Source organism: Micromonospora sp. A200, from assembly GCF_029893845.1.
GTDB lineage: Bacteria > Actinomycetota > Actinomycetes > Mycobacteriales > Micromonosporaceae > Micromonospora > Micromonospora purpureochromogenes.
Genome location: NZ_JARXXY010000004.1, coordinates 113,153 through 298,068 on the forward strand (window position 1 = coordinate 113,153; position 184,916 = coordinate 298,068).

Consider the following 184,916-nt stretch of genomic DNA (forward strand, 5'->3'; position numbering starts at 1 on the left):
GAGGTCGTCGACGAGCAGCAGGGAGGAGTGCCCGCCGGAGACCAGCATGGCGACCGCCGGCTCGGGCAGCGGGCCGTGTTCCAGGGTGTCCACGGCGACGTGCGCGGCGAGGTGGTTCACCCCGTACACCGGCTTCTCGGCGGCCAGCGCGTAGCCCTTGGCGGCGGCCACGCCGACCAGCAGCGCGCCGGCCAGCCCCGGGCCGGAGGTGACCGCGATCGCGTCGATGTCGGCGAGCGTCACACCCGCCTCCTTCAGCGCCCGGTCCATGGTGGGCACGATCGCCTCCAGGTGCGCGCGGCTGGCGACCTCGGGCACCACGCCGCCGAACCGGGCGTGCTGCTCGACGCTGGAGGCGATCGCGTCGGCGAGCAGGGTGTGCCCGCGCACGATGCCGACACCGGTCTCGTCGCAGGAGGTCTCGATCCCCAGGACCAGGGGCTCGTCAGCCATCAGTCGTCCGTCCCGTCCTCGGTCGGGGCCGCGACGCGCCGCATGACCAGCGCGTCGGTGTTGCTCGGTTGGTAGTAGCCGCGGCGGACGCCGATCGGCTCGAAGCCGTACGTAGCGTAGAGCTTCTGGGCGGGGGCGTTGTCCGCCGCCACCTCCAGCAGGACCGTGCGGGCGTCGCGCCGGGCCGCCTCGGCGAGCAGTTCCTCCAGCAGCAGCCGGCCGACGCCGCGCCGCTGGGCGTCCCGCCGGACGGCGATGTTCTGCACCCAGGCCTCGTCCGGCTGGACGGTCAGCCCCGCGTACCCGAGCACCGTGCCGTCGACGTCGGTGGCGACCCGGTACCAGTGGCCGCTGGCCAGCTCGTTCCAGAACATGGCCGGAGACCACTGCTCGGCGCCGAAGAGGTCCGCCTCGATCGGCAGCACCTCGTCGACGTGCCACCAGCGGAACCGGGTCAGTCGTACCGGCGTGCTCACGGCAGGACCGGCTTGCGGGCGGTCGCCGCCACGGCGTCCGGCCGGCGCAGGTAGAGCGGGGTGAGCGCCTCCGTCGGCGCGCCGGCCCGGATCCGCTCGGCGGCCAGCGCGGCCAGCGCGGTGGCGTCGGGGTAGCGCGGCTCGACCCGCAGCGGCAGGTCGAGCACGTCGGCGTACCGGTGGGCGCCGTCGCCCACCGCGGCGGTGACGGCGAGGCCGCGGGCCCGTTCGGCGGCGACCGCGGGGGTGTCGACGTTCGGCCCGGCGATCCGCTGGCCGGCGCCGTCGTAGACGGCCCAGTAGACCTCCCGGCGGCGGGCGTCGCTGGCCGCGAGGACCGGTTCGCCGAGCGCCGCCGGGTGACCGATGGCGTCCAGCGAGCAGACGCCGTACGTGGGGACGCCGAGGACCTGGCCCATGGTGGCCGCGGTGACCAGACCGACCCGCAGCCCGGTGAACGGGCCGGGACCGAGGCCGGCGACGATCGCGCCCAGGTCGCGCGGCCGCGCCTCCGCGTCGGCGAGCACCGCGTCCACCTGCGGCGCGAGCAGTTCGCCGTGGGCCCGGGCGTCGACCGTGCAGCGGTGCGCCCGCGGCACGACCCCGTCCGCCGAGACCTCCACCAGCGCCGCGGTCACCGCGGGGGTCGAGGAGTCCACCACCAGTACGAGCACGGTATGCCAGCCTAGTCGCCCTACCGGTCATCCCCGGTCACACCCCGTCGGCCCAGGCGCCGCAGGGCGGGTCTGGGCGTGGACGACCGGCCAGCCGCCCTACGGCCGCCACTAGTGCCGCCTGGTGAACCGGTTGACGATCGGAACGACTCCGTTACTGACGGTAACGTCAGCCCCCACACACACCGCAGTGAGCGATATGCCTGTGAGGCATAAATATGACTGACAGGCATATCGCTCACTACCGTTAGGCCATCATCCGTGGATGCCTGAGAGTAGTCGTCTCGCCACCCAGTTCGCCGCCATCCTGCGTCGGGAGCGGGGCGCACGGTCGCTGACGCAGCAGGAGCTGGCTGACTTGGCCGGGGTGAGCCAGGGGGCGGTGGCGCGTGTCGAACGGGGTGAGCGGGTACCCAGCGTCCCGCTGATCGAGCGACTCCTCGCCGCGTTCGATCTCCAGCTCACCGTCGCCGTCGAGCCACTGGACTGCCACCTCGACGCCCGGATGGACGCCCTGGCCGCCCGGCCACTCGCCGAGCGGGTAGATGAGCTGGGGCTGGACCGAATCCTGGACCGGCTGAGCGAGCTACCCCATCTGCTGACCGGCAGTACCGCGGCGCTGCTCCAGGGCGCCCCGGTGCCAACCGACGCGGTCGAGATCGCCGTTCGCTGGCGTGACTCGGCCCGCTTCACCGCCTGGCTGGACGCGGCCTACGGACAACGGTGGAACGCCCGGTGGAGCGAGTTCGGCGGGCTTCGCCTGGAACCGGAGGAGCCCGGCGAGCACCGCTGGCAGACCCGGTACGGCCAGCTCCGCGCGCAGATGTGCGAAGAACTGCCGGAGGCGATCGAGGTGCGGCACGGGGACCGGAGCTACCGGGTGGTGCCGCTGGTCGCGGTGGAGCTCACCGACCCCCGCGCCGCCGAACTGCTGCGCCGCCACCGCCGGCGGACGGCCGGGTCAGCCGGCTGAGCGCTCCCAGTCGACGGTGGGCAGACCGGCGTCGGCGAGCGCCTTGTTCGCGGCGCTGAACGGGCGGCTGCCGAGGAAGCCACGCGGGTTCATCGGGCTGGGGTGCCCGGCCTCCAGCACCACGTGCTGCGGGTTGGTGACCAGGGCCGCCTTCTTGCGGGCGTAGCCGCCCCAGAGCAGGAAGACCACCCGCTGCTCCATCGCGTCGAGCGCCCGGATGGTGGCGTCGGTGAACTCCTCCCACCCCTTGTTGCCGTGCGAGCCGGGAGTGGCCTGGCGGACGGTCAGCACCGCGTTGAGCAGCAGCACGCCCTGCGCCGCCCAGCCGTTGAGGTTGCCGCTGCGTGGCTTGGGCACGCCGAGGTCCTCGCCCAGTTCCTTGAAGACGTTGCGCAGGGACGGCGGCACCGTCACCCCGTCCCGGACGCTGAAACTGAGCCCGTGCGCCTGCCCGGCCCGGTGGTAGGGGTCCTGCCCGAGGATCAGCACCCGGGTCTCCCGCGGCGCGCACAGCCGGTAGGCGGAGAAGAGGTCCTCCACCGGCGGGAAGACGGTCTGGGTGGCGTACTCACGGGCGACGAATTCGACCAGCGCCGCGGTGCGGGCCGGGTCAAGGTGCGGGGTGAGCACGGCACGCCACTCCTCCGGCAGCAGTGCCAGCAGGTCGAGAGCGGGGGTGTCGTCGGGCATCGGCAACCTTTCGCAGTCTGTGCCGGCACTCTAGGCAGCTGGTACGACAGCCCTCAGCGCAGGGCTGCCAGGCGCCGCGCCCAGTCGCCCCCCACCGGCTCCAGCTCGACCAGCCGGGTGTCGTCCTCCCGCCGGTCGAGGCGTACCCGCAGGTGCGTGTCGACCAGCTGTTCGACCAGCCCCTCGCCCCACTCGACCACGGTCACCGAGTCGTCCACCGAGGCGTCCAGGTCCAGGTCGTCGATCTCGGCCCGCGGGTCGGCCGCGTCGCCCAGCCGGTACGCGTCGGCGTGCACCAGGGCCACCGTGCCGCCCCGGGCCGGGTCCGGCCGGTGCACCCGGGCGATCACGAAGGTCGGCGAGGTGATGGCGCCCAGCACCCCCAGCCCGGCGCCGATGCCCTGGGTCAGCGCGGTCTTACCGGCGCCCAGCGGGCCGGTGAGCAGCAGCAGGTCGCCGGCGCGCAGCACCCCGGCCAGCCGGCGGCCGAACGCGTGGGTGTCCTCGACCGTCGGCAGCGTGACGGTCAGCGTCACAGCCCCTCCAGGAAGTCCCAGAGCGCCTTGTTGACCTCGTCGGCGTGTTCCAGCATCACCACGTGCCCGCTGTCGTTGACCTTGATGTACCGGGCGTGCGGCAGCCGGCGCACGATCTCCTCCGAGTGGGTCACCGGCGTGATCATGTCCTTGTCACCGACCACGACCAGCACCGGCGTGCCGCTGAGCGCGGCCAGCGCCGGGAAGCGCGAGTGCGTGGCGAGGGTACGCAGGTAGCGGGTGACCGTGTCGGCGGACGTCCGCGAGTTCATCTTCTCCACGTAGGAGACCAGGGCCGGGCTCGGCTTGCGGGTGCCGAAGCCGTACTTGCGGGTCAGCAGCCAGGCGACGTTGGAGGTGGACTTCCGGGCCCGGTCGATGACCGTGCCGCCGTACCGGGTGGCGTTGCTCATCATGTAGAGCACCGGCGCGCCGACCCGGCCGATCAGCGCCGGGGCCACCAGCTTGGTCTCCGCGATCAGACCGCCCGAGGTGGCCATCAGCACCGTGCCGACCACCCGGTCGCCGAACATCTCCGGGTACAGCTCGGCGAAGGCCATGATGGTCATTCCGCCCATCGAGTGGCCGACCAGCACCAGCGGCCCCTCCGGGGCGGTCCGGTCGATCACCCGGCGCAGGGTGCGGCCCAGCGCGGCGAGGTCGTACTCGCCGCTCTCCAGCCGCCCGGAGCGGCCGTGACCGGGCTGGTCGTACGCCACGATCCGGTGCTCGCCCCGCTCGGCGAGCAGCTTGCGCTGGAAGTGGAACGTCCCCATGTCCAGGCAGAAGCCGTGCACCAGCACCACGGTCGGCCGCCCCGACGCCGGACGGGTCGGCTCGACCACCTCGACGTGGATGTCGGTGCCGTCCGGCAGCTCCAGCCGGAACGCGTCGTCGTACCGCTGCTCGCCGAAGACCTCGTGCGCGTACCGGTCGGTGGGGTCGGCCTTGAGCCGGCGGACCAGGGCGCGCTCGCTCACCATGCCCGCGGCGAGCCCTGCGGCGGCGACGCCGACCGCAGCCCCGACCACGCCGGCGACCTTGCCGGCGGCGGTGCGCGGTCGCGGGATCCGGAAGCGCTGCGGCGCGCTCACGGTGCCAGCTCGGTTCGCGACTCGCCGTCGTAGGCCCGGGGCACCCGGCTGCTGCCGAAACGGGTGACGATCTCGTAGTTGATGGTGCCGACCGCCTCGGCCCAGTCGTCGGCGGTGGGCTCGCCGTCCGCGCCGCTGCCGAAGAGGGTGGCGACGTCCCCGGCGGCCACCGCGTCCTCGCCGCAGTCGAGCACGAACTGGTCCATGCAGACCCGGCCGGAGATGGTGCGCCGCTTCCCGCCGAGCTGCACCGGCCCGACGTTGGAGGCGTGCCGGGGCACCCCGTCGGCGTAGCCGAGCGGCACCACGGCCAGGTTCGCCTCCCGCCCGGTGGTGTAGGTGTGACCGTAGGAGACGCCGGTGCCCTCGGGCACCCGCTTGGTCAGCATCACCCGGGCCCGGCCGGTCATCGCCGGACGCAGCCCGAAGCGTTCCCCCGCCACCGGCGAGAGGCCGTAGACGGCGATCCCCGGGCGGACCAGGTCGAAGTGGGTGTCCGGGCGGGTCAGCGTGGCCGCCGAGTTGGCCAGGTGCCGGTAGCGCGGGCGCAGCCCGGCCCGCTCGACCATGGCCAGCCCCTCGTGGAAGACCGCGAGCTGGCGGTCCGTGGTGGGGTGGCCGGGCAGGTCCGCGTACACGAAGTGGCTCCACACGCCGACCACCTCGACCAGGCCGTCGGCCTGGGCCTTCGCGGCGGCCTCCAGCAGGGTCGGCCAGTCGGCGACGGTGGCCCCGCCCCGGGACAGCCCGGTGTCGATCTTCAGGTGCAGCCGGGCCGGGCGGTCCGCCCGGCGGCTCGCCTCGATCATCTCGTCCAGCTGCGGCAGGCTGGCGGCGCCCAGGTCGACCCCGGCCGCGACACCCTCGTGCAGCGGCAGCCCGGGGGCGAGCAGCCAGGCCAGCACCGGCGCGGTGATCCCGGCCCGGCGCAGGGTCAGCGCCTCGTCCAGCGTGCAGACCCCGAGCCAGTCCGCCCCGGCGTCGAGCGCGGCCCGGGCCGACGGGACCATGCCGTGGCCGTACCCGTCGCCCTTCACCACCGCCATCAGCTCGGCGCTCGTGCCCGACCGGAGCCGGGCCACGTTGTCACGGATCGCGTCGAGATCGACGCGTACCTCGGCCTGCCACATACGCCCAGCCTACTTGCGCCGGTGATCACACGACCGCGCTGCCGCCCGAGTCGGCGACCCGCGCCACGCCGGGGAGCGCGACCGCGGCTCAGTCCACCAGCGGGGCCAGCACCGGGCGCAGGGCGGCCGCCACGTCGGATGCGGTCACCGGCCCACCCCGGGCCGCCTCCCGTCCGGCCAGCCCGTGCAGGTACGCGGCCGTTGCCGCCGCCCGCTCCGGGGCCAGCCCGGCGGCGAGCAGCGAGCCGAGCAGCCCGGCCAGCACGTCCCCGGTGCCCCCGGTGGCCAGCGCGGCGGTGCCGGTCGGGTTGACGTACGCCCGGCCGTCCGGCGTGCCGATCACCGTGCGGTCCCCCTTGAGCAGGACCGTCGCGTTCATCCAGGCGGCCAGCCGCAGCGCGGCGGAGACCCGGTCGGCCCCCGGCGCCTCCCCGCAGAGCCGGGTGAACTCGCGGTCGTGCGGGGTGACCACGATCGGGGCGTCCCGGTTGCGCAGCCGGTCGGCGAGCGAGCCGTCCACCAGCAGGGTGAGCGCGTCCGCGTCGAGCACCACCGGCACCGGCGCGGAGAGCACCGCGCGCAGCTCGCCGGCGGCGTCCTCGCCGGTGCCCAGCCCGGAGCCGCAGACCCAGGCCTGGACCCGGCCGGCGTCGGCGACCCGCCCGGTGGCGATCACCGACGGGTGCTGGTGCAGCACCTCCGCGCGGGCCCCGCCGGCGTAGCGGACCATGCCGGTCGGCCCGGCCAGGGCGCCACCCACCGAGAGCACCGCCGCGCCCGGATACGTGGCCGATCCGGTCGCCACCCCGACCACGCCCCGGCTGTACTTCTCCGTGGCCGGGCCGAGCCGGGGCCACCACTCGACCATGTCCGACCACTCGGTCACCCGCAGCACCGGTGACCCGCGCAGCCACGGCTCCAGCCCGATGTCGACCAGCTCCACCTGCCCGGCGAGGGCGGCGGCCGGCCCGACCACCAGGGCGGGCTTGAGCGCGCCGAAGGCCACCGTCACGTCGGCCCGCACCGCGCTGTGCCGACCGGCGGCGGTCAGCGGCACGTGGCCGGTATCCACCGCCACCCCGCTCGGCACGTCCACCGCGACCACGGTCGCCCGTGCGCCGTCGCGCCCGCAGTACCGGACCAGGCTGGCCGCGAGCTGCTCGGCGGTCTCCCGCAGCCCGCCGGTGCCGCCGATCCCGACGATGCCGTCGAGCACCAGGTCGACCATGGCCGGGGGCCGGTCGACCAGCCGCCCGCCGGCGGCGCGGAGCGCCGCCACCCCCTCGGCGTGCGCCCGGCCGGGGGTCAGCAGCAGCGCCGACACGGCCACCCCGCGCCGGGCCAGCAGCGCCCCGGCGTAGAGCGCGTCACCGCCGTTGTCGCCGGTGCCGACCAGCAGCAGGACCCGCGCGCCGTACACCCCGCCCCGGTCGGCGAGGAGCAGCGCGCAACGCCGGGCCAGGCCGGCCGCGGCCCGCTTCATCAGCGTCCCGGGCGGGAGGGTGGCCATCAGGCCGGCCTCCGCCGCGCGTACGTCCGCGACCCGCCACACCGGTTTCATGCCACACCGTCCCGTCTGTCACCTCGCGGGCCGGCCCCGGGGCCCGCCCGGCCGATCAGCGTTCCGCGACCACCATGGCCGAGGCGATCCCGCCGTCGTGCGACAGCGAGAGATGCCAGCGGTTGATCCCGCGCTCCACGGCGGCGGCGGCCACGGTGCCGGAGACGGTGAGCCAGGGCCGGCCGTCCGGGTCCGGCACGATCTCGCAGTCGTGCCAGCTCAGGCCGGCCGGGGCGCCCAGCGCCTTGGCGACCGCCTCCTTGGCGGCGAACCGGGCGGCCATCGACTCCGGGGAGCGCGGGTTGCCGGAGCGGGTGTACCGCTCCGCCTCGGTGAAGAGCCGGTCGGCGAGCAGCGGCGTGCGGGCCAGCGCCCGGGCGAACCGGTCCACCAGCACGACGTCGATGCCGACCGCGACGATCACGACGCTCACCCTACCGGCGGGAACGGCGGCAGATTAGCTGCCTGCTCGGCTGTGGGCAACGCCTGTGGAAAACCCTCGGGTACGACCACGGTCCGCCGTCCACAGGCCCTCCCGGTGACCGGTGCCGCTGCCTAGCGTCGACGTGGTGCTGACGGAGGGGGCGCGGGTGGACGGGGAGCCGGTGCAGGTGCGGGCCGCGGTGCTGCGCGAGGTGGCGGGCGGGCTCGCCGACGAGGCGTACGCGCTGGCGCACGGGCTGGTCGGCGTGCCGGGGCTGGTGGTGGCGGCGGCCGAGTGGCGGGCGGCGACCGCACTGACCCGGCTGGAGTCCGCGGTGCACGACTGGCACGGCGCGCTCGCCGCCCGGGTGGCGGAGGCCGGCTCCGCGCTGCGCGCGGCGGCCGACGGGTACGACGCCGCCGACGACCGGGCGGCCGGCCGGCTCGCCGGGCTGCCCCGATGACCGGGTACGCGCAGCTCTGGCGCGCCGCCCCCGGCAGGTGGGGTGCGGCCGGGGCAGCCTGGCGCGGGCTGGCCGACCCGGTGCGCCGCCGCCGGGCGGCGCTGAACGAGAGCGCCACGACCCTGCGCGCGGGCTGGTCGGGTGGGGCCGCCGGGGCGGCCGACAGGCGGCTCGGCGCGCTCCGGGGCGAGCTGACCGCGCTGCTGCCCGCCCTGATCGAGGCCGACCAGGTGCTGGCCGAGTTCGCCGGCCGGCTCCGGGTGGCGAAGGCCCGGCTGGCGGAGGCGGTGGCGCTCGCCGACCGCACCGGCGTGCTCGTCGACCGCCACGGCCGGGTCAGCGCCGCTCCGCCCAGCGCGCCGACCTGGGCCGGCCCGGAGGCCGGTGTCCTGCCCGGCGCCGGGCTCCGCTCGGGCGCACCGCCGGGCGGCCGGTCCCTGCCCGGCGGACGGACCGGGTCGGGCCCGGCCGCGATGCCGAGCGCGGACGTCGGCGCGGCAGCCGGACCGCTGGCGCTGGACCAGGTGGCCGCCGCAGTGCGGGACGCGCTGGCGCTGGCCGACGCGGCGGACCGGGAGGCGGCGACCCGACTGGACGAGCTGAGCGGGGCGGCCCGCGGCGGCTGGGTCGAACCGCCACCACCGGGCCGTCCACCGGCCGACGCCGACCCGGCGACCGTCCGGGCCTGGTGGGCGGGGCTCACCCCGGCCCAGCGCCGCTGGCTGGTGCGGTACGAGCCGGGCCGGGTCGGGCGGCTCGACGGGGTGCCGGTCGCCGCCCGGGACCAGGCCAACCGGCTGCTGCTCGACGACCGGCGGGAGGCACTGCTCGCCGCGCGGCGAGAGTTGCTGGGCCGGCCGACCCCCGGCCCGGCGGAGCGGGCCGGGCTGCGCCGCCTCGACGCGGGACTGGCCGGCCTCGACGGGCTCGCCGGGCGGCTGGCGACGGCGGAGCCGCCCCGGTCGTACCTGCTGGGGCTGGATCCGACCGGGGACGGGCGGGCGATCGTGGCGCTCGGCAACCCGGACCGCGCCGACCGGGTGCTGACCTACGTGCCGGGGATGACCACCGACCTCGCCGACGCCCCGGCCGAGCTGGGCCGGGCCGGTCGGGTGCTGTCCCGCTGCGCCGGCCTCGCGCCGGGGCGGGAGACGGCGGCGGTGCTCTGGCTGGACTACGACGCGCCGGACTTCCTGCCCGAGGCGGCCCGGTCCAGCCAGGCCGGGGACGCCGGGCCGGCGCTGCACCGCTTCCAGGAGGGGCTGCGCGAGACCCACGAGGGCCCGCCGGCCCGGCAGACGGTGCTGGGGCACAGCTACGGGTCGTTGGTGGTGGGCGCCGCCGCCCGGGACCACGGTCTCGACGCGGACGCCCTGGTCTTCGTGGGCTCGCCGGGAGTCGGGGTGGACCGGGCCGAGGCGCTGCGCCTGCCACCGGAGCGGGTCTGGGCGAGCACCGCGCCGGACGACGTGATCCGGCTGGTCGAGCCGCCCGGGCAGCTCACCGGCCGGGCGGTCCTGGCGGCGTCGCCGCTGGCCACGGGGGTGTCGCTGCTCCGCCCCGACGACCACGAGCTGTGGTTCGGCCACGACCCCAGCGACCCGGGCTTCGGCGGGCGCACCTTCCCCAGCGGCCGGTACGGCCACACGGGCTACTGGGAGGCCGGCAACCCGGCGCTGGACGGGATGGCCCGGATCGTGCTCGGCCGGTGACCGGCTCCGCCCGTGCCGTCGGTCGTCCCGCCGGGCCGGCGGCCTCCGTCGTCCGGGTCGGCCGGACCACGGACGCGGGCGGGCGGGCGGAACGAGCGGACCCCGCCGGCCGTGGTCACGGCGGGCGGGGTCCGGTGGACGCTGGCGTCAGGTCACTCCACGGTGACCGACTTCGCCAGGTTGCGCGGCTGGTCCACGTCGTGTCCCCGGGCCGCGGCGATCTCGGCGGCGAGCACCTGGAGCGGCACGGTGGTGACCAGCGGGGCCAGCAGGGTCGGCGTACGCGGCACGTAGATCAGGTGGTCGGCGTAGCGAACGACCGCCTCGTCGCCCTCCTCCGCGATCACGATGGTCCGGGCGCCCCGGGCGCGGACCTCCTGGATGTTGGAGACGACCTTGTCGTGCAGCATGCCCCGGCCGACCGGCGACGGCACCACGCAGATCACCGGGGTGCCCTTGTCGATCAGCGCGATCGGGCCGTGCTTGAGCTCGCCGGCGGCGAAGCCCTCGGCGTGCATGTACGCCAGCTCCTTGAGCTTGAGCGCGCCCTCCAGGGCCACCGGGTAGCCAACGTGCCGGCCGATGAAGAGCACGGTCGGCTCGGACTTCAGCTCCCGGGCCAGCTCGCGCACCGGCTCGATCCGGTCCAGCAGCTCGCGCAGCTTGCCCGGCATCTCCTGGAGCTGGGCCACCACCGCGCCCACCTCGTCGGCGAACTTGATCCCGCGCACCTGGGCCAGGTGCAGGCCGATCAGGTAGCAGGCGACGAGCTGGGTGAGGAACGCCTTGGTCGAGGCGACGGCGATCTCCGGCCCGCCGTGGGTGTAGAGCACGGCGTCCGACTCGCGGGGGATGGTCGAGCCGTTGGTGTTGCAGATGGCCAGCACCCGCGCCTTCTGGTCCTTGGCGTGGCGCAGCGCCATCAGGGTGTCCATCGTCTCGCCGGACTGCGAGATCACCACGATCAGCGTGGACCGGTCGAGGACCGGGTCGCGGTAGCGGAACTCGCTGGCCAGTTCGACCTCGCACGGGATCCGGGTCCAGTGCTCGATGGCGTACTTGGCGACCAGACCGGAGTGGTACGCCGTGCCGCAGGCCACGATGAAGATCTTGTCGACGTCGCGCAGGTCCTGGTCGCTGAGGCGGACCTCGTCGAGGGCGATCTCACCGGTCTCGGTGAGCCGGCCCAGCAGCGTGTCGGCGATCGCCTGCGGCTGCTCCTCGATCTCCTTGAGCATGAACCAGTCGTAGCCGCCCTTCTCGGCGGCCGAGGAGTCCCAGTCGATGTGGAAGTCCTTGCCGGTGGCGGGCTGACCGGCGAAGTCGGTGATCTCGATGCTGTCGCCGGTGATCAGGACGATCTGGTCCTGGCCCAGCTCGACCGCCTCGCGGGTGTGCTCGATGAACGCGGCCACGTCGCTGGCCAGGTAGTTCTCCCCGTCGCCGCGACCGACGACCAGCGGCGAGTTGCGCCGGGCGCCGACCACCGCGCCGGGGATGCCGGCGTCGACGGCCAGCAGGGTGAAGGCGCCCTCCAGCCGCTGGCAGACGACCCGCATGGCCGAGGCCAGCAGCTGCGGGCTGTCGGCCTCGCCGGCCCCGCGCAGGTCGGCCAGCGCCGCCGACAGCAGGTGGGCGGCGCACTCGGTGTCGGTGTCGCTGGTGAACTGGACGCCGTCGGCCTCCAGCTCGGCCCGGAGCTTGGCGAAGTTCTCGATGATGCCGTTGTGGATCACGGCGACCCGGCCGTCGGGGGCCAGGTGCGGGTGGGCGTTGCGGTCGGTCGGACCGCCGTGGGTGGCCCAGCGGGTGTGCCCGATGCCGGTGGTGCCGTCCCCGATGCCGATCGGGCTGGCGGCGCAGTCGTCGGGGTTGCTGGCGGCGCGCTCGGAGAGCACCTTCTCCAGGTTGGCCAGCTTGCCGGCCTTCTTCTCGGTCAGCAGTTCGTCATCGCAGACGATCGCCACGCCGGCCGAGTCGTAGCCGCGGTACTCCAGCCGCCGCAGTCCGTCGAGCACGATGCCGAGCGCCGGGCGCGAGCCGGCGTAACCCACGATTCCACACATGGTCCGCAGCCTAACCCAGTTTCGCTCATCGCGCGTGCGCGGAAGTCGGGTAAACAATCACTGAATCTGAGCGATCGGCTGGTAACGGGCGTCCTGCGGACAACCCTGCCCCGCCGTCCGTCCGGGCCACGGGGGCCGACGGGGTTGCGGGCCCGCCCCCGGTACGACAGTCTCTCGGCGGATCCGGCACGTCCCTCGGGCGGCCCGTTCGTCCCGTTCCCCCTCGCCCGTTCCGGAGCAGCCATGTCCGACCCGTCCTCGCCCGAGCCGTCGCCGCCCGCACCGCAGGCCTCCGAGCCGTCGCCCGCCCCGGTCGAGCCGTCGACCCCGACGGCCGGCTCCGCCCCGGCAGACCCGAGCGCCCCACCCGCCCCCTCGCCGACCACCTGGACGCCGCCCGACCCGCTGGCCGCGCCGCAGCCCTGGACGGCGCCGGACCCGTGGGCGGCACCCTCGACCACCCCCGCGACGCCGCCGGCTCTCCCCGCCGACCCGGCCACATCTCAGGGCGCGTCAGCGCCCGACGGCTCCGCCGCCTGGGGCGTCGGCGTCCGGCCGCCGGCCCCGCCGGCCGCACCCCGGCCCGCGACGCCCGCCGGGCCGCACGCCGCACCCGCCGGGCCCTTCGCCGCAGCCGCCGGCGGGCCGGGCAGCGCGCCCGGCGGCCCGGCCGGACCGGGTACGCCGCCCGCCGGCTGGCCCCCGGCCGGCTACCCGTCGCCCTACCCGCCGTCCGGCTACCCGCCGCCCTACGCGTACCCCGGGTACCGGCCCCCACCCGACCCGGCCGAGGGACGTCGGGTCGTGGGCATCGTCATCGCCGTCCTCGCGGTGCTCGTCCTCGGCGTGTGCGGATGCCTGGGCGTGGGCACCATGCTGGTCGGGTCGTACGCGCCGGGGCCGGCCGCCGACGAGCCGTACTACGACGACCCGGATCCGTACTACGACGGCGACTACGACGAGGAGAGTCCGTTCCCCACCTGGACGCCGCCCACCCCCAGCGAGCCCGCGACGGCAGCCGCCACGCCCTCGACCGGTCGCGGCCGGATCGTCGTGTCCTACGAGGTGACCGGGAAGGGGCGCGGCGACATCCAGTACTACGACGCCAACGGCGAGTTCATCCGCCTCGAGGCCGTGCCGCTGCCCTGGCGTCAGAAGATCCGCACCGACGACCCGAACCGGGTGCTGGTGATGGCCAGCAGCACCGACGACGAGGGGAGCGTCGCCTGCTCGACCAGGGTCGGCGACCGTGCGCCGGTGACCGACGCGGGGTTGCCGGGATACCAGGTGACCTGCGGGAACAGGTGATGCCGGCGGTGCGCCCGTAGGCTGGCCGGCGTGACGACGCCAGATGTCGACCCGCTCGTGGCCCGGATGCGTCCGTTCGGCACCACGATCTTCGCCGAGATGTCCGCGCTGGCCGTCCGGACCGGCGCGGTCAACCTCGGGCAGGGCTTCCCGGACAGCGACGGCCCGCCGGAGATGCTGGCCGCGGCGGCCGAGGCGCTGCGCGGCGGGCAGAACCAGTACCCGCCGGGCCCGGGCATCCCCGCGCTGCGCCGGGCCGTCGCCGACCACCAGCGCCGTTTCCACGGACTGGAGTACGACCCGGACGGCGAGATCGTGGTCACCGCCGGTGCCACCGAGGCGATCGCCGCCAGCATCCTCGCCCTCTGCGAGCCCGGCGACGAGGTGGTCTGCTTCGAGCCGTACTACGACTCGTACGCGGCCTCCATCGCGCTGGCCGGCGCGGTCCGGCGGCCGGTGACCCTGCGTCCCGGCGACGACGGGCGGTACGCCTTCGACCCGGCGGCGCTGCGCGCCGCGTTCGGCCCGCGGACCCGGCTGGTCCTGCTCAACTCCCCGCACAACCCGACCGGGAAGGTCTTCACCCCCGACGAGCTGGCCCTGGTCGCCGAGCTCTGTCAGGAGCACGACGCGTACGCGGTCACCGACGAGGTGTACGAGCACCTGGTCTTCCCCGACGCCGCCGCGCCGCACGTGCCCCTGGCCACCCTGCCCGGGATGCAGGAGCGGACGCTACGCATCTCGTCGGCGGGCAAGACCTTCTCCTGCACCGGCTGGAAGGTCGGCTGGGCGAGCGGCCCGGCCCCCCTGGTCTCGGCGGTGCTGCGGGTCAAGCAGTTCCTGACCTTCGTCAACGCGGCGCCGCTGCAACCGGCGGTCGCCGTGGCGCTGGCCCTGCCGGACGCCTACTTCACCGACTTCCAGGAGGGCATGCGCCGGCGCCGGGACCAGCTCGTCGCCGGGCTGACCGACGCGGGCTTCGACGCGCTGACCCCGGAGGGGACGTACTTCGTCACCGCCGACGTGACCGCGCTGGGCGGGCGCGACGGGGTGGAGTTCTGCCGGTCGCTGCCCGAGCGGTGCGGCGTGGTCGCGGTGCCCATCCAGGTCTTCTACGACGACCCCGAGGCGGGCCGGAGGCTGGTCCGGTTCGCCTTCTGCAAGCGCCCCGACGTGCTCACCGAGGCGGTCACCCGCCTGCGCCGACTGAAGGAGGCACGATGACCGACGGGTACGCCGAACGGGTCCGCCGGCTCAGCGCGCTGCGCGGCTGCGACACCGTGCTCTCCGGGGCCCGGCCGCCCTCGGTCGTCGAGCAGCTCGACACCATCCGCGCCGCCGCCTCCGACGAGCTGCTGCCGGACTTCTACGGCGAGGGCGGCGCGGTCGAGGCGCTGGAGCGCCGGGTGGCGGACCTGCTCGGTACCGAGGCGGCCGCCTTCTTCCCGAGCGGCACCATGGCCCAGCAGGTCGCCATGCGCTACGGCGCCGAGCTGACCGGGCGCAGCGCGGTCGGCCTGCACCCGCTGAGCCACCCGCTGAGGTACGAACGGGACGCGTACGCGGTGCTCGGCGGGCTGCGGGCGGTGCTCACCACGGCGGCCCCACGCAACCCGACCGCCGAGGAGGTCGCCGCGCTCGACGAGCCGGTCGGCAGCCTGCTGCTCGAACTGCCGCTGCGCGACGCCGGTTTCGTGCTGCCGACCTGGGACGAGCTGGTGGCGGTGGTCGGGGCGGCCCGGGACCGGGGCGCCCGGGTACACCTCGACGGTGCCCGGATCTGGGAGTCCACCGTCCACCTCGGTCGGTCCCTGGCCGAGATCGCGGCCCTCGCCGACAGCGTCTACGTCTCGTTCTACAAGTCCCTCGGCGGCCACGCCGGCGCCGCGCTGGCCGGCCCGGCCGACCTGGTCCGCTACGCGCGGGCCTGGCGGCACCGGTACGGCGGCACCGTCTTCCAGCAGTGGCCGGCGGCGCTGGCCGCCCTCGCCGGCCTGGACCGCGAGCTGCCGCGGCTGGCCGGCTACGTCGGGCACGCGAAGGTGGTGGCCGCGGCGCTGGCCGGCCTGCCCGGCGCGCGGGTGTACCCGGCGCCGCCGCACACCCACCAGTTCCGGCTGTGGCTGCCGCATCCGGCGGGTGCGCTGAACGACGCCAACCTCGCCCTCGCCGAGGAGGAGAAGGCGTGGTTCGTCGGCGGCTGGCGGGACACCGAGGGGCCGGGGCTGGCGATGGCCGAGGTCACGGTGGCCGGGCCGGCGACCGAGCTGGACGCCGACCAGGTGGTCGAGCTGGGCGGGCGGTTCCTCCGCCGGCTCCGCACCGCCTGACGGCCGGCGGCCGCCGGCGCCTCACCGGCGCCGGCCGCGCCGGGGAAGGTGGAGCGCGCAACTCAGCCGGCCGTGCACATCCGGCCCCAGCACCTGCATCTCGGCTCCGTCCATTATCCCGTTGTTCATTTCCGTTGGCCCCGCCGAAGTGTGTGCGCGGTCCACCGCGGCACACCCGGCGCATCGATCGGCGAACAACATCGACTGACCCGACACTCGCGCCGCTCACCAGCGCAGATCCACTGCGGGCGAGAATTCCCCCGGGACACAAATGGCCATTTCCCGTTACGAGCGGCTGACGTCAATACCCTGTCACATGTTCACACCCGCATCCAATGACGGCGGGTGATAGGCTGACCCGAGCCCGATTGCAATCAATTCGGCATGGGGGAGAAGATGCGCTACACACGGCTCGGCGGCGACGGTCCGCAAATACGAGCCATCGGCCTCGGCTGCATGGGGATGTCCTGGGGATACGACGAGGACGGGCGCGACGACGACCATTCCGTCGGGGTCATCCACCGGGCGATCGAGCTGGGCTGCAACCTTCTCGACACGGCGGACCTGTACGGCCCGTTCACCAACGAACGCCTCGTCGGCCGGGCGCTGCGCGGGCGCCGTGACCAGGTCGTGCTGGCGACCAAGGGCGGCCTGCTGGCCGACGGCAGCCGGGCGGTGCACCGTAACGGACGCCCCGAACACCTGCGGGCGGCGTGCGAGGCGAGCCTGCTCAGGCTGGGGGTGGACCATGTCGACCTCTACCAGCTGCACCGCGTCGACCCGGCCGTTCCGATCGAGGAGAGCTGGGGGACGCTGTCCGAGCTGGTGACCGAGGGCAAGGCCCGGATGATCGGGTTGTCCGAGGTGTCGGTCGACGAGATCCGGCGGGCCGAGGAGATCCACCCGGTCGCGAGCGTCCAGTCCGAGCTGTCCCTGTGGACGCGTGAGCCGCTGGATTCGGTCCTGCCGTACTGCACCGAGAAACAGATCACCTTTTTGCCGTTCGCGCCACTCGGCCGCGGTTTCCTCACCGGCCGTTTCGCCGGCACCGCCGACCTGCCGGTCCGGGACGGCCGGCGCAACCTGCCACGTTTCCAACCGGATACAATTTCCGCAAATCAAGAAATCGCCCGGCGGATTGTTCGTATCAGTTCCGAAATGGGTTCGACACCTGCGCAGGTGGCGCTCGCCTGGCTACTGGCGCTCGCCGACAACGTGGTTCCCATTCCGGGCACGAAGACGCTCAGTCATGTGGAAGACAACATGGCCGCGGATTCGATCACGCTGACCGCGGACGCGCGTTCGGCACTCGACGCCCTCCCCGAGCCCATGGGCACCAGGTACTGAGCCGGCACATTCCGCGACGCAATTCGACGACGGTTGTCGCCCCACATCATCGGGGCGGCAACCGTCGCGTCATGGAGGACGTCACCTCACCGACGGCGAGGACCCCGCCGACACCTTCGAGCGGGCCACCCGGCTGCGCCTCTGAACGGCGCCGGGCCCGGCCGCGAGCCCTGGGCGCGCGGCCGGGCCTACTCGTCAGGCGGTCGGGCTGGCGGCGCGTACGTGCTCGGCGATCCGCTCGGCGACGCTCCGGGCGGTCGCCTCGGTGGCGGCCTCCACCATCACCCGCACCAGCGGCTCGGTGCCGGACGGGCGCAGCAGCACCCGGCCGGTCTCGCCCAACTCGGCCTCGGCGCGCTCCACCTGGGCCCGTACCTCGGGGGCGCTGGCGCCGACGGTGCGGTCACCGACCGGCACGTTGATCAGCACCTGCGGCAGCTTGGTGACCACCGAGGCCAGCTCGGCCAGCGACTTGCCGGTGGCGGCGAGCCGCGACATCAGGTGCAGCCCGGTGAGCACGCCGTCGCCGGTGGTGGCGTACGCCGGCATGACGATGTGACCGCTCTGCTCGCCGCCGAGGGCCAGGCCGGAGGCGCGCAGCTCCTCCAGGACGTACCGGTCGCCGACCTTGGTCTCGATCAGCCGGATGCCCTCCGCGGACATCGCCAGGCGCAGGCCGAGGTTGCTCATCACGGTCGCGACCAGGGTGTCCTGGGCGAGCGTGCCGGCCTCCCGCATGGCGAGGGCGAGGATCGCCATCACCTGGTCGCCATCTACCTCGTCACCGTCGGCGGTCACCGCGACGCACCGGTCGGCGTCGCCGTCGTGTGCGATGCCCAGGTGGGCGCCGTGCTCGACGACGGCGGCGCGCAGCCCGTCGATGTGGTTGGAACCGCAGTCGTCGTTGATGTTGAGCCCGTCCGGCTCGGCGTGGATGGCGATCACCTCGGCGCCCGCCTCCCGGTACGCCACCGGGGCCACCTCGGCGGCGGCGCCGTTGGCGCAGTCCACCACCACCTTGATCCCGTCCAGCCGGTGCGGCACCGTGCCGACCAGGTGCTGCACGTAGTGGTCGGCGCCGTCGAGCAGGTCGTGCACCCGGCCGACGCCGGCGCCGATCGGCCGGTCCCAGGCGGTGGTGGCGTTCGCCTCGACGGCCGCCTCGATCCGCATCTCGATCTCGTCCGGCAGCTTGTGCCCGCCGGCGGCGAAGAGCTTGATCCCGTTGTCCGGCATCGGGTTGTGCGAGGCGGAGAGCATCACGCCGAGGTCGGCCTTGGCCTCGGCGGTGAGGAAGGCGACCGCCGGGGTCGGCAGCACGCCGACCCGGACCACGTTGGCCCCGGCGCTGGTGAGCCCGGCGACCACGGCCGCCTCCAGCATCTCGCCGCTGGCCCGGGTGTCCCGGCCGACCACGGCGAGCGGGGGATGCGTCTTGTCCGACTCGGCCAGCGTATGCGCGGCGGCCACCGCCACCGCCAACGCCAACTCGGGGGTGAGATCCGCGTTCGCCCGCCCGCGTACGCCGTCCGTGCCGAACAACCGGCCCATACCCGCCAACCTCCGATGAAAGGGTCCCAGGGGAAACGGCGAACGGCCGGGCCACCTCCCGTGTGGGGAGGCGATCCCGGCCGTCCGTCAGAAGTACAACGTGTCGCTGATGATCAGCGCTTCGAGTACTGAGGAGCCTTACGGGCCTTCTTGAGGCCGTACTTCTTGCTCTCCTTGACCCGGGCGTCCCGGGTCAGGAAGCCGGCCTTCTTCAGGGCCGGGCGGTCGTCCGGCTCGTTGACGATCAGCGCCCGGGCGATGGCCAGCCGCAGCGCACCGGCCTGGCCGGTGGTGCCGCCGCCACGCAGGTTGGCGATGACGTCGAACGCCTCGGGCTTCTCGGCGGTGACCAGCGGGTCCTTGATGAGCTGCTGGTGCACCTTGCTCGGGAAGTAGGCCTCGAGGTCCCGGCCGTTGCAGGTGATCTTGCCGCTGCCGGGGACGATGCGCACCCGGACGATGGCCTCCTTGCGCCGACCCACGGTCTGGATGGGGCGGTCACCACGAGGCGCGCGGGCGACGGGCGCCGGCGCCTCGGTGGCCTCGGGGGCGACCTCGGTCTCGGTGATGTCGGTCATGCTGCTTCCTTCGCCCGCGCTCACTGCGCGATCTGCTTGATCTCGAACGGCACCGGCTGCTGCGCGCCGTGCGGGTGCTCGGCACCGGCGTAGACCTTCAGCTTCTTGATGAGCTGACGGCCGAGCTTGTTGTGCGGGAGCATGCCCTTCACGGCCAGCTCGATGGCCCGCTCGGGACGCTTGGTCAGCAGCTCGTCGTAGCCGACCTGCTTCAGACCACCCGGGTAACCGGAGTGGCGGTAGGCAATCTTGGTCTGACGCTTGTTGCCGGTCAGCGCAACCTTGCCCGCGTTCACGATGACGACGAAGTCGCCCGTGTCGACGTGCGGCGCGAAAGTCGGCTTGTGCTTGCCGCGCAGCAGCGTGGCGGCGTGGGTGGCCAGGCGGCCCAGCACGACATCAGAGGCGTCGATAACGTGCCACTGACGCTCGATCTCACCCGGCTTCGGGCTGTACGTACGCACAGGTCTACCTTGTCTCGTCGTCGGTCTGGGGTCGCGCGCCGAGGTGACCAGGCGCGCACGAACGACCAAGCGTACCTGATGCGGCACGCCTCTGGATGTCGTACAACAGCAGGCAACGATACCCGGCGCCCCGTCAGCAGGTCAAAACGGGGGGTCACCCAGCGTGGCTTGCGACGTGACGATGGTACAGGTCACACCCCGGCCAGCCGGCGCGGGCCCGGGCGCAGGTACACCGCCCAGGTCAGGGCGAAGCAGAGCGCGTACCAGCCGATGAAGGCCAGGTACGCCGCGTCGGCGTTGCCGGAGGTCAGGAACGACTGCCGGAAGGCGATGTTGACCAGCACCCCACCGGACGCGCCGACCGCCCCGGCGATGCCGATCAGCGACCCGGAGAGCCGGCGGGCCCGCCGCTCGGCCGCCTCGGGGTCGCCGGTCAGCTCCCCCTCGGCCGCCGCCTTGGCGCGGAAGATCGCCGGGATCATCTTGTACGTCGACCCGTTGCCGATCCCGGAGAAGACGAAGAGCGCCAGGAACCCGGTCAGGTAGAGCGGGAACGACTGCTCCCGGGCCGCGTACAGCACCAGCCCGGCGCCCAGGGCCATGGCCACGAAGTTCCAGAAGGTGACCCGGGCGCCGCCGAGCCGGTCGGCCAACTGGCCGCCGAGCGGCCGGATCAGCGACCCGACCAGCGGGCCGAGGAAGGTCAGCCAGGCGGCGTCGACCGGCGTCGGGAAGCGCTCGGCGAACTGAAGCTGGAGCACCTGCCCGAAGGCGAAGCCGAAGCCGATGAAGGAGCCGAAGGTGCCGATGTAGAGCAGCGACATCACCCAGGTGTGCGGTTGGCGGGCCGCCTCGCGCAGCGCGCCCGGCTCGTTGTGGGCGTTGGGGAGGTTGTCCAGCCAGCGCGCCGAGGCCAGCGCGGCCAGCACGATCAGCGGCAGGTAGACCGCCGGCACCAGCCGGGGGTACGCCGCCCCCGCGGTGGCCAGCACGGCGAGCCCGACCAGCTGCACCGCCGGTACGCCGACGTTGCCCCCGCCGGCGTTGAGCCCCAGCGCGCGGCCCTTGAGCCGGTCCGGGAAGAAGAGGTTGATGTTCGCCATCGAGGAGGCGAAGTTGCCGCCGCCGACCCCGGTGAGGCAGGCCAGCACCATCAGCGTGGTGTACGACACTCCCGGTTCCAGCAGCACCGTCATCGGCACCGCCGGCACCAGCAGCAACAGGGCGCTGACGATGGTCCAGTTCCGGCCGCCGAAGCGGGCCACCGCCAGCGTGTAGGGCAGCCGCAGCACCGCGCCCAGCGCGGCCGGCACGGCGGTGAGCAGGAACTTCCCCGCCGGGTCGATGCCGTACGCGGGACCGAGGAAGAGCACGGTGACCGACCAGAGGCTCCACACGGAGAAGCCGATGTGCTCGGCGAAGATCGACACCCAGAGGTTCCGGCGGGCGATCGGCGCCCCGGTCGTACCCCAGAACGTCGGGTCCTCGGGGCGCCAGTCGTCGATCCGGTGCCGGCGCCCGGCGGCGGCCGTGGGGTCGGCGGGGGCTGATGTCGTGGGGGCGAGCGTGCTCACGGCGGCTCCTCCTGGTCGATGTGACGCTCAGGAGACTAGGAACGGCCGGTTACCCGACGGTGCCTGTCGCGGGTCGTTCCGGAAACGGAGATCGCACGTCGGCCGCAGGGCGGTGGTGAGGCGGTCAGAGCTGCTGGAGGATGCGCAACGCCCGCCCCACCCGCTGCATGGTCTCGGTGTCGGCGACGTCGACGCACTCGGTGAACCACTTCTTCATCGGCGAGGAGAGCCGGTCGGGCATCACCACGTACCCGCCCATCGGCACGGCGAGCGGGGAGTCCCGCAGCAGTGCCGTCTCGACCACCTCGGCCACCATCACGATCGGCACGTCGGTGGAGTTGTAGACGTCGGTGCTGATCACCAGCCCGAGCCGTTCCCGGGCGCCCTCGATCCGCCAGATCTCGCCCCTACGCAGCACGCGGACGTCCGCCGAAGAGCGCGTCGTCGACCATGCCGACCTCCCGGGCGTCGGCGAGCGCGGCGGTCTCCAGGTCGAGCCCCGCCCGGCCGACCGCGGCGGCGTGCGCGGTGAAGACCTCGCGCAGTGCCTTCTCCCGGGCCGCCTGGTCCATCCACGCGGAGAGCGACAGCCCCTCGCGCTTGGCGAACCGGCGTGCCTCCTCGATCGTCTCGTCGGAGAACGACAGCGTCACCTTGGCAGTCATGCCGCTGAGACTACCCGCTGGTATGACCAGCAGTCATCCCGCTTCGCGCCGGCCGACCAACGACCCAAAACGCCCTCGTCCGGGGTCGGGCCACGCGGCGTGTCGCGTTTCCGTGTTGCATGGGTCCCGCTTTGCGGCGTGTGGCGGTTTCCGGCAGCCCGGACACCGCGACACGCCGCAAACGGTGTCGCAGCACGGCGGCGCGCGGCGGGTGGCCCCGGCGATCCGTCCAGCGGCGCGGCGGGTCAGGTGGGCGGGCGGGTGCCGCCGAAGACAGCGAAGCGCCACGCCTTGAAGAAGCAGTCCACGTCGACCAGCCCGGCCTCGGCGAGCCACCGGCACTGCACGTCCACCGGCGCCGGCCGGTCGTGCCGCATCCGCTCCCGGGCGGCGGCCAGCTCCGCCTCGTCGGACCCGAGCGCGGTGGCCTGGGCGATCCAGACCTCGTCGTAGCGGCGGTCCAGCCCGGGGGTCGGGCCGGCCACCTGCTCGGCGTTGACGAACACCCCGCCGGGCGTCAGCGCCGCGGCGGCGCGCCGGTAGAGGGCGCGCTTGCCGTCGTCGTCGAGGTGGTGGACGGCCAGGGCGGAGACCACCGCGTCGTACCGGCCGGCGGGGAGCGGATCGGCCAGGTCGGCGACCACCGTCCGGTGCGACACGCCCCGGGTGGCCAGCGCGTCGGCGGCCACCGCGAGCATCCGCGGGGCGCCGTCGAGCAGGGTCACCCGGACCCCGGGCAGCGCCGCGGTGAGCAGCAGCGAGAGCAGGCCGGTGCCCGCGCCCAGGTCCAGCACCTCGGGGGTACGCCCCGCGGCCAGCGCGGCCCGCAGCGGCACGGCCGCCACCTCCACCGCAGTGCCGTAGAAGTCGTCGAAGCGCGGCACCAGGCGCCGTCTGGCCTGGTCGTAGCCGCCGGCGACCGCGTCGAACGCCGCCGTCACGCTCATCGTCGCCTCCCATATGTCAGGACGGTTGTCCCAAATCATAGACCCACCGACCGGCCGGCTGCCCCGGGGCGGTGTGAGGCGCTCTTGACAGGACCGAAACAGACGGGACCCGGACCGGAAACCGCCCCCCGGCACGCTTCACTGGCATGACAGACCGTGCCCGCTCCGCGACCCGATCGGGGGGCGACCCCCGGCAGGCGGAGACGCACTGCCCGTACTGCGCCCTGCAGTGCGGGATGGTCCTGCGCGAGACCGGCGACCGGGTGGAGGTGCTCCCCCGCCAGTTCCCCACCAACCGGGGCGGGCTGTGCCAGAAGGGCTGGACCGCCGCCGAGCTGCTGGACCACCCGGACCGGCTGACCACCCCGCTGGTGCGCGACCCGGCCACCGGCGAGCTGCGCCCGGCGACCTGGGCCGCCGCGCTCGACCGGATCGCCGCCGGCATCCGCGCCGTCCAGACCGGATACGGCCGGGACGCGGTCGCGGTCTTCGGCGGCGGCGGGCTCACCAACGAGAAGGCGTACGCGCTCGGCAAGTTCGCCCGGGTGGCGCTGCGTACCCGGCACATCGACTACAACGGCCGGTGGTGCATGTCCTCGGCCGCCGCGGCCGGGATCCGCGCCTTCGGCGTCGACCGGGGGCTGCCCTTCCCGCTGGCCGACCTCGGCCGCGCGGAGACCCTGCTGCTGGTCGGCGCCAACCCGGCGGAGACCATGCCGCCGCTGATGCGCCACCTCGCCGACCAGCGGGAACGCGGCGGACGCCTGATCGTCATCGACCCCCGGGTCACCGCCACCGCCCGGCAGGCCGACCTGCACCTGCAACCGCTGCCCGGCACCGACCTGGCGGTGGCCAACGCGCTGCTGCACATCGCGCTCACCGAGGGCCTCATCGACAAGGACTACGTCGCCGCCCGGACCACCGGCTTCGACGAGGTACGCCGTACCGTGGCCGGCTACTGGCCGGCGGAGGTGGAACGGCTCTCCGGAGTGCCGATGGCCGACCTGGAGGCGACCGCCCGCGCGCTGGGCACCGCACGCAGCGCGATCATCCTCACCGCCCGGGGCGCGGAACAGCACGCCAAGGGCGTCGACACCGTCAGCGCCTTCGTCAACCTGGCGCTCGCCCTCGGCCTGCCCGGCCGCCCCGGCTCCGGCTACGGCTGCCTGACCGGCCAGGGCAACGGCCAGGGCGGGCGGGAGCACGGGCAGAAGGCCGACCAGCTGCCCGGGTACCGGAAGATTGACGACCCGGCGGCCCGGGAGCACGTGGCGCAGGTCTGGGGTGTCGACCCCGACGACCTGCCCGGGCCGGGCGTGCCGGCATACCAGCTGCTGGAGTCGCTCGGCACCCCGGGCGGCCCCCGGGCGATGCTGGTCTTCGGCTCCAACCCGGTGGTCTCCGCACCCCGGGCCGCCCTGATCGAATCCCGGCTGCGCGGGCTCGACCTGCTGGTGGTGGCCGACTTCCTGCTCTCCGAGACGGCCGCCCTCGCCGACGTGGTGCTGCCCGTCGCGCAGTGGGCCGAGGAGGAGGGCACGATGACCAACCTGGAGGGTCGGGTGCTGCGCCGCCACGCGCTGCGCCAACCCCCACCCGGGGTCCGGACCGACCTGGCAGTCCTCACCGAGCTGGCCGCCCGGCTCGACGCCCCGGCGTCCTTCCCGGCCGACCCGGCCGAGGTCTTCGCCGAGCTGCGCCGGGCCTCGGCCGGCGGCGTCGCCGACTACGCCGGGGTGAGCTGGGAACGGATCGACGCCGACGAGGGGGTCTTCTGGCCCTGCCCGGACCCCGACGGGCCGGACACGCCCCGGCTCTTCGCCGACTCCTTCGCCACCCCGGACGGCCGGGCCCGGTTCCAGCCGGTGACCCACCGGCCCGCCGCCGAGCCGGTCTGCGTCGACTATCCACTGCACTTCACCACCGGTCGGGTGCTCGCCCAGTACCAGTCCGGCACCCAGACCCGGCGGGTCGCCGCACTGCGCCGGGCCGCCCCCGGCGGCTTCGTCGAGCTGCACCCGGACCTGGCCGCCCGGCTCGGCGTGACCGAGGGCGACGAGGTACGGGTCGCCTCCCGTCGGGGCGAGCTGCAGGCCCCGGCCCGGCTCACCCCGACGATCCGGCCGGACACCGTCTTCGCGCCGTTCCACTGGGGCGGCGCGGCCCGGGCAAACTCCGTGACCAGTGACGCGACGGACCCGGTCTCCGGGATGCCCGAATTCAAGATCTGCGCCGTACGGGTGGAGAAGGCATGAACGTAGTCATCGTGGGATACGGCATGGCCGGGTCCCGGCTCGCCGCCGAACTGCACGCCCGGGACGGGGACCTGAAGGTCGTCGTGCTCGGGGCGGAGCCGCACCGGGCGTACAACCGGATCATGCTCTCCACCCTGCTGGCGGGGAAGGTCGCCGAGCCGGACGTGGAACTGGCCGAGGTGGCCGGGCAGGGCGTCGACGTGCGTACCGGCGTGCAGGTGACCGCGATCGACCGGGACGCCCGCGTGGTCCACACCGACGACGGCGACCGGATCCCCTACGACCACCTGGTGCTCGCCACCGGCAGCCGGGCCATCGTGCCGCCGCTGCCCGGCCTGGACCCGGCCGACCTGCCGGAGCGGGTGGTCCCGTTCCGCACGCTGGACGACTGCCGGCGGATCCTCGCCGCCGCCGAGGGCGCCCGCAGCGCCCTGGTGCTCGGCGGCGGGCTGCTCGGGCTGGAGGCGGCGCGCGGGCTCGCCGCCCGGGGGCTCGACGTCGGCGTGGTGCACCCGGTGCCGTACCTGATGGAACGCCAACTCGACCCGACCGGCGCGGCCGTGCTGGCCGGCACCCTCGCCGGCCTCGGGGTGACCACCCACCTGGCCGTCGCGGCCACCCGGGTGGCGGCGGACGCCGACGGGGTGCGCCTCGACCTGGCCGACGGCCGGTCGCTCTCCGCCGACCTGCTGGTGATCTCCTGCGGGGTACGCCCCGACACCGCGCTGGCCGCCGCGGCCGGGCTGAGCGTGGACCGGGGCGTGGTGGTCGACGACCAGCTCCGCACCGGCGACCCCCGGATCTCGGCGATCGGCGACTGCGCCCAGCACGACGGCGCGCTGACCGGGCTGGTCGCGCCGGCCTGGGCGCAGGCCCGGGTGCTGGCCCAGGCGCTCACCGGCGAGGACCCGGCCGCCCGCTACCGGCCCCGGCCGGTGGTGACCCGGCTCAAGGCGGCCGGCATCGACCTCGCCGCCATGGGCGACCCCGCCGACGGCCCGGGCGAGGAGCTGACCTTCGCCGACCCGGCCCGGGGCACCTACGCCCGGCTGCGCATCCACGAGGAGCGGCTGACCGCCGCGATCCTGCTCGGGGACAACCCGTCGGTCGGCACGGTGGTGCAGCTCTTCGACCGGGGCGCGCCGGTGCCGGCCGACCGGCGGGCGCTGCTGCTGGGCCGCGCGCTGGGCGGGACCGCGGCGGCGCCGGCGGAGTCCCCGGCGCTGATGCCGGACGCGGCCACCGTCTGCCAGTGCAACGACGTGCGCAAGGGCGCGCTGGTCGCCTGCTGGCGGGCGGGGGCCCGGACGGTGGACGAGGTGGTGGCGACCACCCGGGCGGCCACCGGCTGCGGCGGCTGCCGGGACGCGGTCGCCGGCATCGTCGACTGGCTGTCCGAGGCGGACTCGGTGGGGGCGACCCGATGACCGGGCGGAATGCGATCGACGGAATTGACGCGACGGACCCCGAGGAGGTGACGCGATGACCGGCGGACGATTGGTCGTCGTCGGCAACGGCATGGTCGGACAACGGTTCGTCGAGGCGCTGCGCGCCCGCGACCACGACCGGCGGTGGCGGGTGACGGTGCTCGCCGAGGAACACCGGGCGGCGTACGACCGGGTGCGGCTCTCGGCGTTCTTCGACGGGGTGAGTGCCGACGAGCTGAACCTGCACACCCCCGACGACGGGGTCGACCTGCGCCTCGGCGAGGCCGTCACCGGCGTCGACCGGGAACGGCGGGTGGTGACCACCGCGGCCGGCGAGCACCCGTACGACGCGCTGGTACTGGCCACCGGGTCGTACCCGTTCGTGCCGCCGGTGGACGGCGCGGCGCTGCCCGGGGTCTTCGTCTACCGCACCCTGGACGACCTGGAGGCGATCCGGGCGCACGCCCGGGGTCGGCGTACCGGCGCGGTGATCGGCGGCGGCCTGCTCGGCCTGGAGGCGGCCAACGCCCTGCGCCTGCTCGGCCTGGCCACCCACGTGGTCGAGTTCGCGCCCCGGCTGATGCCGGTGCAGGTCGACGAGGCGGGTGGCGCGATGCTGCGCCGGTACGTCGAGGAGCTGGGGGTCTCCACCCACCTCGGGGTGGCCACCACCGCGCTGCGCCCCGGCCCGGACGGCGTCGTGGCCGGGCTGGAGCTCTCCGACGGCAGCACGGTCGACGCGGAACTGGTGGTGGTGGCCGCCGGCATCCGCCCCCGCGACGAGCTGGCCCGGGCCGCCGGGCTGGCGCTGGGCCCGCGCGGCGGGGTGCTGGTCGACGCGACCTGCCGCAGCGACGACGAGCGGATCTGGGCGGTGGGCGAGTGCGCGGCCGTCGACGGCACCTGCCACGGCCTGGTCGCCCCCGGGTACGCGATGGCCGAGGTCGTCGCCGACCGGCTGCTCGGCGGGTCGGCGACCTTCCCCGGGGCGGACACCGCCACCAAACTCAAGCTGCTCGGCGTGGACGTGGCCTCGTTCGGCGACGCGCACGGCACGACGCCGGGTTGCCTGGACGTGACCTTCACCGACCCGGCCACCCGGTCGTACGCGAAGCTGGTCCTCTCCGACGACGCGCAGACGCTGCTGGGCGGCGTGCTGGTCGGGGACGCGAACGCCTACCCCACGCTGCGGGCCAGCGTCGGCGGGCCGCTGCCCGCTCCCCCGCTGGCGCTGCTGGCCCCGGCCGGCGGGGCGGGCGCCGGGGCCGGGGCGCTGCCCGGCGCGGCGCAGGTCTGCTCCTGCAACGCGGTGACCCGCGACGACATCGACACCGCGATCGCCGGCGGCGCGACGGACGTGCCGGCGCTGAAGGCGTGCACCCGGGCCGGCACCAGCTGCGGATCGTGCGTGCCGATGCTCAAGCAGTTGCTCGACGCGGCCGGGGTGAAGCAGTCCACCGCGCTCTGCGAGCACTTCGACGCCAGCCGGCAGGAACTCTTCGACATCGTCCGGGTGCGCGGCATCCGCACCTTCTCCGGGCTCATCGCCGAGCACGGGCGGGGACGCGGCTGCGACATCTGCAAGCCGGTGGTGGCCTCGATCCTGGCCTCGCTCGGCACCGGGCACGTGCTCGACGGCGAGCAGGCGTCGTTGCAGGACACCAACGACCACTTCCTGGCCAACCTGCAACGCGACGGCAGCTACTCGGTGGTGCCCCGGATCCCCGGCGGGGAGATCACCCCGGAGAAGCTGATCGTGATCGGTGAGGTGGCCCGCGACTTCCGGCTCTACACCAAGATCACCGGCGGGCAGCGGATCGACCTGTTCGGCGCCCGGGTCGAGCAACTGCCGCAGATCTGGCGGCGGCTGGTCGACGCGGGCTTCGAGTCCGGCCACGCGTACGGCAAGGCGCTGCGGACGGTGAAGTCCTGCGTCGGCGAGACCTGGTGCCGGTACGGAGTGCAGGACTCGGTCGGCCTGGCCATCGCGCTGGAGCTGCGCTACCGGGGCCTGCGCGCCCCCCACAAGATCAAGTCGGCGGTCTCCGGCTGCGCCCGGGAGTGCGCCGAGGCCCGCAGCAAGGACTTCGGCATCATCGCCACCGACACCGGCTGGAACCTCTACGTCGGCGGCAACGGGGGCTTCCGGCCCCGGCACGCCGACCTCTTCGCCACTGATTTATCCACAGAAGCACTGATCCAGCTGATCGATAGATTTCTAATGTATTACATCCGCACCGCCGACCGGCTGCAACGCACCGCCGCCTGGATCGAGGCGATGGACGGCGGCCTCGACCACCTGCGCTCGGTGATCGTGGACGACTCGCTCGGGCTCTGCGCCGACCTCGACGCGGCGATGGCCCGGCACGTGGCGGCCTACTCCGACGAGTGGCGCGACGTCCTCGACGACCCGGAGCGGCTGCGCCGCTTCACCTCCTTCGTCAACGCCCCGGACGTGCCCGACCCGTCGATCAGCTTCGCCGTCGAGCGCGGGCAACCGGTGCCCGCCCGCGGCGCACCAGCCACCCCGGCGACCGACCGCCGCCGCCAGCCGGTCGCCCTCGGCCTTCCGGAGGTACGGCGATGAGCCCGACGAGCACCGTGGACGGAGGCAGGTCGATGAGCCTGACGAGCACCCTGGACTGGACGGCCGTCTGCCCCCTCGACCGATTGGATCCCGACCGGGGCGTCGCCGCGCTGGTCGACGGCGTACAGGTGGCGCTCTTCTCGACCGGCGGCGAGCTGTTCGCGGTCGACAACCTCGACCCGGTCGGCGGCGCGTACGTGATGTCCCGGGGCATCGTGGGCAGCCGCGGCGGGGTGCCGACCCTCGCCTCCCCGCTGCACAAGCAGGTCTACGACCTGCGTACCGGGCGCTGCCTGGACCTGCCCGGCGTGACGCTGCCCGTGCACCGGGTCCGCTGCCGGGACGGGCTGGTCGAGGTGCGGCTGCGACAGGAGGAGTGATGCGGGAGGAACTGGCCGGTTTCACCATCGGGGTCACCGCCGACCGGCGGCGCGACGAACTGGCCGCGCTGCTGCAACGCCGCGGTGCCCGGGTGGTGCTCGCCCCGGCCCTGCGGATCGTGCCGCTGGCCGACGACAGCGACCTGCGCGAGGCCACCCGCGCCTGCCTGGACCGGCCGCCGGACATCCTGATGGCGAACACCGGCATCGGGATGCGCGGCTGGCTGGAGGCGGCCGAGGGCTGGGGGCTCGCCGAGCCGCTGCGCTCGGTGCTGTCCCAGTCGTACGTGGTGGCCCGGGGACCCAAGGCGCGTGGCGCGATCCGGGCCGCCGGGCTGCACGACCAGTGGTCGCCGGAGTCGGAGAGCTGCGACGAGGTGATCGACCACCTGTGCCGGCGGGGGGTGGCCGGTCAGGTCATCGCCATGCAGCTGCACGGCGACCGGCAGCCGGAGTGCACCGAGGCGCTGGAGGCGGCCGGAGCCACCGTGATCGAGGTACCGGTCTACCGCTGGGCGCCGCCCACCGACCCGGCCCCGCTGCACCGGCTGATCGACCTGGTCGCCGGCCGGCTGGTCGACGCCGTCACCTTCACCTCCGCGCCGGCGGCGGAGGCGCTGCTGCGGGCGGCCGGCGACCGGGCCGAGACGGTGCTGGAGGCGATGCGCGGGGACGTGCTGGCCAGCTGCGTCGGCCCGGTCACCGCGGAGCCCCTGGTCCGCCGGGGAGTACCGGTCAGCGCGCCCGCCCGGGCCCGCCTCGGGGCACTGGTCCGGCAGATCGTCGACGAGCTGCCCCGCCGGACGGTGACCGTCAAGGCCGCCGGGCACCTGCTGACCCTGCGCGGGCACGCGGCCGTGGTCGACGGGGAGCTGCGGCCGCTCGCGCCCGCCCCGATGGCGGTGCTCCGGGCGCTCGCCGCGTCGCCCGGCCGGGTGCTGTCCCGCACCGAGCTGCTGCGGACCCTGCCCCGGGGCGCGGACGAGCACGCGGTGGAGATGGCGGTGGCCCGGCTGCGGGTCGGGCTCCAGGCCCCCAGCGTGGTGCAGACCGTGGTCAAGCGGGGCTACCGCCTCCGGGTCGACTGACCCGGAGGCGGTTCAGCCCACCGGGGCGTAGCCCCGACCGTGCTCGGACTCCAGCCGCAGCATGGCGTGCTCGACCACGGTCACCAGCACCTGCTTCACCGAGTCCCGCCGCCGGGCGTCGCACATCACCAGCGGCACGTCCGGCGAGATGGCCAGCGCCTCGCGGACCTCCTCCGGCTCGTACTGCGGCGCGTCGTCGAACCGGTTCAGCGCCACCACGTACGGCAGGTTCCGGTTCTCGAAGTAGTCCAGCGGCGCGAAGGCGTCCGTGATCCGGCGGGTGTCCACCAGCACGGCGGCACCCACCGCCCCCCGGATGATCTCGTCCCACATGAACCAGAACCGGGTCTGCCCCGGCGTGCCGAACAGGTACAGGATCAGATCCTGCGCCATGGTGATCCGGCCGAAGTCCATGGCGACCGTGGTGGTCTCCTTGCCGGGCACCTTCGACGGGTCGTCGATGCCCACGCCGGCCGCCGTCATCAGCGCCTCGGTGGTCAGCGGCGTGATCTCGGAGATGGCGCCGACCATTGTCGTCTTGCCCACGCCGAAGCCACCCGCGACCACGATCTTCGCGGAGATGATCTCCCGGCTGCGGCGCGCCCCGGCGGGGTCATAGTTCGCGAAGTCCACTTAGCACCCTTCCCAGCAGGTTCATCCGCTCCTCGTAGCCCTCGGCCGGAGCGGCAGTGTGTAGCGTCAGCAGGCCCTCGGCCACCATGTCGGCGACCAGCACCCGGGTGACGCCCAGCGGCATCCGGGTGTACGCGGCGATTTCCGCCAGCGACTGTGCCCGGCCCTCGCAGACCGTGGCGATGCGGTACTTGTCGTGCCCGGCGAAGCGCGCTTCCGCACTCTGGGTGAGGCTGGCCGACAGCACCGCCTCCAAGGCGATGTCCCGGCTCGGCTCGGTACGGCCCCGGGTGACCGCGTACGGCCGCACCAACGCCCCGCGTGGGTCCCGCCGGGGTTCCATCCGCCATCACCTCCTCCGCCCGGAGCCCACCGGCACCGGATCGCCTGTCCCTCGCCGGGCGCGAGCGCGCCCGGCGTCGTACCGCCCGCCTACGAGCGCACGGCGTCGCGGGGCAGCGGCACCAGCGCGGCGCCCACCCGCTCGACGAGCAGCGCCATCTCGTAGCCGACCTGCCCGACGTCGCAGCTGCGCGCCGCGAGCACGGCCATCGACGACCCGTCACTGATCGACATCAGGAACAGGTAGCCGCTGTCCATCTCGATCACCGTCTGGAGCACACCGCCCGCGCTGAACATCCGGGCGGCTCCCTCGGTCAGGCTCACCACGCCGGAGGTGATGGCGGCGAGCTGGTCCGCCCGGTCCCCCGGCAGGTCCCGCGACGAGGCGAGCAGCAGCCCGTCCGCGGACACCGCCACCACGTGGGCGATACCCGCCACGCTGTCGGCGAAGTTGGTGAGCAGCCAACCCATGTCCTGCATGGCAGCTGGCCTGTTCATCGGCGCGTCTCCTTGGTCGAGGTGCTGTTCTGGTCCGTACCGGCCGAACGGCCGCGCTGCACCCCGCGGTGGTAGGCGGAGAGCAGGCCGCGGACCTCGTCGGGGGTGCGGCGGCTATGGTCCCGCCCGTCCTTCGGCTGGATGCCGCCGGGGACGAGCTGGGCCTGGGGCACCCGCTTCGGCAGGCCGGAGCGGGTGGTGCCGCCGGTGGCCGGCTCGGCGGCCCGGGTGGCCCGGGACCAGCCTTCGTCGGCCGCCGTCCGCCAGGCGTCCGACTCCGCGGGTGGCGGGGTGGCGGGCTCCGTGGGCGGCGGGGCGGTGGGGGTCGCCGGCGGGGCCGACGGCGCCGCCTGCGGGACGTACGACGGGGGCGGCGGCGCGACCGGCGGCTGCCCGGCGGCCGATCCGACGGACGCGGTGCCGGCGGTGGGTGACCCCACGGACGGGGTGCCGGTCGCGTTCGGGGCGCCCGGCACCCGGGTCGGCAGCGGCGGCCGGCCGGGCTTCGCGGCGGAGGCGTCGGCCCGCGGCTCGTCGAAGTTGGGCCGGGTGAAGATCGCGGTGGCGTCGTCCCCGTGGGACCGGAACCAGACCGCCTCCATCTCCCGGAAGATCGGCGAGTCGGCCGGCCGGGTCGGGCGGGCCACCACCGGGACGGCCGGCGCCGGGGCGGGCGGGGTGTACGGCGCCGCCGGGGTCTCCGACGCGGCCGCGGTCGCCGGGGCGAACGGTGCCGCCGGTGCCGCCCCGAACGGGGTGAACGGTGGGGGTGCCGGGGTGAACGGTTCGGCCGGTGCCGACGGCACGCCGGCGATTGGCCCGAGGGGCAGCGCCGGGGCGGCGTCGGCGGCCGGGGTCCGCTTCGGCAGCCTCGGCCGCGGGTCGACCAGGGGCTGGGCCCCCGTCGGGTAGCCGGCTCCGTACGCCGGCTCCGCCGGGGCGGCCGAGAACGGCAGCGCGGAGGTGGGCGCAGCCGACGTCGGCACGGCCGAGGCCGGCACCGCGGACGTCGGCACGGCCGTGGCGGGCACGGCGGAGGTGGGCGCGGACGGAAGCTGGCCGCCGAGCGTCACCGCCGGGGCGGTGTCCCGCGCGTCTACCGGAGGCTGCCAGGGCGCCGGAGCCGGCGGGGCGGCCCGCCACTGGTCGGTCAGCGTCGCCGCGCCGGTACGCCCGCTGGTCAGCGAATCGCCGAGGCCGGCCGGGGTGAGCGGCGGCTGCTCGACCGCCAGCGGCTGGCGCGACCGGGGCAGCGACTGGTCCCGGCCCCGGTGGGCGGGCAGCACCACGGTCGAGGTGGGCAGCGTCACCTGGGCGACCGTGCCGCCCTCGACGTTGCGCCGCAGCTCCACCCGGATGCCGTACCGGGTGGCGAGCCGGCTCACCACGGCCAGACCCATCAGCCGGAACGCGGCCACGTCCACGCTCGGCGGCGCGGCCAGCCGGCGGTTGAGCGAGTCGAGCTGCTCGTCGGTGAGGCCCAGGCCCCGGTCCTCGATCTGGATCAGCACGTAGTCGCGGATCCGGCGGCCGTCGGCGACCACTGTGGTGGTCGGCGGCGAGAAGCGGGTGGCGTTGTCGAGCAGTTCGGCGACCAGGCGGACCACGTCGTTGACGGCGTGGGCGGAGACCGAGATGTCGGTGTCGACGGTGCCGAACTCGATGCGGTTGTAGAGCTCGACCTCGGACTGGGCGGCCCGCAGGACGTCGACCAGCAGCGCGTCGTCGCGGCGGGGCACCGCCGAGTCGGCGCCGGCCAGGACGAGCAGGTTCTCGTCGTTGCGGCGCATCCGGGTGGCCAGGTGGTCGAGCTCGAAGAGCTGGGCGAGGCGCTTCGGGTCCTCCTCGCTGCGCTCGATCGCGTCCAGCTCGCCGATCATCCGGTCGACCAGCGTCTGACTGCGCCGGGCCAGGTTGAGGAACATCGCCGAGACGCTGGTGCGCAGGGCGGCCTGTTCGGCGGCGACCCGGACCGCCTCGCGGTGCACGACGTTGAAGGCCAGCGCCACCTGGCCGACCTCGTCGCGGTTGCGCAGCCGGATCGGGTCGCGGACCTGGCGCACGATCTCGTCCACGCCGCCCTCGCCGACGCTGCCCATGTTCTGCAGCCGCCGCACCGCGTCCGGCAGGTCGTGGTTGGCCACCGACAGGGCGCCCTCGCGCAGTCGCCGCAGCGAGTGGTTGAGCGAGCGGGCCAGCACCACGGCGAGCGAGACGGCGATGATCAGGGTGAGCAGCACCAGCGCCGACTCGATCACGGCCTGCCGGATGACGTCGCTGCGGGCCTGCTCGGCCCGGTCGAGCAGGCGGTCCTGGAGCTGGATCTCGGCCCACCGCATCAGGTCGTTGACCGCGCCGATCGAGGCGCTCGCGTCGGCCGCGCCGACCAGTGGTTGCTGCCCCACCGAGCGGGTGATGTCGGCGGCCACCCGGTCGGCGAGGCCGACCGCGTCGCCGGAGACGGTGCCCTCGACCAGGGCCCGCTGGTCCGGGTCGGCGGCCAGGGAGAAGGCGACCAGCGCCTCCTGCTGGCCGGTCAGCGTGGTGACGAAGGCGGAGAACTGCTCCTCGTCGATCCGGCCGGCGCTGAGCGCGGTGTAGGCGACCGCCTCCTCCTCGGCGACGGCCGCCTTGGCGCGGCTGAACGCGGCCACCGCGCGGCGGGCGTCGGCGAGGCTCTCCTGGCCGGGGAGCTGCGCCAGGGCGTCGCCGTACGAGACGAGGTCGGTCAGGACGATGCCGTAGCGCAGGGTGGCCTCGGCGACCGGCATCTGCCGGCGGTCGAGCACCTCCTGGCGGGTGCCGTTGAGCGTCTCCAGGTGATCGTCGATGACCTTGAGCCGGTCGCGGACGGCCGACGGGACCTCGCCGATCCTGCCGCGCTCGGCGCGGTACTCCCCGATCCGCTGGTCGGTGGCGCGGACCCGCAGGTTGTAGTCGTCGGCCTTCTGCTGCGGCGTGGCCAGGTAGCCGGCCGCCGCCATCCGCTCCTTGTGCAGATCCTGGGTGAGCGCGGAGACGTCGACGGAGAGCGCGGTCAGCGACCGGATCCGGGTGGCGTCGTACGCGCCCTCACCGGTGGAGATCAGTCGGATAGTTGCCAGAGCAATGACGGCGGCGACCGGAACCACCAGAATGAGGGCGAGTTTGGAGCGGATCCGCGCGTCCCGCAGTCGGGGCAGCCGCCGCCCCCGGTCGCGCTGGGCGGCGTCGCCGATTTCGGGCAGGGTCGTCGGTCCGGTGCTCACGACATCGCCTCCGTCGTATCTTCCACGCCTGACCCGCCGACCCGTGCCTGGTGCAGCGGAGAGCGCCACGCGCGGCACGGCCGCGATTTCATCAGAGAAGATCGCGTTTGGGAAGCCGCAGTGAGGCAGGAAACGGTCAACCGGCGGCCTCGTCGCCCTTTGGCCTCATTGTCGCCCACGCTCTGAACAGGCATTCTCACTCCAGAGTGGCCGATCGCGTCTCCGAAGTGAGCGTCGGTAAATATCTGATGACCCCAACATGTGGGAAAGCCGTCCCGAAACCACATCGGGCTTCCGCGCTTGACCGCGGGGCCCGGCATTGGCAAGGTTTTGCAGGCTTCGCGCACACCGTACGGCAGACAATCCCGTATCTCCACAGAGGACGGACTAGCGGCGGTGACCGGGCAGCGCCCGCGCCGCACCTGGAGGACTGAGTTGAGCCCCATCCGCTCCGCGACCATCGTGGCGCTCGCATCGGCCGTGCTGGCCACCACGCTCACCGGCTGTTCGTTCGGGGCGGGGCAGGAGGCCACCAGCCCCATCGTCATCGCCGCGGACCTCGAACTCTCCGGTGCGGCGGCCCCGGTCGGCAAGGCGTACCAGCGCGCGCTGGAACTGAAGATCGAGCAGCTGAACACGTCCGGCGCCCTGGGCAGCCGAAAGATCCGGCTCGAGGTGAAGGACAACCGTTCCGACGCCAGTGAGTCACTGCGGAACATCACCGACTTCAGCGGCGATTCCAAGGTCAGCGCGATCATCATGGGCGGTTGCAACGAATGCGCCGTCGGCGCCGTACTCGCCATCAACGAGAAGAAGATCCCCACCATCGCGCTCGCGCCGTCCAGCGCGATCTCCAACCCGGTCGCCGATCGGCGGTACATCTTCAAACTGGCCCCCAACGCCGCCGACAGCGCCGCGGCGCTCACCACGGAACTGCGCCGAAAGGGCATCCGTAAGGTCGCCGTGCTGCACAGCGACGACGACTACGGCCGGGAGGGCCTGACCGCGCTGCGCGGCGAGTTCGGCAAGGCCAAGATCCGGCTGGTCCGCAACGAGGCGGTGCGCACCACCGACACCGACGTCAGCCAGCCGGTCCGCCTGCTCACCTCCGGCGAGGCGCAGGCGCTGCTGCTCTGGACCCCGCCGGAGCAGGCCTCCCTCGCCGCGACCAGCGCGCAGGAGGCGGGCTTCTCCGGGTCGCTCTTCCTCGACGCGGCCGCCGCCGGCGACCTCTTCCTCGGCAACGCCGCCCGGTCCACCGAGCGGGCCACCCTGATCTTCACCCAGACCATGGTGATCGACGACGTCATCGCCACCACCCCGGCCAAGGCGGCCCGGCGGCAGTGGTTCCAGGACTACACCGCCCGGTTCGGCGGCTACAACGGCTTCTCCTCCTTCGCCGCCGACGCCGTCCAGTTGATCGCCGACGCCGCGCTGCGGGCCGGCGGCCCGGCCGACCAGGTCAACCGGGACGGCATCCGGGACGTGCTGGAGACGTCCCAGATGGACGGGCTGTCCGGACCGATCCGGATGACGCCGGACAACCACTCCGGGCTGATGCCCCAGGCGCTGACGACGCTGGTCGCCCGGGGTGGGCGCTGGCGCCTGGCCGGCTGAGGGGGCGGTGTGGCCCCACCGTCCCCGGCTCCTCACTGTCAGGCTTGATCCCTGCGCCGGGGACGGTGGGCCACACCTCGGGCGATCTCGCAACTCGGACGGTTGACGTCGAGGTCAACGGTCGACGTGGTCAGCGGGCGCTGGTGGTGGCGCGCACCCAGGGCAGGGCGAGGCGCTCCACCAGGGAGAGAGCGGCGTAGAGCAGGATGCTCATCGCCGCGATGAGCACGATCGCCGCCCAGGCGGTGGCGGTGTCCCCGATGCCGTTGTACTGCAGAATCTGGTAGCCGAGGCCCGGCTTGTCGGAGTAGAACTCGCCGATCACCGCGCCGATGGCGGCCAGCGGCATCGCCACCTTCAGCCCGACGAAGATCTGCGGCAGCGCGGCCGGGAAGCGCACCTTGCGGAACGCCTGCCACCACGAGGCGTTCAGCGACCGGGCCAGCTCGGCCAGGTCCGCCGGGGTGGTGGTGAGCCCGGTCGCGGTGGACAGCACGATCGGGAAGAAGCAGAGCAGGAAGACCATGGTCAGGATGGGTTTCTCGCCCCAGCCGACCGAGACCACCAGCAGCGGCCCGAGGGCGATCTTCGGCACCGCGTTGATCGCCACCAGCAGCGGCGCGAACATCCGCTCGGCCCGCCGGGAGGCGGCCAGCGCCATCCCGATCAGCACCCCGGCGGCGGCGGAGAGCACGAAGCCCAGCAGCGTCATCAGCGTGGTGATCCCCAGCGCCGGCAGCAGCACGTCGGCCGCCGCGGTCAGCGCCGCCCAGACGTCCTGCGGCGGCGGCAGGGACGCCGGATGGACCAGCTTCAACCCCGAGGTGACCAGCCACCAGACGGTCACCGCGATCACCAGGCCGAGCAGCGGCAGGCCGACCGTCGCCGGGCGTACCTGCGGGCGCCGCGACGCCGCGGCGGCCGGTGGCGTGGTCGGCACCCCGGGCGGGTCGGCCGCGGCGGCCCTGTCGCGCTCCGCCTCCCCCGCTCCGGAGCGGGTACGGATCTGCGTCACGTGTCCCATCCTCTCCTGCCGGCCCGGGGCCGGCACGGCCACGGGGGCGCGGCCACCGGTCCCTGTCCCGGTGACCGCACCCCCGTGGCACGGTCGGTGTCGATCAGGCCTTCGGCACCAGGCTGAAGTCGATGATCTGGTCCGGGGTGATGTTCTGCTTGAGCGCGCCGGCGCCCTGCAGCAGCGCGATGCTCTTGGCGACCCGCTCGTTGTCCAGGGTGCCGATGGCGGTGCCGGAGTTGCTGGACCGGACGTACCCGGCCATCAGCTGGAGCTCGGCGGCGGCGGCGGCCGGGACGGTGGCGGCGACGTTCTTCTTCAGCAGCTCGGCGGCCTCCTGCGGGTTGCCCAGGGCGTACTCCAGGCCCTTGAGCAGCGCGGCGGTGAAGCGCTTGACCATCTCCGGCTTCTCCTTGGCGAGCTTCGCCGACGTGATCAGCGCGTTGCCGTAGAGGTCCTGCATCACCTCGCTGTAGGGCAGCACGATCGGCTTCTTCTTGGTGACCGCCGCGACGGTGGGCTGGCCGACCACGAACTGGCCGATACCGTCGACCGTGCCGGAGGCCAGGGTGCCCATCAGGGTCTGCGCCTCGCCGTTGACCCAGGTCACCTTGCTGGCGTCAACGCCGGCGAGGCGGGCGTACGTCGGGAAGAGCTGGCGGACCACGGAGGTGGGGGTGTCGGCGAGCTTCTTGCCCTCCAGGTCCTTCGGCGTGGCGATGTTCTTGCCCTCGACGGTGACCACGGCGGCCATGGTGCGCTGCTGGATCGCCGCCACCACCACGAAGTCCTTGGCGGCGCCGTTGCCGAGCTGGAGCAGGCCACCGGTCAGGTCGATCGGGCCGAAGTCGGCCTGACCGCCGACGACGGTCTGGATGACCGAGCCGGTGCCCTGGCCCGGCTTGATCTCCACGTCGAAGCCGGCCTCCTTGAAGAAGCCCTTCTCCTTCGCCACCCAGGCGTACGAGTCACGGCCGAAGTTGCCGAAGGAGGTCAGGTAGGTCACCTTCTCCAACGCCTTGCCGTCACCGCCCTTGGCGTCGGAGTCGTCCGAGCCGCTGCTGCACGCGGAGACCAGGGCGAGGGCGGTGGCCAGGGCGGCCGCGGCGACCGTACGGGTCAGCCTTCTCATCAGTGCACCATGTCCTTTCCGACCGGGTCATGCCACCCGGAGGGGTTGTCGGTCCGGCGGTTTCGGCGTGAAAGGGGGGAGCCGACGCCACCGTCGTGAAGGGACTCTTCGCGGGCACAGCGTACGAGAGACCCACCGTCACGACACCAGTCGCACCGGGTTGCGGAACGGAAACAACTGAGCGTCCACCCCGGACTGTCGGCAAGTGCCACACGCCGGATAGCCTTTGTCGGATTCCTGACCGCCCACTCAGGGGAGGCCCGCCGGACATGATCCGACTCGCCGACGTGTCGCGTACCTTCGACGGCCGCTCCGGCCGGGTCGAGGCGCTGCGCGGCATCGACCTGGCGGTCGCCGAGGGCGAGTTCGTCGCGGTGCTGGGCCGCTCCGGCTGCGGAAAGTCCACCCTGCTGCGCATGGTCGCCGGGCTGCTGCCGGTGACCGGCGGCGAGATCACCGTGGGCGGCACGGCGGTCACCCGGCCCCGCCAGGACATCGCGATGCTCTTCCAGCGCCCCGCCCTGCTCCCCTGGCGCACCGTGCTGGACAACGTCCTGCTGCCGGTGGAGATCTTCGGCTGGAGCCGGGCCGGGCACCGCGACCGGGCCCGCCAGCTGTTGGAGATGGCTGGCCTCGGCGGGTTCGAGAAGCGGCTGCCGCACGAGCTCTCCGGCGGTATGCAGCAGCGGGTGTCGCTCTGCCGGTCGCTGATCGGCGAGCCCCGGGTGATGCTGATGGACGAGCCCTTCTCCGCCCTGGACGCGCTCACCCGCGAGGAACTCGCCGGCGAACTGCAACGGGTGCACATGGAGACCGGAGCCACCGTCGTCTTCGTCACCCACTCCATCGACGAGGCGGTGCTGCTGGCCGACCGGGTGGTCGTGCTCAGCCCGCGTCCGGGGCGGATCCGCAGGATCGTCGAGGTGACCATCCCCCGACCGCGCACCCTCGGCCGCAACGCCCACCTGGCCGACGTCGCCCGGGTCAGCGCCGAACTGCACGAACTGCTGATGGAGCGCGAGACGCCGGCCGTGGCGGAGGGACGATGAGCATGCGGGTGGCCGTCTTCGTCGAGCCGCACCGCGGTGCCAGCTACGACGACCAGCTCCGGTTCGCCCGGCTGGTGGAGGCGGGCGGCTTCGACGGGTTCCTGCGGGCCGACCACTACCAGGCGATGGGCGACGAGCCGGGGCTGCCCGGCCCGACCGACGCCTGGCTGACCCTCGCCGCGCTGGCCCGGGAGACCACCCGGATCCGGCTCGGCACGCTGGTCACCTCGGCCACCTTCCGGCTGCCCGGGCCGCTGGCCGTGATGGTGGCCCAGGTGGACCAGATGAGCGGCGGCCGGGTCGAGCTGGGCATCGGCGCCGGCTGGTACGAGCGCGAGCACACCTCGTACGGCATCCCGTTCCCCGGCGTGGGTGAGCGCTTCGACCGGCTGGCCGAACAGCTGGAGATCATCACCGGGCTGTGGCGGACCCCGGTCGGCGACACCTACACCCACCTCGGCGACCACTACCGTCTGGTGGACGCGCCCGCGCTGCCCAAGCCCGTGCAACGGCCCGGTCCGCCGGTGATCGTCGGCGGGCGCGGCCCGAAGCGCACCCCCGAGCTGGCCGCCCGGTACGCCGACGAGTTCAACATGCCCTTCAAGTCGGTCGAGGAGACCGCCGGCGCGTACGAGCGGGTCCGCGAGGCGTGCGACCGGACCGGGCGTACCGAGTCGGGGCGGGCCCCGCTGGTGCTCTCCGCCGGGGTGGTGGTGGCGATCGGGCGGACCGACGCCGAGGCCCGCCGCCGGGCGGAGCCGCTGCACGTCAAGAGCGCCCTGCCGCCGGAGGACCCGGTGGTCGGCTCCCCCGCGCAACTGGTCGACCGGCTCGGCGAGTTCGCCGCGATCGGCGCCACCCGGGTGCACCTGCGCCTGATCGAACTCGACGACCTCGACCACCTGGAGCTCATCGCCGGCGAGGTGCTCCCCCAACTGAACGGAACGACATGACCGACGTGGTCGACGATACGGAACTCGGCCCGGTGGGCCAGGAGATCGTCTTCGAGAACGACCGGGTACGGGTGTGGCACATCCGCCTGGAGCCGGGTGAGCGGCAGCCGCTGCACCGGCACGACCACCCGTACCTGGTGGTGGCCGTCCAGGGCGCGAAGAACGTGGTGCAGACGATCGACGGCACCCGGATCGACGCCGACGAACCCACCGGCGGGGTGGTCTACCGGGACCCGGGCGCGGTCCACATGCTCACCAACGTCGGCGACACCACGTATCTGGCCCGTCTCGTCGAGTTGAAGTAACCCCAGGCAGTCGCCCCGCCGCGCCACAGTGGCGATCGGGCGCACCGGGCCGTAACGTGCGCGACATGGCCTTTCGGACGTGGGGCAAGCTGCTGTTCACCGCATTCGGGGTGAGCGTGCTGGCCGGAGCCGGTCAGCTCGGCATCGCGTACGGGTTCGGGATCGTACGACTCAACGGCGCGTTCACGGATGTGAACCGGTGGCCAGCCCAGCTCGCCTGGGTCGGCTGGTTCGCCGTGACCGCCGCCGTGGTCGGCGCCGTGGTCACCGTCCGGCTCGCCCGCCGCGTCGGGCTGTCGGACGGCAGCGGCGCACAACTCGCCGTCTCCGGCGCGGCCGCACTCGGCGCGACCGTCGTCGCCCCGCTCTGCATGCAACCCGCCCGGGCCGCGGAGCTGAGCACCGTCGACCCGGTCTGGGCGGTCGGGATCTGCGCGGTCGTCGGCGCGGTGGTCGGCGCGGGCGCCGCCTCGGCCGTGCTGCTCCGGCCGCCGCTGGGCTGGAACGTCGCCCTGCTGACCGGCGCGGTCTGGCTGATCGCGCTGGTCTCCGTCGCGCCGGCGCTGCTGTCCACCGGGGTGCTGCGCTCCGTACGCCTCGGCGTGCTGGAGCCGTCCTGGTTGGACGCGGACGCGGCGCAGCGGCTGGCCATGCTGACCCTCCCCGCGGTGGCACTGCTGGCCGGCGCGGCGACCGGTGCGCTGGCCCGCTGGCGCGGGCACGTCCCGCTGGTCAGCGGGGCGGCCGGGGTGGCCGGCCCGGTGCTGCTCGCCTTCGCCTACCTGACCGCCGGCCCCGGCGACTCCGCCGACCGCTACCAGCTCGCGCCGTACTACGGCGCGGTGATCGCCGTCGCGGCCGGCGCCCTGGGCTCGGCCGCCGCCACGCTGCTGCGCTGGCCGCTCTTCCCGGCGACCGACGCCGGGAACGCCGCCGGAGCCGACGACGCCATCGAGCCGACCGACATCCTGCGCCCGCTGCCCGACAGCCCGGCCCTGAGCAGCGCCCCCGGCGACGGTTCGGCCACCGTGGATCTGGCCGGCGCCGCCGGCGCGGGCACCCTGCCGGGATCCGGCACGCCGACCGGCGCGGACCGGGCCGCTGACCGGGCCGCGACCCGGGCGACCGGGCCGACCCCGGCGCACTGGGACTGGCCGGTCACCCCCGGCACCCCGACCCCGTCCGGTACGCCCCCGGACAGTGGTTTCGCCCTCGACGCCCCGGACAGTGGTTTCGCCCTCGACGCCCCGGCCGGCGCACCCGCGTCGGCGACCTGGCCGGAGCCATCCGGCCGGACGCCCGACGAGCCGTCGTACGGCGACCTGCCGACGGGCCCGAGCCGCGCGCCGCAGGCCGAGGCCGCCGGCGCGGCGGGCGCCCCGCAGCCCCGGGACCGTCGCGGTACGCCGGAGTCCCGGTGGACGGCCGACCCGGCCGCGCCGACCGGCGAGCCGGCGTCCCTCGTCGGTCACCGGGTGGAGCCGACGGCGTGGGACGCCGCGGCGGACCGGGAGGCGCTGGCGGAGCCGGCCAGCGGGGTTGACGTCGGGGACGGAGCCGACTGGGACGGTACGGCCAGCCGGATCACGTCGGCGATGTCCACCGGGGAGCCGGTGGTGGGCAGCTCCTCCGCGCCGGTCCCGTCCGACGGGTTGCGAGCGGTCGACCCGATCCAGGTGCCACCGCCCGCCGACCTGGCCCAGGTTGCACCGGCTGCCGTTCCGTCCGACGGGCCGCGTGCGGCCGATCCGGTCCAGGTGGCTCGGGCCGCCGGTCCGGCCGACGCGCCGGCAGCAACCGGCGAGGTCACACCGCAGGTCGTGGTCGGGTCCGTGGCGGTCCCACCGGTAGCGGACCGGGCCGAGCAGCCGAACCGCACCGAGGAGACGGCAGCGACCACTCACCACACCGCGAGGGCCGAGCAGCCGCACGACACCGAGCAGACGGCAGTGACCGACGACCCCACCGCGCCCGCCGAGCCGGCCGAGCCCACCACCGTCACCCCCCGGCCCCGACCGAATCGGACCCGCAAGTCCCGCTCGGCCGGGTCGGACGAGCCGGTCGCCAGCACCGCCAGCGGCACCGGATCGGACGCTCCGGTGGCCGCCACCTCCACCACGACCAGCGACGCCGGATCCGGCGACCCGGTGGCGGCCACCCTCGCCACCACCGGCGACGCGGCGGAGGCCACCGACGCGGGTCCCGCGGCTGCCACCACCGCCCCCGCGGCTGCCACCACCGGCTCCGCCGCTCCTGCCGCTGCCGCCGGCTCCGCCGCTGCGGTCACCGGCCGTAAGGGCTCGGCGAAACGGACGATCCGCCCCGCGACGGACCCGACAGCCGCCCCCGAGCCGGCCGCCTCCCCGGCTCCGGCGCCCGCCGCCCGTTCCGGTGCGGACACCGCGCCGGCCGACGACCCCGAGCGTGCGCTCGACCGGCCCAGGCTCGACCGCCCCGGGCTCGATCGGGCACTCGACCGGAGCCGCCTCGACCGGCCGGAACTCGACACAGCCCGGCTCGTCGAAGCCGGCCATGGCACCACCGAACTCGACCCGGCCACGCCCGACCCGGCACGGTTCGACCCGGCAGCGCTCGACTCGGCCCGCTCCGAGTACCCCTCGGCCGGGTCCACCAGGGACGACGTCCACGACGCGCCGGTTCCCCGGCCCGGCATGCGGTCGTCGGGTGCGGACCGCAGCCCGGCGCGCCACACCCCGTCCACCACCGGCGCCACTCCCGCGACCGCCGAGCAGGCGCCCCGCCCCCGGCACCAACTGCCCGACCTGAACAGCGCGGCGAGCTGGAACGCCTTCACCGCTCCCCGCCCCGCGCCGGCGCCGCCCCGCGCCGGCCTGCCCTTCCCGGACCACGGTCCGGAGGAGGAACCGAAGCCGGTCACCTTCCGCTGGGACGCGGACGACTCCCGGCCCGGCACCCCCGCTACGGCGAGCCGGTCGACGGACCTGCCCGCCGCCGAGGTGCCCGGTGTCGAACCTCGCGGGGCCGAGCCGTCGTCGGAGGTCGAGCCGGAGCCGGCGGCCGACCGGTCCCGTACGAAGCGGAGCCTGTTCCGCCGCAACAAGGCGCGCGGCGCCGAACCGGCGGCCGAGAACCCGGAGGCGGAGCCGCTCGCCGCGCAGGACGAGGAGTACGTCGACTGGGTTTCCGGCCTGAGCCGCCCGATGGCCGACAACGAGCCGGAGACGGAGAGCGGCCGCCGCTCGCTGCGGTCCAGCGGCCGGCACCACCGGGACTGAGGAAGCGCAGCGGTCCGGCGACGGCACCCGCCGTCGCCGGACCGGCATGGTTCTGGGTCAGGCCATCGGCAGGTACACCCGGCCGCCGGAGGAGAGGAACTCCGCCGACTTGTCCTGCATGCCGCGCGCGGCGTAGTCCTTCAGCTCCTGGGTGATCTTCATGGAGCAGAACTTCGGCCCGCACATCGAGCAGAAGTGCGCGGTCTTCGCCGGCTCGGCCGGCAGCGTCGCGTCGTGGTACGAGCGGGCGGTCTCCGGGTCCAGCGAGAGGTTGAACTGATCCTCCCAGCGGAACTCGAACCGGGCCTTGGACAGCGCGTCGTCCCAGGCCTGCGCGCCGGGGTGGCCCTTGGCCAGGTCGGCCGCGTGCGCCGCGATCTTGTACGCGATCACGCCCGCCTTCACGTCGTCCCGGTCCGGCAGCCCCAGATGCTCCTTCGGGGTGACGTAGCAGAGCATCGCGGTGCCGAACATGCCGATCATCGCCGCGCCGATGGCCGAGGTGATGTGGTCGTACGCGGGGGCGATGTCCGTGGTCAGCGGGCCGAGCGTGTAGAACGGCGCCTCGTGGCACCACTCCTGCTGGAGGTCCACGTTCTCCTTGATCTTGTGCATCGGCACGTGGCCCGGGCCCTCGATCATCACCTGCACGTCGTACTCCCAGGCGATCTTCGTGAGCTCGCCGAGGGTCCGCAGCTCGGCGAACTGGGCCTCGTCGTTGGCGTCCGCGATCGACCCGGGCCGCAGCCCGTCGCCGAGCGAGAACGTGACGTCGTAGCGGGCCAGGATCTCGCACAGCTCTCGGAAGTTGGTGTAGAGGAAGTTCTCCTCGTGGTGCGCCAGGCACCAGGCCGCCATGATCGACCCGCCCCGGGAGACGATCCCGGTCACCCGGTCCACCGCCAGCGGCACGTACGGCAGCAGCACCCCAGCGTGCACGGTCATGTAGTCGACGCCCTGCTCGGCCTGCTCGACGACGGTCTCCCGGAACACCTCCCAGCTCAGCTTCACCGGGTCACCGCCGACCTTCTCCAGCGCCTGGTAGATCGGCACGGTCCCGATCGGCACCGGCGAGTTGCGCACGATGGCCTCGCGGGTCTCGTGGATCCGCTTGCCGGTGGACAGGTCCATCACGGTGTCGGCGCCCCACCGGGTCGCCCAGGTCAGCTTCTCCACCTCCTCCGCGACGGACGAGGTGACCGCGGAGGTGCCGATGTTGGCGTTCACCTTCACCAGGAACGCCTTGCCGATGATCGCCGGCTCGCACTCCGGGTGGTTGACGTTGAGCGGCAGCACCGCCCGCCCGGCGGCGATCTCGTCCCGGACGAACTCCGGCGCCATCCCCTCCCGGATCGCCACGAACTCCATCTCCGGCGTGACGACCCCGGCGCGGGCGTACGCGAGCTGGGTGGGCCGCTTCCCGTCCGCCCCGGCCAACGGCGTGCCGGCACCGCGCACCGGGGCCACGTCACCGCGCTCGGCGATCCAATCCCCGCGCAGCGGCGGCAACCCCACCTCCGGATCGGAGCCCGGGCCGGAGGTGTCGTAAAGGCGCAGCGGCGGGTTGTCCCCGGTCAGCTCCACCTCGGCGAACGGCACCCGGACGTCCGGCCGTGACCCCTCGACGTAGACCTTGCGACGTGCCTGCATGACAGCCTCCCTGATGGTCAACAGGACCAGCCGAAGTGGTCCAGCGGGCCGCGTCCCGCGCCCAGTTCCCAGTCCCGCGCGCCGGTCAGCGCGCGGGTGACGTACTCCTTGGCGGCGGCGACCGCGACCGGCACCGGGTCGCCCGCCGCCAGCCGGACGGCGATCGCCGCCGAGAACGAGCAGCCGGTGCCGTGGGTGTGCCGGGTCCGCACCCGGGGCGCGCGCAGCAGGATGGTCGTCCCGCCGCCGCACAGCACGTCGACCGACTCGCCGCCGGCGTCCACGTCACCGCCGGTCACCACCACGTGCGCCGGGCCGCCGGCGGCGATCGCCTCGGCGGCGACCGCCATCTCCTCGACCGTGGTCACCGGGCGTCCGGTGAGGGCGGCGGCCTCCGCGCAGTTCGGCGTCGCCACCTCCGCGTACGGCAGCAGCCGCTCGACCGCCTCCACCACGCCGAGCGGGTGTCCACTGGTGGCGACCAGCACCGGGTCGACGACCAGGTACGGCAGCCGGCCCGCCTTCGCCGCCTCGGCCACGGCGTCGGCGACCGCCGGGGTGCCGAGCATTCCGGTCTTCACCGCCCGGACATGGAAGTCGCCGAGCACGCTGTCGAGCTGCTCGGTGACCGTTCGCGGGGGCAACGGCAGCACGGCGTCGACGCCCCGGGTGTTCTGCGCGGTGACGGCCGTGATCACGCTGGTCCCGTACGCGCCGAGGGCGGCGAAGACCTTGAGGTCGGCCTGGATGCCGGCACCGGCACCGGAGTCCGAGCCGGCGATGGTGAGGACGGTCTTCGGCGTCACTGTCCCTCTTCCCGGGTCGCTGTTGGAGGCCGACCGTGCGGGTTCGTCGCTGTCGGCGTGGGGGGCTGCGGCCGACCGTGCCCACTCCGGGCGGTCAGGCTTGATCCCTGCGTGGGCACGGTCGGCCGCAGCACCGTGTCGGGAACCTCCGCGCGGGCGTGCCGGCTTCGCGGCACCGGGGCGGGCGCGAGCGCCGAGCCGGCTGATGTGGTGGCCGGAGTCGCTGCTTGGAAGGCCTCGGTCAGGGTGGCGGCTGCCCGGGTGGGGTCTTCGGCTCGCATGATGGCGCCGAGCACGGCCACGCCGACGGCTCCCGCCTCGACGCAGGCGTACACCTGGTCGGGGGTGTCGATGCCGCCGAGGGCGAGGATCGGCACGGGGCTGGCCTGGATCAGCTCGGCGAGCCCGTCCGGATGCAGGGGTGGGCCGTAGCCGGGTTTGGTTCTGCTGGGGAAGACGGGTGAGAGGGTGGCGTAGTCCTCGGTGGTGAGTCGGGCCAGTTCAGCACGGTCGTGGCAGGAGCGGCCGACCAGGCCGAGGGTCGGTGGCGGGTAGGGGCCGGCCGACGGCAGGTGGACGGCGTCGCCGTCCAGGGGGTCGGGGCCGGCGACGATCAGGGTGCCGCCGGCCTCGGCGAGGAGCGGACGCAGCGCGGCGGCGAGAGCGGCACGTTCGGCGCGGGGCAGGTCCTTCTCGCGTAGCACCACCCAGCGCACTCCCCCGGCCACCGCCGCCGCGACCACCTCCGGCAGCGGCCGCCGGGCCTGCCAGCGGTCGGTGAGCACCACCAGGCCCGAGGGCACCACCGGACGGGCGGGCCCGGTCGCGGCGAGCCGCCCCGAGCCGGCTCGCCGGGGGTCCGGGCGCGTCCCGGCGGGGCGTGGACCGCGCACTGCGCCCGCCTCGGGCGGCCCGTCGACGACCTGCCGCGTCACCGTCACAGGTCGGGCCTTCCCTCGTCGGGGGTGGAGGCGAGGGCGTGGAAGCGGCGGGCGATCCGGCCGGCGCCGTACGCGAGCCGGCCCGCCTCCACCGCGTACCGCATGGCGGTGGCCATCGCCACCGGGTCGGCGGCCCGGGTGACCGCGCTGGCCAGCAGCACCGCGTCGCAGCCCAGCTCCATGGCGAGCGCCGCGTCGGAGGCGGTACCGATGCCGGCGTCGAGAATCACCGGCACGGCCACGCTCTGCCGGATCAGCCGGATGTGGTGCGGGTTGGTCACGCCCAGCCCGGAGCCGATCGGCGCGCCGGCCGGCATCACCGCGGCGCAGCCCACATCGGCCAGCCGGCGGGCCAGGATCGGGTCGTCGGAGGTGTACGGCAGCACGGTGAACCCGTCGGCGACCAGTTCCTCGGCGGCGCGCAGCAGCTCCACCCCGTCGGGCAGCAGCGTGCGCTCGTCGCCGATCACCTCCAGCTTCACCCAGTCGGTGTCGAACGCCTCCCGGGCCAGGTGGGCCACCTTCACCGCTTCGCCGGCGGTGTAGCAGCCGGCGGTGTTCGGCAGCAGCCGCACCCCGCACCGGTCCAGCACGTCGAGCAGCCCGCCGGCTGCGGCGGGGGTGGTGTCCACCCGGCGCAGGGCCACCGTGACCAGCTCGGTGCCGGAGGCCCGGACGGCCTGCTCCAGCACGTGCAGGTTGGCCGCGCCGCCGGTGCCGAGGATGAGCCGCGACCCGAGGGTGACGGTGCCGATGGTCAGCGTCATGCCGCTCACCCGCCCTGGGCGGCGCTGAGCACCTCGACCCGGTCGCCGTCGCGCAGCACGGTCGCCGGCCAGCCGGTGCGGGGCACCACCTCGCCGTTCACCGCCACCGCGAGGCCGCGCCGCTGCTCGGTGACCGCGCGGACCAGGTCCGCCACGGTCGACCCGCCGGGCAGGTCCCGGCCGGCACCGTTGACGATCAGTTGCACGTCTCCTCCTCGGGGGTGGGTGCGATCCGGTCCCGGCCGGCGGCCCGGGCGGCGGCGCCGGCGGTGAACCGGTCCGGCGCGAAGGGGGCGAGCAGCGGGTCCGCCGCGCCGGTGAGCACCAGTTCGGTGATCAGGTCGGCGGTGACCGGGGTGAGCAGGATGCCGTGCCGGTGGTGGCCGGTGGCGACCAGCACACCGGGCCGGCCGGGCAGCGGCCCGAGGATCGGCGCGTTGTCCGGCGTACCGGGGCGCAGCCCGGCGGCGGCCTCCACCAGGATGTACTCGGCCAGGTCGGGCACCAGGTCGACGGCGGCGCGGAGCAGCCGCAGCACCGCCCCGGCGGTCACCTCGGTGTCGGCGCGCTCCTCGACGGTCGCGCCGAGGACCACCTCGCCGTCGGCGCGCGGCACCAGGTACACCGACTCGCCGTCGGCGTACCCCCGGATCACGTGCCGGAAGTCCGGCGTGCCGCGACCGGGCGCGCGCAGCCGGAGCACCTGCCCCTTCACCGGCCGGACCGGCAGGCCGGTGAGCGCGGCGGCGCCGCAGCCGGCGGCGACCACGGTGACCCGGGCGTCCACGTCGGTGAGGCTGGCGACCGCGCCGGGTACCAGCGTGGCCCCGGCCCGCTCGGCCGCCGCCCGCAGCGCGGCCACTAGCCGCCGGGGGTCGACCTGGTGGTCGCCGGGCGCGACCGCGCCGCCGCGCACCCGCGGCGCCAGCGCCGGCTCGCGGTCCCGCAACTCGGAGGGGCGCAGCGGCGTGATCGGCAGCCCCAACCCCCGCTGGTACGACCAGAGTCGCCGCGCCTCGGCCAGGTCGTCACCGGTGAGCCCGACGACGAGGGTGCCCTCGGTGCGGTGGCCGAAATCGGTGCCGGCGGCCTCGGCCAGCTCGGCGGCGAAGCCCGGCCAGCGGGCGGCCGACTCGGTGAGCAGCCCGGTCAGCTCGTGCTCCCCGAAGTACGCCTCGGCGACCGGCGAGAGCATCCCGGCGGCCACGTGGGACGCGCCGGAGCCGGGGGCGGGATCGTGCACGACGACGCGCAGCCCGCGCGCGGCGCAGCGCCAGGCGATCGCCAGCCCGACCGGTCCCGCCCCCACCACGGCGACGTCCGGTCGGGTCAGCACGTCAGCGCCCCGAGCAGTTCAGCGGTAGCTCGGGCCGGATCCGTTGATCCGGACAGCGCCCCCACCACCGCCACCCCGTACGCCCCGGCGGCCCGCAGCGCCGGCACCGACGCGGCGGTCACCCCGCCGATGGCGATCACCGGCACGGCGACGGCCTCGGCGACGGCGCGTACCCCGTCCGGGCCGATCGGGGCCGGCAGGCCGGTCTTGGTGGTGGTGGCGTGGCAGGGGCCCACGCCCAGGTAGCTGGCTCCGGCGGCGACCGCCTCGGTGGCGGCGACCGGTTCCCGGGCGGTGGCGCCGAGCACGGCGGTGGCGCCGAGCACCCGGCGGGCCGCCCCGACCGGCAGGTCGTCCGCGCCCACGTGGCCCCCGGCGGCGCCCACCGCGAGCGCCACGTGCAGCCGGTCGTTGACCAGGCACGGCACCCCGTACGGCGCGCACAGCGCGAGCACCCGGCGGGCCAGCTCGTACGCCTGCCGGTCGGTGGCGTCGTCGTCCACCCGGACCTGTACGACCAGCTCGGCGCGGGCCACCGGCAGGGCGGCGCGCAGCACGGCGAGCGGGTCGCGCCCCGGCCGGGTGTCGGTGATCAGATGCAGTCGTCCCAGGGACGGCACGGCAACGCTCCTCCCTGCGCCGGCATTACCCGGATCAGGTTCGACGGTCGGGGGCTTCAGCCCCCCTCTCAGCCCGGTGCACCGGGCTCCCGTGGGTCACTTGCGGCATACCGTACGACGGATGCGCCGATCCGCCAAGGGCGGGGTGCGCTTTTCCCACGGACCGTCTCAACTCGACGGTGCGGGCAGCGCGTGACGAACCCCTCACGCCATGCTGTCCGGTTGGCCCTGAGTGGACGGACCGGGCACGAAAGAACGGGGCACCTCGGAGGCGTCGCAACGACTCCGAGGTGCCCCGCTCACGGGTGGTGCGACCGCCGGTGGGTCGGCCGACCGGCCGACGATCAGAGGATGGCGTCGAGGGCGTCCAGGTCCTCGTCGGTGGGCTGCCAGGTCCCGGCCTCGGCGTTGGCCCGCACCTGCTCCGGCGTGGTGGCGCCGGCGATCACCGAGGTCACCGCCGGACGGGCGGCCAGCCCGCCGATCGCCACCTGGAGCATCGACAGGCCGCGCTCGCCGGCGTACGCCTCGATGGCCTCGATGGTGTCCCAGTCCGCGGCGGCGAGGCGCTGCGCGTACCGGCCGCCGCCGGAGAGCCGGCTGCCGGCGGGCGGCGCCTCGTTGCGCTTGTACTTGCCGGTGAGCAGGCCGTTGGCGAGCGGGAAGAACGGCAGCATGCCCAGGCCGAACCGCTCGCAGGCGGGCACGACCTCGGTTTCGACGGAGCGTTCCAGCAGCGAGTAGTGGTTCTGCGCGCTGATGAACCGGGCCCGCCCGTTGGAGGAGGCGACCCAGTCGGCGTCGGCGATCTGCCAGCCGGCGAAGTTGGAGTTGCCGAGGTAGCGCACCTTGCCGGCGCGGACGAGGTCGTCCAGGGCGGCGAGCGTCTCGTCGATCGGGGTGCCCGGGTCGGGCTCGTGCATCTGGTACAGGTCGATGTGGTCGGTGCCGAGCCGGCGCAGCGACGCCTCCACGGCCCGGGCGATGTAGCGGCGCGCGCCCCGGGCGCCGTGGTCGGGGCCGTTCATGCCGTGCATGTCCATGCCGAACTTGGTGGCCACCACCACGTCGTCCCGGCGCCCCTTGAGCGCCTGCCCGAGCAGTTCCTCGGAGCCGCCCTGCGGCTCGCCGTAGATGTCGGCGGTGTCGAAGAAGTTGATCCCGGCGTCGAGGGCGGCGTCGACCACCGCCCGGGTGCCGTCGAGGTCGAGCTTGCGGCCGAAGTTGTTGCAGCCGATGCCGACCAGGGACACCACGAGCCCGGAGTCGCCCAACCGGCGGTAGGTCATCTCAGTCACGTGATCCACCCTATGCCCGCCGCGAGCGACGGGCCCCGCGCCCGCCGCCCGTCAGCGCACGTCCCAGACCGGCTCCGGCGTCTCCACCACCTCGCCGTCGCCGCCGAACAGCACGAACCGGTCGAAGGACCGGGTGAACCAGCGGTCGTGGGTGACCGCGACCACCGTCCCGGAGAACGCGGCCAGCCCGGCCTCCAGCGCCTCGGCGGAGGCGAGGTCGAGGTTGTCCGTCGGCTCGTCGAGCAGCAGCAGGGTCGCCCCGGACAGTTCCAACAGGAGCACCAGGAAACGTGCCTGCTGCCCGCCGGAGAGGGTGCCGAAGCGCTGGTCGCCCTGTGCGGCCAGCTCGTACCGGCTGAGCGCCGCCATCGCGGCGTGCCGGTCCATCCCGGCCCGGTGGTCGTCGCCCCGCCAGAGGATCTCGACCAGGGTCTTCGCCACCAGCTCGGGCCGGTCGTGGGTCTGGGAGAAGTGGCCGGGCCGGACCCGCGCGCCGAGCCGGACCGTGCCGTCGTGGGCGACCGGGGCCAACGCGGCCGCGCCGTCGACCGGGCCGTTGGCCGGGTCCGGGTCGGTGCCGCCCCGGGCGAGCAGCCGCAGGAAGTGCGACTTCCCCGTCCCGTTGGCGCCGAGCACGGCGACCCGGTCGCCGTACCAGAGTTCCAGGTCGAAGGGGTAGGTCAGGCCGTCGAGCTCCAGCTGGTCGCAGATGACCGCGCGCTTGCCGGTCCGCCCGCCGGCCAGGCGCATCCGGATGTCCTGGTCCTTCGGGGGTACGGGCGGCGGCCCGGCCTCCTCGAACTTGCGCAGCCGGGTCTGCGCCGCCTGGTAGCGCGACGCCATCCCGTCGTTGTACGCGGCCTTCTGCTTGTACATCAGCATCAGCTCGCGCAGCTTCTGGTGTTCCTCGTCCCAGCGTTTGCGCAGCTCGTCGAGGCGGGCGTGCCGGGCCACCCGGGCGTCGTACCAGCTGGCGAAGCCCGCCGGGTGCACCCAGGCGCTGCCGCCCTCGACGGCGACCACCCGATCGGCGGTCTGGGCCAGCAGTTCCCGGTCGTGCGAGACGTAGAGCACGGACTTGCCGGACTCGCGCAGCCGCGCCTCCAGCCAGCGCTTGCCGGGCACGTCGAGGAAGTTGTCCGGCTCGTCGAGGAGCAGTACCTCGTCGGTGCCGCGCAGCAGCAGTTCCAGGGCGAAGCGCTTCTGCTGGCCGCCGGAGAGGGTGCGCACCGGGCGGTCCCGGGCGGCGTCCCAGGGCAGGTCCAGCACGATGGTGGCGACCGTGTCGAAGAGCACCTCGGCGTCGTACCCGCCGGTCTCGCCCCAGGCGGCCAGCGCGTCCGCGTACGCCAGCTGGGCCTTGCCGGCGGCGGTGCTGTACTTGCCGCGCAGCTCGGCCGACCGCATGGCCGCCTCGGTCTCGGCCAGCCGGCGGCCGGCGTCGCGCAGCGCCGGTGGGGCGAGCGAGAGCGCCAGGTCGGCGAGCGTGGTGTCGTCCCCGATCATGCCGATGAACTGCCGCATCACGCCGAGGCCGCCGGCCCGGGCGACGGCGCCGGTCTTCACCGGCAGGTCGCCGGCGACCATCCGCAACAGTGTCGTCTTGCCGGCGCCGTTCGGGCCGACCAGGGCGACCTTGGCACCCTCACCGACCCGGAACGACACGTCGGCGAAGAGTTCCCGGCCGTCGGGGAGGATGTACCCGACCCCTGCCACGTCCACGTATCCCACGCCGGCATCCTGCCGGAGCGGGCGGCGCGGGCGACACCCGATTACCGGGTGACCCGCAGCACCCGGTAGCCCTTCTGGCTGGCGTGCCGCTCGACCTGCCAACCGCCGTCGACCAGCCAGCGGTGCAGTGAGTCGCCGCCGAGGTGGCGGGCGATCACCAGCCAGGCGACGCCGTCCGGGGCGAGTCGGGGCAGCCAGCGGCGCAGCAGCTCGTGCAGTTCGGCCTTGCCGATGTGGATCGGCGGGTTGGACCAGATCTGGGTGAAGGTGACGTCGGCCGGGACCTCGTCCGGGGCGACCGCCCGTAACCGGTCGGCGGCGCCGACCCGGCGGGCGTTCTCGGCGGTGAGGGCGCGGGCCCGCTCGTTGACGTCGACCGCCCAGACGGTGGCGGCCGGCGCGCTGGTGGCCAGCACGCAGCTGATCGGCCCGAAGCCCGAGCCGATGTCGAGCAGGTCACCGCCGACGGTGGCGGTCGGCAGCTCGGCCTTGCGCAGCAGGACGGCGGTGCCGGGGTCGAGCCGGTCGGCGGAGAAGACCCCGCTGGCGGAGGCCAGGGTGTAGTCGCGCCCGGCGACGGAGAACTCGACCTCCCGCGGGCGCGCCGCAGCGGTGGGGCTGGTGGAAAAGTAGTGGTCGCCGGTCACGTCCGGCATTCTCCCACCGGGCCGGAGGGCGGTCGCGGTCGCCTCGGCGGGTAGCACTCCGACGCGCCCGCGCCGGAATTTCCCGTTATTACCCCACTAAAGGGGCAATGGCTCCTACTCTGGGCGACATGGTGTATCGGTACGAGTCCGATGAGGACGCCTTCGTGGAGTACCCGCGGTCCGAGTCGGACCTGCCGGAGTTCCCGCCCGGCCCGCCCGCGCCGGCCGGGCCGTCTCCGTCCCGCTTCCCCACCCCGTCACTGCCGCGGGCCACCCGGCCGGCTCCCCCGGCCGCCGACCCGGTTCCGGTCCGCGCGTCCGTCCAGGTCCCGCCGCCGCCCACCCTCCCCCGCGAGTACGTCCCGACCGAGCCGACCGAGCCGACCGAGCCGCCGGGGCCGCCCGCGTCCGGCCGGTCCGGCTCCGGGCGCGGCGGTGGTCGGCTGTGGCAGGTGCTCGTCGGCGGTGCGGCGGTGCTGGTCCTGCTCGCGCTCTGCGGCCTCGGCGCGGCGGCCCTCCTCGCCGACCGCACGCCGAGCGACGACCCGACGGCGGCGGCGCCGCAGCCCACCACGGCCGCGCCGGTCGACGGGTCGACCGCCGACGACCTCGACTCCCGCGACACGGACCAGCAGCCGCTGACCGCGCGCGAGGTCTTCGCCGGTAAGAAGCTGGTGGTGGCCGACGGACGACCCGCCTACGACGTGCTGACGACGCACTCCGGTGGCAGTTGCGCGGTCGCTGCCACCGGCGAGATCGCCGATCTGCTGGTCCGGCTCGGGTGCAGCCAGGTGGTCCGGGGCACGCTGCGCTCCGCCGACGGCGAGCACCTGGCCACCGCCGGCCTGTTCAACCTGACCGACAAGGCCAGCGCGCAACGCGTCCGGGACCGGATCCGGCAGCTGCTCGACGAGCGGCAGGGCCGCTTCCGCGGCCTGGCCGCCGGTGACGGCACCGAGGCGCTCAGCACTGCTGCGGCCCGGGTCGGCTGGCAGGTACGCGGCCACTACCTCGCCTACTGCCTGGTCGTCCGCGCCGACGGCGGCGCCGTGCCGGCCGGGGACACGGCGGCCCGCGACATCATCTACGACCTGATCGAGCTGCACCTCGACAAGGGCGTGCTCGAACGCCGGGCCGCCGGCGGCAGCGCCGTCCAGCCCACCGCGAGGGCGACCGAGGGCACCGGCACCCAGGGCGGCAACGCCACTCCCGACGGGCTGCCCGGCAACTGAGCCGCCGGTCGACGGCGACACGACGCGAGGCCCGGTCCGAGTCCTGCGGACCGGGCCTCGCCACGTGTTCAGGCCCGCCTGAGCAACGCCTGGTCACGCGCCACGCCGCCGGCGCGGGCGCGCGCACCGGGTGGGTGCCCTTGGCTGCACCGGGTCTCGCGAACCCCCGTGCGCTCAGGCCTCGGTGGCGACGCGGAGGCGGCGGGTGAGGTCGGCGCGGCGCGCGTACTCGGCCGGGTCGTCCGGGTAGCCGACCGCGACCAGGGTCAACCCGTGCGCCGCCGCGACGGTCACCTCGCTGGAGCGTTCCCGCCGGCTCAGCAGGCTCGCCGGCCACGCGACCGGCCGCCGGCCGTCCCCGGCGACCAGCATCGCCCCGACCAGGCTGCGCACCATCGCCTGGCAGAACGCGTCGGCCTGCACGGTGGCCACGAGGATGCCGTCCGGGTCGCGCCGCCAGTCCAGCCGGGTCACCTCGCGCAGCGTGGTGGCGTTCTCCTTGCGCCGGCAGTACGCGGCGAAGTCGTGCTCCCCCACCAGCCCGGCCGCGGCGGCGTTCAGCGCCGTCAGCTCCAGCGGCTTCGGCCAGGCGAGGGTGTCGTGCCGGCGCAGCGGCTCGGCGCCCCAGGGGGCGTCGGTCACCCGGTACTCGTAGCGCCGGAAGGTCGCCGAGAAACGGGCGTCGAAGTCGGCGGGCACCTCGCTCATGGCGCGGACCCGCACGTCGGTCGGGAGCAGCCGGGCCAACCGGCGCAGCAGCCGTCCGTCGTGCTCCCGCCACACGGCGGTGGGCAGGTCGAGGTGGCAGACCTGACCGGTCGCGTGCACCCCGGCGTCGGTGCGGCCGGCGACGGTCAGCCCGGTCGCCGTGCCCGCGCCGAGGACCAGGTCCAGCGTCTGGGTCAGCACCCCGGCGACCGTCCGCCGGGTCGGCTGGGCGGCCCAGCCGGAGAAGTCCGTGCCGTCGTACGAGACGTCCAGCCGCAGCCGGGTCCGCTCGTCCACCTCGTACCTCCCGTTCACGCCGTCGGGCCCGGCACCCCAGGAAGGGATGCCGGGCCCGACGATGACGCCTGTGCTCAGGCCTTGTTCTCGTTGGCCTCGTCGCTGTCCTCGCGGGCGGCGTCGGTGTCACCGGACGCCGACACCGGCGGCTCGGCGTCCTGGTCGCCCGAGTTCGACTCCGGGGTCTCCTCGGCCGGGGCCAGGGCCTCGACCTTGTCCTGCTGGGCGGCCTTGCGGGCGGCGGTCTTCTTGTTCGCCTTGGGCTCGGCGACCTGAAGCTCCTCGACCAGCTCGATGATCGCCATCGGAGCGGCGTCACCCTTGCGCGGACCGGTCTTCACGATCCGGGTGTAGCCACCGTTGCGGTTGGCGTACCGGGGCGCGATCTGGTCGAACAGGGCGTAGACCACGTCCTTGTCCTTGACGACGCCCAGCACCCGCCGGCGCGCGGCGAGGTCGCCACGCTTGGCCTTGGTGATGAGCTGCTCGGCCAGCGGACGCAGCCGCCGGGCCTTCGTCTCGGTGGTCTGGATCTTGCCGTGCTGGAACAGCGCGGTGGCCAGGTTGGCCAGCATCAGCCGCTCGTGCGCGGGGCTGCCGCCGAGGCGGGGGCCCTTGGTGGGCGTGGGCATGCTTGGTGCTCCTCAGGTGTGGCGGCAGCGCGGACTAGAGCTGCTCGGTCTCGCGGTAGTCGTCGGTGTCGTAGTCGGCCTCGCCGAAGGCGTCCACGACGTGCGCCGGGTCGAAGTTCGGGGCCGAGTCCTTCAGCCCGAGACCCATCCCGGCGAGCTTCATCTTGACCTCGTCGATCGACTTCTGACCGAAATTCCGGATGTCGAGGAGGTCGGCCTCGGTACGCCCGATGAGCTCACCAACGGAGTTGATGCCCTCGCGCTTGAGGCAGTTGTAGGAGCGGACGGTGAGGTCCAGCTCCTCGATCGGCAGGGCCAGGTCCGCCGCGAGCTGGGCGTCCTGCGGGGACGGCCCGATGTCGATGCCCTCGGCGGTCTCGTCCAGCTCCCGGGCCAGGCCGAAGAGCTCCACCAGCGTCGAGCCGGCGGAGGCCAGCGCGGTACGCGGGCCCATCGACGGCTTGGTCTCGACGTCGATGATCAGCCGGTCGAAGTCGGTCCGCTGCTCGACGCGGGTCGCCTCGACGCGGTACGTCACCTTGAGCACCGGCGAGTAGATCGAGTCGACCGGGATCCGGCCGATCTCGGCGCCGGCCTGCTTGTTCTGCGCCGCCGTGACGTAGCCACGACCCCGCTCCACGGTCAGCTCCATGTCGAGCCGGCCCTTGCCGTTGAGGGTGGCGAGCTTCAGGTCCGGGTTGTGCACCGAGACGCCGGCCGGGGGCTGGATGTCGCCCGCCGTCACGTCGCCCGGGCCCTGCTTGCGCAGGTACATGCTGACCGGCTCGTCGTGCTCGGAGCTGACGTTGAGCTCCTTGATGTTCATGACGAGCTCGACCACGTCCTCCTTGACCCCGGGGATCGTGGTGAACTCGTGCAGCACACCGTCGATCTTGATCGAGGTGACCGCCGCACCCGGGATGGACGACAGCAGCGTACGACGCAGCGAGTTGCCCAGGGTGTAGCCGAAACCGGGCTCCAGCGGCTCGATGGTGAACCGGGACCGGGTCTCGTTGATCGACTCCTCGGAGAGGGAGGGTCGCTGGCTGATGAGCATCTTTTCTCTTCTCTTCCGGGACGCCCGCTATTTGACGCCCACGACACAAACTGTTCCGGTGGCCCGCCCCGCGGGGCGGGCCACCGCAACGAGCCCTTACTTGGAGTAGAGCTCGACGATCAGCTGCTCCTGGACCTGGGTGTCGATCACCTGGCGGGCCGGGAGCGAGTGCACGAGGATCTTCATCTGGCTCGGGATGGCCTCAAGCCACGCCGGAACCGACCGCGAACCGGCCTGAGCCTGCGCCACCAGGAACGGGGTGAGCTCCTTGCTCTTGCCCCGTACCTCGATGATGTCGTGCTCCTTGACGCGGTACGACGGGATGTCGACCTTCTTGCCGTTCACCGTGAAGTGGCCGTGCTTGACCAGCTGGCGGGCCTGGTCACGCGAGCTGGCGTAGCCGGCCCGGTAGACCACGTTGTCCAGCCGCGACTCGAGGATCTGCAGGAGAACCTCACCGGTCTTGGCCTTCTTGCTCACGGCCTCTTCGTAGTAGCCGCGGAACTGCTTCTCCAGCACGCCGTAGACACGACGGGCCTTCTGCTTCTCACGGAGCTGGAGCAGGTACTCCGTCTCCTTCGTGCGGCCGCGGCCGTGCTGCCCGGGCGGGAACGGCCGGGACTCGAACGGGCACTTCGGACCATCGCACTTGCTGCCCTTGAGGAACAGCTTCATCTTCTCCCGCCGGCAACGGCGGCAGTCAGCACCGGTGTAACGAGCCATCTCTCTCTAACCTCTCAGACCCGGCGACGCTTCGGCGGACGGCATCCGTTGTGCGGCTGCGGGGTGACGTCGGAGATCTGCCCGACCTCGAGGCCCACGGCCTGCAGCGAACGGATGGCGGTCTCCCGGCCGGAGCCGGGGCCCTTGACGAACACGTCGACCTTGCGCATGCCGTGCTCCATCGCCCGACGCGCGGCGGCCTCGGCGGCGAGCTGCGCGGCGAACGGGGTCGACTTGCGGGAGCCCTTGAAGCCCACCTGGCCGGACGAGGCCCAGGAGATGACCGCACCGGTCGGGTCCGTGATGGACACGATGGTGTTGTTGAAGGTGCTCTTGATGTGCGCCTGCCCGTGGGCGACGTTCTTGCGTTCCTTGCGCCGGACCTTCTTGACGGCGGCTCCGGCACGAGCCTTCGGTGGCATAAGTCTGTGCGCTCCTAGTTACTTCTTGCCGGGCTTCTTCTTGCCGGCGACGGTCCGCTTCGGGCCCTTGCGGGTCCGCGCGTTGGTCTTGGTCCGCTGGCCACGCACGGGCAGGCCCCGGCGGTGCCGGATGCCGGCGTAGCAGCCGATCTCGACCTTGCGGCGGATGTCAGCGGCGACCTCGCGGCGCAGGTCGCCTTCAACCTTGTAGTTGCCCTCGATGTGGTTGCGGAGCTGGACCAGCTCCTCATCCGTGAGGTCCCGAACGCGCTTGTCCGGCGAGATGCCGGTAGCGGTGAGCGTCTCCAGGGCGCGGGTACGACCGACCCCGAAGATGTAGGTGAGCGCGATCTCCATCCGCTTCTCGCGGGGGAGGTCGACGCCGACTAGACGTGCCATGTGCGGGCGTACTCCTCGTGGTGTTGTGGCGGAGGTCTGGACCCGTCCCACCCCGCTACCGGCCGTCCCGTCCTTCCGACGCTGTCAGCGCCGGCGACCGGGATCGGTCGTGCCCGAGCGGGCCCCGGCCTCCGACCGGGGGTCAACCACGATTGAGTACGCGCTGCGTACCGCTCGTGGCTGGAACGAGCTGATGATGTGCTGTCTGGATCTGCGGTCCGGACCGATCCGACCGGCCGTGTCACGACCGGTGGGACTGGTTCAGCCCTGGCGCTGCTTGTGGCGCGGGTCGGTGCAGATGACCATGACCCGGCCGTGCCGGCGGATCACCCGGCACTTGTTGCAGATCCTCTTGACGCTCGGCTTGACCTTCACGGTTGCCTTACTTCCCATCTGGCCCGGTGGCGCGACCACGCGCGACGCCGGACGTCGAAGACGGACACGGGGACGTCCCGGCCGTCGTCAGGATTACTTGTAGCGGTAGACGATGCGCCCGCGGGTCAGGTCGTACGGCGAGAGTTCGACGACGACCCGGTCCTCCGGCAGGATACGGATGTAGTGCTGCCGCATCTTGCCGCTGATGTGAGCCAGCACCTTGTGGCCGTTCGCGAGCTCCACCCGGAACATTGCGTTCGGCAGGGGCTCGATGACCCGACCCTCGATCTCGATGGCTCCGTCTTTTTTCGGCATGTCCTCCGCTGTCCTGACGTCGGTTACTCCGGACGGCCCACAACGTCTTACACGGGCATCCGACCGAGATCGGAGGGCCCGCGCCAGCCGCGGCTCCGACTCCCACCGAAGCGCGTAGTGGGCATGCCGGAGTGGACGCTGTGCGCCGATCTGAAAGTGTACGCCCGAGTGCGGGCGGTCGCCAAACCGGCCACCCCGCCCGTCACCCGGAGGAAGGAAAACGGACGCGAGGCGACATCTCCCCCGCCGCCGCCGGCTCCGGCCGGCAGCCCGACGGTCGCCGGATCAGCTGGGTCCCGGATCGGCCCTGCCGCGCCAGCTGAGCCCGTTGTCCGGGTCGACGTCGCGGGAGCCGGATCAGGACGCGGCGGACTCGGCCGGCTGCCGGGCGGTGACCAGGTCGCCCAGTCGGGCCCGCCCGCCGTCGAAGGCGGTCAGCACCCAGACCCCGTCGGGCAGCAGCGCCATCGAGTGCTCCACGTGCACCGCCATCGACCGGTCCCGGGTGACGACCGTCCAGCCGTCGGCCAGCTCGACGGTACGCGGCGACCCCATCGTGATCATCGGCTCGATGGCCAGCGCCAGGCCCGGCACCAGCCGCGGACCCTTGCCCGGCCGCCCGTGGTTGAGCACGTGCGGGTCCTGGTGCATCTCGGTGCCGATGCCGTGCCCGCCGTAGCCGTCGACGATGCCGTACCGGCCGCCCTTGCGGACCGCGTTCTCCACCGCGTGCGAGATGTCGGTCAGCCGGCCCCTGCCGCTGGCGGCGCCCCGCGCGGCGGCGGCGATCCCGGCCCACATGGCGTCCTCCGCCACCTCGGCCATCTTCAGCAGCGCCGGGTCGACCTCGCCCACGCCCACGGTGATCGCGGCGTCGCCGTGCCAGCCGTTCAGCACCGCGCCGCAGTCGATGGAGATCACGTCGCCGTCGCGGAGCACCTGCTGCGCCGACGGGATGGCATGCACCACCTGCTCGTTCACCGACGAGCAGATCGAGGCGGGGAAGCCGTGGTAGCCCTTGAACGAGGGGACGGCCCCGGCCTCGCGGATGGTCGACTCGGCGATCGCGTCCAGGTCTGCGGTGCTGACCCCGGGGGCGACGGCCTCCCGCATCCGACGCAGGGCCTCGGCGACCACCAGGCCGGCGGCCCGCATCTTCTCGATCTGGTCGGGGGTCTTCAGCTGGATGTCCAGCTGGGGACGGCGCATGGAGCGAATACCTTTCGTTGCCGGACAGCGATCAGCGGGGCACGTCGCACGTACCCCGCTGTTCGCACTCTATCCGCCGGAGCCCGGCAGGACCTCAGCCGCCGTACGACCGCAGCGCATCGATGGCGCGGACCGTGACGTCCTCCACCGGCCCGGTGGCGTCTATCCCGACCAGCTTGTTCTGGGCGCCGTAGTAGTCGACCAGCGGCGCCGTCTTCTCGGCGTACTCCCGCAGGCGGGCCGCGATCGTCTCCGGCTTGTCGTCGTCCCGCTGGAACAGCTCGGCACCACAGCGGTCGCAGATGCCCTCGCGGGTGGTGGCGTCGAACTCGACGTGCCAGATCTTGCCGCAGCCGCGGCAGGTGCGCCGGCCGGAGAGCCGCCGGATCACCTCGTCGTCGTCGACGACCAGCTCCAGCACCAGGTCCAGTGCGGTGCCGAGGTCCGCGAGGAGCTTGTCCAGCGCGGCGGCCTGCGGCGTCGTCCGCGGGAAGCCGTCGAGCAGGAAGCCGTCGGCGGCGTCCGGCTCGGCGAGCCGGTCCCGGACCATGTTGATGGTGACCTCGTCCGGGACCAGCTTGCCGGCGTCCATGTACCGCTTGGCCTCGACACCCAACGGCGTGCCCTGCGAGACGTTCGCCCGGAAGATGTCACCGGTCGAGATCTTCGGCACCGAAAGGTGTGCGGCGATGAATTCCGCCTGCGTGCCCTTGCCCGCGCCCGGCGGGCCAACCAGAACGAGTCGCATCTACCGCAGGAACCCTTCGTAGTTCCGCTGCATGAGTTGGCTCTCGATCTGCTTCACGGTCTCGAGACCGACGCCGACCATGATGAGCACAGCGGTGCCGCCGAACGGGAAGTTCTGGAACTGCTGGCTGTTCAGCCAGATGAAGAAGAAGTTCGGCAGGATCGCGACGACGCCCAGGTAGAGCGCGCCCGGCAGGGTGATCCGGCTGAGGATGAAGTCCAGATAGTCGGCGGTCGGCTTGCCGGGGCGAATGCCCGGCACGAAGCCGCCGTACTTCTTCATGTTGTCCGCGACCTCGGTCGGGTTGAACGTGATCGACACGTAGAAGTACGTGAAGAAGATGATCAACAGGAAGTAGAGCGCGATGTAGATCGGGCTGCTCGGGTCGACCAGGTTGTTCTGGATCCAGGCCTGGGTCTTGCCCGGGTCGGTCTGGTCGAAGAACTGCAGCCCCAGCTGCGGCAGGTAGAGCAGCGACGAGCCGAAGATGACCGGGATCACACCCGCCTGGTTGACCTTCAGCGGGATGTAGGTCGAGGTGCCGCCGTACATCCGCCGGCCGATCATCCGCTTGGCGTACTGCACCGGGATGCGGCGCTGCGCCTGCTCGATGAAGCAGACCGCGGTGATGACCAGCAGCACCAGCACGAGCACCAGGCCGAACTTGGCCCAGCCCTCGTTGGTCTTGATCTTCCAACCCTCGCTGGGGAGGCGGGCCGCGATCGAGGTGAAGATGAGGACGGACATGCCGTTGCCGACGCCGCGGTCGGTGATCAGCTCACCGAGCCACATCACCATGCCGGTGCCGGCGGTCATCGTCATGACCAGGATGGACAGGGTGAGCCAGTTCGGGATGCCGGTGCCCTCAGGCACGATCGGGAACTGGTCGCAGCGGTTCTGGAACAGCTGCCCGGAGCGGGCCAGCGCCACGAAGGCCGACGACTGGAGGATGCCCAGCCCGAGGGTCAGGTAGCGGGTGTACTGGGTGATCTTCGCCTGGCCGGCCTGGCCCTCCTTGCGGAGGTGCTCCAGCCGCGGGATGACCACGGTGAGCAGCTGCAGGATGATCGACGCGGTGATGTAGGGCATGATGCCCAGCGCGAAGACCGAGAGCTGCAGCAGTGCGCCGCCGGAGAAGAGGTCCAGCAGGTTCAGCACTCCGGTGCTCTGACCCTGGAGGGTGTCGAGGCACTTCTGCACGTTGCCGTACGAGACGCCGGGGCTGGGCAGAGTGGCGCCGAGCCGGTAGACCGCGATGATGCCTACTGTGAACAGCAGCTTCTTGCGCAGGTCAGGCGTACGGAACGCACTGAGAAAGGCGGACAGCAACTTCTTCCTCCTGCGCGAGGCGGGCCGCCGGTGATCCCTGGCGGGGGCGGGGTGGGTGCCGGGCGAGTGCCCGATATCCATAGCTGGGAAGGGACTCTAACAGCCCGCTCCCGGTCCGGGCAGACGTGCCCGGCTACATAAACCGAATCCGATGTTACCCGGCGCACACATGCCTGGTAGACCACGGCGCCCGCCCAGTTGGGGACAACTGAGCGGGCGCCATGGGTCGTGCCTTACAGCTCGGTGACGGAGCCACCGGCAGCGGTGATCTTCTCCTTGGCCGACGCGCTGAACCCGTGCGCCGACACCTGGAGGGCCACACCGCCGAGGTCGCCGGTGCCGAGGACCTTGACCGGCTGGCCCTTGCGGACCGCGCCGACCTCGACCAGCTCCTGCGGGCCGACCTGGCCGCCGTTCGGGAAGAGCTCGGCGAGCCGGTCCAGGTTGACCACCTGGAAGACGACCTTGAACTTGTTCTTGAAGCCCTTCATCTTCGGCAGGCGCATGTGGATGGGCATCTGCCCACCCTCGAACGACGCCGGGATGTTCTTGCGGGCCTTGGAACCCTTGGTACCGCGACCGGCGCTCTTGCCCTTGGAGCCCTCACCGCGACCCACCCGGGTCTTCGCGGTCTTGGCACCCGGGGCCGGGCGCAGGTGGTGAACCTTGATCGTCATTACTCGACCTCCTCGACCTTCACGAGGTGGTTGACCGTGAAGATCATGCCGCGAATCTCCGGCCGGTCCTCCTTGACCACCACGTCGTTGATCCGCTTCAGACCGAGCGAACGCAGCGAATCACGCTGGTTCTGCTTGGTGCCGATGCCGGACCGGACCTGGGTGACCTTCAGGCGTGCCATCAGGACGCCACCCCCGCCCGCGACGCCAGCATGGCGGCCGGCGCGACGTCCTCCACCGGCAGACCACGACGGGTCGCGACGGCCTCGGGGGACTCGAGCCCCTTCAGCGCCGCCACCGTGGCGTGCACGATGTTGATCGGGTTCGACGAGCCGAGGCTCTTGGAGAGCACGTCGTGGATGCCCGCGCACTCCAGCACGGCACGCACCGGGCCACCGGCGATGACACCGGTACCGGCCGACGCCGGCTTGAGCAGCACGACGCCGGCAGCGGCCTCGCCCTGCACCGGGTGCGGGATCGACTGGCCGATCCGCGGCACCTTGAAGAAGTGCTTCTTGGCCTCCTCGACACCCTTGGCGATCGCCGCGGGCACCTCCTTGGCCTTTCCGTAGCCCACGCCGACCGTGCCGTCGCCGTCGCCCACGATCACCAGGGCGGTGAAGCTGAAGCGACGACCACCCTTCACGACCTTGGCGACGCGGTTGATCGCGACGACCCGCTCGAGGTGCGGGGTCTTCTCGACGGGCGCGTTTCCGCGGCCGCCCTCACGGCGGTTGTCGCGGCGACCACCCTCGTTGCCACCGGACCCGCCGCCACGGCGCTGTTGACCTGGCATCAGCAGCCTTCCTTATCTCTCGTGACGGGGTTTCTAGAACTCGAGCCCGGCTTCGCGGGCGGCGTCGGCAAGCGCGGCGACCCGCCCCGCGTACCGGTTGCCACCGCGGTCGAAGACGACCTTGGAGACGCCGGCGGCCTTGGCGCGCTCGGCGAGCAGGGCGCCGACCTTGCCGGCCAGGGCGCTCTTGTCGCCCTCCGCACCACGCAGCGACGCGTCCAGGGTCGAGGCCGACGCCAGGGTGTGACCCTTGGTGTCGTCCACGATCTGGGCGACCATGTGCCGCAGGGAGCGGGTGACCACCAGGCGGGGACGCTCGGCGGTGCCGCTGACGTTCTTGCGGACCCGGAAGTGCCGGCGCGCACGCCCGACGGCACGCTTGGCGGCGACGCCGCGGCGGCGCTTGAGCAGCGTGGCGCTCACTTCTTACCTGCCTTTCCAGCCTTGCGGCGGATGACCTCGCCCTGGTACTTCACGCCCTTGCCCTTGTAGGGCTCCGGCGGGCGGATCTTCCGGATGTTGGCGGCGACCTCACCGACCTGCTGCTTGTCGATGCCGGCCACGTGGAACAGCGTCGGCTTCTCCACCGTGAAGGTGATGCCGTTCGGAGCCGGCACCAGCACCGGGTGCGAGAACCCGAGCGCGAACTCGAGATCCTTGCCCTTGGCGGTGACGCGGTAACCGGTACCGGCGATCTCCAGGCTCTTGCGGTAGCCCTCGGTCACACCGACGATCATGTTGGCGACCAGGGTACGGCTGAGGCCGTGCAGTTCCTTGGCCTTGCGCTCGTCGTTCGGCCGGTTGACGTGCACCTGGCCGTCCTCGCCACGCTCCGCCGTGATCGGCTCGGCGAGCGTGTGCGACAGCTCGCCCTTGGGGCCCTTGACCTTCACGGTCTGGCCGTCGATCGTGATGTCGACGCCGGCCGGTACCGGGATCGACTTACGTCCAATACGCGACATTTCTACCTGTCTCCCGTTACCAGACGAAGGCGAGGACTTCCCCGCCAACGCTCCGCTTGCGGGCCTGCCGGTCGGTGAGCAGCCCCTGGGACGTCGAAATGATCGCCACGCCCAGCCCGCCGAGCACCCGCGGGAGCCCGTCCGACTTGGCGTACACCCGGAGACCGGGCTTGGACACGCGCTTGATGCCGGCCAGGCTCCGCTCGCGGTTCTGGCCGTACTTCAGCTCGACGACCAGTCGCTTGCCGACGGCGCCCTCCTCGGGCTCCTCGACCGACCAGGTGGCGATGTAACCCTCGGCCTTGAGGACCTCGGCGATGTTCGCCTTGATCTTCGAGTAGGGCATCTTCACCTGGTCGTGGTACGCCTGGTTGGCGTTACGCAGACGCGTGAGCATGTCTGCGATCGGGTCGGTCATCGTCATGAATTCGTCAGCCTTTCTCGCCGGGGTTCCCGGGGCGTTCCGCCCCGGGCCTACGGCGAAGAGCAATAGCTATTACCAGGAAGCCTTGGACACGCCGGGCAGCTCACCGCGGTGGGCCATCTCCCGGATGCACACCCGGCAGAGACCGAACTTGCGGTAGACCGCCTTCGGACGACCACACCGCTGGCAGCGGGTGTACGCGCGAACCGAGAACTTCGGCTTCGCGGCCGCCTTGATGATCAGCGCCTTCTTGGCCATCTCAGTTCTCCTTGAACGGGAAGCCCAGGAGCTTGAGCAGCGCCCGGCCCTCGTCGTCGGTCGTGGCGGTCGTGACCACCGTGATGTCCATGCCCCGCTGGCGATCGATCTTGTCCTGATCGATCTCGTGGAACACCGACTGCTCGGTCAGACCGAACGTGTAGTTGCCGTGCCCGTCGAGCTTGCGACCGTCGAGACCGCGGAAGTCACGGATACGCGGCAGCGCGATCGACAGCAGCCGGTCCAGGAACTCCCACATCCGGTCGCCGCGCAGGGTCACCTTCGCGCCGATCGGCATGCCCTCACGCAGCTTGAACTGCGCGATGGACTTGGTCGCCCGCCGCACCTGCGGCTTCTGGCCGGTGATCGTGGCGAGGTCGCGGACCGCGCCGTCGATCAGCTTGGCGTCGCGAGCAGCCTCGCCGACACCCATGTTGACGACGATCTTGACCAGCCGCGGAACCTGCATGGGGTTCGCGTAGCTGTGCTGCTCCTGCAGCTGCGCCACGATCTCGTTACGGTACCGCTCCTTGAGGCGCGGCATGGTCTTGGTTTCGGTAGCCGTGGTCATCACAGGTCCTTACCGGTGCTACGCGCGATGCGGACCTTCTGGCCGTTGTCGTCGATCCGGTACCCGACGCGGGTCGGGTTCCCGTCGGAGTCCAGGACCTGCACGTTGGAGACGTGGATCGGGGCCTCCTGGGTGACGATGCCACCGGTCTTGGCGCCACGCTGGGTGGTGCTGATGCGGGTGTGCTTCTTGACCCGGTTCACGCCCTCGACCAGGACCTTGTCCTGCCGCGGGTAGGCCGCGATGACCTTGCCCTTGGCACCCTTGTCCTTGCCGGCGATGACGACGACCGTGTCGCCCTTCTTGACCTTCACGGTCACAACACCTCCGGCGCGAGAGAGATGATCTTCATGAACCGCTTGTCCCGCAGCTCCCGACCCACCGGGCCGAAGATACGGGTACCGCGCGGGTCCCCGCCGTCCTTGATGATGACGGCGGCGTTCTCGTCGAAGCGGATGTACGAACCGTCCGGCCGCCGCCTCTCCTTGGCGGTGCGGACGACGACCGCCTTGACGACGTCGCCCTTCTTCACACCGGCACCCGGGATCGCGTCCTTGACGGTGGCCACGATGACGTCGCCGATGCTCGCGTAGCGCCGACCGGAGCCACCGAGAACCCGGATGCACAGGATCTCCCGGGCACCCGTGTTGTCGGCGACGCGCAGTCGCGACTCCTGCTGAATCACGTCTATCTCCTATGTCTGCCGGTTCTCCGGCCGCCCGGAGGCGGCCGGAGCCTGGCGGAACGTGCGCCCGACCGATACCGGCCGAGCTCGAGCCTTCGCTACTTGGCCTTCTCGAGGATCTCCACGAGCCGCCACCGCTTGGTGGCGGAGAGCGGCCGGGTCTCCATGATCAGGACCCGGTCGCCGATACCGGCCGAGTTCTGCTCGTCGTGCACCTTCAACTTGCTGGTACGGCGCATGATCTTGCCGTACAGCGCGTGCTTGACCCGGTCCTCGACCTCGACCACGACGGTCTTTTCCATCTTGTCGCTGACCACGAGGCCCTCACGCACCTTACGGCGGGCCCGCGCGGCGGCGGTGGTGTTCTCGCTCATGATGCAGTCACCTCAGTCGGCGCGGCCGAGAGACCCAGCTCGCGCTCACGCATGATCGTGTAGATCCGGGCGATCTCCCGACGGATGACCTGCAGCCGCCGGTTGTTGTCCAGCTGCCCGGTTGCGGCCTGCACGCGGAGGTTGAACAGCTCCGCCTTGGCCTCACGCAGCTTCGTGACCAGCTCCTCCTCGGAGAGCTCACGCAGCTCGGAAGGCTTGACGCCCGCTGCCATCAGGATTCACCCACTTCGCGCGTAACAATGCGGCACTTCATCGGGAGCTTGTGGATCGCGCGACGCATCGCCTCTCGCGCGATCTGCTCGTTGGGGAAGGACATCTCGAAGAGAACCCGCCCCGGCTTGACGTTGGCGACCCACCACTCGGGCGAGCCCTTACCGGAACCCATGCGGGTTTCCGCCGGCTTCTTGGTGAGGGCCTGGTCCGGGAAGATCGTGATCCAGACCTTGCCACCACGCTTGATGTGGCGGGTCATCGCGATACGGGCCGACTCGATCTGGCGGTTGGTCACGTACGCCGGCTCGAGAGCCTGGATCCCGAACTCGCCGAACACCACCCGGTTACCACCCTTGGACGCGCCGTGGCGGTCCGGGTGGTGCGGCTTGCGGAAGCCCTTCGGGGGCTTGCGCGGCATCAGCATCTGTCAGCCCTCCTGCTGCGTTTCTGCCGGAGCAGCCGCGGCCGAGGCGACAGCAGCACTGTCGATCGGCTCGCCACTCGGCGTCTCGGCCTGCTGAGCGATGGTGGTCGCAGCAGCCCGGCCGGCCTCGGTGCCGCCGGCGGTCGTGCCGGACGAACCCGACCGGCCACGGCGCGGCCGCTCGGGGCGGTCGCCGCGGTCACGGCGCGGGCGGGACGGACCGGCCTCGGCCGGAGCCTCCCGGCCCGGGACGGCGTCGCCCTTGTAGATCCAGACCTTCACGCCGATCCGGCCGAAGGTGGTACGGGCCTCGAAGAAGCCGTACTCGATGTTGGCCCGCAGCGTGTGCAGCGGGACGCGACCCTCGCGGTAGAACTCGGTCCGGCTCATCTCGGCACCGCCGAGACGACCCGACACCTGGACCCGGATGCCCTTGCAGACCGGGTTCTTCATCGCCGACTGCATCGCCTTGCGCATCGCCCGACGGAAGCTGACCCGGCTGGAGAGCTGCTCGGCGACGCCCTGGGCGACCAGCTGCGCGTCCGACTCGGGGTTCTTCACCTCGATGATGTTCAGCTGCACCTGCTTGCCGGTGAGCTTCTCCAGCTCGCCGCGGATCCGGTCGGCCTCCGCACCCTTGCGGCCGATGACGATGCCCGGCCGGGCGGTGTGGATGTCCACGCGGACCCGGTCACGGGTGCGCTCGATGTCGACCTTGGAAATGCCGGCACGCTCGAGGCCCTTGGACATCATCCGGCGGATCTTGACATCCTCGCCGATGTAGTCCTTGTAGAGCTTGTCCGCGAACCAGCGGGACTTCCAGTCGGTCGAGATGCCGAGCCGGAACCCAGTGGGGTGAACCTTCTGACCCATTACTCGGCGCCCTCCGTCTTGCTCTCCGTCTCAGCGGCCTCGGCCTGCTTCGCCGGGGCGGCCTTCTTCGCGGCGGCCTTCTTCGGCGCAGCCGGTGCGACCGCCTCGACCGCCACGGTGATGTGGCAGGTGCGCTTGCGGATCCGGTACGCCCGGCCCTGCGCCCGCGGCCGGAACCGCTTCATGGTCGGGCCCTCGTCGACGAACGCCTCGCTGACGAGCAGCGCGTCGGGGTCCAGCCGCTCGTTGTTCTCCGCGTTGGCGATCGCGCTCGCGAGCACCTTGTACACCTGCTCGCTCGCAGCCTGCGGCGCGAACTGCAGCACCGTGAGCGCCTCCTTCGCGGGCAGGCCGCGGACGAGGTTGACCACCCGGCGCGCCTTCATCGGCGAGATGCGCACGTGCCGCGCAACCGCCCGCGCGCCCGGAAGCACCGGAGCGTCGCCCTTTCCTGGCATCGCTGTAACCCCTTGTTCCTCTATCCGTATGCCCGCGGCGTCAGCGCCGACGGCTCTTCCGGTCGTCCTTCTCGTGACCCTTGAACGTGCGGGTCAGCGCGAACTCGCCGAGCTTGTGCCCGACCATCGCCTCGGTCACGAACACCGGGACGTGCTTGCGTCCGTCGTGCACGGCGATCGTGTGACCCAGCATCTCCGGGATGATCGTCGAGCGCCGCGACCAGGTCTTGATGACGTTCTTCGAGCCCTTGTCGTTCTGCGTCTCCACCTTCTTGAGCAGGTGGTCGTCGACGAACGGGCCCTTCTTCAGGCTGCGAGGCATGTCTTATCTCCCTCAGCCGCGCTTACGCGTGGCGTAGCGACGGCGGACGATCAGCCGGTCACTCGGCTGGCCCTTACGACGGGTGCGGCCCTCGGGCTTACCCTGCGGGTTGACCGGGTGGCGACCGCCGGAGGTCTTACCCTCACCACCACCGTGCGGATGGTCGACCGGGTTCATCGCCACACCACGGACGGTCGGGCGCTTGCCCTTCCACCGCATGCGGCCGGCCTTGCCCCAGTTGATGTTCGACTGGTCGGCGTTGCCGATCTCGCCGATGCTGGCGCGGCAGCGCACGTCCACCCGCCGGATCTCACCGGACGGCATGCGGAGGGTCGCGTACACACCCTCACGGCCGAGCAGCTGGATGCCGACGCCGGCCGAGCGGGCCAGCTTGGCGCCGCCGCCCGGACGAAGCTCCACGTTGTGGATCGTCGTACCGACCGGGATGTTGCGCAGCGGCAGGTTGTTGCCCGGCTTGATGTCGGCACCCGGACCGGACTCGACGCGGTCGCCCTGCTTCAGGTCCTTCGGCGCGATGATGTACCGCTTCTCGCCGTCGGCGTAGTGCAGCAGCGCGATGCGCGCGGTGCGGTTCGGGTCGTACTCGATGTGCGCGACCTTCGCCGGCACGCCGTCCTTGTCGACCCGCTTGAAGTCGATCAGGCGGTACTGCCGCTTGTGGCCGCCACCGTGGTGCCGGGTGGTGATCCGGCCGTGGGCGTTGCGTCCGCCCTTCTTCGGCAGCGGAGCCAGCAGCGACTTCTCAGGCGTCGACCGGGTGATCTCGGCGAAGTCGGCGACGCTGGAGCCACGTCGGCCCGGCGTCGTCGGCTTGTACTTACGGATAGCCATTGTCTACACCCCTCAGCTGACCGGGCCGCCGAAGGCCTCGATACGGTCACCGTCAGCCAGCTTCACGATCGCCCGCTTGGTCGCCTTGCGCTGACCGAAGCCGGTCTTGGTGCGCTTGCGCTTGCCCTCGCGGTTGAGCGTGTTGACCGTCAGGACGCGGACGTTGAAGATCTGCTGGATAGCGATCTTGATCTCGGTCTTGTTGGCGTCCGGGTGCACCAGGAAGGTGTACCAGTTCCGGTTCAGCTCGCTGTAGCTCTTCTCCGAGACGACCGGCGCGACGATGATGTCGCGCGGATCGGCGATCGTGCTCACTTGCCACCCTCCTCGGTGGTCTCGGCGGGAACGCCCAGGAACTCGTCCAGGGCCTCCTTGGTGAAGACCACGTCGTCGGCCACCAGCACGTCGTACGTGTTGAGCTGGCCGGCCTCGATCAGGTGCACCCGCGGCTCGTTGCGCAGCGACACCCAGTTCAGCTCGTCGGCGCTGCTCAGCACAACCAGGACCCGACGGGCCTCGGTCAGCTTCGCCAGCGTGGCCAGAGCGGCCTTGGTCGACGGCTTCTCGCCCGAGACGAAGGCCTCGACGACGTGCACCTGGCCGGCGCGCGCCCGGTCGGAGAGGGCACCACGCAGGGCGGCGGCCTTCATCTTCTTGGGGGTGCGCTGGCTGTAGTCGCGCGGGACCGGGCCGTGCACCACGCCACCGCCGGCGAACTGCGGCGCGCGGATCGAACCCTGCCGGGCACGACCGGTGCCCTTCTGCTTGTACGGCTTCTTGCCGCCACCGGCGACCTCGCCGCGGGTCTTGACCTTGTGCGTGCCCTGGCGGGCGGCCGCGAGCTGGGCCACCACGACCTGGTGCATCAGCGCGAGGTTCGCCTGGACGTCGAAGATGTCGGCCGGCAGCTCGACGGAGCCGCTCTTGGCGCCCTCGACGTTGCGGACGTCAACGGTGGTCACTTGGCCGCACCGCCCTTCTTCACCTTGGTCTTGGCCGCGGTACGGACCAGGACCAGCGCGCCCTTGGGGCCGGGGATGGCGCCACGGACGAGCAGGAGGTTGTTCTCGGTGTCGACCGCCTGGACGGTCAGGTTCTGGACGGTGTAGCGCACGCCACCCATCCGGCCGGCCATCCGGGTGCCCTTGAAGACACGACCCGGGGTGGCGCAGGCGCCGATGGAGCCGGGCGAGCGGTGCTTGCGCTCCACACCGTGGCTGGCCTTCAGACCGTGGAAGCCGTGCCGCTTCATCGGGCCGGCGTAGCCCTTGCCCTTGGTCTTGCCGGTGACGTCGATGGCGACGCCGGCCGGGAACTCCTCGACCGTGACCTCCTGGCCCAGCGAGTAGTCCGCGGCGTCCGCGGTGCGCAGCTCGACGATGTGCCGGCGCGGCGCCACGTCCGCCTTCGCGTAGTGCCCGCTGATCGGCTTCTTGACCTTGCGCGGGTCGATCGTGCCGTACGCCAGCTGGACCGCGGAGTAACCGTCCTTCTCGGCGCTACGAACCTGGCTGATGACGCACGGGCCGGCCTGAACCACGGTCACCGGGACAACACGGTTGTTGTCCCAGACCTGGGTCATGCCGAGCTTTGCGCCCAGGATCCCCTTGACTTGCCTGTCCATTTGTCCGGTCCCTACAGCTTGATCTCGATGTCGACGCCAGCCGGCAGGTCGAGGCGCATGAGCGAGTCGACCGTCTTCGGGGTCGGGTCGATGATGTCGATCAGCCGCTTGTGCGTGCGCATCTCGAAGTGCTCGCGCGAGTCCTTGTACTTGTGCGGCGAGCGGATAACGCAGAAACGGTTGATCTCCGTGGGCAGCGGCACCGGGCCTGCGACCTGCGCCCCGGTACGCGTCACCGTCTCGACGATCTTCCGCGCCGAGGAGTCGACGACCTCGTGGTCATAGGCCTTGAGCCGGATGCGGATCTTCTGTCCCGCCATGGTGGCTTCTGTTCCTTCTCTCGATGCCGCTGTGTTGCGGGCGCCTGTACCGGCTGGTACAGGCCCACTTCGCCGACCCCCGCGGTCGGGCGTGTCGCGCCCTGGGGCCAGGCTCCGCCCCGGGACTCCGGAGCGGTTCTTGAACCACGCGGTGGGTCAAGGCGCCGATCGCATCACAGCGATCCGGACGCCGTGCGAGGGTGGTTGACCGCCTGGGGCGATCAACCACCCTACGCGCGACTGTTGGTCTCCCGGAGGTCCAGCATTCACCGGACGCAGGTGACTAACCGTCGTTACGCAACCTGACTAGTATGCCGCACGGCCGGCGGCGACGCTAATCGGGGTTACCCAGCTCACTTGAGGATGTTGGTGACGCGACCAGCGCCGACCGTACGTCCACCCTCGCGGATCGCGAACTTGAGGTTCTCCTCCATGGCGATGGGCTGGATCAGCTTCACCGTCATGGTGGTGTTGTCGCCCGGCATGACCATCTCGGTGCCCTCGGGCAGCGTGACGACGCCGGTGACGTCCGTGGTCCGGAAGTAGAACTGCGGACGGTAGTTCTGGAAGAACGGGGTGTGCCGGCCGCCCTCCTCCTTGGAGAGGATGTAGACCGTCGCCTCGAACTCCGTGTGCGGGGTGCTGGTGCCCGGCTTGACGACCACCATGCCGCGCTCGACGTCCTCGCGCTTGATTCCGCGCAGCAGCAGACCGACGTTCTCGCCCGCGCGGGCCTCGTCGAGCAGCTTGCGGAACATCTCGATGCCGGTGCAGGTGGTCTTCATCGACTTCTCACGGATGCCGACGATCTCCACCTCCTCGTTCGGCTTGAGGATGCCGCGCTCGGCGCGACCGGTGACGACCGTGCCACGACCGGTGATCGTGAAGACGTCCTCGATCGGCATGAGGAACGGCTTCTCGGTCTCGCGCTCCGGCTGCGGGATCGCGGTGTCGACCGCGTTCATCAGCTCCAGGAGGCGACCGGTCCACTCGGGGTCACCCTCGAGGGCCTTCAGCGCCGAGACCCGGACGACCGGCAGGTCGTCACCCGGGTACTCCTGCGCCGACAGCAGCTCGCGGACCTCGAGCTCGACGAGCTCCAGGAGCTCCTCGTCGTCGACCATGTCGCTCTTGTTGAGCGCCACGACGATGTACGGCACACCGACCTGACGGGCCAGCAGCACGTGCTCGCGGGTCTGCGGCATCGGGCCGTCGGTCGCCGCCACCACCAGGATCGCGCCGTCCATCTGCGCGGCACCGGTGATCATGTTCTTGATGTAGTCGGCGTGACCGGGGCAGTCGACGTGCGCGTAGTGCCGCGCCTCGGTCTGGTACTCGACGTGCGCGATGGAGATCGTGATGCCGCGGGCCTTCTCCTCCGGCGCCTTGTCGATCTCGTCGAACGGCGTGTACGGGTTCAGGTCCGGGAACTGGTCGTGCAGGACCTTGGTGATGGCCGCCGTCAGCGTCGTCTTACCGTGGTCGATGTGACCAATGGTGCCGATGTTGACGTGCGGCTTAGTCCGCTCGAACTTCGCCTTCGCCACTGGTGTCCTCCTGTGGACTTCTTGGTTCGTTCGCCCCGGCGCGCCGATTGGCGCTTAGGACTCTGTCGACAGCCTTTCCGGCCTGGCGGCCGGAGAGCTTTGGTGGGTTCTGCGGCGATGAAGCCTACAGGCCCGGTCTCACACAACCCGATCGAGGTGGCCGCGGGCGGGGAGTGCCCTCCCGCGACCAGCCTCGAACCATCGGATCAACTCAGGTGAGCGTCACTCACCAGTCGCCTTGGCGATGATCTCCTTCGCCACGCTCTGCGGAACCTCGGCGTAGGAGTCGAACTGCATGCTGTAGCTAGCCCGGCCCTGGGTCTTCGACCGCAGGTCGCCGACGTAGCCGAACATCTCCGACAGCGGCACCAGGGCCCGGACGATACGGGCGCCGCTGCGCTCCTCCATCGCCTGGATGATGCCGCGCCGGGAGTTGAGGTCGCCGATGACGTCACCCATGTTCTCCTCAGGAGTGGTGACTTCAACGGCCATCATCGGCTCGAGGAGCGCGGGGTCGGCCTTGCGGGCCGCCTCCTTCATCACCATCGAGCCGGCGATCTTGAATGCCATTTCCGACGAGTCGACCTCGTGGTACTGACCGTCCAGCAGCGTCAGCTTGACACCCACCAGCGGGAAGCCGGCGAGGATGCCGTACTGCATCGCGTCCTGGGCACCCGCGTCCACCGAGGGGATGAACTCCCGGGGGATGCGGCCACCGGTGACGGCGTTGGCGAACTCGTAGGTCGGCGAGTCGTTGTCCAGCGGCAGCGGCTCGATGCTCACGATGACGCGGGCGTACTGGCCGGAACCACCGGTCTGCTTCTTGTGGGTGTACTCGATCTTGTCCACCTTGCGGCGGATCGTCTCGCGGTACGCCACCTGCGGCTTACCGATGTTCGCCTCGACGTTGAACTCGCGGCGCATCCGGTCGACCAGGATGTCCAGGTGCAGCTCGCCCATGCCGGAGATGACCGTCTGACCGGTCTCCTCGTCCAGCTTGACGCGGAAGGTCGGGTCCTCCTCGGCCAGCCGCTGGATGGCCGTGCCCAGCTTCTCCTGGTCGGCCTTGGTCTTCGGCTCGATCGCCACCGAGATGACCGGCTCGGGGAAGGTCATCGACTCAAGGATGACCGGGTTCGCCGGGTCGCAGAGCGTGTCACCGGTGGTGGTCTGCTTGAGACCCTGCACCGCGATGATGTCGCCAGCCTGGGCCGAGCTGCGCTCTTCCCGCTTGTTGGCGTGCATCTGGTAGATCTTGCCGATCCGCTCCTTCCGGTCCTTGGTGGAGTTGACCACCTGAGATCCGGAGTCGAGCGTGCCGGAGTAGACCCGCACGTAGGTGAGCTTGCCGAGGTGCTTGTCGGTCTGGATCTTGAAGGCGAGGCCGGAGAACGGCTCGTTCTTCGACGGCTTCCGCTGCAGCGGCGTCTCGCCGTCGGTGGCCGTACCCTCGATCGCCGGGACGTCCAGCGGCGACGGCAGGAAGTCGACGACGGCGTCGAGCATGGGCTGCACGCCCTTGTTCTTGAACGCCGAGCCGCAGAGCACCGGGTTGGCCTTGCTGGCGATGGTGGCACGCCGGATGGCGGCCTTGATCTCCGCGACGGAGATCTCCTCGCCCTCCAGGTACTTCTCCATCACCGCGTCGTCGACGTCGGCGAGGGTCTCCATCAGCTTCTCGCGCCACTCCGCCGCGGAGTCGGCCAGCTCGGCCGGGACCTCCTCGATGGCGTAGTCCTCACCCTTCTGGGTCTCCCCGCGCCAGGTGAGCGCCTTCATTTCGATCAGGTCCACGACACCGATGTGGTCGCCCTCGAGCCCGATCGGGATCTGGAGCACCAGCGGGGTGGCGTTGAGCCGGTCGATCATCATCTGCACGCAGCGGAAGTAGTCGGCACCGGTCCGGTCGAGCTTGTTGACGAAGCACATCCGGGGAACGTGGTACTTGTCGGCCTGACGCCAGACGTTCTCCGTCTGGGGCTCCACGCCGGCGACACCGTCGTAGACAGCGACCGCACCATCCAGCACCCGCAGCGACCGCTCGACCTCGACCGTGAAGTCGACGTGACCGGGCGTGTCGATGATCTGGATCGTGTGGCCCTTCCACTCACACTTGGTGGCAGCGGAGGTGATGGTGATACCACGCTCCTGCTCCTGCTCCATCCAGTCCATGACGGCAGCGCCCTCGTGGACCTCACCGATCTTGTACGTGATACCGGTGTAGAACAGGATCCGCTCGGTGGTCGTGGTCTTACCGGCATCGATGTGGGCCATGATGCCGATGTTGCGTACGTTGGCGAGCGCGTCTGCGGCGGCCACTTCAATCCCTACTTATCGTCGTCTCGACTCAACTGGTGGCGGTTCCGGCGCCGGTCCGGCGCCGGAACCAGGGTGTTACCAGCGGTAGTGCGCGAAGGCCTTGTTGGACTCGGCCATCTTGTGCGTGTCCTCGCGCCGCTTGACGGCGGCACCCAGACCGTTGCTCGCGTCCAGCAGCTCGTTCATCAGCCGCTCGACCATGGTCTTCTCACGACGGGCCTTCGAGTAGGTCACCAGCCAGCGCAGACCGAGGGTGGTCGCGCGGGCCGGACGGACCTCGACCGGCACCTGGTAGGTCGCGCCACCGACGCGGCGGCTGCGGACCTCGAGGGTCGGCTTGACGTTGTCCATCGCGCGCTTGAGCGTGACGACCGGGTCGGTGCCGCTCTTCTCGCGGCAGCCCTCCAGGGCGGCGTACACGATGCGCTCGGCGAGCTGACGCTTACCGCGCATCAGGATCTTGTTCACCAGCTGGGTGACCAACGGCGAGTTGTACACCGGGTCAGCGACCAGCGGCTTCCGCGGAGCGGGTCCCTTACGCGGCATGTCAGCTCTTCTCCTTCTTCGCGCCGTACCGGCTGCGCGCCTGCTTGCGGTTGCGGACACCCTGGGTGTCCAGCGAACCGCGGACGATCTTGTAACGCACGCCGGGGAGGTCCTTCACCCGGCCGCCGCGGACGAGCACGATCGAGTGCTCCTGCAGGTTGTGACCGACGCCCGGGATGTAGGCGGTCACCTCGATCTGGCTGCTGAGCTTGACACGAGCGACCTTGCGGAGCGCCGAGTTCGGCTTCTTGGGGGTGGTGGTGTACACGCGGGTGCACACACCGCGCCGCTGAGGGGAACCCTTCAGCGCCGGGGTCTTCGTCTTGGTCGTCTTGGCCTGGCGGCCCTTTCGGACCAGCTGCTGGATGGTGGGCACCGGGTTTCTCCGCTCCCTTCGGCCGCTGTCGCGGCCGCGCCGTCTGCTCGTTAGCCGACCTGATGGACGGCTCTCCTACATTCCGACCAGGGCCACCTCACGGAGGTCCCGGCACCCGCGGTCGGGCGTGTCGCCCAGCTCACGGTCCCGGTGCCGTCGCTCGCGCGTCGCACCGGGTTCTGTTCGCCGGCACGCGGTGGACCGTGCGCCGGGTCTTGGACTGTGTCGTACGGCCGCTCGATCGCCGGATGAACCGGGACCCGCGCACGCACGAGTTGCCCGGGCGGGCCCGGGCACAAGGGGAAAGAGTACCTACCACAGCCTCGCAGGTCAAAACGGAATGGTCCGGCGGATCTCAAACCCCGCCGGTCGCCCGCCCCGTGGCGCCTGCTCGCCCGTGCTGGGCACCTACGGCTCCAAGTGTACCGGCTGCCCTCGGAAGCGGCCCGTCGCCCCCGCCGCGACCGCCGTCACCCGAACTGCAGCAGCAACGCCAGCCCCAGGCCCGCCAGGCAGAGCAACAGACCCGTCGCCCCGCAGCTGATCCCGGCCGTGGCCAGCCCCCGCCCGGTGAACCGGACCGCCGGCGGCGGCGCCGCCCGCCCGATCTGCCGCCGGGCCAGCAGCCCGGCCACGATCGCGGCCGCCCCGGCCAGCGCGCCCGGCACGGTGAACGCGCCGGCCGCCCAGGCCCCGCCGTACCGCGCCGCCCCGACACCGAAGCAGACCACCAGCACCGACACCAGGATCGACACCACCCCGGCCACCAGCGAGCCCACCGCCGGACCGGAGGTCACCGCCGGCACGTCGAGATGGACCACCCCGAAAGGGGTACCCGGTACCGCATCGACCCGCTTGGGCGGTTTGGGCACCTCCCGCGGCGGCGGGGGCAGCCAACCCGGACCGGGCGGCCAGCCGCCCCCCGGCGCCCCACCGAGGTACGCCCCCGCCGGAGACGGCCCCGGGTACGGCCCGGACACCTGACCCGACTGCCCCGGCGACAACTGCCCGGGGTGACCACCGGAAACCTGACCCGGCTGCGCCGGCGAGAACTGCCCGGGGTGACCACCGAAGGGCTGGCCCGGCGACAACTGCCCAGGGTGACCGCCGAAGGGCTGACCCGGCGACAACTGTCCGGGGTGCGCCGGTGCCGGCGGCGACGCGTACCCGATGGGGGTGGCCTCCGGCGGCGTGCCGGTGCCCTGGTCCGACCGGTCGCCCTCGGCGGCCCCCTGCGCCGACCAGGGCGACACGGGCACGGCGGTCGCGGGCGGGGCCGCACCGGCGGAACCGGGCGCGCCCGTCTCCGGGGGCCCGGCGGGCTGGCCGCCCGGGTCGGCTCCCGACGGCGGCGCCGGTTCCGTCACGTGGTCCTCCTGTCGACAAGCCAGATCCCTCGCCGCGCGACGGACACCGGCCAGGCTACCGTCGGCGCGCACCGCCCCGCAGGGCCCACACGAGCACCGGCGCTCAGTCCACGTTCGGGGCGTAGTCCTGCCCGAACGGGGCGTCGGCCAGCCGGACCACGCCGATCACCACCAGCGTCACCACGGCGACCGCGACCAGCACCAGACCCGCCCAGGCCAGCCGCTCCCCCTGCCGCAGCCAGGCCGCGCCGGTGAGGTATCCACCGGAGGCGTACGCCTCCCGCCGGGCCTGCCGGGCGAGCTGGAGCGCCACCGTCGCGGGCACCACCCCGCCGATGAACAGCCCGGTCAGCGCCCCGATCAGGCCCAGCGCGAAGACGGCGCGGGCCTTCGTCGCGGGCGCCGGGTCGGGGTCGAGCGGGTGGCGTGGCGGCTGGTGCGCCACGGGCAGCTGCCCGGGAGCGGTCGTCATACCCCCATCATGCCCGCCGGCGCACGCCGGGACCGGCCACCTCGGCCCCGAAGGCCGGCCCACCCCGGAACACGACGAGGCCCCCGGCGGTCACGCCGGGGGCCTCGTCGGTCACTGCTTAGCGGTACGACCCGAAGTCGAAGTCGTCCAGCGGCACAGCCTGCCCGCTGGCCGGCCCGAAGCCGTAGTCGGTCTCCGGGTAGCCGGTCATCGAGTAGACCTTGGCCTTCGCCTCCTCGGTCGGCTCGACCCGGACGTTGCGGTACTTGCTGATGCCCGTACCGGCCGGGATGAGCTTACCGATGATCACGTTCTCCTTGAGGCCGACGAGCGAGTCGCTGCGCGAGTTGATCGCCGCGTCGGTCAGCACCCGGGTGGTCTCCTGGAAGGAGGCCGCCGAGAGCCAGGAGTCGGTGGCCAGCGAGGCCTTGGTGATACCCATCAGCACCGGGCGACCGGCGGCGGGCTCGCCACCCTCGCCGACGAGCCGGCGGTTCTCCGACTCGAACAGCGCCCGGTCGACCAGCACGCCCGGCAGGAACTCGGTCGAGCCGGAGTCGATGACCGTCACCCGCTTGAGCATCTGGCGGATGATGATCTCGATGTGCTTGTCGTGGATGAGCACACCCTGCGAGCGGTAGACCTCCTGGACCTCCTGGGTCAGGTGGACCTGGACCGCGCGCGGGCCGAGGATGCGGAGCAGCTCGTGCGGGTCGATGGTGCCCTCGGTGAGCTTCTCGCCGACCTCGACGTGGTCCCCGTCGTGGGTCCGCAGCTTGACCCGCTTGGAGATCTTGTCGTAGACGATCTCGTCGCTGCCGTCGTCCGGCACCACGATGATCTTCCGGGACCGCTCGCCGTCCTCGATCCGGACCCGGCCGGGGGTGTCGGCGATGGGCGCCTTGCCCTTCGGGATCCGGGCCTCGAAGATCTCCTGGACACGGGGCAGACCCTGGGTGATGTCCTCACCCGCGACACCACCGGTGTGGAAGGTACGCATCGTCAGCTGCGTACCCGGCTCACCGATCGACTGGGCGGCGATGATGCCGACCGCCTCGCCGATGTCGACCGACTTGCCGGTCGGCAGCGAGCGGCCGTAGCAGGCCGCGCAGACGCCCAGCTTCGACTCGCAGGTGAGCACGCTGCGCACCCGGACCGTCTCCACCCCGGCGGCGACGATCTTGTCGACCAGGATCGAGTTGAGGTCCTGACCGCGCTGCGCCACCACGGTGCCGTCCGGCCCCTTGATGTCGTCGGCCAGGGTCCGGGCGTGCACGCTGGTCTCGGCGTGCGTGTGCACGACCAGCTTGCTGTCCAGCCGCTCGCCGATCTGCATCGGGATCGCCCGGTCGGTGCCGCAGTCCTCCTCGCGGATGATCACGTCCTGCGAGACGTCCACCAGACGACGGGTCAGGTAACCCGAGTCGGCGGTCCGCAGCGCGGTGTCGGCGAGACCCTTACGGGCACCGTGCGTGGAGATGAAGTACTCCAGCACGGACAGACCCTCCCGGTAGCTGGCCTTGATCGGCCGCGGGATGATCTCGCCCTTCGGGTTGGCCACCAGACCACGGATCGCCGCGATCTGCCGGAGCTGGAGCAGGTTACCGCGGGCACCCGAGTTGATCATCTTCCACAGCGGGTTCTCCTGCGGCAGCGCGGTGTCCATCTCCTTGGCGACCTCGTTGGTCGCCTTGGTCCAGATCTCGATGAGCTCGCCGCGACGCTCCTCGGCGGTCATCAGACCACGCTGGTACTGCTTGTCGATCTGGTCGGCATCCTTCTCGTACCGCGCCAGGATCTCCCGCTTGCGCGGCGGCGCGATGACGTCCTCCATGCCGATGGTGACGCCGGACCAGGTGGCCCAGTGGAAACCGGCCTCTTTGAGCCCGTCCAGGGTGGCCGCGAGAGCCACCTTCGGGAAGCGCTCGGCGAGGTCGTTGACGATCGCGGAGAGCTGGCCCTTGCGGATCTCGTAGTTCACGAAGCGGTAGCCCTGCGGCAGCGTCTCGTTGAACAGGACCCGGCCCAGCGTGGTCTCCACGGTCAGCGGCTCGCCCTCGGCCCAGCCCTCGGGCGCGACCCACGGCTCGGCGCCGGCGCCGTTGTCGACACCGACCACACCGCGCAGCCGGATCTTGACCGGGGTCTGCAGGTGCAGCTCGCCGCTGTCGAACGCCATCCGCGCCTCGGCGTCCGAGCTGAACGCCCGGCCCTCGCCCTTGCCACCCGGAGTGAGGTGGGTGAGGTGGTAGAGACCGATGACCATGTCCTGGGTGGGCATGGTGACCGGCTTGCCGTCGGCCGGCTTGAGGATGTTGTTCGACGACAGCATCAGGATCCGCGCCTCGGCCTGGGCCTCGGCGGACAGCGGCACGTGCACCGCCATCTGGTCACCGTCGAAGTCCGCGTTGAACGCGGTGCAGACGAGCGGGTGGATCTGGATCGCCTTGCCCTCGACCAGCTGCGGCTCGAAGGCCTGGATGCCCAGGCGGTGCAGGGTCGGCGCGCGGTTCAGCAGCACCGGGTGCTCGCCGATGACCTCTTCCAGCACGTCCCACACGACCGGCCGCTGCCGCTCGACCATCCGCTTGGCGGACTTGATGTTCTGCGCGTGGTTGAGGTCCACCAGTCGCTTCATCACGAACGGCTTGAACAGCTCCAGCGCCATCTGCTTGGGCAGGCCGCACTGGTGCAGCTTCAGCTTCGGGCCGACCACGATGACCGAACGGCCGGAGTAGTCGACGCGCTTGCCGAGCAGGTTCTGGCGGAACCGGCCCTGCTTGCCCTTGAGCATGTCCGACAGCGACTTGAGCGGGCGGTTACCCGGACCGGTGACCGGCCGGCCGCGACGGCCGTTGTCGAACAGCGCGTCGACGGCCTCCTGGAGCATCCGCTTCTCGTTGTTGACGATGATCTCGGGCGCGCCGAGGTCGATCAGCCGCTTGAGGCGGTTGTTCCGGTTGATCACGCGGCGGTACAGGTCGTTCAGGTCGGAGGTCGCGAAGCGGCCACCGTCGAGCTGCACCATCGGGCGCAGGTCCGGCGGGATGACCGGGACGCAGTCCAGCACCATGCCGAGCGGCGAGTTGCGGGTGTTCAGGAACGCCGCGACGACCTTGAGCCGCTTGAGCGCCCGGATCTTCCGCTGGCCCTTGCCGGAGCGGATGGTCTCGCGCAGGCTCTCGGCCTCGGCGTCGAGGTCCATGTTCTGGACCAGCGCCTTGATGGCCTCGGCGCCCATGCCGCCGGTGAAGTACTCGCCGAACCGGTCGCGCAGCTCGCGGTAGAGCAGCTCGTCGGTGACCAGCTGCTTCGGCTCCAGCTTGCGGAAGGTGTCCAGCACCTCGTCGAGGCGGTCGATCTCGCGCTGGGCCCGGTCGCGGATCTGGCGCATCTCGCGCTCTCCGCCCTCCTTGACCTTGCGCCGGACGTCCGCCTTGGCACCCTCGGCCTCCAGCTCGGCCAGGTCGGCCTCGAGCTTGGCGGCCCGCTTCTCGATCTCCGAGTCGCGGCTGTTCTCGGACTGCCGCTTCTCGGCCAGGATCTCGTTCTCGATGGTCGAGAGGTCACGGTGACGCGACTCGGCGTCCACGCTCGTCACGACGTACGAGGCGAAGTAGATGATCTTCTCGAGGTCCTTGGGGGCGAGGTCCAGCAGGTAGCCCAGCCGGCTCGGCACGCCCTTGAAGTACCAGATGTGGGTCACCGGAGCGGCCAGCTCGATGTGCCCCATCCGCTCACGACGGACCTTGGAACGGGTCACCTCGACGCCGCAGCGCTCGCAGATGATGCCCTTGAAGCGGACCCGCTTGTACTTACCGCAGTAGCACTCCCAGTCCCGCTGCGGACCGAAGATCTTCTCGCAGAAGAGCCCGTCCTTTTCCGGCTTCAGGGTGCGGTAGTTGATCGTCTCAGGCTTCTTGACCTCACCGTGCGACCACTGACGGATGTCGTCGGCGGTGGCGAGGCCGATGCGCAGCTCGTCGAAGAAGTTGACGTCGAGCACTATGTCCCCTATGTCGTCGTCTGTACTGCTAGCTAGTGGGTGGGGTCGGGAGCCGGCGAGCCGGCTCCCGACCGCTCACCTCAGACCTCTTCGACCGAGCTCGGCTCGCGCCGGGACAGGTCGATGCCCAGCTCCTCCGCGGCCCGGAACACCTCGTCGTCGGTCTCGCGCATCTCCAGGGCCACACCGTCGCTGGAGAGCACCTCGACGTTGAGGCACAGCGACTGCAGCTCCTTGAGCAGCACCTTGAACGACTCCGGGATGCCCGGCTCGGGGATGTTCTCGCCCTTGACGATCGCCTCGTAGACCTTGACCCGGCCCAGGACGTCGTCGGACTTGATGGTCAGCAGCTCCTGCAGGGCGTAGGCGGCGCCGTACGCCTGCATGGCCCAGCACTCCATCTCACCGAAGCGCTGGCCACCGAACTGCGCCTTACCACCCAGCGGCTGCTGCGTGATCATCGAGTACGGGCCGGTCGACCGGGCGTGGATCTTGTCGTCGACCAGGTGGTTGAGCTTCAGGATGTAGATGTAGCCGACCGCGATCGGGTCCGGCAGCGGCTCGCCGGAACGACCGTCGAACAGCTGCGCCTTGCCGGAGGACCCGATCAGCTGCTTGCCGTCCCGGTTGGGCAGGGTCGACGCGAGCAGACCGGAGATCTCCTCCTCCCGGGCGCCGTCGAAGACCGGGGTGGCCACGTTCGTGTCCCCCTCGGACTCGTGGGCGTCGATCGAGCGCAGCGCCTTCTTCCACGCCGCGTCGTCGCCCTCCACGCTCCAACCGGTCTTGGCGACCCAGCCGAGGTGGGTCTCCAGGACCTGGCCGATGTTCATCCGGGAAGGCACACCCAGCGGGTTGAGCACGATGTCGACGGGCGTGCCGTCCTCAAGGAACGGCATGTCCTCGACCGGCAGGATCTTGGAGATGACGCCCTTGTTGCCGTGCCGGCCGGCGAGCTTGTCGCCGTCCTGGATCTTGCGCTTCTGGGCGACGTAGACCCGGACCAGCTCGTTGACGCCCGGCGGCAGCTCGTCGCCGTCCTCGCGGGAGAAGGTACGCACGCCGATGACCGTGCCGGTCTCGCCGTGCGGCACCTTCAGCGAGGTGTCCCGGACCTCGCGCGCCTTCTCACCGAAGATCGCGCGAAGCAGCCGCTCCTCCGGGGTCAGCTCGGTCTCGCCCTTGGGCGTGACCTTGCCGACCAGGATGTCGCCGGGGACGACCTCGGCGCCGATCCGGATGATGCCGCGCTCGTCGAGGTCCGCGAGCATTTCCTCGCTGACGTTCGGGATGTCGCGGGTGATCTCCTCCGGGCCGAGCTTGGTGTCCCGGGCGTCGACCTCGTGCTCCTCGATGTGGATCGAGGTGAGCACGTCCTGCTGCACGAGGCGCTGCGACAGGATGATCGCGTCCTCGTAGTTGTGGCCCTCCCAGCACATGAACGCCACCAGCAGGTTGCGCCCGAGCGCCATCTCGCCCTCGTCGGTGCACGGACCGTCGGCGATGACCTGGCCGGCCTCGACGCGGTCGCCCTCGAAGACGACCGGCTTCTGGTTGACGCAGGAGCCGGCGTTGGAGCGGCGGAACTTGTGCAGCAGGTACGTCCGGCGGTGGCCGTCGTCCTGGTGGATGGTGATGTAGTCGGCGCAGAGGTCCTCGATCACACCACCGACCTCGGCGACGACGACGTCACCGGCGTCGACGGCGGCTCGGTACTCCATGCCCGTGCCGACCAGCGGCGCCTCGGCCTTGACCAGCGGCACCGCCTGGCGCTGCATGTTCGCGCCCATCAGGGCCCGGTTGGCGTCGTCGTGCTCGAGGAACGGGATCATCGCGGTCGCGACCGAGACCATCTGCCGCGGCGAGACGTCCATGTAGTCGACGGCGCCGGGAACCACGTCCTCGGTCTCGCCGCCCTTACGGCGGCACAGGACCCGGTCCTCGGCGAAGGTGCCGTCGGCCTTCAGCGGCGCGTTGGCCTGGGCCTTGACGTACCGGTCCTCCTCGTCCGCGGTCAGGTAGTCGATCTGGTCGGTGACCCGACCCTCGACGACCTTCCGGTACGGCGTCTCGATGAAGCCGAACGGGTTGACCCGGGCGAAGGTGGAGAGCGCGCCGATCAGGCCGATGTTCGGGCCTTCCGGCGTCTCGATCGGGCACATCCGGCCGTAGTGCGACGGGTGCACGTCACGGACCTCGAAGCCGGCCCGCTCCCGGGACAGACCACCCGGGCCGAGCGCGCTCAGCCGGCGCCGGTGGGTCAGGCCCGCCAGCGGGTTGGTCTGGTCCATGAACTGGGACAGCTGCGACGTACCGAAGAACTCCTTGATCGCCGCCACCACCGGGCGGATGTTGATCAGGGTCTGCGGCGTGATCGCCTCGACGTCCTGCGTGGTCATCCGCTCGCGGACGACCCGCTCCATCCGGGACAGGCCGACCCGGACCTGGTTCTGGATCAGCTCGCCGACCGTACGCAGGCGCCGGTTGCCGAAGTGGTCGATGTCGTCGGCCTCGTAGCCGTCCTCACCGGCGTGCAGCCGGCAGAGGTACTCCACGGTGGCGACGATGTCGTCCTCGGTGAGCGTGCCCGTGGTGATCGGGACGCCCACCTCGAGCTTCTTGTTGAACTTGTAACGACCGACCTTGGCGACGTCGTACCGCTTCGGGTTGAAGAAGAGGTTGTCGAGCAGGGTCTGGGCGTTCTCACGGGTCGGCGGCTCGCCAGGGCGGAGCTTCCGGTAGATGTCGAGTAGCGCCTCGTCCTGGCCGGCGATGTGGTCCTTCTCGAGCGTGGTCATCATCAGCTCGGACCAGCCGAACCGCTCACGGATCTGCTCGGCCGACCATCCGATGGCCTTGAGCAGGACCGTGACGGCCTGCCGACGCTTGCGGTCGATGCGGACGCCGACCGTGTCGCGCTTGTCGATGTCGAACTCCAGCCAGGCACCCCGGCTCGGGATGACCTTGACGCTGGAGAGGTCGCGGTCGGAGGTCTTGTCCGGCTGCTTGTCGAAGTAGACGCCCGGGGACCGGACGAGCTGGCTGACCACGACGCGCTCGGTGCCGTTGATGATGAAGGTGCCCTTCGGCGTCATCATCGGGAAGTCACCCATGAACACCGTCTGGCTCTTGATCTCGCCAGTGGTGTTGTTGGTGAACTCCGCGGTCACGAACAGCGGCGCGCAGTAGGTCAGGTCCTTCTCCTTGCACTCCTCGATCGAGGCCTTGACCTCGTCGAAGCGCGGAGCCGAGAAGGAGAGCGACATGGTGCCGGAGAAGTCCTCAATGGGACTGATCTCTTCGAGGATCTCCGCGAGACCCGATCGTGCGTGCGGGTCGTCCGCCGACCGGCCCTGCCAAGCCTCGTTGCCGACGAGCCAGTCGAAGGACTCGTTCTGAATGGCGAGGAGGTTGGGGACCTCGAGGTGTTCGGTGATCCTGCCGAAAGAAACTCGGCGGGGAGCGAAAGCGCTCGACGTACGACTGGTCTTCGCAGGGCGGGAAGCTGCCAAGATGCGTCCTTCCGAGGACCGGTGCTGCAGAACGGCTGGTACGCGTGCACTCCAATGACCCCACCAGAAATATCCGTAAACGGACATTTCCGAGCAGGGGTCAAGTCGGAAGGCAGCGCAAACTAGCAGTGTAGCCGAGAGGCTAACCGCTGTCCAGTCCACCCCGCAGGTCGTCGCGGAACGTGCCTCGGGACCCCGGGAAACCGGGTCTGCCGGGCCGCTCGGAACGCGGCGTTCCTGCGGGCCGCTCGGGTGTCGCGGCGGGTGGTGCTGCCGCTGCCATTACCCAAGTGGTGGCCGTCGCAAGCGCGGAAGGTCTTGCTGGTGTCAGCGTGCCTGGGAGTCAGGTGCCGCGTCAAGGGCCGGGGTCGGGTCGCCGCCCTCTTTCCGCTCCGGGAACTCCGCCGGGCACCGCCGTGATGCCGGACGCCGGGTGCCGGACGTCCTGCTCACACCGCTGCCACCGGTAGTCACCAACCACAGCGGGCGGTGATCCGTTCCCGGATCACCGCCCGCCACGATGCGGTGTGCCCCGGCTCACGTGAGCCGGACGCGCGCCTGGTCGTACCTCAATTACTTGAGGGTGACCTTGGCGCCCTCGCCCTCGAGCTTGGCCTTGGCCTTCTCGGCGGTCTCCTTGTTGACCTTCTCCAGGATGGCCTTCGGCGCGGACTCGACCGCGTCCTTGGCCTCCTTGAGGCCCAGGCCGGTCAGCTCACGCACGACCTTGATGACCTGGATCTTCTTGCCACCGTCGCCCTCGAGGACGACGTCGAACTCGTCCTTCTCCGGCTCGGCCTCGGCCGGGGCAGCAGCGCCACCGGCAGCGGCGACCGCGACCGGAGCGGCGGCGGTGACCTCGAAGGTCTCCTCGAACTGCTTCACGAACTCGGAGAGCTCGATCAGCGTCATCTCCTTGAACGCGTCGAGCAGCTCGTCGGTGCTGAGCTTCGCCATGTCTGGCGTCCTTTCCTGAATCTGTTAGGTAAGAACTGGGTGCGCCGGGAGGCCTCAGGCCGCCTCGGCGCCCTCCTTCTCGCGCTTGTCCTGCAGGGCGGCCGCCAGACGGGCGGTCTTGGAGAGCGGAGCCTGGAACAGGGCCGCGGCCTTGCTCAGGTTGCCCTTCATCGCGCCGGCCAGCTTGGCCAGCAGCACCTCACGGGACTCCAGGTCGGCGAGCTTCGTGACCTCGGCCGCGGAAATGGCCTTGCCCTCGAAGACACCGCCCTTGATGACGAGCTTCGGGTTGGCCTTCGCGAAGTCGCGAAGCCCCTTCGCCGCCTCGACGACGTCGCCCGAAACGAAAGTCAGCGCGGTAGGACCGGTGAACAGCTCGTCGAGGCCGGAGATGCCCGCCTCGGTCGCGGCACGCTTGGCCAGCGTGTTCTTCGCGACCGTGTAGGTGGTCTCCTTGCCGAGCGAGCGCCGCAGCTGGGTGAGCTGGGAAACCGTCAGACCACGGTATTCGGTGAGCACCGCAGCTCCCGCGTTACGGAAGCTCTCGGTCAGCTCAGCGACGGCCGAGGCCTTGTCGGCCCGGATCGGCTTGTCCGCCATGTCCCTCCTCTCTCGTTGCTCGAGGCTGGTCGCCGTCGGCAGGCCGGAGGGCCTTCCGACAGCGGCGGAGGATCACGACAACGAGAAAAGCCCCGGCGCAGGGCGCACGGGGCGAGGGCCGGCATGATCACCATGGTCGGCGGACCACGGGAAGAGCCGATTTTCGCTTGCCGCCCTGCGCGGGTCGCCCGTCATCGCGGGGCCTTCGACCGTGCCGGAGCACGGTGACCAGCGGTCTCTGGGTGGAACTTCGTCACCAGGTTACGGCACGCGACGGTGCGCACCAAATCGCCCCCACGTGCGCCCGGTCACTCCGGCGCGGCACCTCCGGCGCCGGTCCGCCGGTGGGCCGGCCCGCTCAGGGGCGAACCCGCTCAGGGGCGGACCCCGCTCAGGGGCGGACCCGGCGCCGCCAGGCGTAGCCGGCCAGGGCCACCGCCGCCCAGGCCAGCGCCCCGGCGGTGAGCAGGAGCGCCGTCGAGCCGGCCAGCGGGCCGGTCACCGCCCGGGCGGTCGCCATCACCGGCGGCGCCAGCCAGGGCGCCACCGAGCCGCTCAAACCGAGGACCAGGGCGCCGACCGCGCCCAGGGCCAGCACCGCCACGCCGTATCCCGCGCTGCCGGTGACCGCCCGGCTGGCCAGGGCGCCGAGTGCCACCGCCGCGGGCAGGGCCAGCAGGTGGGCCCAGAGCCCGAGGGCGAGACCCACCGGCAACGACCGGTCCCCCGGCCCCACCGGGCCGGTCACCCCGCCGACCAGCCACGGGAAGATCATCGCGACGGCCACCGTGCCGAGCGCGGCCACCGTCGCCGCCAGCAGGCCGGCCGCGCGCTCCCGGGCCGGGCCGACCACGACCAGGGCCAACCGCCGCTGCACGTCCGGCTCCACGTCCAGCAGGATCCTGGTCTGCCAGGCCAGCACCGGGAAGAGCACCACCGCGGAGACGCCGTACGCCTCCGCCGGCTGGGCCCGGCCGCCGCCGTACAGGACGCCGAGGGCGAGCAGGCCGGCCAGCAGCGGCGCCAGCGCCCGCCCGGTACGCAGGAAGCCGGCCAGCCGCAGCCGCACCAGCGCGCTCACCGGGACACCTCCCGCGCCGGGCCGTCCGCTCCGACGCCCTCTCCCGCTGCCGGCTCGGGTGACCCGACGTCCGGCGGGGCGGCGTCGGGGCGTACCCGCAGGACGTGGTGGCCCTCGGCGCGCAACCGGGCGACGGCGCCGGCCACCCGCGCGGCCGGCACGGCGACCTCGACCACGGCCATCGGCTCCGCCCCGGCGGACGTCTCCTCGGTCACCACGCCGTCCGCGACGGTCCAGCGGCGGGCGCCCGGCAGCCGGACGGTCTCCCCCCGGTGGTCGCTGACCAGCACCGACCCGCCGGCCGCCAGCACCTCGTCGACGAGGGCGGGAACCAGTTCGCGGGCGGCGGAGTCCAACCCCTCCCAGGGCTCGTCGAGCACCAGCAGGCCGGGCCGGCGGAGCATCGCCTGGGCCAGTCCGACCTTCTGCGCGGTGCCCTTGGACAGCTCGGGCAGCTTCACGCCCCGGAACCGGGTCAGGCCCAGCCGCTCGGTCCACCGGGCGGTCTCGCGCGCCGCCCCGGACCGGGACAGCCCGGCGACCCGGCCCATCGCGGTGAGGTAGGCCTGGACGGTGAAGGGCTGGTCGGCGGGGAACCGCTCCGGCACCCAGCCCACGTGGCGGGGCCGGTCGACGACCCGGCCCCGGCCCGGCCGGAGCACCCCGGCCGCGAGCTGGAGCAGGGTGGACTTGCCCACGCCGTTGCGGCCGAGCACGACCGCCACCTCACCCGGCTCGATCCGGGCCTGCGCCGCCCTCAGCACCCACGGGCCGCGCCGGTGGTACCGGAGCCAGACGTCCTCCAGCAACATGCCGCGAGCCTGCCACAGCCGGACGAACGGCAGGGGCCCCGCCACGAGTCGTGGCGGGGCCCCTGCGCGGGGGTCGTGCTCAGCCCTCGGTCGGGGCCTCGTGGAGGTTCTTCACCAGCTTCGGGTCGACCGGAACGCCCGGGCCCATGGTGGTGGTGAGGACGACCTTCCTGAGGTACGTGCCCTTGGCCGCCGACGGCTTGGCGCGGAGCACCTCATCGAGGACGGCGGCGTAGTTGTCCACCAGCTGGGTCTCGGAGAACGAGGCCTTGCCGATGATCAGGTGCAGGTTGGAGTGCTTGTCCACCCGGAAGGTGATCTTGCCGCCCTTGATGTCCTGAACGGCCTTGGTGACGTCCATGGTCACCGTGCCCGTCTTCGGGTTCGGCATCAGGCCGCGCGGGCCCAGGATCCGCGCGATCCGGCCGATCTTGGCCATCTGGTCGGGGGTGGCGATCGCGGCGTCGAAGTCCAGCCAGCCGCCCTGGATCCGGGCGACGAGCTCGTCCGTGCCCACCTCGTCGGCACCGGCGGCGGCGGCCTCCTCGGCCTTCGCGCCGGCGGCGAACACGATCACGCGGGCGGTCTTACCGGTGCCGTGCGGCAGGTTGACCGTGCCGCGGACCATCTGGTCCGCCTTGCGGGGGTCGACGCCGAGGCGCATGGCGACCTCGACCGTGGCGTCGAACTTGACGTTGGTGGTCTCCTTGGCCAGCTTCACGGCCTCGGCGGGGGTGTAGAGCTTCGACCGGTCGATGACGTCGGCGGCCTTGCGGTAGCTCTTGCTGCGCTGCATTTCTGGTTACTCCTGTGGTCTCTGGCGGGCCGCGGTCATCGCGCGCCCTCCCACGAACTGATCGGGTGAGTGCTCAGGCGACGTCAGTCGCTGACGATGATGCCCATCGACCGGGCGGTGCCGGCGATGATCTTCGCAGCCTGGTCGATGTCGTTGGCGTTGAGGTCGACCATCTTCTTCTCGGCGATCTCACGCACCTGGGCCTGCGACACGGAGCCGACCTTGTCCTTCTGCGGGACGCCGGAGCCCTTCTCCACGCCGGCGGCCTTGAGCAGCAGCCGGGCGGCGGGCGGGGTCTTCAGGACGAAGGTGAAGGACCGGTCCTCGTACACGCTGATCTCGGCGGGGACGATGTCGCCCCGCTGGGACTCGGTCTGCGCGTTGTAGGACTTGCAGAACTCCATGATGTTCACGCCGTGCTGACCGAGCGCGGGGCCCACCGGCGGCGCCGGCGTGGCCTGGCCCGCCTTCAGCTGAAGCGTGAACGTCTTGACGAGCTTCTTCTTCGGAGGCATGTCACTTCCTGGGGCTTGGAACTGGGAAAGGTGCCGGGCCGCGGGCGCGCACGGTCAGCGCGATGCGACAACGACGACGTTCTAGGGTAGCGCAGCGTTGCACCGCCCCGTCCGTCGAGGTCCGTCGAGGTCCAACGGAGGGGCGGAAACGGGTACGCCGACGGCGGGCGACTGCCCACCGCCGGCGACCCGGACGTCAGATCTTGGCGACCTGGTTGAAGTTCAGCTCGACCGGAGTCTCCCGGCCGAAGATCGACACCAGCACCTTGAGCTTCTGCTGGTCGGCGTTGATCTCACTGATCGTCGCCGGCAGCGAGGCGAACGCGCCGTCGGTGACGGTGACCGAGTCGCCGACCTCGAAGTCGAGGACCCGGACCTCGGGCTTGGCCTTCTTCTCCACCGCCTCGACCGCCGGGGCCAGCCACTTCAGCACCTCGTCGAGGCTCAGCGGCGCTGGCCGGTCGGCCCGGTCGGTGGCACCGACGAAGCCGGTGACCCCCGGCGTGTTGCGCACGCAGGAGTACGACTCGGCGGTCAGCTCCATCCGGACCAGGATGTAGCCCGGGAAGACCTTGGCCTGGACCTGGGACCGCTTGCCGTTCTTGACCTCGACCTCTTCCCGGGTCGGCACCTCGACCTGGTAGATGAAGTCCTCCATGTCGAGGGAGGTGATCCGGGTCTCGAGGTTGGTCTTGACCTTGTTCTCGTAGCCGGCGTACGAGTGCACCACGTACCAGTCGCCCGGGGCGTAGCGCAGCTTCTGGCGCAGCTCGGCGACCGGGTCGTACTCCTCGTCCGGGGCCGGCTCGGTGGTCGGGAATTCCGGCTCGCTGGCGGCCTCGACCGACTCGTCGCTCGCCGCCGTCGCCACCGTGGACTGGTCGTCCGTGGTCTCGGCGGTCTCGTCGTACTCAGGCACGCTCGCTCACTTCCGTCACTATCGGCTCAGTCGGCCGGTCAGCTGGGGTTGCCGAAGACCCACAGCACGCCCTTCGCGAAGGCGAAGTCGAGAAGGCCGACGATCGTCAGCACCACCGCGACGAACGTCACCACCACGGCCGTGTAGGTCAGCAACTCCTTGCGGGTCGGCCAGATGACCTTACGCAGTTCGGCGACCACCTCGCGGAAGAAACGCGCGATGCGGGCGAACAGCCCGATCCGGTCGGTGTCGGTACGGGTCTTCGGCTTGCTGTCGGCCGAACCGGCACGGGCCCGCGAACGGGTCGCGGTGCCGCCCCGGGAGACCGGCTCGTCCGCGCCGGTGGCGTCGTCGTCGGCTGCCACGTCGTCGACGAGCTCGTCGCGCTCGTCGCGCAGACCCTCGTCGCCGGCGTCCTCGCCGCGCCGCTTGCTCTCGGCCACTTCGCCCTCCGTCGCGGGATGTCGATCGCACGCCTCATGGGCGTACGCGGCGTTTGGTCACGCCGGCCGGACCAGCCGTCCCGCGACGGGCCGCGGCCGGCGGACCGGACGAAGGGGCCCGATGCCTCGGAACCACCCCGCCGATGCCACCACCACGGGCCGGACGCCGCCAGTCGGCGGCGCGACCCACGGGAACGGTCAGGCCTGAGGCGCAGGGGTGACAGGACTTGAACCTGCAGCCTGCGGTTTTGGAGACCGCTGCTCTGCCAATTGAGCTACACCCCTGTGCGGCTACGCTCGCCCCGCTCGACCACGAGGGCCGGGCAGGGGTCACTTGCCCCACGGCGGACCAGTGTACGGGTAGTGCTCCGACTTTCCCAACCGGTACCGCCCATCACCTGTCCAGCACCGGTCAGCGGGTGGTCCGGACGATCGCCCGGGCCTGCGAGAGAACCTTCTCCCCCAGGCAGGTGGCGGTCACGTCGAGCCTGGTCAGGCCCGCCTCGGTGACCTCCTTCACCACCGCGTTGACCTCGATCTCGGTGCCCTCGTCGTCGTCCGGGACCACCACCGGCCGGGTGAACCGGACGCCGAAGTCGACCACCGCGTCGGGTGCCCCCGCCCAGGTGGTGACGGCCCGACCGACCAGCGCCATGGTGAACATGCCGTGCGCGATCACCCCGGGCAGGCCCACCTTGGTGGCGGTCCGGTCGTTCCAGTGGATCGGGTTGAAGTCGCCGGAGGCGCCCGCGTAACGGACCAGGTCCGCCCGGGTGATCCGGAACGTCTGAGTCGGCAGCTCCATCTCAGCCCTCCCCGCGTACGACGAGCTTGGACCAGACCGCGACCACCGGCTCGCCGGCGACGGTGCGCACGTCGGTGCGGGTGGTCAGGAAGCCGTGCCCGCCCCGGTTGGTGACCTCCTCGATGGTGTTCACACAGACCAGTTCGTCCCCGGCCACCACCGGACGGGTGTACGCGAAGCGCTGGTCGCCGTGCACCACCCGGCTGTAGTCGACGCCCAGCGCCGGGTCCTCGACGATCTGGCGGTTCGCGGCCATGGTGATCACGAAGGGGAAGGTCGGCGGGGCGACCACGTCCGGGTGGCCCAGCGCCCGGGCCGCCTCCGGGTCGTGGTGGGCCGGGTCGGTGGCGCCGATGGCGGCGGCGAACTCGCGGATCTTTTCTCGGCCCACCTGATAGGGGGCGGTCGGCGGATAGGTCCGGCCGACGAAGGACGGGTCCAGGGACATGCCGCCGAACCTACACGCAAAGCACGAACGCCGATCCGTACGGGAGGGGCGGCGAAAATGCCGCGCCATCCGTGCGGATCGGCGTCCGGGAAGTGCTCAGGGACCGGGCCGACGATGCCGGCCGCAGGTCAGCGGGTCAGCGGGTCTCGCGGTGGACCGTGTGCTTGCCGTCCCGGGGGCAGAACTTCTTCAGCTCGATGCGGTCCGGGTCGTTACGACGGTTCTTGCGCGTGATGTAGTTGCGCTCCTTGCACTCCACACACGCCAAAGTGATCTTCGGCCGGACATCGGTCGCCTTCGCCACGGCGGAGTGCCTTCCTCGCTGGGGTATCAACTACGACGCATCAGCCTACGCGGTCGATGCGCGGACATGCAAAGTGGGCGCCAGTGGCGCCCGTTCCACCGGCCGCCGGGAACCAGGCCCGGAGGACGAGAGTAGCGGTGGCCGGACTTGAACCGGCGACACAGCGATTATGAGCCGCTTGCTCTGCCATCTGAGCTACACCGCCGCAGGCGGGTCCAGCCGGACCCTCTGAGCCCCCTTACGGAATCGAACCGTAGACCTTCTCCTTACCATGGAGACGCTCTGCCGACTGAGCTAAGGGGGCCTGCCCGATCACCCGGAGGGCGTCGCGCAGGGGTAACAGTACATGACCCCGCCGCCGAGGTGAAATCGGATCCCCCTGCCCCGCGTTTCCACAGATCAGGGCACAACCCGCAGCCTCGGCGACTCACCCGCGGAGATCGTCTCCGGGTCCACCTGGGCGCCGAACCAGGCCTCCAGGCGCTCGTACGGCAGCGGGCGGCTGAACAGGAAGCCCTGGCCGATCTCGCAGCCGATGTCCTGGAGCAGCTCCAGGGTCAGCTCGCTCTCCACGCCCTCGGCCACCACGGCGAGGCCGAACTGCTGGGAGAGCGTGACCACGGCGTTGACGATCGCCAGGTCGCCCGGATCCGTCGCCATGCCCTGCACGAACGAGCGGTCGACCTTGACCTCGTGCACCGGCAGCCGGCGCAGATGGGCCAGCGACGAGTCACCGGTGCCGAAGTCGTCCACCGAGAGCCGCACGCCCAGGTCCCGCAGCCGGCGCAGGGTCGGGATCGGCCGGTCGGTGCCGTCCAGCACCCCGGACTCGCGGATCTCGAGAGTGAGCCGCTGCGGCGGGACGCCGTACTCGGTCAGCAGCTCGCCCACCCGGTCGGGGAAGTGCTGGTCGGTGAGCGTACGCGCGGCGAGGTTGACCGCGACGGCGAGCGGCTGGCCGGTGTGGCTCCAGTCCCGGCTGCGCCGCAGCCCCTCCCGCAGCACCACCTCGGTGAGCCGGCCCAGCTGACCGGTGTGCTCGGCCACCGCGACGAAGTCCTCCGGACTCACCGTGCCGTGCGTCGGGTGCTCCCACCGGGCCAGGCACTCGACCCCGACCAACCGCCGGTCGCGCAGCGTCACCTTCGGCTGGAAGTAGACCTCCAGCGCGCCCTCGTCCAGCGCCCGACGCAGATCGCCGGCGAGGCCGAGCCGGCGCAGCGACCGCGACTCCAATGCCGGATTGAACAGCTGCACGCTGCCCGGGACCGATTTGGCCGCCGTCGCGGCCAGGTCCACCCGTTGCAGCAGCGACGCGGCGTCGCTGCCGTGGTCCGGGTGTACGGCCACCCCGACCGCGGTGTCGACGTCGAGGGTGAGGGCGTCGAAGACCATCTCGTCGCGGATCTGCTCGCGCAGCTGGGCGGCCAGCTCCAGCGCCGCCTCGGCGTTCTCCAGCCGGAGGGTGACCAGGAACTCGTCGCCGCCGGCGCGGCCCACCAGGGCCGAGGAGGGCGCGCAGGCGCGCAGCCGCTCGGCCACCTCGACGAGGACCTTGTCGCCCGCGGCGTGACCGAGGGACTCGTTGACCTGGCGCAGGCCGTCCACATCGAAGAGCAGGACCGCCACCACCTCGCCCGGTGCGCGGATCTTGACCGCCTCGTCGAGCGCGCCGGTGATCCGGCGGCGGTTGGGCAGCTTGGTGAGCGTGTCGTGGTACGCGTCGTGGCGCAGCCGGTCGACCAGGCGGGAATTCTCCAGGGCGACCGCGGCATGTGCCGCCACGGTCTCGAAGATGGGGATGTCGCTGTCGGTGAAGTGACCGACGTCGCTGAGCCGGTTGGCCACCTCCAGGGTGCCGATGACGGCCTGCCCGGAGCGCAGCGGTACGGCGATGACGTCCTTGACGCCGGTCGTACGCAGCGACGTCCGCAACTCCTCGTCCCCGCCGAGCCGTACGCCGAGCGCCAGGCTCCGCTGCTGCCGTCGGGTCTCCTCGCGGATCACCTCGGGAGTGGGCGCGACGTCGAGCAGACCCGAGTCGTCCACCCGGGCGGTCAACATGACCTCCGGGTGCCGCCCCTGGGCGGGCAGCCAGAGGGTCGCGTACTCGGCCTGCATCAGCGCCCGGATCCGGCCGAGCAGGACGTCCACCAGGTTGCCGCTCTGCCCCTCCGCGGTCATCGCCTTGGTCAGGTCGTACATCCCGCCGAGCGTGCGGTGCTGCCGGAAGAACTGGGCGTAGGAGCGGTAGACCAGGGCGGCGGCGGCCGCCAGCGCGGCGATGAGGACCGCCGACCACCAAGTGGTCCTCAGGGCGATGAGCACGACCAGACCGACCACCACGTTGATCGCCAGGGTCAGCAGCGGCGGCACGTTCCGCAGCACCCCGGTGCCGGCCTGCCAGCCGTGCATGACCGTGATGACTCCCGCAACGCCGACCAGGGTGGCCAGCGACAAGGTGCTGACCGAGGCGAAGAGCACGCCCCAGGTGCCGGGCCCCACCCCGCGGATCGGCGGCAGGGCCAGCAGCACCAGCGCGGCAAGGGACGCCGCGGCGGAGGCGTTGGCCACGTTGAACGCTAGCTTCGCGAACCCGAAGCGGTATCGCAGATGGGTGACCAGGGTGGCCAGGGTGTACGCCAGCACGACCATCAGCGGCGGCAGGAAATAGAAGGCCAGGACGAGTGGGATCTCGGTGAGCCGCACGCCGAAGGACTGCCGGCCGATCACGAAGTTGAGCATCGGCAGGCCTGCCACCACCATGACGGCGAGCAGGATTCCGGCGAGGCCCCACTCACCGAAGGGGTGCGGCGTGACCAGGCCGATCGCGGTGGAGAAGATGACGGCCACGAGTGCGAGCGGTCCGGTGACCAGCCAGGCGTGCTCGACGGGCCGCCGAGAGGACGCCGCTCCTGCCGAGGACGACCGACGGTCGGCCATACCACTCCTCATCGGTCACGGGCCGATGGCCGTGGACGGATCGGCGCCACATCGCCGTCGGCAGGTGTGCCCCACCCGGGACGGGCGCCGACGGAGCTACTCAGCCGGCGGGGCGGTCCAGACCCAGTCAAGGGTCCGAACCTCGCCTGCCCCGTCGCCGACCAGCACGGTGCCGAAACCAGCGGCGAGGGCGACGAGCATGAGCATCACGCTGACCCGCCGGGCCAGCCTTCGACCAGACATTCGCGTGCTCCTGTCGGCAGGGTTGTCGGAGGTGAAGATTCCACGATCGTGCCACAAGCGGGTCGACCCGCAAAGCCGACGGACGGCCCATCGGAGTGGTCCGTACCGGCCGGTTCGGACGGTCGACGACAAGTCACCAGCCGGGGCGACCTGCGGGCGTGAGCAGCGCACAGATGACGCGTCTTCCGTCTTTAGCCGCGATTCCCATCGTCCTCCGACGAGTGGGACCTTTGCCCCTAGAGCCGGCCAGTCAGAAGATCCGGTCAGAAGCGACGGAGGCGGTGGTACGCCCCGGACCGGTCTCAGCTCTCCCCGGGAGCCCGCGGCCTCCGGCCGCCGCAGCCGGGCCGGTGAAGCCGGGCGAGGAATCGGTCGACCGGCGCTCCACCGACCGCCGACACATCCACGACCGTCAGAATGCTCTACGCGACGCAGAAGCGCCAGCCCTTAGCCGACAGTAAGCGACGTGAATACGCTCACCCGTCGGCGGCGGCGGACAGGACGAGGGCCACCAACCCGCTTCTTCACAGGTCAGGCCCCTCGGGCTCGCCGTTGGTCAGCCACCTCACGTCGGTCACCGCGCTGGGCTGCGGGCGTGCCGCGCAGGGCCGGCAGCCGGGAAGCGGGGTGCTAGCCGCTCACCCGCCGACCACGAGCTGGACCGTCACCAGGTCTCCGACGTTGAGCCGCTCGGCCGCTCGGACGCCCGCCTTCACCGGCACCACGTACCGCCCGTCCTTGGGGAACAGCGACGTCGTCCACCGGGTCCGCCCGATGCGGGCCGTGACCGGCACCATGCCCCAGCCGTAACTCACGGACGCGGCGGTCGCGCTCAGCTCCAGGCAGCCCTCGTCCGGGACGGTGACGAAGTGCCAGGGCGCCGGGCCCTTCCAGAACCACACCTCGCCGCTGAACTCCAGCTCCATCCGGCCAGGATAGGAGCGCGTCTGCCGGAGTGGGGTGACGACAAGGGCCTGGCGGCTCACTGACCAGGAGGGTCACCCGCGAACCGGAGCGGGCTCAGGATTTCCGCAGCGGCCGGAACGCGGCCCGCACCTCGGTGGAGAAGATCTCCGGCTCCTCCCAGGCGGGGAAGTGGCCGCCGCTGTCAACCTCGTTGAAGTAGGCGACGCCGGGGTAGACCGTCTCGACCCAGCTGCGCGGGGCGGCCCAGATCTCGCCGGGGAACGTCGTGAAGCCGACCGGAACCGAGACCGGCGGAGGAGCCTGACCGGCCGCACGGGCTCCGGCCACGAACCGTCCGAATTCCCAGTACCACCGGGCGGCCGAGGCGCCGGTGCCCGTCAACCAGTACAGCGTGATGTTGTCGACGATGTTGTCCCGGGTGAGATTGCCCGCGGGCTCGCCGTCGACGAACGCGCGGGAGATCTTGTAGTAGCTGTCCGTGTCGTGGTCGAGCATCCAGGCCGCCAGCCCGACGGGTGAATCGAGCAGGGAGTAGCCGATCGTCTGCGGCCGGGTGGACTGCTCCAGGAAGTAGCCGAAGCCGTCCATCGTGAACGTCTCGAGCGCCTTGTGCGCCGCGCGTTCCTGCTCGGACTCCGCGGGCAGTTGGTCCTTGATACCGAGCGCCCCGGCGAGCAGGTTGACGTGGATGCCGAGCAGCCCCTCGGGTGCTTGGCGGCCCATCGCGTCCGTGACGCTGGCGCCCACGTCGCCTCCTTGTGCGACGTAGCGCGGGTAGCCGAGGCGGTCCATCAGCTCCGCCCACGCGCGTGCGATGCGGCCGGACTCCCAGCCGAGCTCGGTCGGCTCGCCCGAGAAGCCGTAGCCAGGCAGGGACGGCAGCACGAGGTGGAATGCGTCCTCGGGGGTGCCGCCGTGAGCGGTCGGGTCGGTCAGCGGACCGACGGTCTCCAGCAGCTCGATGACCGAGCCGGGCCAGCCATGGGTCATGATCAGCGGCAGCGCATTCTCATGCCGTGACCTGACATGGATGAAGTGGATCTCGACCCCGTCGATCTCGGTCGTGAACTGGGGCAGCGCGTTCAGCCTCGCCTCGCATTTGCGCCAGTCGTACTCGTTCGTCCAGTAGCGGGCCAGCTCCTGGACCGTCGCCAGCTGCACGCCCTGGGAGCGATCGGTGACCAGCTCTCGGGTGGGCCAGCGCGTGGCCGCGATCCGGCGACGCAGGTCGGCGATCGCTTCTTCCGGCGTGTCGAGCCGGAAGGGGCGGATCTCATTGTCGTTGGACATGTTCTCCACCTGCCGGGTCGGGTCGACCGGCGCCGGGGCGCCGGCGGGGCTGGCACGGGCCCAGTCTCACACCGGCCCGGCGACCGGCGGACCCGAAATGCGATTTCGCGCTCGGGTCCGGCCCGGACCTGCTCACTGACTTCTGTCGTGGAGGCTGCGCCGGTCACGGTGGCGGTCGTCACCAGCCGCACCGAGGCGGAACTGGCCGTCGGCCTGTTGTGCAGCCACGGCCTGCGGGCGACGCACTGTCCATCGACACCGCAGCGATCGCACCCGCCGAAGCGGCTCGACAGATCCGAGAGCGGTTAGTACCACGGCCGTATATCGCGCCGGTGACCTGCGGTGACGCTGGGCGCAGGGCAGCCACCCAGTTTGGACGCGGCCTGTGATCTATCGTGAGTGGGGAGTGCCGGTGCGGCGTCCCGGGCGTCGCAAGGACGCTGACCGCGGACGGGGTGGTGACCGATGCACCGGGCGAGGCGGTGGACAAAGTACGAAGCTGGGTGCCGTCGCAGCGATGAGTTTGCCGGCGCCCACCGGTCTATCTCCCGACCGACACCATCCAACTCATCGGGAGTAAGGCATGGGCCTCATCCACATCGAGCTGTTCGCAACCCTCGACCTCGTCGGGCAGGCGCCCGGCGGCCCCGACGAGGACCCGGTGGGGTTCCCGTTCGGCGGCTGGCAGGCGCCCCTGCTGGACGAGGTCGCCGGGGCGCAGGTCGGTGCCGCGTACGAGGGCACGGACGCCCTCCTGCTCGGCCGGCGGACGTACGACATCTTCGCCGCCTACTGGCCGCACCAGGAGGGCGGCGAGGACAATCAGATCGCCACCCTCTTCAACAGCGTCCCGAAGTACGTGGCCTCCCGCGGCAGGCCCGACCTCTCGTGGGCCGGGTCCACCCAGCTCGGCCCCGATCTGGCCGGCGCGGTGCGCGAGATCCGCGACCGGCACGAGCACGTGAAGGTCGTCGGAAGCCTGAACCTGGTGCAGATCCTCCTGCGCGAGAAGCTCTTCGACCGTCTCGACCTCTGGGTGCACCCGATCGTGCTCGGCGTCGGGAAGAAGGTGTTCGACGGTGGCGCGGTGCCCACGAACGTCACACTCCTCGAACCGCCGGTAGCCAATCCGAAGGGCACCGTGTACCTGCGCTACGGGCTCGCCGATGGCACGCCCAGGACGGGGGACATGAGCGCACCCGATCGCGGTGCCGGACGCGACGACTGAAGCCGCCCCGCGCCAGGTGGGTCCATGTCATCGGGGGTGAATCCGCCAGGTCGGCATTCCGTCACGGCGTCGGCAGTTCGAGGTGCCGGCGCCGTGGCGAAGTACTTCGCCAGCGGGTCGCCGCCGTCACGCAATGGTCTGGCAGGCCCCGTCCGTGCCCGATCGCCCAGCCAGCCGGGGGCAATGGCGGCAAACAGCCGCGCGGAACGACAAAGGCCTCCAACTTGCGTTTTCGCAGGTCAGAGGCCTTGTCATTGCCTGGTGGCGGGTAGAGGATTCGAACCTCTGAAGCTTTCGCGACGGATTTACAGTCCGCTCCCATTGGCCGCTCGGGCAACCCGCCAGGGCATACCACCGCACTCGCGCGCGGCAGCGACGCCAAGGATAGCGGTTGCCCCCGGGGCCGCCGCAACCGGGTACGGTCAGGGGGTCGTGCCGCTGGTCAGCGGGCGACGGTACGTGACAGACCGCCGGACAGCAGGAGCATGAGCATGGCAGCGAACCCGTCGTTCGACATCGTGAGCAAGGTCGATCGCCAGGAGGTCGACAACGCCCTCCGTCAGGCGGAGAAGGAGCTCGCGCAGCGGTTCGACTTCCGCGGCACCGGCGCGGAGATCTCCTGGTCGGGCGAGGAGGCGATCAGCCTCCAGGCGGAGACCGAGGAGCGGGTCAGCGCCGCGGTGGACGTCTTCAAGGAGAAGCTGGTCAAGCGGAACATCTCGCTGAAGTCGCTGGACGCCGGCGAACCGCGCTCCTCGGGCAAGGTCTTCAAGATCGACTGCAAGGTGATCCAGGGCATCGACTCGGACAAGGCCAAGGCGATCAGCAAGAAGATCCGCGACGAGGGCCCGAAGGGCGTCCAGGCCCAGATCCAGGGTGACCAGCTGCGCGTCACCGGCAAGAAGAAGGACGACCTGCAGGCCGTCATCACGCTGCTCAAGGGCGAGGACTTCGGCGTGGCCCTGCAGTTCACCAACTATCGGTAAGGCGCTCTCTGCGCCGCAGGTCACCGTCTGGGCCACTCGCGCTACCTGCGCAACCGTCGTCGCCAATGGCCATCTTTGGTGGGCTTGTCCGACCTCTGACGGCCTGGCGACGGCCTGGATACCTTCCACCGACCGGGGCTTGCATCCGGTACCCAGGTACAGGCTTACCGTCGGAGTATGAGCGACCGACATGTCACGACGGATGACTCCTGGGCACCGGATGCGTGCACCCTGCCGACGCACGAACGGCCGCTGCGGCTCGCCGGATTCGATCAGTTCTTCCGCGCTGCGGTCCATGGTGTCGACCGGCTGTCGGCACAGCATCTGCGATTGCAGCTCGACGGCGCGGAGCAGGTGGACGAGACTGCGCGGGATCTGGCGGACCGTGAATCGTCCTGCTGTTCGTTCTTCGCTTTCGACATCGTGCGACCCAGCCCGGACTCGCTGACCCTGGACGTCCGGGTACCGGCGGCACATGTCGACGTCCTCGATGCCCTCGCCGAGCGGGCGACGTCTGCCCGGGGCCAGAAATGACCGGATCGGGGCTACGCAGCGGCCAGCTGGCCGACGCGGCCGGCGTCAACTTGCAGACGCTGCGCTACTACGAGCGCCGGGGACTACTTGCCTCTCCCCAGCGGTCGCCGGGCGGGCATCGGCTCTACCCGTCCGACACGGTCACCCTGCTGCGGGTCATCAAGACCGCACAGCGCCTCGGCTTCACCCTCAACGAGGTCGCCGACCTGCTCGACGCGGGCCGACATCAGCACAGCGGCCGACCCGACGCCGGACTCCAGGCACGGGCAAAGGACAAGCTCGTCGAGGTGGAACGGAAGTTGGCAGACCTGACCGTCATCCGCGACACCCTGCACGCCGCCATCTCGGCCGGCTGTAACGACCTGGTCGCCTGTGCCAGCAGCTCCTGCTGCCCCCTGCCCTTTGCGGAACTCGCCGAAAGGAACGATCGTGCCGACACCTGCTGACCGGCTGCGCCGCCTCCTCCCCTCCAGCACGACCGGACTCGCAGGAGCCGCCTGCGCCGCCTGCTGCATCCTGCCGCCGCTGCTGGCAGCCGGGGTTCTCGGCGGTGCCGGCTGGGCCGCGGTCAACCGTTTCCTGCCCGGCGTCGCCGTCGCCCTGGCCGTGCTCGCCGGACTGTCCTGGTGGTGGGCCACCAAACGCCGCCACACCACCGGCTGCGCCGGCGGCAACTGCTCCTGCGGCCAACCCGACCAGCACGACCGCCAGGTGGTCACGCTACGGTCCGACGCGTGACGGCTGCCCGCTCAATCCTGCTGTTCCTACTCGCAGCGCTCGCCGAAATCGGCGGCGCCTGGCTGGTGTGGCAGGGCTGGCGGGAAAACCCCGGGCTGCTCTGGATCGCGGCCGGAGTCATCGCGCTCGGGCTCTACGGCTTCGTCGCCACCTTCCAACCCGACCCGAATTTCGGCCGCATCCTCGCCGCCTACGGCGGAATCTTTGTCGCCGGCTCCCTCGCCTGGGGCATGGTCGTCGACGGGTTCCGCCCCGACCGCTACGACGTCATCGGTGCAGCCATCTGCCTCACTGGCGTGGCCGTCATCATGTACACCCCGCGTGCCAGCTAGCTCCTCCGCTGCTGTTCCGATTCCTCGCTGGTGAGAACTCCGGCCCGGTCCGACTATGTCCGCCCGCGTCCTCGCCCTCGGGAGTGTTCGCGTCACCGATGCTGCCGACGGCCACCTGCGCCAGGTGCAGCGGCAACGACTCAGGTGTAACGCCCGTCCCGTCTCCCACGCCGATGGGAAGGGCGGTGTAGGCGCGGCGCGGTGGAGGAGCGTAGGGGTGTTCAGCGTCAGCGACGCGCCCAGACCAGCCTCGGACGCCCGCCCGGTAGCCCTAGGGAGTTGTGTCATGGCCCAGTCAGCACACCGCACGTCGTCCGCTCAGTGGCCCCACGTCAACGTTTCCAATGCCACGCCCTCGACCTCTCACGGATGGAACTCGCCGACTCGCCCTGTCCCCGTTCTGTCGAGGCGCTCGGATCCGTGGTGGTCGTATGCCATGTTTGGGGGAATCATCCTGGTGGTCGGATCCATTGCTCTCGGCGTGGTGCTGGTGAGCCGATGAAGCCACACACCGTTGAACCTCGTCGCCCGGATGTCCGCGGGGGCTCTGGCGTGACTTCCCACTTTCCTGCCACCCCTACCGCTCCCGGCCCGGACTCGGCGACCCGCACGATGCCGATGGTGCGGAGGGGCGGACACCGGCGGGCCGAGCCCGACGCGACGCGGTGGTTCATGTGGGCGGCTGTGGCTGGTGCTCTGGTCGCGGTGCTCCTTGCGGCCATGGTGGTGACGTTCACGGGCGGCGATCCTGAACCGTCCGCAGCCGGGCCGGGGGTCCGTGTGGCCAGCGGGGACGTTGCACCGGAGGCTGCTGAAGCGGCGATGGCCGAGGAGCCGTCAGAGTCTCCGTCAGCCTCACCAACGGTGAAGCCGTCCCCCCGCCCAAGCCTGAACGCCACCCAGCTCATCGCAGGGCTGCGCAGCACTGTTGTGGGGCTCGCTCAGAACGGGCAGTTGACTTCGAAGGCCGCTCAGGAGCTGACAAAGCGACTGCGGGAAGCCGCCGAAAAGCAGGCTGCCGGAGAGGAGGACAAGGCCCGGGAAAAGCTGGCTGAGTTCGGCGAAAAGGTCGCCGACCTGCGGAAGGAAAACAAGATCTCCGAGGCCGGTTACCAGACTCTCGCCGCTGGGCTGGCACAACTCGTGCGAGTCCTGCCGAGCCGCTGATCCGTCCTGCTGGTCGAGCCGGCGCCGCACGGACACGTCGGGTCACTGTTTCGTCCGGTGCCCGCCTGGGCACCGCTACCGTTATGGAGAGCGGGCATCTGCTCAACGGCCGGTACCGGCTGGTGGACCGCCTGGGCGCGGGCGGCATGTCGGTCGTCTGGCGGGCCCACGACGAGGTGCTCGGACGAGACGTCGCGGTCAAGATGCTCTCGCCGGAGCTGGCCGCCGACCCGCAACTACTGCAGCGTGTCCGGCTGGAAGCTCGTTCGGCGGCGCGGTTGCGCCACCCGAACATCGTGGAGGTCTACGACTACGGCGAGGCGGCCGACGGCGCCGGGCGTCGGCTGCCCTATGTCGTCATGGAGGTCGTTGAAGGCCGCTCGCTGGCACAACTGCTGACCGGCGGTGCGCTGCCGTGGCGACTGGCTGTGCTGATCTGCGCCCAGGTCGCCGCCGCGCTGGCGGCGGCCCATGACCGCGGCGTCGTTCATCGTGATGTCAAACCCGGCAACGTGATGGTGACCGCGGCAGGGGCCAAGTTGGTGGACTTCGGGGTCTCGGCCGCTTCCGGCGACGCGGATGGTTCGGCCGGACCGCTGCTCGGTACACCGGCCTACCTAGCTCCCGAACGGCTGCAGAAAGGGTTGGTGCAGCCGGCGACGGACGTGTATGCGCTGGGTCTGTTGCTCTATCGGGCACTGGCCGGGACTCTGCCGTGGCACGCCTCCAGCACCACCCAGATGCTGGTCGCGCACCGGTATCAGGAGCCAGCCGCCTTGCCGCCCATCGAGGAACTCCCGCCCGAGGTGACGGAGTTGTGTCGGCGGTGCCTTGGCAAGGAGCCTGGCCAGCGGCCAAACGCGGCCGAGGTTGCCATGGTCCTCAGCGACGTTGCTGGGCTCTCGGCCGCCACGCTCGTGCTGCCCCAACAGGAGGCCAGGGCCAAGGCAGGTCCGACGAAGGTCGCTGTACCGGGCCGGACGACCGGCGGTGCCGGCAACCTGACCAAGATCGGGATTGGGCTGCTGACACCAGGCCCGTACGCGCAGCTTGTAGCCCGCTGGCGACAACTGTTGCCGAGCAGACGTCGCCAGGTCGCGGCCACTGGCGCTGCCGCCCTGCTGTTCCCGGGCGTATTCGCTGCCGCTTGGCTGAATCACACAGCAGGTCAGGGAGAGGATGAGGCCCTGGTTGGCACGCCCAGTGCCGTCGCCGGAATGGGCGAGCGTAAACCAGAGTGCAGTGTCCAGTACACCGTCCGGCGGGCCGTCAACGGCCGTTTCTCCAGCACTGTCAGCATCTCCAACACCGGAACCACAACCATCAACACCTGGCGGCTGACCTTCGACCTTCCAGGCGAGCAGCGGCTTCTGCGCGGCTCTCCAGGTGCATGGAAACAGAAGGGCCGTTCGGTGGAGGTGCGGGGCGATGCACTGCCTGCGAAGAAGTCCTTCACCGCTCGCTTGGACGGGACTTACCAAGCGGTGAACTCCCTTCCCGCCACCTTCACGATCAACGGGACCGTCTGCCGGTCGAATTTCTCCGTCGCCGGCCAGACCGTCCGGCCCGTCCCGCCCCCAAGTGAGGGTAAGGACGACGAAAAGAAGGACGACGAGAAGGAAGACGAGGAGAAGGACGAGGAAAAGGACGACCACTAGATCCTCCGCAGTGGCCGTCCCACCGTGCGGCCTGACGACCGCCTGGACGTGAGCCCCGTCGACGGCGTGTGCAACCAACTCTGCCGCCGGCTTCGTCAGGGCGTAGTCTGCCCGCCCACGCAGACCCATGTAACACGCACCCAGGCTCGTCACGCCTACAGGAGGTGGAGTCAAGCCTCAGTGAATGGCGCGACGTGCCTGATCTTTCCGTGGTCGCGCGCGAGCGGACAGCGCTGGCAACGATTGCCGACGCGATCGCGGCAGCGTCGATCGGCAAAGGCTTCCGAGTGGCCGTGTCCTGTCCCGATACCCACCGGGCCCTGGTTGATCACCTGGCGCAGGCACTGCACGCCCGTGGCCGGATCTGCCGCTGCCTGACCGAACCGGACCTGGATGACGGCAGCGGCCTGCTGCCGGAGCGGCACGAAGAGGGTTGGCCCGTTGTCGTCATCGTGAGCGGACTCGCTATGGAGACAGACCGTGGCGTGCGGCACGTGAACATCAGCGTGACGGCCGGCATCCCCACGCACGACAGTGGCGACGTCAGCCACCAGGGAACAAGCGAACCAACCTCATCGACCGGCGGTGAACCGGACATCGTTCTTGACTATCGCGATCCACACGGACCCCTGATCCGCTACATGGCGCCCCACCTGTCGCCAGACGGCCAACGGTAGTTGCTGGCGCTCCACTCGAACCCATCCGCATGTTCACGGCGCTGTCGCTGCGCTCGCCGCGGGCGCAGGTTCCGTCTGCTCGCTTGGCTGCTTTCGCCGGACCTGACCAGCCATGGAACGTGCGATGATCGATGGGTGAGGCGGGGGACCACGTCGGCCGGGGAACTGTTGGCCGAGGCGCTCCGGACCCGACCCGCGTCGCCTTCTCGGCGACATACTCCCAGCCGATCATGGTGGCCGGCGTCGTCGTCACCTCCGTCGGCGTCGAACTCGTCATCGCCCATCCACTCGGACACCCGCAGCCGGCCTGGGTCGCCGTCATCCTCGGCGGACCCGTGCTGTTCCTGGCCGGGCGCGCCGGCTTCGAGTACGCGGTATTCAGCCGCGTGTCCCTGGATCGGCCGATCGGCGTGCTCGTGCTGGCCGCCCTGACACCGGCGATGCTGTTCGTGTCGCCGCTGCTAGCCGCCCTCGCCGCGACCGCAGTCCTGGCCGGGGTCGCCATCGCCGACGCGGCCCGCGCGAAAGGACGTCCACTCGAGCCACCGTCACCACCTGGCTAGCACCAACGCCGGGTTGTTCAGCGCGAGAAGATCAGCAACAGCACCACGGTCAGGATCGCGCTGATCAACAGGGAGCCGAGGCATCCCACCCGGTTCGAGAAGAAGAGAAACATTCCGACGCTGTACCCCGATCAGGGGAATGCAGACCGTCGCGGCCGTTCCTCGGGGGAACGGCCGCGACGCCGCTTTCCGGGCCAGGGGGCCGGTCAGACCAGGCTGGGCTGCTCGGCGCGTACCGCTGTCGTCTCGGCCCGGGCGATCGGCCCGGCGGGCATCGCGGCCACCGCGGCCCCGACGGCCACAGCGGCCCCGGCGAAGAGGAACGCCCACGGCACGCCGCCGGCGTGGTCGACGATCAGCCCGGCCACCGCGCCGCCGGCGGCGCTCGCCGCGACCGACATGGTCACCACCCAGGTGTACGCCTCGTTCAGCATGCCGGGCGGGGCGATCCGCCCGACCAGGGTGTTCTCCAGGGTGAGCGCCGGCGCGATGGTGGCGCCACCGACCACCAACGCGACACCCAGCGCCGCCGGGCCGGGCATCACCGCGAAGACGGCGAAGCTGGCGGCCACCGCGCCGAGAAGCCAGGCGAACTGGCGGGTCATGTTCGCCGACGGCTTGCGTACGCCGAACCAGAAACCCCCGGCGGCGCTGCCGACACCCCAGACGGCGAGCAGGATGCCGGCGAGGCTCTCCGGGTCGGCGGTGGGCTGGTCACCGGCGAAGGCCGGCACGATCACCCCGGCCGCGCCGAACGCGATGCCGAGGCTGGCGACGCAGACCAGCAGCGCGGGGAAGCCGCCCACCCGCAGCGGGCCCAGGCCCCTGGCGTGGTGCTCGCGCGGGTGCGGCTGCCAGCCGCGCATCACCCTCCCCAGCGCCACGGCCGCCGTGCCGACCAGGGTGACCAGGGCGGCGCCGACCAGCGCGGCAGCGGCGTCGGCGACGAGCACGAAGCCGGCCACCAGCAGCGGGCCGAGCACGAAGACGACCTCGAAGAGCGAGGTCTCGGCGGCCAGCGCGGTGTTGCGCAGGTGGTACCGCCCGGAGTTCGGGCCGGTGAGGTCGTTCCAGGCACCCCGGATCGCGGCGGTCAGCGGCGGGTAGGTCGCACCGGCGATCCCCGCGGCCAGGTAGATCAGGCCGAGGCCGCCGGCCTCAGCGCGGCTCGCCCAGAGCAGGCCGAAGAGCGCCAGCGGGTGGGCGACGGCGGTGGCCAGCAGCACCCGGGTGGGACCGATCCGGTCGGCGACCCGGCCGGCGACGGGGCTGAGCGCGGCGCCGGAGAGGGCGTAGACGCCTCCGGCGACCGCGGCGAGCGAGTATCGCCCGGTCACCTGCTCCACCACCAGCAGCAGCGCCAGTGGCGTCATGCCGATCCCGAGCCGGCCGATGATGCCGAAGACCAGCAGCATCGGCGCGCCGGGGATCCGCCAGACGCCCAGGTACTGGCGCAGTGCGGCCACGGTCGACCTCCAGAGGTGTAATGGGTGAGAGACGTTTCGACCCTAACGCCGGTCTCACCGCGAGGGAAACGGTTAGTGCCCACGGACACGACCGCGCCCGCGGCCGGCGAACCGGACGCGGGCGCGGGTGTCGTACGTCAGCGCTGGAACTGCACCGGGCCGCTGTTGGCAGCCAACTGCTCCAGCCGGGCGACCCGCTCCTCCATCCGGGGGTGGGTGGAGAAGAGCGCGGCGATGCCGCCGCCCCGCTTGAACGGGTTGTCGATCATCAGGTGGGCGGTGCTGGTCAGCTGACCCTGCGCGGGCAGCGGACGCTTCTGGGTACCCATGTGGATCTTCTTGAGGGCGCTGGCCAGGGCCAGCGGGTCCCGGGTGAGCTGGGCGCCGGAGGCGTCCGCCTGGAACTCCCGGCTCCGGCTGATCGCCAGCTGGATCACGGTGGCCGCGATCGGGCCGAGGATCAGGGTGAGCAGCAGCACGACCGGGTTCGGGGCGTCCTCGTCGTCGCCACCACCCAGCGGGATGAACCAGGCGATGTTGGCCAGCGCGGTGATGATGCCGGCCAGGCCGGCCGCCACGCTGGAGATGAGGATGTCCCGGTTGTAGACGTGCGACAGCTCGTGGCCGATCACCCCGCGCAGCTCCCGGTAGTCCAGGATCTCGGTGATCCCCTGGGTGACGCAGACCGCCGCGTGGGCCGGGTTGCGCCCGGTCGCGAACGCGTTGGGCTGCGAGGTCGGGCTGACGTACAGGCGGGGCATCTGCTGCCGCGCCTCGGTGGCCAGCTCACGGACCATCCGGTACAGCTCGGGGAATTCGGCCTCGCTGACCGGTTGCGCCCGCATCGAGCGCAGCGCCAGCTTGTCCGAGAAGAAGTAGGACACACCGTTCATCAGCAACGAGACGACGACGGCGATGACGAGGCCGCCGCTGCCGCCGAACCAGTAGCCGACCGCGAGGATCAGCGAGGTCAACAGGCCGAGCAGCGCTGCGGTCTTCAGACGGTTGTGATGCACGATCGCTCCTTCGGTGCGCGGGCCACGCGGGACCCGCTGACCGGTCCAACGTCACCGGTACCCGTCAACCATCCTGCTCATGACTGTGAGTTGGCTGGAGGTCGCTGTGGGCGCGCTGCGAGCGAGTCGAAACTGTGCGGGCGGTGGCGAAAGGGTGCCGGCGAGGTCGCGACGGGTGTGGCGGGGGCGAAGGGGGCGGCGAGGCCCGGTAGGCAGGAGAAGGGATCAGCGAGCGGCCAGGTCGAGGACGAGCTGCGGGGCGAAGCCGACCACCACGGCCAGCGCGGTGGCCAGGGCCAGCGCGGTGGTCACCGTCCAGGCCACCCGACCGCCGACAGCCGGCACCCCGCCTTCCTCGCCGGAACGGTCGTCCCGGGCGTCGCCGGCGTACAGGGTGGCGGCGAGGCGCAGGTAGTAGGCGAGCCCGATCACCGCGTTGACCGCCACCACCAGGGCCAGCCAGCCGGCGCCGCCGGTCAGCAGCGACCGGACCACGGTGACCTTGGCGAAGAGACCGGCCAGCCCCGGCGGCAGGCCGGCCAGGCCGATCAGCGCCAGCGCGAGGGCCGCCGCCACCCACGGCTGCCGGCGGGCCGCCCCACGCAGGTCGTCGACGGTGCCGCCGTCCGCGCCGGCCGGGCGCAACGCCACCAGCGCCGCGAAGGCCGCCAGCTCCAGCAGCACGAAGAAGACCGCGTACGCGACCGCGGCGGCGTACGCGTCCGCCCGGGCCTCGTCGGTGCGCCCGGCGGCCAGCGCCAACGCGCCCAGCGGGGCCAGGATGTAGCCGGCCTGAGCCACCGACGACCAGGCGAGCAGCCGGACCGTACGCCGCTGGCGCAGCGCCACCAGGTTGCCGACCGTCATGGTCAGCACGGCGAGCAGGGCGAGCGCCGGGCCGGTGACGTCGGCCGGCAGCGCGCGCTGCACCACGGCGAGCAGGGCCACCACCCCGCCGAGCTTGGAGGCGGTGGAGAGGTACGCGGCCACCGGCAGCGGCGCGCCGTCGTAGGTGGCCGGCGCCCAGGCGTGGAACGGCACCGCCGCCACCTTGAACGCCAGGCCGAGTACCACCAGCGCGACGGCGGCGGTGGCCAGCGGCAGGTCGAGCAGCTCCGGGCGGTCGTTGAGGATGGCGCCCAGCCGGTCCAGGTGCAGCCCGCCGGTGACCGCGTAGAGCAGCGCCGCGCCGAGCAGGGTCAGGGTGGTCGCGACCACGCTGACCACGAAGAAGGTGACGGCCGCCTCGGCGCTGGCCAGGCTGCCCCGGCGCAGGCCGACCAGCACGTACAGCGGCAGGGTGAGGGTCTCCAGCGCGACGATCAGGGTGATCAGGTCGCCGGCGGCGCCGAGCACCACGCCACCGGTCATCGAGCAGGCGAGCAGGAAGCAGAACTCCCCCGGCGGCGTCGGCCCGCCGCGCAGCAGCGGCCCGGAGAGCCCGAGCACCCCGAGGGTGAGCAGGGCGAAGACGACGGCGACCAGGGCCGCCCGGCCGTCCAGGACCCAGGAGCAGTCGGCGCCGACGCAGAAGGTCCGCCGGGTCTCTCCCGCGCCGACCAGCGCCGCGCCGGCGGCGGTGGCGACGGCGCCCGCGGCGGCCACGGCCACCGTCGCGCCGTGCCGGGCCACCAGCAGGTCGGCCAGGAGCACGAGTACGGCGGTGCCGGCGGCCAGGTACGCCGGCAGCAGCGCCACGTTGTCCACGCTCTGCACGAGACTCATGCCGCCCACTCCCGCCGCCCGGCCACCCGGCCGCCTCCGACCGCGACCGTCACGCCGCACGTCCGACGCTCGCCGGTCCACTTCCGCCCACGACCGCGCGGTCCCGCCGTGCCGCCCGTACCCGCCGTGCCGCCGACGAGCGCGACCGGGGCGGTCCGCGCGGTCACCGGAGCACTCCCACCAGGGCGTCTACCGGACCGGTGGCGAGGCCGAGCACCAGTGTGGGCGCCAGGCCGACCGCGAGGGCGAGCAGCACCAGGGGCGCCCAGGCGGTCAACTCGGCCCCGGCCAGCCCGGGCGCGAGCCGGCCCACCGCCGGGCTGGGTCGCCCGTGGGTGACCTGCCGCAGCAGCCGCAGGAAGTACGCGGCGGTGAGCGCCCCGCCCACCGCGGCCAGCACGGCCAGCGTGGTCCAGAGCGGCCCGCCCCGCCGGACGGCGGCGAACACGGCGAACGCCTCACCCCAGAAGCCGGCCAGCCCGGGCAGGCCGAGCGAGGCCACCGCGGCGAAGCCGAGCAGCCCGGCGAGCCGGGGCGCGGTCTCCCGCAGCCCGGAGAGTTCGGCGAGCGCGCCCGTGTGCGTACGGTCCTTGACCGCCCCGGCGAGGAAGAAGAGCAGGCCGGTGATCACCCCGTGCGCGATGTTGCCGATCAGGGCCGCCTGGATGCCGGTGGCGGTCAGCGTGGCCACCCCGAGCAGCACGAACCCCATGTGACCGACGCTGGAGTACGCGATCAGCCGCTTCAGCTCGTCCTGCGCGAGGCAGACCAGCGATCCGATCAGGATCGCCGCGACGGCCAGCACGCCGAGCACCGGGGCGGCCCAGCGGGCGCCCTCGGGGGCAACCCCGACCGCGACCCGGATCAGGCCGTACGTACCCATCTTGAGCAGCACCCCGGCGAGGATCACGCTGCCGACGGTCGGCGCCTGGGTGTGCGCGTCGGGCAGCCAGGAGTGCAGCGGCCAGAGCGGGGCCTTCACCGCGAAGGCGAGCCCCAGCAGGGTGAACGCCGCCAGCTGGGTGCCCCGGGACAGCCCGGCCCCACCGGTGAGCGCGACGATGTCGGCGGTGCCGGCGGCGGCGACCACCACGTAGACACCGACCAGCAGCAGCACCGAGCCGAGGAGCGTGTAGAGGGCGAACTTGCGCGCCGCCCGGCGGCGGTCCGCGCCGCCCCAGCCCGCAATGATCGCGTACATGGGGAGCAGGACGACCTCGAAGAACGCGAAGAAGAGCACCAGGTCGACGGCGAGGAAGGTGCCGAGGATGCCCACCTCGACCACCAGCAGCAGCGCCACCAGCGCCCGCCCGCTCCCGCCGGCCGGCACCCGCCAGAGGGTGTAGCCGCAGCAGAGCAGGGTGAGCAGGGCGGTGAGCACCACCAGCGGCCAGGAGATCCCGTCCACCCCGAGGTGGAAGCGCAGGTCCAGGCCGGGTACCCAGGGCAGGTCGAGCTGGTGCCACGGCTGCACCGCTGGCGCCGGGCCGTAGCCGAACCACCCGTGGTCGCCGAACACCAGCAGCACCGCGCCGACCAGGGTCAACGCGGCCACCGCCGTGCCGACCAGCCGGGCCACCCGCTCCCGGGGCGTCACGGCGACGAGGACCGCCCCGACCGCCGGCAGGGCCAGCACCGCGACCAACAGGAACTCTCCGAGACTCACGGCAGTCCTCCGATCAGGACGGTGGCCACCCCGATCAGCAGCGCGCCGGCCAGCACCGCCGCCGCCGCGCGGGGCAGCGCCGCCCGGTGCAGCGCGGCCAGGCCACCGCCGAGGCCGGACGCGCCCCGGCCGCTCCCCTCGACCAGGCCGTCCACCCCCACCTCGTCGCCGGTACGCGCGAGGCGGGCGAGCGCTCTCGCCGGGCGTACGACGAGGGCGTGCTGGACGTCGTCGAGCCGGAACGCCCGGGCGAAGACCGGCCGCAGCGGGCCCAGCGCGCGGGCCGGGTCAGTGGCCGGGTCCCGGCGCCAGCCGGCCCAGGCCAGCCCGGCCCCGAGCAGCAGCAACGCGGTCGGCAGCAGCAGCGCCACGCCGAGGTGGACCAGTTCGACGTCGGCTTCGACCCCGGTCGCCGGGGCGAGCACCCGGTCGGCGAACGGGGGCAGGAAGGCGGCCAGGCCGAGCAGCGCGGCCGGGACCGCGAGCAGCAGCACCGGCCAGCGCATCGCGGCCGGCGGGTCGTGCGGGCGCAGCAGCGGCATCCGGGGCTCACCGTGGAACGTGCGCAGCAGCAGCCGGGTGGCGTACCAGGCGGTGATCACGACGCCGAGCAGCCCGGCCAGCCAGACCAACCAGCCGACCCAGGCCGGCGCGGGGCCGGTGCCGTCCAGGGCGGCGGCCTCGGCGACGGCGAGCACGCCGTCCTTGCTCCAGAACCCGGACAGCGGCGGCACCCCGGCCAGCGCGCCGAGCCCGATCAGCGTGCACCAGAAGGTCACCGGCATGTCCCGGCGCAGGCCGCCCATCCGGGACATCAGTGTGCTGCCGACGGCGTGGATCACCGCACCGGCGGCGAGGAAGAGCAGCGCCTTGAAGGCGGCGTGGGTGAGCAGGTGGAACAGCGCGGCGGCCGGCGCGCCGACGGCGAGCGCCCCGGTCATGTAGCCGATCTGGGAGACCGTCGACCAGGCGAGCACCCGCTTGAGGTCGTCCTGGGCGGTGGCCGCGAGGGCACCGAGCAGCAGGGTGATCGAGGCCATCACCCCGAGCACGGCCAGCGCGGCCGGGGTCGCCTCGAACAGGGGGTAGAGCCGGGCCACCGCGTACACGCCGGCGGCGACCATGGTGGCCGCGTGGATCAGCGCGGAGATCGGGGTCGGGCCGGCCATCGCGTCCGGCAGCCAGGTGTGCAGCGGGAACTGCGCGCTCTTGCCGGCCACCCCGGCCAGCAGCAGCAGGCAGGCGGCGGTGAGGGTGCCGGTGGCGTGGTCGTGGGCGAGCACGTCGGCGATCCGGAAACTGCCCGCAGAGACGCCGAGCAGCGCGATGCCGAGCAGGAAGCCGACGTCGCCCACCCGGGTGACCAGGAACGCCTTCATCGCGGCGACCGGCGCCTCGGGCAGCCGCCGGTCGTGGGCGATCAGCAGGTAGGAGCAGAGGCCCATCACCTCCCAGCCGACCAGCAGCATGACCAGGTCACCGGCGACCACCACCAGCAGCATCGCGGCGGTGAAGAGGCTGATCTGGGCCGCGTACGGCGGGTAGCGGTGGTCGACCTCGACGTCGTCGTGCGGGCCCCGCTTCAGGTAGGCGGTGGAGTAGACCTGCACGGCCAGCGCGACCGCCGCGACGGCCACCGCGACCAGGGCGGCGGTGCCGTCCAGCCGGACCCCGAGGGTGACCCGCAGCCCGCCCAGGTCGATCCAGGTCGCGGAGGTCTCGACCGGGTCGCCGACCCGGGCCAGCAGGACCAGCGCGATCAGCAGCGCCCCGGCCGCGCCGGCCACCCCGAGGCCGATCGCGACCCGCCGGGCCCGGTCCTCCCCGGTGGCCGCGCCGCGCGGCGACGGTGGCAGCAGCAGCCCGATCAGGCCGGCCACCAGGGGTACGGCCGGCAGCGCGGCCCCGAGCAGCCCGGTCACCGGTCCCCCTCCGGCCGGTCGGCGTGCCCGCCCGACGGGACGCCGGCTCCCGCAGCGAGCCGCTCGGCCGGCACGAGCGCCGGAGCCTCGGTCAGCGGTACCTCGTCCACGGCGACGCTGGCCCGCAGCCGGTAGAGCTGGAGCACGATCGCCAGGCCCACGCCGATCTCGGCGGCGGCCAGCACGATCACGAAGAGCGCGAAGACCTGCCCGCCGTGCGGCAGGGCGGCCTTCGCCGTGGTGTCGGCGGTGACCAGGATCAGGTTGACGGCGTTGAGCATCAGCTCGACCGCCATCAGCACCAGCACCGCGTTGCGGCGGCGCAGCACGCCGTAGACGCCGAGGCCGAACAGCAGCGCGGCGGTGACGTACGGGATGACGGGTCTCACCGGCGGCCGCCCTCGTCGGGGCGGCGGCCGATGTCGGGGCGGGAGAGCACGATCGCGCCCACCAGGGCGGCGAGCAGCAGCACCGAGAGCACCTCGAACGGCAGCACCCAGGAGCGGAAGACCTGCTCACCCAGGCGCTCGGCGGTGCCCGCCGCCGGCAGCTCGACCCGGGTCCAGCGGAACGCGTCGACCAGCAGCACGGCCAGCCCCAGCCCGCTGCCCGCGCCGATCAGCGCGGCCGGCCAGCCGGGGCGGTCCAGGTCGTCGGAGGCGCCGATCGGGGCGCGGGTCAGCATCACCGCGAACAGCAGCAGCACCACCACCGCGCCCACGTAGATCAGCACCTGCACCCAGGCCACCAGCTCGGCGGTGAGCACCAGGTAGTCACCGGCCAGGGCGCCGAGGCAGACCACCAGGTAGAGGCCGGCCCGCACCAGGTGCTTGGTGCTCACCACGAGCACGCCCGCCCCGACCGCCACCGCGCCGAGGGCGAGCAGCAGCACGTCCGCACCGGTCATCAGGGCGTACCCCCGTCGGCGGCGGGACCGGACTCGGGGCGTACCACGGTGGGGCGGGCGGCGGAGCTGGTCGGGGCCGCGGCCTTGCGCGCGGCGGTGGCCTCCTCCTTGGCCGGCTCACCGTTGTGGTCGTGCGCGGGCGGCGGCGGGACCGTCCCCATCCACTGGCCGAGGTGGTCCTTGTCGTGCAGCAGGTCCTTGATGTCGTACTCGGCGTACTCGAACTCGGGTGACCAGTAGAGCGCGTCGAACGGGCAGACCTCGACACAGATCCCGCAGTACATGCAGAGCGAGAAGTCGATGTCGAACTTGTCGAGCACGTTGCGCTGGCGGGGGCGGGCGGCCCCGGCCACCACCACCTCCTCCTTGTGGGAGTCGATGTAGATGCACCAGTCGGGGCACTCCCGGGCGCAGAGCATGCAGACCGTGCAGTTCTCCGCCAGCAACGCGATCACGCCCCGGGATCGGGGCGGCAGCTCGGGGGCGACGTCCGGGTACTGCTGGGTGGTCGACCGGCTGGTCATCGTCTTCAGCGTGACCGCCAGCCCCTTCACCAGCCCTTCGCCGGGAATGCCGCTGCGCTCGCTCATGACGCTCATCCTGCCCTGTGCCCCCGGCGCGCGCGAGCGCCACCCGGCTGTGATCGCGATCCGGGACTCCGCGCGGGAAGTCTCCGACGTTGTTGATCATCTATGCTGCTCCGCCTGGTGCCGGGCAGCACGTGCCTGGCCGTCCCGGTCGCGAGCCGGGAAGGCCCGTCGAAGCCGGGCTGAGACCCGGCGCGTCCGCGGCCCGTGCCGGCGTCCCCCGCGAAGGGCGCCGGCGCGGGCCGCGGGCCGTTGCGGGTCGCCCCCGCGGCGGTCGTGGCGTTCCGACCTCCGCACGCGCCGCTTGCCGGTCTCCGCTCGGTTGGCGGCGATGCCGGGTGGTCGGACACCGACCGTGACACCGGCCGGGGGGCGGATGTGCTCGTGAGCGATATGCCTGAGAGGCATATTTATGCCGCTCAGGCATATCGCTGGTCAGGATGTTGTGCCCGACGGCCGCGAGTTGCCCCCTGCACCGGGCCGGACCGGCGGGTCAGGCCGGCGGCAGGACCTCCACGCCGAGCTGCTGGAGGAGCTGGAACAGCTCGTTGACGCTCCACACGTCGACGATCCGGCCGTCGCCGTCGAAGCGCAGGAAGGTCGCCCCCGAGTAGCTGACCACCTGCCCGGTCGGCGGCACCGGGCCGAACTGCCCGGCCTGGGTGCCGGCCGCCCGCCAGCGCACCGCCACCCGGTCGCCGGCAGCCACCACGTCCACGATCTTGTAGCGCAGGTCGGGGAAGGCCGCCCGGCGGTCCCGGTGCCAGGCCAGCGTCGCCTCCGGTCCGACCCCGCCGAGCCCCGGGCACTCCGCCCCGATCAGCTCGTACGCGGACTCCTCGCGCCCGCCGTTCCACACGTCGGCGACGAACCGCCGCGCCAGCGCCTCCCGATCGATCATCCGGGCAGCCTAGCCGGGGCCGCGCCGGGCGAAATGCGGTCGGGCGACCGCGGAGACGGACGGTCACCGGACCCGGGCGCGCGAGATCGGCAAAGATGGAGGGGACGCGACGAACGGACTCCAGGGGGCGAAGTGGGCGAGGCGGCAGGCGAGACGACCGGCGGCAAGTACGTCGAGCCGGGCGGTGAGTTCACCCGCGACCAGCGCTACATCGCCACGCGGATCACCGCCGACGGGCGGGACGGCTACCCGGTCGAGCCGGGGCGGTACCGGCTCGCGGTCAGCCGCGCCTGCCCCTGGGCGAACCGGCTGATCATCGTGCGGCGGCTGCTCGGGCTTGAGGACGCCATCTCGATGGCGGTGGCCGGGCCGACCCACGACGCCCGGAGCTGGACGTTCGACCTGGACCCGGGCGGGCGGGACCCGGTGCTCGGCATCGAGCGGCTCCAGGAGGCGTACTTCGCCCGCTTCCCCGGCTACGAGCGGGGCATCACCGTGCCGGCGATCGTGGACGTGCCGACCGGGCAGGTGGTCACCAACAACTTCGGGCAGATGAGCCTGGACCTGTCCACCGAGTGGACGGCGTACCACCGCGAGGGCGCGCCGCAGCTCTACCCGGAACGGCTGCGCGACGAGATCGACGAGGTGAGCGCGGCGCTGTTCCGGGACGTCAACAACGGCGTGTACCGGTGCGGCTTCGCCGGCAGCCAGGAGGCGTACGAGAAGGCGTACCACCAGCTCTTCGACCGGCTGGACTGGCTGACCGAGCGGCTGGCGGGCCAGCGCTACCTGGTCGGCGAGACCATCACCGAGGCGGACGTGCGGCTGTTCACCACCCTGACCCGCTTCGACCCGGTCTACCACGGCCACTTCAAGTGCAACCGCAGCAAGCTGACCGAGATGCCGGTGCTGTGGGCGTACGCGCGGGACCTGTTCCAGACCCCCGGCTTCGGCGACACGGTCGACTTCGACCACATCAAGCGGCACTACTACGAGGTGCACCGGGACATCAACCCGACCGGCGTGACGCCGCTCGGCCCCGACCTGTCCAACTGGCTCACCCCGCACGGCCGGGAGGAACTCGGCGGGCGGCCCTTCGGCGACGGCACCGCGCCGCCACCCCCGCCGGCCGACGAGCGGGTCGACCCCGCCCACACCCCGCTGCGCTGAGCGCGGGCCGCTACAGCGCGACGCGCACGGCGGCGGTGAGGACCAGCTGGGCCAGGGAGAGCGGCACCAGCACCAGCCAGCAGAGGCGTTGCAGCTGGTCCTCCCGCAGCCGCGGGTACGAGACCCGGAGCCAGATGATCACGAAGGAGACCGCGAAGACCTTCAGCAGCGTCCAGAGCCAGCCGAGCTGACCGTCGGCGAACGGGCCCTGCCAGCCGCCGAGGAAGAGCACCGTGGTCAGCGCGGCGATCACCACGATGCCGACGTACTCGGCGAGCAGGAAGAAGGCGAAGCGCAGGCCGGTGTACTCGGTCATGTAGCCGAAGACCAGCTCGGAGTCGGCGATCGGCATGTCGAACGGGGGTCGCCGGATCTCGGCCAGCCCGGCGACGAAGAAGACGAACATCGCGGGCGCCTGCCAGAGCAGCCACCAGGGCTGCCACGCCTCGACGATGCCGGAGAGGCTGAGCGTGCCCGCCGCCATCGCCACCGAGGCGGCGGAGAGCACCAGCGGCAGCTCGTAGCCGAGCAGCTGGGCCGCCCCGCGCAGGCCGCCGAGCAGGCTGTACTTGTTGGCCGAGGCCCAGGCCGACATCAGCACCGCGACCACGCCGACGCCGACCACGGCGAGGACGAAGAAGAGGCCGATGTCCAGCGGCTGCCCGACCAGGTCGTCCGGGCCGAGCGGGATGACCAGCAGGACCAGCAGGTAGGGCACCAGGGCCACCACCGGGGCGAGCCGGAACACCGCCCGGTCCGCCTCGCGCGGGGTGACGTCCTCCTTCTGCACGAACTTCACCCCGTCGGCGACCAGCTGCGCCCAGCCGTGGAAGCCGCCCGCGTACATCGGGCCGAGCCGGCCCTGCATGTGCGCCATCACCTTGTGTTCGGCCTGGCCGACCACCAGCGGCAGGGTGAGGAAGGCGACCAGCACGCCACCGACCCGGATCACCAGCTCCAACCAGGTGGGCATCAGGCCGTACCTTCCTCGTCGCGCGGCGCCGGGCGGTCGCCGGTCGGGGGCTCGCCGGCCGCCGCCGGGCCGTCGCCGGTCGCCCCGGCGCCTTGGGTACGCGCGCCCGGAGCCGGCCGGGCGGGCCGTTCCCGGACCGGGCGGGCGGGAGTGCCACCGCGCGGCCCCTCGCCCACTCCGGCGGCCCCGGCGGGCGTCGGCGTGGTGCCCCACTCCCCCGGCGCGGGTACGCCCGGCGGCCGGATCGGCCGGCGACCGCCGCCGGCCTCCGACTCGCCCGGCTCCTTCGCCCCCGGCCAGGGCTTGGCCACCCGGGAGGCGAGCACGAACTCCTTGCGCAGCGGATGCCCTTCGAACTCCGGCGGCAGCAGCAGCGGGGCCAGCCCGGGGTGACCGGCGAAGTCGATGCCGAACATCTCGTGGGTCTCCCGCTCGTGCCAGGCGGCGCCCGGCCAGAGGTCGACCACCGAGGCCACCGTCGGCGACTCGCGGGGCACCCGGGTGCGCAGCAGCACGCCGTGCCGGTGGGTGGTCGACCAGAGGTGGACCACCACGTCGAACCCGTCGGCCAGCTCGTCGACCGCCGAGAGCCAGTCGAAGAAGTCGCAGGCCAGCTCGGCGTCGTCGCGCGCCGCGCGCAGCGCGTCGGTCCAGCTCGCAAGGGGTACGTCGATGGTGGCGCGGGCGTGGGACTGACCGCCGGAGACCGACGCGGTGGCCTCGACCGGCGCGAGCAGCGCGACCACCCGCTGGCCGACCTCTTCCGGAGTCATGCCGCTGATCCTAGGGCCGCCGGCGCCCGGCCGTGTCGGGCCGTCCGGGCGGGCATCTCACCGCTTTACCCGGCGGGTCGACGCCGGAGGGGGAAAGATGGTCACCGTGCGCGCTGTCACTGTGACTCCCGGAGTACCCGAATCGGTGCGACTCGTGGACGACTGGCCCGAGCCGGCGCCCGAGGAGGGCGCCATCCTGGTCGAGGCGATGGCGGTCGGCATCTGCGGCACCGACCTGGAGATCGTCGCGGGCGAGTACGGCGAGGCCCCACCCGGCCAGGAGCGGCTGGTGCTCGGGCACGAGGCGCTGGGCCGGGTGCTGGAGGACCCGACGGGCACCCTGAACCCGGGCGACCTGGTGGCGGGCGTGGTCCGCCGCCCCGACCCGGTGCCCTGCCCGAACTGCGCCGTCGACGAGTGGGACATGTGCCGCAACGGGAAGTACACCGAGCACGGGATCAAGGGGCTGCCCGGCTTTGCGCGGGACAGGTGGCGGATCCAACCGAAGTTCGCCGTCGGCCTCGACCCGGCTCTCGCCCCGGTCGGGATGCTGCTGGAACCGACCAGCGTGGTGGCGAAGGCCTGGGACCACATCGAGCGGATCGGTGCCCGCGCCGAGTGGAAGCCGCAGACCGCGCTGATCACCGGCGCCGGGCCGATCGGCCTGCTAGCCGCGATGCTGGCCACCCAGCGCGGCCTGGCGGTGCACGTCCTCGACCGGAACACCACCGGCCCGAAGCCGGAGCTGGCCCGAGCGCTCGGCACGACGTACCACACCGTGCCGGTGGCCGAGCTGGACTTCGAACCGGACGTGGTGGTCGAGTGCACCGGCGCACCGCCGGTGCTGCTGGACGCGATGCGCAAGGCCGGGCCGATCGGCATCGTCTGCCTGACCGGCGTCTCCAGCGGCGGCCGGAGCATCGACTTCGACGCGGGCGCGCTCAACCGGGACCTGGTGCTGGAGAACAACGTCGTCTTCGGTTCGGTCAACGCCAACCGGCGGCACTGGGAGCTGGCCGCCGAGGCGCTCGCCCGGGCCGACCGGTCCTGGCTGGAATCGCTGATCACCCGCCGGGTGCCGGTCTCGGCGTACGCCGAGGCGTACACCCACGCCGGCGGCGACATCAAGACGGTGCTCGACTTCACCGCCTGAGCGGCGGACGCCTCAGATGCCGGGCAGGCGGCCGTTGCGGAACAGGTCCACGAAGAGCTGGTGGTCCTCCCGGGTCCGGACGCCGTACGCGTGCGCGAAGTCGACGAGGTGGGCGACGAAACCGGCCTCGTCGGCGTCGACCGCCGCCACGATCGACTCCTCGGTGGAGTAGTCCACCAGGTCGTGGCTGGACTCGTCGTCGGCGACCGAGTGCATCCGGGCCACCGCCCGGCCCAGGTCACTGAGCACCCCGGCCAGCTCGTCCGGCTCGTTGACGTCCGCCCAGTCCAGGTCGGCGGCGTACGGGGAGACCTCGGCGACGAGCTGGCCGGTCCTGTCCAGCTCGGTGAAGCCCAGCCACGGGTCGGCGTGCGCCTGCAGTGCCCGCTGCGACTCGGCCGTACGGTGGCCCTGGTGCCGGAAGTAGCCGCGGACCCGCTCGTCCTCGATGTGCCGGGCCACCGCGGGCACCTGCGCCTGCTTCATGTAGATCACGACGTCGTTCTCCAGCGCCTGGGTGTGCCCCTCCAGCAGCAGGTTGTACGACGGCAGCCCGGCCGAGCCGATGCCCACGCCCTTGCGCAGCACCACGTCCTTGATGTTCGCCGCCACCGGGCGCAACCGGCGGGCGGACTCCGGCCGGGTGCCCAGGTACGCCTCGTAGGCGGCGCAGACCTTCTCCCGGGTCTCGCCGTCGATCTCGAAGACGCCGTCGCCCAGGGAGAACCGGCGGTCGTAGTTGTCGATGGTGGTCTGCGTGGCGAGCAGGTCCACCCGGGTGTTGAGCCGGGCCTGCTGGAGCACCCGACGCAGCACGCCGTCGGCGTTGTCCAGCGTGATCGAGCCGATCGCGTCGTCCCCGCCGGCCGCGATGGCCCGCAGCTCGGTCAGGTACGACCGCGCGAACCGGGCGACCAGCTCACTGATCACCTGGTCCGACAGGGCCTTGGCGTAGCAGAGCAGGGCGACGCTGGCCGCCAGGCGCTTGAGGTCCCAGGAGAACGGCCCGACGTACGCCTCGTCGAAGTCGTTGACGTTGAACACCAACTGCCCGGAGCCGTTCATGTAGGTGCCGAAGTTCTCCGCGTGCAGGTCGCCGTGGATCCACACCCGGCTGGTCCGCTCGTCGAGGAACGCCTCGTCGGCGAAGTCGCCCCGCTGGTCGGCGTAGAACAGGGACGCGCTGCCCCGGTAGAAGGCGAACGGGGAGGCGGCCATCTTGCGGAACTTGCGGCGGAAGGCCGCCGGGTCGAGTGCCATCGACGCACCGAACTCCTCGGTGAGCACGTCGACGATGAAGGCGGAACGCTGCTCCGCGGACTGGGTCATGGACGGCAGGCTAACCCCCGGCCGCCAGCCGGGGCGCTATCCGGTCGGTCCGGAAAGCGCCGCCGGTCAGGCCCGGTGGCGGCTCAGGACGCCGGCGGGCGTACCGGCGGGGAGGTGAGCGAGCTGACCGAGCGGGGTGGGGAGTCCGGGCGCGGCGCGGCGTCGGCCGGCGAGGCGAGCGCGTCGGGGCGGGCCACGCCGCCGATCCCGGACTGCTCGGCGGCGATCTTCTCCTGAAGACGGAGGATGCCGTGCAGCAGCGCCTCCGGCCGCGGCGGACAGCCGGGCACGTAGACGTCGACCGGGATGAGCTGGTCGACGCCCTTGGTCACCGAGTACGAGTCCCAGTACGGGCCGCCGCAGTTGGAGCAGGCGCCGAACGAGATCACGTACTTCGGCTCGGGCATCTGGTCGTAGAGGCGCTTGATCGCCGGGGCCATCTTGTCGGTGACCGTGCCGGAGACCACCATCAGGTCGGCCTGCCGGGGGCCGTGGGCGAACGGGATCACGCCCAGCCGGATGAAGTCGTGCCGCCCCATGCTCGTGGCGATGAACTCGATCGCGCAGCAGGCCAGGCCGAAGTTGAAGACCCAGAGCGAGTAGCGGCGGCCCCAGTTCAGCACGAACCGGATCGGCTCGCCGAGCACTCCCGGCAGCTGCACGACCGCCCCCCTTCCTGTCTCCCACCGGACAGTCAACCACAGCGCCCGGGCTGCAACCGGAACGGCCGTCGCGGGCTTCTACCAGTGTGATGACGCGGATGAACCCACCCGCGCCGCGGCAAAGGGCGCGGCGGACAGCTGGCGCGCCATGAGCCACCGCCGGCCGGGCACGGGGGTCTCGGCCGGCGGTGCCCGTCCGGGTCCGGTCGTCCCGGCCCCGACCGCCCTCCCCCGTCGAACGACGACAACCGGCCGGTGCCGGTACCGGAGTGACCGGTGCCGGCGGGTACGGACCCACGGCCGCCACGGGGAGGACGAGTGACTGTGACGAGAGACGTGCGGGTCGCCGAGCCACCGCCGGGCCCGGCTCCCGAGCCGCCCGAGCTGATCTTCGACGACTTCTACCACGCACACTTCCGGGGGCTGGTCGTCCAGCTCACCGCGTACACCGGTGACCTCGGCCAGGCGCAGGACCTGGTCCAGGAGGCCTTCTGCCGGGCGTACGTCCGCTGGGACCGGGTGGCCGGCTACGAGGACCCGCTCGCCTGGGTACGCAAGGTCGCCTGGAACCTGGGCCACCACCGCTGGCGGCGGCTGCGTACCGCCGAACTGTTCCTGCGCCGGCAGCGGGAGACGCACGTGGCCGGGCCCACGCCGGACCGGGTGGCGCTCGACCAGGCCCTGGCGCAGTTGCCGCCCAAGCAGCGCCGCGCCGTGGTGCTGCACTACCTCGCCGACCTGACGGTCGCCGAGATCGCCGCTCAGGAGCAGGTCGCCGAGGGCACGGTCAAGTCCTGGCTGCACCGGGGCCGGGCGGCGCTCGCCACCCACCTGCGCGAGACCACCGAGGAGGTGCGGGATGCCTGAGCAGGAGGTTCTCGCCACGGAGTTCGCCCGCTACCGCCAGGCGGTGATGACCGAGATCGAGGTGCCGGGACCGGCCGCCGTGCGGCGGGCCGTACGCCGGCGGCGGCGCAGCCACCTCGCCGCCGGGGCGACGGCCGCCCTGACCCTGCTGGCCGGGCCGGTCGTCGGGTACGCGGCGCTGGACCGCCCGGCCCCCGGCCCGACCCCGGTCGAGCCGACGCCGAGCGCCACCGCGAGCCCGTCGCCGACGCCGAGCGGCTCCGGCAGCCCGACCCCGTCCTCGGCGACGACCAGCACGAGCCCGACCGGGGCACCGGACGGCCGGATCAGCCGGGCCCAGCTCCTGGCCGGCCCGATCACGCTGCCCACCTGGCACGTCGACGCCGGTTGCCCGAACGGCCGGGTCCGGTTGACCGGCGAAGCCGGGTGGGAGACGAACACCCTGCTCGCGCTCGACACCGGTGACATCGACGGCGACGGGGCGGCCGAAACCGTGGCGCTGGTGCAGTGCGTGCGGGGCACCGGCGGCCCGCAGCAGGTGGTGGCCTTCGACCGGGACCGGTCCGGACGGATCGTCACCGTCGGCCAGGTGACGAGGACCAGGCGGGAGCGACCGCAGTGGCTGTACGCGCTCGACGTCCGCGACGACGGCGCGGTGCGCGTGCAGGTCGGCGACATCGCGCCCGGCGGCGGCTGGCCCAGTGACTGGTCGCAGCGGCAGTGGCGCGGTTACCGCTGGGACGGCCGCTCGTTCGGCCAGGTCTCCGGACCGACCGCCTTCGCCCCGAACCCGCACGAGGCGAACCTCGTCCTCACCGCCACCGATCTGCTGCTCGCCACTGCTCCGGATGGCTCACACACGGGCACGGTGACGGTGCGGATCCGCAACGCGGGCACCGGCCCGGCCGCCTACGTGGCGCTCCGGCTCGGCCTGCCGTCGGCGCTGCGCCCGGACGGCGACGGCTGGGCCCCCTGCCGCAACACCCCGGCGACGACCAGCCAGCCGGTCGCCTGCGACCTCGGCAGGCTCGACGCCGGTGCGGAGTTCCGGCTCACCCTGGGCCTGCGGGCGGCGGCGGGGGTGACCGTGGGCCGGGGAACTGCCGACGTGGACGCCCGCCCGATGGACGCCCGGTCCACCGTCGTCGAGGAGGTCTACGAAGCCGACAATGTCGTCCGGATCGACTACCGGTGACCGGTCGCCGCACGGCGCCCACCCGCCGTACCGGTCCGCGTCCCCGGCGTCACCAGCTCGGGCGCTGCAGCAGGCTGACGAACTCGACCAGCAGCCGCTCGCGCAGCGCCGGCGGGGCGGCGTCCAGCAGGGTGTTCACCAGGGCCATCCGCTCCGGCACGCCCTGACCCCCGTCCAGGCCGAGCCCGGCGGCCAGGCCGGCGACCAGCTCCGGGGTGAGCGCCCGCGGGGTCAGCGCGGTCGCCAGCGCCCGCAGCTCGGCGGGGAGCCGGACCGGACCGGCCGCCCGGGCCGCGGCCACCGCGGCGGTCAGGTCCGGGCCGAACTCGGCGACCCGGGGCGCGACCGAGGCGGTCACGGTCAGGTGCACGCTCGGCGGCAGGTCCGCGTACCGGAGCTGGGGCTGGGTGTGCCAGCCCCGGGCGGTCAGCTCGTCGACCAGCACGAAGAGGTCGAGTTCCAGGTCGGTCGCGGTGAAGCAGACCACCGTCGACTCCGGCTCGGCCATCAGCCGCAGCCCGTCGACACCGCGTACGGCGTCGGCCAGCGCGGTGACCGCGTCCCGGGTCGCGGCGGCCAGCCGCAGGTAGCCGGCGTCGCCCAGGTGCCGCAGGGTGGCGTACGCGGCGGCGATCGGCCCGCCCGAGCGGGTCGAGGCGAGCACCGGGTTGACCATCGTGTACCCGGGCCAGTCCGCGTACGCGAAGTACTGCGGGGCGCGCAGCGCCGGGTCGCGGTGCAGCAGCACCGACACGCCCTTCGGGGCGTAGGCGTACTTGTGCAGGTCCACCGAGATCGAGGTGACCCCGTCGACGGCGAAGTCGAACGGCGGTACCGGCACGCCGAGGCGGCGCAGGTAGGGCAGCGTCCAGCCGCCGAAGCAGGCGTCCACGTGGCAGCGCACCCCGGCCGCCGCGGCCGCCGCGGCGATCTCCGCCACCGGATCGATGACGCCGTGCGCGTACGAGGGGGCGGAGCAGGCCACCAGCACCGTCTCCGGGCGGATCGCGGCGGCCACGTCGGCGGCCGCCGGGCGCAGCGTCTTCGGGTCGACCGGCACCGTGTCGAGGGTGACCCCGAGCAGGTGGGCGGCCTTGGCGAAGGCGGCGTGCCCGCTGGCCGGCACCACGATCCGGGGCGCGGCCAGCTCGGGGCGGGCGTCCCGGGCGGCCTTGACGGCGAGGATCAGCGACTCGGTGCCACCGCTGGTGACGCTGCCGACCACCTCCGCAGCGGTCGTGCCGGGGCCGCCGCCGAGCAGCCGGGCGGCCGCTCCGACCAGCGCGTTCTCCATCGCCAGCAGGGACGGGAAGGCGGTCGGGTCGAGCCCGTTGACGTGCGCGCTGCCGGCGTGCGCGGCGGCGGCCAGCTCGTCCAGGCCGGGCACGGCGGGGTCGTAGACGTAGGCGAACAGCCGTCCGCCGTGCGTCGGCCGGTCGAGGGCCCGCAGCTCGCGGATCTCCGCCAGCACCCGCTCGGCGGGTGCGCCGTCGGAGTCGATCATCGGTCGCCCTTCGGTTCGGGGTCCAGACTCCAGCCGCGCAGCAGCAGCACGGCGAGCCCGACCAGCAGGGCGGGCAGCACGGTGAAGCCGAGCAGCACGCCGAGCCGGGCCTGGTCGGACTGGGCCGCCGCGGTGCCGGTGTCGGAGGAGACGTAGCCGGAGACCTGGAGCACCAGGCCGTAGAGGCCGGGGCCCAGCGCCAGGCCGAAGGTCTCCCCCGCCGTCCACAGGCCGGTGAAGACGCCCGCCTGCCGGCGGCCGGTCCGCGCGGTCTCGTGGGCGACGCAGTCCGGCAGCAGGGCCAGGGCGAAGACCTGCTGGCCGGCGTACCCGACGCCGAGCAGCGCGACCACCGCGTAGACGGCGGCGGCGGGCAGCACCGGCGCGGCGACCAGGGCCAGCGCCCCGACGGCGAGCAGCAGCGAGGCGGCGACCAGGGCGGTCCGCTTGCCGAGCCGGGCGCCGAGCCGGGACCACAGCGGCATCACCAGCAGCGCCGGCCCGACGAAACAGGCGAAGAGCAGGGTCGGCCCGTTCTCCGGGTCGCGCAGGATCTGGTCGGCGAAGTAGCTGACCCCGGCCAGGATGGTCGCCACCCCGGCCGACTGGATCACGAAGCAGAGCAGCAGCGCCCGGAACGGCCGGTTGCCGGCGGCCACCGCGAGCTGGGCGCGCAGCGTCGGCTCGGTCTCGGTCACCGCGCCGGTCGCGACCGCGCCGGTCCCGAGGAAGGCGCCGACGGCGCCGAGGGCGATCAGCGCGGCAACGAAGAGGCCCATCCACCGGTGCCCGGCGAGGCCGTCGCCGGTCGCGGTCACCACCATCGGGGCCACCGCGCCGGAGACCAGGATGGCCAGCGCCAGCACCGCGATCCGCCAGGTCATCAGCCGGGTACGCTCCGCGCGATCGCCGGTCAGCTCGGCCGGCATCGCCACGTACGGCACCTGGAAGAAGGCGAACGCGGTGGCGGTGGCGAGGAAGGCGAGCGCCACATACGCCCCGGCGGCGGGACCGGCGCCGAAGGGCGCGGCGAAGATGGCGGCGAAGAGCACCGCGAGGGCGAGCCCGGCGCCGAGCAGCCATGGCCGGCGGGGTCCCCAGCGGGACCGGGTGCGGTCGGAGAGCCGCCCGGCCACCGGGTTCACCAGCACGTCCCACGCCTTGGGTAGCAGCACCAGCAGGGCGGCCACCCCGGCGGCGACGCCCAGGGTGTCGGTGAGGTACGGCAGCAGCAGCAGCCCCGGCACGGTGCCGAACGCGCCGGTGGCCAGCGAGCCGAGGGCGTAGCCGGCGTGCACCCGGCGCGGCAGCGGGTCCGGTCGCGCCCCGGTCGGGCCGGCGACCGAGGGGTCGGCTTCAGCCGGCGGCGCGTCCATGGGGCCGAATGTTACTCACGTTATGGCCGGGGTCACATTCCCTCTTCCGGCCACCAGCTCGCCGCCGACATGTCCACCCCGCCGGCCCGCAACGGGCAGCCCTCGGCCCGCAACCGGGCCCGCGCCTCGACCTCGTGACCCGGCGGCAGCCGGCCGGCGGAGGTCACCACCCGGTGCCAGGGCACCCCGCCGCCGTGCCGGGCCATGATCGAGCCGACCAGCCGCGCGGAGGCCCGGCCCGAGCGCTCGGCGAGGGCGTCGGCGACCGCCCCGTACGACATCACCCGGCCCGGCGGGATCCGCTCGACCAGCGCGAGCACCGTCTCGACGTACTCCTCAGGCGTCACGAGCTGCCACGATATGGGAACGCGACGGGGCCTGGCGGACCCGACCGCGCAGAATGGGCGGGTGCGCGAAGCAGTCACCCAGGCCCGGCGGATCGTCGTCAAGATCGGTTCGTCCTCGCTGACCACCGGCGGCGGTGGGCTGGACGACGCCCGGGTCGACGCCCTGGTGGACACCCTCGGCGCGCTCGCCGCCCAGGGTCACGAGGTGGTGCTGGTCTCCTCCGGCGCGATCGCCGCCGGCCTGGCCCCGCTCGGGCTGGCCCGGCGTCCCCGCGACCTGGCCACCCAGCAGGCCGCCGCGAGCGTCGGGCAGGGCCTGCTCATCGGCCGGTACGCGACCGGCTTCGCCCAGCACCGGCTCACCGTCGGCCAGGTGCTGCTCACCGTCGACGACGTGACCCGGCGGGCGCACTACCGCAACGCGTACCGGACCCTGCGCAAGCTGCTCGACCTGCGCGCCGTGCCGATCGTCAACGAGAACGACACGGTCGCCACCGAGGAGATCCGCTTCGGCGACAACGACCGGCTGGCCGCGCTGGTCGCCGCCCTGGTCGACGCCGACCTGCTGGTGCTCCTCTCCGACGTGGACGCGCTCTGGACCGGGGACCCGACCCAGCCGGGCAGCGCCCGGATCACCGAGGTGCGCGGCGAGGCCGACCTGGCCGGCATCGACATCGGCGGCGCGGGCCGCTCCGGCGTCGGCACCGGCGGCATGGTCACCAAGGTCGAGGCGGCCCGGATCGCCACCGGCTTCGGCATTCCGGTGGTGCTGACCGCCGCGCCGCTGGCCGCCGAGGCGCTGGCCGGCGAGCCGGTCGGCACCTTCTTCCACGCCAGCCGGCAGCGGCCCGCGGCCCGACTGTTCTGGCTCGCGCACGCCACCGCGCCCCGAGGGCGGCTGCACCTCGACCCGGGGGCGGTGCAGGCGGTGGTGGGGCGACGCAAGTCGCTGCTGCCGGCCGGGATCACCGCCGTGGACGGCGCCTTCACCGCCGGCGACCCGGTCGACCTGGTCGACGCCGAGGGCGCCCCGGTGGCCCGAGGGCTGGTCAACTACGACGCGGTGGAACTGCCAGGGCTGCTCGGCCGCTCCACCTCCGAACTCGCCGCGGCGCTCGGCCCGGCGTACGAACGGGAGGTCGTCCACCGCGACGACCTCGTGCTGCTGTGAGGAGTTTGTTGATGAGCGTCGTCGAGCAGGCCCGCCGGGCCCGGAACGCGGCGGGCGAGCTGGCGGTCGCCACGCGTACCGCCAAGGACGCCGCGCTGCACGCGATGGCCGACGCGCTGGTGGCGCGTACCCCGGAGGTCCTGACTTCGAACGAGGCGGACCTGGCGGCGGGGCGCGCGGCCGGGCTGAGCGCGGCCGTGCTGGACCGGCTGGCGCTCGACGCGGGCCGGGTGGCGGGCATCGCGGACGCGCTGCGCCAGATGGCCGCGCTGCCCGACCCGGTGGGCGAGGTGGTCCGCGGCTCGACCCTGCCCAACGGGCTGGAGCTGCGCCAGATCCGGGTGCCGTTCGGGGTGGTCGGCATCATCTACGAGGCCCGGCCGAACGTGACCGTGGACGCCGCCGGGATCTGCCTGAAGGCCGGCAACGCCGCGCTGCTGCGCGGCTCCTCGTCGGCGGCGCACTCGAACGCGGCGCTGGTCGCCGTGCTGCGGGACGCGGTCGCCGGGGCCGGCCTGCCGGCGGACGCGGTGCAGCTGCTCGACGCCACCTCGCGCGACTCGGTCAAGGAGCTGATGCGGGCGCGCGGGCTGGTCGACGTGCTGATCCCCCGCGGCGGCGCGTCGCTGATCCGCACCGTGGTCGAGGAGTCGACGGTGCCGGTGATCGAGACCGGGGTGGGCAACTGCCACGTCTACGTCGACGCCGCGGCGGACGTGGCGAAGGCGGTGGCGGTGACCCTCAACGCGAAGACCCAGCGGCTGTCCACCTGCAACACCGCCGAGTCGCTGCTGGTGCACGCGGACGTCGCGGACGCCTTCCTGCCGCCGGCGCTGGCCGCCTTCGCCCAGGCCGGGGTGACCGTGCACGGCGACGACCGGGTGGCCCCGTACTCCGCCGCGGTGGTGCCGGCCACCGACGAGGACTTCGCCACCGAGTACCTCTCGGCGGACATCTCGGTGGCCGTGGTCGACTCGCTCGACGCGGCGGTCGCGCACATCCGCCGCTACGGCACCGGGCACACCGAGGCGATCCTCACCGACTCCGCCGCGGCGGCCCGGGAGTTCGTGGCCCGGGTGGACGCGGCGGCGGTGATGGTGAACGCGTCGACCCGGTTCACCGACGGCGGCGAGTTCGGCTTCGGCGCCGAGATCGGCATCTCCACCCAGAAGCTGCACGCCCGCGGCCCGATGGGTCTGCCCGAGCTGACCTCGACGAAGTACGTGGTCACCGGGGACGGGCACCTGCGCGGCTGACCGTCCGGGTTGGACGGGCGTACGCGGGGGTGCGCGGGGCCGCTAGTCTGAGGCCGGTTCGGCACGGCTTGTCTGGGGAGGCGGCATGCTGGGCGAGAGCGCCCTGGAAGAGCAGCTGGCGCAGGCGCGCGCCGCGCTGCGGGAGGTCAGCCGCACCGTCACGCCCCGGGAACGGGTCGAGTCGGTGGGCGAGGCCGCCGACGGACGGATCCGGGTCACCCTCGGTACCGACGGGCGGGTCAGCGCCATCGACCTCGACCCCCGGGTGCTGCGCGAGGGGGCGGAACACCTCGCCGAGGAGTTGCGCCGGGCGGTGAACGCGGCGCTCGACGGGCAGGACGACCCGGCCGCGGCCGAGCCGATGCCCGACCTCGCCGCGATGACCGCCACCGTCGAGCGCCTGCAGGACCAGGGCCTGCGCCAGATGCGCGAGATCAGCCAGGCCATCAGCGAGACCATGCGCAAGATCCAGCAGCGGAGCTGACGATGGAGAACCTCGAGGTCGACATCGACGCCCTGCGCCGCGGCGCGGACGAGCTGGCCCAGGCCAAGGAGGAGGTCCGACAGGCCTTCGAGACGTTCCAGGCCGCGCTGGGCAGCTACGCGCAGGCCTTCGGCGGCGACGAGATCGGCATGCTGGTCGGCGTCGCCCACCAGGCCTGTGTGGACGCCCTGACCGAGTGCCTCAGCACCAACGTCGCCGAGCTGGCGAGCTACGCCGACGGCCTGCACGGGATGGCCGAGAACTACCGGGCCGTCGAGGAGGACGTCACCGCCTCGTTCCGCTCGATCCTCGGTTCGCTGGGCGGCTGATCCCTCCGCACGTACGAAAGGAGTCGCCGTGGGCCTGACGCTTCCGGGCGAGCTCGCGTCCCTGCTCTCGATGATCGGCTACGACTGGCCGGAGTCCGACGAGACCGCGATCTTCCAGCTCGCCGGCGAGTGGACCGGCATGGCCGACCGGATCAACGGCTCGGTGGCCCGGTTGGAGTCGGCGGCCCGGACGGTGCTGGAGACCAACCGGGGCGAGAGCATCACCGCCTTCGGCAGCGAGTGGAACGACAAGGAGTCGGCCGCCCGCAACATCGCCGACGCCACCAACCCGACGAACGTGATCGCCATCGGGCTGATGGCCGCGGCGGGCGTGGTGCTGGCCCTGAAGATCCAGGTGATCATCCAGCTGATCCTGCTGGCCATCCAGATCGCGCAGGCGATCGCCACGGCGGTGGCGACCTTCGGGGCGTCCCTGCTGGAGATCCCGATCTTCAAGATGATCACCGGGCTGATCGTCGACCAGCTGATCGGGCTGGCGGTGGACACGGTGCTCAATGGCTAGGAAGCGGACCAGCCCGCCCCGGCAGGCGCAGGCCAAGGGGGCCCGGATCGTCTCGGCGTACCTGGAGAACGCCGACGTGTTCCGCACCGCCAAGGCCGCCGGGACGAAGGTCGACGGGCCGGCCGTGCTGGTGCTGAAGAACCGTCCGGACTTCGACAGGCGGGACTTCGACCGCAAGGCGGGCGACCTGCGCCGGCTCGGCCAGGAGGGGCGGCTGAAGAAGGCGAAGCCGGACCGGGACAGCAACAAGGTCTACGACCCCCAGCAGCAGAAGAGCCGCACCCGCACCAACATCTACCGGGACCGGATGATCCGGGACCTCACCAAGGACGGCCGCCTCAAGGCGGACATGGGCACCCCGGAGACCAACAAGTACCTGGCCAACAAGAACGTGGTGGACCGGCTCTTCGCCGGCAAGGGGCCGATCACCGAGCGCGGCCAGGGCTACGACCCGGACCACATCCACGAGCTGCAAATGGACGGAACGGACACGTACGATAATCTCAGGCCGATGGACGCCTGGACCAACCGCGAACTCGGCAGGGAGATCTCCTTGGCGCTACGGGACGTCCCCGAGGGCACCCCGATCATCGTGCGGGTCGTCGAGTGAGCGACCCCGACGTCCCCGCCGGCCTGGACCGGATCCGGGAGAAGCTCGCGCTGCTGCGGCGGCTGGAGGCCGAGCAGGGCTTCGGGGTGGTCATCGGCGAGCCGGCCCCGCTGGAGCCGCTGCCCGCGCTGCCCGGCGTGGCCGAGGTCTACCGCCTCTTCGGCCGGCTGGAGGGCGACAACTTCCGGTTCACGCCGCCGGAGGAGATTCTCAGCCCGGCGGCCTGGGCGGCCCGCACGGTGAACGAGAACGACCCGATGGGCAGTCCGCTGCCGGTCGGCCACGAGGTGGACAGCATCCCGCCCGGCCTGCGCGGCGACATCAAAGGCGGCGCCCCGATCTACCTGGACACCGAGGACCTCGACGTCTACTGGATGGAACCGGACGCCTACGTCTTCCTCTACGAGCACCCGGACACCGAACCGGAGCTGACCGTCATCGCCCCGGACGTCGTCACGTTCTTCGACGAACACGTGCTCGGCCCCGGCTACCCGACGCTCGTTGGAACCGTGCTGGGTCCCGGCGCGGCCGAGCGGCGGCTGCGCAAGGGGCCGCACACCGGCGAGTACGCCGACAACTGGCGACGCCTGCTGATCGCCGCCGGCCTGTCCTCCTGAATCCCCCGTCGACCCGCGGAAGGACCGTCATGGCAGCTGATCCCCGGTTCACGGCACTGTGGAGCGAGGACGAGCTCATCCCGTACCCGCGCGAGGCGTGGCTGGAGGGTGGGTTCAGCCCCGACCTGCTCCCCGCCGGTGATGAGATCCCGCTCGACGTGGCGGTCGTCTACACCGCCTTCCTCGAAGGCGACATCGAGCTGTACGACACCATCCAGCTCAGCACCGAGGACGGTTCGCTGGACGTCCGGCTGATCGTGGTGGGCGCGGTCGCCGACAACCCCGACCTGCTCTACGTGCTGGACCCGCGCAACGGCGAGATCCTCCAGTTCGACCTGGACCAGCAGGACATCCAGGGCGTCAACAGCAGCTTCCGTACCTTCGTCGAGTTCCTCTACCAGTTCGCGCTCTTCGTCGAGGCGGACGAGGGCAAGGCGGGCCGGGCCGAGCGGGCCGAGACGCTGCGGATGGTGCTGGAGAGCATCGACCCGACCGCGTTCGCCCCCGACGGCTGGTGGCCGCTGGTGATCAGCCAGTTGAAGTGACCGTCCGGCAGGCCCGGATCGCCCGCAGCGTGGTGTGCACGTCGAACTGGTGACCGTCGTCGCTGTCCCAGCCGCCGTCGCTGCGCTGGGTCTCGGCGAGCCGGCGGCGGGCCGAGACCAGCAGCCACTGCTCCTCGCCCACCTCGACCCGACGCAGCGTCGCGGCCAGCCAGGCGACGTCGGCCGGGGACATCTTCGGGATCCGCTCGGCCAGCACCGCCTGGATCCGCGCCGACTCGTAGTACATCTCCTGCCGGTGCAGCACGGCCGCGCTCAGCCAGCCGGCGGGCAGGAAGGACGGCCAACCGCCGTCCGGGGCGAGCTGCGCGGCGACGGCGTGCGCCGCCGCCTGCACCACCCCGGCGTACGCGCCGCCGACGCGGTGGTCGAGCGGGCCGGCGGCGCGGGCGTCCAGGCCGGCCACGGTCAGCCAGAACCCGGCGTTGGCGGTGAGGTAGAACCGGGCCTCCGGATCGCCCGGCCGGGCCCACTCCGGGGCGAGGCCGGCCAGCGAGGGGTCCTCGTCCCAGCCGCCGTCGGGCAGTTGGCGGGCGGCGAGCCAGTCCAGCGCGTGCCGGGCCGCCGGGCGGCCGAGGGCGCCGAGGTCGTCCAGCTCGGCCAGGCGGAAGCAGGTCGCGTCGACGGAGCCGACGGCACCGTCCAGGACGGCCGGCCAGCCCCCGTCGGGCGTCTGCCCGGCCTCGGCGGCGTCGAGCAGTTCGACCGGCACCGGCGCGCCGGTGCGCAGCCGGGAGAGACGCGCGCGGTCCACCGCGTCCCCGTGCGCCACGACGAAGCCGACAGCGGCGTCCATGTCCACCACGGCGGTCACGCTACCTGCGAAAAGGTGATCGCGCCTCGGGGGATCGGCCGAGGCCGGGGCGGGTGAGTGGCCCGCCGCCGGCCCCGGCCGTCGCTCAGTACGCGGGCAGCGAGGGATCGATCTGCTTGATCCAGGAGAGCACACCACCCTGGACGTGCACCGCGTCGCGGAACCCGGCCGCCTTGAGGGCGGCGAGCGCCTCGGCGGAGCGGACGCCGGACTTACAGTGCAGCACGACCTGCCGGTCCTGCGGCAGCTTTGCCAGCGCCTCGCCGGAGATGATGTCGCCCTTGGGGATCAGCGTGGCGCCGGGGATGCGGACGATCTCGTACTCGGCGGGCTCGCGGACGTCGACCAGGAAGATGTCCTTGCCGGCGTCCTGCCACTCCTTGAGCTCCAGCGCGGTGATGGTGGCGTCGACCACCGCCTCCTGCGCCTCCTCGGAGACCGCGCCGCAGAAGTCCTCGTAGTCCTCCAGCAGGTCGGTGACCGTCGGGTTCTCGCCGCAGAGCACGCAGTTCGGGTCCTTGCGAACCTTGATCTTGCGGTACTCCATCTCCAGGGCGTCGTAGACCATCAGCCGGCCGACCAGCGGCTCGCCGATGCCGGTGAGCAGCTTGATCGCCTCGTTGACCTGGATCGAGCCGATCGACGCGCAGAGCACGCCGAGCACGCCGCCCTCGGCGCAGGACGGGACCATGCCGGGCGGCGGGGGCTCCGGGTAGAGGCAGCGGTAGCAGGGGCCGTGCTCGGCCCAGAACACCGACGCCTGGCCGTCGAAGCGGTAGATCGAACCCCAGACGTACGGCTTGCCGAGCAGCACCGCCGCGTCGTTGACCATGTAGCGGGTGGCGAAGTTGTCGGTGCCGTCGACGATCAGGTCGTACTCGGCGAAGATCTCGCGGACGTTCTCCCGGTCCAGCGCGGTGTTGTGGATCCGCACGTTCACCAGCGGGTTGATCTCGCGGATCGACGCCGCGGCGGACTCCGCCTTCGGGCGGCCGATGTCGGAGACGCCGTGGATCACCTGCCGCTGGAGGTTGGACTCGTCGACGGTGTCGAAGTCGATGATGCCGAGCGTGCCGACGCCGGCCGCGGCGAGGTACAGCAGGGCGGGTGAGCCGAGACCGCCGGCGCCGACACACAGCACCCGGGCGTTCTTCAGCCGCTTCTGTCCCGCGACCCCGACGTCCGGGATGATCAGGTGGCGCGAGTAGCGGCGGATCTCGTCAACGGTCAGCTCGGCGGCGGGCTCGACGAGCGGGGGCAGCGACACGGTGGACTCCCCGGGATCGGCTGGTGGCGAACCGCGCCATTGTCGCTCGCCGGGGGTCCGGTCGGCCATGAGCAGTGACACGTAGCCCGACATTCGGGAGCGGGAATAACTCAGACACCCGGGACGAGCGCGCCCTCGTGGCGCACCCCGTCGACGTACGGCCAGGCGTTGGCGACGCAGCCGTCCAGGCCGTACGTCTGCTGCTGCATGACCGGGGCCGGCGCGCCGGGGCCGGGGCAGGTCTGGTGCTCCTCGCCCAGCTCGTGGCCGACCTCGTGGTTGACCACGTACGTCCGGTAGACGGCCAGCGGGGCACCGTAGTCGGGCACCGAGTCCATCCAGCGGGCCAGGTTGATGATCACCTGCCCGGCCAGCCGGCAGGAGGTGTACCCCTCGGTCATCAACCCGCCCTCGGCGCACATCCGCTCTGAGGTGGCTGGGGTGGCCAGGTAGACGGTGAAGTCGGCGGCGGCGGCCTCGGGCACCCGCTGCACCCGCAGTTCGCCCGAGGCGATCCAGCTGCGCCGGTCGGCGAGCGCCTCGTCCACGGTGTCGGCGAAGAGGTCGACGTCCTGCCCGGTGCCCTCCTCGACCGCCACCCGGTAACGGCGCAGCGGGCCGTCGTACCCGCGCACCGGCGAGCGGCCGTCGGCGGCGGCGAAGCGACCGGAGCCGCTGGTCGGGTACGCGGCGGGCGCGGCGTCCTGGCTGGCACTGAACCCGGGTGGCCGCGACAGCCCGGCGGACGCGGGGACGGACTGCCCGTCGTCGGCCCGCACGAGGGCGACGCCGGCGACGGTCGCGCCGAGCGCCACCAGGCCGAGCAGGACGGCACGCCGCCGGCGGCGGCGCATCCGGACCAGCCCGGGTCGGGTGTCGCCAGCGGGTCGGGCGGGCTCGGCCTGGTCGGCCGGTTCCGGTTCGCCACCCTCGGCGAGCGGGGAGAACGGGGTCACCCGATCAGCATGGCAGACTAATCGGGCATATCAGCGCTTTTCCGGTCGCGGACGTGAATATGTTTCAGATCGCACGGCGGGGCTCAGACCGGACGGCCGGTGTACGGCCGCCCGTCGAGGTACGGCCACGGGTTGGCGGTGCAGCCGTCCAGGAAGAGCGACTGCTGCTGCATCACCGGCGCCGGCCGGCCCGACCCCGGGCAGCGCTCGTGGCGGTGCCCCAACTGGTGGCCCACCTCGTGGTTGACCACGTAGGTGCGGTAGAGCGACAGCGGCACACCGGCCCGCACGAAGTGCGGCACCGAGGTCCGCCACCGGTCCAGGTTGATGATCACCTTCCCCGACGCCCGGCACGACGTGTACGGCCGGCCGCCCACCCGGATGTCCACTCCCCCGGCCCGGCACATCCGCCCCGCCGTGTTCGCCGTGGCCAGGTAGATCGTGAAGTCGTACCCCTCGCCCGCCGGCACCCGGCGCAGCCGCAGCCGCCCGCTGTCCACCCAGCTCCCCGGCCCGGCCAGCGCCGCCTGCGCCTCCTCGGAGAAGGCGTGCACGTCCTCACCGGAGCCGTTCTCCACCGCCACCCGGTACCGCTGCACCGGGCCACCCCGCCCCAGCACCGGACCGGCCCGGTCGTCGTACCCGAAACCGCCCCGCCCGGCGGACGGGACCGGGCCCGCGAGCTGGAGCAGCGGGGCCGGGCTGGCCGCGGACGGGCTCGGGGTGACCACCGGCAACGGCGACGGCGTGAGCGGCGCGGCGGTCGGCCGAGGGGCGGGCGTCCCGGCGGCGAGCGTCTCGGCGACGGCCCCGGGACGGCCGGCGGAGAGCGCCCCGCCCGCACCGACCACCACCGCGAGCATGGCCAGCAGCAGGAGCGTCCAGCGACGGCCTCCGACGGGCGCACGGCGGCCACGGGGGGTCGCACGCGCGCGGTGACCGTGGGGGAGGAACTCGGGCATCCGGGTCATCCTGCCATGTCGGAGCGCCTCCCGGCCTCCTCCGTTTCGGCGAGCAGGTGCAGCACCGCCCGCGCCACCGTGCGCGGCACCTCCACCTGCGCGACGTGGCCGACCCCTTCGAGCATCATCAGCCGGCTGTCCGGGATCGCCCGGGCCGCCTGCGGCGCCACCCGCACGTCCACCAGCTTGTCCTGCAGGCCGCCCACCACCAGCGTCGGGGCCCGCACCGCCGCGGCGATCCGCCACATCGACCCCGCCCCCGGCAGGTACGAGCGCAGGAAGCTGGAGACCAGGCCGCGGAACGTCCGGACGTACGCGGCGGCGTAGTGCGCGGCCTCGTAGCGCACCCGGATCTCCTCCAGCGCCTCCTGCCGGCGCTGCTCGCTGATCCGGCTCAGGTCGGCGAAGCACGCCTCCAGCACCTGCTGGGCCATCACCTCGGGGGCGAGCTGCGCCAACCGCCAGGCCGCCAGCCGCTCCCCGCGCGGGATGGCCAGCAGCGGCAGCATCCGCCCCTGCAACGAGCGGCGGAAGTCCAGGAACGGCAGCGCCGGGGAGACCAGCGTGAGGGTACGCACCAGCTCCGGCCGCAGCCCCGCCACGTGCACCGCGATCGCCCCGCCGAGGGAATTGCCGAACAGGTGCACCGGCCCCCGGTCGGAGTGCTCGACCCAACGGACCACCCGCTCGGCGAAGGCCGGGATCGTGTAGCGCCGCCCCGGCTCGCTGCGCCCGAACCCGGGCAGGTCGATGGCCTGCCCGTCGAGCCGGTGGGCGAGCAGCCCGGCCAGGTCCGTCCAGTTCTGCGACGAGCCGCCCAGCCCGTGCACGTACAGCGCCGGCTCCGCGTCCGCACTCGTGCCCGGGGTGTCCCGGACGTAGGTGACCGTGCCGTCGAGGCGTACCTCCCGGCCCGGCCAGGGCGGCGGAACGTGGTGCGGGGGCAGCAGATGCTCGGGCCAGAGGGCGGCTCGCTTCATGCCTCCCAGTGTGCCCAGCACGACCTGCCGGCGAACACCGAGCCACTCAGCCCAGCAACGCCTCCAGGCGCCGGTTGACGGCGGCCAGCGTCGCGCGGACCACCGCCTGCCGGGGGTCACCGGCGACCAGCGCGGAGCCGGCGAGCTGCTCGACCCAGCCGTCGCAGACCAGCAGGACCACCACCGTGGCCACCTCGCAGTTGCCGAACGGCACCACCGCGGCGTGCTCGACGAAGCACCGCCCGCGCTCGGCCGTGCCGTCGGCGCCCCGCAGCAGCTGGTCGACCGCCGCCGCGGCGGCGACCGCGCAGAGCCGCAGGACGTACCCGTCCACGGCCGGCCCGCTGGAGTGCCCGGCCGCCTGCTCGCCGCCGGCGAGCAGGCGTACCTCGACGGTGGCGTCGAGACCGAAGGTGCTCACCTGGACGTGGTCGATCACCACCCGGGGCCCCGGCGCGCCGCCGGTGTCCAGCGGTCGGGAGGGGGCGCTCTCCGTCGTGGTCAGCTGCCCGCCGGAGTACGAGGTGCCGAGCGTGGCCGGGCTGCCGGTGGCCGGCGGCGCGGAGGCCGCGCTCGCCTCCTCCACACTGGCCCGGCCCCGGTGCGCGGAGACCTGCCGGCGCCGGCGCGGCACCCCCTCGACCGTGCCCGGGTAGTCCTCCACCCGGCCGGGCGCGGGGGCGGCGGTGGCCGCCTCGGCCGCCGGGTGGGCCCCGGGCGGCTGGTCGGCGACCCCGCGCCCGGTGCCGGCGGGTGCGCGACCCTCACCCGACGGATCGGCCGAACGGGACCGCCTCGACGGGCCGGCCCCGGGCTCCTGCCGGCGCAGGTCGCCGGGGCGGGACTCCGCGTCGCGCGGCCGGGCCGACGCCTCGCCGGGGCGCGGCTCGGCGCCCCGCGGCTCGGGGGCGCGGGTCTCGGGGGCACGGGGCTCGGGCGCGCGGGTCTCGGCGGAGCGGCGCCGCATCGGCGCCGGGGCGGGGGTCGTGCCGGGCAGGTTCTGCGGGGCGGCGGCCAGGCCCATCCGCTCCTGGAGCAGTCGGGCCACCATCCGGCTCACCTCGGCCGGGTCGGCCCCGTCGGCGAGGTCCAGCCGAAGGCTGTGCGCGCCGGCCGGGGTACGGCGCAACGCGGCGTCGCGCACGCCGGCCACCTCCCGCACGGCGTCCAGGATGGCGTTGACGTCGAAGCCCTCCGGCCGCTCCCGCAGCGGGGCGGGCTCGTCGTCGCGGCGCAGGTGGGTGGCGATGCGGGCGAGTTCGGGGGTCTCGGCGGGTGGCTCCACGGCTGGCGGCTCCGGCACAACGGGCACGTCCGGCTCGGCGGGGACGCGCTGCGGCAGCACCACCGCGCCGGGCTCCGGCGTCCCGTCCTCCACGGCCGGCTCGGCCGGAGGCGCCGGATCGGGTGCGGAGCGGCGGGCCGCGTAGGGGGGTGCGCTCGTCGGAGCGGGCGCGGAGGAGGGGCGGTCCAGGCGGCGTGGTCCGCTCGTGGCGGGGTCCGGCGCGGCGCCGGGACCGGTGGGGGTCGGCTGGTGGTGGGGAAGCTCCGCCGGGGCGCTGGCGGTCTCCGCCGGCACGGACCGGAGCCGGAACGGCCGGTCGGCCCAGTCGGTGGTCGGACTGCTGTCGGCGGCCGGCGCCTGGGCGGGGGCGGGCGGCGCGCTGTAGGGGGCGGCCGCGCCGGCCGGAGGAGCACTCCGGGGCGCGGCGGCCGGAGGGGCGCTCCGGGGCGCGGCGGCCGGAGGGGCGCTCCGGGGCGCGGCGGCCGGCGCCTCGGCCGGCGGCGCGGGGGTGGGCGTCGAGCCGTAGGACCCGGTGCTCGGTGCGGTGCGGTAGGAGCCGCTGGGCTCCGGCCGGCTGTACCACCCCGTGCCCGGCGCCGATCCGAATGACCCGGCGGCCGAGGCGGAGGGCTCGGTGCTCGGTGCCGAACCGTACGACCCGGCTGACGGCGCCGAACCGTAGGAACCGCTGGCCGGCGACGCACCGTAGGCCGTACCCGCCGGACGTTCGCCGTATGGCGGGGCGGCGGGCGGGGCACTGGCGGGCGCGGCCGCGGGCGGCGCGCTGGCGGGGGCGACGACGGGGGGCGCGCTGGCGGGCGCGGCGGCCGGCGGGGCGCTGCGGGGGGCGGCGGAGGGCGGCGCGGTGGCGGATCGGGAACCCGCCCACCCGGCGGCTGCGTCCACGGCGGACCGGTCCGGGGCCGGCCGGTCGGTCGACGGTTCCCGTTCGGCCCGGGCCTCCCGCTCGGCGCGGGTCGGCTCGTACGGCCGGGGCTCCTCGGACCGCACCGGCTCGTAGGGGCGGGCGGGCTCGGCCCGGACCGGCTCGTACGGCCGCGCCGGCTCGGCGCGCACCGGCTCGTACGGCCGGTCGGGCTCGGCCGACCACTCCGGGGTCCGGTCGGACCGGGACCGGCGGCTCGTCGGCGGCTCGTCCTCGCGGGCCCACGGCGGCGCCCAGCCGCCGCCCCAGCTCGGCCGGTTCCAGCTCGGGCCGGACCAGTCCGGTTCGTCGGCGGGCCGGTGACCGGCGTAGGGCTGCTCGGCGTGCGGGTCCGGCTCGCCGCGCCCGGCGGCCGCCTCGTCGCCGCCGCGGGCCCCGGTCGACTCGTCGGCGGAGCCGGGGTGGGGACGGTCGGCCCGGGCGCGGGACACGTCGGGCGGGAACTCGTCGGCCTCGGCCCGGTCGGGCTGTCCTCGCTCCGGCCGGGGCGCGTGGAAGCCCGGCGGGATCTCGAAGCCGGAGGCGGCGGTGCCGACCGGCGGGACCTGCACGGCCGGTGGCGCGGATGTGGGCAGGCCCCCGTCCGCCCAGCGGCTGAGCCGCGGCGGCTCCTCTGAGGAGTGCCGCGCGGGGGCGTCCGGGTCGGCCGATCCGGACTGCTGCTCGGGCGAGGGCGCCGGCCGCTGCGCCGGTACGACCAGACGGTCGCCGTCGGCGTCCCGCCGCAGGTCGGCGCCGAAGCGGGGGGCGTCGGCGGGCGGGGCGCTCACCGGGGACGGTCGGCCGCGCGGCTCCTCGCCGGGGTGGCCGACGCCGTTGAGGTGGGCGCGGCCGTTACGCGGCGCGGGGTCGGGCTCGGGGTCGGTCAGCGGCGCCGGCAGGTCGCCGTGGCGCGGGGAGGAGGCGTCCCAGCCGGTTGCCGGGTCGGGCCGGTGCCAGGGGGCGACGGTGTCCCGGTACGCGGGGGCGTCGGCCCCGCCGGACCACCCGGTCGCCGGGGGTGCCCACCCGCTGACGGAACGGGCCAGGTCGTCCTGCTGACCCGTCCCGTCACCGTGCTCTCCCGGGGTGGCGGCACCGGGTTGCCCTGTTTCACTCACCGCGCGCTCCTTGGTCGCCCTCGCTGAGGCTACCGTGTGGTGACAGTGGCGATAAGTTACAGCGGCGGGCCAATTCCGGGACCGGGGAACAGGCCCCAGACCGGTACGGGGTAAAAGTGCCGGCTCGTACGAAGAAACTCGGAGGTTCCCATGACCGCTGTGGGGAACGGTGCGCAGACTGCCGGCCGGCCCACCAGGCTGCCCCGCTCGGCGCGACGTAAGCAGCTGCTCGCGGCGGCGCAGGAGGTGTTCGTCGCGCAGGGTTACCACGCCGCCGCGATGGACGACATCGCCGAGCGGGCGGGAGTCTCCAAGCCGGTGCTCTACCAGCACTTTCCCGGCAAGATGGAGCTCTACCTGGCGTTGCTCGACACGCACTGTGACGCGATGGTCGCCAAGGTGCACGATGCGATGAGCGGTACCAGCGACAACAAGGAGCGGGTCCAGGCCTCCGTCCGCGCCTACTTCGACTTCGTCGATCACGAGAGCGAGGCGTTCCGTCTCGTCTTCGAGTCGGACCTGCGCAACGACCCGGCGGTGCGGCAGCGCGTCGAGCGGGTGGAGCAGGGCGCCATCGCGGCGATCACCGACACCATCATCTCGGACACCGGCGTCAGCCGGGCGCACGCCGAGCTGCTCGCCTCCGGTCTGGTCGGGGCCGCCGAGACCGCCGCCCAGTTCTGGCTGGCCGGCGGTCGCCAGGTGCCCAAGGCGGAGGCGGAGGCGCTGGTCGCGGCGCTGTCCTGGCGTGGGATCGCGAGCTTCCCGCTGCAAGGTGAGTCAGCCTGAACATCCGGCCCCGAGATCGGATAGCCTTCCCATCGGCGGCTCTTTCGCCCACCTGAGGAGGCACAGTGGAGGTCAAGATCGGCGTGCAGTACGCGCCGCGCGAGCTGGTTCTGGAGAGCGCGCAGTCGCCGGCCGAGATCGAGCAGATCGTGACCGACGCCTTCGCCAAGGACGAGGGGACGCTGTCCCTGACCGACGAGAAGGGCCGGCGGGTCATCGTGCCGGTCAACAAGGTCGCCTACGTCGAGATCGCCGAGGCGTCCCCGCGGGCGGTCGGGTTCACCGTCCGCTGATCCGGTCCGGCCACCGCGGCGGGTGCGCCCGCCGCGGGCCGGGCCCGACCGGTCGGGTCAGTTGTTCAGCCCGACGGCGGCCATCCGGGCGGTGTGCTTGGCGGTGAGCCGGCGGAACGTCGCCGGCACGTCCGTGCCGTCCTGCGCGATCAGCGCGGTCAGCGCGCCCCGGTCCGCCGCCGCGACCCGACCCGCCTGGGACAGCGCCTCACCCACCAGGCGCCGCGCCCACATGGAGAGCCGGTTCGCCACCCGGGGGTCGGTCTCGATCGCGGCCCGGATCTCGCCGGCGGCGAAGTCGGCGTACCGGGATTCGTGCAGCACGTCGCGCACCAGCCGCCGGTACGGCTCGTCCAGCCGGTCGGCGATCTCGCCGAGGAAGTCGTCGGTGATGGCGTCCCCGACGTACGCCTTGGTGACCGCCTCCAGCCAGTCCTTCGGCTCGGTCGAGTCGTGGTACGCCTGCAAGGGCTCCACGTACGGGGCCATCACGTCGTCAGGCGTCGCCCCGAGAGCGGTGAGCCAGTCCGAAAGGCGCCGGTAGTTGCCGATCTCGGCGGCGGCCATCTCGCTCAGCGCGGCCCGGCGGCGCAGGTCGGGGGCGAGCCGGGCGTCGGCGGCCATCCGGTCGAAGGCGAGCAGCTCGCCGTAGGCGACCAGGCCGAGCAGGTCGACCACGGCCTCGGGTGTTGTCGGGGCGGACACGAGCGCAGGGTACCGCCCAAACCGGCACACCGAGTCCCCAGGGCAGTGGCACAGGTCACAATCGGCACCCCCGGCGAAGACCCGGGCATCGCGCTCCGGGACGTGCGCAGGGCCGCTCGGGTAGTATGGAGCAGTTGCCGCGGGCGCCGATCTGATCGAAGTCCTGCCTGCGGCGCGCGTGCGGCCCGGTCCGGCTCGGCGAATCCGCCCCCGACCGCGTGGCCCGCGCCATACCGAACGCGCCCTGAGGACAAGACGGGGCGCACCACGAGAGGGCACCCCCAGATCCAAATGAGCGAACAGATTCTCGAAGAGCTGGGTGGCCACGAGCTGGCCCCCACCGCCCCGGTCCGTCCGGAGGCTCCCACCTTCGCCGCGCTCGGTGCGCGGCCCGAGACCGTCGAGGCCCTGGCCGCGGCGGGCATCACCCGCGCCTTCGCGATCCAGGAGTACGCGATCCCGATCGCGCTGCGCGGCACCGACATGATCGGCCAGGCGCCGACCGGCACCGGCAAGACCCTCGGCTTCGGCGTACCGCTGCTGGAGCGGGTCTTCGCGCCGGGCGAGGGCAGCGACGGCGTGCCGCAGGCACTGGTCGTCGTCCCCACCCGCGAGCTGGGCATCCAGGTCGCCAAGGACCTCGCCGCCGCGGGCCGCACCCGGGGCATCCGGGTGCTGCCGATCTACGGCGGCGTGGCGTACGAGCCGCAGATCGACGCGCTGCGCAAGGGCGTGGAGATCCTGGTCGGCACGCCCGGCCGGCTGATGGACCTGCAGAAGCAGAAGCACCTGCGGCTCGACCGGGTGCGCGCGCTGGTCCTCGACGAGGCCGACCGGATGCTCGACCTGGGCTTCCTCGACGACGTCGAGAAGATCCTGGCGATGCTGCCGGAGGACCGGCAGACCATGCTCTTCTCGGCCACCATGCCGGACCCGATCGTCACGCTCTCCCGGCGCTTCCTGCGCCGTCCGATGACGATCCACGCCGGGCACACCGCCGAGACCGGCCCGTCGCCGCAGACCCAGCAGCTGGCCTACCGCACCCACTCGATGAACAAGGTCGAGATCGTGGCCCGGATCCTGCAGGCCGAGGGTCGCGGGCTGACCATGATCTTCACCCGCACCAAGCGGGCCGCCGACCGGGTAGCCGAGGACCTCGACTTCCGCGGCTTCGCCGTGGCCGCCGTCCACGGCGACCTCGGCCAGGGCGCCCGTGAGCGGGCGCTGCGGGCGTTCCGCGCCGGCAAGATCGACACTCTGGTCGCCACCGACGTGGCGGCCCGGGGCATCGACGTCAGTGGCGTCACCCACGTCATCAACTACGACTGCCCCGAGGACCAGGACACCTACACCCACCGGATCGGTCGTACCGGCCGGGCCGGGGCCACGGGCGTCGCGGTGACCTTCGTCGACTGGGACGACATGCCCCGCTGGCGGATCATCGACAAGACGCTCGGCCTGGAGATGCCGGAGCCGCCGGAGACGTACCACACCTCTCCGCACCTCTACACCGACCTCGACATCTCCACCGAGATCACCGGCACCCTGCCGACCGCCGAGCGGACCCGCGCCGGGCTCTCCGCGGAGGTCGAGGAGGACCTGGGCGGCCGGCCGCGACGCGGCGAGAGCGGCCGGGGCTCCCGGCGCGGCGAGAGCCGGGGCGAGAGCCGGGGCGAGAGCCGGGGCCGGGGCGAGCGCCGACGCGGCGGTCACTCCGACGCCGGCACGCCGGACGCCGAGGCGCCGGCCGACGTCGCCACCGAGGAAGGCACCCGCACCCCCCGCCGCCGGCGTCGCCGCCGGGCCGGCGAGGCGGTCGCGGGCGAGTCGACCGCGGCGGTCGCCACCGACGCCGGTTCCCCGGAGCCGGCCGTGGCCGCCGCCGAGGGCGAGTCGGCGAAGCCGCGCCGTCGCCGGCGCCGCCGTGGCGGCTCCGGTGCCGGTACCCCGGCCGAGGCGATCGCCGACTGACCGCTGCGACACCCGACGTCCCCCGCACCGTTCACCGGTCCGGGGGACGTCCCCTTTTCCGTGCGGGCTCTCGACCCGCCGGGGACCGGTGTCCGGCGCGGCGGACGAGCGACGCACGGCACCATGCGGTGGCCTGCCGACGGGCGGCCCGGACCAGGAAGGAAGATGGTGGGATGCCGGAACCGTTGGACGCCGCCCTGACCGAGGTCCGGGCCCTGCTGCTCGACCCCGCGCTGACCCGCGCGGTCGCCGCCGGTCGCCGCCGTGGACAGCGCCCCTCGGTGGTCCGCGCCGAGCTGCGCCCGGTCGCGCTCAAGGCCGGCCCCCGGTTGCAGATCTCCACCTCCGACGGCGCCCGGCCGTACACCCGCAACGTGGCTCCGGGGGCGGAGGCCGGCGCGGCGGTCGACGCGCTGCTTGCCGAGCCGTTCGGCAACTGGCACGTGGAGACCGCTGACGCCACGCTCCAGCTCCGGGTGACCAAGTCCGGCGAGGCGCAGGTGCACCGGGCCGCGGCGAGCCGCCCGGAGGCCGAGCCGGGCGGTCACGACCGCGCCAAGGAGTACCTGCTCGACCCGGGCGACCCGATCTTCGCCGAGATCGGCGGTTCGGCCGCCAAGCGCCGCCAGGTCGACGCGTTCCTGCGCGCGCTCTCCGCCACGCTCCCCGACGAGCTGACCGGCCCGCTGCGGGTGGTGGACCTGGGCTGCGGCAACGCGTACCTGACCTTCGCCGCGCACCGCTACCTGACCCAGCGGGGCCTCGACGTCGAGCTGGTCGGCGTGGACGTCCGCGAGGACCAGCGGCGGCGCAACACCGAGCTGGCCGAGCGGCTCGGCTGGGCCGACCGGGTCTCCTTCGTGGCCGGCACCATCGCCGACGCGGTGGTCGAGCCCGCCCCCGACCTGGTGCTGGCGCTGCACGCCTGCGACACCGCCACCGACGAGGCGCTGGCCCGCGCCGTGCGCTGGGACGCCCGCTGGGTGCTCGCCGCCCCGTGCTGCCACCACGACATCGCCGCGCAGCTACGCGCGCACCCGGCTCCCCCGCCGTACGAGCTGCTGACCCGGCAGGGCATCCTGCGGGAACGCTTCGCCGACGTGCTCACCGACTCGCTGCGCGCCGGCCTGCTCCGGCTGCACGGCTACCGGGCCGAGGTGGTGGAGTTCGTCGACTCCCGGCACACCCCGCGCAACCTGCTGATCCGGGCCCGCCGTACCGGCACCGCGCCGACCCAGGCGCAGCGGGCCGAGTACCGGGACCTGGTCGACCAGTGGCGGATCACCCCGCGCCTGGAGACGCTGCTGACCGAGGCCGGCCCGACAGCCTGAGACCGGCCGGCCCCGACACCCGTCCGGCCTGAGGTCGGCGGCGGCGCGAATCAGCGACGGCGGTCGCCGCCCCGGTTCCGCCCCGACCGCTCGCCCCCCGGGGCCCGGTCGAACACGGAGATCCGGTCCCGCGACGATCGCTCGTCCTCGTCCTCGTCCTCGTCCGGTGCGGTGGGGAACGGGACGACCTTGCCCGACGTCTCGGCGTTGCCGGCCGCGGCGAAGGCGTTCCAGGAGATGTCGACCAGCAGCCGCTTCAACTCGGCGTGCCGGACGGCGGCGCTGTGCTGCAACGCCAGCCGGATGCCCAGCACCACGCCGACCAGGGAGGTGGTGATCGCGCCGGTGGCGGCCAGCACGTGCGCGCCGGTGGCGTCGTCGCCGGTCAGCACCAGCACCAGCAGCCAGATCCAGAAGCCGAGGGCGAACACGCCGGCCTTGGCCACGAAGAACATACTGACCGCACCCGGGCGGTGCGGCACCGGAAGGACGGGGTCGGCCATGCTGCTCCTCATCGAGTGCGCTCGTCGGCGCCACGTCGCTGGTGGCGCCGGCGCGTCGAGCTTAATTGATATCTGACTATCGATGCTGGACACCGGACCGGCACAAATGCCGGGACGTGACGCCCACCGACGCCGAAGTCCTGTCGGCGGAACCCTCGGGTCGATCGGTCGACTGCTCCGACGCCTTGTCGTACTACCCTGGGAGGGGCGGCCCGAATCTGGGCTCCGGCCGGGAAGGGAAGACCCCGCAGGAATGGGTTCCGCAGAGGTATCACCGCAGATGGCCTTCGCACGCTTCGTGCGACGTGCTATCGACGACGCCCGCGACGAGCGGGGTTGGACGGTGAGCGACCTGGCGGCGCACACCGGGGTCGGCCGCTCCACCGTCTTCCGCTGGCTCGCCGGCGACTGGCAGGACTATCCCGAGCTGGCCAAGGTGCGCGGGTTCTGCGCCGCCCTCGACCTGCCCGTCGCGGCGGCGTTCCGGGCGCTCGGGCTGCCCGACGCCGGTCCCGCGCCGCGCCGCCGGGTCGACGACTCCCCCGTCGAGGCGGACGTGCGGGTCATCCTGGAGCGGCTGGCCGACCCGAGCGTGCCGGCCGAGGAGAAGCACCACATCCGCGACCTGCTCCGCTACCTGGCCCGCCGCCCGGTCCGCCGAGCCGGCTGAGCGGCCGGCCACCCGGCCGCCGCCCTCGCCGCGCCGTCCCGGTCCGGTCGGCCGCGTCGTCGTCAGGGCACGGTGACGGTGAACTCGGCGGTGCGCACCACGCCCGCCACCTGGAAGTCCAGGTACATCCGGTAGCGGCCCGGCCCGGGGGCGGTCACCCAGAAGGTGACCGGGTCGCCCGCGGGCGTCGCCACCGGGTGCACGTGCAGGTAACCCAGGTCCCCCTCGCGGAGGGCGACCAGGTGGCCGTACGCGCCGAGGTAGCGTTCCAGCGCGGCGGGGGCGCCACCGGCGCTGACGGTGAAGCGCAGCGGGAGGGCCTTGCCGACCTCCGGCGTGCCCTCGTACCCGACGGTGAAGCTGTCGACGGTCGTGGTGGTGGCCGGGGCGGGCAACGGCCGAGGGGCGTAACCGCCGGGCGCGACCAGGTCCACCCCGAGGGTCGCCGCCGTCTGCCGGCCGTCGTCGGCGACCGCGGTGAAGTCGGCGTACGCCCGCCAGACGCCCGGCTGCCCGAGGGTCAGCGGTACGGACCAGGTGCCGTCGGGCGCCATCGTCGGGTGCAGGTGCTGGTAGCCGCTGAGGTCCCGGCGCACCACGACCAGGTGCATCGGCTTGTCGTGCACGACGGCGAACCGGGTGACCGGCCGCCGCCGTTCGTCGCGTACCTGGAAGCGGAACTCGCCGGCCCGGCCGACGCCGAACTCCACGGCCGACGGGGTGAGCGTGTAGCCGCCGGAGCTGACCGAGAGACCGCCGGCGCCGCTGTCGGCGGCCTGGTCGGTGCCGTTGCCGTGGTCGTGGGCGCCGGTGCCGGGGGCGTGGGTGTGGTCGGCGGTGGCCGCGGCGGCGCTCGTCGCCGATGGCGTGCTCGGGCCGGGGTTGGCCCGGCCGAGGCCGAAGCCGAGCAGCACCGCGAGCACCAGTCCGCCGACGGTGAGCGCCAGCCGCAGGGTGCTCCGGTCCGCCCCCACCGGCTGCCCGCCGACGGCACCGGTCGGGAGTGTGTCGATCAGCTCAGCCCGCTCGTCGTCGGCCGGTCGCATCCCGAACAGCGGCGGACCCGCGTCGCCCACCGGGTGCGCGTCGGCCGGGCCGGACCGCCCGCCCTCGGCCGGGTCCCCGTCGCGCACCGGCGGACGTGCGTCCGCCGCCGGCTGGGCGTCGGTCACCCCGGAGCGCTCGCCGCCGGCGGACTCGGGCGGGACCGGCGGGGTGGGCGGGTGCTCAGGCACCGCCGACGGCCAGTTCGTACCCCGCCTCGTCCACGGCGGCCCGCACCGACGCCTCGGACAGCGGCGCGGTGCTGGTCACCGTCGCGGTACCGGCCGCCAGGTCGACCCGCACCTCGTCGACGCCGGGCAGCGCGGACAGCTCCTCGGTGACCGCGCGCACGCAGTGCTCGCAGGTCATCCCGGTGACGGCATAGGTGTGCGTGACGGTTCCCTCGGCCATGCGCCCACGGTACCGCCGACCCGGCTGCCGTCCGCCGTCCGGACGCCCAGCGTGGCGACGGTCGCAATCCACCCGCGCCGGGAACTTTCCGCCCGCACCCGCCGACGACCAGCGGGAACCGCGGCGACTGCGGTGCGCCGGGTCGACCTGGCCGACCGCGGGGCCCCTCAGCCGGCGACGGCGAGGGCGAGGGGGAGCACGTCCGGGGCGCCGGCCCGGCGCAGCAGCCCGGCCACCATGGTCAGTGTCCAGCCGGAGTCGACCAGGTCGTCCACCAGCAGCACCGGCCCGTCCAGTCCGGCCAGCGCGTCGGCCAGCTCGTCCGGCACGGCGAACGCGCCGTGCAGCGCGCGTACCCGCTGGGCGCTGTTGCCGCGCGGCCCGCCGGCCCCGGCGGTGCCGGTCGGGACCACCCGGCCGAGCAGCGGCAGCCGGCCCACCGCGGCGATCCGCTCGGCCAGCGAGCCGACCAGCGCGGGGTGCGTGCGGGACCCGACGGCGACCACGCCGGCCGGGCGGCGCGGCCACGGGTCGTCGCCGTGCGCCCACGCCTTGAGCACCTCCACCACCGCCGCCGCCACGTCGTCGGGGACCGGGCCGTCCGCCGCCTCCGGGCCGACCAGGCCGCGCAGCCGCCCACCCCAGCCCAGGTCCGACAGGCGTCCCACGGCCCGCCCGGGCAGCGCCTGCTCGCTGGGGGGAATCCGCCCCTTGAGGGGTACGCCGACCGCGTCCAGCCCGGTCGGCCAGAGCTTCTTCGGCGGGATCTCCACGCCGGGGCGGCCGAGGAAGGTCTGCGCGGCGGTCAACGCGGCGTCGGAGACCTCCGGCGTGAACAGGGGCGCGGCGCAGCGGTCGCACCGCCCGCAGTCGCCGGCGCCGGCGTCGTCCAGGCACTCCCGCAGGTAGCGCATCCGGCAGCCGGAGGTGGTCACGTACTCCCGCATGGCCTGCTGCTCGGCGGTGCGCGCCTGGGCGACGCGACGCAACCGGGCCTCGTCGTAGACCCAGGGCTCGCCGGTGGCCAGCCAGCCGCCGCGGACCCGGCGAACCGCGCCGTCCACGTCGAGCACCTTGAGCATCAGCTCCAGCCGGGCCCGGCGCAGGTCGACCATCGGTTCGAGGGCCTGGGTGGAGAGCGGCCGGTCGGTGTGCAGCGCGCCGAGCACCGCCCGGACCTGCTCCTCCGGCGGGAAGGCGAGCGAGGCGAAGTAGCGCCAGATGGCCGCGTCCTCGACACCCGGCAGCAGCAGCACCTCGGCGTGCTCCACGGCCCGGCCGGCCCGGCCGACCTGCTGGTAGTAGGCGATCGGCGAGGGCGGCGCGCCGAGGTGCACCACGAACCCGAGGTCCGGCTTGTCGAAGCCCATGCCCAGCGCGGAGGTGGCGACCAGCGCCTTGATCTTGTTGTCCAGCAGGTCCTGCTCGGCGGCCCGCCGGTCGGCGTCGTCGGCCTGCCCGGTGTAGGAGGCCACCGACCAGCCGCGGGAGCGGAGGAACTCGGCCGTCTCCCCCGCCGCCGCCACGGTCAGGGTGTAGATGATCCCGGAGCCGGGGAGCCGGTCCAGGTGGTCGGCGAGCCAGGCCAGCCGGTGCGCCGGGCTGGGCAGGTCCAGGACGCCCAGCCGCAGCGACTCACGGTCGAGGGTGCCGCGCAGCACCAGGGCGTCGCCCAGCTGCTCGGCGACGTCGGCGGTGACCCGCTCGTTGGCGGTGGCGGTGGTGGCGAGCACCGGGGTGCGCTCGGGCAGATTGCCGAGGAAGGTACGCAGCCGGCGGTAGTCGGGCCGGAAGTCGTGCCCCCAGTCGGAGACGCAGTGCGCCTCGTCCACCACCAGCAGCCCGGTGGTGGCGGCCAGCTTCGGCAGCACGGTGTCCCGGAAGTCCGGGTTGTTGAGCCGTTCCGGGCTGATCAGCAGCACGTCCACCGCGCCGGCGTGGATCTCGGCGGTGATCTCGTCCCACTCGTCCAGGTTGGCGGAGTTGATGGTGCGGGCCCGGATGCCCGCCCGGGCCGCCGACTCCACCTGGTTGCGCATCAGCGCCAACAGCGGCGAGACGATCACGGTCGGCCCGTGCTCGCCGTGCTCCCGCAGCAGGGCGGTGGCCACGAAGTAGACCGCCGACTTGCCCCAGCCGGTGCGCTGGACGCACAGCACCCGGCGCCGGTCCACCACCAGCGCCTCGATCGCCCGCCACTGGTCCTCGCGGAGTCGGGCGTGCTCGCCGGCCAGCCGGCGCAGCACCGCCTCGGCCCGCTCCCGTACCGCCGTCCGATCCTGGCTCATCCGGCATTTCTACCAGCCCCGGCTGACACCCCCGCCAGTCATCGAGGTTCGGCCGGCGCGGCCTCCCCCGATCCGACGTCGCCCGGGGGCGGGAGGAAGAGCAGGATGTCGCGGAGCCCGTCGGTCACCGCGAGCGGCAGCGGGCACCGCGCCGCCAGTTCCTCCATCGACCCGTACGGCCCGCGCAGCCACCGCTCCATCGCCACCTGCCGGCGTTGCGCGTCGGTGAGCCCCGGCAGCGTGGCGAGCACGGAGTCGGGTACGGCGTTGACGTCGACCAGCCCGCCGTCGTCGAAGGCGCGGGGCAGGTCCGGGCGGCCGATGGCGAACTCCTGGCGGGCCGTGGGGTAGTGATGCAGCAGATAACGCGCCTGCTCGCGGCGCAGCCGTTGCTCCTCGTCGCGGGCCCGGACCGCCAGCGGCCTGCCGGTGACCTTCCCCCAGACCCACCGGTTCAGCAGCACCACCTGCGCGGCGCCCACCACCCAGCACAGGGTGACCAGGCCGAGCCCGAAGAAGGCCTCCGCGACCGGCACCTCCGTTGTCGGATCGTCGGTGGCGATCAGGTACACCACCAGCGCCGCGGCGGCGAGGTAGCCGACGGCCAGCTGGCCGAGCCGCCAACTGCGCCGCCGCACCGCGTAGCCGAGGATCACCAGCCAGGTCACGAACCCGAACGACAGCAACACCAGGACGGTGCCGGCGATCGTGGCCGTGGCGCTCACCCACCTCGGTAGCGGGTGGCGTTCCGGCCGCGGCCGGTCGGGCAGGATCGGGGGCACGCCGGCGGGAAAGCCGCCCGGTCCGGGGTACCCCGGCGGGGCGACGGCCGCGTACGGCAGAGCCGGAGCGGGCCGCGGGGCCGGCGGGGCTGGCGGTGGGACCGGAAGCGGCGGGGTCGGCTGTTCGACCGGCGGTGCGGCGGCGGCCGGTTCCGGAGCAGCCGGCTGCCGGGCAGCCGGACCGGCGGGCGGCGTCGGCACCAGGGACGCCGCAACGTCGGCGGTACGCATGGTGGTGGTCGACGCGGGCGACCCCGGGGCCGGCTCGGCGGTGTCCGGAGGCGGTCCGGCGGGGCGGTCCGAGGCGGCGGCGGTAGTGTCCGGCGGCCCCGGGCGCGGGGACGGGACGGTGGGGGCGAGGGTCGGGTCGGCGCGGAGGATCCGCCGGTGCAGTCCCTGGAGCGCCTCGCCCGGCTCGATGCCGTACTCCTCGCGGAGCAGGTCGTCGATCTCCCGGTACGCGGCGAGCGCCTCGGCCTGCCGTCCACTGCGGTACAGCGCCAGCAGGTACTGGTAACGCAGCCGCTCCCGGACCGGGAACTCGGCCACCAGCTCCACCAGTCCGCCGATCAGCTCCCGGTGCCGGCCCTGCTCCAGCTCGAGCTCGGCCCAGGTCTCCAGCGCGGTGGCCCGAGTCTCCACCAGGCGCTGCCGGGCCGCCTCCAGCACCGGCCCGCTGAGGCCGCCGAACGGCTCACCGTGCCACAGCTCCAGCGCCGCGCGCAGCTCCGCCGCCGCGTCGGCGGTACGTCCCGCGGCCCGGTGCCGCTCGGCCCGCCGAACGCCCCGCTCGAAGCGGACCGCGTCCACGGCCTCCGGATCCACCCGCAGCAGGTACCCGGCGTCGGTCAGGCTCAGCACCTGCCCGGGCGTACGGGGGGAACGGTCCGGCTCCAGCACCCGGCGCAGCCCGGCGACGTACTTCTGCACCACGTTGGGGCCGTTCGCCGGCGGCTCCTCCGGCCAGACGGCCTCCACGATCTGCCCGGTGGACACCGGACGACCGGCGGAGAGCAGCAGTACGGCGAGCACGGCGCGCTGCTTGCCGGGGCCCAGGTTGAGCTGCCGGTCGGCGTACCAGGCCCGCTGAGGCCCGAGGATCTCGAATCGCAGCGTTCCTGACATGCGAGTTTCCGCTCCTGACACCCCCATGGCTGCCGGACGGCAGTGCACGGCAGCCGGACGGCAGCATAACGGCAGCCGAACCGCCGTGGCGGCCCGCAACATCGTCCCTGGCAGAAGCCACGCAGCGAGAAAGAGACGTGCGATGACACAGGCACCTGGCAGCGCCGGCATGATCCGACGAGCGGTCGGCACGGTCACCGCCATGCTGGCCGCGACCACTTTGCTCGGGGGTTGCGGGCCGAAGAGCGAACCGGCCGCCGAGCCCCGCACCAGCCCGAAGGAGGCACTCCTCGATGCCGTCCCGGACGGGACGGAGGGCCCGTTCCGGTTCAGCGGTAAGGACGCCACCTCGGACCTGTCGGGCGTGGTGGACCCGGAGGCGAAGGGCATCGACCTCACCGCCGCAATGAAGGACCCGGAGCACGGCTTCACCACCCGGATGTCGTTCCTGGTGCTCCAGGAGCGGATCTGGATGAAGGTGAAGTTCACCGGCACCGAGGGGCTCACCGGGCTGCCCAAGCTGCCGAACCGCTGGATGGAGTTGGACCGGGCCCGGCTGACCGATCCGGATACCACCCCGACGTACGAGGGGGTGGACATCGGCAACGCCGGGCCGATCATCGAGGCCGCCACCACGGTGGAGGAGAAGAGCGACCGGACGTACGCCGGGGTCGTCGACCTGACCAGAAGCGAGGCGGCCGAGGCGGTGGGTGAGGAGGAGGTGGCGGCGCTCGGCGAAGCGGCCCGGCAGGTGCCCTTCACGGCCGTCGTCGGCCCCGACGGCAACCTCGCCTCGCTCACCCTGGACGTGCCGGCCGCCGGCAAGGCGAAGGCCTGGGCGTACGTCGTGAAGTACGTCGACTACGGCTCGGCGCCGAAGCTCGCCGCGCCCAGCGGCAACGCCGCGCAGCCGGCGCCGAAGCTGGCGTACGAGATGCTCATGGGTTGATCGACGACGAAGCGACCGGGTGTCGCGGCCGCACGGGGGGCCGCGACACCCGGTCGTCCACCGTCAGCGGCCGAGCACGGACCCGCCGTTGACCCCGAGCACCTGACCGGTGACGTACCCGGCCGAGGTTCCGGCCAGGTAGCGGACCGCCGCGGCGACGTCGTCCGGCTCGCCGGCCCGCCCGACCAGGGTGGCCGCGACCCGCTTGGCGTGCCCCTCGGGGGTCATCCGGTCGCCGAAGAACTCGGTGTCGGCGACGTAGCCGGGGCTGACCACGTTGACCGTGACCTGTTCCGGGCCGAGCTGGGTGGCCAGGTCGTACGCCCAGCCGTGCAGCGCCGCCTTCGCGGCCGAGTACGCCCCGCCGCCGCCGCGCTGGGCGGCGATCGAGCTGAGCAGGATCACCCGACCGCCGGGGCGGCGCAGCGCCGGTCGCAGTGCCTCGGTCAGCAGCACGGCGGTGAGCACGTTGGCGTCGAAGTTGGCGCGCCAGTGCGCCGCCACCCCGGCCAGCGTGCCGGTGTCCCCGCCGAGGTAGCCCCCGGCGTTGTTGACCAGCACGTCGACCGCCCGCTCCCCCACCGCCTCGACGACGAGGTTCGCCTGCTCCGGGTCGGTCAGGTCGGCGACGACGGCGCGTACCGCGCCGGCCCGCCCGCACTCCGCCGAGATCCGCTCCGCCGCCGCGGCCAGCACCGCCGCCCGCCGCCCCACCACCAGCACGTCGAGCCCGTCGGCGGCCAACCCTGCCGCCACCGCCCGCCCGATCCCCGTCCCTCCGCCGCTCACCACGGCCAACCGCTCCCCCATCGCCGCCTCCCCCACCGTTCCCTACCGTCTCCTGGCAGAACCACGTCGATCATGAAGTTATCGCCACCGCGTACGGCGCGTCGCGGCAATAACTTCATGATCAACGGGATCGAAGCGGGGTCGAGCGGGGGTGGGGTTAGTGGGGGCGGCGGGGGGTTAGGGCGGTGCGGAGAGGGGTCAGGCGGGAGGTGAGGCTGGCCAGGCCGCCGGGGAAGAAGTAGACGGCCAGGATGAAGACGGTGCCCAGGACGAACAGCGGCTGGCTCAGCGGGCGGCTGAGGACGGCCGGGAGGCTCTCCACGGCGTCGCTGGTGCCGAAGGCGGTGAGGCGGTGGTCCAGGTACATGTAGAGGATGCCGCCGAGCACCGGACCCCAGCGGGTGCCGGGGCCGCCGAGCACCACCATCACCAGCAGCGACAGGGTCAGCTCCGACGAGGTGATGTGCGGCGAGGCGCCGCCGACGATCAGGCAGTAGACCACCCCGCCGCTCGCGGCGAGGCCGCCGGCCAGGGTGAACGCCACCAGCTTGAACCGGTACGGGTCGAGCCCGAGCACCCCGATCCGCCGCTCGTCGTCGCGCAGCCCGGCCAGCACCCGCCCGGTGGGCGAGCCGGAGACCCGGTGCACCACCAGGACCACCACCGCCAGGTACGCCAGCGCCAGCCAGTACAGGTTGACCGTGTTGGTCACCCCGACCAGGGCCGGCGGCAGCCCGGACACGTCCAGCGGCAGCCCCTCCTCACCACCGGTCCACCCGCCGAAGTCCCGGGCCACCAGGATCGCGCCGACCTGGGCGAAGGCGAGCGTCACCATGGCGAAGGCGATCCCGACGGTGCGCAGCGCGACCGCGCCGAGCAGCGCGGCCAGGGTCGTCGCCCCGGTGACGGCGAGCAGCGCCGCCTGCCACAGCGGCAGGCCGGCCCGGGTGATGAGGATGTCCGTGCCGTACACGCCGGCGGCGAAGTAGAGCGCGTGCCCGAACGAGAGCATCCCGGTACGGCCGAACAGCAGGTCGTACCCGGCCGCCAGCCCGCCGAAGACCAGGCAGACGGCGAGCAGTTGCAGGGTGCCCGGCGAGTTCAGCGGCCCCTCGAAGATCCCCGGCAGGCTGACCGTCGAGTACGGCAGGATCGCCGCCACCGCCAGCGCCGCCAGCGGCAGCCACGGCCGTACGCCGTGCCAGCGACGGCGTCCCGGAGTCAGCTCGTCGGGCACCGCCGCGGGCGGAGCCGGGACCTCGGGACTCTTGACCTCGGTCATGCCGTTGCCACCTTTCCGGCGAAGCCCTGCGGACGCAGCAGCAGCACCACGGCGAGCAGCCCGACCACGCAGATGTCGCCCAGTCCGGACTCGCCGTAGTAGTTGACGAACTGTTGCAGCAGCCCCACCGCGACCGCGGCGTACGCGGACCCGACCACCGAGCCCATCCCGCCGATCACCACCACGATGAACGCGAAGATCAGCAGCGAGCCGCCCTGACCGGGCGAGACGGTGCCGAAGTAGACGCTGCCGAGCGCGCCGGCCAGCGCGGCGGCGGCCCCGCCGATCGCGAAGACCAGCGTGAACGCCTTGCGGACGTCGATGCCGAGCGCGGTCACCATCTCCCGGTTCTCCACCCCGGCCCGGATCACCAGGCCGTAGCGGGTCCAGCGGAGGAAGGCGAGCAGCGCGCCGAGCACCAGCACCGCGGCGACGATCAGCAGCAGCCCGCCGTTGGGCACGTTCGCGCCGAGGATCGAGGTCACCTGACGGGTCCACTCGGGGCGCGGGAACGGGCGCGCGTCGGCGCCCCAGGTCGCCTGGAGCAGCGCCACCCCGGCCAGCGACAGGCCGACGGTGACCAGCACCTGCTCGATGGTCCGCGAGTAGAGCGGCCGGATCAGCACCAGCTCCACCAGCACCGCGACGAGGGCACCGGCGAGCACCCCGAAGGCGACGGCCACCACGAAGCCGAACCCGTCGGAGCCGGCGCCGGGCAGGTTGCCCGCGGCCCACCAGGTCGCGTACGCGCCGACGCCGAGGAAGAGCCCGTGCGCGAAGTTGAGCACGTCGGCCAGGCCGAAGACCAGGGAGAGCCCGGAGGCGACCAGGAAGTAGAGCGCCGCCAGGCCGAGCCCGGTCAGCGCCAGCAGGATCACCGTGGTCACGAGTGCACCTCCGCCGAGCCGACCCCGAGCAGCGACTTGGTCAGTCCGGTCTCCAGCAGCAGTTCCTGGGCGTTGCCGGCCCAGGCCACCTTGCCGGCGGCGAGCACCACCGCGTCGCGGGCCAGCCGCCGGACCACGGCCAGGTTCTGCTCGACCAGCAGCACCGGCACGGACTCGGCCACCCGTTCCAGCACCTCGGCCACCTCGGTCACCACCTTCGGCGCCAACCCCTTGGTCGGCTCGTCGACCAGCAGCAGCCGGTTGTCGTTGAGCAGCACCCGGCCGATGGCGAGCATCTGCTGCTGCCCGCCGGAGAGCGAGCCGGCCCGTTGCCGTCCGCGCCGGTCCAGCTCGGGGAAGAGCGCGAAGACCTTGTCGTACGCGGGGGTGGTGCCCCGCCGCTCGGCCAGCCGCAGGTTCTCCGCGACGGTGAGGCCGGCGAAGACGCAGCGGTCCTCCGGCACGTAGCCCAGCCCGCCGCGGACCAGCCGGTGGGTGGGGCGGGCAAGCAGGCTCTGCGCGCCCATCCGGATGGCGCCCCGGACCTCGCCGTTGCGCGGCGTCAGGCCGACGATCGCGCGCAGCGTGGTGGTCTTGCCGACGCCGTTGCGCCCGAGCAGCACGGTCACGCCGGTCGGCGCGACCGTGAACGACACGCCCTGGAGGATGTGCAGCCCGGCGATCCGCACGGACAGGTCCTCCACACTGAGAACCGGTTCGCTCACTGTGCCGCCTCCGTTCGCGACTGCGGGGCTCGCAAACCCGGCTCACTCCTCGCGCTCACAGTGACTCCCCCAGGTACGCCTCCTGGACGGTGGCGTTGGCCATCACCGTGTCCGGGGTGTCGCAGGCCAGCAGCGCGCCGTGGTGCATCACTGCGATCCGGTCGGCGAGTTCCAGGATCACGTCCATGTGGTGTTCGACCATCAGCACCGCCCGGCCGCTGTCGCCGGTCAGCGACTTGATCACCGCGACCAGCTCGGGCACGTCCTCGGCGCTGACGCCGGCCATCGGCTCGTCCAGCAGCATCACCCGGGGCTCCCCGGCGAGCAGCAGGGCGATCTCCAGCTTGCGCTTCTCGCCGTGGGCGAGGGTGCCGGCGAGCGCCGTACCCCGGTGCTGCAGGCCGACGCGGTCGAGCGCCGCGTCGGCGGCGGCGGCCACCTCCCGGTCGGCCGCCGCCCGCCGCCACAGCTTCATCGAGCCCCCGCGGTACGCCTGCACCGCGAGCCGGACGTTCTCCCGGACGGTGAGCGAGCCGAAGACCGAGGACGCCTGGAAGGTGCGTCCCAGCCCGAGGCGGGCCCGCCGGTGCGGGGGGAGGGCGGTGATGTCCTCCCCGTCCAGCAGGATCCGACCCTCGGTGGGCCGGCGCAGGCCGGTGATCAGGTTGAACAGGGAGGTCTTGCCGGCGCCGTTCGGCCCGATCACGCCCAGGAACTCCCCGGGCGCCAGGTCGAGGTAGACGCTGTCGACGATGGCGACCTCTCCGATCCGCCAGGTCAGACCGCGGGTGGCGAGCACGGTTCAGCCCTTCATCTGGGTGACCGGCGGCGCGGTCTCGTCACCGGTCAGGCTCTTCTGGGCGGCGGCGGTGAACGCGGTGCCGCTGCCGGAGAGCTTGGCCTGGTACATCGGCTGGAGCAGGGCGTGGTCGTCGGCGCGGATGGTCATCGACCCCTTCACCCCGTCGAACGTCCAGCCTTCGAGGGCCTTGACCATCTTCTCGACGTCGTCGCCCCCCTCCTGCACGGCGCGGACGACCATCTGCGCGGCGGCGAAGCCGTCCGGGTGGAACAGGTCGATGGTCCCGCCGGGGATCTTCGCCTTGGCGGCCTTCGCGGCCTCGGTGTCGCTGGCCCCGTCGAAGTAGTGCGACAGGAAGGAGATCTTGCTGCCGGCGGCGCCGAAGGTCGGCCAGGAGGCGCGGATGTCCAGGCCGGTGACGACCGTGGTCGAGCTCAGCACGCCCTGCTGGTCGAGGGTCTGCCACATCGCCGGGGCGGTGGTGCCGGCCCAGGCGACGAAGAGCAGGTCCGGCTTGGCGGCCTTGATCTGGCTGGCGAACGGGGTGAACTCGGTGGCGCTGGCGGGGGCGCGGACGCTGCTGACGCTGGCCCCGGCCACGCCGATGACGGCCTTCACGGCGGCCTCGTTGGCGTCGCCGAAGGCGCCGTCCTGCGCGAAGACGACGACCTTCTTGCCGGCCGGGTCACCGATGAACGACTTGGCCGTCACCACGTCCTGGTACGACTGCCGGCCGGAGCGGAACGTGTACTTGTTCGCGCCGGTGATCGCGTCGGTGGCGGCCGGGCCGGAGATGAACAGCACCTTGTTCTGGGCGGCGATCGGGGCGACCTGGAGCGCGACGCCGGACGCGGTCGAGCCGGCAATGATCTTCGTGCCCTTGCCGATCAGGTCCTTGGCGGCGGAGACCGCCTTGGCCGGGTCGCCGGCGTCGTCGACCTCGGTGAGCTCGATCGTGCGGTCACCGACCTTGCCGGTGCCCTTGGTGGCGTGGTCGAGGCCGGCCTTGAACCCCTCGATGTACTGCTTGCCGTAGCTGGCCAGCGCACCCGACTGGGAGTACACCAGGCCGACCTTGACCGGGGCGGCGGAGTCACCGCCACCCGAGGCGGTGTCCTGCGGGCTGCCGCAGGCCGTGGCGGCGAGCGCCGCGGCCATCATCGTGGCGGCGGAGAGGAACGCCCGCCGCGTGTGCCGGACCGTCATCGCGACTCCAGGTGAGGACAGGAAGCATGTTGTCGGCTCACGCTAGAAGTGACGTCACCCACGGGCTATGTGGCCCCGGCACACAAGTGATACGGACGGGGTGGCCGGCCGTAACAATCGCCGGGCGGGTGAAGGTTACATCCCGCTTCGCGGTGGCTTGTACCGCCACCACCCGGCCCGCCCCTGTGTCGCGTCCCGCCATCGCCCCCGGCATCTCCGGCCGTTTCTCATTCCGCCCGCCCTCCGCTGTCGCTCGCCGCGTTCGCCGCCACTCGCGCCGTCCACTCCTCCCCACCATGGCCGCCACGGCCCACCGGTGGAACACCACGGGTGTCACCGCGGTCGTTCGGCACCCATGGTGTTCCACTCACCAGTCGGCCGGAGTGGCGCGTTGCAGGCGCCGTCGTGGTCGGCCGGGCGGGGGCAGCGCCGGCCGCCGTCGAGCAACCGGTCGCAGAAGACCCAGTGGCGTACGCCCTGCGCGTCCTCGGCCGACACGGTGGTGCCACCGCCGTCCACTTCGGGCAGGAAGCCGAGCGCCCGGGTGATCGCACGGGCGAGGCGCAGCGCGGCGGGCAGGTCGGCGGCAACCACCGGCAGGTGTACGACGAACCGCGCCGGACTCACCACCGCGCGCCCGGGGTGAATCGGGCCTGCCAGCTCCGCAACGCCCGCTTGATCCGGACGTTCTCCTCGGTGGTCAGCGCCAGGTCGCGCCGAGCGTTGGCCAGCTCAGCGGCGACCCGATGGAGGAACGCGTGCACCTCGACCGGGTCGAGTCCGCGTCGTACCTGATGGAACTGCTGCTCGCGGATCTGTCCCGCGGTCAGCGGCCGGCACGACGCCGAGCGGTACCAGCCGGCGTTCGGCGGACGGTGCGGTTGGCGCCGTGGGGCGCGGCGGAACAGGGAGAGCACGTTGCGCATGAGCCACCTTCCGGTCGTCGCGTCATCGCGTCATCGCGGGCCGTCGCACTGGAAGGCGGACCCACACGGTTACGTCAGCTCTACTTATTGCAGTTACTCAAGTCAGGCATGATCGGACCTGCCGAACCAACCGGAGTCCTCACCATGCCCACTGCACAGCCATCATTCCGGCGCATAGTCGACGAGATCGCCGGCAAGATCAAGAGCGGCGAACTGAAGCCGGGCGACAAGCTCCCGTCTACCAGCGAACTTGCCAAGATCTACGACGTCAGCACCGGCACCGTGTACCGCGCCCTCTCACTGCTGCACGACCGTGAACTGATCATCGGTCAGCCCGGCCGTGGCACTTACGTCGCGGAGCGCCCGGCGCAGTAGGAGTTCTGAGCCTTTCGAGCTGATGTCGTAAACGACTCAGCCGATTGGCAGCCGTGCGCCATCCCGCAAGAGCGGGCTCATCCTCCTGGTAGTGGCCCGTTGCGGCCGAGTGGCACCACTACTTCCGACGGGCAGCGCAATCTCCGCCCGTCGCGGCACCCACCCGGACAGGGCTGATTCGTTTACGTCATCAGCTCTAAAGGGCCGCATGACACCACCCCACTCCCGGCAGCGGCTGCGGCTCGGCCCAGGTCAACAGGCCCCGCTCGGAGCGCCCGGCCCCACTCGGCTGCGTACCGCCGCCGACGAGAAGGGGGCGCCCGGCCGGACCGGACACCCCTTTCCGCGTACCCGACGGGGAACCTTCGCCACCGCGAGCCGGGCCGGTGGGCGCGGCTCGCGGTGGCGCGGCGGTCGGGGTGGGGCAAGCGAGCTTCGGTCAGCGCTCGGCGAGGCCGGCGCGGGCGGCGACCGCGGTGTCGGGCTGGTCGGCGAAGACGCCGTCCAGGCCGAGGCCGTAGAAGAGCTCGTACTCGGCGGTGATGTCGCCGCGGGCGTTCGGGTCGGCGCCGATCCGGAAGTCGGCCGGGAGGAACTGGTTCTCGGCGCGGAAGGTCCAGGCGTGCACCACCAGGCGCTCGCGGTGCGCGTCCCGGACGACAGTGGTCGGCGCGCGCAGCTTGCCGGTGGCGTCGCGGGGCACGATCAGGTTCTTGTTCAGGCCGACACCGTCGGCGTAGTCGGCGATCCACGCCAGCCCCGCCGGAGTGGCCAGGTCGGCGTAGGTGCGGGCGTCACCGGCGGCGGCGAAGTCGTACGGGCGGCCGGCGGCGTCCAGCAGCTGCACCAGCGGCACGTCGATCATCGCGGCCAGCTTGCGCAGGTTGGCGGTCTCGAAGGACTGGACGAAGACCGGGTCGTTCCGGTGGGTCAGCCCGTTCTTCCGCAAAACCGCGACCAGCGGCTCCTCCAGCGGCAGCCCGATGGCGGCGAAGTAGCTGGGGTGCTTGGTCTCCGGGTAGACGCCGACGGTGCGGCCCCGGTTTCGACTCTCGGTGCGGGCCAGGTCGATGACCTCCTGGAACGTCGGCACCTCGAACCGGCCGTCGAAGGCGGTGTTCGCCACCCGCACCTGCGGCAGCCGCTCCTTGGCGCGCAGGGTCTTCAGCTCGGCGAGGGTGAAGTCCTCGGTGAACCAGCCGGTGACGGCGACCCCGTCGATGGTCTTGACGGCCTTGCGTCCGGCGAACTCCGGCCGGGCCGACACGTCGGTCGTACCCGAGATCTCGTTCTCGTGCCGGGCGACCAGCACGCCGTCCTTCGTCGAGACCAGGTCCGGTTCGATGTAGTCGGCGCCCATCCGGATCGCCAGCCGGTAGGCCTCCAGGGTGTGCTCGGGGCGGTAGCCGCTCGCGCCGCGGTGGGCGATCACGATGGGGCGGTGGCTGGCCCGGTCCCGGCCGGCCTGGTCCGCGCGGTCGGCGTCGTCCTCACGGGCCGACGCCGAGCCGGGGACGGCGACGGCCACCGCGAGCAGGGCGGCGGCCAGGCCGAGGGCGGAAAGGGTACGTCGCAACGCCGTCTCCTGTCGTCGATTGGTCGCCGCCCAGCAGACCGGTCCGGGCTGACCGCCAGTTGGTCGGCGGCTGACCGGCCGGTGAACCCTGCGGGATACGCCATTCACCGACCCGAAGATGCCCGGAACCGGAAGATTGTCTGGTGCGCCGGTTCCTTCGTCACCCCGTCCGGCTGGTGCCGTTCGGCTTCCTGGTGGCGATCGCGATCGGCACCGGCCTGCTGATGCTGCCCTGGGCGACCAGCGAAGAGCGCTACACGCCGCTGGTCACGGCACTGTTCACCGCGACCTCCGCCGTGTCGGTCACCGGCATGGCCGTCAACGACACCCCGAACTACTGGAACGCGTTCGGGCTGGCGATGATCACCGTGCTCACCCAGATCGGCGGCCTGGGCATCCTCACCGGCGCGGCCCTGGTCAGCCTCGCGGTGTCCCGGCAGCTCGGGCTGCGTAACCGGCTGCTGGTGGCGGCCGAGACGGCCGAGTACGGCGTCGGCGACGTCGGCTGGCTGCTGGCGCGCATCGCCACCACGGTGGTGGTCACCGAGGCGCTGATGACCCTGGTCGTCAGCGGGCGGCTCTGGCTGACCTACGGCTACTCGCCCAGCCGGGCGCTCTGGTCCGGCACCTTCCATTCGATCCAGGCCTTCAACAACGGCGGGTTCACGCTCTACTCCGACGGTCTGCTCGCCTTCTCCCGGGACCCCTGGGTCGCGCTGCCGCTGGGAATCGGCGCGATCATCGGTGGTCTCGGTTTCCCCGCCCTGTTCGAGGCGGCCCGGCGCTGGCGCTGCCCCGCCCGCTGGGCGGTCGCCACCAAGCTGACCATCTGGGGCAGCGTGGTGCTGGTGGCGGGCGGCTTCCTCGCCCTGCTGCTCGCCGAGTGGGGCAACCCCCGCACCATCGGCACGTACGACGCGCCCGGCAAGGTGCTCGCCGCGTTCACGCAGATCGCCCTCAGCCGCACCGGCGGCTTCGACGTGATCAACGTCGAGTGGCTGAGCGAGGAGAGCTATCCCCTGCTCATCGCCCTCATGTTCATTGGCGGTGGCAGCGCCAGCACCGCCGGCGGCATCAAGGTCTCCACGTTCTTCCTGCTCGCATTCGTGATCTGGGCGGAGGTACGCGGCGAGCCCGATGTCGTGGTGGGCCGGCGGCGGGTGGTCGGGTCGAGCCAGCGGCAGGCGCTCACCGTGGCGCTGCTCAGCGTCGCGCTGGTGGTCATCGGCACGGTCGGGCTGATCCTGATCACCGAAGGGGTCCGGTTCAACGAGTCGCTCTTCGAGGTGACCTCGGCCTTCAGCACCACCGGCCTGTCGGTGGGGCTCACCCCGAACCTGCCCGAGCAGGGCCAGTACCTGCTGACCGTCCTGATGTACATCGGCCGGGTCGGGCCACTCACGCTCGGCTCGGCGATCGCGTTGAACACCCGGCGCCGGCTGTACAGCTACCCGAAGGAGCAACCCATTGTCGGCTAAGGGAACGAGCGACGGCGACATCGCGGTGATCGGGCTGGGCCGGTTCGGCTGCCACCTGGCCGGCGCGCTGACCCGGCTGGGCCACGAGGTGCTCGCCGTCGACCGGGACTCCGAACAGGTCCAGCGCTGGGCGCCGTACCTGGAACGGGTGGTGCAGGCGGACGCGACCGAGGAGGACGCGCTGCGTCAGCTGGGCCTGGCCGACTTCGGGCGGGTGGTGGTCGCGATCGGCGTGTCGCTGGAGGCGAGCGTGCTCACCGTCGTGGCGCTGACCGAGGTCGGCGTGCCGCAGATCTGGGCCCGGGCCACCTCGGACAAGCACGCGAGGATCCTCGCCTCGGTCGGCGCCCACCACGTGATCTTCCCGGAGGCGGAGACCGGGGAACGGGTGGCGCACCTGATCGTCAGCCGGATGCTCGACTTCATCGAGTTCGGCGACGACTTCGCCATCGCCAAGGTGCCGGTGCCGCCGTCCCTGGTCGGCCGGTCGCTGCGCGACCTGACCCCCGAGCGCTACGGCGTGCTGGTGGTGGGCACGAAGCTCCCCGGGGAACGCTTCCGGTACGCCACCCCGGACACCCGGATCAGCAAGGACACCGTGCTGATCGTCGAGGGCACGATCGCTCAGGTGCAGCAGTTCGCCAACCTCGGCTGACCGGTCACTTCCCCTTGCTTTTGCCCCCCTTCGTCGCCGCTACCGGCCGCCTTTTCCCTTGCTGTCACCCGACCCCTTGCCCTTGCCGGAGGTGCCGGACCTCGCCTTCGACGTGCCCGACCCACCGCTGCCCGAGGACTTGACCGTGGTCTTCGCCGGCGGCTTCTTCGTCGTCGCCTTCGGCGGCGGCGCCTTCGGCGGCGGCGCCGTCGGGGTCGGCATCGCCCCGGCCACCCCGGAGACCCGTACGCCGCAGCTGTTCTCGCCGATCTTGAACTCCAGCGGCAGCGGGTTGCCGCCGGCGTACTGGCCGGACAGCGCGATCTTCTCGGAGGCCCCGGGCGCCAACGACTCCCGACCGGCGGCCGGACCCACCCGGACCGTCCGACCCTCCTGCCGCACCGTCGGGCCGGGGGCGGTGAGCGTCTGCTGGCCGGGGAAGGCGAAGCTCATCGTCCAGTCCCGCAGCTCGCGGGTACCGGTGTTGGTGAGGGTGAGCTGAGCGGCGAAGTCCTTGCCGGAGTCGCTGCGCAGCGCGTACTCGACCTCGCAGGGGCTCGGCTGCTCCAGGCCCATCCGCGCCTCGGCGGGCTGGTCGACGCCACCGCTGGCCGGGGTCTTCGAGGTCATCCCCCACATCGCCGCGGTCACCGCGACCAGGCCGGCGGCGGCCACCCCCGCCTCCACCCGACGCCGCCGGGTCGTCGCCCGGCGGCTGCGGGTCCGACCGGAGAAGGGCAGCGCGTCGGTGTCGGCCGACCAGGGCAGGATCGTGGTGCCGGCGCTGGCCAGCAGCGCCGGGTCGAGCGTGCCGGGCGCCGGGGAGACCGGCACGGCCGCGATCATCCCGGCCGCCTCGGCCAGGGTACGGGCCAGCTCGGCGGTGGTCGGCCGGTCCTCCGGCCGCTTGGCCAGGCAGCGGTGCGCCAGCTCGGCCACCTCGGCGGGCAGTCCCGGCACCTCCGGCATCGGCTCCGGGTCGTTGTACATGTGCGCCCGCAGCATTTCGGTGGTGGTGCTGGCCTCCCACGGCAGCCGGCCGGTCAGCATCCGGTAGAGCAGCAGCCCGACGGCGTACACGTCGGTGGCCGGCGAGACCTGGCCGTTGTCCAGCCGCTCCGGCGCCAGGTAGGCGGGGGTGCCCAGCAGGGCGCCGTCCGGGCCCTTCTCGCTCTCCCCCACCAGGGCGGAGATGCCGAAGTCGACGACCTTCACCCCGTTCGGGGTCAGCATGACGTTGCCGGGGGTGACGTCCCGGTGGACCACGCCCCGGGCGTGCGCGGTGGCCAGCGCCGAGGTGACCTCGGCGGCGATGGTGACCGCCTCCCGCCAGGCCAACTTCCCGTCCCGGCCGAGCCGCACGGTCAGCGGGGCGCCGTCGACCAGCTCCATCACGACGTACGGCACGGTCAGGCCGACCTGCTCGGACTCGCCGTAGTCGTACACGTTGGTGATGTTGGGGTGGCAGAGCCGCGCGGCGGCCTGGGCCTCGACCCGGATCCGGTGCCGGAAGGCCTTGTCGCTGGCCAGCCGGGAGGCGAGCACCTTCACCGCGACCTGTCGACCCAGTACCTCGTCGTAGCCACGCCACACCACTGACATGCCGCCCGCGCCGAGCTGCTCTATCAACCGGTACCGCTCACCCAGCAGCTGCGCGCCGTTCCGGATTCCACCACCCATGGTCGGACGTGTTGCCCGGGAACGATCCCGCTACACCTCGCTGGTCGTAATCGGTCAGCGGATTCACCCGATCAGGCTGTCGCGAGCAGTTGGTCCACCGGCGCGTAGTCGTCGGTCAGGACCAGCGCGTCGTCGACGAAGGCGGCCAGCTCCCCACCGGCCAGCAGGTCCGGCACCGTGTCGAGGCGGCCCAGCCGCTGGGTGAGCGCGTCCACCGGCAGCGGCGCGTCCGAGGCGACGATGAGGAAGTTGGAACCCTGCTGACCGGCGATCGCGGCGGCCGGGGCGACCAGCGCGACGTGCCGGAACTCGGCGGCGACCGTAGCCAGCTCGCTGCGGATGAAGCGGCCCGGCGGATAGTCGATGACGTTCTGCACGTACATCCCGCCGGGCCGGAGCACCCGGCGGACCTCGGCGGCCATCTCCCGGGTCGCCAGGTGCCAGGGCACCACCAGGTGGCCGAAGGCGTCCCCGACCACGAAGTCGCGGCTGTCGGTGGGCTCGCCGCCGACCAGCATCCGGGCGTCGCCCACCACCGCGCGCAGCCCCGGCCCCGGCCGTACGCCCAGCAGCCGCCGGTCCAGCTCGACCAGCTCACCGTCGATCTCGAAGACCACGTTGTCGGTGCCGGGGCGGGTGGCGCTCAGGTAGCGCGGCATGGTGAAGCCGCCCCCGCCCAGGTGCAGCGCGTCCAGCCGCCGCCCCGCCGGCGCGACCACGTCCGCCGCCGCGCCGATCCACCGCGTGTACGCGTACTCCAGGTGGGTGGGGTCGGCCAGGTCCACGTACGAGTGCTCGGCGGAGTTGAGGTAGAGCACCCGCCCACTGGCGCGGGACGGGTCGTCGGCCACCCGCGCACAGTGGTACGCCGTCTCCACGTCGCACGGGTTCGGGGCGACCGCGCTGAGCCCCGCCCCGAGCAGTCCGAGCACCGCGAGGGTGGCCTTGGTCCGGGCCGCGCCGGGCAACCCGCCGCCCTCCTGCCGGCGCAGGTGGAACCCGAGCGCGAGGCCGGTGACCCCGAGCAGCACCGCCAGCGCGATCAGGATGACCGTGCTGGGCAGCGCCGCCACCAGCACGAAGCCGGTGACCAGGGTGGCGGTGATGCCGCCCAGCGTGCCGATGCCGGAGAGCCGCCCGACCACCTGCCCGGTGCGGCGCAGGTCGGCCAGTTGGAGCTTCACCACCAGCGGGGTGACCGCCGCGAGCAGGGCCGCCGGGACGAAGACCGCGAGCGCGGTGAGCAGCAGGATGGCGCTGGCCGCGCCGCCGCGCAGCACCTCACCGGCGTACCGGACCACCGGCAGGGTGACCGCCGTGGCGATGCCGGCCAGCACCAGCGCCGGGGCCAGCAGGCCGCGCGGGTCCCGCCGGTCGGCCAGCCAACCGCCCGTCCACGCCCCGTACGCGATGGCGGCCAGCGCGATGCCGATCACCGAGCTGGTGACCTGGAGGGTCACCCCGACGTACGGGCCGACCAGGCGGAGCGAGACCGTCTCCAGCACCAGCACGGCCCCGCTGGAGAGGAAGACCAGGAACGCGGCGAGCCCGTTGGGCAGCGCGCGGGCGGTGGCCGGGTCGGCGGAAGCCGGGTTGACCACGACGTCGGACGATGAGCTGCTCACCGTCGCGATGGTACGCAGCGTTGCTGGCGCTCCTGGTCAGTACATCGAAAGATGAACATGGTTTGTGTGGTCGGCGGCCGGGCTGCCGGAGCCGCTGTACGACCGCCAACCCGTGTTCGGCATCCAGATCTGCCGGTACCAGATCACGTAGAGCACGCCGAGCCGGCTGGCGTTGTTCTTGAAGTAGTTGGCCAGGCTGTCGCCGTACGCCTTGTCCCCGCCGGTGGCCGTGCGGTCCTCGAACCCGCCGGTGGCGGCGGCGAAGTCGCAGGCCCGCCCCTTCGGGTGCTCACCGCCGCCGCCGCTGCGGAAGCAGGAGACGTACCGCTTGTAGCCGGCGGCCTGGGCCTGCCGCAGGGCGTGCAGGGTGCGCGGGGTGATGCAGCCGTCGGTGGTCGGGTCGTTGGCCGAGCAGGACTCCGACGGCCAGGACCCGTCCGAGTTGCGCGGCGCCGGACTCGCCGACCGCGAGCTGCCGTTGAAGCCGGAACTCGTGCCGGAGCTGACCGTGGCGAGCGCCCGCTCGGCGTCCCGCTTCCGCTTGGCCAGCGCGGCGAGCTGCTTCTGCTGCTCGCGCACCTCGTTGTCGATGGCCGCCTTGGCCTGCGCGGCGGCCTGCTTGGCCTCGGTCAGCTCGCGCAGCCGCTTGGCGTCCCGCTGGCCCATCACGTCCAGCTCGGCGGCGCGTTGCAGCAGCGCCTGCGGGCTGGCGCTGTTGAGCAGCGCCGAGGCGGTGCTCAACCGACCCAGCCGGTACGACTGCGCGGCGACCTCGCCGACCTGGGCGTTCAGCCCGACCAGCCGCCCCTCGACCGTCCTCAGCTCGCCGGTCAGGGCGGCCTGGCGGCGCTTGGAGTTGTCCAGCTTCGCCTTGGCCTCGATGTGGCCCTTGGCGGCGGCCTCCAACGCCTCACGGAGCTTGGTGGTGCCACCCTCGTTCGGCTCTGCGGCGGCCGGCGTGACGCCGGCGCCGAGCAGCAGTGCCACGACGGCGAGCAGCACGATCAGCGGCCGGCGGGCGGCCGGCCTGGTGAGGCTGGTCCTCGGCACGACAGTGTCCTTCCTCGGCCGCCAGGGGGACGGCGGCGCGGCGGCGGCCCCGCCGGGCTCCGAAAGGACGGGCCTGCGGGCGACGACCGCCGGACACGATACCGGACCCAGGCCGGTTGACCAGGCCCGCGACCGCCGAGGGCATAGATCGTCGACGCAGCGTCCCGGCGTGGTCGCGCAGCGCCGCGACACCCGGCCGGCCTCGTCCGCGCCGGCGTGATCGACTCCGATTGCGGCGTGTCGCGGCATCCAGCCGCCCTGACACGCCGACACGCCGCAACGCGCGGCGGCGGAGGGGTCGGGTCAGCCGCCGAGGAGGGCGTCGCGGACCTCGTGCCAGGTCCGCTCGTCGGCCGCGACCAGCAGCCCCTTGTCGTCGTCGGCCGGGTGGTACTCGGCGCCGTCGAACCGGCGGGCCACCCCGCCGGCTTCCCGCACCAGCAGCGCCCCGGGGGCGTGGTCCCACGGCAGGGTCCGCCAGAAGAGCACGAACTGCTGGTCGCCGGTGAGCATGTCGAGGTACTCCCGCCCGGCGCAGTGCTGCCCGACGAGCAGTTCGCCGATCCGCGCCCCGCCCGCCTCGGCGGTCCGCCGGGTCTCCGGCGGCAGGAACCGGGTCATCGCGGTGCCGCGCAACGCGCCGAACGGCGGTACGCCATCGGCGGTGCGCACCGGCCGGCCGTCGAGCAGGGTGCCCTCCCCGGCGACGGCCACCGCCAGCGTCTCCGCGAGCGGGTCGAGCACCCAGGCGGCCGCCGGCTCGCCGTCGGTGAGCAACGCGACCATCAGCGCGAACGGGCGTCGGCCGGCGGCGAAGTTGCCGGTGCCGTCGACCGGGTCGACCACCCAGACGTCGCCGTCGCCGCGCAGGTGGCGCAGCAGGGACGGATCGTCGGCGACCGCCTCCTCGCCGACGACGACCGAACCGGGCCGCAGCCGGCGCAGCGCGGCGGAGATCTTCTCCTCCGCCCGCCGGTCGGCCACCGTGACCAGGTCACCGGGGGCCTTCTCGGCGACGTCGGCGTCGTCCAGCCGGCGGAACAGGGGCAGCACGACCTCGGCGGCGGTCTCCCGCAGCAGCTCGCCGACGTCGTCCCGCAGCCGGTCAGCCACGCGGCGGGAGCTTGACCACGCTGACGAAGAACTCGTCGATCTGCCGGACCACCGAGATGAAGCGCTCGAAGTCGACCGGCTTGGTCACGTAGGCGTTGGCGTGCAGCTGGTAGCTGCGCAGGATGTCCTCGTCGGCCTGGGAGGTGGTGAGCACCACGACGGGGATGCGGCGGAGCTGCTCGTCCTCCTTGATCTCCTCCAGCACCTCGCGGCCGTCCCGGCGGGGCAGGTTCAGGTCGAGCAGGATCAGGTCCGGCGTCACCGCGTCGCCGTACGGGCCCTCGCGGCGCAGGTAGGCCAGCGCCTCGGCGCCGTCGGAGACGACGGTGAGCCGGTTGCGCAGCTTGTGCTCCTCGAACGCCTCCTGGGTCATCAACACGTCACCCGGGTCGTCCTCGACCAGCAGGACCTCGATCGGGCTCTTGCCGTCCGCTGGCGCGGTCATCTCACCGTCTCCTTCATGCCACCCGTTGTACCGTGCTCCGGCGCCGCCTCGGGCGCGTCTGCGCCCGCCGGGCCGTCCGGCTGCCGGCCCACGGTCGGCGCGGAGGTCTCCGGCTCACCGTCGGCGTCCATCTCGACCATCGAGGCCAGGTCGTCACCCGCCGGCTCCTCGCCGGTGACCGCCTCGGCCTCCGCCGCCGCCCGGGCCGCCTCGACGTCCTCGGGCAGCGCCGGCAGGGTGAAGCGGATCGCGGTGCCCTCGTCGGTGTCGGTGTCCACCCAGACCCGGCCACCGTGGTACTCCACGATCTTCTTGACGATCGCCAGGCCGATACCGGTGCCGGGGTACGCGTCCTTGGCGTGCAGCCGCTGGAAGATCACGAAGATCTTGTCGGCGAACTCCGGCTCGATCCCGATGCCGTTGTCCTGGCAGGTGATCTCCCACTCGTCGTCGACGAGCCGGGCGGAGACGTGCACCTTCGGCGTGACGTCCGGGCGGCGGAACTTGATCGAGTTGCTGACGAGGTTGGCCAGCAGGTTGGTCAGCAGCGGTTCCTCGCCGCGGATCACCGGCATCTCGTCCCAGGTCAGCTCGGCGTCGGCGTACTGGCGGGCGGCCTCGGTCTGCCCGGCCACGTCGCCCATCACCTTGTCGAGGTCGACCTCGGTGAAGCCGGTGGTGAGCCGGCCGATCCGGGAGAAGGCCAGCAGGTCGTTGATCAGGCGCTGCATCCGCTGCGCGCCGTCGACCGCGAAGGCGATGTACTGGTCGGCGCGCTCGTCGAGCTGGCCGGCGTAGCGGCGCTGGAGCAGCTGGCAGAAGCTCGCCACCTTGCGCAGCGGCTCCTGGAGGTCGTGCGAGGCCACGTACGCGAACTGCTCCAGGTCGCGGTTGGAGCGGGTCAGTTCCTCGGCCTGCTTCTGCAGCTGGCTGTTGACCCACTCGATGCTCTCGCGCGCCTCGCGCACCTCGGCGAGTTCCCGGGCGATCTTCTGCCGCATCGCGTCCACGTCGCCGGCGAGCTGTTGGAACTCCGGTGGGCCGGATCCGGCGATGCGGTGCTGGTAGTCGCCCTCGGCGACCTCCCGTACCTGCTCGGCCAGCCCGGTCAGCGGCTTGATCACCATGCGGTCCAGCGACAGCAGCAGCACCGAGCCGGCCACCGCCACCACCACCGCCGCGACGATGAGCAGGACCACCAGGATGTTGCTGCTCTGGTAGACCTTGTCCGCCGTGCGCTGCCGCTCGTCGAGGATCTCGGCCTGGAGCACGCCGGCCGAGGCGCGGATCTGGTCGAACTGCTGCCGTGCCTGGTCGGTGATGAGCGCCTGGCCGGCCGCCGTGCCGTCCCGGTCGGTCGTGGTGATCACCGGCTGGGCGACGGCGCTGCGCCAGTCGGCCGCCTGCTGCTCCACCACGGCCAACGCCCGCTGGATGTCCGGATAGTCACCGATCAGCGCCTTCATCTTGCTGACGGTGTCCCGCTCCTGCTGCAGGCCGCTGTCGTACGGGGCGAGGTCGGCGCGGTCGGCGCTGACCGCGTACCCCCGGACGGCGGTCTCCTGGTCGAGCAGGGCGTTGAGCAGTTCCTGGCCCTGCACCCGCAGCGGGCCGGTCTTCACCAGCACCGCGTCCATGTTCTGCCGGGTCTTGGTGGCCAGCGCGGCCTCGGCCGCGGCGAGCCCGAGCAGCAGCACCACGACCACGGTGAGCAGCAGGCTCACCCGGCGGCGCAGCGTCCACCCGGGGCGGTACGAGTTCACCGGCCACCGCCGCGGGTGACCAGCAGCATGGCGACGTCGTCGGCGAGCGGACCACCGTTGATCTGCTCGGCCCGGCCGACCAGCCAGGCCGGCAGCTCGGCCAGCGGCACCGCCTGGTTGGCCGGCTCCTCCAGCAGGCCAACCAGCCCCGGCACGTCCAACCGGTCGTCGCCGTCGCCCACCCGTCCCTCGATCAGGCCGTCGGTGTACATCAACAGGGACCAGTCATCGGTGTCGAACTCCAGGTCGAACGCTACGGGTCGGCGAGGTCGTACCCCGAGGAGCAGGCCACCACGCGCCGGGACCGGCGCGACCTTGCCCCCGGAGAGCAGCAGCGGCGGCGGGTGCCCGGCCAGCCGGACGGTGGCCCGATTGCCGGCCAGGTCCAGCCGGACCGTGGCGACGGTGGCGAAGATCTCCTGAAGGCGGCGCTCGCTCATCAGCACCTGTTCCAGGGCGGGCAGCACGTCGTCGTCGGCGACCCCGGCCAGGATCAGCGCCCGCCAGGCGACCCGCAGCTCGACGCCGAGCGCGGCCTCGTCCACACCGTGCCCGCAGACGTCGCCGACGATCAGGTCGACCCGGTCGGGCCGGGTCTGCACGACGTCGAAGAAGTCCCCGCCGATCAGGGCGGCGTGCCGGCCGGGACGGTAGAAGGTGTGCACCGACACCTCGTCGGTGCTCATCAGCGGCTGGGGCAGCAGGCCGCGCTCCAGGCGGGCGGACTCGGCCTGGCGCAGCTCGACCTCGCGCAGCCGCCGGGCGTTCTCGTCGGCCCGCTTGCGTTCCACCGCGTAGCGCAGCGCGCGGGTCAGCAGGACGCCGTCGACCTGCCCCTTGACCAGGTAGTCCTGGGCGCCCTCGGCGACCGCGACGATGCCCAGGTGCTCGTCGGAGCGGCCGGTCAGCACGCAGACCGCCGCGCCGCTGGCCATCTCCAGCACCTTGCGCAGGCCGTCCAGGCCCTGGGCGTCGGGCAGCCCGAGGTCGAGCAGCACGCAGTCGACGCCGGCCACCCGCTGCCGGGCCTCGCTGAGGCTGGTGGCGACCAGCAGGTCGATCATCGAGTTGGTCTCGGCGAGCAGCTCACTCACCAGGAAGGCGTCGCCCTCGTCGTCCTCGACCAGCAGAACCCGCAGCCGCTCGCCGGGCGGCAGGTTGGGGTTCCGCCCGAGGCCCCCCTGCGGGTACGGCGCCACGGAGGGACCGGCCATGCCGGGCCCCCGGTGCGGCCGGGTCACCGCCGCGAGACGCGGGAGTTCGCTGGTGATGTCGGGCTCCTTCCGAGTGCCCCGCTGATCCTGTATTAGACAACGGTCGCACACAACACGGCCGTGTCGGCACGGGCGTACCCGGGCAAGGCCGTCACACGGACAGCGGTCGGGCGGGAAGGCGCGTTACGGGATGCCCCGGGGTGTCGCGGCTCACCCCCGGCGCGGTGCAGGATGATCCTCACCCTTCGCCCCACCCCCGAGGAGCCCGCCGTGGGCGCACCCGTAGTTCCCGCCGCCGAGGAGTCCGCCGGGCGCACCCCCGTGGTCCGCGCCGCCGACCGGGCGCTCGCCCGGCCGCGCCGTAGGGCGCTCGCCGCCGTCGCGGCGTTGGTCGCGCTGCTCGCGGTCGGTGCCGCCGTCCTGGTCGACCTGCACACCCCGGCGCCGCGTCCGGCGGACGCGCCGGCCGGCGAGTTCAGCGCCGCCCGGGCGTACCGGACGGTGCAGACCGTCGCGGCCCGCCCGCACGTCGCCGGCAGCCCGGCCAATGATCAGGTACGCGAGCACCTGGTCGGCGCGCTGCGCGGCCTGGGGCTGGAGACCGAGGTGCAGGACACCGTCGCTGACGAGGCGGGGCAGCTCAGCGGGGCCGCGGGCGGCGCCACCCTGGCCCGGGTACGCAACGTGGTGGCCCGACTGCCCGGGACCGCCTCCACCGGACGGGTCTTCCTGGTGGCGCACTACGACTCGGTGCAGTCCGGACCGGGCGGCAACGACGACGGGGCCGGGACCTCGACCATCCTGGAGGTGGCCCGGGCGCTGACCAACGGTCCCCGCCCGCGCAACGACATCGTCTTCGTGCTCACCGACGCCGAGGAGGCGTGCCTGTGCGGGGCGCAGGCGTTCGCGTCGAGCCACCCGCTGGCCGCGGACCGCGGGGTGGTGCTCAACCTGGAGGCGCGGGGCGCCACCGGTCCGGTGATCATGTTCGAGACCTCCCGGAACAACGCGCGGCTGGTCGACGTCTTCGGCCGTGCCGCCCCGCACCCGGTGGGCACCTCGTTCGCGGTGGAGATCTACCGGGCGCTGCCGAACGACACCGACTTCACCGCGTTCCTGGACGCCGACTTCGTCGGGTTGAACTCGGCGTACATCGACGGGGGCGCGATCTACCACACCCCGCTGGACACCCCGGCGGCGATGGACCGGGGCAGCCTCCAGCAGCACGGAGACAACGCCCTCGGGCTGGCCCGGGAGTTCGGCCGTGCCGACCTGACGGACGTCCGCTCCGTCCACGACGCCACCTACTTCCCGGTCCCCGGCGGGCTGGTCCGCTACCCCGGCTGGCTGACCTGGCCGCTGGCCGCGCTGGCCGTGGCGGCGGTGCTGGCGCTGGCCTGGCTGGCCCGACGACGGGGGCGGGTGACCACCGGCCGACTCGCCGCCGGCTTCGGGCTGGCCCTGGCGCCCATCGTCGTCGCGCCGCTCGCCGCCCAGCTGCTCTGGGCCGCGATCACCGCGCTGCGTCCCGGCTACGCCGAGCTGCTCGACCCGTACCGGCCGACCTGGTACCGGCTGGCCGTGGTGGCGCTCGCCGCCGCGATCCTCGCCGCCTGGTACGCGCTGACCCGTCGCTGGGCCGGCCCGGCCGCACTCGCCGTCGGCGCGCTGGGCTGGCTGGCCCTGCTCGGGGTGCTGCTGGCCGCGCTGGTGCCCGGCGGGGCGTACCTGGCGACCCTGCCGGCCCTGGCCGGCGCAGCCGCCGGCCTGATCGCCCTGGCCAGCCGGATCGACGGCCCGTGGCCGGTGCTGGCGGTGACCCTGGCCGGCGCGGTCGCCGTGGTGATCCTGCTGCCGACGGTGGTGCTGCTCTTCCCGGCGCTGGGTATGGCGATGGGCGGCGTCGCGGCGCTCTTCGCGGTGCTGCTCGGCCTGGCCGCACTGCCGGTGGTGGACCTGCTGCACCCGGCCGCCGGCGGCCAGCGCGGGCTGGTCGCGCTGCGCGCCCGCCGGCTGGGCGCGCTGCCGGCCGTCGCCGCCGGGCTCGCGGCGGTGGTGCTCGCCGGGGTCGGGCTGCGGGTGGACCGCTTCGACGCCGCGCACCCGGCGCCCACCCACCTGATGTACGCCCTGGACGCCGGCACCGGCCAGGCCCGTTGGCTCAGCCACGAGGAGGACCCACAGCCCTGGACCGATGGCTACGTGGACGGGTTGGCGAAGGTCGAGGACTTCCCCGGTCTCGGTGACGCCGAGCTGCGCGCCGGGCCCGCCCCGGCGGCGAACCTGCCGGCACCGAAGCTGGAGGTCCTGGCCGACACCACCGTCGGCCGGCAGCGCACCCTGCGCCTGCGCCTGGTGCCCCAGCGGCCGGTCCGGCTGGCCACGTTGCATGTGGAGACCGCCGGGACGGGCGGCACGGGCCTCGAGGCGGCGACGGTGGCCGGTCGGCCGGTGAAGATCGACAAGCGGCAGCCGGACGGCCGCTGGTGGGGCATCGTGTTCCACGCGCCACCGCCGGAGGGGATCGAGGTCACCCTCACCCTGGAGCCGCGCGGCGGCCAGGTGCTGCTGCGGGCGATGGACGCCAGCGACGGCCTCGACGGGCTGCCGGGCTTCCGGCCCCGCCCGGCGGACGTGGGCGTGGTCGGCTCGCACAGCTCGGAGATGCTGGCGGTGGCCCGCACGTATCCGCTGTAGCCGGACCGGCGGGGGCCGGGTGTGTCGGTCGGGCCCTGTCGAGCTGATGTCACGAACGATTCAGGCAGCGCGCCGGGTCGCCGTCATCGTGGGGCGCTGATGGCCATGACGGCGGTGTCGTCGGTGAGCCCGGCGCCGAAGGTACCGAGCAGATCGGTGACGGCGGCGACGGCGTCGGCGGCGTTGGTGGGTGCGAGATCGGCGGCGAACCGGGCGAGGGCTGCGGTTCCGTAACGGCCGTCGGGGGTCTCGCTGCTGCCGGTACGGGCCTCGGTGAGTCCGTCGCTGTAGAGGAGCAACGTGTCGCCGGGGTTCGCCACGACGGTGGTGTTGGTGTATTGGGAGTTCGGGAAGGCCCCGACGATGCGGCCCTTCGTGCACTGGTAGTTGGCGGAGCCGTCGGCCCGTAGCAGCAGTGGTTCGGGGTGTCCGCCGCTGGCGACGACCGCGGTGAACCCGCCGACGGCCGGTGTGGGGGTGAGGATGCCGCAGACGACGGTGCAGTAGCGGGCGTCCTCGCGGTATTCCTGCCAGAGCACCCTGTTGAGGTTGTGCAGCGCGGCGGCAGGGTCGGGGGTGTAGACGGTTGCGGCGCGCAACGTGTAGCGGGCCAGGGCGGTGACGGCGGCCGCTTCGACGCCCTTGCCGCTGACGTCGCCCAGAAAGAATCCCCAGCGGCCGTCGTCGAGGGGGAACAGGTCGTAGAAGTCGCCGCCGACCTCGTCGGTGGAGGCCATCCGGTAGTACGCGGCGCTCTCCAGTCCGGGCGGGGTTTGCAGCACGGCGGGGAGCAGACTTCGTTGCAGTTTGCCGACGAGCTGCCGTAGCCGTTGGTCCTCGCGCTCCGCGGCTCTGCGGGCGTCGAGGAGCTCTCGTTCGTAGCTGCGACGTTCGCTGGCATCGAAAATGGCCGTGCGGATGAGTTGGGGTTGGCCTTCGCTGCCGGCCTTGACGACGGAGGTGACGAGGACCGGCATGCGGGAGCCGTCCCTGGTGCGAAGGTCCAGGGCGATGCCGCGGATCTCGCCCTGCATGGCCAGCATGGGTGCGAAGTGGGTTTCGTGATAGATGCGGCCCCCGCCGGTGAGCAGGTCGCTGAAGCGGCGCCGGCCGACGAGTTCTTCGCGGGTGTAGCCGAGCCATGCCAGCAGGGTGCTGTTGATCTTCGCAATGGTGCCGTCCAGGAGGGTGGACAGGTTCCCGCAGGGCGCGTTCTCGTACAGGTCTTCGAGGTTGTCCTCGAGCAACGAAGGAAACCCCGCCTCGCTCGGCCGGGCGCTCCCGTCATCGCTCGGACCTTGGCCGGAAGGATCACGCCCGGCAGCGGCGGTCATCGGTAAGCGGCCCTGATGAACGACGTGATCGCTGCGGTCGTGGCCTCCGGCGCGCTCAACTGGGGGCAGTGCCCGGTCGCGTCCAGGGTGACCAGCCGACTTCCGGCGATCTGTGCGTGCACGAAGGCGCCGACCTCAGGCGGCGCGATGGCGTCCTGAGCGCATTGCAGGATCAGGGTGGGAACCTTCACGGCGGCGAGGTCGGCACGGTTGTCGGACAGGAACGTGGCGCGGGCGAACACCTGCGCCATCGCGGGGTCCGTCCGGCAGAAACTTGCCGTCAGCTCTTCACCCAGCTCCGGCCGCTCCGGATTGCCCATGATCAGGGGGGCCATGCTCGACGACCAGCCGAGGTAGTTGCTGTCGAGCGACTCGAGCAACTCGTCGATGTCATCGCGGGTGAAACCGCCTCGGTAGTCTTCGTCATCGATGTAGCACGGCGACGGGGTGACCAAGACGAGTGCGGAGAAGCGGTCCGGTTCGCGGTTTGCCGCGAGGACCCCGATGCTCGAACTGACCGAGTGTCCGACGAAGATCGGCTGCTGAAGGTCCAGGTCCTGGCAGATGCTCAGCACGTCATCGGCGTAGCCGTCCAGGGAGGCGTACCGGTCGGCGTCCCAGGCCGCCGGGTCAGCCTTGCCCGATCCGACGTGATCGAACAGCACCACCTGGGCCCATTGTCCGATTTCGGAAGTAACGTGGCGCCACATGTGCTGGTCGCAGCCGAAGCCGTGCGCGAGCACGACGGTGGGACCGCCCTCACGACCGGCCAACCTCACGTTGTTGCGGTTCCGCACACGCATTCACCTATCTTCCATCACCCGCACCGTGTGACCAAGTGCCCGCTCACCTCGGGAAACGCATTCGGGACGAGGGGGTTCAGCCGTCGGCGAGACGGCGGCCGGGGACGTTCGGCACCCACAGGATCCCGGGGATGATCCGGGCTGGAGGCGTAGAAGTTGATCAAAGCGGACAACTCGTCCTGACCTGCTGCTATGCCCCGGCATTTGGCTCACGCGGTATCCGCCTCGGGGCTGACGTGAATCACGCCCGGACAGGGCACGCGCGCTGCAAGACTCGCTCAGTGGGTGGCTACCGGTGGTGGGAGCGGATGGGACCCGCCGTCGCGGTGGCCCCTGGCACCCGCATCGACCGGTTTGAGGTCTTCTTCGACCTGGTCTTCGTCTTTTCGTTCTTCATCATCACCCGGGCCACCGCGGTGGACATCACCGGCGACAGCCTGCTGCACGCCATGCTGGTCCTCGCCGTGCTCTGGTGGTGCTGGGTCGTGCACACGGTGGTCGCGACCCGGGTCCGGCTCGGCGTGGGCTTCGTCCCGGCGCTGATGGTCGTCGCGATGGCCGCCCTGTTCTGCTTCGCGCTGTCCCTGCCGCAGGCATTCGGTAACCCGGTGCGGTGGGCCGTCGGGCCGGTGGTGCTCGCGGTGAGCTACCTGGTGCTCCGCGGCGTGCACCTGCTGCTGTACTGGCACGTCGCCAAGGAGAGACCCGGCGAGCGCCGCCTGTTGCTGAAGTACTCCCCCGAGCTGGTGACGAGCACCCTCCTGCTGCTGGGTGCCGCGTTCATCCCGCCGTTGATCGACGACCCGTGGTGGGCCGACCTGGTGCGCGACGGGCTCTGGATCGCCGTCGTCCTGTTGCAGTACGGCGCCGGCCTGGTCGCCAACGCCTGGGGCTGGGTGTTGACCTCCGCCGAGCACTGGACCGAACGGTACGACTTCATCCTCATCATCGCCCTGGGCGAGTCGATCATCTCCGTCGGTATCGGCGGCAACCTGCTCGGTGAGCCGGTCACCTGGCGGGGCGTCACCGCCGCGGTGCTCGGCATCTTCTTCACCGCCGCCCTGTGGTGGACGCACTTCGACATGATCGCTCCGGCCGCCCGCATCGCCCAGCACGCGGCGCAGGGCCGCCACCGGGTGGCCATGGCCCGGGACGTCTACGCGTACTCCCAGCTCGTCATGATCGCTGGGATCATCCTGTTCGCCCTCGGGGCAGAGGAGATCGTGGGGCAGATCGCGGACGGCTCGATCAACCTCGCCGAGCCGACGCACGGCCCGGGTGTGCCGCTGCTGTTCGGCGGGGTGATCTGCTACCTCTGCGGCGGGATGCTGTTCCAACTGCGCGCCCTCGGCACGCTCTCCTGGACCCGCGTCGGCACCGTGCTCGTACTCGCGGCCGCCATCCCCCTCGCCACACACCTCCCCGCACTGGCGGCGCTCAGCCTGCTCACGGCCATCTGCCTCGCGTTGGTGGCGACCGAGATGGTGGTCATGGCGGACGCCCGCCGAGCGCTGCACAAGGCGGTGTTCGAGGAGAAGACCACCTACGAGAAGCACGAGGCCGACTGGCGAGCCCGCTGGCACGACGGAGCCCCGGACGAAAAACCCCGGTGAGAGGCCAGGTTCCGACGTAGCCGGGTCTCCTACTTCCAGCGGAAGTGCACGAACCGGAGCAGACCAGCGCGTTGACCTGGGCTGCAACGCCAACCCATGATCGCGGGAACAGATCGGGCACAACTCGGCCCATCACCGGCCCACCGCCAGCCGAGCGCCAGATAGGGCCGCGTCGACCAGGTTCCGCGTCCGGTCGATCGCCTCCGGCCACTCCCCCGCGTACGTGTTCAAAGTGATGATCGGCGTCGCATGCCCCAGCGCCATCTGAACCGTCTTCACGCTCGCCCCGCCGTGGATCAACAGCGTGGCGAAGTAGTGGCGCACACCGTGATAGCCGAACCCCTCCGGTACCCCGTCGACCGCTTCCACGGCCTTCTTCCATGGGTACGCCCACCCGGTTCGCTGGATCGGGTTGCCCCGGCCGCTCGTGAACAGCAACTTCGCCTTGCGAACCACCGGCTTGCGCGGGTTCGTCTCATCGAGAACCTCCACTTCGACCGGCGGGAAGAGTTCGATGTGCCGGACGAGGGCATCGGCGACCACCTGGCCGCACGCTGGTGGAACGGCACCGTGCGCCACGAGGCGCTATCGGTCGAGTGGAGGTGAGAGACCTTCACCCGTCTGCTGTCGTAGCAGCGGGCGTGAAGCTGGAGGCAGCCTGACCGCGGGAACGCGCGGGAGGGTGGGAAGCAGCCTCGACAACGCCGGGATGGGCTGGCACTGCCAGACGGCCCAGGTTCGGCAAGCGAGACGGAAAGGTGTACGCGAGGAACCGATGTGTAAAGCCTCTTAATTCCACCACCGGCTCAAATCTGGCGGATAGGGGCCGGGATCGCGGACGGACTACCCGGGCTGATTCCGTTCGGGTGGGCATCACGGCAGCGGTGCCGCTGTCCGTGGTGGCTGCGGGGAAGGTCTACGGCGTACCCGCAGCAGGCCGCAGGGGCAAAGTCGGACACCTCCTCCGTCGATCGATCGGTGGTGAACGTGGGAACCGTCCGGTGCGGACCCGCCGCCAACGCGACCAGCGTGGCGGAGATGGGAGGGCACGTTGTCCTGCCGGGGCACCGGACGGGGCGGAGTCCGCGTAGTAGTCCGAGGACGGGAAAGCCGTCCACATGGCGAAGGCGGGCAGCAGGCTCGCAGGGAGGGATTGTCATGCCAGGAGGCCGCTGGTGAATACCGGCGCACCGTGGCCCAGCCTCGACGAGGCGTGGCGGCGGGTACTGGAGATTCAAACCAAGCTGCATCGATGGGCAGGCGAGGACGGTTCTCGTCGGTTTGATGATCTGTTCAACCTTGTCACTGATCCCGCGTTCCTGGTGGTGGCGTGGGATCGGGTGCGGAGCAACACCGGCTCGCGCACTGCGGGTGTGGACGGCTTGACCGCCCATCACATGCAGGTGCTGGTCGGTGCGGAACCCTTCATGGGCATGATCCGGGAGGCGGTGCGGTCGGGCCAGTTCCGGCCGCTTCCGGTACGGGAGCGGCTGATCCCGAAGCCGGGCAGCCTCAAGAAGCGGCGGCTGGGTATCCCCACCGTCGCGGACCGGGTCGTGCAGGCGTCGCTGAAGCTGGTGCTGGAGCCGATCTTCGAGGCGGACTT

185 protein-coding genes, 4 tRNA genes, 2 pseudogenes and 1 riboswitch (1 of these 192 cut by a window edge) are annotated in these 184,916 nt (G+C 72.6%); of the genes and pseudogenes, 52 read left to right on the forward strand and 139 right to left on the reverse strand.

What is annotated here, in order from left to right; all coding sequences use genetic code 11:
* The 3 genes in view from tsaD to tsaB are tightly spaced (each overlapping or abutting the next) and all read right to left on the reverse strand, a layout consistent with a single transcriptional unit that may run on beyond the window.
* A protein-coding gene (gene tsaD, locus M2302_RS05665) for a tRNA (adenosine(37)-N6)-threonylcarbamoyltransferase complex transferase subunit TsaD (protein WP_280836911.1) crosses the window boundary here: on the reverse strand, positions 1-453 show its 5' portion. Its footprint begins 594 nt before the window's first position; the window shows 453 of its 1,047 coding nt (coding positions 1-453); it begins with the start codon at positions 451-453; its stop codon lies beyond the left edge, outside the window.
* Positions 453-929 carry a ribosomal protein S18-alanine N-acetyltransferase gene (gene rimI, locus M2302_RS05670; protein ID WP_280836912.1) on the reverse strand — a complete coding sequence of 159 codons (477 nt, stop codon included), beginning with the start codon at positions 927-929 and terminating at the stop codon, positions 453-455. Before rimI ends, tsaD begins: the two co-directional genes overlap by 1 nt.
* Positions 926-1,603, reverse strand: a complete 678-nt coding sequence (gene tsaB / locus M2302_RS05675) for a tRNA (adenosine(37)-N6)-threonylcarbamoyltransferase complex dimerization subunit type 1 TsaB (protein ID WP_280836913.1) — start codon at positions 1,601-1,603, stop codon at positions 926-928. The genes rimI and tsaB overlap by 4 nt, the downstream gene beginning before the upstream one ends.
* Positions 1,604-1,868: 265 nt before the next feature.
* On the opposite strand from tsaB, the gene M2302_RS05680 reads away from it, so the two are divergent.
* Positions 1,869-2,576, forward strand: a complete 708-nt coding sequence (locus M2302_RS05680; RefSeq protein ID WP_280836914.1) for a helix-turn-helix transcriptional regulator — start codon at positions 1,869-1,871, stop codon at positions 2,574-2,576.
* On the opposite strand, the gene M2302_RS05685 is transcribed toward M2302_RS05680, so the two are convergent.
* The 6 genes from M2302_RS05685 to M2302_RS05710 all read right to left on the reverse strand — a co-directional run bounded on the left by M2302_RS05685 (position 2,565) and on the right by M2302_RS05710 (position 8,011).
* Positions 2,565-3,266: a uracil-DNA glycosylase gene (locus tag M2302_RS05685; protein ID WP_280836915.1), complete on the reverse strand. Its 702-nt coding sequence runs from the start codon at positions 3,264-3,266 to the stop codon at positions 2,565-2,567. The two genes, M2302_RS05680 and M2302_RS05685, sit on opposite strands and share 12 nt — an antisense overlap.
* Positions 3,267-3,319: 53 nt before the next feature.
* The gene (gene tsaE / locus M2302_RS05690; protein WP_280836916.1) at positions 3,320-3,802 is read right to left on the reverse strand and encodes a tRNA (adenosine(37)-N6)-threonylcarbamoyltransferase complex ATPase subunit type 1 TsaE; all 483 of its coding nucleotides are present in this window, start codon (positions 3,800-3,802) and stop codon (positions 3,320-3,322) included.
* Entirely contained in the window at positions 3,799-4,896 is a 1,098-nt protein-coding gene (locus tag M2302_RS05695; protein ID WP_280836917.1) for an alpha/beta hydrolase, read from the reverse strand. Before M2302_RS05695 ends, tsaE begins: the two co-directional genes overlap by 4 nt.
* Positions 4,893-6,026, reverse strand: a complete 1,134-nt coding sequence (gene alr / locus M2302_RS05700) for an alanine racemase (RefSeq protein WP_280836918.1) — start codon at positions 6,024-6,026, stop codon at positions 4,893-4,895. Before alr ends, M2302_RS05695 begins: the two co-directional genes overlap by 4 nt.
* Before the next feature lie 88 nt (positions 6,027-6,114).
* On the reverse strand, positions 6,115-7,587 hold the full coding sequence (locus M2302_RS05705) for an NAD(P)H-hydrate dehydratase (protein WP_280836919.1): 1,473 nt from the start codon (positions 7,585-7,587) through the stop codon (positions 6,115-6,117).
* A 55-nt stretch (positions 7,588-7,642) separates the two neighbouring features.
* Complete coding sequence (locus M2302_RS05710; protein WP_088960309.1) at positions 7,643-8,011, reverse strand: holo-ACP synthase; 369 nt, start codon at positions 8,009-8,011, stop codon at positions 7,643-7,645.
* Between the two features lie 145 nt (positions 8,012-8,156).
* On the opposite strand from M2302_RS05710, the gene M2302_RS05715 reads away from it, so the two are divergent.
* Both M2302_RS05715 and M2302_RS05720 read left to right on the forward strand, forming a co-directional pair.
* The gene (locus tag M2302_RS05715; protein WP_280836920.1) at positions 8,157-8,474 is read left to right on the forward strand and encodes a hypothetical protein; all 318 of its coding nucleotides are present in this window, start codon (positions 8,157-8,159) and stop codon (positions 8,472-8,474) included.
* Entirely contained in the window at positions 8,471-10,186 is a 1,716-nt protein-coding gene (locus M2302_RS05720) for an alpha/beta hydrolase (RefSeq protein ID WP_280836921.1), read from the forward strand. The genes M2302_RS05715 and M2302_RS05720 overlap by 4 nt, the downstream gene beginning before the upstream one ends.
* Before the next feature lie 152 nt (positions 10,187-10,338).
* Here M2302_RS05720 and glmS read toward each other — a convergent pair whose 3' ends face one another.
* Positions 10,339-12,252: a glutamine--fructose-6-phosphate transaminase (isomerizing) gene (gene glmS, locus M2302_RS05725; protein WP_280836922.1), complete on the reverse strand. Its 1,914-nt coding sequence runs from the start codon at positions 12,250-12,252 to the stop codon at positions 10,339-10,341.
* A 243-nt stretch (positions 12,253-12,495) separates the two neighbouring features.
* Here glmS and M2302_RS05730 point away from each other — a divergent pair, with 243 nt between their 5' ends.
* The 4 genes from M2302_RS05730 (at position 12,496) to M2302_RS05745 (ending at position 17,237) form a co-directional block, all read left to right on the forward strand.
* Positions 12,496-13,560: an MmpS family transport accessory protein gene (locus M2302_RS05730; RefSeq protein WP_280836923.1), complete on the forward strand. Its 1,065-nt coding sequence runs from the start codon at positions 12,496-12,498 to the stop codon at positions 13,558-13,560.
* A gap of 30 nt (positions 13,561-13,590) precedes the next feature.
* Positions 13,591-14,784, forward strand: coding sequence for a pyridoxal phosphate-dependent aminotransferase (locus tag M2302_RS05735; protein WP_280836924.1), 1,194 nt, complete (start codon positions 13,591-13,593; stop codon positions 14,782-14,784).
* Positions 14,781-15,890 carry a beta-eliminating lyase-related protein gene (locus M2302_RS05740; protein ID WP_280836925.1) on the forward strand — a complete coding sequence of 370 codons (1,110 nt, stop codon included), beginning with the start codon at positions 14,781-14,783 and terminating at the stop codon, positions 15,888-15,890. The genes M2302_RS05735 and M2302_RS05740 overlap by 4 nt, the downstream gene beginning before the upstream one ends.
* A gap of 384 nt (positions 15,891-16,274) precedes the next feature.
* Complete coding sequence (locus M2302_RS05745; protein ID WP_280836926.1) at positions 16,275-17,237, forward strand: aldo/keto reductase; 963 nt, start codon at positions 16,275-16,277, stop codon at positions 17,235-17,237.
* 195 nt (positions 17,238-17,432) lie between these two features.
* Here the strand turns inward: M2302_RS05745 and glmM are convergent, their stop codons facing one another.
* From glmM to M2302_RS05780, 7 genes are all read right to left on the reverse strand, one after another.
* Positions 17,433-18,788 carry a phosphoglucosamine mutase gene (gene glmM, locus M2302_RS05750; RefSeq protein WP_280836927.1) on the reverse strand — a complete coding sequence of 452 codons (1,356 nt, stop codon included), beginning with the start codon at positions 18,786-18,788 and terminating at the stop codon, positions 17,433-17,435.
* A 113-nt stretch (positions 18,789-18,901) separates the two neighbouring features.
* Entirely contained in the window at positions 18,902-19,366 is a 465-nt protein-coding gene (rpsI, locus tag M2302_RS05755) for a 30S ribosomal protein S9 (RefSeq protein WP_088998399.1), read from the reverse strand.
* 20 nt (positions 19,367-19,386) lie between these two features.
* The gene (gene rplM / locus M2302_RS05760; protein ID WP_154941857.1) at positions 19,387-19,830 is read right to left on the reverse strand and encodes a 50S ribosomal protein L13; all 444 of its coding nucleotides are present in this window, start codon (positions 19,828-19,830) and stop codon (positions 19,387-19,389) included.
* Positions 19,831-20,021: 191 nt separating this feature from the next.
* Positions 20,022-21,335 (reverse strand): nitrate/nitrite transporter, encoded by a 1,314-nt coding sequence (locus M2302_RS05765; protein ID WP_280837046.1) that lies wholly within the window; start codon positions 21,333-21,335, stop codon positions 20,022-20,024.
* A gap of 193 nt (positions 21,336-21,528) precedes the next feature.
* A complete protein-coding gene (locus tag M2302_RS05770) occupies positions 21,529-21,822 on the reverse strand; it encodes a type II toxin-antitoxin system PemK/MazF family toxin (RefSeq protein WP_088960296.1) in 294 nt (97 codons plus the stop codon).
* Positions 21,812-22,069 (reverse strand): DUF6364 family protein, encoded by a 258-nt coding sequence (locus tag M2302_RS05775; RefSeq protein ID WP_154941856.1) that lies wholly within the window; start codon positions 22,067-22,069, stop codon positions 21,812-21,814. Before M2302_RS05775 ends, M2302_RS05770 begins: the two co-directional genes overlap by 11 nt.
* Positions 22,070-22,314: 245 nt before the next feature.
* Entirely contained in the window at positions 22,315-23,016 is a 702-nt protein-coding gene (locus M2302_RS05780) for a methyltransferase domain-containing protein (RefSeq protein ID WP_280836928.1), read from the reverse strand.
* A gap of 146 nt (positions 23,017-23,162) precedes the next feature.
* Between M2302_RS05780 and M2302_RS05785 the strand changes: the two genes are divergently transcribed.
* Genes M2302_RS05785 through M2302_RS05805 form a run of 5 tightly spaced genes read left to right on the forward strand, consistent with a single transcriptional unit; the run spans position 23,163 to position 30,753 of the window.
* Positions 23,163-25,271 carry a molybdopterin oxidoreductase family protein gene (locus tag M2302_RS05785; protein WP_280836929.1) on the forward strand — a complete coding sequence of 703 codons (2,109 nt, stop codon included), beginning with the start codon at positions 23,163-23,165 and terminating at the stop codon, positions 25,269-25,271.
* On the forward strand, positions 25,268-26,698 hold the full coding sequence (locus M2302_RS05790) for an FAD-dependent oxidoreductase (protein ID WP_280836930.1): 1,431 nt from the start codon (positions 25,268-25,270) through the stop codon (positions 26,696-26,698). Before M2302_RS05785 ends, M2302_RS05790 begins: the two co-directional genes overlap by 4 nt.
* A 55-nt stretch (positions 26,699-26,753) precedes the next feature.
* Complete coding sequence (gene nirB / locus M2302_RS05795) at positions 26,754-29,285, forward strand: nitrite reductase large subunit NirB (protein WP_280836931.1); 2,532 nt, start codon at positions 26,754-26,756, stop codon at positions 29,283-29,285.
* Between the two features lie 32 nt (positions 29,286-29,317).
* Positions 29,318-29,665 carry a nitrite reductase small subunit NirD gene (nirD, locus tag M2302_RS05800; RefSeq protein WP_154941851.1) on the forward strand — a complete coding sequence of 116 codons (348 nt, stop codon included), beginning with the start codon at positions 29,318-29,320 and terminating at the stop codon, positions 29,663-29,665.
* The gene (locus M2302_RS05805; RefSeq protein ID WP_280836932.1) at positions 29,665-30,753 is read left to right on the forward strand and encodes a uroporphyrinogen-III synthase; all 1,089 of its coding nucleotides are present in this window, start codon (positions 29,665-29,667) and stop codon (positions 30,751-30,753) included. The genes nirD and M2302_RS05805 overlap by 1 nt, the downstream gene beginning before the upstream one ends.
* A 12-nt stretch (positions 30,754-30,765) precedes the next feature.
* On the opposite strand, the gene M2302_RS05810 is transcribed toward M2302_RS05805, so the two are convergent.
* The 4 genes from M2302_RS05810 to M2302_RS05825 form a co-directional block, all read right to left on the reverse strand.
* Positions 30,766-31,386, reverse strand: coding sequence for an ATP/GTP-binding protein (locus tag M2302_RS05810; RefSeq protein ID WP_088960288.1), 621 nt, complete (start codon positions 31,384-31,386; stop codon positions 30,766-30,768).
* Entirely contained in the window at positions 31,367-31,729 is a 363-nt protein-coding gene (locus M2302_RS05815; RefSeq protein ID WP_088960287.1) for a DUF742 domain-containing protein, read from the reverse strand. Before M2302_RS05815 ends, M2302_RS05810 begins: the two co-directional genes overlap by 20 nt.
* An 89-nt stretch (positions 31,730-31,818) precedes the next feature.
* The gene (locus M2302_RS05820) at positions 31,819-32,226 is read right to left on the reverse strand and encodes a roadblock/LC7 domain-containing protein (protein WP_007465177.1); all 408 of its coding nucleotides are present in this window, start codon (positions 32,224-32,226) and stop codon (positions 31,819-31,821) included.
* Entirely contained in the window at positions 32,223-35,474 is a 3,252-nt protein-coding gene (locus M2302_RS05825) for a sensor histidine kinase (protein ID WP_280836933.1), read from the reverse strand. Before M2302_RS05825 ends, M2302_RS05820 begins: the two co-directional genes overlap by 4 nt.
* Before the next feature lie 435 nt (positions 35,475-35,909).
* On the opposite strand from M2302_RS05825, the gene M2302_RS05830 reads away from it, so the two are divergent.
* The gene (locus tag M2302_RS05830; RefSeq protein ID WP_280836934.1) at positions 35,910-37,091 is read left to right on the forward strand and encodes an ABC transporter substrate-binding protein; all 1,182 of its coding nucleotides are present in this window, start codon (positions 35,910-35,912) and stop codon (positions 37,089-37,091) included.
* Positions 37,092-37,221: 130 nt separating this feature from the next.
* On the opposite strand, the gene M2302_RS05835 is transcribed toward M2302_RS05830, so the two are convergent.
* Both M2302_RS05835 and M2302_RS05840 read right to left on the reverse strand, forming a co-directional pair.
* Positions 37,222-38,115 (reverse strand): ABC transporter permease, encoded by an 894-nt coding sequence (locus M2302_RS05835; protein ID WP_280836935.1) that lies wholly within the window; start codon positions 38,113-38,115, stop codon positions 37,222-37,224.
* A 94-nt stretch (positions 38,116-38,209) separates the two neighbouring features.
* Positions 38,210-39,238, reverse strand: a complete 1,029-nt coding sequence (locus M2302_RS05840; RefSeq protein WP_280836936.1) for an ABC transporter substrate-binding protein — start codon at positions 39,236-39,238, stop codon at positions 38,210-38,212.
* A 269-nt stretch (positions 39,239-39,507) separates the two neighbouring features.
* Between M2302_RS05840 and M2302_RS05845 the strand changes: the two genes are divergently transcribed.
* From M2302_RS05845 to M2302_RS05860, 4 genes are all read left to right on the forward strand, one after another.
* Positions 39,508-40,287, forward strand: a complete 780-nt coding sequence (locus M2302_RS05845; RefSeq protein WP_280836937.1) for an ABC transporter ATP-binding protein — start codon at positions 39,508-39,510, stop codon at positions 40,285-40,287.
* A gap of 2 nt (positions 40,288-40,289) precedes the next feature.
* A complete protein-coding gene (locus M2302_RS05850) occupies positions 40,290-41,240 on the forward strand; it encodes an LLM class F420-dependent oxidoreductase (RefSeq protein WP_280837047.1) in 951 nt (316 codons plus the stop codon).
* A complete protein-coding gene (locus M2302_RS05855) occupies positions 41,237-41,545 on the forward strand; it encodes a cupin (protein ID WP_280836938.1) in 309 nt (102 codons plus the stop codon). The genes M2302_RS05850 and M2302_RS05855 overlap by 4 nt, the downstream gene beginning before the upstream one ends.
* Before the next feature lie 65 nt (positions 41,546-41,610).
* Entirely contained in the window at positions 41,611-44,802 is a 3,192-nt protein-coding gene (locus M2302_RS05860; protein ID WP_280836939.1) for a hypothetical protein, read from the forward strand.
* 57 nt (positions 44,803-44,859) lie between these two features.
* Here the strand turns inward: M2302_RS05860 and thiC are convergent, their stop codons facing one another.
* The 10 genes and pseudogenes from thiC to M2302_RS05910 form a co-directional block, all read right to left on the reverse strand.
* Complete coding sequence (gene thiC / locus M2302_RS05865; protein WP_280836940.1) at positions 44,860-46,452, reverse strand: phosphomethylpyrimidine synthase ThiC; 1,593 nt, start codon at positions 46,450-46,452, stop codon at positions 44,860-44,862.
* Positions 46,453-46,469: 17 nt separating this feature from the next.
* Positions 46,470-47,258 carry a bifunctional hydroxymethylpyrimidine kinase/phosphomethylpyrimidine kinase gene (thiD, locus tag M2302_RS05870; RefSeq protein WP_280836941.1) on the reverse strand — a complete coding sequence of 263 codons (789 nt, stop codon included), beginning with the start codon at positions 47,256-47,258 and terminating at the stop codon, positions 46,470-46,472.
* 230 nt (positions 47,259-47,488) lie between these two features.
* Positions 47,489-48,064: pseudogene (locus tag M2302_RS33065) on the reverse strand (thiamine phosphate synthase); the annotation flags it as partial.
* 131 nt (positions 48,065-48,195) lie between these two features.
* Entirely contained in the window at positions 48,196-48,975 is a 780-nt protein-coding gene (locus M2302_RS05880; protein ID WP_280836943.1) for a thiazole synthase, read from the reverse strand.
* Positions 48,972-49,172, reverse strand: a complete 201-nt coding sequence (gene thiS / locus M2302_RS05885) for a sulfur carrier protein ThiS (RefSeq protein WP_088960276.1) — start codon at positions 49,170-49,172, stop codon at positions 48,972-48,974. The genes M2302_RS05880 and thiS overlap by 4 nt, the downstream gene beginning before the upstream one ends.
* Positions 49,163-50,302, reverse strand: coding sequence for a glycine oxidase ThiO (gene thiO, locus M2302_RS05890; protein ID WP_280836944.1), 1,140 nt, complete (start codon positions 50,300-50,302; stop codon positions 49,163-49,165). Before thiO ends, thiS begins: the two co-directional genes overlap by 10 nt.
* Positions 50,296-50,922: a thiamine phosphate synthase gene (thiE, locus tag M2302_RS05895; RefSeq protein WP_280836945.1), complete on the reverse strand. Its 627-nt coding sequence runs from the start codon at positions 50,920-50,922 to the stop codon at positions 50,296-50,298. Before thiE ends, thiO begins: the two co-directional genes overlap by 7 nt.
* Positions 50,917-51,025, reverse strand: a riboswitch (TPP riboswitch). Its footprint overlaps the gene before it by 6 nt.
* A 241-nt stretch (positions 51,026-51,266) precedes the next feature.
* Positions 51,267-52,229, reverse strand: coding sequence for an aldo/keto reductase (locus tag M2302_RS05900; RefSeq protein WP_280836947.1), 963 nt, complete (start codon positions 52,227-52,229; stop codon positions 51,267-51,269).
* 42 nt (positions 52,230-52,271) lie between these two features.
* Positions 52,272-53,951: an ATP-binding cassette domain-containing protein gene (locus M2302_RS05905; protein ID WP_280836948.1), complete on the reverse strand. Its 1,680-nt coding sequence runs from the start codon at positions 53,949-53,951 to the stop codon at positions 52,272-52,274.
* A 41-nt stretch (positions 53,952-53,992) separates the two neighbouring features.
* Complete coding sequence (locus tag M2302_RS05910; protein ID WP_280837048.1) at positions 53,993-54,598, reverse strand: methyltransferase; 606 nt, start codon at positions 54,596-54,598, stop codon at positions 53,993-53,995.
* 128 nt (positions 54,599-54,726) lie between these two features.
* Between M2302_RS05910 and M2302_RS05915 the strand changes: the two genes are divergently transcribed.
* Positions 54,727-55,830: a hypothetical protein gene (locus M2302_RS05915; RefSeq protein WP_280836949.1), complete on the forward strand. Its 1,104-nt coding sequence runs from the start codon at positions 54,727-54,729 to the stop codon at positions 55,828-55,830.
* 174 nt (positions 55,831-56,004) lie between these two features.
* On the opposite strand, the gene truA is transcribed toward M2302_RS05915, so the two are convergent.
* From truA to M2302_RS06205, 58 genes are all read right to left on the reverse strand, one after another.
* On the reverse strand, positions 56,005-56,835 hold the full coding sequence (gene truA, locus M2302_RS05920; RefSeq protein WP_280836950.1) for a tRNA pseudouridine(38-40) synthase TruA: 831 nt from the start codon (positions 56,833-56,835) through the stop codon (positions 56,005-56,007).
* Between the two features lie 74 nt (positions 56,836-56,909).
* Positions 56,910-57,467: a 50S ribosomal protein L17 gene (gene rplQ / locus M2302_RS05925; protein WP_280836951.1), complete on the reverse strand. Its 558-nt coding sequence runs from the start codon at positions 57,465-57,467 to the stop codon at positions 56,910-56,912.
* A gap of 34 nt (positions 57,468-57,501) precedes the next feature.
* Entirely contained in the window at positions 57,502-58,524 is a 1,023-nt protein-coding gene (locus M2302_RS05930) for a DNA-directed RNA polymerase subunit alpha (RefSeq protein ID WP_154941831.1), read from the reverse strand.
* 96 nt (positions 58,525-58,620) lie between these two features.
* On the reverse strand, positions 58,621-59,247 hold the full coding sequence (rpsD, locus tag M2302_RS05935) for a 30S ribosomal protein S4 (protein WP_154941830.1): 627 nt from the start codon (positions 59,245-59,247) through the stop codon (positions 58,621-58,623).
* A gap of 14 nt (positions 59,248-59,261) precedes the next feature.
* Positions 59,262-59,669, reverse strand: coding sequence for a 30S ribosomal protein S11 (gene rpsK, locus M2302_RS05940; protein WP_013288613.1), 408 nt, complete (start codon positions 59,667-59,669; stop codon positions 59,262-59,264).
* An 18-nt stretch (positions 59,670-59,687) separates the two neighbouring features.
* Positions 59,688-60,068 carry a 30S ribosomal protein S13 gene (rpsM, locus tag M2302_RS05945; protein WP_091079342.1) on the reverse strand — a complete coding sequence of 127 codons (381 nt, stop codon included), beginning with the start codon at positions 60,066-60,068 and terminating at the stop codon, positions 59,688-59,690.
* 261 nt (positions 60,069-60,329) lie between these two features.
* Positions 60,330-60,443 carry a 50S ribosomal protein L36 gene (gene rpmJ / locus M2302_RS05950; RefSeq protein WP_012184307.1) on the reverse strand — a complete coding sequence of 38 codons (114 nt, stop codon included), beginning with the start codon at positions 60,441-60,443 and terminating at the stop codon, positions 60,330-60,332.
* 93 nt (positions 60,444-60,536) lie between these two features.
* Positions 60,537-60,758, reverse strand: a complete 222-nt coding sequence (gene infA, locus M2302_RS05955; protein ID WP_007073013.1) for a translation initiation factor IF-1 — start codon at positions 60,756-60,758, stop codon at positions 60,537-60,539.
* A 357-nt stretch (positions 60,759-61,115) separates the two neighbouring features.
* Entirely contained in the window at positions 61,116-61,967 is an 852-nt protein-coding gene (gene map / locus M2302_RS05960) for a type I methionyl aminopeptidase (RefSeq protein WP_280836953.1), read from the reverse strand.
* A 94-nt stretch (positions 61,968-62,061) separates the two neighbouring features.
* Positions 62,062-62,715, reverse strand: coding sequence for an adenylate kinase (locus M2302_RS05965; RefSeq protein WP_280836954.1), 654 nt, complete (start codon positions 62,713-62,715; stop codon positions 62,062-62,064).
* Positions 62,716-64,044 (reverse strand): preprotein translocase subunit SecY, encoded by a 1,329-nt coding sequence (gene secY, locus M2302_RS05970; protein WP_280836955.1) that lies wholly within the window; start codon positions 64,042-64,044, stop codon positions 62,716-62,718.
* A gap of 233 nt (positions 64,045-64,277) precedes the next feature.
* On the reverse strand, positions 64,278-64,721 hold the full coding sequence (rplO, locus tag M2302_RS05975) for a 50S ribosomal protein L15 (RefSeq protein WP_280836956.1): 444 nt from the start codon (positions 64,719-64,721) through the stop codon (positions 64,278-64,280).
* Positions 64,721-64,903, reverse strand: a complete 183-nt coding sequence (gene rpmD, locus M2302_RS05980) for a 50S ribosomal protein L30 (RefSeq protein WP_074314584.1) — start codon at positions 64,901-64,903, stop codon at positions 64,721-64,723. Before rpmD ends, rplO begins: the two co-directional genes overlap by 1 nt.
* Complete coding sequence (rpsE, locus tag M2302_RS05985; RefSeq protein WP_154941824.1) at positions 64,903-65,517, reverse strand: 30S ribosomal protein S5; 615 nt, start codon at positions 65,515-65,517, stop codon at positions 64,903-64,905. Before rpsE ends, rpmD begins: the two co-directional genes overlap by 1 nt.
* A 33-nt stretch (positions 65,518-65,550) precedes the next feature.
* On the reverse strand, positions 65,551-65,940 hold the full coding sequence (rplR, locus tag M2302_RS05990) for a 50S ribosomal protein L18 (RefSeq protein ID WP_030329901.1): 390 nt from the start codon (positions 65,938-65,940) through the stop codon (positions 65,551-65,553).
* The gene (gene rplF, locus M2302_RS05995) at positions 65,937-66,479 is read right to left on the reverse strand and encodes a 50S ribosomal protein L6 (RefSeq protein WP_280836957.1); all 543 of its coding nucleotides are present in this window, start codon (positions 66,477-66,479) and stop codon (positions 65,937-65,939) included. The genes rplR and rplF overlap by 4 nt, the downstream gene beginning before the upstream one ends.
* A gap of 16 nt (positions 66,480-66,495) precedes the next feature.
* The gene (rpsH, locus tag M2302_RS06000; RefSeq protein ID WP_007465270.1) at positions 66,496-66,903 is read right to left on the reverse strand and encodes a 30S ribosomal protein S8; all 408 of its coding nucleotides are present in this window, start codon (positions 66,901-66,903) and stop codon (positions 66,496-66,498) included.
* A 72-nt stretch (positions 66,904-66,975) separates the two neighbouring features.
* Positions 66,976-67,161: a type Z 30S ribosomal protein S14 gene (locus M2302_RS06005; RefSeq protein WP_007465272.1), complete on the reverse strand. Its 186-nt coding sequence runs from the start codon at positions 67,159-67,161 to the stop codon at positions 66,976-66,978.
* Position 67,162: 1 nt separating this feature from the next.
* Positions 67,163-67,732, reverse strand: coding sequence for a 50S ribosomal protein L5 (gene rplE / locus M2302_RS06010; RefSeq protein WP_154941822.1), 570 nt, complete (start codon positions 67,730-67,732; stop codon positions 67,163-67,165).
* Complete coding sequence (gene rplX / locus M2302_RS06015; protein ID WP_207914040.1) at positions 67,732-68,052, reverse strand: 50S ribosomal protein L24; 321 nt, start codon at positions 68,050-68,052, stop codon at positions 67,732-67,734. Before rplX ends, rplE begins: the two co-directional genes overlap by 1 nt.
* Positions 68,049-68,417, reverse strand: a complete 369-nt coding sequence (gene rplN / locus M2302_RS06020; RefSeq protein WP_007465279.1) for a 50S ribosomal protein L14 — start codon at positions 68,415-68,417, stop codon at positions 68,049-68,051. The genes rplX and rplN overlap by 4 nt, the downstream gene beginning before the upstream one ends.
* Before the next feature lie 98 nt (positions 68,418-68,515).
* Entirely contained in the window at positions 68,516-68,791 is a 276-nt protein-coding gene (rpsQ, locus tag M2302_RS06025; RefSeq protein ID WP_091262798.1) for a 30S ribosomal protein S17, read from the reverse strand.
* Positions 68,788-69,024: a 50S ribosomal protein L29 gene (gene rpmC / locus M2302_RS06030; protein WP_013288628.1), complete on the reverse strand. Its 237-nt coding sequence runs from the start codon at positions 69,022-69,024 to the stop codon at positions 68,788-68,790. The genes rpsQ and rpmC overlap by 4 nt, the downstream gene beginning before the upstream one ends.
* Positions 69,024-69,449 (reverse strand): 50S ribosomal protein L16, encoded by a 426-nt coding sequence (rplP, locus tag M2302_RS06035; RefSeq protein ID WP_073834927.1) that lies wholly within the window; start codon positions 69,447-69,449, stop codon positions 69,024-69,026. The genes rpmC and rplP overlap by 1 nt, the downstream gene beginning before the upstream one ends.
* A 3-nt stretch (positions 69,450-69,452) precedes the next feature.
* Positions 69,453-70,322, reverse strand: a complete 870-nt coding sequence (gene rpsC / locus M2302_RS06040) for a 30S ribosomal protein S3 (protein WP_088960256.1) — start codon at positions 70,320-70,322, stop codon at positions 69,453-69,455.
* Positions 70,322-70,780 carry a 50S ribosomal protein L22 gene (rplV, locus tag M2302_RS06045; protein ID WP_088960255.1) on the reverse strand — a complete coding sequence of 153 codons (459 nt, stop codon included), beginning with the start codon at positions 70,778-70,780 and terminating at the stop codon, positions 70,322-70,324. The genes rpsC and rplV overlap by 1 nt, the downstream gene beginning before the upstream one ends.
* Positions 70,781-70,820: 40 nt before the next feature.
* Positions 70,821-71,102: a 30S ribosomal protein S19 gene (rpsS, locus tag M2302_RS06050; protein ID WP_007073032.1), complete on the reverse strand. Its 282-nt coding sequence runs from the start codon at positions 71,100-71,102 to the stop codon at positions 70,821-70,823.
* A 12-nt stretch (positions 71,103-71,114) separates the two neighbouring features.
* On the reverse strand, positions 71,115-71,954 hold the full coding sequence (rplB, locus tag M2302_RS06055) for a 50S ribosomal protein L2 (RefSeq protein WP_088998353.1): 840 nt from the start codon (positions 71,952-71,954) through the stop codon (positions 71,115-71,117).
* Positions 71,955-71,966: 12 nt separating this feature from the next.
* Positions 71,967-72,269, reverse strand: a complete 303-nt coding sequence (rplW, locus tag M2302_RS06060; protein WP_073834931.1) for a 50S ribosomal protein L23 — start codon at positions 72,267-72,269, stop codon at positions 71,967-71,969.
* Complete coding sequence (rplD, locus tag M2302_RS06065) at positions 72,266-72,916, reverse strand: 50S ribosomal protein L4 (RefSeq protein WP_154941819.1); 651 nt, start codon at positions 72,914-72,916, stop codon at positions 72,266-72,268. Before rplD ends, rplW begins: the two co-directional genes overlap by 4 nt.
* The gene (gene rplC, locus M2302_RS06070) at positions 72,913-73,578 is read right to left on the reverse strand and encodes a 50S ribosomal protein L3 (protein ID WP_280836960.1); all 666 of its coding nucleotides are present in this window, start codon (positions 73,576-73,578) and stop codon (positions 72,913-72,915) included. The genes rplD and rplC overlap by 4 nt, the downstream gene beginning before the upstream one ends.
* Before the next feature lie 11 nt (positions 73,579-73,589).
* The gene (rpsJ, locus tag M2302_RS06075; protein ID WP_007073037.1) at positions 73,590-73,898 is read right to left on the reverse strand and encodes a 30S ribosomal protein S10; all 309 of its coding nucleotides are present in this window, start codon (positions 73,896-73,898) and stop codon (positions 73,590-73,592) included.
* Between the two features lie 353 nt (positions 73,899-74,251).
* Complete coding sequence (gene tuf, locus M2302_RS06080; RefSeq protein ID WP_109946705.1) at positions 74,252-75,445, reverse strand: elongation factor Tu; 1,194 nt, start codon at positions 75,443-75,445, stop codon at positions 74,252-74,254.
* 222 nt (positions 75,446-75,667) lie between these two features.
* On the reverse strand, positions 75,668-77,764 hold the full coding sequence (gene fusA / locus M2302_RS06085; RefSeq protein ID WP_280836961.1) for an elongation factor G: 2,097 nt from the start codon (positions 77,762-77,764) through the stop codon (positions 75,668-75,670).
* Positions 77,765-77,839: 75 nt separating this feature from the next.
* Complete coding sequence (gene rpsG, locus M2302_RS06090) at positions 77,840-78,310, reverse strand: 30S ribosomal protein S7 (protein WP_088647009.1); 471 nt, start codon at positions 78,308-78,310, stop codon at positions 77,840-77,842.
* 1 nt (position 78,311) lies between these two features.
* Positions 78,312-78,686: a 30S ribosomal protein S12 gene (gene rpsL, locus M2302_RS06095; RefSeq protein WP_007465318.1), complete on the reverse strand. Its 375-nt coding sequence runs from the start codon at positions 78,684-78,686 to the stop codon at positions 78,312-78,314.
* A gap of 470 nt (positions 78,687-79,156) precedes the next feature.
* A complete protein-coding gene (locus tag M2302_RS06100) occupies positions 79,157-79,558 on the reverse strand; it encodes a hypothetical protein (protein ID WP_280837049.1) in 402 nt (133 codons plus the stop codon).
* Positions 79,559-80,156: 598 nt separating this feature from the next.
* The gene (locus tag M2302_RS06105; protein ID WP_210775460.1) at positions 80,157-80,525 is read right to left on the reverse strand and encodes a hypothetical protein; all 369 of its coding nucleotides are present in this window, start codon (positions 80,523-80,525) and stop codon (positions 80,157-80,159) included.
* Positions 80,526-80,643: 118 nt separating this feature from the next.
* Positions 80,644-84,531: a DNA-directed RNA polymerase subunit beta' gene (locus M2302_RS06110; protein WP_280836962.1), complete on the reverse strand. Its 3,888-nt coding sequence runs from the start codon at positions 84,529-84,531 to the stop codon at positions 80,644-80,646.
* Between the two features lie 80 nt (positions 84,532-84,611).
* A complete protein-coding gene (locus M2302_RS06115) occupies positions 84,612-88,043 on the reverse strand; it encodes a DNA-directed RNA polymerase subunit beta (protein WP_280836963.1) in 3,432 nt (1,143 codons plus the stop codon).
* Between the two features lie 573 nt (positions 88,044-88,616).
* Positions 88,617-89,000, reverse strand: a complete 384-nt coding sequence (rplL, locus tag M2302_RS06120; RefSeq protein ID WP_088960246.1) for a 50S ribosomal protein L7/L12 — start codon at positions 88,998-89,000, stop codon at positions 88,617-88,619.
* Between the two features lie 54 nt (positions 89,001-89,054).
* Entirely contained in the window at positions 89,055-89,600 is a 546-nt protein-coding gene (gene rplJ, locus M2302_RS06125) for a 50S ribosomal protein L10 (RefSeq protein ID WP_210775457.1), read from the reverse strand.
* A 391-nt stretch (positions 89,601-89,991) separates the two neighbouring features.
* On the reverse strand, positions 89,992-90,681 hold the full coding sequence (locus M2302_RS06130; protein WP_280836964.1) for a hypothetical protein: 690 nt from the start codon (positions 90,679-90,681) through the stop codon (positions 89,992-89,994).
* Positions 90,678-91,493, reverse strand: a complete 816-nt coding sequence (locus tag M2302_RS06135; protein WP_280836965.1) for an ATP-binding cassette domain-containing protein — start codon at positions 91,491-91,493, stop codon at positions 90,678-90,680. Before M2302_RS06135 ends, M2302_RS06130 begins: the two co-directional genes overlap by 4 nt.
* A 79-nt stretch (positions 91,494-91,572) precedes the next feature.
* Positions 91,573-92,289 (reverse strand): 50S ribosomal protein L1, encoded by a 717-nt coding sequence (gene rplA, locus M2302_RS06140; protein WP_210775454.1) that lies wholly within the window; start codon positions 92,287-92,289, stop codon positions 91,573-91,575.
* An 83-nt stretch (positions 92,290-92,372) separates the two neighbouring features.
* The gene (gene rplK / locus M2302_RS06145; RefSeq protein ID WP_088960243.1) at positions 92,373-92,804 is read right to left on the reverse strand and encodes a 50S ribosomal protein L11; all 432 of its coding nucleotides are present in this window, start codon (positions 92,802-92,804) and stop codon (positions 92,373-92,375) included.
* A 196-nt stretch (positions 92,805-93,000) separates the two neighbouring features.
* A complete protein-coding gene (gene nusG / locus M2302_RS06150) occupies positions 93,001-93,723 on the reverse strand; it encodes a transcription termination/antitermination protein NusG (RefSeq protein WP_179801890.1) in 723 nt (240 codons plus the stop codon).
* Between the two features lie 38 nt (positions 93,724-93,761).
* Positions 93,762-94,166, reverse strand: coding sequence for a preprotein translocase subunit SecE (gene secE, locus M2302_RS06155; protein WP_280836966.1), 405 nt, complete (start codon positions 94,164-94,166; stop codon positions 93,762-93,764).
* A 212-nt stretch (positions 94,167-94,378) separates the two neighbouring features.
* A tRNA-Trp gene (locus M2302_RS06160) sits at positions 94,379-94,451 on the reverse strand.
* Positions 94,452-94,578: 127 nt separating this feature from the next.
* The gene (locus M2302_RS06165; RefSeq protein WP_280836967.1) at positions 94,579-94,971 is read right to left on the reverse strand and encodes a MaoC family dehydratase; all 393 of its coding nucleotides are present in this window, start codon (positions 94,969-94,971) and stop codon (positions 94,579-94,581) included.
* Position 94,972: 1 nt separating this feature from the next.
* A complete protein-coding gene (locus M2302_RS06170) occupies positions 94,973-95,419 on the reverse strand; it encodes a MaoC family dehydratase N-terminal domain-containing protein (protein ID WP_280836968.1) in 447 nt (148 codons plus the stop codon).
* A 136-nt stretch (positions 95,420-95,555) separates the two neighbouring features.
* Complete coding sequence (gene rpmG, locus M2302_RS06175) at positions 95,556-95,723, reverse strand: 50S ribosomal protein L33 (protein WP_013288652.1); 168 nt, start codon at positions 95,721-95,723, stop codon at positions 95,556-95,558.
* Positions 95,724-95,855: 132 nt separating this feature from the next.
* Positions 95,856-95,928, reverse strand: a tRNA-Met gene (locus M2302_RS06180).
* 26 nt (positions 95,929-95,954) lie between these two features.
* Positions 95,955-96,027, reverse strand: a tRNA-Thr gene (locus M2302_RS06185).
* Between the two features lie 95 nt (positions 96,028-96,122).
* The gene (locus M2302_RS06190; protein ID WP_280836969.1) at positions 96,123-98,666 is read right to left on the reverse strand and encodes a bifunctional diguanylate cyclase/phosphodiesterase; all 2,544 of its coding nucleotides are present in this window, start codon (positions 98,664-98,666) and stop codon (positions 96,123-96,125) included.
* Positions 98,667-98,762: 96 nt separating this feature from the next.
* Complete coding sequence (locus M2302_RS06195) at positions 98,763-98,909, reverse strand: hypothetical protein (protein WP_280836970.1); 147 nt, start codon at positions 98,907-98,909, stop codon at positions 98,763-98,765.
* A gap of 638 nt (positions 98,910-99,547) precedes the next feature.
* Positions 99,548-99,835, reverse strand: a complete 288-nt coding sequence (locus M2302_RS06200) for a DUF1905 domain-containing protein (protein ID WP_280836971.1) — start codon at positions 99,833-99,835, stop codon at positions 99,548-99,550.
* A gap of 94 nt (positions 99,836-99,929) precedes the next feature.
* Positions 99,930-101,126 carry an epoxide hydrolase gene (locus M2302_RS06205; RefSeq protein WP_280837050.1) on the reverse strand — a complete coding sequence of 399 codons (1,197 nt, stop codon included), beginning with the start codon at positions 101,124-101,126 and terminating at the stop codon, positions 99,930-99,932.
* A gap of 583 nt (positions 101,127-101,709) precedes the next feature.
* Here M2302_RS06205 and M2302_RS06210 point away from each other — a divergent pair.
* A complete protein-coding gene (locus M2302_RS06210) occupies positions 101,710-102,354 on the forward strand; it encodes a dihydrofolate reductase family protein (protein ID WP_280836972.1) in 645 nt (214 codons plus the stop codon).
* A 259-nt stretch (positions 102,355-102,613) separates the two neighbouring features.
* Here M2302_RS06210 and M2302_RS06215 read toward each other — a convergent pair.
* Positions 102,614-102,697, reverse strand: a tRNA-Tyr gene (locus M2302_RS06215).
* Positions 102,698-102,845: 148 nt separating this feature from the next.
* On the opposite strand from M2302_RS06215, the gene M2302_RS06220 reads away from it, so the two are divergent.
* The 9 genes from M2302_RS06220 (at position 102,846) to M2302_RS06260 (ending at position 109,009) form a co-directional block, all read left to right on the forward strand.
* Complete coding sequence (locus M2302_RS06220) at positions 102,846-103,340, forward strand: YajQ family cyclic di-GMP-binding protein (protein ID WP_280836973.1); 495 nt, start codon at positions 102,846-102,848, stop codon at positions 103,338-103,340.
* 177 nt (positions 103,341-103,517) lie between these two features.
* A complete protein-coding gene (locus M2302_RS06225; RefSeq protein ID WP_280836974.1) occupies positions 103,518-103,874 on the forward strand; it encodes a hypothetical protein in 357 nt (118 codons plus the stop codon).
* Entirely contained in the window at positions 103,871-104,320 is a 450-nt protein-coding gene (locus tag M2302_RS06230; RefSeq protein WP_280836975.1) for a MerR family transcriptional regulator, read from the forward strand. The genes M2302_RS06225 and M2302_RS06230 overlap by 4 nt, the downstream gene beginning before the upstream one ends.
* Positions 104,304-104,612: a hypothetical protein gene (locus M2302_RS06235; RefSeq protein WP_280836976.1), complete on the forward strand. Its 309-nt coding sequence runs from the start codon at positions 104,304-104,306 to the stop codon at positions 104,610-104,612. Before M2302_RS06230 ends, M2302_RS06235 begins: the two co-directional genes overlap by 17 nt.
* A complete protein-coding gene (locus M2302_RS06240) occupies positions 104,609-104,944 on the forward strand; it encodes a YnfA family protein (protein WP_280836977.1) in 336 nt (111 codons plus the stop codon). Before M2302_RS06235 ends, M2302_RS06240 begins: the two co-directional genes overlap by 4 nt.
* 684 nt (positions 104,945-105,628) lie before the next feature.
* On the forward strand, positions 105,629-106,111 hold the full coding sequence (locus tag M2302_RS06245) for a hypothetical protein (protein ID WP_280836978.1): 483 nt from the start codon (positions 105,629-105,631) through the stop codon (positions 106,109-106,111).
* An 83-nt stretch (positions 106,112-106,194) separates the two neighbouring features.
* On the forward strand, positions 106,195-107,769 hold the full coding sequence (locus M2302_RS06250; protein ID WP_280836979.1) for a serine/threonine-protein kinase: 1,575 nt from the start codon (positions 106,195-106,197) through the stop codon (positions 107,767-107,769).
* A 164-nt stretch (positions 107,770-107,933) separates the two neighbouring features.
* Positions 107,934-108,446 carry a hypothetical protein gene (locus tag M2302_RS06255; protein WP_280836980.1) on the forward strand — a complete coding sequence of 171 codons (513 nt, stop codon included), beginning with the start codon at positions 107,934-107,936 and terminating at the stop codon, positions 108,444-108,446.
* Positions 108,447-108,577: 131 nt separating this feature from the next.
* Complete coding sequence (locus M2302_RS06260) at positions 108,578-109,009, forward strand: low temperature requirement protein A (RefSeq protein ID WP_280836981.1); 432 nt, start codon at positions 108,578-108,580, stop codon at positions 109,007-109,009.
* A gap of 206 nt (positions 109,010-109,215) precedes the next feature.
* Here the strand turns inward: M2302_RS06260 and M2302_RS06265 are convergent, their stop codons facing one another.
* The 9 genes from M2302_RS06265 to M2302_RS06305 form a co-directional block, all read right to left on the reverse strand.
* Entirely contained in the window at positions 109,216-110,475 is a 1,260-nt protein-coding gene (locus tag M2302_RS06265) for an MFS transporter (RefSeq protein WP_280836982.1), read from the reverse strand.
* 137 nt (positions 110,476-110,612) lie between these two features.
* Positions 110,613-111,491, reverse strand: a complete 879-nt coding sequence (gene htpX, locus M2302_RS06270; protein ID WP_280836983.1) for a zinc metalloprotease HtpX — start codon at positions 111,489-111,491, stop codon at positions 110,613-110,615.
* A gap of 225 nt (positions 111,492-111,716) precedes the next feature.
* The gene (locus tag M2302_RS06275) at positions 111,717-113,216 is read right to left on the reverse strand and encodes an NADH-quinone oxidoreductase subunit N (protein ID WP_280836984.1); all 1,500 of its coding nucleotides are present in this window, start codon (positions 113,214-113,216) and stop codon (positions 111,717-111,719) included.
* A 163-nt stretch (positions 113,217-113,379) separates the two neighbouring features.
* Positions 113,380-114,882, reverse strand: a complete 1,503-nt coding sequence (locus M2302_RS06280) for an NADH-quinone oxidoreductase subunit M (protein WP_280836985.1) — start codon at positions 114,880-114,882, stop codon at positions 113,380-113,382.
* Positions 114,879-116,804 carry an NADH-quinone oxidoreductase subunit L gene (locus M2302_RS06285; RefSeq protein WP_280836986.1) on the reverse strand — a complete coding sequence of 642 codons (1,926 nt, stop codon included), beginning with the start codon at positions 116,802-116,804 and terminating at the stop codon, positions 114,879-114,881. Before M2302_RS06285 ends, M2302_RS06280 begins: the two co-directional genes overlap by 4 nt.
* On the reverse strand, positions 116,801-117,193 hold the full coding sequence (gene nuoK / locus M2302_RS06290; protein ID WP_280836987.1) for an NADH-quinone oxidoreductase subunit NuoK: 393 nt from the start codon (positions 117,191-117,193) through the stop codon (positions 116,801-116,803). The genes M2302_RS06285 and nuoK overlap by 4 nt, the downstream gene beginning before the upstream one ends.
* Complete coding sequence (locus M2302_RS06295; protein ID WP_280836988.1) at positions 117,190-117,711, reverse strand: NADH-quinone oxidoreductase subunit J; 522 nt, start codon at positions 117,709-117,711, stop codon at positions 117,190-117,192. Before M2302_RS06295 ends, nuoK begins: the two co-directional genes overlap by 4 nt.
* The gene (locus M2302_RS06300; protein WP_280836989.1) at positions 117,711-118,301 is read right to left on the reverse strand and encodes an NADH-quinone oxidoreductase subunit I; all 591 of its coding nucleotides are present in this window, start codon (positions 118,299-118,301) and stop codon (positions 117,711-117,713) included. The genes M2302_RS06295 and M2302_RS06300 overlap by 1 nt, the downstream gene beginning before the upstream one ends.
* A 490-nt stretch (positions 118,302-118,791) precedes the next feature.
* Positions 118,792-119,199, reverse strand: a complete 408-nt coding sequence (locus M2302_RS06305; RefSeq protein ID WP_280836990.1) for an ester cyclase — start codon at positions 119,197-119,199, stop codon at positions 118,792-118,794.
* Positions 119,200-119,331: 132 nt separating this feature from the next.
* On the opposite strand from M2302_RS06305, the gene M2302_RS06310 reads away from it, so the two are divergent.
* Positions 119,332-120,369 (forward strand): glutathione S-transferase C-terminal domain-containing protein, encoded by a 1,038-nt coding sequence (locus tag M2302_RS06310; protein WP_280836991.1) that lies wholly within the window; start codon positions 119,332-119,334, stop codon positions 120,367-120,369.
* A 10-nt stretch (positions 120,370-120,379) separates the two neighbouring features.
* Here M2302_RS06310 and nuoH read toward each other — a convergent pair whose 3' ends face one another.
* Together nuoH and M2302_RS06320 are read right to left on the reverse strand one after the other, a co-directional pair.
* Entirely contained in the window at positions 120,380-121,342 is a 963-nt protein-coding gene (gene nuoH, locus M2302_RS06315; RefSeq protein WP_088960216.1) for an NADH-quinone oxidoreductase subunit NuoH, read from the reverse strand.
* The gene (locus tag M2302_RS06320) at positions 121,342-122,115 is read right to left on the reverse strand and encodes an NADH-quinone oxidoreductase subunit C (RefSeq protein ID WP_280836992.1); all 774 of its coding nucleotides are present in this window, start codon (positions 122,113-122,115) and stop codon (positions 121,342-121,344) included. Before M2302_RS06320 ends, nuoH begins: the two co-directional genes overlap by 1 nt.
* Before the next feature lie 106 nt (positions 122,116-122,221).
* Here M2302_RS06320 and M2302_RS06325 point away from each other — a divergent pair, with 106 nt between their 5' ends.
* A complete protein-coding gene (locus tag M2302_RS06325; RefSeq protein WP_280836993.1) occupies positions 122,222-123,268 on the forward strand; it encodes a glucose 1-dehydrogenase in 1,047 nt (348 codons plus the stop codon).
* Positions 123,269-123,280: 12 nt separating this feature from the next.
* Here the strand turns inward: M2302_RS06325 and M2302_RS06330 are convergent, their stop codons facing one another.
* The gene (locus M2302_RS06330) at positions 123,281-124,597 is read right to left on the reverse strand and encodes a DUF2252 domain-containing protein (RefSeq protein WP_280836994.1); all 1,317 of its coding nucleotides are present in this window, start codon (positions 124,595-124,597) and stop codon (positions 123,281-123,283) included.
* Positions 124,598-124,680: 83 nt separating this feature from the next.
* A complete protein-coding gene (locus M2302_RS06335) occupies positions 124,681-125,259 on the reverse strand; it encodes an NADH-quinone oxidoreductase subunit B (protein WP_088960212.1) in 579 nt (192 codons plus the stop codon).
* A gap of 318 nt (positions 125,260-125,577) precedes the next feature.
* On the opposite strand from M2302_RS06335, the gene M2302_RS06340 reads away from it, so the two are divergent.
* Both M2302_RS06340 and M2302_RS06345 read left to right on the forward strand, forming a co-directional pair.
* The gene (locus M2302_RS06340) at positions 125,578-126,126 is read left to right on the forward strand and encodes a SigE family RNA polymerase sigma factor (protein WP_280836995.1); all 549 of its coding nucleotides are present in this window, start codon (positions 125,578-125,580) and stop codon (positions 126,124-126,126) included.
* Positions 126,119-127,321 carry a hypothetical protein gene (locus M2302_RS06345; RefSeq protein ID WP_280836996.1) on the forward strand — a complete coding sequence of 401 codons (1,203 nt, stop codon included), beginning with the start codon at positions 126,119-126,121 and terminating at the stop codon, positions 127,319-127,321. The genes M2302_RS06340 and M2302_RS06345 overlap by 8 nt, the downstream gene beginning before the upstream one ends.
* Before the next feature lie 49 nt (positions 127,322-127,370).
* On the opposite strand, the gene M2302_RS06350 is transcribed toward M2302_RS06345, so the two are convergent.
* From M2302_RS06350 to M2302_RS06360, 3 genes are read right to left on the reverse strand one after another with little or no spacing between them, the layout of a single operon-like run.
* Positions 127,371-128,825: an aminotransferase class V-fold PLP-dependent enzyme gene (locus M2302_RS06350; protein WP_280836997.1), complete on the reverse strand. Its 1,455-nt coding sequence runs from the start codon at positions 128,823-128,825 to the stop codon at positions 127,371-127,373.
* Complete coding sequence (locus tag M2302_RS06355; RefSeq protein WP_280836998.1) at positions 128,822-130,201, reverse strand: MFS transporter; 1,380 nt, start codon at positions 130,199-130,201, stop codon at positions 128,822-128,824. Before M2302_RS06355 ends, M2302_RS06350 begins: the two co-directional genes overlap by 4 nt.
* A gap of 32 nt (positions 130,202-130,233) precedes the next feature.
* Positions 130,234-130,548, reverse strand: a complete 315-nt coding sequence (locus M2302_RS06360) for an MGMT family protein (protein WP_280836999.1) — start codon at positions 130,546-130,548, stop codon at positions 130,234-130,236.
* A 13-nt stretch (positions 130,549-130,561) separates the two neighbouring features.
* Here M2302_RS06360 and proB point away from each other — a divergent pair, with 13 nt between their 5' ends.
* The 8 genes from proB (at position 130,562) to M2302_RS06400 (ending at position 136,083) form a co-directional block, all read left to right on the forward strand.
* Positions 130,562-131,719 (forward strand): glutamate 5-kinase, encoded by a 1,158-nt coding sequence (proB, locus tag M2302_RS06365; protein WP_280837000.1) that lies wholly within the window; start codon positions 130,562-130,564, stop codon positions 131,717-131,719.
* A gap of 11 nt (positions 131,720-131,730) precedes the next feature.
* Positions 131,731-132,975 (forward strand): glutamate-5-semialdehyde dehydrogenase, encoded by a 1,245-nt coding sequence (locus tag M2302_RS06370; protein ID WP_280837001.1) that lies wholly within the window; start codon positions 131,731-131,733, stop codon positions 132,973-132,975.
* A gap of 85 nt (positions 132,976-133,060) precedes the next feature.
* Complete coding sequence (locus M2302_RS06375) at positions 133,061-133,459, forward strand: YbaB/EbfC family nucleoid-associated protein (RefSeq protein ID WP_280837002.1); 399 nt, start codon at positions 133,061-133,063, stop codon at positions 133,457-133,459.
* A gap of 2 nt (positions 133,460-133,461) precedes the next feature.
* A complete protein-coding gene (locus M2302_RS06380) occupies positions 133,462-133,788 on the forward strand; it encodes a hypothetical protein (protein WP_280837003.1) in 327 nt (108 codons plus the stop codon).
* A gap of 28 nt (positions 133,789-133,816) precedes the next feature.
* Complete coding sequence (locus M2302_RS06385) at positions 133,817-134,311, forward strand: hypothetical protein (RefSeq protein WP_280837004.1); 495 nt, start codon at positions 133,817-133,819, stop codon at positions 134,309-134,311.
* Positions 134,304-134,921, forward strand: a complete 618-nt coding sequence (locus M2302_RS06390; protein ID WP_280837005.1) for a hypothetical protein — start codon at positions 134,304-134,306, stop codon at positions 134,919-134,921. Before M2302_RS06385 ends, M2302_RS06390 begins: the two co-directional genes overlap by 8 nt.
* Complete coding sequence (locus tag M2302_RS06395; RefSeq protein WP_280837006.1) at positions 134,918-135,538, forward strand: hypothetical protein; 621 nt, start codon at positions 134,918-134,920, stop codon at positions 135,536-135,538. The genes M2302_RS06390 and M2302_RS06395 overlap by 4 nt, the downstream gene beginning before the upstream one ends.
* A 29-nt stretch (positions 135,539-135,567) precedes the next feature.
* Positions 135,568-136,083 (forward strand): SUKH-4 family immunity protein, encoded by a 516-nt coding sequence (locus M2302_RS06400; protein WP_280837007.1) that lies wholly within the window; start codon positions 135,568-135,570, stop codon positions 136,081-136,083.
* Here the strand turns inward: M2302_RS06400 and M2302_RS06405 are convergent.
* The 6 genes from M2302_RS06405 to M2302_RS06430 form a co-directional block, all read right to left on the reverse strand.
* Positions 136,067-136,897, reverse strand: coding sequence for a prenyltransferase/squalene oxidase repeat-containing protein (locus M2302_RS06405; protein ID WP_280837051.1), 831 nt, complete (start codon positions 136,895-136,897; stop codon positions 136,067-136,069). The two genes, M2302_RS06400 and M2302_RS06405, sit on opposite strands and share 17 nt — an antisense overlap.
* Before the next feature lie 103 nt (positions 136,898-137,000).
* Complete coding sequence (moeZ, locus tag M2302_RS06410) at positions 137,001-138,251, reverse strand: adenylyltransferase/sulfurtransferase MoeZ (protein ID WP_280837052.1); 1,251 nt, start codon at positions 138,249-138,251, stop codon at positions 137,001-137,003.
* Between the two features lie 41 nt (positions 138,252-138,292).
* Complete coding sequence (locus M2302_RS06415; RefSeq protein WP_280837008.1) at positions 138,293-139,138, reverse strand: DUF3152 domain-containing protein; 846 nt, start codon at positions 139,136-139,138, stop codon at positions 138,293-138,295.
* Positions 139,139-139,221: 83 nt separating this feature from the next.
* Positions 139,222-140,001: a DUF3152 domain-containing protein gene (locus M2302_RS06420; protein WP_280837009.1), complete on the reverse strand. Its 780-nt coding sequence runs from the start codon at positions 139,999-140,001 to the stop codon at positions 139,222-139,224.
* 104 nt (positions 140,002-140,105) lie between these two features.
* Positions 140,106-141,080: an alpha/beta hydrolase gene (locus M2302_RS06425; protein WP_280837010.1), complete on the reverse strand. Its 975-nt coding sequence runs from the start codon at positions 141,078-141,080 to the stop codon at positions 140,106-140,108.
* Positions 141,081-141,126: 46 nt separating this feature from the next.
* The gene (locus tag M2302_RS06430; protein ID WP_280837011.1) at positions 141,127-144,411 is read right to left on the reverse strand and encodes a hypothetical protein; all 3,285 of its coding nucleotides are present in this window, start codon (positions 144,409-144,411) and stop codon (positions 141,127-141,129) included.
* A gap of 150 nt (positions 144,412-144,561) precedes the next feature.
* On the opposite strand from M2302_RS06430, the gene M2302_RS06435 reads away from it, so the two are divergent.
* Positions 144,562-145,200: a TetR/AcrR family transcriptional regulator gene (locus M2302_RS06435; RefSeq protein WP_280837012.1), complete on the forward strand. Its 639-nt coding sequence runs from the start codon at positions 144,562-144,564 to the stop codon at positions 145,198-145,200.
* Between the two features lie 65 nt (positions 145,201-145,265).
* Positions 145,266-145,493 (forward strand): DUF3107 domain-containing protein, encoded by a 228-nt coding sequence (locus tag M2302_RS06440; protein ID WP_007073114.1) that lies wholly within the window; start codon positions 145,266-145,268, stop codon positions 145,491-145,493.
* 57 nt (positions 145,494-145,550) lie between these two features.
* On the opposite strand, the gene M2302_RS06445 is transcribed toward M2302_RS06440, so the two are convergent.
* A complete protein-coding gene (locus tag M2302_RS06445; protein ID WP_280837013.1) occupies positions 145,551-146,198 on the reverse strand; it encodes a ferritin-like fold-containing protein in 648 nt (215 codons plus the stop codon).
* 291 nt (positions 146,199-146,489) lie between these two features.
* Between M2302_RS06445 and M2302_RS06450 the strand changes: the two genes are divergently transcribed.
* On the forward strand, positions 146,490-148,169 hold the full coding sequence (locus tag M2302_RS06450; RefSeq protein ID WP_280837014.1) for a DEAD/DEAH box helicase: 1,680 nt from the start codon (positions 146,490-146,492) through the stop codon (positions 148,167-148,169).
* 173 nt (positions 148,170-148,342) lie between these two features.
* Complete coding sequence (locus tag M2302_RS06455) at positions 148,343-149,500, forward strand: SAM-dependent methyltransferase (protein ID WP_280837015.1); 1,158 nt, start codon at positions 148,343-148,345, stop codon at positions 149,498-149,500.
* Between the two features lie 50 nt (positions 149,501-149,550).
* On the opposite strand, the gene M2302_RS06460 is transcribed toward M2302_RS06455, so the two are convergent.
* Positions 149,551-150,003: a hypothetical protein gene (locus M2302_RS06460; RefSeq protein ID WP_280837016.1), complete on the reverse strand. Its 453-nt coding sequence runs from the start codon at positions 150,001-150,003 to the stop codon at positions 149,551-149,553.
* A gap of 253 nt (positions 150,004-150,256) precedes the next feature.
* On the opposite strand from M2302_RS06460, the gene M2302_RS06465 reads away from it, so the two are divergent.
* On the forward strand, positions 150,257-150,673 hold the full coding sequence (locus M2302_RS06465; protein WP_210776508.1) for a helix-turn-helix domain-containing protein: 417 nt from the start codon (positions 150,257-150,259) through the stop codon (positions 150,671-150,673).
* A gap of 62 nt (positions 150,674-150,735) precedes the next feature.
* Here the strand turns inward: M2302_RS06465 and M2302_RS06470 are convergent, their stop codons facing one another.
* The 4 genes from M2302_RS06470 to M2302_RS06485 all read right to left on the reverse strand — a co-directional run bounded on the left by M2302_RS06470 (position 150,736) and on the right by M2302_RS06485 (position 156,323).
* Positions 150,736-151,908, reverse strand: coding sequence for a hypothetical protein (locus M2302_RS06470; RefSeq protein ID WP_348529405.1), 1,173 nt, complete (start codon positions 151,906-151,908; stop codon positions 150,736-150,738).
* A complete protein-coding gene (locus M2302_RS06475) occupies positions 151,901-152,128 on the reverse strand; it encodes a heavy metal-associated domain-containing protein (protein ID WP_154941760.1) in 228 nt (75 codons plus the stop codon). The genes M2302_RS06470 and M2302_RS06475 overlap by 8 nt, the downstream gene beginning before the upstream one ends.
* Positions 152,129-152,295: 167 nt before the next feature.
* Positions 152,296-154,416 carry a DEAD/DEAH box helicase gene (locus M2302_RS06480; RefSeq protein WP_280837017.1) on the reverse strand — a complete coding sequence of 707 codons (2,121 nt, stop codon included), beginning with the start codon at positions 154,414-154,416 and terminating at the stop codon, positions 152,296-152,298.
* Positions 154,417-154,454: 38 nt separating this feature from the next.
* Positions 154,455-156,323, reverse strand: a complete 1,869-nt coding sequence (locus tag M2302_RS06485; protein ID WP_280837018.1) for an AfsR/SARP family transcriptional regulator — start codon at positions 156,321-156,323, stop codon at positions 154,455-154,457.
* Between the two features lie 142 nt (positions 156,324-156,465).
* On the opposite strand from M2302_RS06485, the gene M2302_RS06490 reads away from it, so the two are divergent.
* Positions 156,466-157,272: a hypothetical protein gene (locus tag M2302_RS06490; RefSeq protein WP_280837019.1), complete on the forward strand. Its 807-nt coding sequence runs from the start codon at positions 156,466-156,468 to the stop codon at positions 157,270-157,272.
* Between the two features lie 63 nt (positions 157,273-157,335).
* Here the strand turns inward: M2302_RS06490 and M2302_RS06495 are convergent, their stop codons facing one another.
* From M2302_RS06495 to M2302_RS06530, 8 genes are all read right to left on the reverse strand, one after another.
* Positions 157,336-158,082 (reverse strand): SDR family oxidoreductase, encoded by a 747-nt coding sequence (locus M2302_RS06495; RefSeq protein WP_280837020.1) that lies wholly within the window; start codon positions 158,080-158,082, stop codon positions 157,336-157,338.
* Between the two features lie 136 nt (positions 158,083-158,218).
* Positions 158,219-159,343: a branched-chain amino acid ABC transporter permease gene (locus M2302_RS06500; protein WP_280837021.1), complete on the reverse strand. Its 1,125-nt coding sequence runs from the start codon at positions 159,341-159,343 to the stop codon at positions 158,219-158,221.
* Positions 159,340-160,230 (reverse strand): branched-chain amino acid ABC transporter permease, encoded by an 891-nt coding sequence (locus M2302_RS06505; protein ID WP_154941755.1) that lies wholly within the window; start codon positions 160,228-160,230, stop codon positions 159,340-159,342. The genes M2302_RS06500 and M2302_RS06505 overlap by 4 nt, the downstream gene beginning before the upstream one ends.
* Positions 160,227-160,955, reverse strand: coding sequence for an ABC transporter ATP-binding protein (locus M2302_RS06510; RefSeq protein ID WP_280837022.1), 729 nt, complete (start codon positions 160,953-160,955; stop codon positions 160,227-160,229). The genes M2302_RS06505 and M2302_RS06510 overlap by 4 nt, the downstream gene beginning before the upstream one ends.
* Before the next feature lie 55 nt (positions 160,956-161,010).
* Positions 161,011-161,754, reverse strand: a complete 744-nt coding sequence (locus tag M2302_RS06515; RefSeq protein ID WP_280837023.1) for an ABC transporter ATP-binding protein — start codon at positions 161,752-161,754, stop codon at positions 161,011-161,013.
* 3 nt (positions 161,755-161,757) lie between these two features.
* Positions 161,758-162,963, reverse strand: a complete 1,206-nt coding sequence (locus M2302_RS06520) for a substrate-binding domain-containing protein (protein ID WP_280837024.1) — start codon at positions 162,961-162,963, stop codon at positions 161,758-161,760.
* Positions 162,964-163,296: 333 nt separating this feature from the next.
* Positions 163,297-163,590: a hypothetical protein gene (locus M2302_RS06525; protein WP_280837025.1), complete on the reverse strand. Its 294-nt coding sequence runs from the start codon at positions 163,588-163,590 to the stop codon at positions 163,297-163,299.
* Positions 163,587-163,889 carry a DivIVA domain-containing protein gene (locus tag M2302_RS06530; RefSeq protein ID WP_280837026.1) on the reverse strand — a complete coding sequence of 101 codons (303 nt, stop codon included), beginning with the start codon at positions 163,887-163,889 and terminating at the stop codon, positions 163,587-163,589. Before M2302_RS06530 ends, M2302_RS06525 begins: the two co-directional genes overlap by 4 nt.
* Positions 163,890-164,033: 144 nt before the next feature.
* On the opposite strand from M2302_RS06530, the gene M2302_RS06535 reads away from it, so the two are divergent.
* Positions 164,034-164,264 carry a GntR family transcriptional regulator gene (locus tag M2302_RS06535; RefSeq protein ID WP_088960178.1) on the forward strand — a complete coding sequence of 77 codons (231 nt, stop codon included), beginning with the start codon at positions 164,034-164,036 and terminating at the stop codon, positions 164,262-164,264.
* 439 nt (positions 164,265-164,703) lie between these two features.
* On the opposite strand, the gene M2302_RS06540 is transcribed toward M2302_RS06535, so the two are convergent.
* A complete protein-coding gene (locus M2302_RS06540; protein ID WP_280837027.1) occupies positions 164,704-165,840 on the reverse strand; it encodes a glycerophosphodiester phosphodiesterase in 1,137 nt (378 codons plus the stop codon).
* A 143-nt stretch (positions 165,841-165,983) separates the two neighbouring features.
* On the opposite strand from M2302_RS06540, the gene M2302_RS06545 reads away from it, so the two are divergent.
* Together M2302_RS06545 and M2302_RS06550 are read left to right on the forward strand one after the other, a co-directional pair.
* Positions 165,984-167,318: a potassium transporter TrkG gene (locus tag M2302_RS06545; protein WP_280837028.1), complete on the forward strand. Its 1,335-nt coding sequence runs from the start codon at positions 165,984-165,986 to the stop codon at positions 167,316-167,318.
* The gene (locus M2302_RS06550; RefSeq protein WP_280837029.1) at positions 167,308-167,973 is read left to right on the forward strand and encodes a TrkA family potassium uptake protein; all 666 of its coding nucleotides are present in this window, start codon (positions 167,308-167,310) and stop codon (positions 167,971-167,973) included. The genes M2302_RS06545 and M2302_RS06550 overlap by 11 nt, the downstream gene beginning before the upstream one ends.
* Before the next feature lie 39 nt (positions 167,974-168,012).
* On the opposite strand, the gene M2302_RS06555 is transcribed toward M2302_RS06550, so the two are convergent.
* The 7 genes from M2302_RS06555 to M2302_RS06585 all read right to left on the reverse strand — a co-directional run bounded on the left by M2302_RS06555 (position 168,013) and on the right by M2302_RS06585 (position 176,863).
* The gene (locus tag M2302_RS06555; RefSeq protein WP_280837030.1) at positions 168,013-169,653 is read right to left on the reverse strand and encodes a serine/threonine-protein kinase; all 1,641 of its coding nucleotides are present in this window, start codon (positions 169,651-169,653) and stop codon (positions 168,013-168,015) included.
* Between the two features lie 71 nt (positions 169,654-169,724).
* Positions 169,725-171,278: a fused MFS/spermidine synthase gene (locus M2302_RS06560; protein WP_280837031.1), complete on the reverse strand. Its 1,554-nt coding sequence runs from the start codon at positions 171,276-171,278 to the stop codon at positions 169,725-169,727.
* A gap of 36 nt (positions 171,279-171,314) precedes the next feature.
* On the reverse strand, positions 171,315-172,328 hold the full coding sequence (locus tag M2302_RS06565; RefSeq protein ID WP_280837032.1) for a hypothetical protein: 1,014 nt from the start codon (positions 172,326-172,328) through the stop codon (positions 171,315-171,317).
* 303 nt (positions 172,329-172,631) lie between these two features.
* Complete coding sequence (locus tag M2302_RS06570) at positions 172,632-173,441, reverse strand: inositol monophosphatase family protein (protein ID WP_280837033.1); 810 nt, start codon at positions 173,439-173,441, stop codon at positions 172,632-172,634.
* Positions 173,434-173,886 (reverse strand): response regulator, encoded by a 453-nt coding sequence (locus tag M2302_RS06575; RefSeq protein WP_154941744.1) that lies wholly within the window; start codon positions 173,884-173,886, stop codon positions 173,434-173,436. Before M2302_RS06575 ends, M2302_RS06570 begins: the two co-directional genes overlap by 8 nt.
* Positions 173,883-175,649 (reverse strand): sensor histidine kinase, encoded by a 1,767-nt coding sequence (locus tag M2302_RS06580; protein ID WP_280837034.1) that lies wholly within the window; start codon positions 175,647-175,649, stop codon positions 173,883-173,885. Before M2302_RS06580 ends, M2302_RS06575 begins: the two co-directional genes overlap by 4 nt.
* Positions 175,646-176,863 (reverse strand): fused response regulator/phosphatase, encoded by a 1,218-nt coding sequence (locus tag M2302_RS06585; RefSeq protein ID WP_280837035.1) that lies wholly within the window; start codon positions 176,861-176,863, stop codon positions 175,646-175,648. Before M2302_RS06585 ends, M2302_RS06580 begins: the two co-directional genes overlap by 4 nt.
* Before the next feature lie 321 nt (positions 176,864-177,184).
* Between M2302_RS06585 and M2302_RS06590 the strand changes: the two genes are divergently transcribed.
* Positions 177,185-179,560 (forward strand): M28 family peptidase, encoded by a 2,376-nt coding sequence (locus M2302_RS06590; RefSeq protein WP_280837054.1) that lies wholly within the window; start codon positions 177,185-177,187, stop codon positions 179,558-179,560.
* 83 nt (positions 179,561-179,643) lie between these two features.
* Here the strand turns inward: M2302_RS06590 and M2302_RS06595 are convergent, their stop codons facing one another.
* Together M2302_RS06595 and M2302_RS06600 are read right to left on the reverse strand one after the other, a co-directional pair.
* On the reverse strand, positions 179,644-180,807 hold the full coding sequence (locus tag M2302_RS06595) for a SpoIIE family protein phosphatase (protein ID WP_280837036.1): 1,164 nt from the start codon (positions 180,805-180,807) through the stop codon (positions 179,644-179,646).
* An 83-nt stretch (positions 180,808-180,890) separates the two neighbouring features.
* On the reverse strand, positions 180,891-181,697 hold the full coding sequence (locus M2302_RS06600; protein ID WP_280837037.1) for an alpha/beta hydrolase: 807 nt from the start codon (positions 181,695-181,697) through the stop codon (positions 180,891-180,893).
* A gap of 281 nt (positions 181,698-181,978) precedes the next feature.
* On the opposite strand from M2302_RS06600, the gene M2302_RS06605 reads away from it, so the two are divergent.
* On the forward strand, positions 181,979-183,310 hold the full coding sequence (locus M2302_RS06605; protein ID WP_280837038.1) for a low temperature requirement protein A: 1,332 nt from the start codon (positions 181,979-181,981) through the stop codon (positions 183,308-183,310).
* A gap of 132 nt (positions 183,311-183,442) precedes the next feature.
* Here M2302_RS06605 and M2302_RS06610 read toward each other — a convergent pair whose 3' ends face one another.
* Entirely contained in the window at positions 183,443-183,853 is a 411-nt protein-coding gene (locus M2302_RS06610; protein ID WP_280837039.1) for a tyrosine-type recombinase/integrase, read from the reverse strand.
* Positions 183,854-184,485: 632 nt separating this feature from the next.
* Here M2302_RS06610 and M2302_RS06615 point away from each other — a divergent pair.
* Positions 184,486-184,916 (forward strand): annotated as a pseudogene (locus M2302_RS06615) (group II intron reverse transcriptase/maturase); the annotation flags it as partial.

Coding starts and splice junctions, on each gene's coding strand:
- M2302_RS05680 (WP_280836914.1), top strand. CDS start 1,869: ATGCCTGAGAGTAGTCGTCTCGCCACCCAGTTCGCCGCCATCCTGCGT.
- M2302_RS05685 (WP_280836915.1), bottom strand. CDS start 3,266: ATGCCCGACGACACCCCCGCTCTCGACCTGCTGGCACTGCTGCCGGAG.
- alr (WP_280836918.1), bottom strand. CDS start 6,026: ATGTGGCAGGCCGAGGTACGCGTCGATCTCGACGCGATCCGTGACAAC.
- M2302_RS05705 (WP_280836919.1), bottom strand. CDS start 7,587: ATGAAACCGGTGTGGCGGGTCGCGGACGTACGCGCGGCGGAGGCCGGC.
- M2302_RS05720 (WP_280836921.1), top strand. CDS start 8,471: ATGACCGGGTACGCGCAGCTCTGGCGCGCCGCCCCCGGCAGGTGGGGT.
- glmS (WP_280836922.1), bottom strand. CDS start 12,252: ATGTGTGGAATCGTGGGTTACGCCGGCTCGCGCCCGGCGCTCGGCATC.
- M2302_RS05730 (WP_280836923.1), top strand. CDS start 12,496: ATGTCCGACCCGTCCTCGCCCGAGCCGTCGCCGCCCGCACCGCAGGCC.
- M2302_RS05740 (WP_280836925.1), top strand. CDS start 14,781: ATGACCGACGGGTACGCCGAACGGGTCCGCCGGCTCAGCGCGCTGCGC.
- M2302_RS05745 (WP_280836926.1), top strand. CDS start 16,275: ATGGGGGAGAAGATGCGCTACACACGGCTCGGCGGCGACGGTCCGCAA.
- glmM (WP_280836927.1), bottom strand. CDS start 18,788: ATGGGCCGGTTGTTCGGCACGGACGGCGTACGCGGGCGGGCGAACGCG.
- rpsI (WP_088998399.1), bottom strand. CDS start 19,366: ATGACCGACATCACCGAGACCGAGGTCGCCCCCGAGGCCACCGAGGCG.
- M2302_RS05775 (WP_154941856.1), bottom strand. CDS start 22,069: ATGACTGCCAAGGTGACGCTGTCGTTCTCCGACGAGACGATCGAGGAG.
- M2302_RS05780 (WP_280836928.1), bottom strand. CDS start 23,016: ATGAGCGTGACGGCGGCGTTCGACGCGGTCGCCGGCGGCTACGACCAG.
- M2302_RS05785 (WP_280836929.1), top strand. CDS start 23,163: ATGACAGACCGTGCCCGCTCCGCGACCCGATCGGGGGGCGACCCCCGG.
- M2302_RS05790 (WP_280836930.1), top strand. CDS start 25,268: ATGAACGTAGTCATCGTGGGATACGGCATGGCCGGGTCCCGGCTCGCC.
- nirB (WP_280836931.1), top strand. CDS start 26,754: ATGACCGGCGGACGATTGGTCGTCGTCGGCAACGGCATGGTCGGACAA.
- nirD (WP_154941851.1), top strand. CDS start 29,318: ATGAGCCTGACGAGCACCCTGGACTGGACGGCCGTCTGCCCCCTCGAC.
- M2302_RS05805 (WP_280836932.1), top strand. CDS start 29,665: ATGCGGGAGGAACTGGCCGGTTTCACCATCGGGGTCACCGCCGACCGG.
- M2302_RS05815 (WP_088960287.1), bottom strand. CDS start 31,729: ATGGAACCCCGGCGGGACCCACGCGGGGCGTTGGTGCGGCCGTACGCG.
- M2302_RS05820 (WP_007465177.1), bottom strand. CDS start 32,226: ATGAACAGGCCAGCTGCCATGCAGGACATGGGTTGGCTGCTCACCAAC.
- M2302_RS05835 (WP_280836935.1), bottom strand. CDS start 38,115: ATGGGACACGTGACGCAGATCCGTACCCGCTCCGGAGCGGGGGAGGCG.
- M2302_RS05840 (WP_280836936.1), bottom strand. CDS start 39,238: ATGAGAAGGCTGACCCGTACGGTCGCCGCGGCCGCCCTGGCCACCGCC.
- M2302_RS05845 (WP_280836937.1), top strand. CDS start 39,508: ATGATCCGACTCGCCGACGTGTCGCGTACCTTCGACGGCCGCTCCGGC.
- M2302_RS05850 (WP_280837047.1), top strand. CDS start 40,290: ATGCGGGTGGCCGTCTTCGTCGAGCCGCACCGCGGTGCCAGCTACGAC.
- M2302_RS05855 (WP_280836938.1), top strand. CDS start 41,237: ATGACCGACGTGGTCGACGATACGGAACTCGGCCCGGTGGGCCAGGAG.
- M2302_RS05860 (WP_280836939.1), top strand. CDS start 41,611: ATGGCCTTTCGGACGTGGGGCAAGCTGCTGTTCACCGCATTCGGGGTG.
- thiC (WP_280836940.1), bottom strand. CDS start 46,452: ATGCAGGCACGTCGCAAGGTCTACGTCGAGGGGTCACGGCCGGACGTC.
- M2302_RS05915 (WP_280836949.1), top strand. CDS start 54,727: ATGGTGTATCGGTACGAGTCCGATGAGGACGCCTTCGTGGAGTACCCG.
- rplQ (WP_280836951.1), bottom strand. CDS start 57,467: ATGCCCACGCCCACCAAGGGCCCCCGCCTCGGCGGCAGCCCCGCGCAC.
- M2302_RS05930 (WP_154941831.1), bottom strand. CDS start 58,524: ATGCTCATCAGCCAGCGACCCTCCCTCTCCGAGGAGTCGATCAACGAG.
- rpsD (WP_154941830.1), bottom strand. CDS start 59,247: ATGGCTCGTTACACCGGTGCTGACTGCCGCCGTTGCCGGCGGGAGAAG.
- rpsK (WP_013288613.1), bottom strand. CDS start 59,669: ATGCCACCGAAGGCTCGTGCCGGAGCCGCCGTCAAGAAGGTCCGGCGC.
- rpsM (WP_091079342.1), bottom strand. CDS start 60,068: ATGGCACGTCTAGTCGGCGTCGACCTCCCCCGCGAGAAGCGGATGGAG.
- infA (WP_007073013.1), bottom strand. CDS start 60,758: ATGCCGAAAAAAGACGGAGCCATCGAGATCGAGGGTCGGGTCATCGAG.
- map (WP_280836953.1), bottom strand. CDS start 61,967: ATGCGCCGTCCCCAGCTGGACATCCAGCTGAAGACCCCCGACCAGATC.
- M2302_RS05965 (WP_280836954.1), bottom strand. CDS start 62,715: ATGCGACTCGTTCTGGTTGGCCCGCCGGGCGCGGGCAAGGGCACGCAG.
- rplO (WP_280836956.1), bottom strand. CDS start 64,721: ATGACGATCAAGGTTCACCACCTGCGCCCGGCCCCGGGTGCCAAGACC.
- rpmD (WP_074314584.1), bottom strand. CDS start 64,903: ATGGCACGCCTGAAGGTCACCCAGGTCCGGTCCGGCATCGGCACCAAG.
- rpsE (WP_154941824.1), bottom strand. CDS start 65,517: ATGCCAGGTCAACAGCGCCGTGGCGGCGGGTCCGGTGGCAACGAGGGT.
- rplF (WP_280836957.1), bottom strand. CDS start 66,479: ATGTCGCGTATTGGACGTAAGTCGATCCCGGTACCGGCCGGCGTCGAC.
- rpsH (WP_007465270.1), bottom strand. CDS start 66,903: ATGACGATGACCGACCCGATCGCAGACATGCTCACGCGTCTGCGTAAC.
- M2302_RS06005 (WP_007465272.1), bottom strand. CDS start 67,161: ATGGCCAAGAAGGCGCTGATCATCAAGGCGGCCGCGAAGCCGAAGTTC.
- rplE (WP_154941822.1), bottom strand. CDS start 67,732: ATGACCACGGCTACCGAAACCAAGACCATGCCGCGCCTCAAGGAGCGG.
- rpsQ (WP_091262798.1), bottom strand. CDS start 68,791: ATGAGCGAGAACACCACCGCCGCCGCGCGGGCCCGCCGTAAGGTGCGT.
- rpmC (WP_013288628.1), bottom strand. CDS start 69,024: ATGGCAGCGGGCGTCAAGCCTTCCGAGCTGCGTGAGCTCTCCGAGGAG.
- rplP (WP_073834927.1), bottom strand. CDS start 69,449: ATGCTGATGCCGCGCAAGCCCCCGAAGGGCTTCCGCAAGCCGCACCAC.
- rpsC (WP_088960256.1), bottom strand. CDS start 70,322: ATGGGTCAGAAGGTTCACCCCACTGGGTTCCGGCTCGGCATCTCGACC.
- rplV (WP_088960255.1), bottom strand. CDS start 70,780: ATGCCAGGAAAGGGCGACGCTCCGGTGCTTCCGGGCGCGCGGGCGGTT.
- rpsS (WP_007073032.1), bottom strand. CDS start 71,102: ATGCCTCGCAGCCTGAAGAAGGGCCCGTTCGTCGACGACCACCTGCTC.
- rplB (WP_088998353.1), bottom strand. CDS start 71,954: ATGGCTATCCGTAAGTACAAGCCGACGACGCCGGGCCGACGTGGCTCC.
- rplC (WP_280836960.1), bottom strand. CDS start 73,578: ATGGACAGGCAAGTCAAGGGGATCCTGGGCGCAAAGCTCGGCATGACC.
- rpsJ (WP_007073037.1), bottom strand. CDS start 73,898: ATGGCGGGACAGAAGATCCGCATCCGGCTCAAGGCCTATGACCACGAG.
- rpsG (WP_088647009.1), bottom strand. CDS start 78,310: ATGCCGCGTAAGGGACCCGCTCCGCGGAAGCCGCTGGTCGCTGACCCG.
- M2302_RS06105 (WP_210775460.1), bottom strand. CDS start 80,525: ATGACGACCGCTCCCGGGCAGCTGCCCGTGGCGCACCAGCCGCCACGC.
- rplL (WP_088960246.1), bottom strand. CDS start 89,000: ATGGCGAAGCTCAGCACCGACGAGCTGCTCGACGCGTTCAAGGAGATG.
- rplJ (WP_210775457.1), bottom strand. CDS start 89,600: ATGGCGGACAAGCCGATCCGGGCCGACAAGGCCTCGGCCGTCGCTGAG.
- M2302_RS06135 (WP_280836965.1), bottom strand. CDS start 91,493: ATGTTGCTGGAGGACGTCTGGCTCCGGTACCACCGGCGCGGCCCGTGG.
- rplA (WP_210775454.1), bottom strand. CDS start 92,289: ATGCAGCGCAGCAAGAGCTACCGCAAGGCCGCCGACGTCATCGACCGG.
- rplK (WP_088960243.1), bottom strand. CDS start 92,804: ATGCCTCCGAAGAAGAAGCTCGTCAAGACGTTCACGCTTCAGCTGAAG.
- M2302_RS06165 (WP_280836967.1), bottom strand. CDS start 94,971: ATGGAGCTGCCGACTCAGACGTTCCGGATCACCCGGGCGGACCTGGTC.
- M2302_RS06170 (WP_280836968.1), bottom strand. CDS start 95,419: ATGTCCCTGGACCCGTCCTTCGTCGGCCGGACCTATCCGCCGACCGCC.
- M2302_RS06190 (WP_280836969.1), bottom strand. CDS start 98,666: ATGGCCGACCGTCGGTCGTCCTCGGCAGGAGCGGCGTCCTCTCGGCGG.
- M2302_RS06195 (WP_280836970.1), bottom strand. CDS start 98,909: ATGTCTGGTCGAAGGCTGGCCCGGCGGGTCAGCGTGATGCTCATGCTC.
- M2302_RS06200 (WP_280836971.1), bottom strand. CDS start 99,835: ATGGAGCTGGAGTTCAGCGGCGAGGTGTGGTTCTGGAAGGGCCCGGCG.
- M2302_RS06205 (WP_280837050.1), bottom strand. CDS start 101,126: ATGTCCAACGACAATGAGATCCGCCCCTTCCGGCTCGACACGCCGGAA.
- M2302_RS06210 (WP_280836972.1), top strand. CDS start 101,710: ATGGGCCTCATCCACATCGAGCTGTTCGCAACCCTCGACCTCGTCGGG.
- M2302_RS06220 (WP_280836973.1), top strand. CDS start 102,846: ATGGCAGCGAACCCGTCGTTCGACATCGTGAGCAAGGTCGATCGCCAG.
- M2302_RS06225 (WP_280836974.1), top strand. CDS start 103,518: ATGAGCGACCGACATGTCACGACGGATGACTCCTGGGCACCGGATGCG.
- M2302_RS06230 (WP_280836975.1), top strand. CDS start 103,871: ATGACCGGATCGGGGCTACGCAGCGGCCAGCTGGCCGACGCGGCCGGC.
- M2302_RS06250 (WP_280836979.1), top strand. CDS start 106,195: ATGGAGAGCGGGCATCTGCTCAACGGCCGGTACCGGCTGGTGGACCGC.
- M2302_RS06260 (WP_280836981.1), top strand. CDS start 108,578: ATGGGTGAGGCGGGGGACCACGTCGGCCGGGGAACTGTTGGCCGAGGC.
- M2302_RS06275 (WP_280836984.1), bottom strand. CDS start 113,216: ATGAGTCTCGTGCAGAGCGTGGACAACGTGGCGCTGCTGCCGGCGTAC.
- M2302_RS06295 (WP_280836988.1), bottom strand. CDS start 117,711: ATGACCGGTGCGGACGTGCTGCTGCTCGCCCTCGGCGCGGTGGCGGTC.
- M2302_RS06300 (WP_280836989.1), bottom strand. CDS start 118,301: ATGAGCGAGCGCAGCGGCATTCCCGGCGAAGGGCTGGTGAAGGGGCTG.
- M2302_RS06305 (WP_280836990.1), bottom strand. CDS start 119,199: ATGATCGATCGGGAGGCGCTGGCGCGGCGGTTCGTCGCCGACGTGTGG.
- nuoH (WP_088960216.1), bottom strand. CDS start 121,342: ATGCCCACCTGGTTGGAGCTGGTGATCCGGGTCGGTGGCGTGCTGGTC.
- M2302_RS06320 (WP_280836992.1), bottom strand. CDS start 122,115: ATGACTCCGGAAGAGGTCGGCCAGCGGGTGGTCGCGCTGCTCGCGCCG.
- M2302_RS06330 (WP_280836994.1), bottom strand. CDS start 124,597: ATGACCCAGTCCGCGGAGCAGCGTTCCGCCTTCATCGTCGACGTGCTC.
- M2302_RS06345 (WP_280836996.1), top strand. CDS start 126,119: ATGCCTGAGCAGGAGGTTCTCGCCACGGAGTTCGCCCGCTACCGCCAG.
- M2302_RS06350 (WP_280836997.1), bottom strand. CDS start 128,825: ATGATCGACTCCGACGGCGCACCCGCCGAGCGGGTGCTGGCGGAGATC.
- M2302_RS06355 (WP_280836998.1), bottom strand. CDS start 130,201: ATGGACGCGCCGCCGGCTGAAGCCGACCCCTCGGTCGCCGGCCCGACC.
- proB (WP_280837000.1), top strand. CDS start 130,562: ATGGGAACGCGACGGGGCCTGGCGGACCCGACCGCGCAGAATGGGCGG.
- M2302_RS06370 (WP_280837001.1), top strand. CDS start 131,731: ATGAGCGTCGTCGAGCAGGCCCGCCGGGCCCGGAACGCGGCGGGCGAG.
- M2302_RS06375 (WP_280837002.1), top strand. CDS start 133,061: ATGCTGGGCGAGAGCGCCCTGGAAGAGCAGCTGGCGCAGGCGCGCGCC.
- M2302_RS06380 (WP_280837003.1), top strand. CDS start 133,462: ATGGAGAACCTCGAGGTCGACATCGACGCCCTGCGCCGCGGCGCGGAC.
- M2302_RS06390 (WP_280837005.1), top strand. CDS start 134,304: ATGGCTAGGAAGCGGACCAGCCCGCCCCGGCAGGCGCAGGCCAAGGGG.
- M2302_RS06400 (WP_280837007.1), top strand. CDS start 135,568: ATGGCAGCTGATCCCCGGTTCACGGCACTGTGGAGCGAGGACGAGCTC.
- M2302_RS06405 (WP_280837051.1), bottom strand. CDS start 136,897: ATGGACGCCGCTGTCGGCTTCGTCGTGGCGCACGGGGACGCGGTGGAC.
- moeZ (WP_280837052.1), bottom strand. CDS start 138,251: ATGGCCGACCGGACCCCCGGCGAGCGACAATGGCGCGGTTCGCCACCA.
- M2302_RS06420 (WP_280837009.1), bottom strand. CDS start 140,001: ATGCTCGCGGTGGTGGTCGGTGCGGGCGGGGCGCTCTCCGCCGGCCGT.
- M2302_RS06425 (WP_280837010.1), bottom strand. CDS start 141,080: ATGAAGCGAGCCGCCCTCTGGCCCGAGCATCTGCTGCCCCCGCACCAC.
- M2302_RS06435 (WP_280837012.1), top strand. CDS start 144,562: ATGACCGCTGTGGGGAACGGTGCGCAGACTGCCGGCCGGCCCACCAGG.
- M2302_RS06450 (WP_280837014.1), top strand. CDS start 146,490: ATGAGCGAACAGATTCTCGAAGAGCTGGGTGGCCACGAGCTGGCCCCC.
- M2302_RS06455 (WP_280837015.1), top strand. CDS start 148,343: ATGCCGGAACCGTTGGACGCCGCCCTGACCGAGGTCCGGGCCCTGCTG.
- M2302_RS06460 (WP_280837016.1), bottom strand. CDS start 150,003: ATGGCCGACCCCGTCCTTCCGGTGCCGCACCGCCCGGGTGCGGTCAGT.
- M2302_RS06465 (WP_210776508.1), top strand. CDS start 150,257: ATGGGTTCCGCAGAGGTATCACCGCAGATGGCCTTCGCACGCTTCGTG.
- M2302_RS06475 (WP_154941760.1), bottom strand. CDS start 152,128: ATGGCCGAGGGAACCGTCACGCACACCTATGCCGTCACCGGGATGACC.
- M2302_RS06480 (WP_280837017.1), bottom strand. CDS start 154,416: ATGAGCCAGGATCGGACGGCGGTACGGGAGCGGGCCGAGGCGGTGCTG.
- M2302_RS06485 (WP_280837018.1), bottom strand. CDS start 156,323: ATGTCAGGAACGCTGCGATTCGAGATCCTCGGGCCTCAGCGGGCCTGG.
- M2302_RS06490 (WP_280837019.1), top strand. CDS start 156,466: ATGACACAGGCACCTGGCAGCGCCGGCATGATCCGACGAGCGGTCGGC.
- M2302_RS06495 (WP_280837020.1), bottom strand. CDS start 158,082: ATGGGGGAGCGGTTGGCCGTGGTGAGCGGCGGAGGGACGGGGATCGGG.
- M2302_RS06500 (WP_280837021.1), bottom strand. CDS start 159,343: ATGACCGAGGTCAAGAGTCCCGAGGTCCCGGCTCCGCCCGCGGCGGTG.
- M2302_RS06520 (WP_280837024.1), bottom strand. CDS start 162,963: ATGACGGTCCGGCACACGCGGCGGGCGTTCCTCTCCGCCGCCACGATG.
- M2302_RS06530 (WP_280837026.1), bottom strand. CDS start 163,889: ATGCGCAACGTGCTCTCCCTGTTCCGCCGCGCCCCACGGCGCCAACCG.
- M2302_RS06535 (WP_088960178.1), top strand. CDS start 164,034: ATGCCCACTGCACAGCCATCATTCCGGCGCATAGTCGACGAGATCGCC.
- M2302_RS06555 (WP_280837030.1), bottom strand. CDS start 169,653: ATGGGTGGTGGAATCCGGAACGGCGCGCAGCTGCTGGGTGAGCGGTAC.
- M2302_RS06575 (WP_154941744.1), bottom strand. CDS start 173,886: ATGACCGCGCCAGCGGACGGCAAGAGCCCGATCGAGGTCCTGCTGGTC.
- M2302_RS06585 (WP_280837035.1), bottom strand. CDS start 176,863: ATGGCCGGTCCCTCCGTGGCGCCGTACCCGCAGGGGGGCCTCGGGCGG.
- M2302_RS06600 (WP_280837037.1), bottom strand. CDS start 181,697: ATGCGTGTGCGGAACCGCAACAACGTGAGGTTGGCCGGTCGTGAGGGC.